The sequence below is a fragment of the Parabacteroides merdae ATCC 43184 genome (genome assembly GCF_025151215.1).
Classification (GTDB): domain Bacteria; phylum Bacteroidota; class Bacteroidia; order Bacteroidales; family Tannerellaceae; genus Parabacteroides; species Parabacteroides merdae.
The window spans coordinates 519,044-749,729 of record NZ_CP102286.1; the positions used below are offsets into that span (position 1 = coordinate 519,044).

Sequence of the window (230,686 nt, forward strand, 5' to 3'; positions counted from 1 at the left end):
TGGCCTCTACTATCTTCTTTACACTCAGGATGCTATCCACGGAACCTACGGATGTTCCGCCGAATTTCAATACTTTCATCGATATGTATTTATTTAGTTGACAATCGGTAATCGACAATTGGCAGTTTAAAAACAAAACTGCATGCCGGTTTGAGAATGTCAGTTATTTACTGATTATTGATTGATTTGAAAAAAAGAAACGCAAGTGCAATGTGAGAATTGCAACAACGCGGGACGTGGTCTCCGCATTTGTCTATTTGTATATGCTAAACCCCCCAAGGGGTCATTGTCAGTGCCCAGGTATGATATGTGAAACCTGTTAATGTCATTTGCGATTTTCCTTGTGTTTATATTTACGTCGGCAATATTACGCATTATTTTTCAAATGCAAGCATTTTTTTGCCTGAAAGTTGAAATTTGACAGAAAAAAGTTCGATATCACGCCAAAAAGAAGGACGTAGTTCTAACAGGACTTGGCGGGACGATGTTTTAGCCGGTTTTCCTGGCCATCGGAACGGAAGATTATAAAACCATCCTACTTGCATGAGGGTATAGATTCGGTAGAAAAAAAGCCTGGAAAAAGCTTTCCTGATGGTCTTGTTATTTTACAATCTGAATATTTTTTAGCCTTTCCGATTAAAAAATATATTATTTTAGTTTGATTAATTATAAATTTAATATATTTGCATCTATTAGTGTGTCGAATACAATGTCCTGTTAGAACTACGTCCTTTGATTGAGGATCATTATGCTTTCTATACCTTAAATTAAAAGGAAACGTTTTTATAGGCCAATGTGGTTATACTTGAATGTATCATTTAAATCTATTGATTATGAAAAGGTTCTTTTGGGTTCTTTTTGTGATGTCCTTATGGGGACATTTGCTGATGGCGCAGGAAAAGGCTGTGTCAGGTATCGTAGTTTCTACCGAAGACGGCTTGCCGATGATCGGGGTGGCTGTCGTAGACAAGCAGACGATGAATGGCGTAACCACCAACGAAAAAGGAGAGTTTTCGATGACCGTTTCTCCTCGTACGAAAACACTGCATCTCTCTTACTTGGGATATAAGACAAAGGAAGTCACCATTTCCGGCCGTAGCATGAAGATCGAAATGGAGCCGGACATGGTAGCTATCGACGAGGTGATGGTTGTTGCTTATGGTACAGGAAAGAAGTCGACCTTTACAGGATCGGCCAGCGTGGTCAAAAAAGAATCGCTGGAGAAGATCAAAGCATCCAATGTAACCCAGGCTTTGCAAGGGCAAAGCAGCGGTGTGCAGGTGTTGAACAATTCCGGTGAGCCGGGCGAAGATGCGACGATCATGATCCGTGGTATCGGTTCCATGAACGCATCCAGCTCTCCGCTTTATGTGGTCGACGGAACGGCTTATGACGGATACCTGAATGCTATCAACCCGAACGACATCGAGTCCATGACTATTCTGAAAGATGCCTCGGCCACCGCTTTGTACGGCTCTCGCGCAGCCAATGGGGTCGTGATGATCACAACGCGTAAGGGCGCAAGCGAGAAAGGGCAGATCAATTTCCGTTCAACTTGGGGATTCTCCAGTTTGGCTGTAGGGTTGCCGGATCAACTGTCACCAGACCAACTATCGCAATTGACTTGGCGTGCTTTGTATAATGGCTATCTGGATTCAGGTTATCGGGACGAAGATTCCCGTTCCTATGCGTCTTATTATGTGATGGGTGAGTTCGGTAATAACCCTTATAACATTGATATGCCGGTCGGGACAGATGGGAAGATGGATCCCGATGCCAAGTTGAATTATTGGGGAGATTGGAGAAACGCTTTGTTGAAATCCCGTCTGCGTCAGGAATATACGATAGACTTCAGTGGTAAGAATAAAAAAGCCGACTACTTTATATCAGCCGGTTACCTGAACGATAAAGGTGTATTTTCTATCCAGCGTTTCGAACGCTATTCAACACGGGCAAACTTGAATTATAATGTAAACAAATGGTTGAAGGTCGGAACCAACATCAGTTTGTCTCATAGCGTGCGCGAAGGGTCTGCCAGTGATCAGACTGTATGGCTTTTGCGTACGATGCCGACAGTGTATCCTATTTATGAATGGGACAGTGCGACGAATGCCTACAGATTGGACAAGAACGGCAATCGTATTTTTGACTACGGAAACTACCGTACATCCTGGAGTGGGACTAACCCGTTGGCTGATGATACCTATAACAAGTCTCCTTGGACACATGACGATGTTTCCAATCGTACCTATTTTGAAATAACATTCATCCCGGGATTGAAGTGGCGTACCAATTTCAGCGTGGATTTTTATCAGTATAATTATGATGGCTATGTAAACAGCGAATATGGCTTTGCTGCCGGTTATAAAGGTTCAGCCTATAAGGAAAGTGACCGGAATCTTTCTTATACGATCAACAACCTGGTGACTTATGAGAAATCTTTCGGGGATCATTCTTTGTCCGTTTTATTGGGACAGGAAGCCTATGCCTTGGAATATAAGTTGTTATCTGCCGAAAAGCAGGGATTTCCTTTTCCTGGTGTTACGGAGATCGGTTCGGCAGCCGTGATGAGCAGCATGAATTCTTACACCGACAAATACCGTCTGTTAAGCTGGTTGAGCCGTGTCGAATATGATTATAAAGACCGTTATTACATTTCCGGTAGCTTCCGTACGGACGGCTCTTCCCGTTTTCATCCCGATAATCGTTGGGGGCAATTCTGGTCTTTAGGTGGTTCATGGAGAATATCCAATGAAGAATTCATGAAACCTTATAGTTCCTGGTTGGATAATTTGAAACTGAAAGCCAGTTATGGTGCTGTCGGTAATGATAACTTGGGGACTTATTATGCTTATCAAGGTTTGTATGCGACAGGCATGAACAACTACCGGGATCCAGGTGTTATGGTCAGCCGTTTGTCAAACAAGGATTTGAAATGGGAGACGAATTTGCAGTTCAATGTCGGGTTGGATTTTGCCGTGTTCAATAAGCTGAGCGGTAGTGTCGAGTGGTTCAGCCGTAAGTCTAAAGACCTGTTGTTTACATTGCCGATGGCTCCGTCTACCGGCATGAGCGGTATTGACCGTAATATCGGTGACGTTAAGAACCAGGGTGTCGAATTCTCTTTGAATTATGCTGCCATATCCAATAAAGATTTTAAATGGACCATCGATTTGAACGGGACATCTTATAAGAACCGTATAACCAAGTTGCCGCAGGCCGAAGTCAATGCCGGTGTCTTCAAATGGCGTGAAGGTGAATCCCGCTATAATTTCTGGGGAATCGAGTATGCAGGTGTGAACCCTGAAACCGGAAACGACCAATATTGGAAAACGATTTACGAAACAAACGACAAAGGAGAAAAAGTCGTGAAGGAACGGGTAAAGACCGAAAATTATAATGAGGTGACAAGCGACAGCCAGCAGAAATATCTGGGCGATGCCATTCCAAAATTGTTTGGAGGCTTTACCAATAACTTCTCATATAAAGGCATCGACCTTTCTTTCATGATCTATTACAGTATCGGCGGCAAGCTGTATGACAGCGACTATGCGCAATCCATGTATTACCGGAGAGGCTATAGCATGCACCCGGATATGTTGGATTCTTGGACTCCTGAAAATCCGAATGCCGAGTTCCCTCGCTTGACCACCTACTATAATTATGCGAATTATATGAGTTCCTATACTTCCAAATTTATTTTCAACAACTCTTTTGCGAGGTTGAGGAATATGACGTTGGGATACACGTTGCCTAAAAATTTCACGAAGAAGTTCCAGGTCAATTCATTACGCTTGTTCGTCCAGGGGGATAACTTGGTTACGATTGGTAGTGCAGCCCGTCGTGGTACGGACCCGGAACAAAGCATATCCGGAACGACCGCCAACCGGTTCCCGGTGACGAAGTCCGTTTCATTCGGTCTGCAACTTAATTTGTAAGAAGTCTAATTAAATAAATGATGAAGAATATGAAATCAAAGAACTATATATTGTCGGTTTTGGCTATAGGTCTCATGACGGGAAGTATGGTTTCCTGTAGTGATTTTTTGGATACGAAACCATCGACATCTGTCGATGATACGGATGTCTTTCAAACAACTTCCGGCGCACAGTCTGCTTTGAATGGTTGTTACTATCAAATGCGTGCCTATGGTAGCGGGGGAGCTAACCGGGGTGACGACTACGGTATACCTTCTATCCAGATGATTTCGGACATGTGCGGTGAAGATGTGATGAATAATGGTAGTGGATGGTATTTATATAACTATAATTATTGGGGAGAAACTCAAGCTAATATATTCCGTACAGATCAGTTGTGGACCTTCCATTACCGGTTGGTCAATAACTTGAATTCCGTAATCACTTATGTCGATGATTCGGAAGGCGAAGATATGGATAAGCAATATATCAAAGGGCAGGCTTTGGCTTTGCGCGGATGGGCCTATTTCGATTTGGCCCGCTTGTATCAGCAGACTTATGCTATCGCAAAGGACATGCCGGGAGTTCCTATTTATACGGAACCGACTGTAGACGGTACACAAGGTAAACCGCGTGGAACGTTGGAAGAAACCTATCAGCAGATCTTGTCAGACCTGACGACTGCCGAATCGATGTTGGAGGGCTTTGTTCGTAGTTCCAGCTATCCGAACGTGTTTGACCAAACGGTTGTACAAGGTGTTTTGTCTCAAGTCTATCAAGTAATGAATAACTGGGCGAAATCGGAAGAATATGCTAAAAAGGTGCTGGCGGTTTATCCTTTGACGACTGCAGAAGAGTATGCAAATGGATTTAATGACCATCTTACCAAATCTTGGATTTGGGGAATTAAACAGACGGAAGAGCAGAATATGGGCGACTATTCTCCTTTTGCTATGTGGTACAACGGTGATCGTAAATGTTGGACTTTTGCAGGCTTTATCCTCTCTGATCAGTTTGTGGATTTGTTTGACGAAGATGATATTCGCTTCAAACAGTTCGAGAATTGGTCTACGGGTTCTGGCCAGACGAAAAAAGAATTCTGGATTTCTCATAAGTTCAGGGATAATGAGGACTGCCGCGGATCGATGGTTGTCATGCGTTCCGACGAAATGTTGCTGAATGCGGCGGAAGCTTGTGCGCACCAGGGAAAAGATACGGAAGCGAAAGCGCTATTGTGGCAGCTTCAGGACTTGCGTAATGCCAAGCGTACGGAAGCAAGTGGCGATGAACTGATCGAAGCTATTTTAAAAGAAAGAAGAAAAGAACTCTATGGAGAAGGTTTTTCTTTGTTTGATATGCTTCGGACGCAGAAGGGCCTGGAACGAACCGGTAACCATATGGACTGGGGGGGCTTGATCACGTTGCCCGCCAAATCATGGCGTTTCATCTTCCAGTTGCCGGGAGCCGAAATGAAGAACAACAAATCTTTAGTCGATGAAATCTGGCCGGCCGGTGACCAGAATCCGTTTGACGGGGTCTATGAACCGTGAGATTTTGGGCGGTATGTCGGAGCTACCTCCTTCTTGGTCAAAGCGATGACATACATAGTCGATGATTAAAGGAGGATTTGTATTCCCATGATCACCGGCCTACATTTGCAGGAACGCAGGCCGCCGTTTATAGGAACGCAGGCTGGTGATTGCAGGAACGTCGGGAGACATTCCTTACGGGATTTGACACAATTGGCACATTTGACATCGGTTTGCTAAACTATATATAGGTAATAATATATATTCAGGTATATATATACCTACATAGGTATATTAAATAATTAATTATTTATCTCGCGTATATATATTTCTACAACCCCATGTCAAATGTGCCAAATGTGTCATCGTTTCCCTTTCTCCATGTCTTCCCGGCTTTTGCTCTGTGTCACGAGATAAACACCTGTGAAGACCAAGACAGCCGACAGGACTTTCTGCCAGGAAAGGGTGTCCTGGCCGATCATGACGGCAATGAACGAGGCGACGATCGGCTGCACGTAGTTGTACATGCTGACTGTTGTCGGGCGGATTCTCTTCAACGACATCGGGATGAGCAGGTAGGGGAGGAACGTCGCCCCGAAGAGGACGTAGAAGATCGCGCCCAGTTCCGTGAAGTCCCAAACCTCCCGGTGGAAAGCGGGAGCGTCGAGCACATGCCGGAAGGTGAAGGGGACCAGCGTCAGTGTCGTGAAGAGGAACATCCATTTCATCATCGTGACCGATGAATAGCGCAGGGAGAGCGGTTTCGACAGAACCAGGTAGATGGCATACATCAACCCGCTGACGATCATCATCATGTCACCGTCGAGGCTGCTGATGCTGTCGATGGCATGCGTGGAGCTGAAGACAAGCAGCAGGCCGCCACTGACCCCCATGAACACACCGAACGACTTCTTCCGGGTGATCGGCTCCTTCAGTATGACGGCGGCCAGCAGCAGGACGAAGATCGGCACGGCGGTGGCGATGATGGAGGCGTCGACTGGAGAAGAACGGTTCAGCCCGACGATGAACAATCCCTGATTGATTCCCACTCCGCAAAGGGCGCATACAAAAAGCATCCCCAAGTCTTTCAACGGCACTTTCTCTTTTACCGTGAAGAGAGACACGATCCAGAACATCACACAGGCGAAAGCCATGCGCATGATCGTAAGACCTTCGGGGGGAACGTGTGCCGGCAGCAGATATTTGGATATCGGCATGTTGACGGCAAACAGGATATTGGTTATCAATATCAGGATGTGACCTTTCAGTTTCTCGCTGTTCATGACAAGTGTTCTTATTTATAACGCTCTTTTTCCTTGATAAACCCGTTGCGGAACGCGTAAAGGAGTTTTTCGAGATCATGGATCTGTTGTTGCAGGTCCGCCCCCTTGTCTGTGTCCTTGACCATCTGGCGGTGGGAGTTCAGTTCGACGACGATGGTGGTCGAACGGATGTCTTTGCCCTCCTTGATGGCCTGGTCGGTCGACAGGAACGGTTCGTGCTGTACAAGCTGGAAGCCGCGCGAATGGTAGACCAGGGTATAACCTGCAATGCCTGTCTCCGGGTGGTAGGCTTTGGAGAAGCCGCCGTCGATGACAAGCAGTTTCCCGTTTGCCTTGATCGGGTTCTCGCCTTTGATGGAGCGTACGGGGACATGTCCGTTGATGATGTGGCGGTGCCGGCCGGTGACGCCGAACTCGTCCAGCAGCATGTCGCAGACCGATTCTTCTTCCCGGAGGGAATAGTAGGCGCCTTTTTCCTCCTTCTGCACCGATTTGTCGTCGATGAAGCAGCGTTCGAAAGTCGCCATCCGGCTCTTGTCGAAGAGAGGGGAGTCCTTGCCTTCCCAAAGATACCAGATGTAATCCATCGCGAAGTCCTTCTCCGGGCTGTCGTCGGCATCGAAATAGGCGGTGCGCACCAGCTGGTCCACTTTATCCAGCAGGGCTTTGCCCTTATATTCCGTTCCTTCGATACGGATCGCCTTGAGCGTGCCGTCCGGGTTCATCGGGACGGAGGCGTGGAAGAGCAGGTTGGAGTTGCAGACCTGGTACATGCTGCCGTGCGTGAACAGACAGCGCATGTGCTTTTTCAGTTTCTCGCTACATTCGAACGAGTGCTTGATGCGCCGCATCAGTTCTTCTTCTTCGATCGAAAGGGCATAGGGGTCCTTGGCATTGAGAGTCGGCCAGTTCTTGTCTTTCAACTCGTATTCCTTTCCTTCGATACGGATCGTCCCGCGGTGGAGGTCGATATGGTGGAGCAACAGGCGGTCGTCCATCCCGAATTCCGGACGGCGACGGATGATCTCGCCTTCCAGCTTGAACTGTATGATCGTGATCGCCTTGTGCATGCGGGCGATCAGTTGGGTTGTCTTTTCATCGAAGGTCGCATCCGACGCGTTCGTACGCGGGATGAACAGTTCGCAGGGGTCGTCTCCATAGACTTCCATGGCGAATGTCGCCAAGGGCAGGAGGTTGATGCCATAGCCGTCTTCAAGGGTTGCCAGATTGCCGTAGCGCATGCACATGCGGATCACGTTGGCGATGCTCCCCGCGTTGCCGGCGGCGGCCCCCATCCAGAGGATGTCGTGGTTGCCCCACTGGATGTCGAAGTTATGGTAGTTGCAAAGCGTGTCCATGATGATGTGGGCGCCCGGCCCGCGGTCGTAGATGTCGCCGATGATGTGCAGCAGGTCGATCGTCAGGCGTTGGATCAGGTTGCACATGGCGATGATGAAGTCATTGGCCCGGCCGGTCGAGATGATCGTGTTGATGATCTGGTCCACATAGGCGGACTTGTTCGGCTCGTCGCTCGACTCGTGGAGCAGTTCCTGGATGATGTAGGAGAACTCCTTCGGCAGGGCCTTGCGCACTTTCGAGCGCGTGTATTTGGACGAAACGTTCCGGCAGACGCGTACCAGTTGGTTCAGTGTGATCAGATACCAGTCGTCCAGGTCTTTTTCGCGTTGCCGGATCAGTTCCAGTTTTTGTTCCGGATAGTAGATCAGCGTGCAAAGCTCCTTCTTCTCGAAGTCGCGCAGCGTGTTGCTGAATATCTCGTTCACTTTGCGCTTGATCGCACCGGAGGCATTTTTCAGCACATGGTTGAAAGCCTGGTGCTCGCCGTGGATGTCGGACAGGAAATGCTCCGTCCCTTTCGGCAGGTTCAGGATGGCCTCCAGGTTGATGATTTCCGTGCTGGCGTCTGCCACCGTCGGAAAGCTGCGTGCCAGCAGCGTCAGGTAGCGCAGGTCGTTTAATACGTGTTCTGCTGTTATATCTTTAGTCATACCCTATTTTTTTATTGTCAATCGATTGAAACGTCTCCAAAGTAACAGTCCGAGCGTGGTCAGGCTGATCGGGAAGCCGCACCAGATGCCGATGGCTCCCCAACCAAAAGTGAACCCGCACAGGTAACCGATGGGAAGTGCCAGTCCGAAGTGGCAGAAGAAAGCCATATAAGCCATGTATTTGACATCCGAGATGCCTCGCAGAGCGTTGGCGAAGAGGATTTGCAGCCCGTCGCCTGCCTGATACAGGATCACTGACCAGGCGAGCAGGGCGACCAGTTCGACCACCTCTTTTTCCGGAGTGATGATATATCCCATGATGTTACGGAAAATCCCGATCAGGAGAACAACGATGGCTGCCGTCCCCATGACCAGATGCAGGCCGGCAAAAGATGCGTGCCGTATGGCAGGCCAGTCGTTCCGGCCCCGGAAGTTGCTTACCCGTATGGTAACCGCCGCCGCTATGCCGTAATAGACCATGAAGCCGAGCGTGGTGATCACGCCTGCCACTTGGTGGGCGGCGAGTGCCGTGCTTCCCAGCCACCCCATCATGATGACACTCAGACTAAACGAGCCTGTCTCGACTCCCATCTGGAAGCCGACCGGCAGGCCGAGGCGGACCAGGTTGCCTATGTTCGCCCGGTTGACTGTCCCTTTCTTGAACCCTTCCCTGTAAAGTTTGTAACGGGAATGCTTGGCAAACAGGACGCAGAATATCCCGAATGTCAGGATACGGCTGGCGAGTGTCGAGATACCGGCTCCGGTAAGCCCAAGTTCAGGGCATCCGAAGTTGCCGTATATAAGCAAGTAGTTCCCGATGATGTTGAGCACGTTGGCTCCTAACATGACGCACATCGGGGTGACCGTGTCTGTCGTGCCGTCGCTGAACTGCTTGAACGAGTTGAACAGCATGGCGAAAATGACCGAGAAGAGTTGCAGGATATAGTAAGGCACGATATAGGGCATCAACTCTTCCGGCTGCTTCAGGATATGGATGTTCAGAAGCAGTGTCAACATGCAGAGGCTGAGTAACAATCCCACGATGAGGTTGATACAAAGGCTGTTTTTCAGTGTCTCGCCTGCCTTTGCATATTCTTTCTGCGCAAAATACCCTCCGATGATGGGAGTCAGTCCATAGGAAAATCCCATCCCTGCGATGAACACGAGGTTGAAGAAGTTGTTGACAAACGAGGCGGCAGCCAGCTCGGCCGTACTGTGATGCCCGACCATGATGTTGTCGGCAAAGCCTACAACAATAATGCCCAGCTGTCCCAACATGATCGGGACACCCAGGCGTATCGTTTCTTTGTAATGTTCCTTGTAAACCGAAAGTTGCATCATTCCAAAACCTCTACCGACTTAATTACTACATTTTCCGTCGGGCGGTCTTGCTTATTTGTCTTTACTTGTTGGATCGCGTCTACTACGTCCAGTCCTTCCACCACTTCGCCGTAGACGGTGTACTGGTTGTCAAGGAAGGGCACGCCGCCGATCGTCTTGTAGGTCTCGCGCAGTTCGGAAGGCATCTTCGTCTCGTCTTTACGCTTTTCGGCCTCCAGTTCGGTCTTGCCGATCAGGGTGTCGCGGAGCACGGCGAGCTCTTCTTTATTGCCGCTGCGGTAGAGTTCCATGATCTTGGACTTGTTCTCTGTCTGGAGGCGGTTGAAGATGGCCTGTTTCAGGCGTCCTTCCATCTGCTTTTCCATCTGGCCGAGTTCGGCTTCCGAATATTTCTTGCCTGTGACGATATAGAACTGTGAGGCTGACGATGCTTTTTCCGGGTTCACTTCGTCTCCGGTGCGGGCGGCGCACAAGGCTCCCTTTTTATGGAAATATTGGGGATAGTTGAACTCTGCCGGAATGGTATAGCCCAAGTCGCCGGCTCCTAACTGCTTGTTCATCGGGGCGTCTTTGGAAGTGACATCGCCACCTTGTACCATAAAGTCTTTGATGACGCGGTGGAACAGCAGGCCGTCGTATTGTCCGGCTTTTGCCAGCTTGATGAAATTGTCGCGGTGCTGAGGTGTATCGTTGTATAATTTGAATTTTATCTTTCCGAGTGTGGTGTCCATCACCACTAATGTTTCTTTTGTTTCCATTCTTTGTTGTTTATTTGTTGACTATCTTCATTGACTTGATTTTGATGTTCTTGACAGGACGGTCGTCTGCGTTCGTTTCGGTGAACTGGATCTTGTCGACTGCTTTCATGCCGCTTACGACTTCGCCGAAAATCGTGTATTTACCGTCCAGGTGGGGCGTGCCTCCTTCCAGCATATAGGCTTGGCGTTGTTCGGGGGTGAAGGTGATGCCTTGTTCCTTCTCCATCTTGTCTAGCTCCATTTCCGTAAAGAACTTGCCGGTTACGATATAGAACTGGGTGGCCGACGAGGCGCGTTCGGGGTTCTCTTCGTCGCCTGTACGGGCGGCGGCGAACATGCCGCGTTTATGGAAATACTTCGGGTAGACGATCTCTGCCGGAATGGTGTAGTCCAGATCTCCGTCACCTAAGTGCTGTTCCATCGGGGCGTCTTTGGAATTAATGTCGCCTGCCTGTACCATGAATTGTTTGATGACACGGTGGAACAACAGTCCGTCATAGCGGTGTTCCTTCACATTTTTGATAAAATTATCACGATGTTGGGGCGTGTCGTTAAAAAGTTTCACTTTGATCTTTCCCATATCGGTGTCGATCAGTACCAGCGTTTCAACCTCTTGCGCTTGCAAATGGACGGATATCAGAGCCGAGAGGGCCACTAAACATATAGCAAACAGCTTTTTCATCTTCATCTTATTTTTGTATTATGGCAACAAAAATAGTGATATTTACTCGTTAAAGCAATCATTTGACACAACCTTTTCCGTTGGCATCTGTTCAAGTTGGTAATTCATCTAAACAAAAAGCATATTTATGAAAACATTGTTGAAAAGCGCAGTTCTACTGCTCGGAATGGGATTGCTTTCTACCCATTCCCAGGCTCAGAAAGTTGTGGTTGAGGATAAAGAACCGAATTCCGTCATGTTCGTCACGATCGATAAGGCGGGCAATGAGATTATCCGGATCATGAATGCGTCACAGAATCCCCGTTTCCACGAACCGAAAGCGCCCCGTTTCCTGCTGACAGACCGGAAAGGCAAGTTTGCTCTCGGTATCGGAGGATATGTGAAACTGGCAGCCGAATATGATTTTGGCGGTATTTCCGATAATATCGACTTTTACCCGGCATTGATTCCCGGCAGAGGACAGTCGTATGTACGGAACCAGTTCCAGATGGACGCCACTACGAGCACGATCTTCCTGAAGCTGGTCGGGCATACGGATCTCTTGGGCGATTTCGTGGTGTATACGGCCGGTAACTTCCGCGGTGGAAGCGGCAAGATATTCGAGTTGAGGAATGCTTATGTGTCGGCACGAGGCTTTACGGCGGGTTACGATTATGGTTCGTTCATGGACTTGGGCAATGTGCCTGCCACGATCGACTTTGCCGGTCCTAACGGGATGTCGATCTATCATGCCACACAGATCCGTTACGAACATGCGCTCGCCAAAGGTTTGAAAGCCGGTATCGGTGTGGAAATGCCGGTTGTGGACGGGCTGACAAACGAGCATGTCAGTATTGCCAAGCAGCGGATGCCGAACTTCCCGGTCTACGTGCAGTATGGCTGGAACCCTAAAAGCCATTTCCGGGCTGCGGCTATTATCAGGAGCATGACCTACGATGATTTGACGGCCCGCAAAGCGGAATCGGAGATCGGATGGGGTGTTCTGGCTTCTGCCACTTTTAACCTGACGAATCGTTTGCAGGTCTATGGACAGGGTGTGTATGGCAAAGGTATCGGGCAGTTCCTGAACGACATGAGCATGTTGAATGTCGATGTGGTCCCGAATCCTGAAAAAGAAGGGAAGATGCAGGTGCTCCCGATGATGGGCTGGTTTGCCGGCATGCAGTATAATTTCTCTCCGAAAGTGTTTATTACCAGCACATATGGGCAGTCACGCTTGTATAGCCATGATGGTTATCCTGTTACTGCTTCCGACCAGTACCGCTACGGACAATACCTGAACGCCACGCTTTTCTGGAACATCACGTCCGACCTGCAGGCCGGAGCCGAATATCTGCGCGGCTGGCGTACGGATTTCAACGGTGACACACGTCATGCGAACCGGGTGAATCTGGCGGTACAGTATAGTTTCTAAGAAGATTAGAGCCTTTAAATGATGATTTATCTGTTACTTTTGGCTTGATCCAAAAGTAACCAAAAGATCAAGGCTTAAGCAGGCTCGCTACTCCGTTCCCTTCGTTCGCTGTCGCGTCTGAAACTCGCTTCGTTCAAACAGCAGACGCTCCGGACGCTCACTCCAGTCTCTGCGCTTAACGCTCACCTGCTTAGGCCGGATATAGAGCCTGACGGCTCTTTGAGGATGGCCGATACCGACACCTATATAACAGATGGTATCGGCCATCCCAAGAGAAAGCGGAGCTTTCTTGGAAAGGCCTATGCGGACGGTTGTCAAGCGGAGGGTAAAGGTGGAGCGGCCGGAGCCTGCGCTGTTTGAGCGAGGCGAGTTTCGCAGGCGACAGCGGAACCTTTGCCCGGAGTAGACCGGACGGTTAAGCCTTGACTTTTTGGTTACTTTTGGGTCAAGCCAAAAGTAACAGTTATTATCATAGTGAACAATAAAATCCCCACAGTGAAACAGAGAGCACTGTGGGGATTCTTATTTATTGGATCTGATCTTGTTCGCTTAGAACAATTTAGCAGGATATTCGCCTGCGTCGATCAATGCCTGGATCTTATCTACCACTTCCTGACGGTCTTCCGGATAGGTGACACCGAACCATTTGCTGGCGGTATCCAGTACTTCGACCGTAGCCGTCTTGTCATTGATCAATTTATCAACCATCAGCGGAATGAAGAATTCGCTCTTCAGGTTTTCCATGTTCTTCGGATCGCTCAGGAAAGTCTTGAAGAATTCCTGGCTGTAAGCGAAGTAATCAGGAGTGAAGCCCCAGAAGTTCATGCTTACCGGAGTCGTGTCGGGGGTAGCTGTCCATTCGCCGTTGTCGTCGATGTATTTCACTTCTCCGTCGATACGCTGGATTTTAGTACGTTCGACAACCGAAGTCAACAACTTGTTTGCATCTGTACTACAGATACCGCGTGATACCGTACCGCTTTCGCTCAATGTGTTGCCTACGCGGAAACCTACCATCGAATATACGTTCTTGGAACCTTCAGGCAGGGCAGCCAGGAATTTACCCATTGTCTGGAAAGAGTCGCGTCCGTAGAAGTCATCGCAGTTGATAACGGCAAACGGTTCTTTGATCACGTCAGCTCCCATCATGACGGCATGGTTCGTGCCCCACGGTTTTGTACGTTCTGCCGGGCAGGTGAATCCTTCGGGCAGGTTGTCCAATGCCTGGAATACCAGTTCGCAAGGGATGTGACTTTCATATTTGGAGAGGATTTTGTCGCGAAAATCCTGTTCGAAATCTTTGCGGATAACGAAAACGAGTTTGCCGAAACCGGCGCGAATGGCATCGTAGATGGAATAATCCATGATTGTTTCACCATTAGGACCCAGTCCGTCCAATTGTTTCAAGCCTCCATAACGGCTTCCCATTCCGGCAGCCAATAAGAATAATGTAGGTTTCATAATCTTCTAAGTTTATATAGTGTTTTTGTTTTCTTCGGGCAAAAGTAGGAAATAAATATGATTTATGATTTATGATTTATGATTTATTCGTTTGCTCCTGACTTGATACCATAGACAACACCATGTTCAATCATAAATCAAAAATCATAAATCATAGCATCATTTCACTTCCAGTACGACGATAGACTTGGCGGGCAGGTCGATTTTGAGCTGTCCCTTTTCGATTTTCGCACCGTCGAAGGTTGCCGGTTTTACGACATCCGGTTTCTCGAAGGTGTTATGGTCATTGATGGAGGCGGAGGTCAGGATACGTCCTTTCACGCTGCCGATCTTTTGTCCTTGCAGGTCGAGGGTGATGCTTTGGGCGTTGTCGACATCTACATTGGCCAAAGAGATGTGGATACGTCCGTTCTTGTCTTTGGAGGCGGAAGCGCTTACCATCGGTACTTCTCGGCCTCCGCGCACTTTGGCCTTGTCGCAGATCAAGTCCATCGGCAGGAAAGTGGCGTCCTGGTGCACGTTATACATCTGGAAAACATAATAAGTTGGCGTGAGCAACATCTTCGGGCCGTTCGTCAGGATCATGGATTGGAGCACGTTGACGATCTGGGCGATGTTGGTCATCCGGACGCGGTCGGTATATTTATGGAATACGTTCAAAGTGAGGGCTGCCACGAAAGCATCGCGCATGGTGTTCTGCTGGTACAGGTGGCCGTTGATCGTGCCCGGCTCTTCGTCCCACCAGGTTCCCCACTCGTCTACCATCAGGCCGATTTTCTTCTGCGGGTCGTATTTGTCCATGATCTGGATATGCTTCCTGACGACATCTTCTATTTCGAGACATTTGCCCATCGTCCAGTAATAGTCGTCCTTGTTGAAATTCGTAGCCGATCCTTTGCTTCCGTTCCATCCCGTGACCGTGTAATAGTGCAGGGAGATGCCATCCATGCGGCCGCCGACGTTCTTCATCAGCGTCTCCGTCCAGTTGTAGTCGTAGTCGCTGGCTCCGCTGGCAATCTTGAAAAGGCGGTTGCCGTCGTAGTTGCGGCAATAGGTGGAGTAACGGCGGTAGAGGTCGGCGTAGTATTCGGGGCGCATGCTTCCGCCACATCCCCAACTTTCGTTGCCGACACCGATGAATTTGACTTTCCATGCTTTGTCGCGTCCGTTTTGCCGGCGCAGGCGGGCCATCGGGCTGTCGCCTTCCGAAGTCATGTATTCGACCCACTTGGCCATCTCTTCGACGGTCCCGCTACCGACATTGGCGCTGATATAAGGTTCGCACCCTAACAGTTCGCAGAGGTTTAGGAACTCGTGCGTACCGAAACTGTTGTCTTCGATCGTGCCGCCCCAGTTGTTGTTCACCATTTTCGGACGGTTTTCTTTCGGGCCGATGCCGTCCATCCAGTGGTATTCGTCGGCGAAGCAGCCGCCCGGCCAGCGGAGGTTGGGGATTTTCAGTTCTTTCAAGGCATTCAGCACGTCGTTCCGATAGCCTTGTGTATTGGGTATTTCGGATTCGGGGCCGACCCAAAGCCCGCCATAGATACAGGTCCCGAGGTGTTCGGCGAACTGGCCGTAGATATGTTTGCTGATCTGTTGGTTTCCTTGCTCAGGATAGATACGGATGCTCGCGTCTTTCTGGGCGAAGAGGGGCAGTGTGGCGGCTGCCATTAGGCTTACTAATACTGTTTTCATGTTATTTTCGTTTACTATGTTTTGTTTGAATGAAAGCTATGTCATGATATAAAATTATAGGTTATAAGTATTTTCCTGAGGACAAAAGTATATAAAATACACTTATGAACGAAATTATAAAAAGAAAAAGATATTACTATTTGCCTCAATTTGTGTACCTTTGTCGGATAAAATGAATGATTAAACGTTGAACAAAATGAAAAAGTTAATGGTAATACCGCTTGTTGCCGCTGGAATGGCCGCAATGGTGGGGTGCAGCAAAACTCCTGTGAAGGAGGCTGCAAAGAATGACGCTATCAACCTGGCCAACCTGGACACGGCTGTGGCTCCGGGGACCGATTTCTATCAGTATGCTTGTGGTGGTTGGATGAAGAATAATCCGCTGAAACCGGAATATGCCCGTTTCGGTACATTCGACCAGCTCAGGGATAACAATCAGGAACAGATCCGTACTCTTATCGAAGGTCTCAGTGAGACACCCGGGCAGGAGGGGAGCGTCGGGCAGAAGATTGGTATGTTGTTCGCGATGGGGATGGACAGCGTGAAACTGAATGAAGACGGTTATGCCCCGATCAAAGACCAGCTTGCTGAAATCAACAAGTTAGGAACGAAGGACGAACTGACCAAGATGGTTGCTACCTTGCATAAGGAGGGGATGGCTCCTTTCTTCGCCTTGTATGTCGGAGCCGATGAAAAGAACAGTTCCATGAATATCGTACAGTTATACCAGGCTGGACTGGGTATGGGAGATCGCGATTATTACCTGCTGGAAGACGAAAGCAGCCAAAAAATGCGCGAAGCCTATAAGAACTATATTACCCGTTTGTTTACCCTGATCGGAAGTTCTCCCGAACAGGCCGATGCCGCCGTCAATGCGATCATGAAGATAGAAAGGGGCATTGCCGAAGTTTCTTTCAGCCGTGAAGACCTGCGCGATTCCCAAAAGAACTATAATAAGATGTCCATCGAAGATTTCAAGGCTAAGAACGATCTGTTAAACTGGGATGTTTATTTCGAAAGTATGGGGATGATGGATATCAAATATCTGGATGCGAAACAGCTCTCGTTCTATGAAGGTCTGTCTGCCTTGATGAAGAATACGACTTTGGATGAACAGAAATATTACCTGACATTCAACTTGCTTAGTTTTGCCGCTCCTTACCTGAGTGATCCGTTTGTCGCTGCCGATTTTGATTTCTATGGGAAGACGATGTCCGGCCGTCAAGAGCAGCAGCCACGCTGGAAACGTGCCCTGTCTACGGTAAACGGTGCCCTGTCGGAAGCTGTCGGCCAGATGTATGTGGCTAAATATTTCCCGGCTTCTTCCAAAGAAAAGATGTTGAAGATGGTCGGTGACTTGCAGAAAGCGTTGGGTGACCGTATTTCCAGCCTGGAATGGATGAGCGATGCCACTAAGGCGAAGGCGCAGGAGAAATTGGCTGCTTTTATCGTCAAGATCGGCTATCCCGACACTTGGCGCGACTACAGCGGTCTGGAGATCAAGAATGATTCTTATTGGGCGAACGTACGCCGTTCCAATATCTTTGAGGTCAATTATATGTTGGCGGATGTAGACAAACCGGTCGATAAGGCTCGTTGGGGAATGAGCCCGCAGACGGTGAATGCCTATTACAACCCGACAACGAACGAGATTTGTTTCCCTGCCGCCATCCTACAACCTCCTTTCTTCAATCCGGAAGCTGACGATGCCGTGAACTATGGTGCTATCGGTGTCGTGATCGGCCACGAAATGACTCACGGATTCGACGACCAGGGACGTAACTATGACAAGGAAGGCAATCTGAGTGACTGGTGGACAGCCGAAGACGCCGCTCTCTTTACGCAACGTGCCGACCGTCTGGCTCAGCAATATAGTGATATCATTGTTGTGGACAGCGTTCATGCCAACGGACGTTTCACTTTGGGCGAGAACATTGCCGATCAGGGGGGGCTGATGGTCGCTCATTTAGCATATCTCAATTCTCTGGAAGGAAAAGAGACACCGGCCCCGATCGACGGTTTTACCAATGAACAGCGTTTCTATCTGGGCTACGCCAATCTTTGGGCACAGAATATCCGTCCCGAAGAAATCCTGCGTCTGACCAAGATCGACCCGCACTCATTAGGCAAGTGGCGTGTCAATGCCGCCCTTCGCAACATTGATGCTTTCTACAGCGCATTCGATATCAAAGAAGGCGAACCGATGTATATGCTGCCGGCTGACCGGGTGGTGATCTGGTAGAGTCCTGACAGCTATATTGTCATTAGAAATATCCTGATGTAATTCATTTTGCATCAGGATATTTTTATTTAATACAAATCAGATCTGTTTAGCTGGCCTGACAAACGAATGAGAGAAGTAAAAGTAAAATTAATTTTATGTATCTTTGCATCTTTCTTTAACACTTTAACAATTTAGGATAATAAGATGAGAAGGCTCTTTGTGCTGGCGGCTTTGCTGGCGATTGTTTGTTACGGGAAAGCGCAAAATGTGCAGTTACATTATGATTTCGGAGGTGCTCTTTATGACAAGGACTTACATGGCCGTCCGGTGCTGACCTCGACGGTGGAAATGTTTAAAGCGGATAAATGGGGAAGTACCTATTTTTTTGTCGACATGGATTATACCAGCAAAGGAGTTGCAGCCGGCTATTGGGAGATTGCCCGCGAACTGCGTTTCTGGCAACCTCCTTTTTCCATACATGTCGAATATAACGGGGGAGCATCGAACAGTTTCTCCTATAATAACGCCTATCTTGGCGGTGCAACCTATACCTGGAATAATCCGGATTTTACGAAAGGTTTCACGCTTACCGCTATGTATAAATATATCCAGAAACATCGGGAACCCAACAACTTCCAGTTGACAGGCACTTGGTATGTTCATTTTGTCAAGAACGGTCTTTGCACGTTCAGCGGTTTCGCAGACTGGTGGAGGGAACGGACCGATTATGCGGACGGTAGTCACCGGAACTTTATTTTCTTGGCCGAACCGCAGTTCTGGGTGAATCTTAACAAGCTAAAACATGTTGATGATAAGTTCAAGCTGAGTGTCGGCAGTGAGGTAGAGTTGAGCCAGAATTTCGGTGCACGTAAAGGGTTTTATGCTATTCCGACACTGGCGATTAAGTGGTCATTCGATTAATCAGATTGGAAATGCTGAAGAAGTTACTTGGGTTCGACCCACAGACAATGGCATTGCGCACGGAGATCATTGCCGGGATTACGACGTTCTTGACAATGAGTTACATCCTGGCTGTCAATCCCTCTATCCTGGCAACGACAGGGATGGACAAAGGCGCTGTTTTTACTGCAACCGCTTTGGCTTCGGCCCTCGCTACCTTGCTGCTGGCTTTTATGGCAAAGCTGCCTTTTGCCCAGGCTCCCAGTATGGCACTGAACGCCTTTTTCGCTTTTACGTTGGTGCAGGGCATGGGTTATTCCTGGCAGACCGCTATGACAGCGATGTTTGTGGAGGGGGTGATCTTTATCCTGATTACGTTTCTGAACGTCCGGGAGGTGATCTTGAATAGCATACCGATGAACCTGCGCTTCGCTATTTCGGCGGGGATCGGCATGTTCATCGCTTTTGTGGGTTTGAAGAATGCCGGCATCATCGTTCCGAATCCGGCGACTTTCGTGATGTTCGGACCGTTCACTCCGGTTTCGATCCTGGCGATGGTGGGGGTTCTGTTGAGCGGTATCCTGGTCTTGAGGAAAGTGAAGGGAGCGTTGTTCTACAGCATTCTGATCTGTACGTTGATCGGTATTCCGTTAGGAGTGACGGAAATTCCGGATGGGTTCCTGCCTGTTTCCATTCCTCATTCGATGGTTCCGACGTTCTGCCAGTTTGATTTCAATGAGTTTTTTACGTTGGATATGGCAATCGTCATCTTTACCTTGCTGTTTATGAATATATTCGATACGGTCGGTACACTGGTCGGCCTGGCTTCGAAAACAGGCATTATGGAAGAAGACGGACAGATTCCCCACGTAAAGGAGGCAATGATGTCCGATGCGATCGGTACGACGGTAGGGTCCATGATGGGAAGTTCTACGATTACCACCTATGTGGAGAGTGCTTCCGGTATTGCGGAAGGCGGACGTTCAGGGTTCACTTCGCTGGTGACGGGTGTGTTGTTTTTGCTTGCTTTGTTCTTTGCTCCCCTGTTCCTGCTGATTCCGAGTGCGGCAACGACGGGGGCTTTGGTACTGGTCGGGGTGTTTATGATGGATTCTATCACAAAAGTCGATATGGATGACATATCCGAAGCGCTTCCGGCTTTTATCACCATGATCATGATGGTACTGACCTATTCCATTGCCGACGGAATGGTTTTAGGATTGTTGTGCTATGTACTGGTCAAGTTAGGATGCGGCAAACATAGGGAGGTAAGCCCTACCATGTATGTGCTGGCAGCCCTGTTCATCTTGAAATTTATTTTTGCATGAATACTCTGTCAGAGTGTGTCGCGAAGTAACCAGAACATGTAAATCACATAGAAGAGAATCAAGACGAATCCTTCCGTCCGGGATATTTTTTGCCCGCTTTTCACCAGCGGCAAGAGCAGGACGGATATGCCCAACATGACCAGTAGGTCGATGTAGTTTACATTTTTGGCCTCGATGGGATGTATAAGCGAGCAAGAGCCGGCTATGGTCAGTATATTGAATAAGTTTGAGCCGACGATATTCCCGATGGCAATATCCGTTTTACGCTTGTAAGCGGCAACAATGGATGTTGCCAGTTCCGGCATACTTGTTCCGGCTGCGACGATCGTAAGCCCGATAACTGCTTCGCTCACACCAAGCTCTTTGGCGATGGAAACGGCATTGTCCACCAATAATCGAGAGGCAAATACCAAGACGACCAGACCCCCGACGATGGCCAGCGTATCGACAGCCCAGTGCTTAGGCTGTTCTTCGAGTTCCTGGCTCGACCCTTCTGTTCCATGTTTGCGGGAGTAGAAGAGGCTGAATATTGTATAAATGATAATACCTGTTAGAAAGAAAAGCCCTTCCGTCCGCCCCAATGTCCCGTTCCAGAAAAGGATGGTGAACAGTACGGTTGCGGCCAGCATGACCGGGATATCGATTCGGAGTAATTGCTTTTTTACCTGAAGCGGGCAAATGGTTGCCGAAACTCCTAATATGACTCCAATATTGAATATGTTCGAACCTACGATGTTTCCGATCGCAATATCGCCTTGTCCGCTGAGCGTGGCGTTCAGGCTTACTACCAGTTCGGGGGCACTTGTCCCGAATGCAACGATGGTCAGACCGACCACCAAAGGTGAAATTTTGGCTTTGAGAGCTAAAGCGGAACTCCCCTGAACTAACCAACCGGCCCCTATGTAAAGCGCTACCAGCGAGAGAATCAATAACGTCAAACTTGTAATCATAGCCCTTTTTTCCTTATTCGTTTGTTAATCTATTAAAATGTCTTGCTTCCTGTTATCCCGGCAAAGAATATTTGCCGTAACCAAGTAAACAGCAAGTTGTTTTATAGGCAGAAAAACGTACCTCGGAAAACCTCGAGATCACCACGAAGTAAACAACAGGAAGCTAATAGACATTCAGTTAGGGTTGTTAGGAATTATTCTTTAATATTCGTATTCTTCATCCTTCGGACTATTGGCTTCCTGCCGCATATGAATGAACCGTAAAGCAATCATCGCTACACTCAGCACGGCAAGACTACCCATTGTTATCTCTTTTAATAACATATTGGAGAAGTCGCTTGTTCCGATTAATACCAAGATAATGAATGACAACATCATAGTTGCATCCACAAGATCTTTATTTATTTTCATGTCTGTATTTTTTTAGGCTGTGAAACGATCTTTTATTTTTCGGGGCTGGCTGTTTCTTCCGTTGTGGAAGGAGTGCTAAGGCCTTTCATGATGCCATACAAGCCTACACCGAGGGCTCCCATGACGACTACCAGTTTCAGATAATCGTTCGGAACGATGGAACTGCAAGCGAGTACACAACCGATAATAGTAATAACGACATAAATATAGATACTGAATTTATTCTTTTTAGTAGACATAATTATTTGATTTTTTAAGTGAATAATAAAATTGTTCGCATTTCGGAAAATGCAATAAAAGAAACGGTATGGAATTCATATCCCATACGAAATCAGAGATTATTCACTTACGATCAAATAATGATTTTCCGCAGGCCATACACATGGTATCCCATGCGGCAAAGGAGGGTTGAAAAGTTAATGGTCTGACATATTGTTACCTCTTCGGATACTTTCCGGAGAAGATTGATTTCTTTCAAGCGAAAATACTGGATTGCCTTTTCTTCGATCTTCAGTAATCGTATGTTTAAAGTATTGCTGACATTCTGGATGCTTCTGCGAGGTGTCAGGCAATTGCAACCTTTCAAGTCGCTGCTGAGTATTTCCAGGTTATGCTGCATGTCAGCTGTTCCTTTTTCTATCATAACAGCCTCTTTCTGCACTTGTAAATCAAGTGTAGTATCGTTGTTCTGTACGTCTTCGGGTACAAAAAGCAACATTCCGAATAGTAGGGTCAATATGAATAGAAAATTCTTCATGTTACAAAGATATATGAATTCTTGCGTAAAAAACAAATATGTGCCCTTTTTGTTTTTATTTTTGCATGCAAATTATGCTGAAAACAGATATGGAAGATAAAAAATCTCTTGCTGGGGCTTGGGTGGAGGCGGCACGTCCCAGGACCTTGCCGGCCTCTGTCAGTCCGGTTTTATTGGGGTGCGCATTGGCCTATTATGACGGGATGTTCGATATAACACCGGCAGTATTGTGCCTCCTCGTGGCTCTCTTCGCCCAGATAGCCAGTAACTTTGCGAACGATTATTTCGATTTTAAGAAGGGAGCCGACCGGGAGGATCGGTTAGGGCCGGAGCGAGCGGTGGCGCAAGGCTGGATCACTCCGAAAGCCATGCTGACAGGTACGTTCGCCATGTTGGGACTGGCTTGCTTGTCCGGTTTGTTGTTGATCTGTTTTGCGGACTGGCGGCTGATATGGGTGGGACTTGCGATCGCCATATGTGTGCTGGCCTATTCTGCCGGTCCTTTTCCTTTGGCTTATAACGGACTGGGAGATGTCTGCGTATTGTTGTTTTACGGGGTTATACCGGTTTGTTTCACCTACTATATACAGACGTTGAGTTTCTCCTTGTTGTCTTTCTTGCTATCTGTGGCCTTGGGGCTTTTGTCTGTGAATATCTTAGTTGTCAATAATTACCGGGACTACCTGCAGGATAAGGCTGCCCGCAAACGGACGACAATCGTTTTGTTCGGTCGCCGTTTCGGTCGGGTGTTTTATATTTTGAATGAATGTGTGGCGTTTCTCTTGGTTCTCCCGCTTGTTCTGGATGCTCCTTGGTGGATTCTGTTTTTATTCGGGATCCTGTTCGCCCTTTGCTTTTACACGACACGGGAATTGCTTACACTGGAAGGAAGGGCGTTAAACCGTACATTGGGACATACGGCACGCAATGTATTTCTTTTTGCGGCAGTCCTTTCCCTTTTATTCGTATATGTGGGATCGAGTCTGTAGCCGGACTGCCGTAGATTCTCTCTTGCAAGAGTAAGTACCGTCGGCCCGCACTTATAGTTCTGAGAGTCTGCGATACTTTAATCGCAAGCTCTCAGAACTATAAACGTAAGACGCCGATTGTAAGGACTTATTTCGAAACCTGAAAATGGGCCGCTTTCCTGTATAATTTCCGTAATGTGCCCTGGATCGATTTGGACAGGATAATCATCGTTACAGCAATGATGATAAGCAGGATGCCTACTGCCAGATTGGGGGTGAAAGGCTCGCTGAAAACCAATATCCCGACACATACGGCGGTGATAGGTTCTACGGCGCCCAATACGGCGGTAAGCGTTCCGCCGATATTGTGCACGGCAAGCACGAGGGTGATATTCGAGATGACTGTCGGAACGATCGCCAACAGTATCAGATTGACAAATGACATGCTGTCGGGAATCGGTTGGATACCCTGGTTGGTTCCCGCCTTGATGGCAAACAGAGCCGTGCTGACAATGAATACATAGAAGGTCAGTTTGCGTCCACCCATCTTTAGCCTGGAGGTTGATCCCCCGGCTAAGAATTTATTGACGGTCGTGATATAGAGCGCATATCCCAGGGCCGACAGCAGCACGATGAACACACCTAATGCGCTCAGTCTTATTTCTTCTTCACCTATCGAAAGACGTGCCACCCCGCAGATTGCCAAAACGATCGCCATCAAGGTAATCCAGGATGTCTTTTCCCGGAAAAACAACAGCATGATAAGCGTTACGAATACCGGATAGGTGAAATGCAGCGTTGTGGCGATCCCCGCCGACATAAAATTGTATCCCCAGAACAGGAACATGGCGGAGGCCGTATAGAAAAAACCTAACAATATTAATACCGGGATATCTCTCTTGTCTGCGTGGAAAGATTCTTTCTTTGCGGCCATAATACCTGCCAGGGCCAATGCCGCGAACAGGAAACGGTAGAACAGGATGGAATCGAATTGCATTCCTTTTGCCATCAGGGGCAAGGTAAACAGCGGGATTAACCCGAAGGTTGCGGATGTCAAGATACCAAAGGCAAATCCTTTTAAATTATTCATCGTACTGCGTATTCTTTTTGATAAAACTGATGCAAAGGTAGTCGAAACGGACATTTGCACCAAAATTTGCGCTCGGTGTCTTTTATATGGTATCGGAATATAAAGGGTAAAGGAGGACGATACTCCGGTATTGTTACGGAATGTTTGCAATTAGTAAAAGATGGAAGGTGCCCCAAAACAGTCCTGTTCTCACACCAAAGATGGGAATAAGGGCTTTTAGGACACCTTCTATCAATGTGGACTGATCTTTTTCTTACAAAAGCAACCCTGCGGCAACCTCTTCCGCAACCGCATCGTTCTTGATGGCTGCGACCAGGGCGAGGCCAAAATTCATGACTAATCCGGGGCCTTTGCCGGTTATCACATTGTCGGAGACTTCAACGGCTTCACCGGTGACGTTCGCACCGATCAGCTTCGGTTCAAAACCCGGATAGCAGGTCGCCTTGCGGCCCTTTAACAAGCCGAGTCCGCCCAATACCATAGGAGCGGCACAGATTGCAGCTACGATACGGCCTTCGCGGTATTGTCCGAGCAATGCTTCTTTGACGGTCTCCGAATCGTTCAGGTTCGATGCACCCGGCATGCCTCCGGGGAGAATGAGGGCATCGGCATCATTTAACAGGGCATTGTTCAATGTCGTGTCGGCTGTGACCGGAACATTGTGTGCACCGATGACAACCGGATCGGTTGTGATGGAAACAGTTGTAACTTCGATTCCACCGCGACGCAGAATATCGACAGTCCCCAGGGCTTCCATTTCTTCGAAACCGTTCGCTAAGAATACAATTGCTTTCTTCATGATTTATGATTTATGAATTATGATTTATAATTTATGATTTATCAACTGCTCATAAATCATAAATTATTTAAGTTTATACAGATAGGTAATCGTACCACTCTGGTTGTTCGCTCCGCTGATGCTGTTGAACTTGGCGCGTTTGGCCGCGTCCAGGGCGCTCTTGCGCATGGAACCGTTGTCGATGTTGGTACCTTTGCCTATTTCTGCAAATATAACATTTCCTTTCGGATCTACCGTAATGTTGATTACGATTCGTCCTTCTTCCTGGATCGTGTAAGCTGGGCGTGGTAGACCTCCCGCTCCGATCGAACGTCCGTTCAGGTTGAACGAACCATATCCGCCAACACCTTCATTAGCCCCGTGGTCGGAATTTCCGAACGGGCTACCCTGATTGCCGGTTCCGGATCCGGCATCTCCCTGGCTGTTCCCTTCTTGGCTGCCTATTCCGAAAGCACCTGCGACCTTGTTGCTGATGGCCTGTTCTTTCTTGCGGCGTTCTTCGGCAAGGCGTTTCTTCTCGGCTTCCTCCTTGCGGATGCGTTCTTTTTCAGCCTCCTCTTTCCGTTTTTTCTCTTCTTCTTTCTTGCGTTGCTCTTCTTTTTCTTTTTTCTTCTTTGCTTCTTCGATTGCGACGCTTTCTTCGATCTCCTGCGTCACCAGATCTTCCTTAGGAGTTTCTACCTTCGGTTCCGGAACGGGAGGGGGAGGAGGAGTCGTTTCTTGTGGAGGTTCCTGTCCGGTATATTTCGGTTCGAAAGTCCCGGCTGCCGCATTGACATTTCCGAAGTTCACCAATATACCGCCGTCTTCATCGGGAACGACGGTTTTGAGAACCGTGAATCCCAGAATCAGCAGGATGAACAGGTGGAATGCCACCGAACCCGCTATGCCATATATGTCATCTTTATTTAACTTCATGAATTATGAATTATAATTTATGATTTATGAATTCTGATTTATCATCGACGCATCAATCATAAATCAGAATTCATAAATCTCAACTATTTTTGTGATCGGGTGGCAAGCACCATCTTGAATTTATTCTGATTTGCGATGTTCAGAATACGTACGATTTCTTTATAAGGGACCGTCTCGTCTGCATACAAGGCTACAAACATTTCCGGTTCTTTTGCATAACTGTCTTGCAGGAATGGGGTGATCTCTTCGAAAGACACCTGTTTTTCCCGCTGGTTACCGAAAGCGACATAGTAATTCAGATTCGCATCGATCGTGACACGCGTCAGTGGCTTGGCAGCAGTCTGCTTTTGTGCCTGTGGGAGCGTCACCTTGATGGCGTTCGGAATCACGACGGTGGAGGTAACCATAAAGAAAATCAACAGCAGGAATATGACGTCCGTCATGGAAGCCATGCTGAAGCTTTCGTTTACTTTTGTTCTTCGTTTTAAAGCCATAACTTTTTGAGTTATGATTTATGATTTGTGATTTATGATTGTATCTGTGTCGGGATAAATCATAAATCACAAATCATAAATCTTTAGTTTGCAGGTTCATTCAATAAGTCCATAAATTCCATCGTGCGGGCTTCCATCTTGTTTACCACGTTGTCTACCTGCGAAACCAGATAGTTGTAGGCAAACAGGGTGATGATACCGACAACCAGGCCACCTACCGTTGTTACCAGCGCTTCGTAGATACCGCCCGACAATAAGGTTACGTCTACATTCGTTCCTGCATTAGCCATATCGAAAAAGGCGCGAACCATACCGGTTACCGTACCTAAGAAACCCAACATGGGAGCGCCGGCGGCTGTCGTGGCGATCAGCGGGAATCCTTTTTCGAGTTTGGCGATCTCCAGGTTACCCACGTTCTCGATGGCAACCAGTACGTCGTTCATCGGGCGTCCCAAGCGGGTGATACCTTTCTCGATCATACGGGCGGAAGGGGTGTTGGTGCTTCGGCACAGGTTCAGGGCCGAATCAACCTTCCCTTCATGGATGTAATCTTTGATGCGGTTCATAAATGTTTCATCCTCCTTACCGGCGCGGCGGATGACCATCAGGCGCTGGATAAATATATAACATGCCATCAGCGACAATAGCAATAAGACAACCATAATCCACCCCCCTTTAAAAGCCAGGTCGATTACATTGATTTCAGCTTCCGTGGGTGCTGTTACCGCCGTGAGGTCCGGCATTTGTTCTGCTGTTTGTGCCCCTACTGCTTGCAGGGAAAGTAAAATGCTCATATTTGATTTGTGATTTGTGATTTATGAATTATCTGTTAATTGTCTATTGTCAATAGACGAGACATTCTTTATATAAACGGATTGTTTCCTTCAGCCCGTAATAGAGAGCATCGCTGATCAAAGCATGACCGATGGAAACTTCATCCAGTCCCGGGATGTTTTGATGGAAATAAGCCAGGTTTTCCAAACTCAGGTCATGACCGGCATTTATGCCTAATCCTAAGTTTTTGGCAAGTCCGGCGGCAGAGATGAAAGGAGCGATTGCTTCTTCGCGGTTTACAGGGTAGAGGGTCGCATAAGGTTCCGTGTATAACTCGATGCGGTCGGTTCCTGTCTTGGCAGCCAGTTCGATATTCTCAAGATCCGTTCCGACGAATATGGAAGTACGGATACCGTGTGAGGTAAAAGTTTCGACTAACTCGCTCAACTGGTCGAAATGGGCTTTCACGTCCCAACCTGCATTTGATGTGATGGCATCGGGAGCATCCGGCACTAGTGTCACCTGCGTCGGTTTTACTTTCAGAACCAGGTCTATAAACTTCTCGCAAGGATAACCTTCTATGTTAAACTCTGTTTTTATTTCCGGTTTCAAGGCATACACATCGCTGTATCGGATATGACGTTCGTCCGGTCTGGGATGAACGGTAATCCCTTGTGCACCGAAAGTTTCACAGTCTAATGCTACTTTTAATACGTTTGGTACATTGCCACCGCGTGCGTTGCGAATGGTTGCGACCTTGTTAATGTTTACACTTAAATTTGTCATCGTATATCGTTATATCTTTTTTCTTTCATTACATTTGCACAAAAGTATCGGCAAATTTAGCAGTATTTAGGGAATATACAGAAGAATGTTGGTGAAAGATTTCATAACGAAGGAACTTCCGGTGTTAAAAAGTTTTGACACTGGGGAATACGCATTAGCCTTGATGGATGATTTTAAGTTAAAGCATCTGCCATTGTTAAGCGAAAACATATATCGGTGTCTGGTTTCGGAAAAAGACCTGTTGGCGATGCCTGATCCAACTGCTATTATCGGTGATCCGGTTCTGTTTTCACCGAGTGTTCAAGAAGATACCCATATCTATGAGGCGTTGGCACTGGTCACTCGCTATCAGTTGAGCCTCCTTCCGGTCGTAAGTACGGAGGGAGAATATCGCGGGGTCATTACGCGCGATAAACTGATCGATATCCTGTCCGAGCTTTGCAATGCCGATACGGCCGGAAGTGTTTTTGTGCTGGAAGTGATGCCGCAGGATTATTCGATGACGGATATCGCCCGTTTGATCGAGGCGAATAATGCGCATATCTTGAGCCTGCTTTCCTATACGGATAAGACGACCGGACGATTGCATCTGATTATCAAAATAGATCTGGAAGACGTCTCTCCTGTGATCCGTAGTTTTGAGCGTTTTAATTATACTGTCCTCTATTATTTCATGGAAAAAGGAATGGTGGACGACCTGTTGCAGCAGCGGATGGAAGAATTGGTCCGTTATATGAACATATAAACAATTGACAATTGATAATTGACAATTAGAAAAATACGAATCGGGGATGAAGAAGGTTGGAATATTTGGCAGTGAGTATCAGGCGGACAAGCAACTTGTGATTAAGCGTTTGTTTGAAAAACTGGCTTCTTTGGAGGCTGAGGTTTTCGTGGACCGTGACTTTTATCTCTTCCTTACGGATGCATTGAACTATGAACCGCCGGTATCGGGCATCTTGACAAGCGACGAGTTTGATTTGGATGTGGCGTTGAGTCTGGGAGGAGACGGGACATTCCTGCGTACTGCCGCCAGGGTGAATAAGCAGGATATCCCCATTTTGGGCATCAATACCGGCCGCCTCGGTTTTCTGGCGGATGTGGCGAGCAATGATATTGAAGATACACTGGACGAATTATTTAAAAACTACTATAAGACGGAAGAACGTACTTTATTGCGCCTTCATACGGAAGACCGGGTGTTTCACGGTTATAATTATGCCTTGAATGAGATTGCGATCCTGAAGCGGGACACCTCTTCCATGGTTACGATCCATACGGCGCTTAACGGGGAATATCTGACGTCTTATCAGGCTGATGGTTTAGTCATTTCTACACCGACAGGTTCGACGGCCTATTCGATGAGTGTGAACGGTCCGATTATCATTCCGCAAAGTAAGAATTTGGTGTTGAGTCCGGTCGCACCTCATTCGTTGAATGTCCGTCCGCTGGTAATTCCGGATTCCTTTACGATCACCCTGGGAGTGGAAAGCCGGAACAAATATTTTCTGATCGCCCTTGATGGGCGTTCCGAGATATTCCCGACCGGCATACAGCTGCGGGTGAGTAAAGCCGATTATACGACCAAGGTGATCAAACGATATAACCATACTTTTTATCAGACTCTCCGTGAAAAACTCATGTGGGGAGCCGATACGAGGATGAAATAGGCCTTCCTCTCCCTTGTGTTATCGTGTGTCCGATACTCCGTTTGTTGCTAGCGGAAGCGTGAACCAGAATGTGGAACCTTTTCCTAAAGTGGAGCAGACACCGATATTACCACCTAGTTTTTCTATGATGCTTTTACTGATGGATAGTCCGAGACCCGTTCCTTGCTTGTGGGCATTCAGTTTGACAAAACGGTCGAATATGTTTTTGCATGCTTCTTCGCTGATTCCGATGCCGGTATCTGTTACGGATACATATATCTTATTTTCTTTCAATCGGTAATCCAGTTTGATTTCGCCATTGGATGTGAATTTGATTGCATTGGTCAGGAAATTGGAGATTACCTGTGTGAGCCGTTTCGGATCGGAGTTAAGTTTGACGGAGGGTAAGTCCCGGTTGAAAGAGAAGCGTACATGATCCGGTATTTTTAAGGTATGGACGGCATAGATCTCCTCGCAAATTTCTTTGAAGTCGAACTTCTTCGGATGAATGTCGAATGTGCTGGCTTCTATTTTTGAGAAATCGAGAATATCGTTGATCAGCTGTAAGAGCAGGTCGCTGTTCTTGTTCAGCCGCATGCAGTTTCTCCCGTATATTTATTTCATTCGTGGTATCGATCAAATTGCTTTCTTTGTCGTATAGCTCGATACCTATCGGAAGCTTCTGGTAAATATTTTCCAGGTTCAGCTCTTTTTTCAAAGGGTTGTGTGTAGGAAAATGAGGCATATCCGTTTTTTTGCATATGATGTCTATTGTGTTGCATATAAAACATTAATCTATTGCATATAAGATCCTAACGCCAATTTCAAAACAGATCTGTTTTTTCTTTTGTTCCGTCTCTTGTGATCTTTTGTATATTTCGTTTATTGGTTTGTTTATTTATGATAAAAGTTATGATAATCATGTGATTTCGTAAAACATTGTAAAATTAGGGAATATAAATGGATTGTTATTCTTGATACTCGGATAAAGTTATGCGAATATGCTGTTTTTGTATACAAAGCCGGAACTGGAGGTTCTCGAAGAAGCTAAATGTGTATCTAAAATTATGTTTTGTAGCATGATTTTGTTAAACATGGTTAAGTAAATGAATTTTCCAAGTAAAAATGTATGCTACATAACATAAAGTTCATATATTTGCACTGTGTTTTTCATGGTATTAGATTTAAGGTTAACAATGAAGATTGGCTGTCCGTGAGGATAGCCTTTTTTTGTTTTGCTATTTTGGGTATATAATATTTTTTTAGCGTAGGTTCTTTGTTAAGAGATAGGAACTTTATATAGATGTTTTAAAATGGTCGAATGAAATATTCGGATAATCAAATGTTATTGGAATATGTAAAAGGGAGGGTTATTTTTTGTTTCTATATTTTTGAAGATAAGTGGGTTGTTTAAAATTGAATAATGTTGCATTCTTGAATGAATGTATTACTTTTGTGCCGTAAATTTAAAAAAGACAAAAGTATGAAGAAAGGTAGATTTTCATTGTTAGGCATTGTTGCTTTGTTTTTAGGTCTGATATTGGTTAGTTGTAGTGACGATGATGATCAGGGAGGAGTAATTGATACAGGTATACACAAAATTGTAGTGGAACAATCTGGTGATATAGACGCGTTTGAATTAGGACTTGTTTTTGGGGCGGTTAATACGACTAGTGGGCCTACGAAATTGTATGATGAGGACGGTAAGTATTTAGGAGAATCGCACTCAGTAACAAGAATGGAAGATGCTAAGGTATCCTGTCAGACAGGGGATGATGCTTTCTTTATGACTTGTGCAGGTTCTGTAACAAGTACTTCAGATGTATCAGGTAAAAAACTGAAGGTGCTGGTTACTGCTTATATAGATGGAAAAGAAGTAAACCAATTGGTGAAAGAATATGAAACTAAAGGTGAGATATTGATAGAAAATTTTAGTGTATCGACAACTGCAAAGTAAATAAGGAGTATTATTGATACTGTTTTAATAAGAAATCAAAAAAGGCTGTCTAAATTAGGATAGCCTTTTTTGTTTGTATTTGAATATTAAAGATTAATGCAAAAAATGATATTGCTGCTGTTGGATATTTATTTTTATTGATGGTTAAGACTTGCCGTGATTAGTAAGAAAAGATTGTTTATTGTTTTTTTTATGCTTATGTTTGCAACTTTAATAGTATTTATCAATTCAATAATTTTGCGAAATATGAGACAGCTTAAAATCATACTATTATTAGTAGCCTTTTCTTGTTCCGTATTTGCACAGGATAGGTTATCTCTGTTTATAAGCAGGGCAAATAAATATGCCTCAGTGGAGCTATCAGATTATCGAAAGCGTTTATGTGTAGAATATAATATGTCCAATAATTCATTGGATGATTATTACAGGCGGTGCGGAAGAAATTGGGGGAATGTCGGTTTGGCTCTTGAAATAGCCAGAACTTCCGGTAGGCATATGCGGGATGTTTGTGATTATTATAAACGTTATCATCGACATGGTTGGGATCGCGTATTGATAGAGATAGGTATAAGACCGGGATCAACATGTTACAAGCCTTTTTATGACAGGATTCATTATCATAGTAACTGTTGGCATGAACATTATTGCTCGTATTGTGATCATCACGATAAACACCATTATAAGCATCATAAAAAACATAAACACCACAAACATCATAAACATCATAAATGGCACGATGGCTATGACGATGATGATTGGGATGACGATGATGATTAACATTTATAGATATAAAAGTATATTGAAATGAGAAAGATTTTAATTTTTTTAGGACTATTGTTTGTTATGTTGAGTAACATTTATGCTCAAAAAGGCAGACAAGCGATTGGATTCGGATTGAGTTATGGGACAGAAATTGAAAGTATTGGTTTAGGGTTGAAATACCAATATAACATAACTAACCCCATACGTCTCGAACCGTCTTTGAATTATTTTATAGAAAATGACAATGTTAGTATGTTGGACGTGAATATGAATCTTCATTACTTATGTCCTGTGGGGAGGAGTGTCAAATTATATCCTTTATTTGGTTTTACATTTTCCAATTGGATGTTTGATTTGGGCGATGGATTTGATATAGATGTGGATGGAGATCATATTCATATTGACAAGGACGATGACCATCATAATGAATGTAGAGTAGGAGTGAATATTGGTGGTGGAGCCGATTTTGTGTTGACAAGTAATTGGATTATGAATTTCGAATTGCGATATCAGTTAGTTAGTGATTTTGATCAAGCTGTTTTTAATTTGGGATTTGCTTATCGATTTTAATTTACTCCTTAATTAAGGAACTATAAAAGGAAATTTGTCAGAATTCACAGGATGCGATTCCGGATCAAGCCCAAATCGCATCCAATATTCTTTCTTTCACCTGCGAGATGAAATCTATTTATGAATAAAAACCGTATCTTTGCGCAGAATTATATGTCGATATCCAAAAATAAGATATGAAGAGAGTTTTCTGCCCCAAGTGTGATAATCAGTTAGCGTTTGACGAAACGAAATATCCGGAAGGTAAAGTGTTGGCGTTCGTATGCCCGCAATGTGGTTCTCAGTTTAAGATCAAGTTAGGACGAAAAATAGTCCGTACCGAATCGGGACAGGAAAAAGAGGTGAAGGAACCTGACTTCTCCTGCGGCTATATTACGGTAATCGAAAATGTCTTTGGATTCAAACAGGAACTTCCACTTGTAATGGGTGATAACGTGATCGGCCGCCGCAATAAAGATACTGACGGAGTCGATGTCCCCATCATCACAAGCGATCCTAGCATGGGGCGTAAACATTGTGTGATCAATGTGAAAGAAGATAAGGAAGGAAAGCTCATTTATACATTGCGCGATTTCCCGAGTCTTACCGGAACATTTCTGTGCAGCGTACTTGTCGGAAAGAAAGAACAGGTGCGGGTTGGAGAAGGCGCCATTGTAACGATCGGTGCTACCACCTTTATTCTTCATGTACCGGGAGGGGAGGAAGAGTAGCCTTTTCTATTTGAACTTAGATACTGTCCGGAGTGAAACTGACCTCTACATCAAGGCGATAAGGGAGATAGGGAAATTGGCGTAGGTTTCGGGAGAGATGGATGCAAAAATCCTTTTCGACTCCGGGGGCAGTAAACTAAGCTAAAGAATCATTATTCATGCTTTTGTATTCGACTTCGAATATAAAACAACTCATATCGGGTTTGGCTCACGCCCTTTTACATAAAGAACTACAAATATACTAAACGAAAGTTTCATAAATTATGGTCAAATAGACCTTAAAAGGCTATCAGTTAGTCTGTAATCTTGGCGTTGTATTAAAATGTAAGTGTTAAATCGGATATTTCGAACAATCTTTCTGACAGATCTCTTTTTTATATGTACTTTTGTAATCGAAAGAGGCAATGAGGTTAATTAATGGAACAGAACAAGGTACAGGCCACTACGGGGATCACTTTCCGTATACTGGTCGCTTTGAGCATATGTCACTGCTTGAATGACACATTACAGTCCGTTATCTCGGCTGTTTATCCACTATTTAAGGAAGATTTAGGGTTGAGCTTTGCCCAGATCGGGTTGATAACGCTTGTCTACCAGTCGGCTGCATCCGTATGTCAGCCGTTGACTGGACTTTTTTTTGACAAATGGCCCTCGGCATGGTCGTTGCCGACAGGGATGAGTTTTACGCTTGTGGGGTTGTTGAGCTTGGCTTTTGCCAATACGCTGCCATTAGTCCTTTGTTCGGTGGCATTGGTAGGGATCGGCTCGTCGGTCTTCCATCCGGAGGCCTCCCGGTTGACTTCACTCGCATCGGGTGGAAAGCGAGGATTGGCGCAATCGTTGTTCCAGGTCGGAGGAAACTTGGGAGGATCGTTGGGACCGTTGCTTGCAGCCGTTTTTGTCGCCCCCTACGGGCGGAGGCATATCGCCTTGTTTACGATCCTGGCTTTTACTGCGATTATGGTGATGATCCCTGTTGGGCATTGGTATAAAAGTTTCCTGCTCCGGTTGAGGAAAGCGGAAGGAGAAACGCTTAAGACGAGTGTCTGCAGACCACTCCCGATGGGAAAGACCGTATTCTCGATAGCGATCCTGTTGATCCTAATCTTCTCCAAATATATTTATATGGCGAGTTTGAATAGCTATTACACCTTTTACCTGATTCATAAGTTCGGGGTCAGTGTGCAAGCTTCTCAACTTTATCTCTTTGTTTTCCTGATTGCGACGGCAATCGGAACGCTGTTAGGCGGACCGATCGGTGACCGGGTAGGACGGAAGTACGTGATCTGGGCTTCTATCTTAGGTGCAGCCCCGTTTACACTAATCATGCCTCACGTGGAAAACCTATATCTGACGACGATTCTCAGCTTCTGTGTCGGCTTGACCTTGTCGTCGGCTTTCCCGGCTATTCTAGTGTATGCACAGGAATTATTACCGTATAAATTAGGTCTGATCTCCGGTCTTTTTTTCGGTTTTGCCTTTGGGGTAGCGGGGATTGCATCGGCTGTGTTGGGGAATATGGCTGATCGGTATGGCATAGAGGCGGTTTATAACGTATGTGGCTATATGCCCCTTATCGGATTGGTCACGTGGTTCTTGCCTGACCTTAAGAAGAAACGGTAGTAGCTGGGGAACAATAAAGGCGATCGCCTTGTTATAAGTCATAAAATTCGCACAAACTAAATTTAGACACATTTATGATTTGTAACTTTACTCACTTCAGCATCGCCCTGCTGTGGTTTCTTCCTGTCTTTTCCTCTGCCCAGACAGAGCCGATGGATTTGTCGCTGGAGCAATCTCTTACGCTCTTGCGAAGCGAGAACAAAAGCCTCAGGATTGCCGGGAAGGAAGTGGAGCTGGCGAAGAATGAACACCAGAAGCTCAATGCTTTTTGGTATCCCACTATCAGTGCTGCGGGAGCTTATGTGCATATGTCGAACCCGATCGAGGTACGCCAATCCCTGAACCAGTTCACCGATCCGGCGAAAGAATATGTCCATTCTATCCTGCCCAACGACCAGTTTATCTCATCACTTCTCGATAAGATTGGACAAAACACATTGACGTTGCCGCTCATCTCGCAAAATATCACGTCGATCGATGCAAACTTGACCTGGCCCATTTTTACTGGCGGCAAGCGCATCTATGCTGGCAAGATCGGCAAGAAACTTGTCTCCGTTGCCGAAGTCAACCGCGAACAGGTAAGCGCGAACCAACAGACTTTGCTGATCGAAAGTTATTTTGGCTTACGTCTCGGCCAGCGGGTTGTCGAGGTCAAGACGGAAACTTACAACTCCCTGAAAATCCATTACGACCAGGCTTTGAAGTTAGAGCAACAAGGGATGATCAACCGGGCTGAGCGTCTTGTAGCCCAGGTAAGCATGGAAGAGGCGAAGCGCGAACTCGAATCCGCCCGGAAAGACCTCGAAGTCGCCAGTCAGGCACTCAAGAGCTTGATCAACATAGGAGAAGAACAGGTGATCCGCACGACGACTTCCCTTTTTATCAACGAGAGTATCCCCTCGGCCAACTATTTCAAGGAGATGATCCCTTTTAACAATTACTTGGTCAACCAACTGAAGCTACAGGAAAATATCGCCGGCGACCAGTTGAAGATCGGTCGTTCAGGTTATCTCCCCAATATCGCCCTGATCGGCAAGCAGACTCTCTATGCGGATGGAGTCGACAAATATCTCATGCCGCGCACGATGATCGGGGTTGGCTTTACCTGGAACATTTTCGACGGACTCGACCGGGAAAAACGTATCCGGCAGGCACGTCTGACCAGTCAGTCGCTAGCCATCGGGAAAGAGAAAGCCGTGACCGATTTGCAGGTAGGAGTCGATAAGTTCTACTCCCAGATGCAGAATGCGATGGACAATGTCAAGGCGTTAAATACTACGCTTGAGATGAGCAACGAACTGGTTCGTATCCGCGAGAAATCCTTCAAGGAAGGAATGGCGACCTCGTCGGATGTGGTAGACGCTGAGGTGGTTCTCTCGAAGGTGAAGACCGCCTTCTTGCTCGCCTACTACCAATACGATGTGGCGCTTGCTAATCTCCTGTCCATTTGTGGTATTCCCGAAGCTTTTCACCAATACCGGATGGACGGTAAAACAGAGATCTTATAAACATAAAACCGTATAATCATGGACAAATCGAAGAAATATCTGGCGATCTCCTTTATAGTAGTGCTGATTGCCGTAATCATCCTGTCTTTCGTGGGTATGTTCTTGTTGAAGGATAAACCTGTGATCTTGCAGGGACAAATCGAAGCAACCGAGATACGTATCTCCGGAAAACTGCCTGGCCGTATCGATACATTCCTAGTAGAGGAAGGACAGAATGTAAAGGCCGGAGACACCCTTGTTGTCATCAACAGCCCTGAAGCGCTTGCCAAATACCAGCAAGTGAACGCTCTCGAAAGTATCGCCCGTTTCCAAAACCAGAAGGTAGACGAGGGAACGCGCAAGCAGATCATTGCCACTGTCCAGCAGCTCTGGAACAAATCGAAGTCGGACCTCGAACTGGCAAAGACCACCTACAACCGTATTGAAGTCCTGTATAGGGACAGCGTTGTTTCTTCGCAACGGCGAGACGAAGTGAAAGCTTTATATGATGCTGCCGTAGCCGGTGAACGGGCGGCCTGGAACCAATACCAGATGGCGCTCGACGGCGCCCAAATACAGGATAGAGAGAGTGCCCGCTCTTTGGTGAACGCAGCTAAAGGCACGGTCGAAGAGGTTGCAGCCCTCTTGCAGGACGCCCGCTTGACAGCCCCGGAATCCGGCCAGATATCGACAATCTTCCCGAAAAGGGGAGAGCTGGTAGGAGCAGGGATGCCTATCATGAACTTGATCGTGCTTGACGACGTGCATATCGTACTGAATGTCCGTGAAGACCGCCTGCCGTTCTTTCCGATGGGAGGGACGTTTGTTGCCGATATCCCGGCTATTGACAAGAAGAACATCGAATTCAAGATCAATTATGTCAGCCCCTTAGGTAGTTTTGCTACTTGGAAATCGACTAAGCAGACGGGCAGCTACGATCTTCGTACGTTCGAGGTACATGCTTTGCCTGTAAGAAAGGTGGAAGGGCTGCGCCCCGGAATGTCGGTATTGGTTGAATTGACAATGGATAATTGATAATGAACAATTTTAAGAATAGTGTGATGAATTGTCAATTTGTTCGGGTTTTTCGAAGAGAACTTGTACGGATGGTCTCGAGACGTCTCTATTTCGGGGTGTGCGTCGTGCTGCCGCTGTTCTGTATCTTCTTCATGTCCACGATCTTCGGAAACGGACAGATGGAGAACATACCCGTCGGTGTCGTCGATGAAGACAATACCTCCATGTCGAGGGAAGTCGTGCGGACTGTCGAAGCCGTTCCCACTTTCAAGGTAACACACCGCTATGTCGACGAGACGGCAGCCCGGCGTGCTACCCAATCGAAAGAGATATACGGCTACCTCGTGATCCCCACCGGCTTCACGGCTGATGCCATAGCCGGACGGCAGGCGACGCTTGCCTACTACTACCACTATGCTCTTCTGAGCGTAGGCGGTGAGGTGCGCGGCGCTTTCGAAGCCGTCCTTCGTCAACTTTCGATGGCTCCGGTCGTAATGCAAGCCACCGCCTTGGGTATCGGGGAGGAGCGGGTTGCCACCTTTCTGCTCCCCGTCAAGGCGAGCAGTCATCCTCTGTTCAATCCCGATCTGGACTATTCGGTCTACTTGAGCAATCCTTTCTTCTTTATCCTTTTCCAGGTCATTATCCTGCTGACAACGGTCTATGTTATTGGTGGTGAGGTCAAGTTCGGGACAGGGGCGGAGTGGCTCTCAACAGCAGGCGGCAATATCATGACGGCGGTAGTGGGAAAGCTGTTGCCCTATACCGTTATCTTTAGCCTGATGAGCATATTGGCGAACTACGTCATGTTCGGCCTTATGCACATACCGTTCTCATGCGGTTTCTGGCCGCTCAACCTAACGGCGATCTTGTTTGTCGTCTCGACACAAGCGTTGGCGGTCTTCATCTTTTCCGTTTTTCCCGTGCTTAGTATCATTATCAGTATCGTGTCGATGGTCGGTTCGCTCGGTGCAACGCTGTCAGGGGTGACTTTTCCCGTGCCCTCAATGTACGCTCCGGTGCATTATGCCTCCTACTTGTTCCCTGTTCGCCACTTCACTGAGATATATCAGAACTTGCTTTATGGGGATTACGGCTTTGCTTGGACTTGGATGAATTACGTTGCGCTGCTCTGCTTCCTTCTTCCTGCGCTGCTGATGTTGCCTCGTCTGAAGAAAGCGATTGTGAACGAAGAGATGTGGAGGCATCTCGTCTCTTAAAAAAGAAATATGAATATGAAGGTAATATCTGTTATACACGATGAGTTCAAGACGATTGCCGGCAGCTATGCCATCCTGCTTGTACTGATGGGCGGCATCTTTGTTTACGGCTTGCTCTACAATTATATGTACGCTCCCGACTTGGTCCGTAAAGTTCCGGTTGCCGTTGTCGATCATTCTCATAGTGAACTGAGCCGCCACTATGTCCGCCTGCTTGACGCTACCCCGCAGGTCAATGTCGTGACTACGGCTACCGGTTATCCGGAAGCCCAGGATATGATGAAGTCGGGCAGGGTGGCTGGTATTCTCTATCTGCCGGATGACTTCGAAGATCGTGTTGCCCGTGGTGAAGAGTCTGTTTTCATCATGTACGAGACGACAAGTGCTTTCCTTTACTACCTTGCCATGCAGGAAGCTTCGGCCGCCTCCATGTTGGCGCTGAACGATGACTACCGGCCGGAGATGTTGGTATTCCTGCCTAAGGAGGCTACCACGAAGCTAGCCTCTGCCCAGGCAGTCGAGGTGGTCGGAACTGCCCTCTACAACCCGACTGAGGGTTATGGAACTTACCTGATTCCTTCGGTTCTGGTCGTGATCATCTTCCAGACGTTGATGATGGTGATCGCTATGATTAGTGGCGACGAACGGCATAGCGGCTTGATTGTCCGTTTTGCCGGCAATCCTGTGAACCTCTCTTTGGAACGGATGGCGCAGGTTGTGATCGGCAAGACATTTGTCTATGGTATGTTGTATGCGGTTTTCGCTTTGTTCCTATTAGGGTTGATCCCCTTGATGTTCGGCCTCCCAGATATCGGCAACCCGCTATATGTCATTATGCTGATGATTCCTTTCTTGTTGGCGACTAGTTTTTTCGGGCTTACGGCGTCCCTGTTCTTTACGGACTCCGATGCGCCGCTTCTGATGATCGCCTTCTTTTCTGTCGGCCTCATCTTTCTTTCCGGTGTCTCATACCCGATGGAACTGATGCCTTGGTATTGGAAATTGGTGCATTATCTCATCCCGGCAGCCCCGGCGACAATGGCCTATGTCAAGCTGAACTCGATGGGGGCTTCGATGAGCGAGATACAACCCGAATATATTATCTTGTGGGTACAGTGCATATTTTATTTTGTGACGGCATGTTTGGTTTATAGGTATAATATCCGGAAAGCGGTGGCAAAAGGTACTTCTCTGGTAATAACCGATGACTTTTCATCCCATAAGTCATAGCTTTTGCAGGTGTAACTGATAGCTTTTGTTGTCACCTTTTGCTTGTACCTTTTGTTTCATAAAGGTTTAAGAGATGAAGATAAGCTCATGTCCTCCTTCACTCTTACGAATTACCTTCACCATGTCTCGTCCTGATTTTGGTTGACTGTGTATTAAAAAAATCCTGTTATAGGTTGTCTATAAATGTAAAAAAACAGACAATCCTTTCTTAATCCTAAAATAAGTTACCTTATCCTGTTTCACTACAGGACAGGGGGCTTTTCACAGCCAAACTCATCGGCCGGGGAGCGCCCAAGCGGCAAGGGGCAGGGCCACCTGTCCCGACGAGCGTTTCCGGTCTCTGTTCTATTTTGTTGCAAATATATCAGTTTGATCCTGTTCATAAAAGAATAGCTTGTTTACGTTTATAAATAGTTTTCCATTTTCTTTTTAAAGGCCCCTTCTTCGCATGCGCCTCTTCAGGTGTCAACATTTCCACACTACTGTGAGGGCGCCGGGTGTTATAAATATCGATCACTTTCCTCACTATATCCCGAGCCTGGCCGAGCGTTGTTATCATTTCTTTATTCAACCATTCTTCTTTTAATATTCCATTGACACGTTCAGCTATTGCATTCTCTCTGGGATCTCCGTTTTCTGTCATACTTATACGACATTTAATGCCTTGTAAAATTGAGATATAATCTTTGCTACAATATTGTACTCCTCTATCCGAATGATGGATCAGATCGCTTCCCGGGGGAAGTGTTTCCAAGGCCATATTCAACGCTTTTATCGGACCGGACATCTCCAGGGAATCCTCCAGGGCCCAACCGACAATCTTACGGGAGTATGCATCTGTGAGCAAACTCAAATAATAGAATCTCCCTTCGACATTGCGGACATAAGTGATATCAGCTACATATAACTGATTGGCTGATAGCGGATCATAATCTTTTATCAGATTTGGATACTTATGAAAACGGTTCCATGACAGAGTTGTTACCGGCCGATAAACCCTGGAATGTCTGATCAACAAACCATTGTCGCGTAGCAAGTCAAAAAACTTATCGCGCCCTATATCCAAATCAGGATGTATCTTGGTTTTTAGGATATGATACAACTTACGACCACCTAAAACCGGTTGGTCCTGACGCAGGCTGTTTACCATTTTAAGGATTATTTCCTCACACAACAATTCCGATTGTAACTGTTTTTCTCTCTTATAATAGGCTTGCTTGCTATACCCAAACAACGAACAACAATCAGGGATACTTATTTCCGGCTGATTGTCATGAAGCCTTTTCACTGCTTGGTGCCAGAGTTTTTTCGGATATCGATGTTATAGTGTTCATTGGCTAGTTCTATTAGGATTTCCATCGCACGGCGATGAGCTTGCTCATGCTTCAGTTCCTTCTCTTTATCCTTTAACTCCAACTCTTTTTGTTTGAGGGCGCGTTCCAGTTCTTTGATCCGTTTGGAAAGATCCGATTCGTTTTCTGTCATTTTTATTGATCGCTTTTTGAGTTTCAGTGGTTTTATTGACACTGATGATTGTCTTTTTGCCTCAAATTTACGAATCCAATGCGATATTACCGTAGGGTCGCTTATGGAATATTTAAAGGCGATCTCTTTACGGCTTACTCCTAAGCGATATTCACCTATAGCTGCTAGGCGAATCTCCAAAGGATAAGGTTCACCCTTGCGACGAGTCAATGACTTCTCTTTTTTCATCTTTGTTGACTTTTATGAAGTCAACCTATTTCAGGACGAGACATTCCATAAGCCTTGTTAAACAAAGCATATGATTAGAAGGTGAATGGTAAACCATAAAGTTGTCGAAAACATTTATTCAAAAGTAGTCGTGAGTCGTTTTATTAGGTTTCCTGTCCCTTGGAAGATAGCCTAAAGGTGAAAAAATATAGCCTATGACCTATACGAGGACAGGCTATAGGGAGATGATAAAAAGGGTATAGGCTTTTCGGAAATAGCCTATACCCTTTTGAGAATGCTGCCGACAGTTTGTTTTATGAAAAACAAAATATAACACCCATAAAGCATAGTGTTATCTTTATGAGTTAGGGTAGTTAATGCATAGCGTTATGATCTGCCAAGTCTCTCTTGGTGTAAAGTTATTCTTCAATTTCCATCTCATCCAACAAATATCCCGCTCCGGCATATTTGTCCATGATGAAGAGAACGTAGCGGATGTCGACAATGATACTGCGTTGGTAATCGGGGAGATATTGGATGTCGCCGCCGACTCCTTCCCAATTGCGGTCGAAATTGATACCGATCAATTCACCGTCTGCATTCATCACAGGGCTACCGGAGTTCCCACCGGTCGAATGGGTGGTTGTGCTGAAGGCAACTGGCATTTTTCCGTCGGAAGTTTTGTAGCGTCCGAAATCTTTGGCAGCATACAGTTCTTTCAGGCGGGTTGGTACTACGAATTCCCAGTTGGTGGAATCTTCTTTTTCCATCACTCCGTCCAGTGTTGTCTGATGGCCATAGTAGTCGCAGTCGCGCGGGCTGTACCCTTTTACCTGTCCGTAGGTGAGGCGCAGGGTAAAGTTGGCGTCGGGAAAATTGGCACGATCGCCGTACATGGCCAGCAAACCTTTTACATAACTACGGTGAGCCATTGCATACCCATCTTCAAATTCTTTTAACGCATTCTTCAGATTGGCTTCTTCTGCACGGACAGACTTGGCAAAAAGAATCATCGGGTCGTTTTCCAGTGCTTTGACAGACGGACGAGAGAGGAATTTATTGAAATTATCCTCACTGCCGAAGATGGATTTCTCGAACAGATAGTCGACGAATCGGTCTGTGTCTCCTTTGAACTTCTTGTCGATTAATTCGAAATAGGTCGGTTGTGCTTTCGGATCGACTTGGCTGCGGTACTCTTTCAGCATCACTTTGGCGATTTTCTTATCTACGTCGGCCGAGTAATTGCTGTTGGCAAATCCATGATAAGCCCGTTCCAACAGCCGGAGTTGTTCCTGTTTGGCTTTTTTGTCTTTCCCTTTCAAGGCTTCTATGACCATATCCATTTGGGTTGGCACACTTGTAAATTCAATTCCTCGCAGGATCGCTTCATCCAACATCCAACTGCGGAAACGTAGGTCTTTACGGTCCGATACGATCTGTTCGATCGCCATCAGGGCATCGGGGTAGCTCGGTTCGCACATTTTGTTGGACCAGGCAATCAGTTTGTCCTGTTCCTCCTTTTTCATTTGTTCGAAATTACGTTTTTTTATGGCCCAGTTGCTACCGATCGCATTTTTGTAAGCATTCGTTGAGCCTGCATATTTGCTGGCATACTGAATCCGGACAGCTGGATCTTTCAACATCTCGTCCAACATGACTTTCTGGCGCAAGTCACGGATGTGGATACGGATCGTGTTGTCAATATCACGGCGTTCCGCCACTTCCCAGGAAGTATAATATTTATTGGTACGGCCGGGAAATCCCATCATCATGGCATAGTCATTTTCCTGGACGCCTTTCAATGAGATCTTGAACCAGCGTTTCGGACGAAGCGGGACATTCTTGTCAGAGTAAGGAGCCGGATTGCCGTTCGCATCGGCATAGACACGGAAGACGGAGAAGTCGCCCGTATGGCGCGGCCACATCCAATTGTCGGTATCTGCGCCGAACTTTCCGATCGATGAGGGAGGAGCTCCTACCAGGCGGATGTCGGAATAGATTTTCTTTGTGAACATGAAATACTGGTTGCCGCCATAGAACGCCTTTATCTCAACTTCTGTGCCTGGATTGTCCTGCAGGAACTTTTCTCCGACTTTTGCTTTTGCCAGTCCGTTCAGAAATTTCGGAGATAGGAAGTTCATGCTATTAGGATCGGTATCTTTTTCCAGTTCCTTTTTCACATAGTCAGTCACGTCTTCTATTTTATCGATGAAAGTGACGGTCATGCCGGGGTTCGGAAGTTCCTGATCGCGCGACATGGCCCAGAAGCCGTCTGTCAGGTAGTCATGTTCCAGCGTGCTGTGGCGCTGGATGCAACCGTAGCCGCAATGATGGTTGGTCAGGAGCAATCCTTCCGGCGAAACGATCTCGCCCGTACAACCGCCTCCGAAAATGACGACGGCATCTTTCAAGGAAGCTGAGTCGGGGCTATAGATATCATAATCCTGCAATTTAAGTCCCAAAGCTTGCATTTCTGGGAATCTTTGTCCTTTCAGTAGAGGCAGCAGCCACATACCTTCATCGGCTGCTACCGGTAGCGACAGGATGGCTGCCGCGAGGGAGATGATGAGTTTGTTCATTGATTTATGATTTGTGATTTATAAATTATGATTTCAGGTTTATGACTTTATCGTCTTCATAAATCTGAAATCATAAATCTTACCATTGTTTGTACGGATATTTTGTCAGCATCGAGTTGTAGTAACGACGATCTCCGCTGACCTCGTGTCCGACCCAGTCCGGCCGTTCAAAAGGTTCGTCTTCAGAAGCCAATTCGATTTCCGCTAAGATCAGTCCTTCGTTGTCGCCGTGGAAGACGTCGACTTCCCAGGTGTGCTTCCCGACAGGGACCAGATTGCGTACTTTGTCGATAATACCGGGTTCGCAGAGTTTCAACAGTTCTTCCGCATCCGCGGGTGGTATCTTCTGCTCGAACTCGTAGCGGCTCAACCCATTCTCGTCCGATGCACCTTTGATCGTGAGGAATCCTTCTTCCCCCCGGATGCGTATCCGTACCGTCCGTCCGGGTTGTGAGCAGATATATCCCTGCATGATACGTTCGGATTTGGAAACCTGTTTGCTGAAATCCCCTTTTACCAGAAATTTCCTTTCAATTTCAATCGCCATGATCATTTGATTGTTACCATCGTCGCCCCGAAGCCGTATTCACGGAAAGAGGCATCCTGGTAATAATATTGTTTGTATTTTGTTTTCAGTTCTTTCTCGATTGCTTTGCGCAGTACCCCGTCACCTTTACCGTGGATGAAGACGATTTTCTGTCCTTTGTTGGCGGCATATTTGGCGAGCACTTCATGGAATTTCTCCAACTGGTAATCCAGCATATCCGCATTACTCAGCCCGTTGGTGTTGTCCAGCAGTTCGGTGATATGCAGGTCCACTTCCAGAATTGAGCTGTCGGTTACTTTCTTCTTGACGATCGTTTGGGGGACACGGCGGTCTTCGTGCACCTTCTGCTGCATGGCTTGCTGGAGTTCGGCAGCAGAGATCAGTAATTCTTTTTCGGGGATGTCCTGGCGTACGATTGGGTATACCATTGCATCTTCATCGAAAAAATCATTTTCCATGAAGCAGTGTTGTTTGTAAAATTTGACCGTATCGAGATGGAGTTCTACCGAAATGGCATTCTTCAATGAATAAGGTTTGTCTTTTTTGAAAGCGATCAGTTGTACGCAAATACGTTCCAAGTCGTTCAACTCTTCTTTACCGAATTCTTCCAGGAAGATCTGTGTATTCGGCTCCACAATGCCGTTATAGCGGCTGATCCAGCTATTGTTCTGGCGATTCATATAGTTGAAAAACAGATAGTAATTGCTGTCATTGATAAAATAGGTTTCATAGCCGTTTCCCTGTATCACTTTGGCAGGCTCTATCGGGAGGTAAGCCAAATAGATGTTCAGCCGTTCGCCTTCTATGGTTTCCGTTACCTTTTCTACTTCGGGTTGAGGTTCCGGTTTCTTAGGTTGCGGGACAGCAGCCTGTGTCACGGAAGGCAGTGGTGAGCGTCGGGAGCTGTGTACCTGCATCTCGCTGTCTCCTACGACTACACATTCGCGGATCAATACCGGTACTTCGAATCCGTCTTCATCTTCCACCAAAACTTGATCTTTCCCTTTGAAACTACGAACGACACCTCCACCGGTGCTGTTCAGGAAACGCACTTTGTCTCCTACTTTTATGTTACTCATCATTCTATTTACTTTTGTTATTTGCTACAAAAGTAGTAAATCCTGAAGAGTAATACCTGTTCTTGTTGATATTTTCTGGTGAATGCACTTGCCGACTAAAAGTTTCATCTTATGAAACGGTTTGGAACTTCAAGAGCCGCTTATAAAGCAGAAAGGGTTTTTGACTATTCGTATTTATTTTTTGAGTTCTTTCGGGATATTGATCTCCATGCAATATGAAAACGGATAGTTTTTTCCCTGTTTTCTGTTCTCGGTTATTCCGTAAATGGTTTGGCATACTGGATCATGCCTTGTACGTCTTTAAGGCTTTTCGGACGCAATTCGATTGCCATGCAATATTCGTGGGGAACATCGAAAGGAAATTCGATGCCGAAGTCTATGGCTTGTTTATAGCCGAATCTCGGATAGTAGTCCTTATGTCCTAGTAAGACGACAGAACCGTATCCCAGTTCGGTGGCTCGTTTGTGTGCTTCACGGATCAAGGCTGATCCGATCCCCCGATTTTGATATTCAGGGAGAACTGAAACGGGAGCTAACCCTAAAGAGGTGACGGATTTGTTTTCTGAAACGATTTCGACTTTTGTCATCAGGATATGGCCGATAATTTCTTCGTCAACCTCGTCAACCAATGAAAGCTCTGGGATAAAAGCGTCTGTTTGACGTAGTTGATCTACTAAAAAAGGTTCGCTATGGTCGCTGTCTTCCATATCTCTGAAAGCGAGTTCTACTACTTTATGAACTGCTTCATAGTCTTTTATCTGTTCTTGTCTGATATTGAAATCCATCGGTTTATATCTTTAGGTTTATAATTTTCTGCTAAGATAAGAAGAATACGACAAAATGTCAATAAATTTGTACTTTTGCAATCCGGTTCGATTAAAAGAGCCTGTAATAGTAAAAGTCATGACAACAAAGACGCAACAGATACGCATCGAAGATTTTGATTATCCGCTGCCTGACGAGCGGATCGCCAAGTTTCCGTTACCCAAACGGGATGAATCGAAGCTCTTATTATATAAGGAAGGAAAAGTCAGCGAGAGTATATTCAAGCATATTACGGATTATTTGCCGGAGGGTTCTCTGATGGTATTCAATAATACACGGGTGATCCAGGCACGTCTTCTGTTTCAGAAAGAGACAGGGGCGAAGATCGAGATTTTCTGTCTGGAGCCGGTCGAGCCGCATGATTATGCTTTGGTTTTTCAACAGACTGAATGTTGCCGCTGGACTTGTTTGGTCGGCAATCTGAAGAAATGGAAAGAAGGACTTTTGAAGAAGGAGGTGCAGCTCGACGGTGAGACTGTTATACTGAAAGCGGAAAAATTGCAGACCTGCGGGGACAGCTACCTCATCGAGTTTACGTGGGATCATCCGACTTGTACGTTTGCTGACCTGTTAGATGCAGCGGGCGTATTGCCGATTCCTCCTTATTTGAATCGCGAAACTGAGAAAAGCGATTTGCAGACCTACCAGACGGTTTACTCCAAGATAAAAGGTTCGGTGGCCGCCCCGACAGCGGGTTTGCATTTTACACCGGAAGTTCTGGCTGCTATCGATGCTCTGGGAATCGGACGGGAAGAACTGACGCTCCATGTCGGAGCCGGGACGTTCAAACCCGTGAAAAGCGAGACGATCGAAGGGCATGAGATGCATACCGAATTTATTTCGGTGCGTCGGAGTTCGATCGAACGGATCAAGAATAACCTCGGTAAGATTATTGCGGTCGGCACGACTTCGGTCCGTACGCTTGAAAGCCTCTATTATATGGGTGTCACGTTGGCTTCGAATCCGGATGCCACAGCCGATGAACTGATCGTCAAACAATGGATGCCTTACGAAGAGACGAATAACAGGTTGACAGCTGATGAAGCTTTGCAAAATATTTTGGATTATCTGGACCGACACCAGGCGGACAAGTTGGTGACGGCTACCCGGATCATTATCGCTCCAGGCTATGAGTTCAAGATCGTACGTGGTATTGTGACCAATTTCCATCAGCCGAAAAGCACGTTGTTGTTGCTGATATCCGCTTTTGTGAAAGGAAATTGGAAAAATATTTATGATTATGCCTTAAGGCATGATTTCCGTTTTTTGAGTTACGGGGACAGCTCGCTGTTGTTGTAATGATCATACAATAAATAGTACATAATCCTGTTTATATAAAACATAGATTATAGCAAATGAGACAATTTACCCCATATTTGTTCCTGTTGTTGGCTGCGTCTTTTCTGTATTCCTGTAAATCAGCGAAGTTGAGCGATGCGGAAGAGAAGCAGCGTATCGGCGAATATTTTGAAGCGGCGGCCATTTACCGGAAAGTATATACGAAGACTCCTCCTGCCAAGCGAGACTTGCGTGGATATATCGCTTTCAGGATGGCAGAGTGTAACCGTCTGATCAACAATACACCGCGTGCGACCAGTGCTTATATGAACGCGCTCAGGTATAAGTATCCGGACAGTATCGTGAATCTTCGCTTGGGACAGATGTACCAGAAGAGCGGACGTTATGGGGAAGCAGTCAAATATTACAACGACTACCTGCTGGCGGAACCGGGCAGCGTATTGGCCTTTAACGGCGTGACCGGTTGCGAGGAGGCCGTGAAATGGAAACAGTCGCCGACCCGCTATACGGTGAAGCGGATGGACAAGTTTAACTCCCGCCGTTCCGAATTCAGTCCGATGTTGTACGGTGAAAAGTACGATCAACTGTATTTTGCTTCTACCCGTGCCCCGAAAGGAGCCGGGAAAGATAAGGAAGAAACGAATAGTGCCATCACCGGACAGCGTAACAACGATTTATTTCTGGTAAAGCAGGACGAGAATGGAGCTTGGTTGGCTCCGGTCGAACTCGAAGACGAGGTGAATACCGAGTTTGACGAGGGAACGCCTTCTTTTTCCAAAGACGGGAATACGATGTATTACACCTATTGCGCACAGGATCCGGAAGGGCCGCGTACTTCTGAAATCTATATATCTTCCCGCAGCAGTGCCAAATGGGGAAAAGGAACCAGGGCGAATATCGTAAAAGATTCGGTGACGGCTCTCGGCCACCCTTCGATATCGCCGGACGGCAAGTATCTGTATTTTGTGTCGGATGCCGTAGGTGGTTATGGAGGCAAAGACCTGTTTCGGGCGCGTGTCGTGGGCAGTGACTTCGGATCGATGGAAAATCTGGGGCCTGATATTAATACGCCTGGTGATGAGATGTTTCCTTATGTGCGGGATTCCGTAACGCTTTATTTTGCTTCCGATGGACATCCGGGAATGGGTGGGTTGGATATTTTCAAAGCAACCTTGGACAGCACGGGCAAGTGGAATGTCGAGAATATGAAGGCGCCGATCAACTCGTCCGGCGATGATTTCGGTATCACGTTTGCCGGAAATAAAGAAAGTGGCTTTTTTAGTTCCAATCGCAATGATGCGCGTGGATATGACCATTTGTATTCTTTCGAATTGCCGGTTATCACTATCTTTATCGAAGGTATCGTGTCGGATGTGGACGAGAACCCGATAGAAGATGCTACGGTCCGTATTGTCGGAAGGGATGGTTTGAACGAAAAAGTTTTGGCAAAGAAAGACGGTAAGTACAGGGTTGAACTGGAACGTGATATCCGCTATGTGATGATGGCAAGCGCACGTGGATACTTGAATCAGAATTTTGAGTTGAAAACAGGGCCGGAGGAGAAGAACGAAACATATATCGTGGACTTTTTCCTTTCCCCGATCAGTAAACCTGTCGTGATCGAAAATATTTTCTATGATTTCGACAAGGCGACTTTGCGTCCGGAATCAAAGAAGGCGTTGGACGAAATGATCAAGATTCTGAACGATAATCCGAACGTCACGATCGAGTTAGGAGCGCATACTGACCGGAAAGGTTCGGAGCAGTACAACGAACGGTTGGCGCAGCGGCGAGCACAGTCGGTTGTCGACTATCTGATTGCCGGAGGAATTGCCCAAGACCGACTTGAGGCTAAAGGGTATGGCGAAAGTGTTCCTAAAGCAATCAATAAGAGGATGGCCAAGAATTATGATTTCCTGAATGAAGGAGATGTCCTGACCGAAGAATTCATAGAAAGAATGACTCCTGAGCAGCAAGAGATTGCAGATCAGATAAACCGTCGGACGGAATTTAAAGTCTTGCGGACGAACTATAATTTATTTTGATTTATCGATAAGGTAAAAAAATATAAGGTACCTCGAATTTTAACCTGTAGCTCGTAAGAGGTTATCTACAGAACACCGACATTTTTTTCTGAATGAGCCAGTCGGTTTTCGGATAACCTCTTACTTTTTTCCATAAGACCGTTAATTATTTGTTTCTCTGGTTTTTTAATTGCTGATAAATCATATCTTTGCGGGAATAAAAACAAGATACTATGAGGATAAGAATACTTTACCTATTATTTTTTATATTGATCTTTTGCAACTGCAACGGCCAACAGGTGGAGAAAACGGAAGCAGGAAACACGAAAGAACATACTTTTCAAATGGTTTCTGTTCCCAGTGTCATTACAGAACCGGAAGAACGCGCCGCTTACTTGGTAAAACATTATTGGGATAAGTTCGATTTTACGGATACAACTCTGATTCATTTCCCGGAAATTACGGAGCAAGCGACTTCCAATTATATCGATATGATGAAATATGTCCCGGCGAAAGTGGCTGCTTCTTCTATCAAAGAGATGATGAGTAAAGCGTCGACCGATAGTTCGATGTTCGTCTATTTTTCCGGCCTGTATGAAAAATATCTTTATGATCCGAATTCTCCCATGAGGGATGAGTCTTTGTATATTTATGTATTGGATGCTGTATTGGAAGCTCCGTTTCTGGATGAAGTCAGTAAAATACGTCCGGCCCATTTGCTCGAATTAGCTCTTAAGAACAGGGTGGGAGAACCGGCTACAGATTTCACGTACACGCTGGTGGACGGTAAAAAAGGAACTTTGTATCGTACGAAAGCTGATTGTCTACTCTTGTTTTTCTATAATCCGGATTGCCATGCCTGTAAGGAAATTACGGATCAGCTCGCTGCTTCGCCGTTTGTGACGGAGTGGATCAAGAATAACAAGCTTAAAATCCTGGCTGTTTACCCGGATGAGGATTTGGAGGCCTGGAAAAAACATATTTCCTATATGCCTGCAGGCTGGATCAATTCTTATGACAGTACGGTGAGTTTGAAAAATGATGAGATTTATGATCTGAAAGCGATACCGACCCTTTATCTGTTGGACAAGGATAAAAAAGTTGTATTGAAGGATGTGACATTTAATCAGGTAGAGAATTATTTAAAACAATAACAAACGATATGAAAGTAAGGACTATTTTATTATCAATGGTTTTAGTTGCCGGAGTCAGCCTGAATGTTTCGGCTCAGTTTAAAATCGGAGGTAAATCCATCAATACTAAAAAATTAGTGAATGCAGCATCCGATGCAGCAAAAGCGGTGACTTTGTCGGATGAGGACGTGGCTGCCATGGCTCGCGAGTATATCCAGTGGATGGATACGCATAATGAGATTGCCGGACCGGAAACGGCGATGGGACAGCGTTTGGCAAATCTGACGAAAGATATCAAGGTCGAAGGTCTCGATCTGAATTTTAAGGTGTATAATGTGATCGACGTGAACGCGTTTGCTTGCGGCGACGGAAGCGTTCGTGTTTGTGGAGGCTTGATGAAGATTATGGATGATAATGAAGTGCTGGCCGTTATCGGTCATGAGATCGGTCATGTTTTACATACGGATTCGAAAGACGCCATGAAGCAGGCTTATCTGACTTCGGCCTCCAAGAATGCTGTCGGGGCTGCCAACAATACGGTTGCCAAGCTGACCGATTCGCAATTGGGGAGTTTGGCCGAAACGCTTGCCAGTGCACAGTATTCGCAAAAGCAGGAGAATGCGGCAGACGATTATGGCTTTGAGTTCAGTATCGCGAACGGTATCGATCCTTATAGTATGTATAATTCGCTTAATAAACTCTTGGAATTAAGTGTGGAAGCTCCCAAATCATCTAAGTTCCGCCAACTGTTTTCGAGTCATCCCGAAACACAAAAGCGTGTCAAAAGGATGAAAGAAAAAGCGGATGAATATACAAAGAATCAGCAATAAACTGTTAATCACCTTTAAACAGTCGATTTGCAGGCTAAAATAATGCTAAAAAATTAAATATTCTGCCGTAAAACTATGCTGAATAACATAAAATCTATATATTTGCACTGTGTTTTTCATGGTATTAGATTTAAGGTTAGCAATGAAGATTGGTTGTCGTGATGACAACCTTTTCTTTTTTTAGGCCCTTTGTATTTTTCTTTTCTTTCGAAAGTTTTTAAGATTCCGAAATAATATTACTTTTGTGTATTGACTAAAAAACTAAATAGTGTGGATACAAGAATAAAATTGCGGGTGCAAGGTTTAACGAACAGTCAGATACAGTCAGGTGCTTATGCCTTGATTCTTGCTGAAGAAGATGGGGTTCGCCGCATACCTATCATTGTTGGGACATCGGAAGCCCAGTCTATTGCGATCGCTTTGGAACGCATCACGCCTCCTCGTCCTTTGACGCATGATTTGTTTGCAACTTTTGCACAGGCATTCGGTGTTCGTTTGTGTGAGGTTTTTATCTATAAGTTTGAAGATGGTGTATTTTATTCCGAACTGCTTTTTGAGGATGGAATAAAACAGATTCGCTTGGATTCGCGTACTTCCGATGCTATCGCCATCGCTTTGCGTGTGAAATGCGATATCTATACGACACCTGAGATTGTCCGTGAATGTGGTGTCGTGCTTGAAAATTCCGCAGAGGAGAAAGACAAGGATGATGATTCCATATTGGCTCTGGAGCCGGAGGAAATACATGATGAAACAAAGCTGAAAAAATGGCTTTCCCTTTTGGATGTCGATGAATTGTCGGATCGTTTGGATGAAGCGATAGCCGATGAGAACTACGAGTATGCAAAGATGTACAAAGATGAAATCCGGCGTCGTGAAGAGGAGGGCAGGTCTAGATGATAGAACAACAACTTGGTTTTAGTCTTGAGTCTTTTTTACGTGGTATAGTAGGGATTTCTACGGTGTTGGGGGTTGCTTATCTGATGAGTTACGATCGGAAACGGGTCGATTGGAAATTGGTGGGTGGCGGATTGTTTATGCAGTTTGTCTTTGCTCTTGCCGTATTGTATGTCCCTGTAGTCGGAATTGTTCTGGAATGGGTGGGCAAGGCTTTTATTAAGTTGATGGATTTTACTCAGTCCGGGGTTGCTTTCCTTTTAGGGCCGTTGGTAACTAAAAGTGAAGGGTTTATCTTTTTGTTGAACTCACTTCCGGTGGTGATTTTTTTCTCGGCCTTGGTTTCCTTATTTTATTATTGGGGGATTATCCAGCGCGTAGTGGGAGGATTTTCTTGGCTGCTACGACGTTTCATGAATATTTCCGGAGCCGAAGGATTGGTTGCGTCTGGCAATGTGTTTTTGGGAATGACGGAATCCCCTGTTTTGATCAAGAATTATCTGCCGGCGATGAACCGGTCGGAAATATTTCTGGTTATGGTTTCCGGAATGGGGACGATAGCCGGAACAGTGATGGGAACTTATATCGGTATGTTGGCGGGAGGTGATCCTGTGTCGAGGGTTCTGTTTGCGAAACATTTGCTTTCGGCCTCGCTGATGGCTGCTCCGGGTTCTATTGTTCTGGCTAAAATCCTTTGTCCGCAAACGGAAAAGGTTGACGACCGCTTGGTGAAGATGGAGAAGGTCGGACAGCATTCCACTGTATTGGATGCGTTGGCTGCCGGTACGTCGACGGGTGTACGTCTGATGGTGAATATCGCAGCGATGTTGCTTGTATTCATAGCAATGGTCGCACTTGCCAATTATATTTTGGAGGGTGTGATCGGACGCTATACCGGATTGAATGACTGGATTGTATCCATTACAGACGGGAAGGCTCAAGGACTGACATTCCAGTTTATATTGGGAGTGATCTTATCTCCTTTTATGTGGCTGATCGGAGTTCCTTATCAGGATGTAATGTTGGTCGGTTCTTTGTTGGGACAGAAAACCATTTTAAACGAGTTTGTCGCTTATTTCCAGTTACAGGAATGGAAAGATGCCGGTTTGTTTCTGTATCAGAAATCTATTTTAATGTCTACCTATATCTTATGTGGTTTTGCTAATATCTCGTCTATTGGTATTTTGCTGGGAGGGATGGGCGTGTTGGCTCCCGAAAAGAGGGAACTGATCACTCGTTTCGGCTTTCCGGCTATGATTGCCGGTGCGTTGGTATCGGTACTTTCGGCTACGATAATAGGAATGATGTTAATTGTCAATTGACAATGGGGAAATCTTTTAATTTTTAACTTTTAATTTATTCAAGTGCAGATATTTTATACGCCGGAGATAGCTGTGAACCTAGAGCTTCCGGAAGAAGAAGCCGGGCATTGTATTCGTGTACTCAGGTTGACTGAAGGTGACGAGATTTTGTTGACGGATGGTAAAGGCTTTTTTTTTAAAGCGGCAATCAGCCGTGCCCATCCTAAGCATTGCGAAGTGAATATTCTGGAACAGTGGGAACAGCCTGCTTTATGGAACTTCAATCTTCATATAGCAGTGGCTCCGACCAAGAATATGGACCGTATGGAGTGGTTTGCGGAGAAAGCGACCGAGATCGGTATTAATGCCATTACTTGTTTGAACTGTCGTTTTTCCGAACGGAAGGAAATTAAGCCTGCCCGCTTGGAAAAGATTTTGATCAGTGCAATGAAGCAATCACAGAAAGCGACTTTGCCGGAACTAAACGGAATGACCGATTTCCGCACGTTCGTTAGTCTGCCTTTTGCCGGTCGTAAGTTTATTGCCCATTGCGAGGAAGGGGTAAAACCTCTTTTGAAACAAACGTATCATCCGGGAGAAAACGCACTTGTCCTGATCGGTCCGGAAGGCGATTTCAGTCCCGAAGAAATAGCGCTTGCCTTAAAATGTGGATTCGAACCTATTTCGTTAGGCGAAAGTCGTTTGCGTACGGAAACGGCGGCATTGGTCGCTTGCCATACGATACATGTGTTGAATCAGTAATAACAAGCAATGACCGAAAAAGAAAAATGCCGTCTCGGCCTGTTGTACGATGCTAATTATGATCCAGAAATATTGGCGGATCGTGAGCGTGCAAAAGAGTTACTTTATGATTATAACCGTTTACGTCCTTCCGAGCAGATCAGGCGGACGGAACTTCTGAAAAAACTTTTGGGGAAGACCGGGGAGAACTTGATCATAGAACCTCCTTTTGCCTGTGACTACGGATATAACATAGAAGTGGGAGAGAACTTTTATGCGAATGTCAATCTGGTTATATTGGACGGGGCAAAGGTCTGTATAGGAGATAATGCTTTTATCGCCCCCAATGTCGGCATTTATACGGCAGGACATCCATTGGGTGCATCCGATCGCAACAAGGGCTTGGAGTATGCTTACCCGATCACGATCGGTAATAATGTATGGATCGGTGCCGGAGCCATCATCCTTCCTGGTGTTACAATAGGTAATAACGTGGTGATCGGAGCCGGTAGCGTGGTGACAAAAAATATACCCGCCTATTCACTTGCTGTCGGAAACCCTTGCCGGGTGATCAAGCGAATAGACGAGTAATATTTTTGAATGTTTCCTTTTTATCTTATTCCCATTCGATCGTCGCATTGGGTTTCGGAGACATATCGTAGCAAACGCGGTTGACGTTTTTGACTTCTTTTAGAATGCGGTCCGTAATCTTCATTAGGATATGCCAATCGACGGGTTCGATAGTAGCCGTCATGGCATCTACCGTATTGACGGCACGGATGATAACAGGCCATTCAAAGGAACGTGCATTGTCGCGTACACCTACGGATTTGAAGTCAGGCACAACGGTGAAATACTGCCAAACTTTTTTGTCTAATCCGGCTTTTTGGAATTCTTCACGCAGGATGGCATCCGCTTCTCGAACCGCTTCCAGTCTGTCGCGTGTGATAGCACCTAAGCAACGCACTCCTAAACCTGGACCGGGGAACGGCTGGCGGAAGACCATTTCGTAAGGCAAGCCCAATTCGAGACCGCAAGCGCGAACTTCGTCCTTGAACAACTGGCGTAATGGTTCGACCAATTCGAATTTCAGGTCTTCGGGCAGACCACCTACGTTGTGGTGGGATTTCACCATCTTGGCTGTCTTTGTACCGCTTTCCACGATATCGGGATAGATAGTACCTTGCGCTAAGAAGTCGATGCCATCCAGTTTGCGTGCCTCTTCTTCAAAGACACGGATAAATTCGCCACCGATGATTTTGCGTTTTTCTTCCGGATCGGCAACGCCAGCCAGCTTATCTAAGAAACGATCGGTAACGTCTTTATAAATCAGGTTTGCATTCAACTGGTTCTTGAAAACTTCAACGACGTTTTCCGATTCACCTTTACGCATTAGACCGTGATTTACGTGTACGCAAACCAACTTGTCCCCGATAGCTTTCAGAAGCAATGCGGCAACAACGGAACTATCGACTCCGCCAGAAAGTGCCAACAATACCTTTCTGTCACCGACCTGACGTCTTACCAGTTCGATTTGGTCATTGACGAAGTTCGTCATGTTCCAGTTCGCTTCGGCTTTACAAGTGTCGAATACGAATGTTTTTACCGATTCTTTGATTGCCTCCATGTCACTGGAGAATTCATTTAATTTTACTTCGCAGAGAGCCTTGTCATGGCCGGCTGCCATAACAGGGATTCCAATCGAATAGATTCCCGGATTTACATCGATGGCGACACCGTCGATTACATTGTTAGGACCACCGTTGATGATGATACCTTTTACATTCGGAAGTGCTTTGAGTTCTTCAACCGTAATGTCGTGCGGATAGATTTCGCTATAGACACCCAACGCGCGGATTGCTCGTGCCAACACAGTGTTTTCATGACTGCCCAAATCCAGGATAACAATCATATCTTGTTTCATACGATTCTTTATTTTTTATTGGTTTTACATTATGTATACTTGAAATGCGGATATGGAATTTTACTCCCACTCGATTGTTGCGGGCGGTTTTGAGCTGATGTCGTAGACAACGCGGTTTACTCCTTTGACTTTGTTGATGATTTCGTTGGACACTTTCGCAAGGAATTCGTATGGGAGTTGCGCCCAGTCAGCCGTCATGGCATCCGTCGAGGTTACAGCACGCAAAGCAACCGTATTTTCGTAGGTCCGTTCGTCCCCCATAACACCTACGGACTGGATCGGGAGGAGAATCACTCCGGCCTGCCAGATTTTGTCGTACAAGCCCCATTCACGCATCAGCGACATATAGATATCGTCGGCCTCTTGCAAGATTCGTACTTTTTCCGGGGTGATATCACCTAAAATACGAATACCTAAACCGGGACCGGGGAACGGATGACGTTTGATCAGATGTGGTTGCATACCTAACTCCATACCGACACGACGTACTTCGTCTTTGAACAGAAGGCGTAGCGGTTCGACCAGTTTCAGGTTCATTTTGGCAGGCAGACCGCCTACATTATGATGGCTCTTGATAACAGTTCCGGTAATGGATAGCGATTCGATTACGTCCGGATAAATGGTACCTTGACCTAACCATTTTATATCTTTCAACTTGTGGGCCTCTTCGTCAAACACATCGATAAAACCTTTGCCGATGATCTTACGTTTCTTTTCAGGTTCGCTGACACCTGCCAGTTCCTTATAGAATTTCTCTTTGGCGTCGACTCCGATCACGTTCAGTCCCAAGTGTTCGTAATCTTTCAACACGTTTTCAAATTCATTCTTGCGCAACAAGCCGTGGTCGACGAAGATGCAAGTCAGGTTCTTGCCGATAGCCTTGTGTAGCAGAACAGCCGTAACCGAAGAATCCACACCGCCGGAAAGCGCTAAGATTACTTTGTCGTCTCCCAATTGTTCTTTCAGTTCGGCAACGGTCGATTCGATAAAGGAGGCCGGTGTCCAGTCTTTGGCGCATCCGCAAATATTCAGGAAGTTGTTTAATAATTTAGTACCGTCTGTCGAGTGGAATACTTCCGGGTGAAATTGTACGCCCCAGGTTTGTTCACCTTCCACATGATAGGCAGCTGCTTTTACATCGTCCGTGCTGGCGATTACTTTGAAGTTTTCAGGAAGGACCGTGATGGTGTCTCCGTGTGACATCCAGATTTGTGAACCTACATTGATGCCTTTCAGCAATTCGTCTGTATTGTCGATATACGACAGATTGGCACGTCCGTATTCGCGGGAGTCGGCCGGTTCAACGTTTCCACCGGATGTATAAGCCAGGAATTGGGCTCCGTAACAGATTCCCAATACAGGATATTTACCGCGTATTTCACTTAAGTCAGCTTTGAACGCATTGGCGTCATATACGGAATAGGGACTTCCGGAAAGGATTACGCCTTTTACACCTGTAGCATCGTGGGGGAATTTGTTGTAGGGGACAATCTCGCAATACATATTCAACTCACGGACTCTACGCCCGATTAATTGAGTTGTTTGCGAGCCGAAATCAAGAATAATAAGTTTCTCGTGCATGCAAATTATTATTTAATTGAGTGGCACAAAGGTAGGAATAATATTCGAAATTTAAATCATTTTTCATACCTTTGCGTGTTCATTTTTAATCGTAACCGTATGGATGCTGAAAAGAAAGAGACAAAAGAAATAAATAAGATGTCATTGCTGATCATGGCAGTGGTTGTGTTATTGTTGATTATCGCCGGTGCTGCCTACTATATTTTCCATCAGAATCAGCAGATGGAGGACTTGGAGCAGGCTTATGTTCTGGATAAGGAATCATTGGAAGACGAATTTAACGAATTGTCTCTCCAATATGAAGGATATAAATTTAATATAGGTAACGACTCCTTACTGAATCTATTGTCTACCGAGCAAGCTAAAGTACAACGCTTACAGGAAGAACTTCGTACTGTAAAGGCGACAAATACGAAAGAGATTGCCCGTCTAAAGAAGGAATTGCAGACATTGCGTAAGATCATGCGTAATTATGTAGTTCAGATCGACTCTCTGAATCGTGCTAACGAACAATTGAAAGTTGAAAAGAATGAAGCGGTAAAGAAATACAAGCAGGCTTCTTCTACGGCTACCACTTTGAAGAAGGAAAAAGAGAAACTGACGGAACGTGTCACATTGGCAAGCCGTTTGGATGCGACGGGTATCAATGTAACTCCTGTCAATGGTCGCGGAAAAAAGGCAAAGGTGATCAAGAAGATGGAACAATTTGTCGTTGACTTCCGGATCAGCAAGAACATTACGGCTCCAGTCGGAGAGAAGACGATCTATGTGCGCATCATGAAGCCGGACGACGATATCCTGTTGAAGAGCCGTGCCGATGTATTTACCTTCGAAGGAAAAGAAATCAATTACTCCATGAAGAAACTGGTCGAATATGACGGTGAGGAATTGCCGGTTACGATGTACTGGAATATCGAAGAATTTCTTTCTCCGGGTACATATCGGGTCGATATATTTGCGGATGGCAATTTGATCGGCCGTAAAAGTTTCACACTCGAAAAATAGCAATGGAAACAGATGTCCATTTTGCGCGACTACTTGCCGACCTTCCGGAAGCCCTCGTCTGTGATGAAGCTTTTCTCGGCGAACTGGCAAAAAACGCAAAGTTGATCTCCGTGAAGAAAGGAGATTATCTGTTGCGTACAGGTGAGTTGTGTCAGGATGCCTATTTCATCAACAAAGGTCTTTTCATCAATTTATATGTAAACGAGAACGGTAATGAATGTGTCACCGGTTTTGCGGCTGATAATATGTTTCCGTTCCTTTCCGCCATTGGCTATTTTACCAAGCAACCTTCTGAATTTGAGATTAAGGCGCTTGAAGCCGGCGAGTTGCTCTGCTTTTCCCGCGATCATATCGAGAGCCTTTCGTTCCGTTATCCTTTGTTTGCATCTTATTATCAGAATATCATGCTGACGATCATCTATAAACTGGATGTTCTGTTGGCCGTTCGCCTCTCTTCCACAGCGGAAGAGTTCATCCAGTTTCTCTACACGAACTATGCCTGGATGATCAACCGGGTTCCCGATAAGTATATCGCCCATTATATGGGAATTAGTAATGCCTGGTATTGCAAGTTGAAGCGGAAAGTCCTCTCATTCACTAGGACAGAATAGGTGGCGGAACAAGTTTCATGGGCATGGAACTGTATTTTTACTGGTGGGAAACTATATTTTCATCGGTGGGAAACAACGGTTTCTTCAGGATGAAACCATGTGAAACTATATGCTTGTGAACGTATAAGAAAGCAGTTATTGAATTAGTTCAATTGTATATTTAAAGCGAACCAGTACTTTTGCACCGTTTAGGAAAGAATCCGAATAAAACAAGATAAAGATGAAGAGATTTGTCGTATTAGTTGCATTACTGGTTTCGTCGGGCTATGCAAGTGCCGGGCGTACGTTGACGCTGGAGGAATGTCGTGAATTGGCTATTCAGAACAACAAAGAGTTGAAGATCTCGGGAGAAAAGATTAAAATGGCCGGCTATGAGAAAAACGCCGCTTTCACCAAATATTTTCCTCAACTATCGGCGACCGGAGCGTATATGTGGAACCAGAAAGATATCAACCTCTTAGATATGGGAGCGTTGAGCACTTCTATCGGAGGGGCTCTCGGACCGATCGCCCAGTTACCCGTGTTTGGAAAGTTGATGGAAGGGGTGGACGACTTGCAACACCTTGACATCCAGAATATCTGGGTGGGAAGCGTTTCACTTGTGCAACCTGTGTTTATGGGGGGCAAGATTATCAATTACAATCAGATTACCAAGTACGCCAAGCAATTGGCCGAGTCGATGAATGACCAGCAACTGCAGGATGTCATCTGTAAAACCGATGAAACCTATTGGCAGGTGATTTCTTTAGTAAATAAGAAGAAGTTAGCTGATGCCTATGTCGATTTGCTCCGTAAGACCGATCATGATATGACAGCGATGATCAATGAGGGAGTAGCGACCGAAGCCGACGGACTCTCCGTCAAAGTCAAACTGAACGAGGCAGAGATGGCACAGACGAAAGTCGATAACGGTCTGGCTCTTTCCCGCATGTTATTGGCACAGATATGCGGGTTGCCCTTAGAAGACCCGCTTGTTTTAGCAGATGAAGATATCGAAAGTTTTCTGACAGAGCCTTCCGTTACGGCGGCCGATGTGAACGAGGCCTTTATGAATCGTAACGAGCTGAAGAGCCTTGACTTGGCGACTAAGATTTATAAGAGGAAGGAACGGATTGTTTTGTCGGATATGTTGCCGAATGTGGCATTTATGGCAAACTACTTGGTCACGAACCCTAATTCCATGAACGGCTTCAAAAACGAATTTGCCGGGATGTTCAATGTCGGTGTAATGGTGAAAGTTCCGCTTTCCGGCTGGTGGGAGGGCAGTTATAAGCGCAATTCGGCTCGTGCCGAGACACGCATCAAGTCTTTGGAGTTACAGGATGCACGCGAGAAGGTGGAATTGCAGGTCAATCAATCCGTTTACAAGGTCAATGAAGCAAACAAGAAGCTGATCGTTTCCACCCGCAATATGGAGAATGCGGAAGAGAATCTTCGTCATGCCAATCTCGGATTTGAGGAAGGCGTAATCCCGGCTCTTAACCTGATGCAGGCGCAGACGGCTTGGGTGTCGGCGCGTTCCTGCCTGATAGATGCACAGATAGAGGTGAAATTGACGGAAGTCTACTTGACGAAAGCGATGGGAAAGCTGGGGGATGAGCTCTCTGGAAGAACCAGGAACGCGGATTAAGTGGATGAACACGGACTTGATACTTTTGAGGACACTATCTAAATCATACAATCATAAATCTCAAATTATAAACTCATGAACGAGAATAAAAAATACTCAATCAATAATATGTTATTGGCATTTATCACATTCTTAGGTGTGGTCGGATTAGTTGCATTAACCGGTTTCTTTTTACTGACGCCGCCGGATGATATCATCATGGGGCAAGCGGAGGCTACGCAAGTTCGTATTTCGGGAAAAGTTCCCGGACGAATCGAAGCATATCGTTTCAGTGAGGGCGACAAGGTGAAAGTGGGTGACACGCTTGTCTTCCTGGATACGCCCGAAGTTCTTGCCAAGCTTCAGCAAGCGGAGGCTGTACGTCGTGCCGCTGAAGCTCAGAACGCAAAGGCTATTAAAGGTGCCCGTGCACAAGAGATAGCTGGAGCATATGAAATGTGGCAGAAGGCGAAGGCTGGATTGGATATTGCCCAGAAATCATATACGCGCGTACAAAACTTGTTCGATAAAGGGGTAATGTCTGCCCAGAAACGCGATGAGGCAGAAGCCAGTTACAAGGCAATGGCCGCTACTGAGAAAGCTGCCAAATCCCAGTATGATATGGCTGTAGACGGAGCCCGTGTGGAAGATAAGGCCGCGGCTGCCGCTCTCGTAGGGCAGGCTGCCGGAGCGGTTGCCGAAGTGGAATCCTACTTGAAGGAAGCGGCACTTGTCTCACCGATCGACGGGGAGGTGTCCGAACGTTTTCCTGAAGTGGGCGAGTTGGTCGGTACGGGTGCTCCGATTATGAATATCACCGACCTTAACGATATGTGGGTGACCTTCAGTATCCGTGAAGATCATCTGAAAAACATCAAGATCGGTACCGAATTAGACGCTTTTATCCCGGCGTTGGATAACCGGCCGGTCAAACTGAAAGTTTATTATATGAAGGATATGGGAACTTATGCCGCCTGGAAAGCGACAAAAACGAACGGACAGTTTGACTCCAAGACATTCGAGGTGCGTGCCCGTCCAATGGAAAAGGTGGCCGACTTACGTCCTGGAATGTCGGTCATTAAGAAATTGACAATTGATAATTGATAATTAAAGAACAAGGTTAAATGAATAATGAAAAATTAAATAGTACCCCAAAATTGTCAATTGCAAAGCGTGAGATATTCAGGATTTGTAAAGACCCGGTCTACTTCTTTTGTATGTTGGTGGCTCCCACTATCTGTGTGGTCTTTTTTCTTTCGTTGATGAAGGAGGGTTTGCCTACCGATATGCCTGTTGCGGTAGTAGATCTGGACGGCTCTTCCAACTCCCGTAACTTAGCCCGCCAGTTGGATGCATTCGAGCAGACGAAGGTGATGCTGACAACCGTCTCGTTTGAGGAAGCTCGCCAGGCTATGCAGGAAGGGAAAGTTTATGGTATTTTTTATATTCCGAAGGACTTTGGTGTGGATGCGACAGCTGGTCGGCAGCCTAAGCTGTCGTTCTATACGAACGGTACTTATCTTATTGCTGCATCTCTGTTGTTTCGGGATATGAAAACCATGTCTGTCTTAGCAGGTGCTTCGGTCGGGCTTCAGACGGGGCTGGCGCATGGCTATACTGAAAACCAGATCATGGCGCAGCTCCAGCCGATCGTGATCGATACACACGCGATCGGGAATCCTTGGCTTAACTATTCGGTCTATCTGAATAACACACTTTTGCCTGGTGTTTTGCAATTGATGATTTTTTTGGTGACGGTATTGAGCATCGGTTCCGAGATTAAATACTCGACGGCCCGCGAATGGTTGCAGATGGGTGGAAATTCGCTTACGGTGAGCCTCATAGGGAAGATATTCCCTCATACGGTGATTTTTACGATTGTGGCATTCCTGTATGCGGTGGCCTTGTATGGGTTTAATTCGTTCCCGTTGAATAGTGGCTGGTTACCGATGCTGTCAGCTCTATTTCTGCTGGTGATTGCTTCGCAGGCGGTCGGGATTTTCATGATAGGGGTGTTGCCGACTTTTCGTTTAGGGTTGAGCTCTGCTTGCCTATTCGGGATGATCGCTTTTTCTATCGTCGGATTTTCTTTTCCGGTATTGAGGATGGACCCTACTTTGCAGGCACTCTCCAACCTGTTTCCTCTCCGGCACTATTTTCTGATCTATGTCGACCAGGCTTTGAACGGAAGGCCTTTCTTTTATAGCTGGGCTGAATATGCCTGGCTTATGGGTTTTCTCGTTTTGCCTTTCCTGATTGGAAAAAACTTGAAGAACGCATTGTTGTACTTTAAATATATTCCGTAAAACAGAAAGTAATGAAAAGAGAATATCGTTTACGAGATATGATCAAGGAAGGGATCTTGGACATCTTTTACATTTGGAAGGATGAATTGAAAAATGTCTTCAAAGACGAGGGCGTGCTGATCTTCTTTTTCCTGGTGCCTTTTGCCTATCCGTTGCTTTATTCCTTTATTTATAATAATGAAGTGGTACGCGAGGCGAAGATGGTGGTTGTGGACCAGTCCGATTCCTATCTAAGTCGCGAGTTTACCCGTCGTGTGAATGCTACGCCCGATGTCAGGGTAGTCGCCGTCTCGACGGATATGGAGGAGGCCAAGCGGATGCTGGACAGGAAGGAAGCCTATGGAATCCTTTATTTCCCGACCGAGTTCAGTAAGAATTTGCATACGGGCAAGCAGACGACGGTTCCCTTGTATTGCGATATGAGCAGCCTGCTGTTTTATAAAGCGTTTTTGCTGGCGGCAACGGAAGTATCACTCGACTTAGGGAAAGAAATACGGATGCATAATGCTCCGGGTGCATCGGCAAAGCAGGAGGAAATAACGGTCAATCCGATTCCTTATGAATCCGTGACCCTCTTCAATACGCAAAACGGCTTTGCCAGTTTTTTAGTTCCGGCTATCCTTATTTTAGTTATCCAGCAAACACTGGTTTTAGGGATCGGTATGTTAGGGGGGACAGCACGTGAAAAGAACCGCTTCCACAGCCTTGTTCCGATTAGCCGGCATTTCAACGGGACGTTGCGTATCGTGTTAGGCAAGTCTCTGACCTATATCTTGATTTATGTAGTTGTCTGCATCTGGGTATTAGCCGTCGTGCCGAAACTCTTCTCCCTGCCTCAAGTGGGTGATCCGGTTACGATCTTGCTGTTCATCCTGCCGTATCTGTTTGCTTCGATCTTCTTTGCCATGACATTGTCCGGTTTTATGACTACCCGAGAGGCGCCTATGCTAGTGTTTGTCTTTACATCTGTGATCTTGTTATTCATATCCGGAGTCTCCTGGCCGAAAGAAGCGATTCCTCCGTTCTGGCAGGCTATAGGATATCTGTTTCCTTCGACACCGGGGATTCAGGGATTCATCCGTATCAATACATGTGGGGCGGCATTGAATGAGGTGGTACATGAATATCATACGTTATGGATTCAGGCAGGTGTCTATTTCGTACTGGCCCTCGTGATATATCGCTTTCAAATTATTCGTAGCCGGAAAATGATTATAAAGCAGCATAGGTATATGAAGATGAAGCAGACTTTTTAATGGTATTCCTCTTATGGCTTCTCTTGTCGTCCTCTTAAGAGGTTGGTAAAAGAAGATAAGAAGGTTTTATGACTCCGTTTTGATGATTTTAACGTTATTATGTTAGAATCCACCGAATATAGTTTTACTTTTGTAGAAATTCTCAAAGCAAACTTAATTTTTTAGTACTATGCAGAACAGACGTGAGTTTTTAAAGCGGGCTTCGTTAATGCTCGCAGGGGGGATAGTGATGCCTCAGTTGTTAACATCTTGTGCCGGTAAAGCCTCAGCTTCCGAGTCCTCCAAGTATATCGGGCTTCAGCTATATTCTTTAAGAGACCTTGTAAAAGAAGAAGGAATCCAGAAGGTATTGGAAACGGCTTCGAAAATGGGCTATAAGAATCTTGAAACAGCTAGCTATGACAATGGCAAGATCTATGGTTTGGCTCCTGCTGAGTTCAAGAAGATGGTGAATGATTTGGGCATGAAATGTACGAGCGCTCACTTAGGACAAGCTTTCACAAAGGAAAAAGAAGCTGAAGTGATGAGTTGGTGGGATCAGGCTATCGATGCCCACAATGAATTAGGTGTCAAATACATGGTTCAGCCGTGGATGCCGGTTACCGACCAGACGACTTTGGACGATTTGAAGATGTATTGCGACTATTTCAATACCGTTGGCTACAAGACGGCAGCCGCCAGCATCGCATTCGGTTACCATAACCATGCTTTTGAATTCCGTAAAATCGGAGATCAATTGATTTACGACTTCTTGTTAGATAATGTAAGTCCGAATCATGTATTTTTTGAAATGGATGTGTATTGGGTACAGGAAGGCGGTGGTGATCCGGTTGCTTACCTGAAGAACCGTCCGAGCCAGTTCAAGGCTGTCCATATCAAAGACGAAAAGGAAATCGGCGCCAGTGGTAAGATGAACTTCAAACCTATTTTTGACCAGATGTACGCAAATAATATCAAAGATTGGTATGTTGAAGTCGAACAGTATACCCAAAACGATCCGGTTGCCAGCGTCCAGCAGAGCTATGATTATCTGAACAAGGCGGATTATGTGAAGTAAGACGTTTTTGTATAAGTTTTTTAGGCACAGGTTACATCAATTGTAATCCGTGCCTAATTTATTTAAGAGATCTTGATTGCATTCATAAGGTTGTCCCAATCCTTCGCCAAAGCCGTCATGTCCGGATAAAGTAGATCGGCGCCAGCATCGAGTAAAATTCGGTCGTCCAAAGGACCAGTATTGACTGCTATCGTGAAGATCCCTGCAGCTACTCCCGCTTGTATGCCCATCGGGGCATTCTCTACGACAAGAGCTTCATAGGGTTTGACTCCTGCCTTTTCCAATCCCATCAGATAAGGTTCGGGATGAGGTTTGCCTAACTTCACGTCAAAGGCCGTCACCATCTTTTCCCGTTTGAAATAGCCTGGGTAGGTATGTTCCAGCTTGTTGATTAAGCTGTGTTGTCCGGAACCGGTTACGACAAGTGTTTGCAAGCCGGAGGCTTTTACTTTTTTCAGTACTTCGGCCGCTCCTTGCATTGCCTTTCCATCGTTATATTGATTGAACAAGATAGCTTTTTCTTCATAGATGGATTTCTTTTCCTCATCGGTCGCATCTCGCAGGAAAGTTTTTTGATACAATTCGTTGATCGTGCTTTCACCCGTCCGGCCTTCATACAGGTAGAATAGTTCCGGGGTGGAGATCAACTGGTGGTGGGTAGCCGTTTCGTACCAGGCACGGGCATGAAAACGCATGGAATCGTAAAGGACACCATCCATATCGAAAAGTACGGCCTTGGGAGAAAATAAAACTTGTCGCTGTTTTTGCAGATATTGGGCGATTGCTTCTTGAATCATTTTTAATTGCTTGCTAATAGATATTTTTCAGGCACGATCCTTTTGAAGGAGAGTCGTGCCTGAAAAATTTTTATATTATGTGATTGTTGGCTACAACCGTGCGCGGATCGCTTCGCTTTCCTTTTCGTAACCCGGTTTGTTCAGCAGGGCAAACATGTTCTTTTTATAGGCTTCTACACCTGGCTGGTCGAACGGATTTACTCCCAACATGTAACCGCTGATGCCGCAGGCTCTTTCAAAGAAGTAGAATAGCTGGCCGATGTAGTAAGGGCTTACTTCCGGCATTGTGATCTTCAAGTTAGGAACACCGCCGTCCACGTGAGCCAATTGAGTACCTAATTCTGCCATCTTGTTCACTTCGTCCACACGTTTACCGGCGAGAAAGTTCAAACCGTCCAGATTTGCTTCGTCGGTTGGGACGACTACTTTGTGGTTCGGCTCTTCAACAGAAATAACAGTTTCGAAGATCGTGCGTTCACCATCCTGGATCCACTGGCCCATAGAATGCAGATCGGTTGTCAGATCGACGGAAGCAGGGAAAATACCCTTACCGTCCTTGCCTTCGCTTTCACCGTACAACTGTTTCCACCATTCGGCGATGTAGTGGAGTTTCGGATGGAAGTTGGCGAGGATTTCAACCTTCTTGCCGCTCTTATATAATTCGTTACGGGTAGCAGCATAGATTTCTGCCATATTTTCAGCAAAAGGAACGCTTACGTCTGTTGCTTTTTCCATCGAAATAGCTCCGGCAACCAAATCGCGGATGCTGATACCGGCAACGGCAATAGGTAACAAACCAACTGGAGTCAGTACGGAGAAACGACCGCCGACGTTGTCGGGAATAATGAATGTCTTATAGCCTTCCTGGTCAGCCAGCGTGCGGAGAGCGCCTCTTTTGGCGTCTGTGATGGCGACGATACGGTGTTTGGCTTCTTCTTTGCCGACTGCGTCTTCCAGTTGCTTTTTCAGCATGCGGAAAGCTAAGGCCGGTTCGGTAGTCGTACCGGATTTGGAGATATTGATCAGACCGAACTGTTTGCCTTTCAGGATTTCGCAAAGTTCATACAAGTAATCTTCACCGATATTGTGTCCGGCATATACTAAAACCGGATTTTTACGGTTCGTATGTAACCAGTCGAAGCTATTGTTTAATGCTTCTACCACTGCTTTTGTTCCTAAATAGCTACCGCCGATACCGATGGCGACAATAACTTCACATTTGGAACGAAGTACGTTAGCTGTATTTTCGATGTCTGTCAGTTCAGCATCTGTAATAGAAGAGGGGAGGTGCAACCAACCTAAAAAGTCGTTACCTGCACCATTACCATTTTGTAAAGTGGCATTACATTCGTGGGCCTTTGCAGCCTGAGCATACACCTGTTCTTTCGTCACAGTACCCAGCGCTTTGTCAATGTTAAGACTGATGTTCTTCATATTTACATTATTATTTAAATGTTTCAGTCAACTGCCGTATCGCGGTAGTCGGCGATTTCTTTTCGTATAGAATACTATATAAAGTATCCAAGATCGGCATGTTTACTTTATATTTTTCGTTTATCTCCCGAATACATTTTGTCCCGTAATATCCTTCGGCGATCATCTCCATTTCGAGCTGGGCTATTTTGACGGAATAACCTTTCCCGATCATGGTCCCGAACGTACGGTTCCGGCTGAAGCGAGAATATGCGGTTACCAGAAGATCACCGAGATATACCGAATCTGTCACATCCCGTTCCAGGCCATGTACGGCGTTGAGGAAGTTACGCATCTCTTCGATCGCGTTGCAGATGAAAACTGCCAGAAAATTATCTCCGTACTTCATACCGTGGCAGATACCTGCGACGATAGCATATACGTTTTTCAATACGGAAGCATATTCAATACCTGTAACATCCTTGCAACAGGAGTTGTTCAGATACTGGTTCTTAAATACGGAGGAGAAAGCTCTTGCATTCTCGATATTAGGGCAAGCCAGCGTGATATAGGACAACCGTTCGAGAGCGATCTCTTCGGCATGGCACGGACCGCCGATGACAGCGATATTGTCAATCGGGACATTGTAGTATTCGGCAAAATAATCGGCTACGAGCATGTTTTCGTCCGGAACGATTCCTTTGATGGCCGAAATGATGAATTTGTCTTGCATGGAGGTCGTCACCTTCATCAAATGTTGTTTCAAAAAAGGAGAAGGGGTGGCGAAAATCAAAGTGTCCGAATCTTTGATTACTTTGTTGATATCCGTGTAGAATTTGATTTTGTCAGTATCAAATTTGACGGCGGAAAGATAGCTGGGGTTATGTCCCAACAACAGAAACTCTTCTACTTGGTCTGGCCGACGCATATACCAGTTAATACTATCTTGTGTAGAAAGTACAATCTTGGCCAAGGCGGTAGCCCAGCTACCACCTCCCATTATTGCAATTTTTCCGGGCAACTTCATAGTATTACTCTTATTTGGCTGCGCCTGCAATCCATGCCTCTACTTCTTCGGCAGTGGGGTTTTGCAATTCCAGTTTGTATTTCTTATTCATTTCGCAGAGTTCCTGTCTCAGCTTGTTGGGATTAGCATCTACCAACGTGTCGGTTGTGAGATATCCGGCTTTATGTAAAGCAGGAACCCATGCTTCATCGATACCCAGTGCGACATATTTGTCTGCGGTGTCTTTCTTAACTGTCTTTTCCGGGCGCATCTGCGGGAAGAGCAACACTTCTTGAATAGTCGTTTGGCCAGTCATCAACATCACCAGACGGTCGATGCCGATACCGATACCAGACGTCGGAGGCATACCGAATTGCAGTGCACGCAAAAAGTCCTGGTCGATGAACATCGCTTCGTCATCTCCTTTTTCGCTCAGGCGCAATTGCTCTTTGAAGCGCTCTTCCTGATCGATCGGATCGTTCAGCTCACTATAGGCATTTGCCACTTCTTTACCGTTGATCATCAATTCGAAACGTTCGGTCAATCCAGGTTTGCTCCGGTGCATCTTGGTTAGCGGACTCATCTCGACCGGGTAGTCGATAATGAAAGTCGGCTGGATAAACGTGCCTTCGCAGAATTCACCGAAGATTTCATCGATCAGCTTGCCTTTACCCATTGTTTCATCGATTTCAAGGTTCAAATCCTTGCAAATCGTGCGTATCTCGTCTTCGCTCTTGCCATTCAGGTCGTAACCTGTCTTTTCCTTGATGGCATCCAGAATCGGCAGACGGCGGTAAGGAGCCTTAAAGTTGATGGTCTTGCCGTCGACTACACTTTCACATGTACCGTTGACGGCGATACAGATACGTTCCAATAGCTGTTCGGTGAAGCTCATCATCCAGTTGTAGTCCTTATATTGGACATAAAGTTCCATACAGGTAAATTCCGGATTGTGGGTGCGATCCATACCTTCGTTACGGAAGTTTTTACCGATTTCGTAGACACCTTCGAAACCTCCGACGATCAATCGTTTCAGATACAGTTCGGTAGCAATACGCAGATAGAGGTCGATATCCAGCGAGTTATGGTGCGTAATGAACGGACGTGCGCTTGCCCCTCCGGGGATGGATTGCAGGATCGGAGTTTCCACTTCCGTATATCCAGCTTCGTCCAGCGCGGTACGCATGGTCTTGATAACTGCCGCACGTTTCATGAAAATATCCTTTACGCCATCATTGACCACCAGGTCGACATAGCGTTGGCGATAACGCAATTCCGGATCGTTGAATCCATCGTATGCTACACCGTCTTTGTATTTGACGACCGGTAGCGGCTTGAGTGATTTGGATAATACCGTTATCTCTTGTGCATGGACGGAAATTTCGCCCATCTGTGTACGGAATACGAAACCTTTGATTCCGACAAAGTCGCCGATATCGAGCAATTTCTTGAAAACAATGTTATACAGATCTTTATTTTCTTCCGGGCAAATGTCGTCACGAGAGATATAAACCTGTATTCTGCCTTCTGAATCCTGCAATTCCATGAAGGAAGCCTTTCCCATGATGCGGCGGCTCATGATGCGACCGGCAATACTTACAGGGCGGGGCTCTGCATCGTCTTTAAAATTCTCTTTTATCTCTTTGGAAAATGCATTCGTTACATACTCAGCTGCGGGATAAGGTTCTATCCCCATCTGACGTAACTGCTCCATGCTGTTACGTCTTATGATTTCCTGTTCACTCAGTTCTAATAGATTCATTACGCTATTATTTTGTATAATACGGCGCAAAAATACAAAACTTTTCTTACTTATTGCCTAAAAACGTATGCGACTTTACGCTTTATGTTCTTAAAAGGTATTGTTTTGTAATGGAAAAGGCAGATTACGTATGGCTTCGGGCAGGAAGAAGCGGACATCTTTTCCGGTCTTGAAAGCTTCGCGTATAAAGGTTGAGGATATTTCGACCAAAGGGGCGTCTACTTTTTTTATGTGAGGATATTGTGCCGGAATTTCAACATCGAATCCTTTGCGCGGATAGATGAAGATCGGATAATTGGAAATGATGGCTTCGTATTCTACCCACCGGGTAATATATTTCCAATTGTCCGCACCCATGATGAAATAGAATTCACGGTCCGGATAACTTGCTTCCAATGTCCGGAGTGTGTTGATGGTATAAGTGGGTTGAGGAAGAGAAAACTCGAAGTCACTGGCGTGGAACTTAGGGTAACCAGCGATGGATTTTTTTACCAGTTCATAGCGAAGCCGGTCATCCATCAGTTCTTCCTTCTCTTTTAGCGGGTTATGGGGGGTGATCAGAAACCATAGCTCGTCCAACTCCGTAAATTCACACAACCAGTTGGCTAATGCCAGATGGCCGATATGAACCGGATTGAATGAACCGGAATAAATGCCGGTTTTACGTTTGCTGACCGTATTTTCTTTCAGTCCCGTTTCCACTTGATGATATTTATGACTTGTGCACCGAATACCAATCCGGTACCGGTCGCTATGATATACTCCTTATAATATAGGGCGGCTGTACAAGTGGCAAGAGCGACAAATGCTATACCAATGAATGTATATAGCCATTTCTTGGATAACTTCTTGCCGTTCATGCTTTTTTAAGGAACTCTTTTATCACTTTTAGTGCTTCTTTTTGTGCGACTTCCAGCTTGTCGTTCACCACGATTACGTCAAATTTGTCGGCAAAACCCAGTTCAAATTCGGCTTTGGCAATGCGGCTTTCGATTACTTCCGGAGCATCCGTACCGCGTCCTTCCAGACGACTCCGCAAATCTTCGATCGAAGGGGGCTGGATAAAGACCGAAAGAGCACGGTCGCCATAAAACTTCTTGATGTTGCAACCTCCTACGACATCGACATCGAATATGACGTTATCGCCACTCATCAGCCTTCGTTCCACCTCGCTTTTCAGCGTGCCGTAATATTTGTCGGTATAGACCTCTTCGTATTCCAGGAAATCTCCTGCTGCTATACGGGCACGGAATTCATCCGGTGTAAGGAAATAATATTCCACTCCGTCCTTTTCCGTACCACGTGGGGCCCGGCTGGTAGCCGAGATGGAAAAATGCAGGTTCAGATTCTGCTTCAGCAGGAAATTGATGATAGTGGATTTGCCCGAACCGGACGGCGCGGAGAATATGATCAGTTTGCCAGCCATATATCGTTTTTATAATACGTTTAATACTTGTTCTTTGATTTGTTCCAGTTCGTCTTTCATCTGGACGACAAGTTTTTGCATCTCGGCATGGTTGCTTTTCGAACCAAGGGTGTTGATTTCACGTCCCATTTCTTGGGCGATGAAACCGAGTTTCTTACCTTGTCCGTGTCCGCTCTCCATCGTGCTGATGTAATATTTCAGGTGGTTGTCCAGGCGGTTCTTTTCCTCGTTTACATCCAGTTTTTCGATATAATAGATCATCTCCTGTTCGAACCGGTTCTTGTCGTAGTCCTGTCCGGCAATCTTTTCGAGATTGTCCATGATACGGGCTTTGATTTTTTCGATCCGCTCCTTTTCATACTGTTCTACTTCTGAAAGCAGGCGGGAGATATTGGCAATTTTCTGTTCGAACAACTTTTGTAACATGGCGCCTTCCTGAATACGGAAATCGCAAAGGTGCCCTATGGCCTCTTTGATCGCTTTCTCAACCACATTCCATTCCTCTTCGTTTACTTCCTGGGCCTCTGTCTTGATCACGTCCGGCATACGGAGCAGGGTCTGGAACCAGTCGGCGGGAAGTCCGATGTTCAGGCGGTCGGCAATATCTTTGATTTGATTGTAATAGTTTTCTACCGCAGCCAAGTTGATCTGTGTGGGCGTGTCTTTACCGATATATTCGACAAATATATTAAATTCGACTTTTCCACGTTCAAGCGACTGGAGTAACAAACTGCGTATTTGCATTTCTTTTTCTTTGTAGATGGAAGGAATGCGGGTCGACAAATCCAGTTGCTTGCTGTTCAGAGCTTTTATTTCTACGGTTACTTTTTTAGAAGGAAGTTCGGCTGTAACCTTACCGAATCCAGTCATTGATTGTATCATTGTTCTAAAAATTTGTGCAAAGATAGCTAATCAATTGATAATTGACAATTGACGATTGACAATATAATTGAGAAAAAGCCGAAACCATCCGTGCTAGCCTTAATAAAATCGGTTTTGATCATGAGATTACAGTTATGTTTTATACTTTTGCATCCATTATCAACCGATTGGCTTTTGACACATATTTTAATTGTCAATTGTCAATTGTCAATTGTCAATTAAAATGTCTTGTATATTAAATATCGAAACATCGACTTCTGTATGCTCTGTAGCGTTGTCTATGGATGGTGAAGTCCTTTTTGCGAAGGCTTCGTTCGACGGCCCTTCGCATGCAGCCCTATTAGGCGTATTTGTTGAAGAAGCTCTTTCCGTATTGAAAAAGAAGGGGAAGAAAGCCTTGGATGCCGTAGCGGTCAGTAGCGGTCCTGGTTCTTATACCGGACTCCGTATCGGAGTGTCTGTCGCTAAAGGTCTTTGCTTTGGTTTCGGTATTCCTCTGATCGGCATTCATACGTTGGACATCATGGCTGCTACTGTCAACAGTAAGGGCGATTCGCAAATCGTCTCTATTACTGATGATTGCCTTTATTGTGCTATGTTGGATGCCCGGCGTATGGAGGTTTATGCCGCTATCTATGATGCTTCCTTAAAGCCTGTCCGCGAGACGAAGGCCGATATTGTGGAAGCCGGTACGTATGCTTCTTATCTGGAAAAAGGGAAAGTTTGTTTCTTTGGCAACGGTGCTTCCAAATGCAAATCGGTCATCACTTCTCCGAACGCCATCTTTATCGAAGACATCCATCCTCTTGCCGTAAACATGATTCCGCTCTCGGAACAAGCTTTTGCCGCCGGCAAGTTTGAAGACACCGCCTATTTCGAACCGTTCTACCTGAAAGAGTTTCAGGCGACGGTTGCAAAAAATAAGGTGCTTTTAGCTCGATGATGTAGTTGTGTGCTATGTCGGAATGGCACGTTTGTCGAAATTTTTATGTAAGTCCGGTCAATCGGAAAAGAACTTAGATATGCAAAATCGTCCTGTTTCTTGTGTTTGATAGCTGTAATGTCAAACATGGAAACGGGACGATGTGTTATTTAGGGTTGCCATCCATGTAAGTCTTCCTCCTGCAAGCAATATAAATAAGTTGCTGTAAACATCCACCTATTATATACATAGGATTTTTTTTAAATCTAACTATCATACTATCATATTTTCTTATAAATGTCTGTATATTAGTTTATAAAAATATGATAGTATCTATTTTCAACTATCATTTCATACTATCATACTATCATGTCGTATATCACATGATTCTGTCTTCGTGCTGGGGAAAAATAAGTGTAGATATAATTGAATAAAGTGCTGTAAATATTTGCATTATAGATGTTTTATTTGTATATTTGTAATAAGAAAAGAAGCCCGTCATCCGGGTGTCGGAAGGGGTGAGACCCGGGGGTTGATACCGTTCAGATGGGGGTGTAAAAAGTGTTAAAATGGGCGTCTTGAGAAGAATATCTGGTTGTTTAATATTAAAAATACTGTTATTTATGGCACATTACTATGTAGTCCGGCAAAAACTGGACAAGACGGGAGCGGAAGATAAAGTACGCTATTATGGTGTTCCGGTTACGTGCGGGCGGGTTTCAACGAAAAAGCTGGCTGATTTGGTTGCCGATCGTTGCTCGTTGAGCCGAGGTGATGTGTTCGCTTCGGTTTGCGAGATCGGAGGGATGATTCTTGAATTGTTGAAAGACGGCTATTCCGTGGAGTTGGACGGGTTGGGTGATTTTTATCTTTCGGCAGGGAGCGAAGGCTTCGAAGATCCGAAAAAATGTACTCCCCATCGGGTGAAGGCGCGTCGTGTCTGTTTCAGGATGGCTCCCTGTGTGAGAAAGAGCATGAAATTTGTCAAATTCGAAAGAAATCCTTGGTAATGCAAATCACATATTACAGGCATAAAAAAGGCGTGTTGCGGATGCACTCGCGTGATATGGAATATATTGTCGGGTTGCTGAAAAACGGCAAAGATGCGGAAGCTATATTGTCGGTTCGTCGAAAATTGAATATGGCGTTTTTGGCACGAACCACGGATTTGTCCGGAAAACTACCGGTCCTGGCTTTTGGCTCGACGTTCAAGAAGAATGGCGATGGAATACAGTTGAGGCGCTATAACGGGTATGTCTTGTTGGAAGTGAACGGCTTGGAAAGCCAGAGTGAGGCGGAGGCCGTCCGCCGTGAAGCTGCCGCCCTGCCGCAGACCTTGCTGGCGTTCGTCGGGCTGAGCGGGCGTTCGGTCAAGATCGTGGTTCCTTTTGTGCTGCCCGACGGCTCGCTGCCGAAAAAAGAGGAGCAGGCCCGTATGTTTCATGCTGCGGCTTATCAGCTGGCGGTGCGGCATTACCAGCCGCAGTTGGGCAGCATTATATCGTTGAAAGAACCGTTCCTGTCGCGGGGGTGCCGGATGAGTGTGGATCCGGACGCCTATTACAATCCGGATGCGGTGGCGATCCGGATCGAGCAACCTTTGCAGATGCCGGACGGGGGTGACTTGAAGATCGTGCCTTCTCCGGTTCGGGATCCGTTGGAGATGATGGCTCCGGGAGCGGATCGGAACGGGCAGATCGCCACGCTGTTCAGTGTCATCCTGATGGAGATGACGCGCCGGTTTTCAGAAAGCCCGGAAGATGATATCCAACTGCTGTTCATCGACTTGGCGCAAGCTTGCTGCCGGCTTGGAATACCGGAGGAAGAGGCGGTGGGCTGGACATTGCGCTATGAGGCTTTGAAAAAATATAAGATAGACGTCCGTATGGCTTTCCGTACGGCATATACGTTGGAGAATGTTTCAAACCGTGCGGAGCCGCTCTCTTCCGTCCCGCCATCCATGTCGTTGGTGTTGCGGTTGGACGAGTTTATGAACCGGCGTTATTTCTTCCGGACGAATGAGATGAGCGGTGGAGTGGAATATTTGGACCGTTCGATGATACAGTTCGTTTACAAGCCTTATACGACGAAAGTCCGGAATTCCATTTGCCTGGAAGCCCAGCAGGAAGGGTTGAATGTATGGGACAAGGATATCGACCGGTATGTCAATTCCGATCGTGTTCCGATATATCATCCTATCGACCATTTTCTTGGGAATCTTCCGGCTTGGGACGGAAAAGAACGCATCAGGGCATTAGCCGGGCGTGTCCCTTGTGACAATCCGGTATGGGGAGATTTGTTTTACCGCTGGTTCCTAAGCATGGTGGCACATTGGATGGAACTGGATTCGGAACACGGGAATAGTACGACACCTCTGTTGGTCGGTGGCCAAGGGTGTGGGAAGTCCACGTTTTGCTTGAATTTGTTGCCACCAGTGTTGCGTCCTTATTATACGGACAGTATCGATTTCGGCAATCGCCGTGGGGCGGAGTTGGCTTTGCACCGGTATGCGTTGATTAATATCGATGAATTTGATTCAGTGAAAAGTTCTCATCAAAGTTTTTTGAAGCATATCCTGCAAAAAGCGGTTGTGAACACTCGTTTGCCTTATCAGAGTGCGAGCCGTAACTTGCGTCGCTATGCCACGTTTATCGCGACCAGCAACAATTATGATTTGCTGACGGATCCGACCGGTAGCCGCCGTTTCATTTGCGTGGAGGTGAAGGGGCGGATCGATTATGCCCAGCCGATCGATTATGATCAGTTGTATGCGGAAGCGAAAGAATTGTTGAGGCGTGGAGAACGTTTTTGGTTTACTCCGGAGGAAGAGGCGCTGATCACTGAAAACAACAGGGATTTCCAGCAGCAGCCGGCTGAAGAGCAACTGTTCCTGCGTTATTTCAAGATCGCGGAGGATATTGAAGAGGCAAAGCCGCTTCTGGCGTCCGAGATACTGGATATGATCGCGGAGAAACAACCCGGTTTTAACATTACAAAAACGATGATCTTTAATTTCGGCAAGCTTTTGAAGCGGAATAGCGTGCCGAATAAGCGGACGATGAGGGGGACTTGTTATTATGTGGAAGAAGTAGATGGTTGATATATAATTGATTGACTAATTTTATGTATGATGGTATGATAGTAGCCATGACAGTTGTTTTGCGAACTGTCATGGCTGTTTTGTGTTGATATATAGTGGGTTATTGCCAATTATGATGGTATGATAGTTGGATCGTCTATTTCCAACTATGTTTGTAAGTGAAGAAAAAACATTCTTTCTAAAATATTTACTCAGTTAAATAAAGAACAAAAGTAAGGAACGGTTAAACCAAAAAAGGGGGTGTCTTGTTTAATTTTCAAATCAATATTGAAGAATAGACATGAGACGAAAGAATACGAATGTACTGCTGGTCTTTGGTGTGGTGATCGCGATTATCCTGTTAATGATTTGGTTGTTTTTGGGGACAACATTGGAACAGGAGGCAAATCCAGAGACAGATCCGATGACCGTCGAACAAAATATCTGATAAGGTCGGATATAAAAAGGGAGGCTGTGTCGTAAATAGTTTTTTATGATACAGCCATTAATATACTTCTGATGAATCGTTGTGCGCATATACAAACTTACCCAAGAATACGTTAAAGTCCGTAAACTTGGGTAAGTTTTTATATTTGGAGATGACTTGGAGTTCAGCTCCTTTTTATGTAGAATAAGTGAATTATCCTAAGAATCCCAACAGGATACCGGCTGCTACGGCAGAACCGATTACACCTGCTACGTTCGGACCCATGGCGTGCATCAACAGGTAGTTGGTCGGATCATATTCCAGACCTACGTTCTGAGAGATACGGGCAGAGTCGGGCACGGCAGACACACCGGAGTTACCGATAAGCGGATTGATCTTATTGCCTTCTTTCAAGAACAGGTTGAAGAACTTCACGAACAGGATACCTGCACATGTTGCGATCACGAATGACAACGCTCCCAAACCGAAGATCTTGATGGAGTTCAATGTCAGGAACTGAGTTGCTTGAGTAGAAGCACCTACCGTAATACCTAACAGGATCGTGATCGTATCAATCAGCGGACCACGGGCTGTTTCAGCCAAACGACGTGTTACACCACTTTCTTTCAACAAATTTCCGAAGAACAGCATACCCAACAGAGGCAGACCGGAAGGAACAAGGAAGCAAGTCAGCAACAGGCCTACGATCGGGAATACGATCTTTTCCGTGGAAGAAACGGCTCTCGGCGGTTTCATACGGATCAGACGTTCTTTCTGAGTCGTCAGCAGGCGCATGAACGGAGGCTGGATAATAGGAACCAGCGCCATATAAGAGTATGCTGATACTGCAATAGCACCCATCAAGTTCGGAGCTAACTTGGAAGAAAGGAAGATTGCTGTCGGGCCGTCGGCACCACCGATGATACCGATTGCACCGGCCTGGTTCGGTTCAAATCCCATTTGAAGAGCGATGATATATGCTCCGAAAATACCGAACTGAGCCGCTGCACCGATCAACATCAGTTTAGGATTGGAGATCAATGCGGAGAAATCGGTCATGGCCCCGATACCGAGGAAGATCAACGGCGGATACCATCCGGAGGTTACACCCTGGTAGAGGATGTTCAGCACAGAACCTTGTTCGTAAATACCCACCTGCAATCCTGCATCTTTGAACGGAATGTTACCGATCAGGATACCGAATCCGATAGGGATAAGGAGCATAGGCTCGAATTCATATTTAATAGCCAGGAAGATGAACAACAGACCGACAAGGATCATGATAAGGTGACCCGGTGTCGCGTTGTAGACTCCTGTATAAGTGAGGAACAACTCCAAGTTTTCTCCCAAGAACTGGAGAAAGCTTTCATGAGCCGTACCTGCTGCCTGTAATAATACTGATCCTAACATAATATTATCCTATTACGACGAGGTCAGCACCTTCCAGTACGGAATCCCCTTTGTTTACTTTTATTTCAATGATTTTGCCGTCACGGTCGGCGTTGATGTTGTTTTCCATCTTCATGGCTTCGAGGACAAGTAGATTCTGGCCTCTCTTGACAGTATCACCGACTTTACAGTTAACCTGCAGGATTACACCTGGCAGCGGAGATTTGACAGCGCCCTTGGTGGTTGAGGCTGCCGGACGGGAAATAACCGGTTCGCCACTTGCCGTTGTAGGAGCTTGAGCCGGGCGTTTCAGTGTAACCATCTGTTTTTTTGCCGGTTTCTCCATTTTTACCTGATAGGGAGTACCGTTTACTTCTACTTCAGCGATGTCATCCACTACCGAGCTGATATGTACTTTATATACGTTACCGTTAATAGTATATTTAAAACTTTTCATTCTTGTTTGTTTTTAGAGATAATTACTTTTTGGGAACTTCACGCAGACCGTAAATCTTGGAACTCCACGGAGAATAAGATCTTTGAACCTTGCGGATCGTCAGAACCGTATGTTCGATGTCGTGGTTGTCGTCGCTCATTTCGTATAGAGCCGCACCGATAGCCGCAAAGATTTCCCCGGATTCCTGACCTGCATTGTCTGCAATAACAGCCGCTCCGGCCGCTTTCTGTGCATTGCGTTTGCTGGCCGCGATCGAGAGCTTTCCGATTTGTTTAAAGATGATGAACAACAGGAATAATCCGGAGAACACAACTGCCATGGCAGTCAGGGTCATACCGATACCCCAAGAATCATTTTCTTTAAAGTTTTCGATTTTCTCGTTAGAATCCAATGTTACGTTATTGGTGCTGGGTGTAACTTTTGTCAGAGCTGTCCATTCACCTTGTCCGTCTAAAGTTCTACCATAGCTGACATCTGCTTTTTGTGAAGCAGGGATAACGATCTCATCGATCAGAGTTTTACCGTCTGCATCGTATAACGCAATGTAATTTTCTTTTGATGGGTCGAGCGTGAAATTGACATGGAATGTTCCCCGATCCGGTTCTCCGTCTGCCCAGAACAAAGTGTGCTGGCGAGGAGGAATTACTGTTAGAACGTCGCCCTTCGGAATCGGATACTTTTTCGGGTTGCTCTTGTCATTAGTCAAGTAGCAACCGGCGATATTGACCGAACCGGCCGAATTGTTGAACAATTCGATCCAGGCATGGCGTTTGCCGTAATCATCAACAAAGTTATCTTCGTTGATGACCAGCACTTCATTTATTCGCATGGAGGTTGCACGCTGTGCTTTTGCTCCGAATGAAACGAGCAACGCGAACAGCAGCAATACCCCTATTTTCTTATTAATCATATTCATTTCCTGTTTTAAGAATTATAGAGGCAGATTGTCATGTTTCTTGGCAGGATTGCTTAACTTCTTGGTCTGCAATTGTTGTAAAGCACGAATAATACGGAAACGAGTGTTACGAGGTTCGATAACATCGTCAATATAGCCATATTGAGCTGCATTGTATGGGTTTGCAAATGCTTTTTTGTATTCGGCTTCTTTTTCTGCAGCGCAAGCTTTCGGATCTTCCGAGGCAGCCACTTCTTTTGCAAAGATCACTTCTACAGCGCCGCTTGGGCCCATAACTGCGATTTCGGCTGTCGGCCATGCGTAGTTCATATCGCCACGCAGATGTTTGGAGCTCATCACACAATAGGCTCCACCGTAAGATTTACGCAATGTTACAGTTACTTTAGGCACTGTGGCTTCGCCGTAAGCGTAAAGCAATTTGGCTCCGTGCAGGATAACGCCGTTGTATTCCTGGCCTGTACCCGGTAAGAATCCCGGTACGTCAACCAATGTAACCAAAGGAATGTTGAAAGCATCACAGAAACGGACGAAACGACCTGCCTTGCGGGAGGCGTTGCTGTCCAGACAGCCTGCCATTACTTTCGGCTGGTTGGCTACGATACCGACAGTCTGGCCGTTAAAACGGGCGAAACCGACGATAATGTTCTTGGCATAGTCGGCATGTACTTCCAGAAATTCGCCGTTATCGATGATGGTTCCGATAACTTCATACATATCGTAAGCCTGGTTAGGATTGTCAGGGATGATGTCGTTCAGGTTGTCATCCAGACGGTCGATCGGGTCTTTACATTCGATCAGAGGAGTTTCTTCCAGGTTGTTCTGCGGCAGGAAGCTGATCAATTTGCGGATCAACTGTAAACCGTCTTCTTCCGTATCGACTGCGAAGTGGGCCACACCGGATTTGGTCGTATGTACGCTTGCGCCACCTAATTGTTCCTGTGTAACGTCTTCGCCTGTAACTGTTTTTACAACTTTCGGACCAGTCAGGAACATGTAACTTGTTCCGCGGGTCATGATATTGAAGTCTGTCAGGGCAGGAGAGTAAACCGCACCGCCGGCACATGGACCGAAGATACCGGAAATCTGAGGAATAACCCCGGAAGCCAAGATATTACGTTGGAAGATTTCTGCATAACCGGCCAAGGCGTTGACACCTTCCTGGATACGTGCGCCACCCGAGTCGTTCAGACCGATAACGGGAGCACCCATCTTCATGGCCTGATCCATTACTTTACAGATCTTCATGGCCAATGCTTCGGATAAAGCACCGCCGAACACGGTGAAATCCTGAGCATAAATATATACCAGACGTCCGTCGATCGTTCCGTAACCTGTTACGATACCGTCGCCCAAATACTTAGTTTTTTCAATACCGAAGTTTGTACAACGATGTTGTACGAACATATCGAATTCTTCAAAACTTCCCTCATCCAGCAACATGGCAATACGTTCGCGTGCGGTGTATTTACCTTTTTTGTGCTGAGATTCGATTCTTTTTTCTCCACCACCTAAACGAGCTGTTTCGCGAAGGGCGATAAGCTCCTTTACTTTTTCAAGTTGGTTACTCATTGTACTATAGATTTGTTGTTAGAAATGAACTTATTTAATTGGCAATTAACGATTGAGAATTGACAATTGAATAGCATCAAATAATTGTCAATTCTCAATTGTCAATTGTTTCTTATTTTCCCGGCATGCAAAGTTCGGTCAGAACGCTGCATGTCGATTTCGGGTGAAGGAATGCAATGTTCAAGCCTTCTGCACCTCCACGAGGAGCTTTGTCGATCAGCTTGATACCTTTTGATTCGGCTTCGTCCAATGCTGCCTGTACGTCGGGAACAGCAAATGCAATGTGGTGGATACCTTCACCTTTCTTTTCGATAAATTTAGCGATTGTACTGTCTTCACTTGTCGGCTCCAGCAACTCGATCTTAGTCTGGCCTACTTTAAAGAATGCAGTTTTTACTTTCTGGTCTGCTACTTCTTCGATGTTGTAGCATTTTAGTCCTAAAACTTCTTCATAATACGGCAGGCAAGCTTCGATGCTCTTTACTGCGATACCCAAATGTTCGATATGTGTAAGTTCCATGTCAATAATAATTTAGTAATTTAATATTGCTTTTTGTTCTATGTTGGCAAAGGTACACTCTTTTTATTAATAGAGAAATAATTCGTTAATATTTATCAGCATGATCCGGATATGTTTAAAAAGCATATTTTTGAAATCATGTGGTTAAAAATCAACGATAAGTCGAATATTCAATTGTCTTCCGGTCAGGTAATTAGGGATTGCGTACTGGTGGTTGTCTATATTGGTAATCCAATAATAGGAACTAGTGTTCTTTATGTCGAACAAGTTGAAAATATCCAATCCGAGCCAAATGTTCTTGAGATTGCGGAAGAATCCGCGATCCATGATTGCATCCGTTCCCCCGGCAAGCTGGTAGGAGAAACCGAGGTCCACGCGTTTGTAGGTCGGAGTACGGAAATAGCCGTCCTCGTAGCCTGTACGTGGGGCTGTGACGGGAAGGCCGCCGGACAGTACGCCTTTCAGATTCAGTTTGACACGTTTGTATCCGGGGAAATAATCCTGAAAAAAGAGCGAGACATTATAACCTTGGCTGTTAGGCATCGGTACATATTCGCTCCCTCGGATGCTTTGCTCCGCTTTCATTAGGGAGAAGCTGATCCAGGAGTCCGTACCCGGAACAAATTCGCCGAAGAATTTGACATCGAGCCCCATCGCATGGCCTTGCGCACAGTTCTCGCCGTAGTATCGGATTTTGACATTATCCACCGTATAGGGGTTCAGGTTATCCAATTTTTTATAATACATATCGGCACTGACTTTGAAATTTCTGCCGGATGCCCGGAATGTATAATCGCCTCCTGCAATGACATGGATGGAACGCTGTGATTTCAGGTTTTTGTTCAGTTGTATGATACTGTTGCCGTGTTCGTCCTGCACAGTTGTACGTAATTCCTTATAGAACGGAGACTGATAATACAGACCGGAAGCCAGCCGAAATGTCAGGTTCTGGTCGAAGTTCGGAATGAAACCTATTGAAGCACGCGGGCTGAATATAAATTCCCTGTTATAACTCCAATAGCTGCCGCGTACACCACCAACCAGCGTGAACAGTCCTTGTTTGGTACGAAACTTGAATACATCCTGCAAATAGCCGGAAATACGTGTGCTTTCCAGTTTGTTATCCGAGAACAGGTTTGCGATCACGTTGACATTCCCGCCCCCTTGCGGTAACGAGTATCCGGCGGAGTCGCGTTTTTCCCATTCGCTGATCTTGTCGTTGATTTTCTCCAACTGGACGGTAGCACCCCATTTCAACGTATTGTTTTTTATGCGAGCGACACCATAATGCCCGACATTCATGATATTGGAGTGCAGACGGTTGCGAGCGTGCTCGTTATAGCGTGCGATGGATAATTTCTGTATTTCTCCGCCTCCTTCTTCGGCTGCATCTCCCAGCCAGTAATCACCGGCAATATCATATCCTTCCTCTTCCTTACTGGTAAAGGCGGATGCTTGCAAGCCGAGTTCCGTATTGTCGTTCAGGTTATGCTTTAAAGTGAGTGCTCCGAATAACGTTTCGAACTTATCCCGTTCCTGGCCACTCATGAATACTTTAAATTTTTTGGCATTTGTTGCCGTTCCAAAAGAAGTCTCTCGGGTGTGGGGAATGAACTTATAATTGTTTATGGCTAAGTTTCCGAGAAAGTTGATCTCCCATTTGGGAGCAAGCTGGTATGTCATATAAGTCTGCAAATCAATGAAATTAGGATCATATTCGGCATCCGTATCGGTTGTTTTCAAAAGAGATCGTCCTGTTTTGTAACGGAAACCGGTCACCTGTGTGAACTTGCCGGAAGAACTGCCCACATAAGCATTGGCTCCCAGCAGGCTGGCGGAAGCCGAACCTTCGAATCCTTTCGGTTTTTTGTAGGTGATGTCCAGCACGGAACTCATCTTGTCCCCATAACGGGCTTCGAATCCTCCGGCGGAGAAATTGACGGCTTCCGTCATGTCCGGGTTGATAAAACTCAACCCTTCCTGTTGTCCGGAACGGATGAGCAGCGGACGGAACACTTCCAGTCCGTTCACATATACGATATTTTCGTCATAACTGCCGCCGCGTACGGAGTATTGCGAACTTAATTCGTTATTGGAAGTAACGCCTGCAAATGTAACGACCAGACTTTCAATGCTTCCTCCGGCAGGGTCGGGGAGTAGTTTGACGCGGTCGGCATTCAGGGTTTCAAGGGTGGTTGTCTGCTTTCGGATGGCGGTAGCTACGACTTCTCCCAGTTCGAGTGATGTATAGTTCATCTGCACGTTGAGACGCATATCTTTGGTTACCTGAGGTAGGATCCTTTCGGCCTTGTTGTAGCCCAGGCATGAATAGATAAGCGTCACCGAGTCACCGGTTGCGACCGAAAGCGAGTAGTGGCCTTTTTCATTACTCATCGTCCCGTTTAATGTGTTCTTGACCCGGATATTGACCAAGTCCAGCGGATTACCGTCCGCGTCGCGGATATAACCGCTGATTTTGGCACGTCCCTGCCCGAAAGCACTTATCGAAAATAATATAAATAGTAGTGTAGCTATTGCACGAATCTTCATATTCCATCTAATTATTAAATCTACAAACGCGGGAAACAACGATTTATTTTCAACGAAAGGCAATTTCTCACTATCTTTGTGCCTTGTATAAATAATTAAGGAAAGAAGATGCCTTTAAACCTACAGAAGAACTTGCCAGCTGTTGAGCTGTTGAAGAAAGAGCACATCTTTGTGATGGACTCGTTGCGTGCGTCTGAGCAGGACATTCGTCCGCTACGTGTAGTTGTGCTGAACTTGATGCCACTGAAGATCACGACGGAGACGGACCTTGTTCGCCTCCTGAGCAATACCCCCTTGCAAGTGGAGCTCGACTTTATGAAGATAAAAGGCCATACTCCCAAGAACACGCCGATCGAGCATATGAAGGAATTCTATAAAGACTTTGACGAGATGCAGGATGATTTTTACGACGGCATGATTATCACAGGTGCTCCGGTAGAGCAGATGCCTTTCGAGGAAGTGAACTATTGGGAGGAAGTGACCGAGATATTCGATTGGGCGCGTACGCATGTGACTTCTACCTTATATATATGCTGGGCGGCGCAAGCCGGGTTGTACCATTTTTATGGTGTCCCCAAATATGATCTGCCAGCCAAGATGTTCGGCGTGTTCCGCCATACGTTGCGCGAGCCCTATGTGCCGATCTTCCGAGGCTTCGACGACGAGTTCTATGTGCCGCACAGCCGGCATACGGAGATACGCCGCGAGGATGTGATGAAAGTTCCCGATTTGACGCTCTTGTCCGAAAGCGAAGAGTCTGGTGTCTATATGGCGATGGCGCGCGGAGGACGCGAGTTTTTTATCACTGGGCATTCCGAATACTCGCCTTACACGCTGAATGACGAGTATATGCGCGACGTGAACAAGGGATTGCCTATTGCCGTTCCCCGTAACTATTACCGTAATAACAATCCGGCCCTCGGTCCGGTGGTCCGCTGGCGTGGTCATGCCAATCTTCTGTTCACCAACTGGCTGAACTATTATGTCTATCAGGAAACCCCGTTCCGTATCGAGGATATCAGCAAGTTGGGTGATTTGTAATCAAGAAATAAGAAATAATAGCATGCAAACAAAATCCCGTCCTATAGAACTTCTCTCTCCGGCTAAAGACCTCAATTGCGGGATTGAAGCGATTAATCACGGTGCCGATGCCGTCTATATCGGTGCGCCCAAGTTCGGTGCGCGTTCTGCTGCCGGCAACTCTTTGGATGATATACGTGAGCTTTGCGAGTATGCGCATCTGTATGGCGCCCGCATCTATGTTACGCTTAACACGATATTGAAAGAAGATGAGTTGGAAGAAGCCGAACGGATGATCTGGGATCTCTGGCGTGTCGGGACGGATGCCCTGATCATTCAGGATATGGGGATTACCCGGCTGAACCTGCCTCCTATTCCGCTTCACGCCAGCACGCAGACGGACAACCGCACACCGGAAAAGGTCCGTTTCCTCGAAGCCGCAGGCTTTACACAGGTGGTTCTGGCACGTGAATTGTCGCTGAACGAGATTCGCCGGACATCGGAAGCGACTACCGTTCCGCTGGAAGTATTTGTGCACGGCGCCCTCTGCGTCAGCTATAGCGGGCAATGTTATCTGAGCGCCGCTTTGAGTGGACGTAGTGCCAATCGCGGAGAATGCGCCCAATATTGCCGCCTGCCCTATACGATGGTCGATGCGACAGGGACGGAGATCGTCAGCAACAAACATCTGCTTTCGCTCAAGGACATGAACCGTTCGGATCAGCTGGAAGCCCTGTTGGATGCAGGTGTTTCTTCCCTCAAGATCGAAGGGCGGTTGAAAGATGCCGGCTATGTCAAGAATATCACGGCTTATTATCGGAAGAAGTTAGATGCAGTCCTGTCCCGCCGTCCGGAATATCGTCGTGCTTCTGCTGGTCGAAGCACTTATACGTTCGAGCCGGTAGCTGAAAAGAGTTTTAACCGTGGGTTCACTACGTTCCTTTTGGAGGGGCGGACGGCGGATATTACCGCTTTCAATACACCTAAGTCGTTGGGCGAACCTGTCGGGATGGTCAAAGAGATCAAAGGCAATTCTTTTACTGTGGCCGGCTTGAAGCAATTGAACAATGGAGACGGGCTTGTTTTCTTTAATAGGAAAGGCGAGTTGGAGGGTTTCCGCGTCAACCGGGTGGAGGCAAACCGGGTGTTTCCGCTGGATATGCCGCAGCTTACCCCCAAGACTCCGCTTTACCGCAATTTCGACCAGGCATTTGATAAACTGCTCGCCAAGCCTTCAGCCGAACGCAAGCTGTCCGTGGAGATCGAGTTCTTGGACAATCCCTTCGGTTTTACGCTTTGTATGGAGGATGAGACGGGAGCACGGATCATGCTGACCGAGCCGTTTGCGAAAGAGCTGGCGCGTCGTGAACAGCAGGATAATATACGGACACAGCTATCCAAGTTGGGGAATACGCCTTTCGAGGCATCGAAGGTGGTGGTCGGTTTGTCTGAAAACTGGTTCGTTCCCTCTTCTCTGCTTGCCGATATGCGCCGTAGAGGAGTGGAGAAGTTGCTGGAAGCACGCCGTGCCCGCTATCCTCGTGAGACAGTGAAACGTGTGCAGCCGTCCGTGTCGATACCTTTCCCCGAACGCCAACTTACTTATTTGGGGAATGTTGCCAACGGGAAAGCCCGTTCGTTCTACCAGGATCACGGGGTGGAACAGATTGACCCGGCATTTGAACTGTCTCCCCGGAAAGATGTTCCGTTGATGTTTACCAAACACTGCCTGCGCTACAGCATGGGGTGGTGTCCTACTTATCAGAAAGACAAGTCTCCCTACAAGGAACCGTATTATCTGCTTTATAAAGATACGCGCCTCCGGTTGCAGTTCGACTGCAAGCATTGTCAGATGTTGGTATTTGAAAGTTGAAAATTATGAGAACGCTATTGTCAGAACGGATAAGAATGACTGTCCGGTGAAAGAAGCCATGATCCGTTTGACAAAAGTATTCCAGCAATAAAGGAGCCGATAGGTATGTGATAACAGTTTCATAAGGATGGAACGACAGTTTCATGGGGATGAAAAAGAAGTTTCATCCCTATGAAAATAAAGTTTCCCTTGCATGAAACTAAAGTTTTCTTTAAGGGGAACGGGAAGGTAGTGCAAGGTTATATTGCCTTTCCTAATAACTCCATATATTTTGCCACCCCTTTCGTGTCTTCTGGAGCCGGACTCCAGGGAGCGAAATTTTCCGGAGCGAGCGGAGCGAACGGCCCTTCCTTGATTTCATATATGACAGAGCCGGATTCTAGAACTAACAGCCCGTGCCATGTTCCCGCCTTTATTTCGGCGCCGTAAACACCTTCTTTCGGATCGAGTATCTGTGTTTGGGTGATTTCCCCTTTGTTGTCAAAGAGGAATACAGCAATGCGACCGCGCAGCAGGAGGAATATTTCATCTTTTTTAGGGTTCAGATGGCGGTGTGGGCGGAGGTAGGTTCCCGGTTCCAGGGCATTGAGCAAACGGTTGACGGGATCGTCCAAATGCTCATGAAAGTTGTAGTTCATGCGTAGCCGAGGCGACTGTTTGGCACGCCCGGTCGTTTCATTCAATAAAGCTTCGTTTATGATCTTCATGCGAATAATTGATTACTGGAGGACGAATGTACAAAATAAATATTGGCTGGTATGCCATTTCTCCGTACATTTGCAGAAACCTGTAAATAAAACAGAATGAAACCTGCTCTAACTTATTACGCTCTGCTGGTCTTACTTCTGGCATCCTGCTTTTCCTGCAAAACAGATTCGGAGAAGAAAAAGTTTGTTATCGGCGTCTCGCAGTGTACGCTTGAAGGTTCTTGGCGTAAATCGATGTTGCTGGATATGAAGGTGCAGGCCTCCGAATATCCGGGCGTCTCCCTGTTAGTCGAGGATGCAGCGGACAGTAGTTTGTTGCAGGTGGAGCAGATACGCAGCCTGATAAAACGTAAGGTCGATCTATTGATTATCTCCGCCAATGAATCGGAACCTGTCACTCCTATTGCGATTGAGGCCTACCGTGCCGGCATTCCGACTATCCTGGTAGACCGGAAGATCAGTTCGGACGAATATACGACTTATATCGGTGGTAACAATTACGAGATCGGTCGCCAGGCCGGCTTTTTCGTGAACCGACAGGTGAAAGAGAAATATCCTACCGTATTGGAAGTATGGGGCTTGTCCGGTTCTTCTCCGGCGCAGGATCGCCATCGCGGTTTTATGGAGGTTTTGAACTCCCGCATCAAGGTGAAGGAAATATTCGGGAAATGGAAGCCGGAAACGGTGGAGAAGGAGATAGCGGAAATGGATTCGCTGGAGGAGGTGGATGTTGTGTTTGCCCATAATGATGTGATGGCAATGGCTGCCCGCAGGGCAATCGAAAGGATGCATCCCGGATTGGCGGACAGGATTTGTTTTGTGGGGATCGATGCCGTTTCGGGACGGGGATCGGGGCTGGAAGCCGTCATGCACGGAGAGTTGGCCGCTTCGGTCTTGTATCCGACGGGTGGGAGCCTTGCTATCCGTGTAGCCATGCAGATATTGAACGGAGAAGATGTGTCCCGGCAATATTTGCTCTCTTCTGCCTTGATCGATAAGAACAATGCCGGAACGCTGTTTATCCAGTCCGAACAGGTGGTCGACTATCAGCACCAGATCGAGTTGCAACGGGAGAATTTGGAGAGTATGCTTTCCAAATACACGTTCCTCCAAAACTCCGTCGGCATTATCCTTTTGCTGATGGGGATGTTGCTTTTGTCCGCCTTGTACGTGGTCCATGTGAACCGGGCGGTGAAGCGGAAGAACCGCGAGCTGAAACGTACGAACTTGCAGGTGCAACAGCAAAAAGAAGAATTGGCTGAGGCAAACCGTTATATTGAGAAGTCGACGGCTCAGAAACTGCAATTCTTTACCAATATCACACACGAGATCAAGACGCCGTTGACGTTGATCCTCGGTCCGCTCGGCAAGCTGTCGAAAGAGGCTCCGGAAGGTTCTTCATTGGCAGACGATATCCGTATCATTCGGAAAAATGCGGAAAGGTTGAAGAGAGTCGTGGACCAGTTACTTGATTTTCGAAAGGTAGAGAGCAATAAGATGAATATGCGGGTCGGAGAGGTAGATTTAGTTGCTTTTGTGGCAGAAGTGAAATCTTATTTCGATACGATGGCTGCCACCAAACAGATACATTTCACGTTTGAGCATGACTGCCCTTCTGTTAATATATGGGTAGACAGAGATAAGATGGAGAAGATTCTGGCCAATCTTTTGTCCAATGCATTCAAGTTCACGCTGGACGGAGGTACGGTCACGATCCATCTGAAAGATAAAGGAGATCAGGTCGAGCTTTCTGTCGAAGATAATGGCAAAGGTATTCCGTCGGAAAATATTGCTTCCGTCTTTGACCGTTTCTTTACCGGTGACCAGAACTATGTGACGGGAACGGGGATCGGTCTGCACTTGACGCGTGAGTTCGTCCACATGCACAAAGGCACGATCCGGGTGGAGAGTGTTCCGCATAAGAGTACTGTCTTTACGGTCATCCTCTTGAAAGGTAAATCTCATTTTGACGAATCTTGTACATTCGATCTTTCCGTAACCGAGCTTTCCAGTGGTGTCGCCGACTTGAACACGGATGAATTGCAGGAGGTTTTGAACCGTACCTACAATTATACTGTTCTGGTCGTAGAAGATGATCTTGATATACAGAGTTACTTGCAGGCGGAATTAAAACAGAACTTCCGTGTGTTGGTTGCCGATAACGGCGTGAAGGCTTTGGAGGTGCTGATGAGCGAAGAGGTTTCGATGGTTATCAGCGATGTGATGATGCCGGAAATGAACGGTTTCGATCTTTGTCGTAAGATCAAGTCGGATATTGTCCTGAGTCATCTTCCGGTTATGCTGTTGACTGCTTTGTCCGACGACAAGCAACAGATGTACGGGGCTGCCAGTGGTGCGGACGCGTATATCCAGAAACCTTTTAACATAGAAGTCGTGAAACTGCGTATCATCAAGCTGCTGGAGGATCGTGTCCGGTTGCGTGAGGCTTATGCTCGCGATGCTTCTTCGCCTGCTGTTTCCGTGAAGGAGGAAAAAGCGGGAAGCATGGACGATCTTTTTATGAATCGTTTCTTGAAACTGATCGAAGAGTCCTATGCCGATCCGGATTTCAGTATTGAGAAAGGTAGTGAAAAATTGGGCTTGTCGCGTGTGCATCTTTACCGGAAGGTGAAGGAGCTTGCCGGAGTGACACCGACCGATTTCCTGCGTAACTATCGTTTGAAGAAAGCTGCTGCTCTACTCCGACGGAAAGCCGGGAATGTGAATGAGGTGGCTTATGCGACGGGCTTCGGTTCGCCTGCTTATTTCTCGAAATGTTTTAAAGCCGTTTACAATATTACTCCGACGGAGTATCTGGAAAAGGAATAATATTCTTCTCTTTAATAACGCTCGTTACATTTGTGTAACATTTGTGCATGTAACTCGAAAATAAGAGTATAATGTAACAAGTGTTATCAATCTTGTAGCATTAGTTATCGTCGCATCTGCTACCTGTCTCTATCTTTGCATCGTAGATAATAAATTATCCTTGTCAAATAAACTATAATGAAACAATGCAAAGCAACAATAAGAAACCGGTCGTAGTAGGCATAGGAGAACTCCTGTGGGACATGTTGCCAACAGGAAAGAAAGCAGGTGGTGCTCCTATCAATTTTGTCTACCATGCGTCGCGGTTGGGAGCGGAAGGATATGCTATCAGCGCCGTGGGAGACGATGGGCTGGGGCGCGAAATCCTCGAAGAACTGGATAATAATTCGATCCGGTATCTGATCGAGAAAGTCCCTTATCCGACCGGAACGGTACAGGTTACTCTGCAGGATGGTGTCCCTGACTATATTATTAATGAACGTGTAGCTTGGGATCATCTTTCTCCGACGTCAAATGCGATTGATTTGGCCGAACGGGCGGATGCCATTTGCTTCGGTACGTTAGGACAGCGTTCCGCACAGTCGAGAGAGACGATACAGGCGATTCTTTCTTTTGCCCCGGACGATGCTTATCGTTGTTTTGACATCAATTTGCGTCAGCATTATTATACGAAAGAGTTGATCGAAGAGTCGCTTTATCTAGCAAATATGTTGAAGGTGAATGACGGGGAGTTGGTCGTCCTGCGGGATATGTTTCATTTGGAAGGAACGGACAAGGAGGTGGCTCATTGGTTTATAGAACACTATAATCTCCGCTTGGTGGTTCTGACGGCCGGAGGAGCTTATAGTACGATATATACCGCTAATGAAGAATCGACTTTGCAAAACCCGGAAGTGCAGGTGGCGGATACGGTTGGAGCAGGTGATGCTTTCTCCGGAGCATTGGTCATTTCGTTGCTGAAAGGGGCTTCGCTAAGGGAAGCGCATGAATTTGCCGTCCGCACAGCTGCTTATGTCTGTACGAAAGAGGGGGCATGGCCGGCATACGAGGAATAGGAAACAAGGGAAATATATATATGATTTGATAGGTTTAGTTTTTAGGTTAGAAAGATTGTTTAGTAGTTAGTAAACCTTAACGTATAGTAGAGCAAAAAGAAAAAGATGGTTGATGTTTAGGTTTTTAGGTTTTTTTGTTTTGGTTGATTGAATGGCTCGGAACTTCCGGGCCATTTTTATTGTTGAATAGCTATAGAAACATAAATAGTGAATGATATGAACAAAGATTTTGCCAAGATTCCGGAGAATGCCGAATCGAAAGCTGTGGATAGGGAAAAGGAAGAATACCCCGTACAACAAGTAGCTGTTACTTATCCGATAGGTGAGAAAGAAGTGAAGGATGCTGTCAAAGAACTCAATCCCGATACGGATAGCCTTGGAAGCAGAGGATAAAGGGATTTTAAAATGGAGAATTGAAAATTACATCTGTAGCTAATTTTTAATTCTCCATTTTAAATTTTTAAATAGCTCCTTCTATTTTATATCTTAACTGATCCAGCATCAGGGCGACTTCGGCTTCTTCTATACCGGCGATCAACAGGTCTGCTACATCTTGGCTGAACTGTTCTTGGAACTTAAGGATGTTGCCGTTTTCCATTTGCACCGCCTGCTGGTAAAAGGAGAGAGCGCCCTTGATATTCTGCAGTGCCCATTCGGTATGTCCGGCATTCAGCAGATCTTGTGCGTGGGGTTGGTTATCCAGTATCTTTTTGTAGTAATTCCGTGCTTGGTCATATTTCCCTGTCAGGAAAGAACACCATGCAATAGGTCGCCATGCCTTATGGCTTTTGTTATCCAGGTAATCGACTTTGAAGAAGCATTTCAACGCTTCGTTATAATCCTTTAGTTCGAGATGGCAATGGCCAATGCTGATTTGAACTGATAAATTATCCGGATTTAAAGCTTCGTACCGGCGGTAATATTTCAAAGCCTCTTCCGGTTGTTTAAGTGAACGGTAGCAACCGGCGATTCGTCGGATTACCCATTTGCTTTCGGAATTCAACAAGTCTGCGTGTAGGTAGGCTTCCAGGGCGCCCTTCAAGTCTCCTTCCATTTGCTTGCAATAGCCGATTTTCTGGAAAAGAATGTCGCTATCTTGATCCGTTTTTGCCAATTGGTTGAATATGGTCAGTGCATCGCTAAAATAGTTTTTACGGAGATAATATTCAGCGATGTTTGTAAGGCTTTCTTTATCAGAAATATAAGGGCGAAGGATGGCAAGATTGTGGAAGTCGAGCGGCATCGTGAAGATATCCGTAAAATCCAAATGGCCCGGATATAGTTTGAAGAAACGATACAGGTCTTGTATGTACTGTCCGATGATCGTATCCTGTTTTCCACGTTTGCTGATCAATTCTTCTTTATTCTGCTGGATCATTTCTGTGGCCTGGCTGTCGAATTGGTTCATCATCATCTTTCGGGCTTCTTTCGGTAATTGCATCATGCTGAAATAAAGCGAATATTTATCCGAATTGCACATAAAAGCAGCGAATGTCATAGAGTCGAGCATCTGCTTTTCAGCTTCGTTGTCCGGAGTGAACTGATCATCGAAATAAGAATGCTCGATTGTGAATGGAAGTAGCCAGTTGCTTAATTCATGGAAAAACGGGAAATTTTTCAAATGAACGAAGGTCGAGTGCATGACGTCGGCCCCTTCCTGTTGAAGCTCCCCGAATTCTACCATTTTCTTTCCGAGGGTACTGTCAGAAAAGAAGCTTTCCCATTCTGGGTTCATTTCATTTCCTGTCAAATCTTCAGGGGTGAGTTCGTTGAGATTGATCTTTTTGCTGAGCTTTGGACTCAATTTTAACATTTCCGGGATGATCTCATCCTGTAGTTTGCGGGTGATCTTCTCTGTCTCGCGGGCTAAGATGAAGCGTAGGATGATTGTGCGGATCGTTTTGATGAACCCCGGAGTTTCGGCCAAAGCCGCTAGCCTGTCAGCTATCTGCGGATATAACTGCGTCCGTTTTCTATATGTGTATAAAGTGATCAGGATTGAAATTAATGCTCTGACTTTGACCTCTTCGTTCGGATGGCTGGCTGCGTCGAACAATAAAAGTATCTTTTCTCTGTCGAACGCCTCTTGCAATCCTAACATCAAGGCGGAAACAATCTGGCTACCGGTTGTAAAAGGTAGTGCATTGTCGTGTAGCATGCCGCGGATATCTTCAGCTTCCTCTCTTTTCAGAAAAGAAGATACCCATATCTTATTAAAGATGAGAATATTGAATGCGTCACTTTCTTTGTGCTTTCCGGCTTCATGTTCTAAGAGCAGTTGGTCATGCAGCTGTTTGTAAGTGAGAGAAGGCTGTATGTTCAGGCTTCTTCGGCGGCTGTAATAGGATAGGGGAGATTCCACAGCTACTGCTTTCTGCTTGACTGAATCGGCCAATTCATAAGTCGATGCCTGTAGATTGTTGTATATCTGTTCCTGCATCGGATCTTTTGCTCCTTCAATCCGGTAGCGCAGCATATATTTGTAGGTGTCCTGCAGTTCGTTCAGCTTGTCCTGAAAAGAATATTCGCGACTTCCTGCAATAAGAGCCTGTAAGGAATCGAAGGCATTCTTCAATTCTTTACTGTCTAATGAACCGACTATGCGGTTGTATGCTTTGTTTATTTCTTGTAGTGTCATATATTATTAATAACAAATGGTATGCCAAATGTATAACAATTTAGCCTAAATTTCCTATCTTTGCACACCTAAATAAGTTTAGCAGATGAAGAATATCCGCAATTTTTGTATTATTGCTCATATTGACCATGGTAAAAGTACTTTGGCCGACCGTTTGCTTGAGTATACCAAAACAGTAGAAGGTAAAGATTTGCAGGCGCAGGTTCTGGACGATATGGACTTGGAGCGTGAACGAGGCATTACGATCAAGAGTCATGCCATTCAGATGAAGTATAATTATAAAGGAGAAGAATATATCCTGAATCTGATCGATACTCCGGGACATGTCGACTTTTCATATGAAGTATCCCGTTCGATTGCAGCTTGTGAAGGTGCTTTGCTGATTGTTGACGCAGCTCAGGGTATTCAGGCACAGACTATTTCCAATTTGTATATGGCAATAGAAAATGATTTGGAGATTATTCCGATCATGAACAAGATAGACCTTCCGAGTGCAATGCCGGATGAGGTGGAAGACCAGATTGTCGAACTGTTGGGGTGTCCTCGGGAAGATATTCTCCGGGCCAGTGGTAAGACGGGAGAAGGGGTATATGACATTTTAAATACAATTGTCGAAAAAGTGCCGGCTCCGAAAGGTGATCCGGAAGCTCCGTTGCAGTGCTTGATTTTTGACTCTGTGTTTAATCCCTTCCGTGGCATTATTGCTTACTTCAAAGTCGTAAACGGGGTGATCCGTAAAGGAGATCATGTCAAATTTATTGCAACCGGTAAGGAGTATGATGCCGATGAGGTTGGAGTATTGAAGCTTACGATGTCTCCTCGTGATGAGATTCGTACCGGGGATGTCGGTTATATTATTTCTGGTATTAAAACTTCTCGCGAGGTCCGGGTTGGAGATACTATCACCCATGTGGCCCGTCCGGCGAAAGACGCGATAGCTGGGTTCGAAGAAGTGAAACCGATGGTCTTTGCCGGTGTTTATCCGATCGACAGCGAAGATTTTGAGAATTTGCGCGCTTCTTTGGAAAAACTCCAGTTAAACGACGCCTCTTTGACATTCCAGCCGGAAAGCTCAGCGGCATTGGGCTTTGGTTTCCGTTGTGGTTTCCTGGGGTTGTTGCATATGGAGATTGTGCAGGAACGTTTGGACCGTGAGTTCAATATGGATGTGATCACGACCGTTCCTAATGTGTCTTATAAAGTTTACGATAAGAAAGGCAACTGTACGGAGGTTCATAATCCGGGCGGCTTGCCCGATCCTACGTTGATCGACCATATTGATGAACCGTACATCCGTGCGTCTGTTATTACTAATACGACTTTTATCGGTCCGATCATGACACTTTGTCTGGGTAAACGTGGCATATTGATCAAGCAGGAATACATTTCCGGTGATCGTGTCGAGATTCATTATGATATGCCTTTAGGTGAGATCGTAATCGATTTTTATGACAAACTGAAAAGTATTTCTAAAGGGTATGCTTCTTTTGATTACCATATCCATGATTTTCGTCCGAGCAAGCTGGTTAAACTGGATATTCTTCTGAACGGGGAACCGGTGGACGCTCTTTCGACGCTGACTCATATGGACAACAGCGTTGCCTTCGGCCGGCGTATGTGTGAAAAACTGAAAGAGCTGATTCCTCGGCAACAGTTCGATATCGCTATCCAGGCGGCTATCGGAGCCAAGATCATTGCCCGCGAAACGATAAAGGCGGTTCGTAAAGATGTAACGGCTAAATGTTATGGCGGTGATATCTCCCGTAAACGTAAGTTGCTTGAAAAACAGAAAGAGGGAAAGAAACGAATGAAACAGATCGGTACAGTTGAGGTTCCACAAAAAGCGTTCTTGGCTGTATTGAAATTGGATTAAAGTTTTTCATGCTCGTGTATTCAAAACCGGAGGAGCATGGAATCGGGACGGCAAGCAATAAAAAAGGATGAATCTGTCAAGACTCATCCTTTTTTATTACCGTGGATTGGATTTTTAATATTGTCTTTCCAGAATCCATGCATCCTGGAAGTTTGGAGCGTATTTTGCTTTGATTGCATCGCGGCTGTCCGCAGCATCGGCTTTGTCATTGAAACTGGCGACGATCACACGAAGCATACCTTGTTCGTTTTCTCCCAAAACAGCGTTATATCCGTCGTTCTGCATACGTTCTTTCAAAGCGTAAGCATTTGTTTTGTTCTTGAAACTGCCGATAACGACACTGTAACGTTTCAGTCTGCTTGCATCTTCACCTTGTGCAGCATTAATTCTTTCTGCGCGTGTACTGACGTTGGAAGTTCTCGGTTTAGAAACCGGAGTTACCTCTTCAACTACTTCCTCTTCTTCGACCACCTCGACCGGAGCTGTCGATTCTTTTTCTTTTGCTTGTTCGTAAGCAGCCTTATACGCACTCTGTTTAGGTTTACAAGAACCTAATGCTAAAACCATACATATGGAGGCTCCAAATAACCAAATCTTATTCATACTGTTCAGTTCTTAAATTAATGGGACAAAGATATAAATTATATTTTGTACTTTCGTGCCCAAAACACAATATATTATAAACTACATGAATAAATCTATCGGAACAATGGTTATGGCAACATCCTTATTATTTGGAGCTTGTAGTGGGGATGGAAAAACGTGCGATCGTGCGACCCAACAGAAAGGAAACACGGAAAATGTGATCGGGCGTTCGGATATTAAAGTCAAAGACGGACGGATGACGCCGGAAGTGCTTTGGGCAATGGGACGTATCGGGGGGATGAATGTATCTCCGGACGGACAGAAAGTAGTGTATACTGTAGCCTACTACAGCGTACCGGAAAACAGAAGTAATCGCGAAGTGTTTGTTATGAATGCAGACGGGACGGACAATAAGCAGATTACAAAAACGTCTTATTCCGAAAATGAAGCTGTTTGGATTAAAGGTGGAAAAAAAATCGCTTTCCTTTGCAATGAAAGCGGCAGCAGCCAGCTTTGGGAAATGAATCCGGATGGAAGCGACCGCAGACAGCTCTCTGAATATGAAGGGGATATCGAAGGTTTCGCCTTCTCTCCCGATGAGAAGAAAGTCCTGTTTATTTCACAGGTAAAGACAGTCAAAAGTACGGCAGATAAATATCCCGACCTGGATAAGGCTACTGGTATTATTGTCACAGACCTGATGTATAAACATTGGGATGAATGGGTAACAACAGCCCCGCATCCTTTTGTTGCTGATTTTGATGGTAAGGCAATCAGTAACCCTGTCGATATTATGGAAGGCGAACCGTTTGAAAGCCCGATGAAACCATTCGGAGGAATTGAGCAGTTGGCATGGAATACTACATCGGACAAGATTGCTTACACGAGTCGTAAAAAGACCGGAAAGGAATATGCGTTGTCCACCAATTCGGATATTTATGTGTATGACCTGAATACGAAAAAGACGGCCAATATCAGTGAAGGTATTATGGGGTATGACACGAATCCCCAATACTCTCCCGATGGCAAGTTCATCGCATGGCAGAGCATGGAGCGTGACGGTTATGAGTCAGACCAGAACCGCTTGATGGTCATGAACTTGGAAACAGGTGAAAAGATATTCGCCAGCAAGGATTTTGATTCCAACGTAGACGGGTTCGTTTGGAGTGCAGATGCAAAGGCTCTTTACTTTACGGGGGTATGGCATGGTGAGTCCCAAGTATATAAGATCGATCTGACGGATAGCAATAAAATCACGCCGCTTACTTCCGGAATGTACGATTATGCCGGTGTGGCTTTGTTGGGTGAACATAAGCTGATCGTGCAGCGCCATTCTTTGAGCATGGGAGATGAAATCTATTCGATCGATTTGGCTGATAATAATAAAATAGCCCAGTTGACAACAGAGAACAAGCATATCTATGATCAGTTGACAATCGGTAAGGTGGAAGGTCGTTGGATGAAAACGACAGATGGTAAACAGATGCTTACCTGGGTGATTTATCCTCCTCATTTCGATCCGAATAAGAAATATCCTACCTTGTTATTCTGCGAAGGTGGTCCTCAAAGCCCGGTAAGCCAATTCTGGTCTTACCGTTGGAATATGCAGATTATGGCTGCTAACGACTATATCGTGGTTGCCCCGAACCGCCGTGGCCTTCCCGGTTTCGGTATGGAGTGGAACGAACAGGTCAGCGGCGACTATGGAGGCCAGTGCATGAAAGACTATTTTACGGCTATTGACGAGATGGCGAAAGAGTCGTTTGTCGATAAGGATCGTCTGGGTTGTGTGGGAGCGAGCTTCGGAGGCTTCTCCGTTTATTGGTTGGCTGGTCACCACAACAAACGTTTCAAAGCCTTTATTGCACATGACGGTATTTTCAATATGGAAATGCAGTATCTGGAAACAGAAGAAATGTGGTTTGCTAATTGGGATATGGGTGGTGCTTACTGGGAAAAACAGAATGCGACGGCACAACGTACATTTGCCAATTCCCCGCACTTGTTTGTCGATAAATGGGATACACCGATTCTCTGCATCCACGGTGAAAAGGATTATCGAATTTTGGCTAACCAGGGTATGGCGGCGTTTAATGCAGCTGTCCTTCGAGGTGTTCCGGCCGAGTTGTTGATCTATCCCGACGAAAACCATTGGGTGCTGAAACCTCAGAATGGCGTGCTTTGGCAGCGTACATTCTTCGAATGGCTGGATATGTGGTTGAAGAAATAAGGATTTATTCATAAAAGAGAAAACGCCGTTCCGAATAGTCTGGGACGGCGTTTCTTTATTTATACTAAGCAATTGTGATTCCCGGGTCCAGATATACATCCTGTATGGTGTGCAGCAGCTCTACACCGTCTTTCATCGGACGTTGGAACGCTTTTCGCCCGCTGATCAGTCCCATACCGCCTGCCCGCTTATTGACGACAGCCGTGTAGACCGCATCTTTCAAGTCGGAAGCTCCGTGAGATTCACCACCAGAGTTGATGAGGCCGACACGTCCCATGTAGTTGTTGGCAACCTGGTAGCGACAGAGGTCAATCGGGTGTTCTGTAGCTAGTTCGGTGTACATCTTTTGGTCGATTTTGCCAAATTTGACAGCTGTGAATCCTCCGTTGTTTTCCGGTAGCTTCTGCTTTATGATATCTGCTTTGATCGTAACACCCAAATGGTTGGCTTGGCCTGTCAGGTCGGCTGCGGCATGATAGTCAACACCGTCTTTTTTGAATTCACTGTTGCGCAAGTAACACCATAAGATGGTGGCCATTCCTAGCTCGTGCGCATATTCAAAAGCCTCTGACACTTCGACCAACTGTCTTCTACTTTCTTCCGAACCGAAGTAGATGGTAGCGCCTACGGCTGCAGCTCCCATGTCCCAGGCTTCTTTTACGGAGCCGAACATGATCTGGTTGTATGAATTGGGATAAGTCAGTAATTCGTTATGATTCAGTTTGACCACAAACGGTATCTTATGCGCATATTTACGTGCTATGGAACCTAAGATTCCGAACGTAGAGGCTACTCCGTTACATCCTCCTTCAATAGCCAACCTGACGATGTTTTCCGGATCGAAATAGATCGGGTTCGGAGCGAAGGAAGCTCCCGCCGTATGTTCGATATCTTGGTCCACAGGCAGTATTGAGACGTATCCCGTATTTGCCAACCGTCCGCTTCCTAACAGGCGTTGCAGGTTGTTTAATGTTTGGATATTTCTATCCGAGCCGATCCATATACTGTCGATGACAGACGGTGAAGGAATGTGTATAAGTGATTTATCGATCGTTTTACAAGTGTGTCCCAACAGGAATTCGCTTTGTTCGCCCAGTAGGCTGATAATCTTTGAAGTGTCCATATTTATGAAAGTTTTTTAATATAACATGGGCCGTAAAGGATAGGTTTCATAGTTTTTATCAATTAACAGATAGAATAAATTTATGAGTTTTTGTAGGGCTTGTTTTAGAATGTTTCCCTACATTTGCAAAGAACAAATAACGAGTGTTACAACTATTTTAGATTATACAACCAATAAAAATTTACAAAGATGAAAAAGAAATGGATTTGCACAGTATGCGGTTATGTACACGAAGGTGATGAAGCTCCTGAATTCTGTCCTCAATGCAAGCAGCCGAAGAGTAAATTTAAAGAAATGGTAGAAACTACCGGTGCATTGACTTTTGCCGATGAACATGTGATCGGTGTTGCTAAAGGTTGTGATGAAGAAATGATTAAAGATTTGAACGCGCATTTCATGGGTGAATGTACTGAAGTCGGTATGTATCTGGCTATGAGTCGCCAAGCTGACCGTGAAGGTTATCCTGAAGTAGCAGAAGCATTCAAACGCTATGCTTGGGAAGAAGCTGAACACGCTGCTAAGTTTGCCGAACTGCTGGGTGATGTTGTTTGGGACACAAAAACAAACTTGGAGAAACGTAAAGACGCTGAATGCGGTGCTTGCGAAGATAAGAAACGTATTGCCACTCGTGCAAAACAATTAAACTTGGATGCTATCCACGACACAGTTCACGAAATGTGTAAGGACGAAGCTCGCCACGGTAAAGGATTTGAAGGTTTATACAACCGTTATTTCAAATAATTCGCAAATTCGTTAACAAAGGAAGGGCATTCTTTTAGGAGAGTGCCCTTTTTATTGGAAAAAAATGCTTTTGAGGGGACAACGAATTTAAATTTTCCCTACATTTGTACTCGCAAACGACGACCTAAGGAAAGCTGCCAGAGTGGTCGAATGGGCCGCACTCGAAATGCGGTGTACGGGTAACTGTACCGGGGGTTCGAATCCCTCGCTTTCCGCAGAAAAGAGGATGTGTCCACCAAATATCATGACACACCCTCTTTTTCTATGTCGTCACTGATTTAGTGCCGATATGGAACTGACAACTTCACACATACAGTTTATCAAAGAACATGCAACAGACGATTTAACCCGCCTGTTGCTTTCCGCTGCCAAGTATCCCGGAATGGATATTCCCTTTTTAGTCGATCAGATTGCTGTCCGAAGGCAGATCCGGGAGAAGTTGCCGTCGTGGTTTGAGAACGGACAATTGGTTTTTCCAGCTAAGATTGCGGCGGAACAGTGTTCATCTGAACAGACAGCAGCTTATAAACAGGAACTGATTGGTGAAAGTTGGACCATTTGCGACCTGACGGGAGGACTGGGAATCGATAGCTATTTTCTTTCCCGAAAGGCGAAACAATTGACTTATATAGAACGTTTTCCTGTTTATTGTGAAGCCGCGAAACATAATTTTTCTGTCTTGGAGGCCAACAATATAACGATCATAAATGCTGATGCCGCCCAAGTTGTTGATACCCTTCCGGAGGTCGATGCTTTCTATATCGATCCTGCACGCCGAGGAGAATCCAACAAGCGGGTTTTTGCTTTGCAGGATTGTGAACCTAACCTGCCCGGACTGTTGCCGGCGCTTCTGAAACGTTCCCCGCATGTCATTGCAAAGCTTTCGCCGATGGCAGATATACAAATGACTTTGGAGTTGTTGCCGGGGACGACATCCGTGCATGTCCTTTCGGTTAGGAACGAATGCAAGGAACTGCTTTTTGTGGTGGAACGAGAGGCGGATGGCAGAGAACCGTTAGTCCGGTGCATCAATTTCGGACTGGATGGAATGCAATCTTTCTCTTTTACATTAGAAGAGGAACGTAGCGCCGTATTGGTTCCTGCCGGTCAGGTAGGTACATATTTGTATGAACCGAATGCCTCGGTTTTAAAAGCCGGCGCATTTAAGCAGATTGCCGTCCGGACGGGAGTGAAGAAGTTGCAGGTGAACAGCCATCTATATACATCGGACCATTTAGTTTCCGACTTTCCCGGTCGCAGATTCCGAGTGGATGAAGTGCTGTCTTTTACCGGAAAACTCTGTAAAGGACTATCAAAGACAATCCCCCAAGCAAATATAACCGTGCGTAATTTTCCTCTCTCCGTAGAAGAACTGCGTAAGCGGACGAAGATCACCGACGGAGGCCATGTCTATCTCTTTGCAACTACCTTGGTGGATGGAGAAAAGGTGCTGGTCAAGTGTTCCAAAGCCTGATCGATCAGGTGAATAACATCAGCACCAATTGTGCTGAAATCACGCGGATAAACATTGAAAGCGGATAGACGGTGGCATAAGAAACGGAGGGTTCGTCGCCATCGACAGTCGTGTTGGCATAGCTCAGTGCCATCGGGTTTGCCATGCTCCCGCAGAGCATACCCACGTTGTGCGCATAATCGAGTTTGAAAAATTGCGAAGCTATGAAACCGACGATCAGCACCGGCACGATCGTCAGCAGAAATCCAAGCCCGATCCAAAGCAATCCTTCTGCCCGAAAAACCGTTTCGAAGAAATGTACACCCGAATCGATCCCCAATCCCGCTAAATAAATAATGATCCCCAGTTGACGAAGCATCAGGTTGGCACTCATTGTCGTGTAGGTTGTCAGGTGGAAACGAGGGCCGAATGCGCCCATCAGGATTCCGACGATGATCGGGCCTCCGGCGATCCCTAATTTGACTGGCGTACTCATCCCTGGTAACGTGATCGGCAATGCTCCTAACAGCATCCCCAGCGATATACCAATGAAGACAGCCAAGAGGTTCGGATTGTTTAACCGCTTGATCTCATCCCCTAAAATCTTTCCGACTGTGTTTACCGAATTCGCTTCTCCCACGATAGTCAACCGGTCACCGATTTGCAGGCGCAGGTCGGGAGAGGCCAGCAGGTCTATACCGGCACGGTTCACACGCGTAATATTGATACCGTAGAGGTTACGAAGGCGGAGAGAGCCTAATTTCACACCGTTCACCCGGTTGCGTGTCACCGCGATGCGGCGCGAGATCAGTTGGCTGTCAATGGCATTCCAGTCGATATCCGCCTTGTTCCAATCTACATTCTCCTGCTCGCCGAAAAGGACTTTAATATTTTCGACATCCGATTTAACGGAGATGATCAAAAGGTGGTCATGCTCGTGAAGTAAGGTGTCCGAAGTCGGAATGCTTACTTTACCGTTTCTCCATACACGTGAAATAACGAAATGCTTGTCCGTCAGCTTCATTACGTCCTTGATGCTCTTTTCGTAGATAGCCGGATTGCTTACATGAAACTCGGCGACATAGGTAGTCGTGTCGCGTTGTTCCTTTAAGTCTTTCTGTTTCTTGTCGGCAAACAAGGCTCTCAGGATAATAATCGCCAAGATCACGCCCACTACGCCGAGCGGATAAGCAACGGCACACGCCAAAGCCATGTCCGTCACCCCTTTGGTATTGGTCGGATCTATCTGCAACAAAGCCTGTTGGGCGGCTCCCAAAGCAGGCGTGTTGGTAACGGCCCCACAAAGCAAACCGACCATATTGGAAAGGGAAACTCCTGTTACCCAGTGCAGACCGACTGTCATAATGAGTCCGAGCAGGATAACGCCTAACCCCATCATGTTCATAGCTACCCCTCCCTTCTTCAGCGAAGAGAAGAAACCGGGACCAACCTGTAACCCTAATGCATAGACGAAAAGGATCAAGCCGAAACTTTGAGCAAAATACAGCATATCCTTATTCACGACGATCCCTAAATGCCCGGCCAAGATACCGGCAAAGAATACAAATGTGATACCCAGTGAGATCCCGAATATCTTGATCCGTCCTAAATACAATCCAAGTGCAGAGACCAGTGAAATAATGATGACTGCCTGCACCATCGTAGGCTCTAAAAAGGCCTCTTGTAACCAATTCATAAAGTTCCCCTGTTTATTGACGGCACAAAGATAGGACAATAATTTGATTCGTCATCTATTTCTCTCGTTCCCGCGCTTGACACAGGCTCCCCTTATTGTCTTTGTTCGTTTGTTTCATTACCTTTATCCCCAAAATAAGATCAGATTCATATTTGTTAAATCTGGAAAAACATGTCATTGAAAATAATCCATACTGCCGACTGGCATCTTGGGCAAACCTTTTTCGGGTATGACCGTGATGAGGAACATGAGGCATTTCTTTCGTGGTTGATCGATATATTGACGCTACGGCAGACTGATGTCTTGCTGATAGCAGGCGATGTTTTCGATGTTGCCAATCCGTCGGCAGCCGCCCAACGCCGTTTTTTCCGTTTTTTGCGGGAAGCGAACCGGCGTAACCCACAATTGCAGATCGTGATTATCGCAGGTAATCATGATTCGGCAGCCCGTCTGGAGGCGCCGATACCCCTGTTGGAAGAACTGAATACGTCAATTGTAGGGGCTGTCCCGCGAACCGACCTGTGCAAGATCGATTTCGATTCGCTTCTGATTCCTTTATATAATAAGGAAGGAAAACGGGAAGCGATCTGTCTGGCTGTTCCCTATCTTCGTCAGGGAGATTATCCCGCTTCGAAAGAAGGGAAAGATACCTATGTGGAGGGCGTTACCCGAATGTATCGCCAGCTCTATGACTATGCCGACAGCCAAAGGCAACCGGGCGAGGCCCTGCTTGCGATGGGACACTTGCATGCGACTGGTGCTGAACTGTCGGAAGACGATCGGAGCGAACGGACTATCATGGGAGGACTTGAATCTATATCGGTAGAAGCCTTTAACGAGGACTTGGCCTATACGGCCCTCGGTCACATCCACAAGGCGCAACGGGTAGGGGGACGCGAGTCTGTACGCTATGCCGGCAGCCCGCTTCCGATGTCTTTCTCCGAACAGCATTATCACCATCAGGTTGTTGCCTTTACCCTCGAAAACGGATGCCTGTCGGATCTCGAAGCAGTGCCCATCCCACTCCGAACCGCCCTGCATCGGATTCCGGCGGAACCGGCGTCGCCTGCCGAAGTCCTTTTGTCGCTTTCCAACCTACCGTTGGCGGAAGAGGGAGCCGATCGCAGCCTATGGCCTTATCTGGAGGTGCAGGTACTGCTGACGGAGCCAGATCCGGGATTTCGGCATCGGGTGGAGGAGGCGCTGGCGGATAAGGCTGTACGCCTGACTTCCATCATCCCTTCTTATCCGAAAAAGGAGGGAGAGGAAGATTCTCGTCCTTTCTCTTATACGGATTTACAAAAGATCGCTCCGCTGGATATGCTTCGCCATACCTTTACGAACCGTTTCGGGGGAGATTTGCCGGAAGAGTTGGAAAAGATGTTTAACGATGTAATGCGGGAGGTTTCCCTATGAAGATATTAGCGATACGAGGTCGTAACCTGGCCTCGTTGGAAGGTGATTTTGAAATAGATTTTACGGTGGAGCCGTTACTTTCAGCCGGGATCTTTGCTATTTCCGGGCCTACGGGAGCAGGTAAGTCTACCCTTTTGGATACGATGTGCTTAGCTCTGTTCGCCCGTACGCCTCGTACCGACCAGGCGAAAGAAAATAATGTCAAGCTTCAGGATGTCAGTAATGAACAATTGTCGCAGAGCGATCCTCGTTTCTTGCTGCGGCGGGGAACATCCTCCGGTTTTGCAGAAGTGGATTTCATGGCCTTGAACGGACACCGCTACCGGACACGCTGGTCGGTGGCGCGGGCACGCGACAAGGAAAACGGACGGTTGCAGAATCCGCGTTTGGCTCTGTATAACCTCGACAAGGAGGAGGAAGAGCAAGGGACGCGTTCCGATTTGCAAGCCCGTATTATCGATTTGATTGGCTTGACTTTCGAACAGTTTACGCGTTCCGTATTGCTGGCGCAGAACGATTTTTCCACTTTCCTGAAAGCCGAGCAGGGAGAAAAAGCTTCCTTGTTGGAGAAGTTGACCGGAACCGAACTCTATTCCGCCATTTCTCGCCAGATATTTGAAAGGAATGCGCGGGCGAAAGAAGCCTTCGACTTGATCCAAACGCGAATACAGGGTATCGAGCTATTGACGGATGAGGAAGAAAACGACTTGCGCACTCGCCTTGCCGGAACGGAAAAGGAGCTGCAGCGAGTCGAGAAAGCGAAAGCGGAGCAACAGGCCCTTCAAGAGGCCGTCCGTTCTATCGAACAGCAGATAACCATCCGCCAAAGACAACAAAAAGAGGCGGCCGATAAGTTGGTGCACGCAACGGAATTGTTGACGGTCGCTCGCCATGAATACGAAAAGGGAGTGGAGGAACAGCAACAGTCTGAGGCTCGTTTCAAATCCCTTCAACAGGAGATCTTGCAGGCGCGTAAACTGGATATCCAGTTGGATACAGCCATCCGTGACCTGTCACATTCGGAGCAGCAGTTGAAAAATGTAATGCTTCGGAAAGAAGAGGCCGAAAAGAAATATCAAGCTGCCGTCCTCCGCCGGAGACAGGGAGCGGAGGAGATTGCCCGTCTGACCGCTTGGCGCGAGCGTTATAAAAAGAAGGAACGTATTGCGGAGCAACTTTCAGCTTTGTTGTTGCACTTGGATGCAGCATCGGCCACCCGTTCAGGGATGGAGGCGGCTGTCCGTTCGATCGAAACGCTCCGGCAGGAGATGGCGGCGTTGAATAAACAACTTTCCGACCTGCAACAGACCAGTGCAAACAAACAGCAGGCGTTGAAGCGGGCTGAAGCGGATTACCGGAATCTGGAAGAGGAACTGAAAGCTGTCGATGCACCGGCTTTGGACAAACAGATCGAGAAACTTCGCCAGGAACGGGAACAATTGCTTATCGAACAGGCACGCTTGGAGGCTTCCGGTAACATAAAGGATTTACGTGGCAGGTTGCAGGATGGACAACCTTGTCCGGTTTGCGGGAGCACACATCATCCTTTTGCAAATCAGGTTCCTGTCGCTCCTGTTTCTGCTCTAACCCTTCAATTGCAGGATTTATCGAATAAAAAAGAAACCTATGTCGCTCATACCCGCCATCTTACCCGTTTGCAACAGCAGTTGCTCCAACTCCATAAAGAACTTGCAGATAGCGAGGCCGCCTGTAAGGAAATGGCTGGTAAGCAACAACTCGCTGCCAGTCGGCAAGAGAGGGAAGAAGCTATTGTAAAAGAGCAATCCACCCTGTTGACCCAGTCCCTTTCGGCTGCCGACCTGCTGTTCGGCAATAGTGAGTGGCAGAAAGCCTGGTTGCAGAATCCGGAAACTTTCCGTAAAACATTGACAGACTTCGCCCGTCAGTGGCATGAGAATACCGAGAAACTCCATCAACTGGAACGGCAGGAAAGCGCCCAAAAAGCCGAATGCGAATCTCTCGCCTCCTTCCTTCCTTCTCTCGAAAAGCAAGCCGAAGAATCCGGACAGCTCCACGAAAAGAACCGTGCCGCTTTTTCCTCTTTGCAGGCAGAACGAAAGAAACTTTTGAATGGCCGATCTGCAGATAGCGTAGAACAGGAGTACATCCGACGAATGGAAGAACTGAAAGAGCGTTTGAAAAAACTGTCGGCCACCCAGACTGAGCAATCCGGCATCGCCGACCAGACACGCGGCATTGCCGACCAGATTGCAAAAGACCTGACCGAGGCCTCTGCCGACCTACTCCGGAGAAAGGCGGCTTTAGACAAATGGACAGCTGATTATTTGGATTCTTCGGGTGGAGAGCCACTCGAAGTTATCTTGTCCCGGTACACACAGGAAAAGACGGAACTTGCTTTCCGGCTTCGTACTCAGACGGAGAACAAGGCGAAAGTTTCCGGTCTGCAGGAAGAATTGAATGTCCGGCGTACGGAAAGCGAACGTTGGGCGAAGCTGAACGAACTGGCCGGTTCTGCCGACGGCGCCAAGTTCCGTCGTATAGCGCAAGGATATACGCTCGATATACTGTTGAACTATGCCAATGTGCAACTGCGTGAATTGACAAGGCGCTATCGGCTGGAACGGGTTCCCGAAACACTAGCCTTGCAGGTGATCGACCGGGATATGTGCGATGAGGTGCGTACCGTCCATAGCCTTTCAGGGGGCGAATCGTTCCTTGTTTCGTTGGCACTGGCGCTTGGCCTGTCTTCCCTCTCATCCAACCGGATGCGGGTTGAAAGCCTTTTCATTGACGAAGGTTTTGGTTCTTTGGATGCCGAGACGCTTCGTGTGGCGATGGATGCTTTGGAAAGTTTGCGGACACAGGGACGCAAGATCGGAGTCATCTCGCATGTGCAGGAAATGACTGAGCGCATCCCTGTCCGCATCTGTGTGAATCGCGCCGGCAATGGACGCAGCTTTCTTGAAGTTTTGTAAAGTTCCAAAATCCCTTGTCCCCGCGTCAAGCGCGAGAATAGGGCTTTCGCCTTTACATATCTTCGACAATAATCCTAAAGCCGACGTTCATCGGCCGCTGCCAAGGCAGGTAGGCTTTGCGGACGGCCGATGTGGAGTATTTAGGACGTTCACGCCAGGAGCCGCCTCGTACAACTTTCTTCTCGGCAGTCTTTTTGTTTGCCTTTTCTTTTAAAGGATAAGGAATGTAATCGGAGGCTGTCCATTCCGCCACATTCCCGTTCATGTCGTACAATCCCCAGGGATTGGGCTGGTAAGAGGCAACAGGGCAACTGATCAGTTGGTGGTCGTTTACGTTCAGGATTTTCGGTAGGAAATCCCAGAACTTGCGCATGGGATCGTTTGCCCGCATCGGTTTCGGATCTACGCCTGTTACCGCCAGATCGACAGTCGTACTGTCTGCCAAGTTTTCGAAAGCACCGAAGTCGCTCTCCGTCGATCCGAACCAGAAATCATCTGCGCTTCCCGAGCGTGCTGCCCATTCCCATTGTGTTTCGGTAGGCAGAGAAACTGTATTGCCTGATATTTCGCTGATCTTTTGGCAGAAAGCATTCGCTTCGTCCCAACTGACGCGCACGACAGGCTGTTTTGGCCGGTTGGCTGCATAGCCGGGGGTAGTATGATCTTTCCAAGTCTGTCCGATGTACCGGCTGTCGTGTTCCGGGAAAAGTGCGCGGAACTGCTCGTTCGTGATTTCGGTCGTGCTCATCCAGAAGCCTTCCTTCACGTTTGCCTTGAATGCTGGCGAAGCGGAGGGAGTCCGGTTGTTACCCATCACAAAGCTGCCGGCGGGAATCCATACCAGGTCGATATGCACATCCGGAGTGATGGAGATGCGGCGGGTCGTTTCGCCTTGGGCGGCTTGCCGGGCAGTCGCTGTCTGCGTGTCGAACGGGAATCCCTTTACCTTGACCGGGCGGACCGGTTTGGTCGGCTTCTTTATTTCGACTGTTTCGCCGGTCGTTGCTCCGGTAATGCCGTCTGCCTTTTTGTTTTCTTTCAGCCAGTCGGCGTAGTCGGCAATCTCTTTTTGCCAGTCAACCTGTACACCGCTGTATTTCTCGGCCAGCTCCATACGGCGTTCCACCTGACCTTTGGGAGATTGAGGCTTCAGGTCTATTTGGGTGAAAGCCCCATAATAAGGCGCGTTGAGATCGATCCAGGCATAGAGCGTCCGCATGTCCTCTTCCGGAACCTCTACGCCGTGGTGTCCGGCTTGCAGGATGCGGATCAGTTCGCTGTTGCTCGCGTGAAACTCGGCCGGCTTGAGGACATAGATGTCTGATTCCGGTCCCTGGCGGTACACGTATGGGTGCAGGTTCAGATAGCTCTGGTCGTACTGCTTGTTGATTTTCGTCAAGATACCTCTCTTATATGTGACCATCTGATCCTTGCGGAAGTCCGGTTCGGCATTTTTCCCGTTGTGGCAAGAGACGCAGTTACGATCCAGTACCGGTTGCACTTCCAGGCGGAACGTGAATGGGCGGACACCTCCTTCCGGTGTTTCCAGCCGGCGTGCCTGCTTGGCCGAAGCAATCGTGCGTTTGGGAATGGGTATGCTGTTCTGATCTTCATGGCAACCGACGCAGGAGACGATCTCGCCCGGCATCCCTGTCAGCCAGCTGCGCATCCATTGGATGGCTGCCCCGTCTTTATCCAACGGCTGGATGGAAATCGGCGTGTTGGCGGGAATGGTGAATAGCGCGGAACCGTCTTCCTCGACCGGGACTGTTCCGAGTATACGTTTGATATCCCATCCACTCTGTATTCCCTGTGCATCGTGATCGGAAGGAGCTAAGATATAGGCATACTCATAAGCAAAGATACGGAGAGCCTTGATCGTGCCCCGGGGAACGCCCTGCGTACCTTCTCCTTCGTAGATATCCTGGATAAAGACCGTAGCCTCTTTGCTGTCCGGCTTGATCTTCGAAGGAATGACAGGAGGCGTTTCGCGTTTTACCAGCGGGATGGGAGCGGTCAGACCTTCCCCTTCCTGCTCGGCAATGAGTGTCAGGTTATCGAAAACGTCGACCAGGTAAATTCCCCAAAGTGCATCCTTGGCCGGTTTGCAGGCAACTAAAAAATATTTTTCGCTGAGCGGGTACGGCTTCATGAACTGAGGCCAGACGCCTTCGACCAATTCGTCCTTGATGATCGGGACGATCGGGCGGTCTTTGAACGGCAGTTCCTGTATCATCCCCTTTTCCTCTTTCCGGCTTTTGGCAGGATCGAAGATGACGAGCCGCCCTGAACGTGCCGTCCCGTGATGGCCGGAGATGATGCCGATGAAGCGGCTGCTGTGCTTGGAGAGCGGTTTCATGTCGAACGTACTGTTCGGGAAATAGGAGCCGCTGCCGTAGAGCGCTTTGTTTTCCGTCCCGTCGGGGTTCATGTGCATCACGATACGGGAGAAATAGTGTGTCAGGTCCGTATATTCCCAACGGGTGTACATGATGCGTCCGTTCGGGATCACGATAGGCGACCAGTTCCCGTCCTGGTCGAAGGTGAGGCGGCGCAAGGCACGCGTCTCGGGGTCAAAGGAGACAAGGTTGGCTACCACATCGTCGCCATGCACACAAGGAACGCCGTTGTAACCGATGTTGGTCGTCGCCACCACTTTCCCGTCCGGCAGGTAATTGGCGTCGCAGAATTCCAGATCCGGCTCATCAACGGTGATCTTTTGGTGAAGGTTGCTTCCGTCGATGTTCATTTCGTATATCTGCCACTTCCGGTTCTTGTCGAGCGAGGAGAAGAGGAGGCGGTCGGCATCCCAGTGGAGCTGTATGTCCGAAATGGGAACATCGGCTTCGGGTTTGTATATCCGGCTGCTTTCGATTTGTCCGCGCAAGCCCGTGAGCAAGTCGATCTCGGCATCGTAGCCTTTACGCGAGTTGGAAAATAGCGAGTTGTAGTTGGCTGTCGAAGTTCCCATCGACGGGCCCATCGCCTTACGGGCCTTGTTTCCCAAACGGTAACGGGCCACTATGATCTTGTCCATGTCCAGCAGCGGGTTGGCCAGGATGATCTCACGCTTCAAGGCAAGTATTTCTTGAGCTTGGCCAATTACTTCGTCGGTCGCGTTGCTGGAAACCTTATCGGAGAAGGCCTGCCGCACGCCGGGCAGAAGTGTTTCCAGACGGGATAGTTTTTCGTAAAGCGCGGGAGCTTTTCCTCCCAATGCTGTTTTTGTGTCGTCCAGATAGGCACGTATGGCAGTAGGATTTACCCATCGGATTTGCACTTCCAGATCGCTTAGCTGAATTTGGCGTATTGAATCTTGTCCGTTCGTTGCGGAAATACCGGATACGGAAAGAGAGAGGAACGTGAAGAGTAAACAAACTTTATGCTTCATATCATTATTATTTTTTCAAAATCTCTATCACTCTATCACACTTCGTATATAAACTATTCATATACAACTGTTTGTTGTGTGATATATGTCACTTTTATCTATCACTCTACTATCACTCCATCTTTTTCCAATACGGCAGAAAAAGATACAAAGCATATCGCTTGTTTTCAACAAGATAGTGAGATTTGATGCTGAACACCCGGATGTTTGTTCTCTGTACATCCGGGTGTTTGCCCTCCCGACATCCGGATGTTAAAGGCGGGTTTACCCGGGTGTTCAAGAGCTTTTGCAGGTACTTTTATGAAAAAAAGAGCCTTGTTGTGACTTATTTGTCTGCTAATTTGTAAATTTCCGATGCAGCCATCAGGAATGCACCTGTACCATAGAGCTCGGTCATGTCGCGTGTCACCTTTTTCGGATCGGCACCTACCGGCTGAACCCACCCTAATTTCCCGTTCGTTTCAACTGCACGGGTCAGTGCTTCCCATCCTTTTTTTACGACTGGTAGGTATTTGTCTGCCGGCAGATACCCCTGGTTGATTCCGTATGCCAAGCCGTAAACGATAAATCCGGTCGCGCTTGTTTCGGGTGAAGGATAGCTGTCCGGGTCCAGCAGGCTGGCATGCCAATAACCGTCTTTCCCTTGCAACCCGGCGAGGCGCTCGGACATCTCTTTATAAAGTTCGAGATAGAAAGGACGGAATTCGGTATCTTCCGCCGGCAGCGTCTTCAGGATTTCCGCCAGCCCACCGATTACCCAACCGTTGCCACGTCCCCAGAAAATCTTCTTGCCGTTGGCTTCTTTCTGTCCGATGTATCGGCTGTCGCGATAGAAAAGGTCTTCGTCTTTATCATACAGGTGATTGTAGGTAGCACGGAATTCACTGTCGGCGAAGTGCATGTATTTACGGTTGCCGGTCAGCGTGTAGAGCCGCGTGTAGACTCCGGGCGCCATGAAAAGGGCGTCGCACCACGTCCAGCGTTCGATCGTGCTGCCTTTGCTGTAATCGAGATCCATGCTTCCGTTGGAAGGATTGTTCAACACCCAGTCGGCGCGGGCGATGGTCGGTTTCAGCATATTCTCGTTCTTTTCCTTATTATAGAAATCGATGTAGGTTTGTGCGATGCAAACGTCATCGGCATGATACATCCGGTTGGCAACCTGCCAGCTCTGTCGGTTGAAGATTTTCCGGAGCCAGTCATAATATGTATTGTCTCCACTTAGTTCCGCCCAGTCGAACATCCCCATATAAAGTGCTCCGGCGATCCATCCGCGCGGTTCGCTCTTGGCATATTTGTTTTCGGGATAATCTTTGATCTGCCAGTCCGCCACCCGCCGGGCAACTTCCATGATGCTTTGCCGGTCCCAGTCCGTTTCCGTCGCACTGACAGCGGCTGTATTTGTCGTTTCGGCCTGTGCCGGCAGATTGTTCACTAAACAGGTACAAGCGCAAAGTGAGAGGCCTGTACAGATGTACTTGATTGTAGTTTTCATGATATTCGTTCTGTTTCTTTTAATTCTGCATCAAAAATAGGAAAGATAAGGCTCAGGCTATAATAATATCATCTCAAAATGAGTAAAAAATGTACCAAATTTTATGATTATTAAAAAGAAAGGGGATGTCCCTTTGGCTGGAACTTCCCCTTTCATCCTATAAGTGTGTTTTTACTTTATAGCTATTCAATGCTTAGTATCCCGGATTCTGTGGAAATTCGGCTCCTGTGTTAGAGTCGATGATGGTCTGCGGGATCGGCCACAAGGTGTGATGTTCATCCATAGTGTTGCTGTGCGGGTTGTATTTCTTTACGCGTTCAACCAGCTTGCCTGTACGAACCAACGTAAATCGGCGTAACTCTTCACCAACCAATTCACGGATACGTTCGTCCAGTAGGAAGTCAATTGTGGCATCTTTAGCTGTAATTTCCGGTGCATTGGCTCGTTTGCGTATTACATTGATCGCGTCTGCGGCTCCTTGTGCATTGTTTTGCATCAAGCGTGCTTCAGCCAATAGCAGATATGTTTCGGCAAGACGGAACTTCATACGGTCTTTATTGTTACCGCCATAGCTCAAATCCTCTGCTTTTCCGTAGAAGAATTTCGTGACAGCCGGGTATATGGTGAATTTTGTCCATGTCTCTTCTGTGATTTCGGCTTTCTTTCCATATTTATCAGAAGAAGCATCGTTGTAATACCAGTTTCTCTTGATGTTATATTCCGAGTTACGAATATCGCTTGAAGCGAAGAAGTCGTTGCTGTCGATCCACCATTTGAATGGGACGATCTGTGCCAAACCACGTCCGCCTAAAGAGTCTGCCAACACAAAGCCGTCTTCGTTGTAGTATTTGGGAACCCAAGCACGTTTTGTCCAGTCTTCGTTTGCTCCGCCGCCTCCGGTCGTGTTGTATTCGAGTTGCATAACCCAGATGCTTTCCATATTACCGGAAGTACGGTTCTGGTTATATTCTTTGAACATATCGGAGAACGGATCTCCGGCTTTGTCTTTCTCCGCACCGAAGCGTGAAGTCATCAGATGGAAGTAACCGCAATCGATTACAGCTTTTGCTGCTGCTTCCGCTTCTGCATACTTGCCTGCCATGAGGTATACTTCCGAAAGCATATGCTGGGCAGCCCATTTTGTTAACTGTCCAACTTCGACCTTATCGGGATCTTCCGGAAGATTTGCGATTGCAAACTGCAAGTCTTCGATCATCTTGCCTAAAACTTCCGCTTTCGGTGTGCGGGTAAAGTCTATCCGGAAGTCTTTTTCAATTTTATCAACATATGGAACATCTCCGTACAAATATACCAGATACCGATAAGCATAAGCGCGGAAGAAGCGAGCGATAGCCTGATAGTAGGCTTTATCGGTCGGTTTGTCCCAATTTACATTACCTTCCGAATATTCGAGGATTTCATTGGCAGAGGCGATCAAACCGTATCCCCAGTTCCAATAGGAAGTGACAAATGTTGTGGATGGTGTATAAGACAAGTTTTCGAAAGGAACCAATGAACCGTCTCCATGCCCTGTGTAGACAATGTCTGTTGCTACCTGAAATGATTCGTACGGACAAGCTTGTCCCTGGCTTGTTGTTGCTCCTCCCCATGTGTTAAATTCGGAACGGGCCCAACCGTACAACCCGTTTACTCCGACTTCAAAACCATAGCTGCTTGTGTATGTATTGTCTGGAGATAGCGAGCTTTTTAGCTCTTCATCCAGAAAACCTGAACAACCGGTTGATGTCACCAATAAAAATGCAGCAGCGGCAGTTGCTAATATATTTTTCATATCCAAATTCAATTATATTATAATGTTAGAAAGTAAGATTTAATCCAAACATGTAAGAACGGGCTGTCGGGTAGGTAACGAGAACATTTCTGTTAGCATCGCTATCTTCTAAGTTCAGCCAGTTGTCGATGTTACTGAAAGTATAGAGGTTGTTGACACTTGCATTGATACTCAGCGAGCTGATTCCAATTGCACTTAATGTTGTCTTCGGGAACGTGTATCCGATCGTGATGTTCTTGATATTGACGTAATTCATTTTTTTGTAGAATGAATGTTTATCGTAAGGAACATAAGCAGGAGATGTCATTTCGTTTGTCGGATTTTCCGGTGTCCAGTAGTCCATACCGCTTATGTAGTTGTATGTCGGCATCCAGCGGTCGAAGTTGTAGTCATGTAATTCTTTTGTCTGTCCGAACACTCCGTTCAGCAAGAAAGAGAAGTAGATGTTTTTGTAATCGAAGCGGTTACCCATTGACAGCAGGAAGCTGGGCAGTTTGGAACCGATGATTTTCTTGTCATCGGCTGTGATAGAGCCGTTTCCGTCTTTGTCTTCCAGTTTAGCAGAACCGGGGACAGCGCCTTTTTGGTATTCTTTTCCTTCTTCATTCAGGAACTTGCCGCTTTCGGCATCCCAGCTGATCGTATGTCCGTTTTCAACATATGTTTCGTTTTCCTGCCATGTCCCAACGACATTGTAATCGTAGAATACACGCAGCGGTTCTCCGATGAACCATTTGTTTGTGATATCGTCTTTGCCATCACCGCGCAGTTCAATAATTTTGTCGCGGTTCAGCGAGAAATTGACGTTTGTGGTCCAACGGAAATCATTGTTTTGGAAGTTGACGGAGTTCAATGCGATTTCAACACCCTTGTTACGGGTTTTACCTACGTTGTCCATAATGGATTTGTAACCGTTCATGTAAGGAACTGTACGGCTCATCAACAAGTCGCTTGTGTTGACCACATACATGTCAATGTTACCGGAAAGACGTCCGTTGAAGAAACTGAAGTCGATACCTGCATTGATCGTGCGTGAGGTTTCCCATCTCAGGTTTGGGTTCCCAACACCGTTTGTAGGCAGGTAAGCTCCGTTTACAACCGTTCCGTTGTCGCCCCAAATGTAGTTGGTCAGTGTCAAACGGTCAAGCGTCTGATAAGGATTGATGGCCTGGTTACCGTTTGAACCCCATGAAAGACGGATTTTCAGCATGTCCAAATAATTTGTCTGGCTTTCCATAAACTCTTCGGAAGAGATATTCCATGCTGCGGCAACGGAAGGGAAGAATGCATATTTGTTGTTCTTTCCAAATGCGGAGTAACCATCGGAACGTCCTGTCAGTGTCAACAAATACTTGTTGGCGTATGAATAGTTCAAACGTAACATATAAGACAGCATTGCCGTTTCTGTCAGTTTGGATGTGATTTCTTTATTTTTCTCGGCACCAGCCATATTGTGGTATTCGGAATCGTCGTTTACAAAACTTTCGCCTGATTCTTTTGCTTCCTTTTTGGTTGTTTCCTGCATACTGAACAAGGCGGTGGCATCAATTTTATGCAAACCGAATGTCTTATTATATTTCAAGAGATTTTCCCATGTGTAATCATAATAGTGGATATTCTCTATAGAAGCGGAACCATTCACCTTTTTACCCGAAAGAGTATTTCTTCCGTAATAAGATCCTACAAAATTATTGCGGTAGTTGTAACCGAAGTTTGTACGGAATGACAGACCGTCAATCGGGAATTGAATTTCTGCAAAAGTTGAAATGAATACATTACGATTTGTTTTGTCGTTCGTCGCATCAATATTGGCCATTGGATTGTAGAACAAAGTTTGGTCCATTGGATAGTCGACGTAACGATCATTTTCATCTTTATAAATGCCATAAGGACTCATTTTCAACCCAGCCTCCAAATAAGGTTGCTCTCCGCCGAATTCTTTTTGGATCGCTTGCGTTCCCATTCCGACAGTTAACCATTTATTTAAAACCTGTGTAATGTTCAATGCGATGTTAGTACGTTTTAAACCTGTGTTTTCCATAACGCCATCTTCTCTTAAGTGAGAGATTGATGCCATATAGGTTGTAGCTTCCGTCCCTCCGGAAATGCTGATCTGATGACTGGTGGTTAAAGCATTACGGAACATGATGTCTTGCCAGTCCAACTCAGAACCGTTCTGATAGTTCGCACGTTCACTCGGATTCAAAAGTACAAGCGGATCGAGTTGATCTCCAGAATAACCGTATTTCATGCGGTTGTAGTCTTGTGTGTATTTTACATATTCGGCTCCTTTCATCATATCGATACGATGTTGTGCTTGTTGCATGCCGACTTGTCCTTTATATGAGACTGTTGGTGCTCCTTTTTTACCTTTTTTGGTCTGAATCAGGATTACGCCGTTTGCACCGCGTGAACCGTAAATGGCAGCTGAAGATGCATCTTTCAATACAGACATATTCTCGATGATATCCGGATCAATGTCACCTAAAGATCCGCTGTAAGGGATACCGTCCATGACGATCAGCGGAGAATTGTCCGCACTCAACGAATTTTCACCGCGGACACGCAAAGACTGGTCTTCACCAGGTTTGGCGTTGCTGGTTGTCACGTTCATACCAGGGATTTGTCCGGCCAATTTATCCATCAAATTGTTTGTCGTAACCATCTGGAGTTTTTCTTCGCCAACAGCCACGATACCGCCCGTCAAGTCTGATTTGCGTTGCGAACCGTAACCGATAACGACAACGTCGTCCAAACCGATCGCATTGTCTTTTAGAACAATGTTCAATGTTTTTGCTCCTGTAATCTTGATTTCTTGCGTTTCACAACCGATGTAAGAGATAGCGATTGTCGAGTTCTGGGGAACGTCAAGGGAGAAATTACCATCTATATCGGTAACAGTACCGATCGTCGTACCCTTTACAACAATGTTAGCCCCGATAATCGGAAATTTGTCAGCTTCCGCGATAACCGTACCGGAAACTTTGACGTCCTGCGCATATACCTGTACGGATATAAACGCCATAAAGAGTAATAATAAGGAAAGAAACCGGTTCTTCCCGTTTGCCTTTTCGTTGGGAGGCAAATTCCCTCGTAGTTGTCTGTTCATGCCTTTCATAATTTATTAGCACATTAAACAATTAATAATTAACTTGTCGATTCTATTTGTTTTTTATGTCAAAAGAATGAAAGATGCAAGCCAAGCACGTGTATTTTTATTCCAAAAGGGGATAAAAATATACCAACGTGCTAAAAAACATTTATTTTGATGAATTTTGATAGATGCATTCTTAGTCTTGAGATTTTGTTTCCTGATATTCTGTCGGTGACATTCCATAGACAGCCTTGAAGCTGCGGGCGAAATACGAACGGCTACTAAAACCGATGTGCTGGGCTATTTCGGAAATATTCATGTCCGATTCCTTTAAAAGTTTTGCACCTGCCTCCAGACGGATATTTTTAATCAACTCGATGGGAGAAAGTCCGGTTACGGTCTTTACTTTCCTGTAAAAGTTAGTCCGGCTCATTCCCAATGCCTCATAAATGACTGATACATCAAGTTCGGGATTCGATATATTGGCTTTTACAATCTCAATATACCGAGTGAGGAAATCATCGTGCTCTTTTGGCTCTTCCACTCCAAACTGTTTGAGGGAAAATGTTTCCCCATACATCGTCTTCATTTTCTCGCGTAGGGAAAGGAGGTTCCGGATACGGGCTTTGAGTAAAGATATCTGGAAAGGCTTGACGATATAGTCGTCTGCGCCGGCATCTAGGCCTTCCTCGATCTGTGATATCATTGACTTGGCGGTAAGCAAGATAACCGGTATATGGCAGTAGTTCTGGTTTTCCTTGATACGTTTACAAAGTTCGAGCCCGTTCATTTCTGGCATCATGATGTCGCTGATGACAATATGGGGATATGACTCCTCAATCATCGCCAATGCCTCTTTGCCATTGAAAGCCTTAACCACGATATAATCAAGGCTGAGCTGTTGTTCCAGATATTGAAGCACTTCCTGATTGTCATCGGCCAGCAAAACCGTCTGCTTATTTTTGTTCTGGGTCTCTTCGACCAGCAAATCGAACTTTTTACTGATTTCGGCGGACTTGGATAGGACGGGAGATTCGTTCTCCCCTTCTTCCTGTTTTTCGGTGTCGGGAAGAAGGAACATAAAGCGGGTGCCTTCCGTTTCCGAACTTTCGGTCCAGATGCAACCGTTATGCTGCAAAATGATGGAGCGTGTCAAGCTGAGCCCGATACCTGTACCGGAAATCTGCCGGTGTATATCTTCTTGTGAACGATAGAAAGGTTCGAAAATCTTTTCTGCTTCCTGTTCGCTGAAACCTTTTCCGGTGTCTATCACCTCGATAAACAGGTATCCAGCTTCTATCAGGATGGAGCTGTATTGAGCCGGGAAATGGGGGAGCAGTTCACATTCCGCCTGTGTGACCGTGTTGACACGGATGGTCACCTGTCCTTCCGAAGGTGTAAATTTGAAGGCATTGGAGAGCAGGTTGAAGAATACCTTTTCGATCTCCGCTTCGTCAAAACAAACCTTATATGTTTCCGGTAGCTCGTTGTCCAACACGAAACGGATCTCCCGGTTGTCAGCCACGCTCTCGAAAGAGTGATACATCTCGCGGATAAAGGAGGAAAAATTAAAACTGGTCTTTTGTAGGACTGTTTTGCCCGCTTCGTATTTTTGTATATCCATCAGATTATTGACTAAGAGCAACATCCGTCCGGTATTCTTTTTGATCAACTGAAGTGTCTCCTTTATTTCAGGCGAGAAAGATACGTACTGCATCAGGTCGTTTAGCGGGTTAATGATGAGCGTCAGGGGAGTACGCAGTTCATGTGAGAAATTGGTGAACATGCGCATCCGTTCCTCATGCAATTCGTTGACCTTATCCTGCTCCATCTGTTTGTAGCGAAGTTCCCGTTCCCGTTCGTGTTTATCGTGCTGATGACGAATGATTCTCACGATGATGAATGTGATTATACAAAAGTATAAGAGGTAAGCCCACCAAGTCTTGTAGAAAGGCGGATCGATTGTGATGCGTAGTGTTGCTTCTTCGGGATTCCATATGTTGTCGTTGTTTGAGGCTTTGATCCGGAATGTATAGGTGCCGGGAGCCAAGTTGCTGTAATAAGCCTCCCGTCGGTTTCCGACCATGTGCCATGCCGGATCGGCTCCTTCCAGCTTGTAGGCATACTGGTTCCGTTCGGAATGGATAAAGTTTAACGCCGTGTATCTGAACGTGATGTTATTCTGATCGGAAGTGAGCGTAATCTCCCCGTCCTCAATGTTTCCAGTCACGTCGTCTTTATTATTTACAATCAGGGAAGTGATATCTACTGGCGGAATGTTGGGATTCACCATGATCTTGTCCGGATTGAAGAAAAGGACCCCTTTGTCTCCGGGGAAATAGATGCTGCCGTCGGCAGAAATGCTGTTGCCTGAAAATCGTGTAAACTCCATTGCCGGAGTATCGGCTATTCTCATTTCACTGAAAGTATCGGTTGTGCGATTCAGTTTATATATGGATTTTCCTGTCGTTACCCAGATATTTTGGTGTTGGTCGATTGTAAGTGAGTTAATATAGCTGTCGGACAGCCCGTCCTTTTTCTGATAGTGTTTGGCCAATTTTAGGTTCCGGTTCAGGCGGTATAAGCCGTTTTTATTGGTCGCAATCCAGACGTAGCCTTCGTTGTCCTGCGTAATGGCCGTGATATTTCCCAACTTTTCGAATTTGGGATCCGGTTGCAGTTCGGTGGAAAGGTTGCGGACGGTTTCTTTCTTCATGTCGTACAGGTAAAGGCTGTCAGACAATGTACCGAACAAAAACAGATTTGGTTCAAGTTCATGGATAACAGTAACCCATTTGAAAGAGCGGGAAATGCCGTTGGCCATGAACCGGTTGGTTTGCTTTCCTTTGTCGACCATCACTAAGTTCTGGCTGCTGTTTGTCGGTATCCAGAGCCGTTTGCTTTTATCGATGTATAGGGAGAAAATGTCGTTGTGCTGGAAGTCGTATAGCTTTTTATACTGTTTATCCCGAATGGAAAACAAATAGACTGACCCGAAATGGGTAGAGCACAAGATCGAGTCTCCTTGTATCAGGATCGATTTGATGATATTAATCTCATAATTCCCTTCGTGAAGAGGTTTGATGGGATAAAGCTGTTGTCGCCCGTTTTCCGGGTTATAGTAAAACAATCCTGCACCTTCTGTTGCAAACCACATGTTCCCGTCTTTGTCTTGTTGACCTTTGCCGATGATGCCGGCATATTCGTTTGGCGTGATATAGGAAACCGGCCTGTAAAAGGGACTATGATAATTGACTCCTGCTGAATAGGTCCCGATCCAGAGTGTCTGATCTTTGTCGATCAGCATGCTGTGGATGGAGTAGTGGCTCAGGCCTCCTTTCCCGGCGATATTGATATTGGCAGGAGTGATGGTGAGTTCTTTTTTATTCAGTATGTTTAATCCCCGGAATGTTCCGACCAGAATGGAACTGTCGCCGTAGGAAACGAATGTGCGTATCGAGTTGTTATTGAGGTTGGTGTTATCCTTGTGCAACCATGTAAAGGTCTGTTTGTTTTTGTTGAAGAGGCAAATTCCGGTTTCGTCTAGTCCCAGCCATATATCCCCGTTGTTGTCTGGTAATATGGTTGCAATGATACCGTCGATGGGTACGTGTTTTTTTAGTTTCCAGTTTTCGGAATAAATGTACAAGCCGTTGCTCTCCGTTCCGATATAAATGTCCTTGTCCGGAGCCTGTGCTACGGAATAGGTCGGTGAAGGGATTGCTATGTCGGGGAAGACCGTTTCGACCGTCTGGTTCATACTGCATTTGAATACGGATCGGTTGCAGAAAGCATAGACATTCCCGTCCGAATGTTTTAATAGGCGGTTGATGATATTGGTGGTGCATTCCTTGTTGATGCTTTTGGGGTAAAAACGGGTTATCTTTTTGGTTTTATAATCGATACAGTTGATCCCGTTCGAAGTTGCGATCCAAATATTCTTCCGGTTGTCCTCGGCAAATCCCCGAATGTAGTTGTCTGTTAATGTTGCATTATTGTTGACTTCGTTTTGATAGACAACGAATTCGTAGCCATCGTAGCGGTTCGCGCCGTTGCGCGTCCCGAACCAGATGTAACCGTCCGAATCCTGGAAAATATCAAGAACGGAAACTTGCGACAGGCCATCTTCTACTCCCAGGTGGGAGAAGAAGAAATTTATGCTATATACAGGAGGTGTATATAGCATAACCATAATATATATAGTGAATGCGGTATAGAATCTTTTTATCATCCGTAGTTTCATGGTTTATGAGTAAAGACGCATGGCTGTATATCTTTTATACCGCAAAGATAGTGATTTGGAGACGATCTTGAACAGGATTGAGATGATTTTACACGGTTAAACAAGTTGATAAACCTATTTTTGTAACTCAATCAATTAAAACATCATGAATAAACGAGTATTGAGTTTAACCTTGTTGCTGGTCTGTTTCAGTTTGGTGATGCAGGCCGAAGGCCGGATTGTCGAGCCGTTTAATTCCGGTTGGGTATTTAAGAAAGCGCCGGCAGGTAAGGAACTGGCCGTTAATGCGCCGAAATGGGAGAGTGGATGGACCGAGGTCGAGATTCCTCACACGTGGAATGCAAAAGATATGCAGACGCAGTATGACCAATTCTACGAAGGACCTGCCTACTACAAAAAGCACTATTTCTTTCCTGCTGAACTGAAGGACAAACGCGTCTTCCTGCGTTTCGAAGGTGTGGGAGCTGTTGCGGAGGTGTATGTGAACGGTTCTCTTGTGACAACTCATAAAGGAGCCTACTCTGCTTTTTCATGCGAGATCGGTACGGCGCTGAAACCGGGGGCGGATAACGAGATCATAGTGAAAGCCGACAATGCGTCACGTCCGGACGTGATTCCTATCAATCATGTGCTTTTCGGCGTTTATGGCGGGATGTACCGTCCGGTTTGGTTGATCGTGACAGAGCCTTATAATATCTGCGTGACCGATTGTGCTTCTTCCGGTGTCTACATCACCCAGAAGAATGTCTCCAAAAAGCAAGCGGATGTAAAAGTGAAAGTGAAGTTGGATAATGGAACGTTGCAACCGGCTCCGCTCACCTTACAGAATACGATTTATGATCAAGAAGGGAAACTGGTAGCAACCCAGAGCCGCTCGTTTGACCTGACACCGCAGGGCGTACAGTCGTTCGAAGCCGATTTCAAGATCAAGAATCCTACATTGTGGCAAGGGCGGAAGAATCCTTATTTATATAAGATCGTGAGTCGCCTGATCCGGAATGGGAAAGTGATAGATGAAGTGGTACAGCCCTTAGGCTTGCGCAAATACGAGATTGTTGCAGGCGAAGGGTTCTATCTGAATGGCGAGAAGTATCCGATGTACGGTGTTACCCGCCATCAGGACTGGTGGGGGCTGGGTAGTGCGTTGAAGAATGAAAATCATGACTTCGACCTGGCTACTATTATGGATATCGGTGCGACAACCGTCCGTTTTGCTCATTATCAGCAATCAGATTACCTCTATTCGCGTTGTGACAGCTTAGGATTGATCATTTGGGCGGAGATTCCTTTCGTGAACCGTGTCTCCGGACAGGAAGCCGAGAACGCCCGTAACCAACTCCGCGAACTGATCCGCCAGAGCTTCAACCATCCGTCCATCTATGTTTGGGGGCTACATAACGAAGTCTATCATCCGCACGAATATACAAAAGAATTGACCCGATCCTTACATGATCTTGCGAAGACGGAAGACCCCGACCGTTACACTGTTTCGGTAAATGGCTACGGACACATGGAGCATCCGGTCAACTTGAATGCTGACATACAGGGAATGAATCGTTATTTTGGCTGGTACGAAAAGAAATTGCAGGATATCGAACCGTGGGTAGAAGGCTTGGAAAAGAACTATCCGGATCAGAAATTGATGCTGACGGAGTATGGAGCCGACGCCAACATTGTCCATCAGACCGAATATCTGGACAATTCACTGAATTGGACGAAACCTTTCTATCCGGAAACTTTTCAGACGAAGACACATGAATACCAGTGGAGCGTGATCGCCAAGCATCCGTATATTGTTGCTTCTTATTTGTGGAACACTTTCGATTTTGCTACTCCGCTGGCTAATCGCGGCGATCTTCCCGCCCGTAACATGAAGGGTATGGTCACTTTTGACCGCAAGACGAAGAAAGACTCTTATTTCTGGTACAAGGCGAACTGGAGTGAAGATCCTGTCTTGTACTTGACACAGCGCCGGAATGTGGATCGCGAAAAGAAAGTTACTTCTATCACCGTTTATTCTAATATCGGAGAACCTAAAGTTTTCTTGAACGGCCAAGAGTTGTCCGGTATCCATAAAGGTTATACAGACGTACATTATATTATAGACAATGTCACCTTGGCAGACGGAAAGAACATTGTGAAGACCGTTGCAAGCAAAGACGGCAAGACATACGAAGACACTATCGAATGGATGTATACCGGAGAGAAAAAACGGGAAGCGGACTCCTTTTCCATCAAAGGTGTACATGCAGGGTTTGAATAAAAACAACATACTAATTAAATATAGCTGACCTTGACTATAAAAGCCACTAAAGCTTATCTGGATCGTGTAGCTTTAGTGGCTTTTTGCAAAAAAACAAAATCGCCAGTAAAATATTTCCTTATACAAGGAGTTATATTAATTCATTTCGCTATTTTTGCAAGAAACCGTATCAGAGATAGCAGATGGGTAAAGGAACAAAAAGCATAGCCTTTTATTTGATGATGATCCTGGTCTTTGGCTCACTCATGTATTTCATAGTCAAAGAAGGAGAAAGCCAGCAGGTCGGAACAGCCGTTCAGACCATGCAAAATGCTCCCCAAACTATGGGGGAGGGATTTCTTGTGTTCTGGGATTCGGTTACTCACCATATCCAGTCGTCGATGGGAATCCTTCTTCTGCAAATTATTACCATATTAATTGTCTGCCGCTTGTTCGGTTGGATGTTTCAAAAGATCGGCCAACCCACCGTCATCGGTGAAATCGTAGCCGGTATCGTACTCGGTCCGTCTGTGCTCGGCCATCTTTTGCCGGGTGTATCTGCGTTTCTTTTTCCACTCGAGTCATTAGGTAATATCACCATATTAAGCCAATTCGGTCTTATCCTTTTCATGTTTGCCATCGGTATGGAACTGGATATCGGCGAAGTTCGTAAAAAATTGAAGGAAACTATCCTGATCAGCCATACCAGTACGATCGTGCCGTTTTTCTTCGGTATGCTGACTGCTTATTATGTCTATGGATCTTATGCTCATAAAGGAACACCATTCCTGTCGTTCGCTCTATTTATCGGGATCGCCATGAGTATCACGGCTTTTCCCGTTTTAGCCCGGATTATCCAGGAAAAAGGGTTGACCAAAACACATTTGGGAACTATCTCATTGGCAAGTGCTGCCAACGGAGACATTACTGCCTGGTGCCTGTTGGCCGTCGTGATTGCCATCGCTCAGGCGGGTAGTATGCTGAGTGCCGTTTACAATATATTGTTCTCCATTCTGTACATTCTTTTTATGTTTCTTGCTGTTCGTCCTTTCTTACGGATGATCGGGCATATATACCATAATAAAGAAGTGATTGACAAAGCACTGGTGGCCCTGATGTTCCTGTTACTGATCGTATCCTCCTATTTTACCGAGATATTAGGGTTGCATGCTCTTTTCGGCGCCTTTATTGCAGGCGTGGTCATGCCAGGGAACATCAAATTCCGCAAGATCATGACGGAAAAGGTGGAAGACGTATCATTGGCGCTCTTCCTGCCGCTTTTTTTCGTTTCGACCGGACTGCGTACGGAGATCGGTCTGCTGAACACACCGGAACTTTGGGTCATGTGTGGAATCTTCATCGTAGTGGCTATTATCGGTAAGTTCGGGGGTGCTTTGTTTTCCGCTCGTTTTGTCGGTGAAAGCTGGAAAGACAGTTTTTACATTGGGGCTTTAATGAATACACGCGGTCTGATGGAGCTGGTCGTGTTGACGATCGGTTATGAGATGAAGATATTGCCGCCTTCTATTTTCGTCATGTTGGTTTTGATGACCCTGGTCACGACCTTTATGACAATCCCGTTGGTTTCTTTCATTAAATTGTGTTTCAAGACACGTGAAAAGATTAAGGAACATCAGGTTTGTGTGGAACCGGCCGACGGGATATTTAAGGTTCTCCTTTCATTCGGACGTGCCGGAAACGGACAGATTATGCTTGATGTGGCTCACCAGATGTTTGCCCGTGGAAAGAACAAACTGGATTTGACGGCGCTACACCTGACCGTCGGGTCCGATGTCAATCCGTTACATACGGATAATTTTGAGGAAGTGAGTTTCGGACCGATCTTGTATGGAGCCAAAAAATTAGGTATGCACATCCATACACGCTATGAGGTTTCGAATAACGCCGGACAGGATATTTGCGACATCGTCAATAACGAAGGATTTGACTTCCTGCTGGTCGGTTCCGGCATCTCCATGAGCGACTCGCCGGACGATATCGCGGCTACCCGTTACCGTACTTCCTTCTATAACCGTTATTTCAAACGCTTCAAAGCTCCCGAATCCTGGTTTTATCCTGGTGCGTTGCTGAAAGATAAGACTAAGATGTTTATTGCCCGCAGTAATTGCGACGTCGGTGTATTTATTAACCGAAATTTCGTGAAGGCCACCAATACGTTGGTGGTTATCAGTTCCGAAGAAGATCTCTTTCTGCTCGACTACACAAGGACATTGCTGAAAGCGACTCACGGTTCTGTCGGTATTGTAGCCAAGATGTCCACCACAACACCCGGACATGATCAAATTCTCAAAGAGCTTTGGGATTTCGTCTCGTCCATCCCACAAACCCAGCTGTTACCGGATAAAGACCTGACGCCGGGATTGTTCAATAGCTATAACTTCATGCTGATCGGCTACAACACTTGGAATGACGTATCCGAACACCGTAAAGAGGCCCTTCAAAAGATGCCGTCAACATTGATTTTGAACAAGAACAAACGGAGTTCTTCGGATAATTGATTTAAGCCTATGCATTTGCAACGGACTTTTTATTTATATGTGAGTTTTTTCTTCTATCTTTGTGCGAAACCAATCTCAAAAAATCATGGAGTCGCTAAATCTAATAAAGAATGACCCTTGGCTGGCCCCCTATAAGGAGGCAATAGAAGGACGGTACCAATACGTGGTAAACAAAGAGAAGAACCTGACCGGTAACGGCAGACAGACGTTGTCGGAAATGGCTTCCGGGTATCTCTACTTCGGATTGCATAAGACAAAGAGTGGATGGGTTTTTCGTGAGTGGGCACCCAATGCTACTGCTATATATATGATTGGGACTTTCAACGAATGGAAGAAGGACGATCGGTATAAGTTGCAACGGTTGGGCAATGGCATTTGGGAGATTGCGCTTGCTGAAGGTTTGCTGCGTCATGAAGACCTGTTCAAACTCCTAGTCGAGTGGGAAGGAGGCTGCGGGGAACGTATTCCTGCATGGATACGGCGTGTCGTTCAGGATGAAAATACCAAAATTTTCAGCGCGCAAGTATGGAATCCGGAGAAACCTTATGTGTTCAAGCATAAACGGTTTAAGCCTAATGTCTCTCCATTGCTGATTTATGAATGTCATATCGGTATGGCTTCGAATGAAGAGAAAGTCGGCAGTTACGACGAATTCCGTCGTATGGTGCTGCCCCGTATTGCGAAGGAAGGATATAATGCCATTCAGATTATGGCTATCCAGGAACATCCTTATTATGGTTCGTTCGGTTATCATGTCAGCAGTTTTTTTGCCGCATCTTCCCGTTTTGGTACGCCGGAAGAACTGAAACAGTTGATAGACGAGGCTCATAGTATGGGGATTGCTGTGATTATGGATATCGTACATAGTCATGCTGTCAAGAACGAAGTAGAAGGCCTCGGACGTTTCGATGGATCTTACACGCAATATTTTCTGGGCGGTGCCCGTCGCGAGCATCCGGCATGGGATTCCCTTTGTTTCGACTATGGAAAGAATGAAGTGCTTCATTTTTTGTTGTCGAACTGCAAATTCTGGCTGGACGAGTATAAATTCGACGGTTTCCGTTTTGATGGCGTGACCTCGATGCTTTATTACAGTCACGGACTGGGCGAAGCATTTTGTAATTATGCTGATTATTTTAACGGTCATCAGGATGGTGATGCTATTGCGTATCTGACGTTGGCTAATAAGCTTATCCATGAAGTCAATAAGAATGCGATTACGATTGCCGAAGAAGTAAGCGGAATGCCCGGATTGGCTACCAAATATGAAGATGGCGGTTATGGCTTCGACTACCGTATGGCAATGAATATCCCCGATTACTGGATCAAGACGATCAAGGAAAAGAAAGACGAAGACTGGCATCCTTCTTCCATCTGGTGGGAGACGACGAACCGCCGTGCTGACGAAAAGACAATCAGCTATGCGGAAAGTCATGACCAGGCGTTGGTGGGTGACAAGACGATCATTTTCCGTCTTATCGATGCCGACATGTATTGGCATATGCAGAAAGATGATCACAATTTTATGGTGGAACGGGGTGTAGCTTTGCATAAAATGATCCGTCTGGTCACGGCCTCCACCATCAACGGCGGTTATCTGAACTTTATGGGGAATGAATTTGGCCATCCGGAATGGATCGATTTCCCGCGTGAAGGAAATGGCTGGTCGCATAAGTATGCACGCCGCCAATGGGATTTGGTCGATAATATGGATTTGAAATATCATTTCTTAGGCGATTTCGATCGTGAAATGTTGGAATTGATCCGTAGCGTGAAGAACTTCCAGTCCACTCCGATACAGAAAGTCTGGGATAACGATGAGGATCAGATTTTGGCTTATATGCGAAAAGACTTGGTGTTCGTATTCAATTTCAATCCGACAAAATCGTTTGCCGATTACGGTTTCCTTGTGCCTAAGGGTGAATATGAGGTGGTTCTGAATACCGATGCTAACCGATTCGGTGGCTTCGGGCTCGCGGATGATACCATTCATCATTTCACGCAATTCGATCCATTGTATAAAAAAGAGAAAAAAGAATGGCTCAAATTATACATTCCGGCACGCAGCGCTGTTGTATTGAAGAAAGTAAAGAAAGCGAAATAATTTGTGATTTATAATTTATGATTTGTGGTCAATGCGTAAATCATAAATCATAAATTATAAATCTGATAAATCAAAAATCAAATATGTTATATCCAATGACATTTAAGCCTATCCTCAAGAAGATTATCTGGGGAGGCTCTGACATTTGCCCGTTTAAGGGCATCACTCCGGTGCAGGAAGGTATTGGCGAAAGTTGGGAACTTTCACATGTAGAGGGCAATTATTCTGTTGTAGATAATGGTGCACTTGAAGGTAAAACGCTAGATGAACTGATCCGTACATATGGCAAGCAACTGTTAGGGGAAAAGGTGGTCGAACAATTTGGTTCCATATTCCCTTTGTTGATCAAGTTTATCGATGCACGTGATAATTTGTCTATTCAGGTTCATCCGGATGATGAATTGGCAAAGAAACGCCATAATTCTTTTGGCAAGACAGAAATGTGGTATGTGATCAATGCAGCCAAAGGTGCCGGCTTATATTCAGGCTTTTCAAAGCAGATCAATGCGGATGAATACGTGAAACGTGTCGAGGATAATACGATCATGGATGTGTTACAACGATACGAGGTGAATCCTGGCGATGTATTCTTCCTGCCCGCGGGCCGTGTACACGCTATCGGAGCCGGTTGCTTTATTGCTGAAATCCAGCAGACGAGCAATATCACCTATCGTATATATGATTATGACCGTAAGGGACCGGATGGCAAAGGGCGTGAATTGCATACCGAACTGGCAAAGGATGCGATCGACTATACCTTGTATCCGGACTACCGCACCCATTACAAAGCGCATACGAATGCGACTGTAGAGCTTGCAGCCTGCAAGTATTTTACAACGAATTTGCTGGATGTCGATACGATCATGGTTCGTGATTTCTCCGAACTGGATTCTTTCGTCGTTTATATTTGTATGGAGGGTAAAGCTTCTATCCGTGACAATAAAGGCAATGAAATTTATATTCACCAAGGACAAACGGTCCTGATTCCGGCAGATACGGATGTCGTGACGATTTCACCGGTTCCGGGTGCCAAATTTATGGAGACGTATATTGGATAAGACCCATAGGGTTACGCCCTTTAACCTTATGGGTTAGGAGGCGTAATGCATAGGGTTATGGAATAGATAGAATGCCGCAGGTTTTTCCGGATTATCCGGAGACCTGCGGCATTTGTTTTTATTCGATTGTCAACTCTAATCTCTCTAAGGCTTTTTCGTCTGATGAACCGCCGTAAAGTATCTGATATTTTCCGGGACGGACTTCCATCGTTTGTGTATTGTCGTTAAAAGAGTGGAATGCTTCGGGTGTCAGCTCGATGTTGACTTCCTGGCTGTCGCCAGCTTTTACGTGTACACGCAAGAAAGCCTTCAGCGCTTTGATCGGCCCTTCCGGATCGTTCGGATTTTTGATGTAGATTTGTGCGACTTCGTCACCATCCATTTTGCCGGTGTTGGCAATGTCGAACGTCAGTGTGACAGATTGGTCTTTGGTAATCTTGCCAGAAGACAGCTTCGCATTCCGATAGGCAAAGTTCGTGTAGCTCAAGCCGTATCCGAACGGATAAAGTGGTGTTTCGGTCATATAACGGTAGGTACGACCTTTCATGCTGTAATCTTCAAAGTCCGGCAACTGGTCGATCGATTTATAGAATGTGACTGGCAAGCGACCTGACGGATTGTAGTCGCCAAACAGGATGTCGGCAACCGCTGTCCCGGCTTCTTGTCCGCCATACCAGGCATTCAGAATGGCGTCGATGTTGGCGTCTTCCCAGTTTAAAGCCAGGGCACTACCCGTACAAAGCACGTAGACAACCGGTTTACCCGTTGCTTTCAGTGCTTTTACCATTTCTTGTTGTACTTTCGGTATCTCGATATTGGTGCGGTCTCCTTTCTTGAAACCTTCCACGTTGACCGGCATTTCTTCACCTTCCAAGCGAGGCGAAATACCTCCGACATAGACAATCACATCTGCATCTTTGACTTTAGCGGCAGTGGCGGCATAATCGACAGGTCGACGCGTACCGATCTGGAAGTTGAGGTCAGCGCTACCCGTGCGTTGCATATATTCGATCTTGACAGGATATTTCTTTCCTTTTTCCGCATTCAGCATATACGTCTTTTCTGCCCCGTATTCGTTTTCCCAAACTTCGGCTACTTTTTCATCTCCGATAAAGAGGCGGAAGGCGTCGTTTCCTGACAACTTGATCTCAACCTGTTCCGTCTCTGGTGCTTCAAACTCGCCGGTAAAACGTGCTGTGAAGTTTGTCAGGTTTACATTCGGTGCGAACTGCGTGTTTCCGCCTGTCGTATAATGTAATTGGCTTGCTAAACCTTTATAAACGGCTTCTCCCTTGAATTCCGTATTGTTGTAGAATTCGGAGGCGAATCCCTGTCCGGCAGGGGAGGTGATGTGGTTGCCCAAGTCTTGTATTACGAAGTCAGCCGCATGATTACATCCTAATTCGTAGATTACTTCTGTATCGGGCACTTTGTTGCGGATACCTTCCAATATTGTTACGGTATGCGTCGGGAAGCCGTTGTAGTTCGCCCAAAGCATGGTCGAGTCGGCGGCATTCGGACCGACAACTGCAATTTTCCGGATCGTTTTACTCAGTGGAAGTGTGTTATTCTTGTTCTTCAGCAGCACCATACTCTTATGCGCCATTTCGAGTGCTTGTGCCACATGTTCGGGGCTTTCCACCACGTTGTATGGGATTTGAGCATAAGGAACCCGCTCGTCCGGATCGAACATGCCTAATTCAAAACGACCTTTCAGCAGGCGGCGTAGGGAGACATCCAGATCATTTTCGGATATCTTTCCCTCCTTCAAAGCTTTGATCAAAGCTTTATAGCTGTTGCCGCATTCCAGGTCAGTCCCGTTCAGGACAGCATCTGCAGAAGCGCTTTCCGCATCGGGATGTGTTTCGTGGCGAGGCGTGCGTTCGTCCCGTTGCCAGAAGTCGTTGATCGCACCGCAGTCGGAAAGGATGATGTTTTCATATCCCCAACTATTCCGAAGGATGTCGATGAGCAGTTTGTCGCTACTACAGCAGGGTTTGCCTTGATAGCGATTGTAGGCGCACATGACTTCCTGTACATTTCCTTTTTTTACCAAAGCCTCGAAAGCTGGCAGGTAGGTTTGCCATAAATCACGGGGCGTCACTGTGACGTCAAATTCGTGACGGTTCCATTCCGGTCCGCTATGGACTGCATAATGCTTGGCGCAAGCATGTGTCTTAAAGTATTTCGGATCGTCTCCCTGCAAGCCTTTCACTACGGCAACCCCCATCCGTTCTGTCAAGTACGGATCTTCTCCATAGGTTTCCATGCCACGGCCCCAGCGGGGATCACGGAAGATATTGATATTCGGCGTCCAAAAGGTCAAGCCTTTGTAGCGGTCATATTCTTTATTTTTTTGATACTGATGGTATTTGGCGCGAGCTTCGTCGCTCACCATCGTAAATGTTTCGTACAGTGCGTCGTCGTCGAAAGTAGCCGCCATCGCGATAGCCTGTGGGAAAACAGTCGCTTTTCCGGCACGTGCGACACCGTGCAAGGCTTCGTTCCACCAATCGTATTCGGGTATACCGAGGCGTTCGATTGCCGGAGTCGTATTCATCATTTGCCCGATCTTCTCTTCGGCAGTCAGACGTTTCAAGAGGTCGTCTATGCGTTCGTCGATAGGGAGATCAGGATTGCGAAACGGATAATCTTCTTGTCTTTGGCTACAAGAAACAGACAGCAATAATGTTAGTGCTGCTACCGTCAGATGTTTCATTCTCATGTTATTAAATTTTAGATATTGTATGCTTTACGTTTTATCTTATTGTAAGATGTTTGTTATTAGCCATTTATTATGATAAATTATATTGCAAAGCTAATGGTTTACTTGCATTTCTTCAAGTAGAATTACTTAAAATAGGTTACTTCGTCCGTTATTTTAGCAAATGTCCTATTTTTGTAAGATCGAATAATAAAAAGAAAGAGAGATGAAGAAATTTTTAAGTGTGCTTTTGATGGTGGCAGGTCTTATGTCTTGTGGAGATGATGATAAGCCGTTTATTCCTGAGTTGAACAAGCTGACGAGTGTTACATGTACGAAAAACGGAAATGCTTTTTTTAACGCGAATATCACTTATGACCAGGACAAGCAAATCAATCGGATTATATTAAATACGGAAGGAAATCAGTTTACTGATAATTATATTATTGTAGACAAGACGATTTCCGTAAGTGGCGTGAAGATGATCGATGGTTCTCCGACTAATCCCTTTGTCCATACAGTTTACACGCTAAGCGGAAATATGATTGCGGCCAAGGAAGAAAAATCTGAAAACAAGTATATGAGTAATGCTGTGTATACGGCTGTAGAAAACAGGTACACCTATAGTTCTAATTGGCTGAAATCAGTTTCGCAGATTATCCAGTGGCCGAATGAGGACGGTTCGGGTTATCAGATAAGAGAACTAGGTGAGGTGGATCGCTATTCGTGGGAAAATGGAAATGCGGTGCATTATGCTTATCTGCCACAGAAAGAGATTACATATGAATATAATTCTCAATTACGTCCAGAGAACTTTCCGTTCCGAGTTGTCAATTCATTTCAACCGGTCGGCTTTGATGTGATTTCTCCGTTGAACCTGCTCTATGGGAAGATGAATCAGAATCTGCCAACCCGTGCCTATTGGTATAATGTCTCCGATGCAACGGATATTTGTGCCGAATATACATTCCGCTATACGTTGACCGGCGATTATATCACAGGCATGACGATTGAAGAAAAGATCAATCCCGTGAATGGTGCAACTGCGGAAAATAACACGTATGAATATGAGTTTATCTATAATTTCGTGGTAGAGCAGAAGTAGGACAATTTACTTCAATAAATCGGGGCGTAGCCGGGCTGTCCTTTCTTGAGCTTGCCCGAGACGCCATTCTTCAATTTTGCGTTGGTGCCCGGACAGAAGGACGTCGGGAACTTTCCAGCCGTTGTAATCGGCAGGCCGGGTATAGACTGGGGGAGCTAGCAAATTATCCTGGAACGAGTCGGAGAGGGCACTTTGCTCGTCGCCGATTGCTCCGGGAATAAGACGTACGACGGCATCTGTGATGATGGCGGCAGCCAACTCGCCTCCTGTCAGGACATAATCACCAACAGATATTTCCTTTGTTATCAGATGTTCGCGGATGCGGTAGTCGATTCCTTTGTAATGTCCGCAAAGGATGATCAGATTGTTCAGCATCGACATGCTGTTTGCCATCGGCTGGTTGAAGGTTTCCCCATCTGGCGATGTGTAAATAACTTCATCATAATCCCTTTCGCTTTTCAAAGCCGAGATGGCCCGGTCGATAGGTTCGATCTGCATAACCATGCCGGCTTCACCCCCGAAAGGATAATCATCCACACGCCGCCATTTGTTGGTCGTGTAATCCCGCAGATTGTGTAAATGTATTTCAGCCAAACCTTTGTCTTGTGCCCGTTTCACAATGGAACAGTTTACCATTCCTTCGATCATCTCGGGAAGTACGGTCAGTATATCAATGCGCATCATATTTTATTTCAGATTTATGGTGCAAATGTAGGAGATTTCCCAAAGTCTGCAAAATAAAGTTTTGTAAGCATGGATTTTTAGTTTTTTGCAAAACAACTATCATACTATCATAAATGAATTTATATGCTTGTAAAACAGTGTGTTATTCTATGATAGTTCTTGCTTTTAACTATCATTTATCTATCATAACTATCATGGGTAAAAGTGATAATGTGTTATATATCAATATTTTATTAAATGTCAGATGTGTTCTGAAGCTGATACAAAATAGATTAAAGAGGCTCGTTTTTTCATGAAGACAAGCTACTTTTTTGGTGAAAACAACTTGAAAAGTTTCTTCAGACCCGGGTGGAAGGGTATGGGAGATCCGGGTGTGGAGGAGGTGGAGACCCGGGTCTACGTGAAACCGAAACGGGGATGTGGAGCTGTTTATCTGCCTTGTTTGAGGAGATTTTATGCACTGTTTCTGATTATAATCCAGTGGAATACCTGCTTTTTAAACACAAACAGTTCCTTATACTTGTAGATGGCCATTATGAATCAAGAATGCATAAATAACTATTGTCAATGATATTTGATCACGGTTTTGGTGCGGTTGCCCTGAAGAAACTACTTGAAACTATCATATTTGAATAATTATTTGTACTTTTGTCCGTCAATTTGGCGTAGGCCGGACGGCCCCGTCTCTTTACTGAATAAATTTTAAAGCGATGAATATATCTTACAATTGGCTGAAAGATTATCTTGATTTTGATTTACAGCCTGATGAAGTAGCAGCAGCACTTACCTCTATTGGTTTGGAAACCGGAGGGGTAGAAGAAGTTCAAACCATCAAAGGTGGATTGGAAGGACTTGTCATCGGTGAAGTTCTTACTTGCGAAGAACATCCGAATTCCGATCACTTGCACATTACAACCGTGAATGTTGGCGGCGCGGAACCCTTGCAGATTGTTTGTGGTGCGCCGAATGTAGCTGCCGGACAGAAAGTGGTTGTTGCTGTAAACGGTACTAAATTGTATGATGGTGATGAGTGCTTTACGATCAAGCGCTCTAAAATCCGTGGCGTTGAATCGAACGGTATGATTTGTGCTGAAGATGAAATCGGTATTGGAACAGATCATGCAGGTATAATCGTACTGCCGGCCGATGCGGTAGTCGGTACTCCGGCCAAAGAATATTATAATGTGAAGAGCGATTATGTGCTGGAAGTCGATATCACGCCGAACCGTGTGGATGCCACTTCTCATTTCGGTGTAGCTCGCGACCTAGCCGCTTACCTGAAACAGAACGGTAAGCCTGCCAACTTGAAACGTCCGAGTGTGGATGCTTTCAAGATTGATGATGAAGTTCCGGCTATCGAAGTTGTCGTTGAAAATAAAGAAGCCTGTCTGCGCTATTCAGGTATTACGATTAAAAATGTAACTGTAAAGGAAAGTCCGGAATGGTTGCAGAACCGTTTGAAGGTGATCGGCCTGCGTCCCATTAATAACGTGGTGGATATTACGAACTATATCTTGCACGGCGTAGGACAGCCTTTGCACTCTTTCGATGCCGATAAGATCAAAGGTAATAAAGTCGTGGTACGCTCGGCGACGGAAGGTGCCAAGTTTGTGACGCTCGATGGTGTGGAACGTACGTTGACCGACCGTGATCTGATGATTTGCAATGTGGAAGAGCCGATGTGTATCGCCGGTGTATTTGGCGGACTCGATTCCGGTGTGACGGAACAGACTAAGAATGTATTCCTGGAATCGGCCACTTTCCATCCGACTTGGATCCGTAAGACAGCCCGTCGCTTCGGTCTGAATACGGATGCTTCTTTCCGCTATGAACGCGGCTTGGATCCGAATCAGACGGTCGAAGTGATGAAGCGTGCCGCTCTGTTGATTCAGGAAGTGGCAGGCGGAACGATTACGGGTGCTATCCAGGATATTTATCCGGTTCCGGTTGCCCCCTATCGTGTGGAACTGACTTACGATAAGGTCAATACATTGATCGGCAAGGTGATTCCGGTTGAAACGGTCAAGAGCATTCTGGAAAGCTTGGAAATGAAGATCGTTTCCGAAACTGCCGAAGGTTTGGTGATTGATGTGCCTGTATATCGTATTGATGTACAGCGCGATGTCGACGTGATCGAGGATATTCTCCGTATTTACGGATATAATAATGTGGAATTCAGTGACAATGTAAAGTCTAATCTGAGCTATCAGACTCCGACTGACCGCAGTTATAAATTGCAGAACCTGATTTCCGAACAACTTTGCGGTTGCGGTTTCAACGAGATCCTGAATAACTCGCTGACACGCTCGGCCTACTATGACAATCTTTCCACTTACCCGGTTTCTCACTGTGTGATGTTGATGAATCCGTTGAGTGCAGATCTGAATTGCATGCGCCAGACGTTGTTGTTCGGAGGCTTGGAAAGTGTTGAACATAATGCGAAACGCAAAAATGGCAATATCCGCTTCTTCGAATTCGGAAATTGCTATGATTACAATATCGACCATAAGAAGGAAGGTGAAACATTAGCCGAATTCTCGGAAGATTATCGTTTGGGCTTGTGGGTAAGCGGCAGCCGTGTGGATAACAACTGGGCGCATCCGAATGAAAAGTCTTCTGTTTATGAATTGAAGGCATATGTGGAAAACATCTTGGTTCGTCTCGGTGTGAATTTGCAGAAGGTCATTTTTGGTAATCTGGCTAACGATATCTATTCGGCAGGTTTGAGCATTACGACTTCGTCCGGGCGCCAGTTAGGTACGATGGGTATCGTCAGCCCGAAGATCTGTAAGGAATTGGATATTGAAACGGATGTCTATTATGCGGAACTTTCCTGGACATTGTTGATGAAGGAAATCAAGAAGAGCAAGGTTACCTTCTCTGAAATTTCCAAGTTCCCGGCAGTGAAACGAGATCTAGCCCTGTTGTTAGAGAAGAATGTTCAATTTGCCGAAATAGAAAAGATCGCAACGGAAAGTGAACGTAAACTGTTGAAAGACGTTGCTTTGTTTGATGTATACGAAGGAAAGAATCTGCCGGCTGGCAAGAAATCATATGCCGTCAGCTTCTATTTGCAGGATGAAGGAAAGACTTTGAATGATAAGCAGATCGATGCTATCATGAAAAAGATCCAGACAAATTTGGAACAGAAGTTAGGTGCACAATTGAGAGGATAAAAAACATAAATCATAAATCATAAGATCATAAATTATGGGAAGAGCGTTTGAGTTTCGTAAAGCGAGAAAGTTTAAGCGTTGGGGTAATATGGCCCGTGTATTTACTAAGTTGGGTAAAGAAATTACGATAGCTGCAAAACAAGGTGGACCGGAACCTGAAAACAATCCGCGTTTGCGTGTATTGATGCAGACTGCTAAAAAAGAGAACATGCCGAAAGATAATGTCGAACGTGCTATCAAGCGGGCTGTCTCTAAGGATTTTACCGATTATAAAGAAATGAACTACGAGGGATATGGTCCTTTCGGTATTGCTATTTTTGTGGAAACTGCGACAGACAATACGACTCGTACTGTAGCAAATGTACGTAGTTATTTCAACAAGAACGGTGGTTCTTTGGGTACATCCGGCAGTTTGGAGTTCCTGTTCGAGCATAAATGTGTTTTCCATATTGCAAAAAAGGATGGCATGTCGTTGGAAGATCTTGAGTTGGAGCTGATAGACTATGGAGTCGATGAAGTGGATGAAGATGAAGACGAAGTGGTTCTCTATGGTGAATTTGCCCAGAATTCGGCTATTCAGAAATATCTGGAAGAGAATGGATATGAAATCACCAGTAGCGAATTTGTCCGTATTCCGAACGATGTGAAAGAAGTGACTCCCGAGCAGCGTGAATCGATTGAAAAATTGATTGAAAAGTTGGAAGAGGACGAAGACGTTCAGAATGTGTTCCACAATATGAAGGAAGACGAAAACGGAGACGAAGAATAAGTTCGTATTTGTTATAGAATAAAAAAGAGAGTACAAGGACTATAACCTTGTACTCTCTTTTTTATTCTATATCAGTATTTATATCAAAAAATCTTCTTTTCTTTGCTGTACTTTATTTCAATACAAATACATTTTTTAGTGGTTATGAAAGGTTTTAGAACTCTACTTTGTGTTATTTCGTTAGCCTTATCAGGCGTAATTGTGAGTGATGTTATGGCCCAGAAAGAATTGGGTGTGTTTAATTCTTTGGCAGTAGGTGTGGGCGTCGGTACTACCGGTATCGACGTGAATGTGGCAACTCCCATCACATCTCACTTTGATTTACGTGGTGGTTTTTCCATTATGCCAAATTTCAGCATGAGTACGGATGTAGATGTTGATGTGGAAGCTATGGAAGGCGTGAGTGTTCCCTCTACGATTGGTATGGAGGGAAGTATCAAGCGTGTTTCCGGTGAATTACTTGTGAATTATTATCCGTTTAAAAAAAGTTCTTTCTTTTTGACTGCTGGTGCTTACTTTGGCGGGGGAACTTTATTAAAAATAAATGGGCATAGTGATGAATTGAAGGAATTGGTAGCCGAAGCCGGTAAGGCCGGTGTTGTTATCGGCGATTATACGATTCCGGTAGACAAAAACGGTAATGTGTCAGGTGGCTTGAAAGTTTCGAATTTCCGTCCGTATGTGGGTTTGGGGTTCGGCCGTGCCGTACCGAAGAAACGGCTTGGTGTAATGTTCGAGCTGGGAGTCCAGTTCCACGGCAAACCGGATGTTTATACGGACTATGGTAATGTCAACAATTTGTTGGATGAAGTCGATCCGGACGATACGTTTTCGAAAATCATGGATAAGCTCACTGTTTATCCGGTTATGAAGATACGTCTGTGTGGACGGATTTTCTAATCGTACGTAAATATATATATTAAATGAAAGCCTGGCTGTGGGGAGTCAGGCTTTCATTTTTACTATAAATAAGACTGGGTTGTCTTTGTTTGTCAGGTCAGGAAAAGAGTAGGCAAGTTCTTTGCCGCTTTTATAATAACAGTAGGTGTTGCTTTGAAGGTCTATGGATTGAAGTTCGAGAATCTTGCCTGTCTTGTAAAAGTTGTCATCCAATCCTCCTTGCACGTGATAGGCTTTTGTTCTTCGTTGGTCGTAACAAAATGTATAGCTACGTTCCGGTAGAGTAGGATCGTAGTGTGTTGAGATTAAAAAACGTGTCCCGATCTGTAAAGGGAGAATTTTTGCGTAGTCCTCAGTGATGGTCAACTGGTTGCTATTGATGAGATAGAGCGTGTCGTTTAAGATATGGGCTGGCTGTAAGGATGGCGCTTGTACATAAACGTGCCCGTTCTTGACGGCTATTTCGGTACCTGTCTTGTAATTGATATCCATTCTTCCCAAATCGGCAACATCCAGTTTGCGCTTCCCGACTTCATTAAAGTAGAGATCAAATTTATAGAGCCATTGTTCGATTGACGGAGCTTGCTTGTTTTCTGAATTAACCAAGTCTATTGTTGTCCACAGATGGTTGTTATAATAAGCCATATGCCCGAAAGTTTTCCATGAAGCATCTTGAGGGAGGATACTCTGAAAAAGGAGTTGCCCGTCGTAATCATAATAGTATACCTCATGTCCGGTGCCGATCACGACCAGCCGGTCGTGGACAGGATCGACCGCATAGTCAACCAGTTCGACTGGCTGTCTCGTTCCTGGCAGATGTGCCGTTATTTGTCCGAGAAATTGACCGGAACTGTTGAAATGATAAAGTTGACGATCGCTGACAAGGAAGATGTCTTCCCGGTCGCGCTTGATCATTTTAATCTTGTTCAAAGAACAATGTCCGTTTGTTTTCAAAGGGATGGCGATCACCTCCTCGGCGACATCGGACAGACTTCCTTCCGGTTGACATTGAGGCAAATCGGTAGTATGGATCACTTGATATCCGATCCATCCGTATAAGGCTATCAGACATATGAATAAAAGATTAAAGGTTTTTCTCATTTCATTTCTAATTAAAAAATTCCTTTGTATAAACGGACGATACTGTCGGTTTATTGCAAGGATCTCTTAATCCTGCAAGAAAATCCAGTTGTTTTCGGAGGAGATATCTTCTCTGTACCGGAATCCTTCCCAAGTAAAATCTTTTAATGCATCCGGATTGGTAATCCGGTTTTTAACGATGTAACGGGTCATTTGTCCACGTGCCATCTTGGCGTAGATTACGATTGTTTCGGCTTTCCCGTTTTTCCAGACTTTAAAATCCGGTGTTATTACACGGACAGATTGTTCTACCTTTTTCCAGTCGAATGATGGTTGTAGGTCCATGCTCCCCAGGTTGATCAGTAGGTTATCGTCGGCTTTCACTTCTTCAATAAGCGGTTCTGTTTGACGGGCACGCCAGTAAATATACATATTCCCTTCTCCTAATTCGGGCAGTTTCACATCATATTCCATCCGGTAAGGTTTGATCAGGTCCAGCGGGCGAAGGAGACCATAACAAATGGAAACGAGCCGCAAATGATCCTGGGCAAAGCGGAAGTCCGCCTCTGTAAAATCTTTGGGATTGATATTCTTGAATACGACACCCGTATAAGCCAATAAAGCTTGTAGCGGTTCTTCTTCCGCAGAATGGAAATTCTGAAAACGATGGTAACTTTCCATCATCAGCTTGGGACTGAGCTTTAACATCCTGCCTAATTCTTCGGCGGGATATTGAGCCATGTGCAATGCGATCTCGATTGCTTCCTGGTTGAATCGGGGCGTTGTACCTGCAGGCGCTTTTATTTTGGATGTTCCAGCCATTGTCTTGGCAGGAGATAAGATGATATGCATATTTGTGAATATATTGTTTTTATTATGTAAATATCTCGTCATTTATATCCGGTGCATAAATAAAAGTCGGATATCCCGCACCCATTTCCTGATATAACTGCCTGATATCACGATGCAGACTGCTGATAGCACTACTACTATTCCTCCGATCTGCATCGGTTGCAGATGCTCGCCTAAGAAAAGGACGCCCATGCATACGGCGGTAAGCGGCTCCATGCATCCCAAGATCGCAGTCGTTGTCGAACCTATATAACGAATGGCCAGTATCAGTGTAAGGTCGGATACCAACGTCGGGAGGAAAGCAACCATCAGCACGTCTATCGTTGTGGCCAGATTCGGCATCGGGTCGGGAAAATCTCCTTTTATCGCCAGATTTACCAGAAAGACAATCGCTCCGGAAAGCAGAATATAGAAAGTGGCTTTCAAGCTGTCGAGCCTGGCGATCCGGCTTCGGTTCATACCTACGATGTAGGCTGCATAGGCAATCACTGTAGCCAATACCAACATTAATCCTTTTATATTGATAGAACCTCCCGGCGTATTTCCTCCGCTCAACATATAGACACCGCTTACCGCCATCGCCATTGCCAGCAGTATCGGCATTGTCAGCTTGTCCTTGTAAAATACAAACATGATCAGGCTGACTACCACCGGATAAAGGAAATGGATCGTTGTCGCCACCCCGCTCGGAATATAAAGATAAGCCTCCGTCAGCCAAAGCGCCGTGATGGCATAAAGTGTACCTAAAATAAAAGCGATCCCGAATTCGCTTTTCTGTATATCGAACGGAATCTTTTTCACCCACATCAGTACGGCAACCAGTACGGATGCTAAGGAAAAACGGTAGAACAGCAACGAGTCCAAACCTACGCCGTTTTCAAGCGCCGGAATGGAAAAAAGAGGAATCAATCCGAATGTGGCGGATGCGATAAGTCCGTACAAAAATCCTTTTACCTTCATGTAAATTCACTGTCTGTTGAAATGAGGGGACAAAAGTAGCAAATCTTTCTGAACCTTTTCTAATGAAATGGGAATCATGCTTTGCTATTCTTTTCGATTAATTTTGTATGTTTACGGCGTATTAGAAAATGATGGACAGCTAATTATGTCCGGGAGCATGATGAATAACCCTTGTTTAGGGTGTGTGGAAATTAATACAAACTTTATATTATATGAAAATCGGAATCGGTATTTTACTATTATTCTTTGTTACCTCTTTGCAGGCACAGAACATTATAGGAAAGGTCATAGACAATAAAAAACAACCGGTAGATGGTGCAACCATCGTTTTGCAGGCAATAGATTCTACTTATATAAACGCTTCTATTTCAAATGTAGACGGAACTTTTGTGTTGGATAGCCAGCCTGAAGAATACCGCTTGATCGTGCAGCATCTCTTGTACAGGACTAAGGAAATCGAGGGAAAGGGCAGAGATGTCGGTGTCATTCAACTTGATCCGCAGGATTATGCTTTGGATGAGGTCGTGGTAAAAGCGGAGCGTCCTTTTGTGAAGGTGGAAGAAGGGCGTTTGGGATATGATCTGTCCGTTCTTGCCGGCGACGGGGTGGTGAACAATGCATACGAGGCTCTGACTAAACTCCCCGGTGTAAAAGAGACTAAAGGTGTATTAACTTTGGCAGGTACGGGAAATTTGACAGTCGTCTTGAATGGAAAACCGACAACAATGGACGCCGGACAACTTGAGACGCTTTTGCGCAATACTCCGTTGGATAGAGTGGAAAAGGCGGAAGTCATGTACAGTGCGCCTCCCGAATATCATGTAAGATAATTTGGATGATGAAGATCATTTTAATCTCGCTTATACCAGCAGTTTTACACCTGAGCAGCATAGCAATAGCCTGACTTCCGGTAATTATCAGGCAAGCAATGTTGACAAATATGTCGAAACCCGTATGCACAATGTCACTTTGCAATATCATTCCGGATCTGGATTTGATGTCGGCGGAGATTACACGCATTATACGTCAGATAATAACCAAACTTTGTTTGCGGATTATGCGGATGGTGCTCAAAGCGGTTTCTCTATAATCGGTGGTCAAAAGATAGACCGTTATTCTATTTATGTTGACCGGAAGCGTTCTTTGGCTAAAGAATGGGATTTGGGGTACGGTATGTCTTACCGATTTGCAAAAGACCGTGACTTTCAGACCTATGATAAGGTTACAGGTGATATCCCGACCGAAAATACGGATTCCCGGCTTCGTGAGCAGACTGCCAATGTCTATGTTTCCTTGAGCAAGAACTATGCGACTGGTACATCGGTTTCTATCTCTGCTACAGGTGAATATTATACCATCGGCAATTATCGTAAGTGGGCTGTCTATCCGCAAGCATCTTTGACGTATGTAAAATCTTCCGAACATTTATTCCAGTTTTCGTTATCGACGGATAAGACTTATCCGGGGTATTGGGATATGCAGTCTTCCGTCAGTCATCTGAACGGATATACCGAGCTTTGGGGGACGCCGGGATTGAAACCTTCGACAGCCTATAATTTGAACGGCAATTATATATGGAAGCAAAAGTATATTTTCGGTCTGTTCTTCATGCATACGTCTGACTTTTTCGTACAGACGGGCTATCAATCGACTGACCGTTTGGCATTGATTTATAAGAATACGAACTGGAACTATATGCAGATGTGGGGGACAAACGTCATCTTACCCTTTAAAGCCGGAAATTGGCTGGATTCACGACTCACTTTGGTCGGTATGCAAGTTCACTAGCGTTGCGATGACTTTTTTGATATCCCGTTTAACCGGAGGAAATGGATGTTCAACAGTTCGCTGGATAACACGTTTAAGGTAGGTAAGAATCTGGCTTTCGAATTGATAGGTAGTATACAAACCCCGATGATCCAGGGGACTTTTGACATTGAAACAGTCTATAACCTCACTGCCGGATTGAAATGGAGTTTTGCTAGCGATAGGATAAATCTGTCTGCTCGTTGCAGTGATCTTTTCAACTCGGGCATGCCCAATTTGAAAGTTCGTTTTAATGGGCAACACTTGGATATGAACAACGATTTTTATTCGCGCTCTTTTACCATACATTTCAGCTACCGCTTCGGTGGATATAAGAAGAAAGAAGCCGGGAAGATTGATACCTCAAGGTTCGGACATTAGTATGAGCCCTGTTTATCTTTTAGGGTTGTGTGTCGAATGTACTTGTTTCCGTCTTTATGGATAGCATACTGGACAAGTTACAATTTGTCCAGTATGCTATTTATTTTTTGTAAATTATTTCTACATGAGACAATTTGCCGGGAAGGCATTTCATTTCCTATCAGACCGTATATTCCATGCAACAGAGGTTTTACCCGGAGAGCGAGCCGTTCGCCCTCTTCTGTCAGGTAAATTTGTTTGTTACGCCGGTCCGTCGGGTTTCCTCGACGTTCTACCCAGCCTTTCTTTTCCAGATTATTGATAAGATTGGTCAAGCAAGCTTTGTCTTTAGCTGTCTGTTCTGCCAGATATTGCTGGCTGACTCCGGGTTTCTTCCATAAACGATGCATCACCTGGAGCATCTCGAATGTCATGTCGACATTATTGGTTCTCAATACTCTTTGTATGGTCTGGCGAAAGGTCATTCGCGTTTTCAGAATTTGGAGTATTAGTTCGTGTGCCGTTTCGTTATTTGCCATTGCTGTTTACTTTTACGGCACAAAAATAGTGAATATCCTTGAGATATCGGTTAAATGTTTGATTGTCGATTAAAGAATGCGCCGTTCCAATTCGTCCAACATATTCACGCGTTCCAAAGAAAATGTGTTGTCGTGCGTTTGTATATATTCCAAGATTGTCTTGGCTTTTTGCAACATCGCCTGCTCCTCGTCGGGATAGAGATAACTTTCTTCGATCAGGGTCTTGACGGCTATCTCAAGACGGAGGATTCCGCCGTTGTCATCACTGTCGAGTCGACGGACAAGCTCTTCGGGCTGGGCCGTCATAAGGGTAGGACGGTCCAGTTTGAGGGAACTGTATATGGTTTGGATCAACTCTGGAGTATGGCGAGCCGCATTTGTGTTGCGATTCATAATGATCTGAAGGACTACTTTAGCAAGTTCTTCGATCTGTATCATGATGAAGTCTCTCTTAAGCATAAGAAATATTAGCTTTGAAAATTGTCAATTGTCAATTGTCAATTGAATAATGCGGATATCCTTTTTAGGGCGGTCATATTCGTCGCGAGGTTGTCCGGCGATGATATCGAGCACATCGAATCCTTCAATGAGTTCGCCATATACGGTATAGTTGCCGTCCAGATGGTGACAACCGCCTTCTGTGGTGTAGGCTTTCCGTTGTTCTTTGGTGAACAGCAGATGTCCGGGTGTAGCACGTACCATTGAGTCTACTTGGGCGTTGATTTTACGCAGACGTTTTTGGTATTCGCGTTTATTGCTGGCTTTCTGCATACGTAGTTCGGCGCGGACGGGATAGAAGAATTTCTGCATAGCCTTCTCCTTGATATCCTGGTTGGCAATCATTTCCAGCGTGTCCAGTTCACCGCTGGTATAGACTTTTCCTTGTACGATATAGAATTGCGACATATCCGATTTCTTTTGCGGGTTGATGTCGTCGTTCTGGCGAGGAGCAGCCAACGCGCCCCGTTTGTTGAAATGGTGAGGCCGTATCTCCGGCATGATCTCCGAATTTCGGTCTCCGAAACCACAGCGGGCACCGGCGGGAGCATTGCGCGAATCAGGAGCACCGCCCTGTATCATAAATTCAGGGAGTACGCGTGTGAACAGCGTTCCGTTGTATTCGCCCCGTTTGGCACGTTCAATAAAGGTGCGGACGTGGTTAGGGACATCGTCATATAGTTTTGCTTTTAGGGTTCCGACGCTCGTGTTGATGGTGACTATTTTCGCAGGAACCTGTTCAGATGCAGATATTACGGTGTCCGCATCGCCCTGTCCGAAGACAGGAGAGAGGCAGGCCAACAAGCCTAATAAGATACAATAGCTCTTTTTCATCTTTTAAAATATTTGGTGGGTAAAGATAGTATTTATGTTGTTAAACACAAAGTAAATGGCTACCTTTGCAGCCTTTAAGGCAAATTTAAGATTATAACTACACGTATTATTATGAATTGGATTAATGATTTGTTATGGGGCGAGGGCATTGGCCACTCCATACTTCTGCTTTCCTTTGTGATCGCTGCAGGCATACAATTAGGCAAGATCAAAGTCTTCGGCGTATCTTTGGGAATTACTCTTGTGTTGTTTGTGGGGATCATTTTAGGACATTTCGGTTTTACGATCAACCACAACGTGATTCACTTTTTTAAAGAGTTCGGATTGATACTTTTTGTCTATTCTGTAGGTATGCAGGTCGGACCGGGTTTCTTTTCTTCTTTCAAACAAGGAGGGATTACGCTGAATATGCTGGCGTGCGGTATTGTGTTCTTAGGTGTCTTGACGGCTGTCATTCTGCATTATGCGACCGGTATTCCGATGCCGACAATGGTCGGAATCTTGTCGGGTGCGGTAACGAATACACCGGGATTGGGGGCTGCCCAGCAAGCATTTTCCGATATGCACGGAGTGTCTGACAATACGATTGCTTTGGGATATGCTGTCGCTTACCCTTTAGGGGTGATCGGTATTATCTTGTCTATTATCTTGATTAAGTATATTTTCCGTGTAAGTTTCGATAAGGAGAACGAGCAGTTGAACAGCGAAGATTCTTCTCATACCAATGAGGCCAAGCCGATCTCGTTGATCGTGAAGAATCCCGCTATCTTCAATAAGACGGTTGCCGAATTATCGAACCTGCTGGAACATCGTGATTTTGTTATTTCCCGTGTCTGGCGTGATAGCAACAAGCAGATCGAAATCGCTTCGGCCAATACCGTATTGCAGGAAAACGACAAGGTTTTTGTTATCACGACTGAGACGGATGCCGAGACGATCAAGACCTTTATCGGAGAAGAGATCGATATGGAACGTAAACAGTGGATCCGTATGGAAAGCCAATTTATCAACCGCCGTATCCTGATCACGAAACCGGAGTTGAACGGTAAGCGTCTGGGACAATTGAAATTGCGGAAATTGTATGGTATCAATATCACTCGTATCAATCGTGCTGGTGTCGATCTTGTTGCCAAACCTGGGTTGACTTTGCAGGTAGGCGACCGTGTGAACGTAGTCGGTACCGAAACAGCGGTCTCCAATGTGGAAAAGGTTTTGGGTAATTCGATGAAGCGTCTGAATGAACCGAACCTGATTACTATCTTCGTCGGTATTGCGTTGGGTATCGTGCTGGGTAGTATTCCAATTTCCTTCCCAGGTATTCCGCAGCCGGTCAAGTTAGGTCTGGCGGGCGGTCCGCTGGTTGTGGCTATTCTGATCAGCCGTTTCGGTTACCATTATAAATTGATTACTTACACGACACAGAGTGCAAACTTGATGTTACGTGAGATCGGTATTACACTTTTCCTTGCTTGCGTAGGTATTAGTGCTGGTGACGGTTTTGTCGATACGATTGTGAATAATGGCGGTTTTGCTTGGATAGGCTACGGTTTCATCATTACGTTTGTGCCGCTGATGATCATTGGTTGTATCGGCCGTTATTTCTGCAAGGTCAATTACTTTACGCTTATGGGGCTCATTGCCGGTAGTACGACTGATCCGCCTGCATTGGCCTATTCGAATGCGACAGCCGGAAACGACGCTCCGTCGGTTGGGTATGCGACTGTCTATCCGTTGACTATGTTTCTCCGGGTATTGACGGCACAGTTGTTGATTCTGTTCTTCGCGTAATCGTACTAATTAATATTATGAAAACGGGGGCTTGTATTTCTATATATGCAGGCCCCCGTTTCATGATGTGCCAGTCTTCTTTTATAGAAACGTGGCCTCTTCTTTCATACATATGAAATCCGGATTACTTTTTTGTATGTTCTGTTGCTGTCGGAATTTGCTCTGTGGTTACCGGTGTTTGCTGTGTGCTGTCTGGTACGGTGGGGCGCAGGGGGATCAGAGGATATTTCTTCCGTCGCCGGAAAATATCGGAGAAGCGGGTAAAGTCTTTCTTATACATGATACCTACGCCCTGTGTTGTCAGGGCTTGTTTTAGAATCATATACATGTCGTTGGCATGGTTGTAGGCTTTCAGGCGGATATCACCGCTGGGCGTCAGCAGATATTCGAGGTCGAATTCACCGATGAAGGCATTCTTCTGATTGTTGATCGTACTGTTTTTGTACCCGAAGTTTCCGTTGAATATGAGGCGGTTGTTTAGTAATTGGCTGGACAGCAGCATTTCTACTTCCGTATCTTCGATACCGTCCTGGCTGGTCCGGATATTTGTACCGAGTTGCACTTTGTCGGTGAAGCTATTCATGATACTGGATATTTGGGAAGAAAGGGCGGATGAGGCCACTGCGCTGAAATCGTTCGATTTATATTGCGCATTGTATTCCGGCGTATAGAATTTGTTCAGAACCAGCAGATAGATAATTTGCCGGGTCATCATGTCTTCTGTATCAACCAGACTTTTGACCTGCCGTTGGAGCTCTTCGTTGGAGCTCGGCAGTTCGAGGTCGAACGAAATGGTTGGGTTCCTCAGCACACCGTCTAATTTCAATACGCAATTGACCGGCGTATTGCGTCGGGAGCTTTCGTACGTCAGACTGGGATCCAGGTCTTGTATGTTGGCTGTTACGTTATAGATGGCATTTACATTCATCGTTGCCTCGAAGGGATCTCCCCGGAAGTTGATAATACTGCCATCCCGTATCTTGAAGTTTTTATGGATGAGTTGTTGTAGGCTGAAATTATAGTTTCCTTGTACGATCCCGATGTTTCCATACATGCGCAAGTCGGTTTTCGTCCCGTACTGTATCTGGAGGCTTCCGTTGCAGTTACCTGTTATTTTATCGCCTGCGACCGGATCCATAATCAGCTCTATATCGGCATCCGGTGTGATGTCGAGAAGGAAGTTCATGCGCAATTCCGCCCCTTCGTCTTCGTTTTTGAAGATAAGAGGTTTAATGGAATCGACCGGTTTGGTAAGTGCCATTTCCCGCAATTCTTTTTTATTCACGAAAGTGATGAAATCATATTCTGCCGCGGAAGAGTTGTTCATGAAGTCGAGTTTGACGGATGTCTTGGGATCACTTCGCATATTGATATCGAAGTTGATCAATTGCCCGTTCCCTTTTATGGAGGCTGTTCCGGTTCCGAAAACGGTTCCGAATATCAGCGGATTCTGCTTTTGAGGCGCATCGAATACCAACATATTGTTTGTCTGGACTCCTACATCGAAGCTGACATCTTTGAAATGTTTGTGATTGACGGTCAGATTAACCTTTGCCGAGTTGCCGAATTTGTCATGCACCGTTACGTTGCGTCCGATGATCGCCCCCGGTGTCAGATGGATGGAGTCGGAGAAAGTGTAGTAGGTGTTCAGATATTCGATACCCAGCCCACCATCGAGAACAAAGGCGTCCCCCTCTACATTCAACGCCTTGAACGGCCCGTGCAGATGGATATTCCCGAAGCCCCGTCCTTGCATGTTCTTAGCGATATTTTCGACGAAAGGATGCAGGAAAGCCAAGTTCAGGTCGTTTGCCCCGAAGAAGAGGGAAAGGCCTGCGTTTTTGCCGACCGGATAGACATAGCCGCTCACATCAGTCCAAGTCGTATCGTTCTTGTAGATGCTGCCTAACATCAGAATGCCTTTTTGCTGGTCGTCCCATTCGCTAAAAAGGTTGAGGCGTCCTAATTGTACTTGGTTGAACGAGAAGTTTTGTACTTCGAGATCGGTGTTTAGCATCCGACTGCCGTAGAGGTCGGTAATGTTGAAGGTTCCGGTAGCCTTTCCGGCAAATTGAAGTACTGGGATATTCAGAATGTCAAAGATATAGCTCAGTTCTACTTGTTTCAGATCCAGTAACAGTGTATCGGCCGGATCTTTTGAAACTGTTCCTTCCATGTGGAGATATTCGGTGCCGTTGGAGACGGAAAAGTCTTGTATCCCAATCTTGCCGTCTGCAATGGTGATAGTAGACGGGGCTATGTGCCAGGTGGAATCGTTCAGGATCAGCGGACTCTCGTTCAGCGAGATTTCCGTACGCAGTTTGGCCGGCCCTTTTTCCTGTTCTTCCTCGATGAAGAGTGTGGAGGCGGAGAGGTCTGCTTTAAACAAGCGTTCTTTGTTGTTGGCCCAGCTGATCTGCGTCTGTATCCGGTTGTCTTTGGCATCGGCTTTCAGGTCCATATAGTTGCGCAATCCTTTGGCATTGTAGTTGGTTGCCTTGAGCTTCAAGTTTACCCTGTCTTCCGGGTTGTCACAGGTCAGATAGCCGGATTCGAACATGGACTTGCCGATGTTGAATTTAGGCAGATAGGCCTCGAAGCGGAAGCGGTTGTACAGGTTATTGTAATGTCCTGTGATACGTCCTTGGGTCAACATCGTAAAAGGCAGTTTCAGGGTGTTGGATATGGCTTCCGTATTTTCGATAGTCAGCAAGAGGGAGAAATTGTTTTCCATCACCTTCTGTTTCTTTTGCGTGACGTTGATCAGAGCCGGGATATACCCCTTTAATGTTTGCATAAGGCTGGGAACGATTGTCGTGAAGGAATAAGCACCCGTCACTTCGCCGTTCAAGACGTCGGAGGTGATGGCCAGATGACGGTCCAGTGAATGCCCCGTAGCCTCTACCTTGAACTTTTTCAGGAAAAAGCTGTCTGGCTTGGTCTTGAAGGAGAGGCTGTCAAGCGTAATGCTCCCTTCTAGGTTGTCGATATTGTTTCCCGTGAAGTCGGCATTCAGTGTGCAGGAGATATCCGGAGCCTCGTATTTATTCGTCAGATGGAGGCTGTCCGGATGGAAATGTTCCAGACGTGAAGTGAAGTTGAACATAGAATTTTTGCCTTCATGCAGGAATAGCCCTTCGGCATACAGTTTGCCGTTCGGATCGTTGATGTCCAACACTCCGTTGAACCCGTTTTTCTGGAAATTACCTGACAGGAGTATGTTTTCATATTTGTAGCCTTTGTATTCGAACTCGTCTATATTCGCCTTTATGTTACCTGAAAACGACCCGTTGGCAGGACGGTGTGTGTCCAGCGTAACGGCTAACTTGGCTGTTCCATACGGATTACCGTCCGGAAAAAGTTCATTCAGGTGCAAGGGGGAAGTCGAAAGGTGTCCTTTCAGGTAGGCGGCGATATTCTTCTCCTTGTCGTTTCCGAATATCAGGTCGGTCTGGACGGAACCGATCGCCGACGAGAACTTGCCGAAAGCGACCAGGTTGTCGAAGAAACCGGATATCTCTCCGGTAAAGTTGATCGTGCCTAACTTGACGATCGCATCCGGCAGCTTGACTGGGCGTTCGTTGAAGTTGTTAGCAAGGCCCGAAATTCCTTCGGTCGTGATATACATCTTATTGACTTGTCCGAAGATATAGGCGTCTTCCGGGTGTGTTATTCCTTTCATCTCCATCTTGCCGACAAAAAGCATCTTGTCGCTGTATTTCAGTGTCAGCCGTTTCAAGCCGATATTGTTTATGTAGCCCGATGCCTCGGCCGAAAGTTCGATGGTTTCCGAGAAGTTGCGGAATGCCGGGACGAAAGCGGAGAGGTCTTTCAGGCAAATTTGCGAAGGTGCGATATTCAGTTCGACTGGCGAATGATCCAGTAAATCGGATGCACTAACTGCTTCTCCGGTATGGATATGGGCGCGGTCTATTTTAAGATCTGTTTCTGGCAGCTTGATTTCAAAGTTGTTAATGATCGCGCTGTCTTTGTTGGCTACGATGTTGAGCGAAAGCTTGTTCAGCGAAAAGCCCGAAGCCTCGTCGAAACTCATCTTCTTGATATTGGCATTGAGGCTGTCCTTGTTGAATGCCTTCATAGAGATTTTGGCACTTATATTGCGGATGTCAATATGCTTGGCATTGAACTTTCCGGGGGTAGTGGCTGCATTCTTCACATCGTAACGGAAATTTCCCCGGCGTATTAAGATCGAGTTGAAACGCAGGTCGATATTGGATTGCTTTTTTACGGTGTCTTTGCTGGCGAAAGCATCGATGACGAATTGCAGGTTCAACTTATCTGCCGGCGTTTCCTTATGCAAGTTGACGGAGAAACCGAACAGGCGGACTGTCGAGAACACGATCCTGCCGTTTAACAAAGGCAGGATTTCGAAACCTGCCGACACATGGTTGGCATCGAACAGTACGGTTCCGCTTTCATCTTCGAGATACAGATTTTCCAGTACCAAGCGGTTGAACCATTCGATGTCTACATTCCCGATCCGTACGGGCACACCTAAACGCTCGGATAATTCTCTCGTTGCCGTCGTTGCCACTTTTTGCTGCACATAGGGAATGCGCAATAAGATGGCCGGAGTTGCATAGAATATCCAGAACAGAGTGAGCAGGGTGACAATTATGTATTTAAGTCCTTTGATATCTTTACTATAATTTAAGCACAAAACTACAACAATATCCCGATAGATTTCGTTAATTTGCACAAAAATTAAAACGAAGATATGAGTGTGACAATCTTAGGAATCGAATCATCGTGTGATGATACTTCCTCATCTGTAATACGCGACGGCGTGATGTTGTCGAATGTAATTGCCAGTCAAGCTGTTCACGAAGCCTACGGCGGTGTTGTTCCCGAATTGGCTTCCCGCGCACATCAACAGAACATTATCCCGGTGGTTGCCGAAGCGATCAAGCGTGCCGGTATCGATAAATCCGAATTGAGTGCCGTTGCTTTCACCCGTGGGCCGGGTTTGATGGGGTCGTTGTTGGTCGGAACTTCTTTTGCCAAAGGTTTGGCGGCTTCGTTGGACATTCCGATGATCGAGATCAACCATTTGCAGGCGCATGTGTTGGCCCATTTCATCAAGGAGACGCCGGAAGACGATCATGCTCCTTCGTTCCCGTTCCTTTGCCTGTTGGTATCTGGTGGGAACTCGCAGATTATCAAGGTGAACGCATATAACGATATGGAGGTGATCGGACAGACGATCGACGATGCTGCCGGTGAAGCGTTCGACAAATGTGCGAAGGTGATGGGGCTGGGGTATCCTGGGGGACCTGTCGTGAATCGCCTTGCCAACGAAGGAAACCCGAAGGCTTTTACATTTAGCAAACCGCATATCCTCGGTTACGACTATAGTTTCAGTGGGCTGAAAACCTCTTTCCTTTATACCTTGCGTGACAAACTACAGGAGGAACCTGATTTTATCGAAAAGAACAAGCAGGATCTTTGTGCCTCTTTGCAAGCGACGGTGATCGATATCCTGATGAACAAATTGCGCCGGGCGGCAAAAGATCTGGGCATTAAGGAGGTTGCCGTAGCTGGTGGCGTATCGGCCAATTCCGGCTTGCGGGATGCATTTCTTGACCATGCGAAACGTTTTGGCTGGAAGGTGCATATCCCGAAATTCTCTTTCACGACGGACAATGCGGCAATGGTTGCCATAACGGGGTATTACAAATATCTCGACAAGCAATTTTGCCCGATGGATGCGGCTCCCTTTGCAAGGGTAGAGGTGAAACTAAGGTAACATGTTGGTCGTTTCATGGGCATGAAACAAAAGTTTCCCCTGCATGAAACAAAAGTTTCCCCTGCATGAAACAAAAGTTTCCTACAGGGGAAACTTTTTATAAGATATAGGAACAAGGTAAAGAAGATACGAATGGTTATAGAAAAAGAAATAGGCGAGTTGCTTCGTTCCCGCCATCTGACGATGGGAACGGCTGAAAGTTGTACCGGCGGATATATTGCACATCTGATTACACGTGTGGCTGGCAGTTCAGATTACTTTTGTGGAGGAGTCGTTTCCTACAGCAATGAAGTGAAGCACCATGTTTTAGGCGTTTCGGAAGATAGCTTGGCGCAGTACGGGGCAGTCAGTCGTCCGGTCGTCGAGCAGATGGCGTTAGGAGCGATCCGTGTGTTAGGTTGCGACTGTGCGGTTGCCACTTCCGGCATTGCCGGTCCCGGTGGAGGTACGCCGGAAAAGCCGGTCGGAACTGTCTGGATTGCTGCCGCCCTGAAAGACATGGTCGTATCAGAATGCTGTCATTTCGGGACAGAGCGTGAAGATAATATCCGGTTGGCGGCGAATACGGCGTTGAGGATGCTGCAGCAGTTGCTATAAAATAATATGTTTCTCGTTATTTATTGGCCCTTAGCTGTGAAACATCCTGTATAAAACATCCGGTTGTTTTCTCGTGCCGTTTGGTTGGACACTTTGAATTGCGGAAAGGCCTGTTCCAGCCTTAGCACCAATGTGTCGCCTAAAGATGTATATAAACTGTCGGCGGTCGAATTATAGGGAAGACTGCCGAAATAGCAAAGATGATTTTCATTCATGAAAAGATCGGCGCCTAACCAACCTTTTCGGATACCCCATTCGGTTGAATCGGGGAGGGAAACATAGAGGTCGAGACTGTCCGATTGTACCATCAGGTTCAAAGGGGCGTTTTTGTCGAATGACTTGCGCAGGCGGTCTTGGTCGGGTAGCAGGTAACTTTGCCGGTTTCGTTGGATTTGGGCGACTTCTTCGAGTAGTTTCTTGCTGTAACTTGCCACCCATATGCCCTCGTGTTGATAATAACCGAAAAAACGGTTTCCGGTATCCGGGTAATAGGTAAAAGTGATGCCGTCCCTTTTTTGTTTCTGCGGAGCGAACGAGCCGAAAGCCTTTTGCAATGTGTTTTTCTCTATCCGGCCGACGAGGTTGTTTCCCGCTTGTGCATAAAGGATAACTCCCTGTGGATGGAAAGATAGAAGTAACCACGGGATATTCCGGTTGTTTTGGATGATGGAAAGGTAGATATCCGGAATCTTCGAGGCGAAAGCATCCCGTTCCGAGTCTCGGGATAAGATATATTTGGTGAAAGCGGCAGGGCGATTTACACTTAGGATCGCATCCGATGCCGGGGCGACTAAGGTATATAGATCAGTCCGCACCGTATCTTTCTCTTTTTGCATTTTGCCTAAAAAGAACCAGACTGCCACCAGTGTAGCGAGAGCAGCTATAACGAATGTCACTATTTCTCGCTTGTCAGCTTTCATTGTACGTTATGTTTTCTTGGGACTCAGGAAATATTTACACCAAGGTTTGAGACCACATTCTTCGCATTTGGGCTTGCGGGCGATACAGGTGTAACGTCCGTGCAGGATCAACCAGTGGTGGGCGATCGGGATTTGTTCCTCCGGGATATGCTTCACCAACTCCTTTTCCGTTTCCAACGGGGTTTTGCTGTTGTTTGTCAGGCCGATGCGGTTGGCTACGCGGAACACATGTGTGTCGACAGCCATTGCTGGCTTGTTGTAGACGACCGAGGCTATGACGTTTGCCGTCTTGCGGCCTACGCCGGGCAACTTTTGCAACTCGTCTATATCGGATGGTACGACACCGTCGAAATCGGACATCAGCATCTTCGCCATGCCGACTAAATGTTTTGATTTATTGTTGGGATAAGATACGCTTCGGATATATTCAAAGATCACTTCCGAAGTAGAAGCGGCCATGACTTCGGGGGTCGGAAAATCCCGGAAGAGGGCAGGAGTGATCATATTCACCCGTTTATCCGTACATTGGGCGGACAGGATCACAGCGATAAGCAATTGATATGGGTTGTCGTAATGCAGTTCCGTTTCGGCGACCGGCACATGCTCGTTGAACCAATTCAAGACTCCTTTATATCGTTCCTCTTTGCGCATATATTATTTTATTAGTGACATGAAATTTTTACCAAGAAGCAATCCTAAGAATACGGCTAACAATCCTAACACATTGCTGGCGATCAGGTTTAAAAGTGCCAACTTATATTCGCCTGTTTTCATCAGCGACATCGTATCTAGTGCAAACGAAGAGAATGTGGTAAATCCGCCGAACAGCCCGGTGAAGAGAAATACTCTTGCGCCCGCAGATAGATTACAAGTTTCGGCTATACTCCAACAGAAGCCGATGAGGAAAGAGCCGATCACATTGACCGAAAGTATCCCGAAAGGGAAGGAGTGTAGCATCGAACGCTGTACCCACGTGGAAACTCCGTAGCGGAATACGGTGCCGATTGCCCCTCCTGTTATAAGTAGTAAAACCTTTATCATACCATTTACGTTTTTAGTGTGTTTTTCCCCGGGCTGGTTAAGGACCCGGGGAAGATGGTAAATGATTTAGGTTCTCAACTTAATTGGCTGACTCAAACTGTCTCAGAAAACGGACATCGTTTTCGGAGAACATGCGTAAGTCTTTTACTTGGTATTTCAGGTTTGTTATACGCTCAATCCCCATTCCTAAAGCATAACCGGAATATACTTTGCTGTCGATACCACAGTTTTCAAGCACATTCGGGTCTACCATACCGCAACCGAGAATTTCTACCCAACCGGTTCCTTTACAGAACGGGCAGCCTTTTCCACCACAGATATTACAAGAAATATCCATTTCGGCAGAAGGTTCAGTGAACGGGAAATAAGATGGACGCAAGCGAATTTTCGTGTCTGCGCTGAACATTTCTTTGGCGAAGAACAGTAATGCCTGTTTCAAGTCGGCGAAAGAAACGTTTTTGTCCACATACAAGGCTTCTACCTGATGGAAGAAACAGTGTGCGCGATAGGAGATCGCTTCATTACGATATACACGTCCCGGACAGATAATACGGATAGGAGGCTCTTGATTCTCCATGACACGTGTTTGTACGGAAGAAGTGTGTGTACGAAGCAATACGTCCGGATTATGTTGGATAAAGAAAGTATCCTGCATGTCGCGGGCAGGGTGGTCTTCTGCAAAGTTCAAAGAAGAGAATACATGCCAGTCGTCTTCGATTTCCGGTCCTTCAGCAATGCTGAATCCTAAGCGTCCGAAGATGTCGCAGATTTCTTTCTTTACGAGTGAAAGCGGATGGCGAGTACCTAATTCAATAGGATAGGATGTACGGGTGAGGTCGATGTCATCATTCGTCGTCTGTACATTCTCAAAGCTGGCTTTCAGCTCATTAATTCTATTTTGGGTTGCCTCTTTCAGCTTGTTGAGGTGCTGGCCGACTTCACGCTTCTGATCTGCCGCTACATTGCGAAAATCATTCATCAGCAAAGATATTTCACCTTTTTTGCTGAGATATTTAATGCGTAATGCCTCCACTTCTTCAGCGTTTGCCGCTTTCAGGTTCTCTACTTCCTTAAGCAGAGCGTTAATCTTATTGATCATTTCTAATCATTTTTATTTTCAACGTGCAAATTTACTCCTTTCTTTGAATACTGCAACCGATTACGGTGGGTTTTTTTGAAAAAAGGGAGTCAACTATTCTCTTTTTATCAGAAATTGTAAGCTACGCCGATACCTAAAATATCTTTGAACTGAACTTTGGCGCCGCGTTTTTCGCCTTCATCATTAATGGTTTTTACGTCGTTGTCGTATTTGAGCGTGGTGTTGAGTGTAGCATTGAGGTATTTGTTAATTTTCATGTTGATCAGAACATCCCAGTTCATGTCTACGTTACCGAACTGCTTATTATAAGGAATAAAAAAGTCCACGTTTATGATCTGGTTCACGTTCTCCATGATTTTTCACAAATGTAAAAAACAGGTAGCATTCGCTTTTGTTTACCCAGACTTCACAGATCAAAGTTATTATCCGTTCATCTTACCTTTTCTTTTGAGCGGCAACCGAGGGAAGAGCTTTCTAAAACGGATCAAATGACTCGTGATGTTGCTGCCCGCAATGATGATTGTCACGGCGAGAATAATTAATAATATCCCGCAACCGATCCTTGGTGTCAAGGTTTCGCCGAACACGGCAACCCCGAAAAATACAGCTGTGACCGGCTCTAGTGCTCCCAGTATGGCTGTCGGTGTCGAACCGATATACTGGACAGCACTAGTTGTACAAAGGAATGAAATGGCGGTAGGGAAGACGGCAAGCGCGATCAGGTTTCCCCAAAGATACCATTTGTCCACAATATAAAGGTCTTTCCCGAACCCGACACGGACAAAGAATAGAGATACGCCGAAAAGCAGTATGTAAAAAGTCAGCGGAAGCGTAGCCACGTTTTTCAGTGTCGATTGGTTCACTCCTATTATGTAGATGGCATAGGAGAGAGCTGAAGCCATAACCAGCAAAACACCGGTGAGACTGAGTGTTGTGCCATCACCGCTTTTATAGAGCAGACCGATACCTGATAGTGCCAGTAAAATGCAAAAGACTGTTTGTAAGGTTAGTTTCTCTTTGAATACAAGTGCCATAATCAATGCGACCATGATCGGATAGACGAAAAGAAGTGTAGAAGCAATCCCGACTTCCATATAATTGTAACTTTGGAACAAAGCTAATGAAGAAAAAGCAACCAATAGCCCCATGACAATCAGTGGAACTGCTGCTTTATGTTCTATTTTGAAACTTCTCCCTCTCCCTTTAATCATCATGCCTAGTATGGGAATTGCGAACAAGTACCTGAAAAAAAGAACCGAATCAGGATCCATTCCGTCTTTATACAGTGGAAGAGCAAATAGTGGGTTAGTTCCGTAAGTCGCAGCGGCGATCGCTCCCAAAAAATATCCTTTTACCTTTGTATTCATGTCATGTAGAATTTGAGGTGCAAATGTAATAATATATATTGATCTTTTTTGTTCTGTTAAAATCTGCAATTTGTAATTTCCTGCCCTTGTGTCTCTCCCTTTTGGAGGCTGGACAGGGAAGGAAGCGAAACTACAGCAGCTTACAATAATCCCTGCAAAAAGTTATTCACATTCGGATACCTATGAGAGGCAAAGGCATTTGCTTAGTCAAATAATAAAATAAATGTTTCCGGGCATTGAAATAAAAAGAGGATAAATATTGGGGGAGGATACCCGGGAACATTCTTTGTATTTAATTTATTTTGACTTTTTCCCCTGATGGGCTACGGCATCCATTAGTTTTTTGATTTTTTCCGGATCGTCGAGGAAATAATCCTTTACGAAATTCAGATTATCGTCAAACTCAAATATATACGGTACGGCAGTCGGCAGATTGAGATGTATGATTTCGTCGTCCGGAATGTTTTTTAAATATTTGATGATCCCGCGTAGGCTGTTCCCATGAGCGGCAATCAATATCTCATCGGAAGTTTCGAGTGAAGGGATTTTCCTTGTTCCAGATACTTTCCCCGTGGCGGAGCAATACTATTTTTTTCATATTCTTCTGTTTTTACATTTATATATATAACAACAGGACGAAGGCGATGGATTAGAGCTGCTTTTTCATTAATCTGTAAAAGTGGTTATATTATCTGTAATCCGTATACAGTCCGGTTATTATTATCCGTCTATTTTTGCAATTGTAAAAGCTTGTCTGGTATTTTATCGAAAAAGTAGTATATTTGCAGGCAATAATTTAAGAATCAAAAAATTGTGGGATATGCCTTTGAAGCGTTTCGGAGTCTCGTTGGAGGATAACCTGCTGGAGTCGTTGGATCAGTATGTGAGCGAGAACGGTTTCGCCAACCGTTCGCAGGCGATCCGTTTTCTAGTGGAGAAGAATGTCGCTGAAAAGAAATGGCAATGTAACCATATCGTGGCAGGTACGATCATTCTTATGTATGACCAGGTAAAAAAGGATATTACTTCCCGGATTGCCGATATTCAGCAAAATTATCAGGATGTTATCTTGTCTTCTTCCCAATATTATGTGAACCGGAATTTTTGTCTGCACATTGCAACCGTGATGGGCACAGCTTACCGTCTGACTGAGTTGTCGGACCGGTTGACTACGATAAAGGGGCTTAAGCATGGCAAGTTGGTTATGAGCCGGGCTGATTAGATATATTTTTTACCCGTATGGTGACACGAATTTTGAAAAGTGTAACACGATTAAATAACAATAGAAATTTAATACATAAAAGTGAGATATGAAAAAAGTAATTTTACTTGCTTCCGGGCTTTTGTGCAGTTCGCTGGTCTTTGCAAGCGATCCGGCTGCAATTGATAGTCTGATTAATTTACAGGGGGTTGTGATTTCAGCGAATAAGGTACAAGTGAACCGAAGCAGTGTGCCACTTACTATCTCGGTGATAGACCGGGAGCAGATCGAGGCGAGCAGCGAATCGGCATTGTTGCCGGTACTTTCCCAACATGTCCCCGGATTGTTTGTGACGCAAAAGGGAATTACCGGTTTTGGAGTTTCGGAAGGAGCGGCAGGTACGGTTAACATTCGTGGTGTCGGAAGTGGAAATAAGGTTTTAATGCTGTTCGACGGGCAACCGCAATGGGCTGGAGTGTTCGGACATTCTTTGCCTGATACTTATGTGGCTTCGGATGTAGAGCGCGTGGAAGTGATTCGTGGTCCCGGTTCTTTGCTGTATGGTTCTAACGCGATGGGAGGGGTTGTCAATATCATTACCCGTCATCATAAACAGAAAGGACGGCGTACACAGGCGCGTGTGATGTATGGCTCTTACAATACGCAAAAATATATGGTGAATAATGGTTTTAACGTAGGTAAATTCAGTAGTTTTATCTCGATAAATCACGATCGAACCGATGGGCATCGACCAAATTCGGATTTTAACATCACAAATGGTTTTGCTAATTTAGGATATGCTTTCAATGAGCATTATAAGATGACAGGTGATGTAAGCCTTGCCAAATCGAAGTTTCAAAATCCTGGTAAAACATTTGAGCCTGTTATAGACAATAAAATGAATATTTTGCGTGGAACAGCTTCTATGGCATTGGAAAATAATCAGGGTAAGATGAGCGGGGCCTTGCGCCTGTTCTATAATTGGGGAAACCATAAAATCAATGATGGTTACAATCCAGGAGAAGAGCCTTTGACTTATCTTTTTCGTTCTGACGACCACAACGTGGGAGTTCAATTGTATGAATCGTTCCGTTTGTTTAAGGGGAATAACTTTACTGTCGGTGTGGATTATAAAAACTGGGGTGGACATGCTTGGAATGACAATAATGACGGTTCAAAAAAAGAATTGGTGGATAAAACGGTGAATGAAACAGCCGGATATGCCATCATGCAACAAGAACTTTTTGGCATATTGAGCCTGAATGCCGGTGTCCGCTATGAACACAGTAGCACTTATGGAGGCGAATGGGTTCCGCAGGGAGGAGTTACGGTACGTCCGTTTGAAGGAAATACGATCCGTGCATCTGTCTCTAAAGGATTTCGTAGTCCGAATATCCGCGAAATGTATATGTGGGGAGCTGCCAATGCAGATTTGAAACCGGAGAGTATGGTAAATTATGAAGTTGCTGTCGGACAGTCTTTTTTAGGGGGCGACTTGTATACTGAGCTGACAGCTTTCTTTATCGATGGGAAAGATATGATTTATTCCGTAAGCGTGAATGGGGACGGTAGACCTCCTTATAAGAATTTGAATACAGGAACCTTTACGAATAAAGGTATAGAGTTTGAAGCTCGCTATCAGATTTGCAAAAATTTGAACCTGGATATGAACTATAGTTATCTGCACATGAGCAAACCTATTCCTGGAGCCCCTGGACATAAGTTCTATGCAGGGGCCACCTATATGCCGGGACGTTTCACTTTGAACGTGAATATGCAGTCTGTCTTTGATTTGTATACAGATGCAGAATACTCTAAGAAAGAGGATTTTACAACTTTGAATGCGAAAGTCGCTTATCGTTTCGGTACACGTGATAAAGGATTGAACCTCTTTGTGAAAGGAGAAAACCTGACGGCAACCCGTTACACTATTAATGATGGTTTTCCGATGCCGAAAGCGATCTTCATGGGTGGGATTGATGTCACTTTCTAAACATTTTGTATACCTTTGCGCCTTGTAACAATTAATAAAAATCATTATGTCAGTTGCAAAAAGGGATTTAGAGGATAATAGAAAGGTGACCACACATCGCCTGATAGAAATGAAACAGCGTGGGGAGAAAATTTCCATGTTGACAGCTTACGATTATTCGATGGCTCAACTGATCGATCAGGCTGGTATGGATGTCATATTGGTAGGCGATTCGGCTTCCAACGTAATGGCTGGTAATGTAACGACACTGCCGATCACGCTTGACCAAATGATCTATCATGGCAAATCGGTCATGAAAGCGGTGAAACGTGCCTTGGTGGTGGTGGACCTGCCTTTTGGCACGTATCAAGGAAACTCAAAAGAAGCGTTGGCTTCGGCTATCCGTGTGATGAAGGAAACGCATGCGGATTGTATCAAGCTTGAAGGAGGTTCTGAAATTCGGGAATCTATCGAACGTATTCTGTGTGCGGGTATTCCTGTCATGGGACATCTGGGATTGACGCCTCAGTCTATTAATAAGTTCGGGACATATACGGTTCGTGCCCGTGAAGAAGCGGAAGCAAAGAAGCTGATCGCAGATGCTCATCTGTTGGAAGAGATCGGTTGCTTTGCAATCGTATTGGAGAAGATTCCGGCTGCTTTGGCTGCACAGGTCGCTTCCGAACTGACGATTCCGATTATCGGTATCGGTGCCGGCGGAGGAGTAGACGGACAGGTGTTGGTCATGCATGATATGTTAGGTATCAACCAGGGATTTTCTCCCCGTTTCTTGCGCCGTTATGCGAATTTGGCAGAAGATATCACCCGTGCCGTGCAGACTTATATTGAGGATGTGAAGACGCAAGATTTCCCGAACGAGAAGGAACAATATTAATAATGTGTCAGTCCCATCTGTTGATCGGTGCTGCTTCATCGGGGAGCGGGAAAACAACTTTTACACTAGGTTTGCTTCGTGCCTTGAAGAACCGTTCGTTTAAGGTGCAGCCTTTCAAATGCGGGCCTGACTATATCGACACTCGTCATCATAGGATGGCTGCCGGTAATCCATCCGTGAACTTGGATCTCTTTATGATGTCAGAGGCACACGTGCGTGATTTGTATGCCGGCTATACGGAAAAAGCGGATGTGGCGGTAACCGAAGGCATGATGGGATTGTTTGACGGGTATGACGGTATGAAAGGGAGCTGTGCGGAAATCGCCTGTATGCTGAAAATACCGGTAGTCCTGATTGTAAATGCGAAAAGTACGGCATATTCGGTGGCTCCTTTATTGTACGGATTTAAACAATTCAACAAGCAAGTGCAGATAGTTGGGGCTGTCTTTAATTTTGTTGCTTCCGAAAACCATTATTCTTTTTTGAAACAGGCTTGTGAAGATGCCGGAGTCGAGGCATTGGGATATCTTCCCAAGTGTGCGGATGTGGAGATCCCCAGCCGTCATTTAGGGTTGTCTCTCGATGAAGATTTCTGCTTTGAAGAGTTCGCCGACCGTGTAGCGGAACTTGTCGAAAAGCATGTAAACATCAATCGGTTGCTGGAGTTGACAAAACCAGTTGCGACAGCTGTCGTTCCTATATCCGCAGGTCGTCATATCTATAAACGTGAGCCTTCTTTCCCTATTGCGGTAGCCTGCGATCCTGCATTCAATTTTGTATATGAAGCGAATATTCGCTATCTGCATCATTTAGGGGAAGTTACATATTTCAGTCCGTTGGCAGACACTTCTTTGCCGGATGCTGGTTTCGTGTACCTTCCCGGAGGTTATCCGGAGTTATATCTTGCTGCTTTATCGGCAAACAGGCAGATGCTTCAGTCCATTCGCCGGTATGTTGAGAGTGGAGGAAAATTGTTGGCTGAATGTGGAGGTATGATGTATCTATGTGACGAGATACGAGATAAAAATGGATACGTTTATCCTATGGCTGGCGTGTTGCACCAGTCTGCAACAATGGAGAATATGAAGTTACGCCTGGGATATCGCACCTTATTATACAACGAAACTCGTCTGAAAGGGCATGAGTTCCACTATTCCCGTCTGGTGGAACAACAGAATCCGCTTCCGTCCTGCGCTGTCGCTTATACTGCCAAAGGAGTGGAAACGGATACTCCGCTTTATCATTATAAAAATGTTTGGGCAGGATATACGCATTTGTATTGGGCGGATCCGGTCGGAAACGAATGGTTTACCAAATTTGTCATCGATGGCAATATTTGAAGTCTGTATACAAATAAATAAGAAAGATGAAAATATATACGCGTGGAGGAGATAAAGGTCGTACTGGGATTCATGGAGGCGAGCGGGTGGATAAAGATGATATCCGGATCGAAGCGAACGGGACACTGGACGAGGTGAATGCTGAAATAGGCATTATCCGTGCATTACTCCCGGCTGAACATGAATGGCAAAGCTTGCTGGGGAAAATACAAATGGAGATGATGGCGGTCATGTCACATGTGGCGACTCCATCGGCTATTCGTGATAAGAATCCGAACAAAATATCCGATGATCTTGTTCTTGTTTGTGAGGAACAGATCGATGCTTTGTCGGCAAAGATGGAGGATAACGGTTATTTTATCCTGCCTGGCGGCTCTTTGGTTTCCGCTCACTTGCAGTTGGCCCGTACGATCGTACGCCGTGCCGAACGCCGTCTGTGGACGTTGAACCGGAAAGATCCGGTTTCACCAGGGATCATGCAGTTCGTGAACCGCCTTTCCGATTTGTTTTTTACAATGGCACGCTATGAAATGTTTCGCCAGGGGAATGCGGAGGAACGTTGGCAGTCGTTTTTGTATAAGAGAAAAAAATAGAATAAGACTTGAAGATTCCATAAAGAAGCTGTTCACATTTTTGTGAATACTGAAAGAATACGTTATATTTGTACGCAAATACGAGAACGATATGTTTGTTACATTCGAAGAAGTATATTTGCGTGACCTTTACGAGAAAGGAAAGACTGATAACAAGAAGCCTCGTTATCAGCCTGATGTGATAAGGTGTTATCAAAAGTGTATAGATTTTCTTTTGGATGCCAAGAAGGTAGAAGAACTTCTTTTGATAAATTCCTTGAATTATGAGATGCTGAAAGGCGATAAGGCTGGTATTTCATTTGTACGGGTGAATAATAAGTATCGAGTTGAGTTTACCGTAAGGGATTCGATAGAAGAACCGATTGTTACCGTATGTAATATAATAGAATTATCAAACCATTATAAATGATTGTAGCTATGATTACACTTCAAGGTATTGATCCTAAAATGATCGCCAATAATTTGACTCCATCCAACCCCATACATCCAGGCGAGTTGATAAAGGATGAAATAGAATATCGAGGTATTTCGCAGCGGAAATTGGCATTGCAAATGGGGGTTTCTCCGACATTGCTGAATGAAATATTGAATGGAAAGCGTTCTGTTTCGACAGAATATGCTCTTTTGTTTGAAGCGGCGCTTGGTATTGATGCAGAAGTTTGGATTCGTCAGCAAGCTCGGTATGACATGCAAATGGCAAAATCCGATATCTCTTTTTTGGAGAGATTGGCCCATATTAGAAAAATAGCGGCAGTATTATAGTAGGTACAGATTAAAATTAAGAATAGATATGATATCCGTAAAAAAATATATCGAGTCCAATAAAGACCGTTTCATCGAAGAGCTTTTCTCTTTGATCCGTATTCCATCGATAAGTGCCAAACATGAACATAAGCCTGATATGGAGGCTTGTGCAAAACGCTGGACAGAACTCTTGCTTGCAGCCGGTGCCGATAAAGCGGTTGTGATGCAGACCGAAGGCAACCCGGTTGTGTATGGGGAAAAGATGGTTTCTCCTGAGGCGCAGACCGTTTTGGTCTATTCGCACTATGACGTAATGCCCGCCGAGCCGTTTGACCTGTGGAAGAGTCGCCCGTTCGAACCCGAAATCCGGGATGGCCGTATCTGGGCGCGTGGTGCGGATGATGATAAAGGGCAGGCCATGATGCAGGTAAAAGGTTTCGAGACAGCCCTGAATCTGGATTTGCTGAAATGTAATGTGAAGTTTATCTTCGAGGGAGAAGAAGAGATCGGTTCGCCGAGCCTCGAAGCCTTCTGCCGTACACATAAAGAATTGTTGGAAGCGGATGTGATCCTGGTTTCCGATACCAGCATGGTCAGTGCCGAAACGCCATCCCTGACAACCGGACTTCGTGGGCTTGCCTATTGGGAGATCGAGGTCACAGGTCCTAACCGCGATTTGCATTCCGGGCATTTCGGTGGTGCGGTTGCCAACCCGATCAATGTGTTGTGTAAGCTGATGGCCGATATAACAGATGCTGACGGGCGCATCACAATCCCCGGTTTCTACGATGATGTGGAAGATGTTTCGCCTGCCGAACGCGAGATGATCGCCCAGATTCCATTTGATGAAGCGAAATATAAAGCGGCCATCGGTGTGGATGAGTTGTTCGGTGAAAAAGGATATTCCACGTTGGAACGCAATAGTTGCCGTCCTTCCTTCGATATCTGCGGCATCTGGGGCGGTTATATGGAAGAGGGCAGCAAGACGGTCCTTCCTTCCAAAGCATACGCCAAAGTTTCCTGCCGTCTGGTTCCGCATCAGGATCATGAGAAGATTTCGAAACTGTTTGAAGAGTACATCGCTCGTGTGGCTCCGGCTTATGTCAAGGTAAGAGTGACGCCTAAACATGGTGGACAAGGTTATGTTTGTCCGATCGATCTTCCCGCTTATAAGGCGGCAGAGGAAGCCGTTGCCGTAGCTTTTGGCAAACGTCCGTTGGCCGTGCGCCGTGGCGGAAGTATCCCTATTATCTCGACTTTCGAGCAGGTGTTGGGCATCAAGACTGTCCTAATGGGATTCGGCCTCGAACAGAATGCGATTCATTCGCCCAACGAAAGCTGTACGCTTGACTTCTTTTATAAGGGAATCGAGTCGGTAGCCGAATTTTATAAACGATTCAATTGATATGACAAATAATGAAATAGTTGTTCGTGCGCTTGCCAATACAGGCATTACTGCTCTGAACGAGATGCAGCAGGCGGTATTGGATGCCGGGACGACAAAAGACATGGTGCTGCTCAGTCCGACAGGGTCGGGCAAGACGCTGGCTTTCCTTTTGCCTTTGCTGACGACGTTGACGGATGAGGACAAAAAGATACAGGCCGTGATCATCGCTCCTTCCCGTGAGTTGGCCTTGCAGATTGAAACGGTATTCCGTTCGTTGGGAGCCGGATATAAGGTGAATTGTTGCTACGGGGGGCATCCCATCCGCACGGAGAAGAAGAGTCTCGAACATCCGCCGACGGTCCTGATCGGCACGCCGGGGCGTATCGTCGACCATCTGGAACGGGGTAATATCAATCTGGACAGTGTGCGTACGCTGATCCTTGATGAGTTTGACAAATCGCTCGAACTGGGCTTCCTTGCTGAAATGAAGGAGATTTTGGCACATCTCCCAGGCGTGCGCCGCCGGGTGCTGACTTCGGCAACGGCAGCAGTCGATATTCCTGCTTTCACCGGGATTACAGCTCCGGTACGATTGTCGTTCTTGAAAGAAGTGAAGGAGTCGAAAGGGCTGGCTTTGCGTGTGGTCAAGTCTCCAGTTAAGGACAAGCTGGAAACCTTGTACAAGCTTTTAGGTGAACTGAAAGGTGGTTCTGCCCTTATCTTCTGCAATTATCGGGAGACGGTAGAACGGGTGAGCAACTATCTGACCGAAATGGGTGTAGATAACGAATACTTCCACGGAGGAATGGAGCAACCGGAACGTGAACGTGCCTTGTCGCATTTCCGTAACGGCAGTGCTACCGTATTTATTTCTACTGATTTGGCCTCTCGCGGTCTTGATATTCCAGAAGTGAAGAATGTGATCCATTATCATCTTCCTGTGAGTGAAGAGGCGTACGTGCATCGTAACGGACGTACGGCTCGTATGAACGCGGAAGGGGTTGCTTATCTGATCTTGAATGCGGAAGAGACAATTCCTGAATATATCACCCGCGAGCCGGATGAGTTTTTCTTGCCGGAAGTGGCAAAGAAGCCCGTCCGTTCCGAGTGGGTGACACTGACGATCAATCGGGGGAAACGGGACAAATTGAGCAAGAAGGATGTGGTCGGCTTCCTCTTTCAGAAAGGTGGACTAGAAAAGGACGATTTAGGCATAGTCGAGATAAAGGAAAGTTGCGCTTTCGCAGCTGTCAAGCGGACTAAACTATCCGGTTTGCTGGGGCGTATTCGGAATGAAAAGATAAAGAACATGAAAGCTAAGTTTATATGAGCATATTGATAAAAGGCGCTTTATTGGATGGTGCTGTAACTGATGTCTATATAGAGAAAAAGGAGATCAGGCAGGTAGGGACGGATCTTCAGGTACAGGCGGATCAGGTGATAGACGGAAGGCGTAAAGCCTTGATCCCTGGTTTCGTAAATGCGCATACACATGCCGCTATGACGCTTTTCCGTGGTTTTGGCGATGACATGCCGTTGATGCCCTGGCTGGAGCAGAAGATCTGGCCGAATGAAGCGAAATTGACGCGCGAGGATGTTTATTGGGGAACGAAGCTAGCTTGTCTCGAAATGATAAAAAGCGGGACGACAACGTTTTTCGATATGTATCATAAGTTCCGGGCTACGGCCGATGCTGTCGAAGAAATGGGGCTGCGTGCATTGCTTGCCGGCGTCTGTTTCGATCATTTCAAACCAGAATTGGCAGAAAAGAGCAAGCGTGAAAACGAGAAACTTGTTGTCGATGTGGAAAACTATAGCAAGCGCATACGGTATGCGGTCGGTCCCCATGCCATTTATACCGTGTCTGGCGAACTGTTACAGTGGATACATGGTTTTGCTGCCGAGCATTCCGTCCCGATTCATCTGCATTTGGCAGAGACGGAAGGCGAAGTCAGAAACTCAATCAAACAGTTCGGCTTTACTCCTGTACGTTATTTATATAAATTAGGCATATTATCCCCACGTCTGATCATTGCGCACGGTATCTATGTCGATGATGACGAGATTCGTATGCTGGCGGATCACGGAGTGAAAGTAGTGCATAATCCGGCATCCAATATGAAGCTGGCCTCCGGCATTCAATTCAAATTTTGTGAGATGCGAAAGGCCGGTGTTACTGTCGCTTTGGGTACTGACGGTTGTTCTTCTTCCAATAATCTGGATATGATCGAGGCGATGAAACTTGCTTCGCTTTTAGGCAAGGCCTGGCGGAAAGACCCGGAGGCGATTCCAGCCAGTGAAATATTCCAGGCGGCGACGGAAGCCGGTGCTTTGGCTATCGGACTGAAAGCCGGACGGATTGCCGAAGGCTATCTGGCGGATCTCTGTCTGGTCGATTTGGATATCCCGGCTTTTACCCCGAATCATAACTTTGTCTCCAATCTCGTGTATGCAGCAAACGGCAGTTGTATCGATACCGTTATCTGTGATGGTAAAATCCTGATGCAAGACAAAAAGGTTCCGGGCGAGGAGGAGATTATGGAGCATACAGCCGAACTTGCCTATAAGTTGGTAAGAGAACCGTAGGCGAGAAAACCGAAGTTCCCTCGACATGAAACCTATTCTTTTGTGACGTTGAACAATTAATTTGAATGTATATGAATACAAATGACAATACTATTTATCGGGAAGCGGTTGGTTACCTGTCGTCTCGTATTACTGGTAATCCGGAAACCGCTATTATCTTAGGCAGCGGCTTGGGGTCCCTTGCCGACCAGATCGAAGAAGCTGTGGTTATTCCCTATAGTGAGATTCCGCATTTTATGCATTCGACAGCCGCAGGACATAAAGGAAACTTCATCTGCGGCAGGTTAGGAGGGAAGCCGGTGCTTGCCATGCAGGGACGTTTCCATTATTATGAGGGCTATACCATGCAGCAAGTGACCTTCCCCGTCCGGGTGATGAAGCTCTTGGGTATTAAGAATCTGTTGGTTTCCAATGCCGCAGGCGGTATCAATACGAGTTTCAAAGTCGGTGACCTGATGATCATACGCGATCACATCAATATGATCCCTAATCCGCTGATCGGTCCGAATGACGAACAGTTCGGAACCCGTTTCCCGGATATGACGCGCGCGTATGACCGGGAGTTTATTGGGCTTGTCGAAGAAATTGCCGCGTCCCACGGTATCTCATTGAAGAAGGGCGTATATGTCGGACTGACAGGTCCTTCTTTCGAAACTCCGGCTGAGTATGCTTTCTACGGCAGAGTCGGAGGCGACGCGATCGGAATGAGTACGGTTCCGGAGGTAATCGTGGCTCGTCATGCCGGTTTGCGTGTATTCGGTATGTCCGTGATTACAAATGAAGGCTATCATTTTGCCGATGATTTCGTCAATGACGGGGCCGATGTGATTGTCGCCGCCAATCAAGCGGCAGCGGTCATGACCATTCTCTTCCGGGAATTAGTTGCCAAGATATAAGAAGGGAAGAAGATGAAAAAGTGTTGGATTATGGGGGTTGTGGGATTGGTGCTTTTTGCCGATTGCACCAATGTTGGTGCACAATACCAAGTTTGTTGAAATGCTTGATAAGAAGGACAGCATTGTCTGGCAAGAAAAATATCCGGTACAAGCCGGCATTGCTGACGGTCACATTTATATAGATAAGGAGCTGAATCCTGGAAGATTACCGTATCCATGCCTATACCAGATTCTCCTTTTTGGACGATACTATCCGTCCTTTTTATCCTAAGAAGATACGTATCGTAAAGACTATAGCAAATAAAGGATATGATTCCTCCGTACCTCGCGGATACGCGAGTTGCTAAACTGACCTTTTTTCCGGAAGGAGGTAATTTGATAGAGGGGATACCTGCAAAAGTGGCATTCAAGGCGTTGAACGAGAAAGGTATATATGGTATAAAAGTTTTTTCGCAAAACAACTGTCATACTATCATAGTTGAATTTATATGACTGTATAACAGTTTGTTATTCTATGATAGTTCCTGTTTTCAACTATCATTCATCTATCATAACCATCATGGGGAAAAACAATAAATTATTATATATCAGCCTTCTATCAAATTCATGATGTGTCCCGAAGTTGACACAAAACAGCATAAAAAGGCTCGTTTTTTCATGAAGACAAGCTACTTTTTTGGTGAAAACAACTTGAAAAGTTTCTTCAGACCCGGGTGGAAGGGTATGGGAGATCCGGGTGTGGAGGAGGTGGAGACCCGGGTCTACGTGAAACCGAAACGGGGATGTAGAGCTGTTTATCTGCCTTGTTTGAGGAGATTTTATGCACTGTTTCTGATTATAATCCAGTGGAGTTCCTGTTTTTTAACGCAAACAGTCCCTTACGATTTACGTTTCCCCTATATTTGCCATAATCATATATAAAAGACATTTTCAAGATGAAAAAGAGTTGGATTATCAGAGTTTTTTGGGGCGCTCTCTTTTGGCGGAAGGAGCTTGGAATTCCGAGATATGGTAGTGACGATTGAAGGCGATAAACTTGTGCCATACGCAGGCAATATAGGCATGGCACTTGTTAATCAGTTCGAGAAGGTGGCTATCAATTTTAATGACTGCTTTGTTGTGTTTGAGTAGTTTGTTTCCCTTTTCTTTCATGGTCAAGCATGGAAATCGGAAGTATTTATGTACTTTTGTAAACATGAAAACATTTGTAATAGCAGGATGCGGACGGCTTGCCGGAATCGTTTCGGAAGCTGTCGTCAAAGGGTTGTTGCCCGAATATGAGTTGGTGGGAGTCTATTCGCGTACGGTAGCCAAGGCGGAACGTATTGCCGGTCGGATGGCAGAGGCAGGGAAAAGCTGTGCCGTCTGTACTACGGCGGATGAGTTGCTGGCCTTGAAACCCGATATACTGGTGGAGACGGCTTCTCCGGCCGCTCTTCGGGAGTTCGCCGTTCCGGCGTTGAAGAACGGGACTTCTATCGTGACCCTTTCGATCGGTGCGCTGGCCGATGATGCGTTTTACCGGGAAGTATGCGAAACGGCCAAGGAGAACGGGACACGTATCTATATCGCTTCGGGAGCTACCGGAGGGTTCGATGTCTTGCGCACAGCAGCCTTGATGGGGAAGGCGACTGCCCGTTTCTACAATGAAAAGGGACCTGATGCCTTAAAAGGAACACCGGTCTATGAGGAGGCTTTGCAGAAAGAACAGAAAGTCGTGTTTACCGGCAATGCGGTGGAAGCCATCCGCCTGTTCCCTACGAAAGTGAATGTCACGGTAGCCGCCTCACGTGCCTCTGTCGGTCCGGAAGCCATGCAGGTGACCATACAGTCGACTCCCGGATTTAAGGGGGACACCCAGCGGGTGGAGATCAGGAACGACCAGGTACATGCCGTCGTGGATGTGTACAGTGAGACGGCCGAGATAGCAGGATGGTCGGTTGTGAACACCCTGCTTAATATCGTTTCACCCGTTGTATTCTGAAAGATTGGCCAGTACCTTTTCGCTCAGACGGTCGAACGCTTGGCGGGTGCGGCCTGTCGAGGCCTGTACGCATCGTACATGCGGATGCTCCAAAAGGTGAGCACCTCCCAAGGCGCCGACGGTATCGCAAAAACAAAGGTTATTGCCCGATAACCATTTGACGAACGGTTCCTCGTCCCAGGCGGGAGACAGTCCTGTGTTGAACAGTATCTTCTTATCACCCAACTTCCGGAATTCGGCCTCGTGCAGCAGGACGGTGTTTTTGTTCAGGCAACAGAAGACGGCTTCGCTTTGCTCAAGCAGTTGGTCTAAGGGAAGGAAACGGTACCCTTTCTCACGAGCCCATTCCTTTTCGCTACGGGCAAAATAAGCTATTTCCGCACCGAAGAACCGGAGTGCATCGGCAATCATGCCGCCTGACTTGCCCAAACCGATGATACCGGCTTTCAGCCCGGTAATCTCACGAACCTCGCCTTCCCAGGCCGGCTGGCCGAACCCGTGGAAGGAGCGTACCAGTTCGCTGATGACATATTCGACTACTCCTTCGTCTCCATAATCCCGGATACCTGTGACCTTGATACCGTGCTCGTTGGCATAAATGATATCGACGTTGGCGCTTTCCGGTGAGTAAAGCGAACAGCACATGCCGATGTATTTGATATTGGGACATCTTTCCATTACCTCGCGGCGGATACTCGAAGTATAACTCAGCAGCACCGCGTCGGCATCGCCGATGCGACGGACGATCTCCTCGTCATCCGCCGGAATATCGGGGTACATCACTACTTCATTTGCAAACGTGTGCAATGCTTCTTCTGCAGACGGGATCAAACTGACCGGCTCTATCGCTACTATTTTACTAAACATGGCAAATTATTCTTTTTGAAAATATGAAGAAACAAAGATACGTTTTTTTGTAAAGTTTCTATCTTTGTATTCAATTCAATCAATGTAATAAAATAAACTTATTTCTATCCATGAAGAATTCCAGAAGAGACTTCCTTAAAAAGGGAGCGTTGGCAGGGTTCAGTGCCCTGATGATCCCGGAGATCGCAAAAGCCGCTGTTAAAGAAAATACATCCGTACATGCTCCGAAGATTAATCTGAAAAAGGATTGTGTGATCCTGTTCCAGGGAGATTCCATCACGGACTGCGGTCGCGACAGGAATAGTAACCGTTGCAATACGATGGAACAATTCGGTAGTGGCTATGTGCTCTTTACCGCTACGCAGTTGTTGGAGGGGAAAGCGGCTTTGCAGCCGAAGATTTACAATCGCGGCATCAGCGGCAATAAAGTCTATCAACTTCGTGAACGCTGGGAGATCGACTGTCTTGCTTTCCAGCCGGATGTCCTGAGCATCCTGATCGGTGTGAATGATTATTGGCATACGTTGACGCATGGTTATAAAGGAACGGTCGAGACATACGAAAACGATCTGCGTGCTTTGTTGAAATATACGAAAGAGAAACTCCCGAATACGCAAATAGTCCTTTGCGAACCCTTCACTTTGCGTGACGGGGCGGCTATAGAAGATTCCAAATGGTATCCGATGTTCGATGAATTCCGCAAGTCTGCCCGTAAACTGTCGGAAGAATTCAATACCATATTCGTTCCCTTCCAATCGGGTTTCGATGCAGCGGTGAAGCTGGCTCCGGCACGTTATTGGTCGAATGACGGTGTGCATCCCGATTTACCCGGTCGCCAGCTGATGGCAAACATGTGGATGGAAGCGACTGGATTAAAGTAAGATATAATTTTGAGCGGGTGCAGGCTGTAAAAATAGTACAAAAAAGTGCAGTCAGGTTTTGGAAAATAAAAAAATACCTCTATCTTTGCACCCGTTATCGCGGAAGTAGCTCAGTTGGTAGAGCATAACCTTGCCAAGGTTAGGGTCGCGGGTTCGAGTCCCGTCTTCCGCTCCAATCGGTAACAGACGCGGTATGAGGCCGCTTTTTTAATGTACTGAAGAAAGGCCCAGGTGGCGGAATTGGTAGACGCGCACGTTTCAGGTGCGTGTGTCGAGAGGCATGCAGGTTCGAGTCCTGTTCTGGGCACCTTTTCTCGCGCAGGTGGTGGAATTGGTAGACACGCTACTTTGAGGGGGTAGTGCCGGTTACGGCGTGTGAGTTCAAGTCTCATCCTGCGTACATACAGATAGTCCATATAGTTAGCTTCAAAAGCTGGTTATATGGATTTTTTTTATTCAAGCAGCCGATTGGGCTTCACTATTCCGTGATCGGTGAAGGTGGTTCACAGATTATGATGAAAAAACCTCATCCACATTCACATGTAGATGAGGTTATACCAAATCAGTTCATATGAAAACAAACTGAAGTAGACTAATACCTTAAACTTAGGAATAGTTTGTTTGATTAATGTAAGTTCTACACTGTAGAACCATTTCTGCAAATTTAATTATCTTTTTGTTATTATACAAACAACGTCTGTTCGGGTTCGTATAAAAAATGATTAAAAAACCTTTGTTGTTTGTTTCCATATCCGGACCATGTAAAAGCCCAGATGCGTAAAAGCGAAAACAAAAGAGATGATCAGCAGGACTTTACTTTCTTCCCAACCAACGGTTTGCTGATGCCAGAGTCCCGTGATCACACAAAGGATGGCAAGGACGATCCCGATCATATTCAGAGCCAGCTGACCGTGGCGGTTCGCCTGATTGTATTCCAGTTTGCTATGCTTGATGCCGTAGCACGCATAAATATCCAGCCCGATCAGCATCCATAGCACCAGCCGTATCCAAGTGTCGGCCGGTAGGAAAAGCATCATGCACAGGCAAGTGATGATCCCGGCAACCGGAACGAACGGAACCAACGGAGTCTTGAAGGCGCGATGCACATCGGGCATTGTCTTTCTGACCACAAGCACACCGGCACAAACCAGGGTGAAGGCGAAAAGGGTTCCGATACTGGTCATTTCACCGGCCAGGCGTGCCGGAACGAAAGCTGCCAGCAGACCGACGAGCACCATGAACAGCAGATTGCTGCGGGCGGGTGTTCTGAACTTTTCATTGATATGTGAAAAGAACGGAGGTAATAGACCGTCGTGGCTCATGCTGAGGAAAACGCGGCTCTGCCCTAACAGCGTCACCATGATGACCGAGCAATATCCGAATAGGATGGCAAGGACGATTGCCTTGTTCATCCAAGGGTAATCCGGATGAAGCACGCCCGAAGCATCTACTTCTCCCATATGTTCGATCGCAATTGCCACGGGAGCGATTCCCTGTTGGCCGCCAAATTCGGAATAATGGGCTACGCCCGTCATGACGTGGGCGAACAGCATGTATAATATGGTACAAACGAGCAATGAGACGAGGATTCCGATCGGCATATCTCTTTTGGGGTTCTTGGCTTCCTGGGCAGCCGTACTGACAGCATCGAAACCTAAGAAAGCGAAGAATACGATGGCCGCTCCGCGTAGGACACCCGATAACCCGTATTCGCCCAGTGTACCGGTGTTTGCCGGAATATAAGGTACGTAATTGTCCGTATTGATATATTTCCATCCTAAAAAGACGAATATCAGGACGACCGACACTTTCAGGAAGACGATGATTCCGTTAAAGATAGAACTTCCTTCCGTCCCGCGGATCAGGAAGAGGCTCATCAGGACAACGATCAGGAATGCCGGGATATTGACAATCCCTCCATCCCAGGGACAGGCGGTGAATGCTGTCGGAAGGTTGATCCCGAGCCCTTCCAAAAAGACGACGAGATAACGGCTCCAGCTGATGCTGACCGTCGTTGCGGCAACTGTATATTCCAGAACCAGATCCCAACCGATAATCCAAGCGATCAGTTCGCCCATCGTCGCGTATGAGTATGTATAGGCACTTCCGGCAACCGGGATCATCGAAGCAAACTCTGCATAACAAAGTCCGGCAAAGCAACATCCGATTGCTGCAATGGCAAATGAAAGTGTAATGGCCGGTCCTGTATATCCGGCGGCGACTGTTCCGGTTATGGAGAAAAGGCCGGCTCCGATAATGACTCCTACGCCGAGTGCGACCAGGCTCCAGGGGCCTAATACCCGTTTTAATGATTTACTTCCTGTTTGATTGGCTTCGGCCTGCAGGGCCTCCAAAGGCTTTTTAATGAATAATCCCATCGTTTATTTGTGCATAGTTATAAATTTGGGCACAAAGGTAGGGATTGCCAGGATGATATACAAATGCTAATTGTGAATGGGCAACCGCCTCCATACGAAGCTGGGAATCAACTTCCAGAAAAATACTAAAACGGCATATTTCCAGTCGATTACGGTGCGTCGTTTCTTCCGTTCGATCGCCTTTACTATTTTTCGGGCAACATATTGCGGGGACATCAGCATCGGGTATTTATCGTTTTTCAACAGATCGGTCTTTACAAATCCGGGGCGGATATCCGTGAATACGATCGGGAGTTTTTCCATCTGTGCCAGTTGGTCAAGTGCTTCGATATAAGTATTCTGGTAGCGCTTGGTTGCGGAATAGGAGGGAGCGGCTCCCAATCCCTTTGTCCCGGCGATGGAACTGATCACGGCTAATTGGCCGCTACCATGTTTTTTGAAGTAATCGTATGCGGAAATGACCATTTGGGTGAAACCGACTGTATTTGTTTGGACGGTAGACAATTCAATATCGGAATTTAGGTTCCGGTTCTGGCTGCCGATTCCGGAACTAAGCAAGAATACATCCATTCCGCCGACTCTATCGATTAATTCCGCTAACTTTTCCGGGGCGTCCGGGCAAGTTACGTCTATTTGTGCCGTTTCGATCTGGTCAGGTGCTTCTGACCGGATTTTTGCGAGCAATTCCGTCCGCCGTCCGGCAATCCCGATCCTCCATCCCTGCTTGCGGTACAGTTGAGTGATCTCGTATCCGATGCCTGAAGTTGCTCCAATGATGATGATTTTTCTTGCTGATGCCATGCTAAATGGTGATTTATATATGCAAATATACGATTTCTTTCGTACGAAAATCCTATCTTCGTGGCGTTGTTAACAAACCAATGTAGGAAATGAAGAAGTGTTTTTGTCTCTTGTTGACCTTATTGTGTATTAGCTATTCGGCCGTGGCGGCCCCTGGTTTCCGTATAAAAGGGAAAATAGTCGATGCCAATAACAACCAACCGATTGATTTTGCTGATGTCCTCCTTTTTCGTGAAGGAGATGTTAATCCAGTGTTTCATGCTTTACCCGATCGTGACGGTACGTTTCGCATAGCCGATGTGAAAGATGGAAAGTATAACCTTTTGGTGCGCCTGGTCGGTTACGATCTGTATAACCGTCCCGGTATTGTTTTGGATGCGGTTTCGAAAGCGGTAGATTTGGGAACGATTGCGATGAAACCTTTGGAGGTGGGATTAGCGGAAGTCGAAGTCGTAGCACAGAAAAAGCAAGTGATTTATAAATTGGACAAGAAAGTAATCGAAGCCTCTTCAAACTTGCTTGCCGGAGGCGGATCGGCTGTCGATATCCTGGAGAATACCCCCTCCATACGTGTGGATGCCGAAGGTGAAGTCAGTTTTCGTGGAAGTACCGGTTTCACGGTCTATGTAGATGGCAAACCGAGCGTGTTCAGCGGTACGCAGGCTTTGGAGCAGATCCCTGCAGGGCATATCGAGAATATAGAAATCATCACCACCCCTTCGGCCCGTCACGATACGGGAGGAGATGTAGGGATTATCAATATCGTAACAAAGAAACACGCCCAGCATGGTTTTAGCGGTATGGTGAACCTGACGGGAAGTACGGTCCTTTCGCGCGGGGTGGATTTTCTGGTGTCTCAGCAGAACAAGGCATCGCGTTGGTATTTGGGCGGTGTGTGGAGTGACCGCCTGCGCAAGAGCGATTTCGATCAGGAGAAAACGACTATTATCTCAGACACGGCAACGACCTCCCATTCCAACGGACCGCGTAAAAGCAACAATTTCAACTATTCGATGAAGGCAGGGTGGATGTACACATTGCCCCATACGACGTTGAATGCCGACTTTGAAGGCGGTTATGGCGGGCGTACGCGCAACGGTGATCTGGATTATAAGGAAAAACGCCTGGCAGGCGGGGCTACTTTCGGTGAAGGCGATTATTATAGTCGTGACGATTACGATCTGCATGAAACCTATTTCCAGGGAACAATCGGTTTCGATCATAAATTCGACGATAAGGGGCATCAGTTGATGGGCAGTTTCTATCTGAAATACGGAGGTAATGCGATGGAATATTTCCAGAGTGACCTTTTTAATAAGAATAACGAGCGTGAAAAGGGACATCGTGCTTGGGAAGATGAGCATCGCTGGACGGTACGGGGTAACCTGGACTATATTTATCCTTACAGCAAGACGGGACGGATCGAAGGCGGTTACCAATATTTCTCTTATTTGGAAGACGGCGACTACACGATGCATTTCTGGGACCCGGTAAAGAAAGAGTTTTATAACCGGGACGATATCTATAACACATTCTATTTCCAGCATGGCATCAATTCGGTTTATGCAATCGTTGCCGACAGCTATAAATCATTCGATTTTCAGGCGGGTGTGCGGGGAGAGCATACGCATCGTGTCCTGCGAAGCTCGATTCCGGGCAAGGATCGTACATATAATAAGTTCGAGTTTTTCCCTTCTCTTCATTTGGGCTATACGTTTCCGAAGGAACATAAGCTATTGGTTTCTTATTCGCGCCGTATCACTCGTCCGGAACTCTTTTTCATGGAGCCGTATATCACCTATCGGGATTTTTATTCGGCCGAGATCGGTAATCCGGATATCCGTTCGGAATATATCAATTCTTTCGAGTTGAATTATAAGAAGAATATCGGTGAACATACGGTTTCAGCTACAGTGTTTCACCGGAACCGCAAGGATAAGATCGAGCGTTTGCGTGTCCCCTATGAGGCTGGTGTGACACTGGATTCGATGGCGAATGTCGGACACGACTATTCGACCGGTATCGAATTGAGCGGACAGGTACAGCTTACCCGCTGGTGGAATATGAACCTGAACGGCAGCCTGTATCATTATAAGGTAAAGAACCGGTATAAAACCGGCAGTGAAAAAGAGACAAGTACGAACTACGATGTCATGTGGAACAACTCTTTCGATGTCTTTAAATATACCCGTATCCAGGTGGACGGCAATTTTGTCGGTCCGTCCGTTACAACCCAAGGGCGTACGGATGCTTTCTGGTATGTGAATCTCGCCGTTCGCCAGCAGTTGATGAACCGTCGGTTGTCGGCTACGCTTTCTTTCCGGGATGTTTTCAATTCTGCCCGGTATGTAAGTAAGATCATCACATCCGACCTGCAGTCCATCACACGAATCCGTCCCAGCTATCCGCTTATTACGCTTACGCTCAGTTATACGTTCAATAACTTCAAGGCCAAGAGCTCTCAGAAAAAGGAAGATCATGATTTGTTTGAAGGAACGAACCACTAAATAAATTAAGAATTGAAAATGAAAAATGAAGAAGAAAGCACTTCCGAATTTTCAAGTTTCAATTCTCAATTTATTTGTTACATTTGTATCTTATTTAAAAGAATATGGAAGAGCGGAAACTGATATTATTGTTGAAGCAGGGTAGCAAAGACGCATTTACTGCTCTGTATAAACAATACTGGAAACAGGTCTATAATTTCAGTCGCCTCTATTTGACCAGTGCCGATGCTGCCGAAGAAGTAGTACAGGAAGTCTTTATCAAAATATGGGAAACGCGTGAATTTCTTCGTGAAGATGACCATTTTAAAGGTTTGCTGTTTATTATCACCCGGAATCTGATCTTTAACCGGCATCGCAAAAATGTGAATGAAGATTTCTACAAAGTCACGGTTCTTGCCGCATTGGAAGAACCGTATGATGTGGAAGAAGAAATTGATGCTCATAATCTCCAAGAATATATAGATCGCCTGATCGATGAATTGCCACCGCGCCGCCGTGAGATTTTTAACTTGAGCCGTAAGGAACAAAAGAGCTACAAAGAAATAGCTATCCTATTGAATATTTCAGAGAAAACGGTCGAAAATCAAATCAGCGAAGCCCTCAAGTACTTGAAGAAGAATATCACACTGCTTCTTCTCTTTATCTGATTGAATGTATTCTGTCTCCTATCTCTTATTATCATTTATCTAATATCTAAAAAAGTGATGGGTTCAAATCGAAACTATTACCGCATCTAATTCGATTTTCTACCCCTTCTAATTCAAATTACCCGCAAGGGTAATATTTTTTAATAAACTGGTTGTCGTTGCATTTTGCTAAAAATCAGTTTATTAGTTGAGATGTTAGTTTTTAGAGGGGATATTGTCATATTTTTTTGGAAATTTGTACTGTCAGGTGCTAAAATAATCTGTTTTTTCCCGGACTGGGTAGGGGAAAGAAGTAACTTGTGTGTATTTATATATGTAAAGCAATTGAAATGGAATACAAAGACAAAAAATATATACTAAAGAAACTAATGCAAGATGCGCTGACCGAAGAAGAGCGCATAGCCTTGCAATCTTCTCGCCGGGTGACAAAAGAAATGGAGCGGCAATGGAATAATGCTCCGGATGCAGTGGAAAGCGATCGTCCGGACGAGCCGTCTATCTGGCGGAATATTTGTAAGGAAGTCTGGCAACATGATGAAGGACGGAATGTTGTATTTTATAAGATATATAGTATGGTCGCCTCCATCTTATTGGTATTGGGTGTGGCAGGGACTGTTTATTTTGCGTTGCAGGACAAGGCGAATGTCCCAATGTATGTTGTAAGTTCCGGTATCCAAAATATGGAATCTGTCTCTTTACCAGATGGAACGAAAGTGCAGATGGGACCGGGCAGCCGCTTAACCTATCCTGCCAGTTTTTCCGGTAAGACGCGTGAGATAAGATTGGACGGGCAAGCCTTTTTCGATGTGGCGAAGAATCGCGAAAAACCTTTTATTGTTCATACGGAGGATATGAGTGTGGAGGCGTTGGGGACTGCGTTCGAATTGTTCAGTTACAACATGGAAAATAAGATGGAAGCGATTCTCCTGAATGGCAAGATCAAAGTAAGTGTGGAGAATAAGGAAACAAACCAAATGAAAGAATACTTCGTCTCTCCCGACGAAAAGATCTTGGTGGACCGGCAAACCGGCAAGATTTCCAAACAGATTGTGGATGCCGACAAATACACCGCTTGGCGCAAACAAAAGATGCTGAGCTTCGAAAACGAAAAACTTTCCATGATCATCCCGCGTCTCGAACAGTGGTACGGCAGAAAGGTGATGTGCCAAAAGGATCTGGCTGATAAATACCGGTTCACTTTCAAAGTGAGGGATGAGTCGCTAGAAAAGATACTGATGTTGATTCAACTGTCTTCTCCATTAAAATATAAAGAAATAGAGGATGGTAATTATAGTTTGACCCGTTAGTCATGAACTTGCAATAATTTTTTTTCTAATTTATTGCAATAAGAATAGGGGGAAAAGATTTTTTATGTGTATTTATTATAAAAAGATTAATTTTGAAATAATAGTATAATATTAAAATCTGAAAAATGCCTATGAGAAAGGATATTTGTTAACCTAAAAAATTGGAGGATGTCGGCAAACACCCTCCAGTTCGAGATTTCGACTACATGTCCATACTTAAATATTCAAACCGTGGAATGGGCATGCTAATATTCATCAAAAACATTACAAAGTTATGAAAAAAAGTAATGAACGGGCACTTTGTGTCCCATTATTAAAAAAAACTAAGCGTATCATGAAACTCACGACCTTATTTTCTTTAGGTGTCGCTTGCTGTATATCTGCTTCAACTTATGCGCAGGGTTATAAATTATCCATGAATAAGCAGAATAGCAGTATCATTGAGATTTTGAAAGACATTGAAAACAATAGTGAATTTACATTCTTTTTCAATGACAACAAAGTGAATGTAAATAAAAAGGCGAGCATCAATGTAAAAGATGCGACTTTGGATGAAGCGCTGGCTCAAGTACTGAAAAATACCGGTTACGATTATCAAATTATAGATCGACAAGTATTGATAAAGACAGCTTCGTCCTCTGTTTCTTCCGTGCCCAGTGTACAACAGAATCAAAAAGCGATTACCGGTATTATTAAAGATGTAAACGGTGAACCAATTATTGGTGCAAACGTTGTTGAAAAAGGTACGACAAACGGTACCGTTACCGATATCGAAGGGAGGTTCTCCCTTAATGTTGCACCAGGTGCAACATTAGTAGTTTCTTATATAGGATATACTACAAGCGAAATAGTTGTTGGCAATAAAACAGATTTGGCGATCAGTTTGAAAGAAGATTCTGAAATGCTGGATGAAGTGGTTGTTGTCGGTTATGGAACCATGAAGAAAAAAGATTTGACAGGTGCTGTTGCTGCTGTTAAAGGTGATGATTTGGCTGCCCGCAAAACGACTCAATTATCTACAGCCTTACAAGGTGCTGCTTCTGGTGTCACAGTAACACGTGATAATAGTGCTCCTGGAGCAACTGCTAGTATACAAATTCGAGGTGTGACGACTATTGGTGAGACAAGCCCTTTAGTGATTGTAGATGGAATTCCAGGGGATATTAATCAAGTGAATCCAGAAGATGTAGAGAGTATGTCCGTTTTGAAAGATGCGGCATCTGCTTCAATTTACGGTTCACGTGCTGCAGCTGGTGTGATTGTAATCACGACAAAACGTGCAAAACAGGATGATTTATCCCTAAACTATAATTTCGAATATGGTTGGGAAATGCCGACTAAATTACCAGAATATGTTGGTGCTCAGCGATACTTGGAAATGATAAATGAAACGCGTTTTAATGATAATAATTCAGGTGGTTGGTATCAGGCTTATTCTGAAGACCAAGTGAATAATTGGGTGAAAAATAATGCAACAAATCCAGATGCTTATCCTATAGTGGATTGGCAGGATGCAATTTTGAAAAGTTCTGCTCCACGTCAGACTCATTCGATTAATATTGCTGGAGGTAGCAAAGTTGTGAAAACGAAAGCCTCTTTCCGATATGACAAGACAGATGGTCTTTATGAAAATAGAGGATATGAGCGTTATATGATTCGTATCAATAATGATTTTAAAATAAATAAATGGCTTGAAGCTCATTTAGATGTAAATTATAAACGTTCAAAATCGGAAGAACCACATACGAATCCGATGGAATTGAATTTTCGTGCAACAGCTCCAATTTATGCAGTTCGTTGGAGTAATGGATTGTGGGGAGATGTCAAAGATGGAGAAAATCCATTGGCAATGATAACAGATGGTGGGTTAAAAACTTCATGGCATAATCGTTTAGGAGGTAAGGCTGCTATTGATATAACTCCGATTGAAGGATTAAAAATATCAGGAGTTATAGCACCGACATATAATTTTAATAAGGTGAAAAGTTTTGTAAAACAAGTACCTTATACCTATGCCAATGATCCAACTACAGTGAAAGGTTATATGGCTGGTTATAGAACGACAAAATTGACTGAAAATAGAAATGATGATTATGATGTAACTACACAATTTTTTGCAAATTACAATAAATCGTTCGGTTGCCATGATCTTTCAGCAATGATTGGTTATGAAGATTATTATGCTTTTTGGGAAAATTTGAGTGCATCTCGTGATCAGTATGAATTGACAAATTTCCCTTATTTGGATTTGGGACCTGAAAATTTGAGAGATAATGGTGGTAATGCAGAAGAGTACGCTTATCGTTCTTTTTTTGGACGAATCACTTATAGTTATGCCAATCGTTATTTATTGCAGGTAAATTTCCGTCGTGATGGCTCTTCTCGTTTTGCTCCGGATAGTAGATGGGCAAATTTCCCTTCTTTTTCTGCTGGTTGGGTTATGAGTGAAGAGAAGTTTATGCAAGATTTAAATTGGAATTGGTTGTCATATTTGAAATTAAGAGGTTCTTGGGGTACATTAGGTAATGAACGTATTACACGAATTGATGATAATAATAAACAAAATTATTATCCATATCAGTCAGCTTTAAACTTTGGTTCTGGTCTATTTTACAATGGAAACTCAGTGAGTTCTTTATTGACTGCTGCTCAGCAATATTATGCAGTTCGTAATATTTCTTGGGAAACAACAGAGACTTGGGACATTGGTTTGGATGCAAATTTCTTGGATAGCCGTTTGCATTTTAATTTCGATTTCTATAAAAAGAAAACGAAAGACATTTTGTTGGCTTTGGAAATTCCTAAATTTATAGGATATGATAATCCGTTTGTGAATACTGGGAATATGGAAACTACAGGTTATGATATTGAATTGGGATGGCGAGACCAAGTGGGGGATTTTAGTTATTCTGTTTCTGCTAACCTTTCTGACTTCGTGTCAAAGATGGGTGATTTAGGTGGTACGGAATTTTTAGGTGAAAAAGTGAAAATGAAAGGTAGTGAGTTTAATGAGTGGTATGGCTATTTGAGCGATGGACTCTTTTTGACTCAAGAAGATGTTGATAATTCGCCTAAATTGAATAATAATGTAAAAGTTGGTGATATCAAGTATAAAGATATTTCTGGTCCGGATGGTGTACCTGATGGTAAAATTTCTTCGGAATATGACCGTGTCTGTTTAGGAGGGTCATTACCCCGTTATACATTTGGTGTCAATTTTGCTGCATCATATAAAGGCTTTGATTTGGCTATGATGTTCCAAGGTGTGGGAAGTCAAAATGTTCGTATTAATAGTAATATGATAGAAGGTTTGAGAAATAACTGGTGTGGCTTCCCTTCTATTTTGGAAGGTAATTATTGGAGTGTGAACAATACTGATGCTGAAAATGCGAAAGCAATATATCCTCGTTTGACTCGTAATAATATTGATTCTAATATGGCGATGTCTGATTTTTGGATGTTTAATGGGAGATATTTAAGAATGAAAAACTTAACATTAGGATACACACTTCCTTCTGTATTGACAAAGAAAATAAGTATGGAATCTGTTAGGTTCTATGTGTCTGGTAACGATTTATTCTGTTTAAGCAAGTATCCGCATGGATGGGATCCGGAAGTCAGTACTAATGGTTATCCTATTACTACATCGGTGTTGTTAGGGGTATCGGTTAACTTTTAAAAAGGAAAGATTATGAAACGAAATAATATTATAGTTTATTTATTCAGTGGAGTAACGTTGTTTTCTGCATGCCATGATTTGGATTTAAACCCATTGTCTAATGGTTCAACTGAAAATTGGTATTCAAATGAAACTGAAATAGAAATGGCTGTTAATGAATTGTATAGAGATACATTTTGGCCGTTGGATGAAGAAGGTAATACCGATTGGTCTGACGATAAGATTTATCGTGAAAATTTGACACCTTTTCAAAATGCAACATTGAATGGGCAAACAGATAAGGTAAAAGATTTGTGGTCCAAGCAGTATAAGGTTGTATCACGTGCTAACAGTATTATATTAAAGGCGGATCGAGCTATTGAAGCTGGTGCAATGGAGTCGAAAATTAATGCTTATGTTGCTGAGGCTCGTTTTCATAGAGCATGTGCGTATGCAAAAATGTCTTCTAAATATGGTGATGTTCCATTAGTGGTAGATGATGTTGATATTGATAAAGGTATGTCAATGGGACGTACGGATTTAGCAACTGTGAAACAGTTTGTTTATGACGAATTTGATGCAGCTGCAAATGCCTTGCCAACAACATATTCAGGTATTAAAAGAGCCACAAAGGGAGCAGCATTGGCTATGAAAGCCCGTTATGCTCTTTATATGGGTGATTATGATGTGGTTGTTGCAGCGACTAAGGCTGTTATGGATTTGAATGTTTATTCTTTGCATAAAGATTATGGAGATTTGTTTTTGACTACAACCAAGAATGCAGAAGAATCTATTTTTTTAATTCCACGATCAATAGAATATAATCTTGTGATGGATGTACATGGTTGGCTGCCGAGAAATCATGGAGGATATGCGGTTCCGAATCCGACTTGGGATTTGTTTGCTTCGTATGTTTGCACAGATGGACTTCCGATTGACGAATCTCCTTTGTTTGATCCACATGACCCCTTTAAGAATCGTGATCCACGTTTGAGCATGACAATTGTCCCGTTTGGAGAGAATTTTATGGGTATTGAATTTAATCCACATCCAGAAGCATTGGAGGTTATGAATTATAAGACAGGACAGATGATTAAGAATAATGATACTCGTGCTGTTGCTCAGTATGCTTCTTATAATGGATTGGTTTGGAAGAAAGGTATGGATGAAACATGTTTGGAAAATGCAAACAAGATTGATCCAGATAAAATCATTATGCGTTATGCTGATGTTCTGTTAATGTATGCAGAAGCAAAAATTGAATTAAATCAGATAGATCAGTCTGTTTTGGATGCTATGAATGAGGTGCGTGCAAGAGCTTATGGCGTCGATAAATCAGCTGTGGATCAGTATCCGGCTTTTACATCTATGGATCAGCAAACATTAAGAAGTCAATTACGCATGGAAAGACGTATGGAGTTTGCTAATGAAGGGCTGCGTTATATGGATTTGATGCGTTGGAAGTTGATGGACAAAGTAATGAGTAAGAAGGTTTATATGATGTTGTATCCGGCCTCATTATTAATAGAAAAGGTTGTTAGTCAAGGTGATTGGTTTTGGCCTTTTGCCCCGGATATTGATGAAAATGGTTTGGCTGATTTTTCTAAATTAGAAGCTGCAGGTAAAATTGCTTCTATTGCAGAGAAAAAGTGGGATGATCGTCAATATTTATGGCCTATACCAACAACTGAAATTCAGATAAATACCAATATGAAACAGAATCCGAATTATTAAATATAACAGATAAGTTGTAGAAGGCATTTTATATATTAAAAAATAAAATGCCTTTCTTTTTCTAAAAAAAGCAATTATTATGACTAACAGAAGAAACTTTGTTAAACAAGCCGCAGCGGTGATGGCGATGGCTGCTATGCCGGGGGTAATACAGTCGGCTTCGGAAGAACGAGAGAAAGGTCTGACATTGAAACGTTCCCAAATAAAGGTGGACGATCAATGGGATGTAATCATTGTTGGAGGTGGTCCGGCTGGATGTACGGCGGCTATTGCTGCGGCTCGTGAAGGAGCAAAGACTTTACTAATAGAAGCGATGGGACAGTTGGGAGGAATGGGGACAGCCGGAATGGTTCCTGCTTGGTGTCCGTTTTCCGATGGTGAAAAGATTATATATAAAGGACTTGCTGAGAAAATTTTTAGAGAATCGATGAAGGGTGTGTCTCATGAACCTGAAAATAAATTGGATTGGGTGAGTATCAATCCTGAATATCTGATGTCCATTTATGATCGGATGGTAACGGAATCTGGAGCTAAAGTATTGTTCTTTTCTCGGTTAGCGGCGGTCGAGATGTCGTCGGATGATACTATTGATGCGATCATTGTTTCGAACAAGGCAGGTTTGGTGGCTTTTAAAGGTAAAGTATATATAGATGCGACAGGAGACGGAGATTTAGCTGCTTGGTCCGGAGCATCTTTCAAGCGTGGGTATGATGAGGAGGGTTCAGTACAGATGTCCAGTTTATGCTTTTCTTTTGCAAACATCGATTCTTATGATTATATAAATGGTCCGACACTTTATGTTTGGAAAGATGAAAGCACACCGCTTTATAAAGCGGTCCGGTCGGGAAAATATCCTTTGGTAGATACTCATTTTTGTAATAATCTAGTCGGTCCGGATGTCATTCAATGTAATGCGGGACATATGACGGTTGACACGACAGATCCTTGGGCTATTTCTGAAGCAATGATTTTGGGACGGCAGAAAGCTGTTCAGTATCTGGAAGCCATGAAAGATGTCCGGCCGTCTACCTTTTCCAATGCTTTTGTCGTGAAAACGGCTTCACTGCTTGGAGTTAGGGACAGTCGTCGGATAGAGGGCGATTATATTTTTACGGTAGAAGATTGGAGACAGCGGAAATCTTTTGAAGATGAGATCGGGCGTAACTGCTATTACATAGATGTCCATAGCGGAAAACATAAACCTGAGCATTATAAAAAAGGTGAATCTCACGGTATTCCGTACCGTTGTCTGACTCCTAAAGGAATTAAGAATTTGTTGACTGCCGGTCGTTGTATATCGACAGATGAACAAGCTTTTGGCAGTACCCGTGTGATGCCTTGTTGTTTAGTGACAGGAGAAGCAGCTGGAATGGCTGCCGCGCATGCAATCAAGCAAACAAGAAACGATGTCCATAAGATTGATACTTCTTATTTGAGGAAAAGATTGAAAGAGGAAGGACAACTGATTTTGTAATATAGGAATGCTTTTTCATAATTTATAAATATTGATTTTTATGAAACAATGGTGGTTTATTATATTGTTGATCATTTCTTTTCCTCTGAAAGCGGATAACATATTTGTTGAAGCGGAAAGTTTTGATTGTAGAGGAGGATGGGTTTTGGATAATCAGTCTATGGGACAAATGGGGTCTCCTTATTTGTTGGCACATGGATTAGGGGTTCCGGTTGAAAATGCTTCGACTGTGATCCGCGTTGAAAATGGAGGAAAATACCGTGTGTGGGTTAGAACCAGAGATTGGGTGAAGCAATGGGATCAAACGGCTTCTCCCGGACGTTTTGAGCTATTGCTGAATGGAAAAGCGTTGGAGGTGACGTTTGGCACGGAGAGAGCGGAATGGCATTGGCAGGATGGTGGAACGATTTGTTTGAAAACTGGTGAAAACCGGGTTGAACTACGTGATCTGACAGGTTTTGATGGTCGTTGCGATGCTATTTTTTTTACCTCGGCATTGGAGATGCTTCCTCCTGATGGGAAAGAAGAATTGACTGTTTTTCGTCGGAATATGTTGGGATTACCTGAAAATCCGGAAGATGCGGGAGAGTTTGATTTGGTTGTTGTCGGTGGAGGCATTGCGGGATGTTGTACAGCCCTCAGCGCAGCCCGTCTTGGATGTAAAGTCGCTTTGATCCAGAATCGTCCGGTTCTGGGAGGAAATAATAGTTCGGAGGTTCGTGTCGGACTTTCCGGATTGATCGCTCAGCAACCATATCCGAATTTGGGAAATCTTGTGGATGAACTTGGTCCTGTCGGGCATTGGAATAATTGGGAAGCAAAACGGGATTCTTCGTCAGTCAGGAGTCGGCAGATTATGAAAATATTACATCAGTATCCGGAAAAGACAATTCATAATGCAGGACCTGCATCTAATTATGAGGATGAGAAGAAATTTGCTTTGTTACAGAATCAGGAAAATTTGAATTTATTTCTAAATACACAGGTAGTTGATGTTAAAAAAAATGGAAATAAGATAGTTTCTGTCATCGGAAAAAATATAATATCGGGAAAAGAATATATATTTAAAGCTCAATTATTTTCTGATTGTACTGGAGATGGAGAAGTCGGTTTTCTTGCTGGAGCAGATTATCGTATGGGAAGAGAAAGTAAAGAGGAAACAGGTGAACCTAGAGCTCCTTTAACATCAGATCTATTGGTTATGGGAACTTCCGTGCAATGGTATGCTGAAGATACCCGTAATGTTTCTGATTTTCCGGATTGTCCCTGGGCTATCCGTTTTGATGAGAAAACTTGTATTCCTATAACCCGTGGAGACTGGGACTGGGAAGCCGGATTGAACAATGATCAGATAACAGAAATAGAATATATCCGGGATCATGCTCTTCGTGCAGTTTACGGTAATTGGGATTTCTTGAAGAACAAGAGTGAAAAGAAAGATCAATTTGCCAAGAAAAAGTTGGCATGGGTTGCTTATATAGGGGGGAAACGTGAATCTCGTCGTCTGATGGGCGATCTTGTTTTACGGGAACAAGACATATTGAATGATATTCAATATGAAGATGCGACATTCACTACGACTTGGGGAGTCGATCTTCATTATCCCAAACCGATACAGGGGATGAAAGAGGAACCATTTCTGTCTTATTGCGATGTACAGGAGATAAAACCGTATGCAGTTCCATATCGCTGTCTGTATTCCCGGAATATCGGGAACTTGTTCATGGCAGGTAGGGATATAAGTGTGACTCATGTTGCATTGGGTACTGTGAGGGTTATGAGAACTGGTGGTATGATGGGAGAAGTGGTGGGAATGGCAGCCTCTTTGTGTAAGAAATATCATACGGATCCCAGAGGCGTGTATGAGAAATATTTATCGGATTTGAGAATTTTGATGAAGCAGGGTGTTGGCAAATCAGGTTTTCCGGAAGCTGAAAGTATTGACTAATGTAAATATATTTATCATGAAAACGTTTATAACATTATTACTATTATTGAGTTTTGGATCGGTTCGAGCAGCAGACCTTTTTATTGAAGCCGAAAGTTTCAGTAACAAGGGTGGTTGGAAGGTTGACCAGCAGTTTATGGATTTGATGGGGTCTCCTTACCTTTTGGCGCATGGGATGGGTGTACCCGTCGATGATGCCTCTACGGAAGTAACGTTTCCTGAAAAAGGAGAATATTATGTATATGTTCGGACCTATAACTGGACTTCCCCGTGGAAAAAAGGGGAAGGTCCCGGTAAATTCAGTTTGTCTGTCGGAGGAAAGAAGATGACTTCTCCATTGGGAGCGGAGGGTTCTGCCTGGATGTGGCAGATAGCAGGAAAGGTGTCTGTCAAGAATCTGAAAACTGTAATCAAATTGCATGATTTGACGGGATTCGACGGTCGTTGCGATGCGATCTACTTTACCATGGAAGCTGGCAAGATGCCTCCGTCGGATGTAAAGGAACTGGAAGCATTCCGTCGTCAAGCATTGGGATTACCGGATGAAGCACCGGTTGCCGGCGAATATGATCTTGTAGTCGTGGGAGCCGGTATAGCCGGGATGAGTGCCGCTGTGTCGGCCGCCCGTCTGGGTTGCAGGGTAGCTTTGATTAATGACCGTCCTGTGGTAGGTGGTAATAACAGTTCGGAGATACGTGTCCATTTAGGAGGCCGTATCGAAGAAGGAACTTATAAGGAACTTGGCGGTCTGCAGAAAGAATTTGGTCCGGAAAAGGGAGGAAATGCACAACCAGCAGAATATTATGAAGACCAGAAGAAAATGGATTGGCTAGCAGGTGAAAAGAATGTGTCTCTTTTCCTGAACTATCGCGCGATAGGAGTGACAAAGGAAGGCGATAAGATCACATCGGTTGTTGTCAAACATATCGAAAGTGGTAAAGAATTAAAATTCAAGGCACCTCTGTTTTCCGATTGTACGGGAGACGGGACAATCGGTTATCTGGCGGGAGCCGATTACCGTATGGGGCGTGAAGGTCGTGACGAGTATGGTGAGAGTATCGCTCCGGAGAAAGCAGACAAGTTGACAATGGGTTCTTCCGTCCAGTGGTATTCTGTGGATAACAAGAAATCGAGCCCTTTCCCGGAGTTCAGCTATGGAGTGGAGTTTAACGACAAGAATTGTGAAAAGGTGATGATGGGAGAATGGACGTGGGAGACAGGTATGAACTTCGACCAGATCAAGGACTTCGAACGTATCCGTGATTATGGAATGCTGGTTGTCTATTCAAACTGGAGTTATCTGAAAAACCGTATGAAGGAAAATGACCAGTATAAGAACCGAAAATTAGGTTGGGTTGCTTATGTTGCCGGCAAGCGTGAATCACGTCGTCTGATGGGGGATTATATTTTGAAGGAAGACGATATCACGAAAAACGTGTCTCATGAAGATGCTTCTTTCGCCACGACATGGAGTATCGATTTACATTGGCAGGATCCGAAAAACAGTGAACATTTTCCAGGCAATGAGTTCAAAGCGGTGACAAAGCATATTCTGATCCATCCGTACGCCGTTCCGTATCGTTGTCTGTATTCTCGTAATGTGGAGAACCTGTTTATGGCCGGTCGTAATATTAGTGTGACTCATGTGGCATTGGGAACGGTCCGTGTGATGCGTACGACAGGAATGATGGGAGAGGTAGTAGGTATGGCTGCATCATTGTGTAAGAAATATGATGTGACACCTCGTGGTGTTTACCGTTCGCATCTGGAAGATTTGAAGACATTGATGAAAGAAGGTGTGAATAAGAAAGGGCTACCGAATAATCAGCGTTATAATGAAGGCGGTATATTGAAAGATAAACCGGTTGTTCAATAATCAGAAAAGTATGGGTGTGTGTCAAAATGTACTTGTCTCTGCGTCAAGCGTGGGGACAAGCATATTTTGACACACACCTTTTTAATATATGTCCATAAAACTATTGCAAGTTTAAAAAGCCATGAAACATAAAGCTCTTTATTTATATCTGATATTATTTTTTTTATTGTGCTGTTCCGTTACTACCACCGGACAAGAGAAAAAACAGGAACGGTTTACCTTGATGGGATTAGGTGATTCTATTACGGAAGGAGCGGATTTCTTCACTTGCTATTTGTATCCGCTTTGGGAAAAATTATTTACAGCCGGGTATCAGTTTGATTTTATCGGTCCTCGTGAGAGTAAATGTCGGATCGGGACGCTTAATCATTGTGGTTTCAGCGGTAAGAATGTGGAGTTTCTGGAGTCGAAGATCGACAGCCTCTACCGGCTTTATCCGGCAGATATTGTATTGCTCCATGCCGGTCATAACCATTTTGCGGAAGAGAAACCTATTCCCGGAATGATAGCTTCTTACAAGTCTATTATCAACAAAATACAGGCGATCAATCCGAATGTCCGTATTTTGATTGCCCAGGTAATACCAAGCGGGAAACTACCTAAATATTCGTATATCCCGGAATTGAACGAGAAGATTGCGGAAATGGTTGCCGGATTAAACTCCGGACAGGTCTTTTTGGTCAATCAGGCTCAGGGATTTAACTGGCAAGACTATACGGTACACGATAAAGTACATCCGAATAAGGCTGGTGCGGAGAAGATGGCGACTGTCTGGTTCGAGGCCTTAAAGAAAGTACTGGCTTCATCGGAGACGGTGTTCTCCCCTGAAATCGTTCGGTATAAGACATTAGAGGATGGAGATTCCCTGGCGCTTCACATCTTCAAGCCCCGGAATATGCAGGCTGGGGAAAAAAGGCCGGCTATTGTATACTTCTTCGGAGGAGGTTGGAAGTTAGGTACTCCGATTCAGTTTTATCGTGAATGTGCTTATTATGCTTCAAAAGGAATGGTTGCTGTATCGGTTGATTATCGTATCGGATATCTGCACCATTCTACTCCGTTCGAGAGTTTTGAGGATGCCAAAGATGCGATATGTTGGTTGCGTAGCCATGCTTCGGACTATCAGCTTGATCCGGACAAGATTGCCGTAGCCGGTGGTTCTGCCGGTGGACATCTGGCTGCCGCACTCGGAACGATCGGGAGTGATGAGACTGTTCCGGCGGGTTACAGGCCGAACCTCTCCGTGTTATATTATCCGGTTATAGACATGGTTTCGCGAGGTTATGGTTTTCCGGAAATAAAAAGGGATTTTGAAAAAATTTCACCGATCCATCATGTGTCGGAAGCAACTCCCTCCACTCTTATATTGCTTGGCACGAAAGATCCTATCGTATCGGTCGAAACGATCGAGGCCTATCAAGATAAACTTTTGCAGAAGGGAGTGGATTGTGAACTCCATCTCTTTGAAGGTGCCGGGCATCCGATCTTTCTATACAGAAAGCCGCTTACGGAAGAGTATTATAAGGTTCGAAAGTTGACGGATGATTTTTTGAAAAGACAGGGATTCCTGTAGTATTTGATGGATTACAATAGTATGGATTATCCTGCCCAGCGTGACTTTGTAAAAGAGTTGGCTGTCGCTTGCCGGAAAGCCGGATTGGGCCTGTTTATTTATTATTCGGTGGGTATAGATTGGCATCATCCCTACTTTTTGCCAAATACGATGTATGATCCGGCTCGTCCCCACTATAAAGAGGTTCCTGAGTCTTACAGATTCCGTAATGTGGAAGATTTTAAGCATTATCTGAATTATGCAAAAACGCAAATAATGGAATTGTGTACTCAATATGGGCCGATTGCCGGTATATGGTTTGATACGGTTGGAGGAGTGTATCAGTATTCTGAACTTTTTAATATTCAGGAAATATATGATATGATTCATCAGATTCAGCCTCATGCATTAGTCGTGTTTAAAACAGGTGCGAACGGTAATGAGGATTTTATAACCGGAGAAAGAGAAATGGGATCATTGGCTCCTGTCTTTAAAAGTGTCGGATTACCTAAAAAGGTACAGGACGCTGCCGATTTTTCTTGGGAGAGCAATAAAGAAAAGCCGGCTGAGTTGAACATCCCGATCCAGGCTTTAGGGTGGGCATATCATACTTCTTCGCGACAACGGCAGAAATCGGCTGAAGAGGTTATGGAGCTATTGAGATATTGCGCAGATATGAATGCTAATTTATTGTTGAACATTGGCCCTCGTCCGGATGGAACCATTCTGGAAGAGAATATTCAGACCTTGGAAAAGGTTGGTAGGCAATTGGAGAAGGATGGTTTTCCAAAATTGAATACGAAATCGTATATGGACTTCCGTATGAAAGCGAGACAGACGGTTCAGACAGAAAAAGAAAATCAGACTGCTAATTAATTTATACCAAATAAATTACCGTAAAAGGAAGTGTGTCAAAATGTACTTGTCCCCGCGCTTGACGCACTTCCTTTTTTGATGATTTCTCAAATTGATATATTAGACGACTAATTATCTGTCCGCTCGAGAAGAAGGCGAATATGGATAATTAACAATTCATATTGACACCGAGAGATAATCCCAATCATGCTGCATTTTGGATGGCCATCGTCTTATGATGAAGAGCCCGAAAAATTGCCAGAGTGAAAGCGGCATGTGGAACCTGTTGGTGGATAAAACTGATTGCTGGCTGGAAGCATCCGGTTCTGCAATGTTTGCCTATGCTATGATAATGGAGGTGAAAAAAGGTTGGCTGGATGCTGCCGAGTATGGTCTGGTGGCATGGAAGGTATGGAAACTTTTTCGTAAAGAGGTCTGTTTTTGGGGAGTAAGAGACAGGCCTCTTTTTTATGGTCATTCTTAAAATATAGTCGGAATTTTTTTTGTGCTTGGAATTAAATGAGTACTTTCGGGCTCATATATATAATTTTTAGAGGGTAATTGTTGAATTAATAATCTTATTTTTAATATTATAACTATGATGAATGATGTACCTGTCCTTGATAAAGAAATGTCGACAACAGGAAAAAACTTATCTGATAGTATTGTGGAAAAATATGCTTTTGTATTTCAATCCTGTGATGTTGATATGAAGTTGCTGGTGGAGAATAAAGTCTCGCATTATCCTACTTCAGATGTATTATTGAAAAAAGCTCGTTTCCTGTATCGGAATCAGGAGATTGGATGGATCGAGGCATTGGCTGCTTTTCAGGAAAAACATGGAGATTGCCTGGCCTTGGATGGAAAGGATGCCGCTAAAGCTTTAGAGAAGGCCTTCGACCTTTGCCGGTGGATGGGAGAGGAATCGGACTATTTGCAAACAGTATACCAGAGGAGGGCGGATGAAAAAAGAACCGAATTGTTTGACAGGATGGATCGTCTTTCTTTGAAACTGAAAGTTTGCCGTTGCTTGTCGGAAGGAAAGACGAATGAATATCTGAAGGCTGTTTTGCGTAAGTTGGAACAGAGTGGAAACATTTGGCATGTACATGACGAGATCCTAAAAATATATTATCTGCTGTCATACGATTTGACTGGTTTTTCCCAGAATCTTCCGGTACTGATCGATATCGTTTGCAGGCTGATTACCAATGGTCTGATGACAGAAGAGGAATGCAGTGATTTTTCCGGCGTATTGAAACGGAAAGCAAAGGAGATGGATGATAAGGTATCTGAATATTGGTTCTCCGATGATTGGGACACGCTTCATCCTCTGATAACCGAGTCGGTCCGTTTGCATACTTTTGTCTTCTTGATCTGCGGACAATGTCGGCAAAAGGAGGATGACCTTTCACTGATTGCTGCCCGTATATGCCGTTATCTTTCCCGTATACCATCACCGTATAGTGAACTGCTGAAAAATAAGTCATATACTTTGCTCACTGGCGAGAATACATTGGGTGACCGTATCCAGTGGGAGCATCTCCAACATTTTGATGAGATAAAGATCTTGGAACGTCTCATCATGATACAGGCAGATGATAAAGCATGTCTTTTCCAGGAAGATAGTAAAAAGTGGAGGCAATGTCGAAATGAAAAAAATATGATCACCCTTGATAACGATGGATTTACGTTGAGCCCATTGGTTGAATTGGGATGTAACTCGTGGAAAGGGCGTAAAGACCGGGCTACTGTGTTGAAAAACCGTTTGTTTGTTGCTTCTTTTAGCCGGTTATCTTTGAATTTTGATGCTTGTAAGAGTATCCGTGATTTCCGTTCATATTGGAATCTGGTAGCGGAAGATTATCCTTTGTCGCAACCAATGTCTTCTCCGGCTTTTGTGGATACCGGATCAGATGAGAAAGAGATTGAGATACCAGAGATCGAGATGGAAGAGGAAGAGGTGGAGACAGACCATTTTCTGCGTCCGGATCAACGGGTCAAGGTCCGGATCCTGCATATCGACAAGGAAGACATGTCTCTGAAGATGGAAATTATAGATGCCCCATACCGGGGAATGAAGGCCTGTTTGCCATTCGCTTACATAAATTCATGCTATTATATCATCCCTGGTTTTATGGATATGTTTGCTGTCAACGAGATATTCCGTGCGAAAGTAAAGAGCGTGGAAGGAAGTGAAGTCAAGCTTTCCCTGATACGGGATTTCAATGAATATATGTATCCGGATTGCGTCAGGAAGAAAAATGTAATCGGGAAAGTGATCGATATTGCAGAAGGCAAAGTCTGGTGGTTGCTTTCTACCGGCATGACGGCAACAACGACTAATCCCCATAAGAAGTATAAGGCCGGTAACTTCTATAAGGTGGAATATGGAGGTTTATCGGCGGACAAATTGAAAAATACGATCAAAGTGCTGTCCCATATCCCATTTCCAGACGAAAAAGGTTTTTATAATAATGTATTGGAAAATTTGCGCAGTTTCTTTTTCTTCATGACGAAAGAAGTGCTGAAAGTCAATAAAGACAAGGAAGAGTTGCAACGTTTGAAAGAAAAAAACAATCCTTTCTTCGTCGCTTTCCAAAGCCTAAATCTTGAAGTTCCGGAGAGTGCTCTTGATGAATCGGCTCAGACTGATGAGATGCCTGAAAGTGAAAGTAAAACAGTAACTCCCGATTTATATGACGAGTCGGATAGGATAACGGTGAGCCAGTTGAAGGAACTCATTTATTGTGTAGATTCGTTGATAGGCGACAGCGAAGATATATGTGGATGCTTCAATGCTTATAATGTCCTGATATTTTTGTGCCGTTTTGTGGGGAACAAAGAATTGGCTGATTATTACGGGCTTTGTTCCGACTATATCTATTGGGTTAATTCCCTGGACTCCGAATTATTGAAAAACAGAGAGGGAGTTGAATGCCGGCAAACTTTTAAGGGATTGTCGGATCGTATGGAAGCGTTAGATATGGACCGGTACAGCTTGCGTTTGCGTAATAACAAACAGGTTATACGAGTATTACAGACTTGGTTCGACTCCCGTCCCCTGACTTCCGTCCAGTCCGATTTGCAATCGTTTATGCAAAATAAAAACCGTACGGTAGCTGAGCTGGCACGCTATTTTAATATCATGTCCTATCTGAAAGAAAAGGATGATGACCTGCAGGAACTGATTTGCGAGAATATTAATGTTTTGCTTGGTTGTAAAGTCTGGGAGAAAAAAACTAGAGTGTACATACCCGTATTTTTCGGCCATGAAGGAGTAGAAAAAGAATTTAAGACATCTGCATTTATCCATGCCGACAAAAACGCGACAGAGGAGCAGAGCCTTGTCCTGGCTCGTGTGATTGCATCGTTCATGAATACGGAAGGGGGAACACTTTATATCGGAGTCAATGATAAGGGATATCTGACCGGATTGGACCAGGAGTTAAGGTTTGCTCATAATGACAGCGATGTTTACCTTCGTTCTGTCAATCAAAATGTGATCAGGCTATTAGGTAAAAAAGAAGATCGGGATCGTTATCAGGCGTATATACGTTGCCGTTTGTATGAATATGAAGACGGACGTCTGGTTTTGGCGTTTCGAGTAGCGCCAATCAATGAAGTGGTAGAGGTGAAAGGTGAAGTATATACGCGTTCTGCCAGTTCCAATCTGATCAAACCGGTTGGCAACGTGGCGGATTTTGTCAAGTTGCGCCATCGGCAAAAGCTGGATTCTGTTCCTAAGATGCCGGAGTTTCCTGCGTATTTTAGTGCAGAACGGAATGAATATATTTTTGATAAACGTTCTGTAGTCCCTGAAATGACAGCGGTTCAAGAGGTGGAAGCGGTTGCTCCGGTTTTGTCCGTAAACGAAGAAAATGTCCAGGAAAAGGCTTTGCGCATTAAAAATGCAAACACTCAAATTAATTTAGGAATCCGGACATCAGCTCTGCGTTGCAATCCTTTGCAAAAGAAGCATGACCTGGGATACACGCCCAACCATGTCTTTGTCTCCTTGTTTAAAAATGGCAAAATAGCCTATTCCGTAAGTCCCAAGATCGGAAAGTGGGGAGGAGAAGGGGGAAGTGTTATTTTCTCTTATAACCCGGAAGACAAGGAAGATTTGCTGGTTACGGTTTTTAAGAATGGCGAAGTAGGCCTGTCCAATCTGAAAAAGGGAATGTCACAACCGAATATGCTTTTTGCTTTTGCCGGTTCGATTGATGATATACTATTTATTTCTCCGGCTCGTAGTACTGATTATCTGTTATTGATTTCGGATAAGGAAGGTGAAAAGCGTTACCGCATTGTCCCACTCGATATGCTTGAAAAATCAATGTCTATACAACCCAAGAGCAATCTTGTCCTTGTACCGGAAAAAGGCATTTTTGTTTTTGCCGAGATCTTGATACCGGAACTGGTGAATAGCCTTGATGATGAGAAATCATTGCAGGATACTTTCGATCAATATTGTGCCGGGCGTCTGTGGGAGCATAATTCCTATATCAAGAATGTAGATAAGATCAGCAATTTGTGCAATGTCCCTTTTTAACTTGTTTCTTTTCTGAACTGAAGCCCCAGAAATATCCCTCCCGGCAGCAATATGATCCCAGCTGAAACGAGTAGGGCAACCTGGAGCGAATACATGTCATTCAGCCAACCGATAAAGGGGGCGATAGCGGCGAACATCAGGCGGATTATGAAGTTGCGGATGGAAAGCACTGTCGCTCTCATGTCGGAAAAAGTCATTTGGTTGATGTATCCTTTGAGGATGGGGGTGGCAAAACCGCGGAAGATATAAAAGACGAACAAGATGGCAAGGCCGGCGTACGTAAGGTTGAAAGCCAGGGAGACATATCCGCCGACTATAAAAACGAGGATCAGGATTCCCATCTTACGCGGACCGAAGTAGTTGTCCACCCGGTCGGACCAGAGAGCGGCGAAGCCGACCGTCAGATTCAGTACCGTCCAAATAACGCCATACCAGGAAACGGGAGTTTTCAGATACATTAAAACCGGTTGTACGAACCAAGCCATCGTGAGAGTCGCTGCCCCGATTATACCTGAATACATGATATTGTAGCAAAGTTGCTTGTTCGTTACCAGCGAATATCTGATGATCCGGACAATCTCGTTTACCGGATTCTGTATTTTATTGGAACGGTTGACCTCCTTAAGCGCGAATGCTGCCGGAATACCTGTAAATGCAATCACAGCCTGCGCATAAAAAGGAAGACGAAGGGAATAAGTCGCCAATAAACCACCAAAGATACCTGCCAGCGCTTCAGCGAAGTTGCCGATCATCGTGATCCGTCCTTCATATCGTAAGTATAAATTTTCTTTCTTGTATTGGGCGGTAGTATCGTATAACAGAGCGGAATCTGCACCATTTACCAATGTCTGTCCTGTCCCCAACAAGATTTCAGCGAAAAGAAAAGCCGTGAATGTCGAGGTGAACGAATAGCATAGATATCCGAAGAAGAAAAGGATACATCCTAATATCAGACATTTGCGGCGTCCCCAAACATCAGCCAGATAGCCTGAAGGGATCTCCAAGGCAACGGCTGCTATCGAATAGATACTCTTCAGGATAAACACATCCTGCAATCCTAATCCGTGTTTTTCGTAAAAAAGCACGATGATAGGCATAACCAATGTGAACCATTTGGATAGTTTGATCAGATAAAGAGCGAGTATATTCCGTTTCATGTTTGCAAAAGTACAAAATATATGAAATATCCTTGTGGGACGTCAATTGCATTTCCGTGAACTAGTTTCGATGTTTTACCCATCAGGAGTGTCTAATTATTGTACACCATTGTCAAATAATTGGACACTTAAAAAAATGATTGTGCTTTTATCTGTTTGTATTTTAGCTCGTTGACTCTTTTGGCACGCTTTTTGAATTTTAATGGACGGAATATAATAAATACGCGATATGAAAAACTTGAACATAGCATTACGTTCGCTTTTTAAGAAAGGAAGAAGTAATGGGATAAAGATTTTATCTCTGGGAGTCGGACTGGCGATGGGACTTGTCCTGATATCGAAAGTGTGTTTTGAACGTTCGTTTGATAAGTTTTATCCGGACAGCGACCGTATTTATCGGTTGCACGAAAACATCATCCGGGATGGTGAATATAAGTCCTACGGGCAGGTGAGCGGAGGCGTGGCTACAGCTATGCAAGTCGAGATACCGGAGGTTGAAAAAGCAACTCGTTTGACCTATATCGGGGGTGACAAGGAGTTGTTCAAGACACAGGATGGAAACCGTTATTCCGCCCGTTATGTCGTGATGGGCGATACGAATGTTTTCGATCTGTTGCCGCGTCCTATCCTGATCGGTGATCCGAAAGAGACTTTGTCCCGTCCGGGATATGTGATGATCTCGAATCGCATTGCCAAACTGTTGGGAGGTGCAGAACAGGCAGTGAACAAGGAATTTGAATTTGAATCCAGTCCAGGACAAACCTATACGATAGGAGGTGTGTTTGAAGATGTACCTGAAAATTCCCACTTGCGTTTTGAGATTGTTGCATCTTTGGAAGGTATGAGCAAGTGGAGTCGTGAAAATTGGCTGGGGAATGACCGTTATCTGGGGTATGTAAAACTTTATCCCGGCACTGATCCGGAAAGCCTGACGACTGCCATTCGTGAGATGCAAGGACGGCATTGCGATCTGGAAGAGGTGAAAAAAGCGGGAATTGATTTGACTTATAGCCTGGTTCCGTTGATGGACATGCACAGTAACAGTGATGAGGTGAAGAGCATGAATTCCCTGTTGGGCTTTCTGGCTTTTGTGCTCATCTTTACGGCTGCGATGAATTATGTGCTTATCGTGATTTCCACGTTGATCAACCGGACCAAAGAGGTGGCTGTTCATAAATGTTATGGGGCTTCAGATAAGAACCTGTTCGGTATGATCATGTCGGAGACGTGTTTGCATATGCTGATTTCTTTGTTGCTTGCCGCTTTTCTGATCGTTCTGTTCCGTACGAAAACGGAAGAATTGTTAGGGGCAACGTTGGGAGCATTGTTCTCGACACAGACTATTGTGATACTGATAGGAGTTTGCATCGTGATTTTTTTCATTACCGGTTTGATCCCGACCTATATGTTCCTGCGTATTCCGGTGGCTGCCGCATTCCGTAATTTTAAAGAATCCCGCAGGTACTGGAAACTTTGCCTGCTGTTCATACAGTTTTTGGCAACAGCCTATCTGGTGGCATTATTGTCGGTTATCAATAAGCAGTATGACTATATGGTAAATGTCGATCCCGGATATGCCTATGAGAAGTTGGCTTATTGCTCGACACAGGGTGTGGAAGAATCCGTCCGTAATACGGCAATCGAGGAATTGCGCAAGATACCCGAAGTTGACAAAGTTTCTGCCTGCTATGACCTGCCGATTTCAGGGATGTCGGGAAATAATGTTTCACTTCCTGGAGATGACCGCGAACTGTTTAATATTGCCGATATGTACTGGGTGAAAGATGATTTCTTTTCCTTGATGGAGATTCCGGTTATTGAAGGAGAGGTGTTCCGTTCTGACGGTTCGGCTTCGAACAAAGTGATGGTCAGCCGTTCTTTTGTCGAAAAGATGGAACAGGTGGCTGGTTGGACCGGGAGTGCGATTGGCAAGAACATTATAATTACGGAACATAGCCAGAATGGAGAACCGTTTACCATCTGCGGTGTGTATGAAGATGTTTGTATTGGCAGTACCGGTAATCCGGATACACGTCCGACCGCCCTGTTCTATGATAGATATGCACCGATGATCCTGATCAAATTCCATGAGATGTCACCGGAGAATATAAAAAAGGCACAAAAGGTGCTGGAAGATGTAATGCCCGACCGAAATGTTACAGTGACGGCTTATTATATGGATATGATAGACCTGTATAAGGATTCCCGCACGTTCCGCGACTCGGTTATGATCGGGGGAATCGTGACCTTGATTATTGCATTGATCGGTCTGCTGGGATATACCAGTGACGAAACGAACCGTCGTGGACGCGAAATTGCGATCCGTAAGGTGAACGGGGCGACGGCATGGAGTATCTTGAAGATGATTTCGAAAGACATTTCCTATATTGCGATTCCCGCTATCGTGATCGGTATGACTGTCGCTTATTATTCCGGTACGGGATGGTTGGAGAAATTTACGGAAAAGGCGCCCATCGGATTTTTTATCTTCCTGGCCGGAGCGATGATGGTCTATGTTTTGATCATTGCTTGTGTCCTGTACCGTGCATGGGCCGTTTCGAATTCTAATCCGGTTGATAGTTTGAAATCAGAGTAACGATAGTAGGAAAAGCAGATAAACACGATAGATATGAGAAACTTGAATATTGCCATACGCTCATTGTTCAAAAAAGGACGTCATAATGTAATGAAGATCATCTCGCTGAGTGTGGGGTTGTCTGTTGCGTTGGTCATGATTGCGAAGATCTATTTTGAACAATCTTACGATACCTTCTATCCGGATGCGGACCGGATTTACCGGATCTATGAGAATTATAGCATGAACGGGAAAGAGGAAGACTATTATCAGGTAAGCGGTGCTGTAGCTCCCGCTATGCGGAGTGAGATTCCGGGCGTGGAAGACGCTACCCGGCTTACCTATATCGGTGGAGATAATACCCTGTTCACGACACCTGACAAACAACGTTATTCCGCCCGTTATATCATGATGGCCGACAGTAATGTGTTCGATATCTTCCCTGTGCCGATCCTGTCCGGTAATCCGAAAGTGGTGTTGGCCAAACCGTGGTATGCTATGATATCCCGTTCGTTGGCGGAAAAGATGGGAGGTATCGAAAAAGTGGAAGGCTTGACGATCATCCCCGATGAGAATCCCGGTTTGGAGGTGACGATCGGAGGTGTATTCGAGGATCTGCCCCAGAATGCCAGCTTGCGTTACGATATGTTGGTTGCCATGTCCGGCATGGATCCGGAGAGTTTGAACAACTGGTTGGGTAACGACCGTTATGCCGGTTATGTGCGTCTGTCACCGGGAGTCACGCCTGATAGCCTGACTCCGGCTATTCATGATATGACGCTCCGGCACCACGATCAGGAAGCTTTGAGAAAGTCGGGCTACGAACTGACTTATACGCTTAGGCCCTTGCTCGACTTGCATAGCAAAGCGGGAGAGGTAAAAAACATGGTTATGATGTTGGGGATTCTGGCCTTTGCCCTTTTGTTCACGGCTATCATGAACTATATTCTCATTACCATTTCTTCGATCGTCAACCGGACGAAAGAAGTAGCCGTGCATAAGTCGTACGGGGCTTCGGAAACGAATATCCATAGCATGGTTTTGTCGGAAACGCTGGTACACATGGTCTGTTCGATCATGGTGAGTATTTTCCTGATTTTTCTTTGTCGGGATATCATTTATGATTTATTGGATGTTTCGGTCGAAACGTTGTTATTATCCAAAGGGGCTTTGGTACTACTGGGGGTTTGCGTGATTGTGTTTCTGGTGACCGGCTTGGTTCCGGGCTGTTTGTTCGCCCGTATTCCGGTGGCTGCCGCGTTCCGTAATTTCCGTGAAAGTCGCCGTGTCTGGAAACTCTGTCTGCTTTTCCTCCAGTTTATTGCGGCGGGTTTGCTGGTGACCCTGTTATTGATTGTCGGCAGACAACATGCGTATATGGTGAACAGTGATCCGGGTTATTCGTATGACCGGCTGGCCTATTGCAGTATTTCGGCGATCGATTCCACGACTCGTTATAAGGTGCTGGATGAAGTGATGCGCCTGCCGGAAGTAGAAGCGGTGTCGACTTCCTATTCGTTGCCTTTTGGGTCGATGTCGGGCAATAATATCGCTTTACCGGAGTCGGAAAAGGAACTTTTTAATATTGCAGACCAGTATTGGGTGAGCAACGGATTCCTTGACTTAATGGAAATACCGGTGATAGAAGGCCGCTCGTTCACCGAGAATATCCCGGTTTCGGACGAAGTGATGGTGAACCGTGCTTTTGTGGAGAAGATGAAAGAATTCGTGGACTGGCCGGACGGTGCAGTCGGTAAATCCATTTATATATCGGAACATGATCGGTATGGCTCGAAGTATTATACGATTTGCGGGGTATATGAGAATTATATCATGGGTTCGCTCATCGATATGGATGCACGTCCTTCCGTCTTGTTCTACCGTCAACGTCCTTCTGCCCATTTGTTGGTGAAATTCCACCGGATGACTCCTGATGCAGTCGGAAAAGTAAATGAGAGATTGAAAGAGCTGATGCCGGACCAAGAGCCGAAACTGACGGTTTATTCCGTTCAGATGGTCGACCTGTACAGCAGTTCCCGGAAGTTCCGCGACGAAGTGATGATCGGGGGATTAATAACGCTGATAATCTCCCTGATCGGATTGATCGGCTATACGAACGACGAAGTGAACCGACGCCGCAAGGAATTGGCCATCCGCAAAGTGAACGGGGCTACGATGAAGGATATTCTACGGATATTCTTGAAAGACGTCCTTCGTATCGCCCTCCCTGCGATTTTATTAGGATGCGGCATATCTTATTTTGTCGCGGAACACTGGCAACGGCAGTTTGTGGAAAAGATACCTCTTAGTGCGTGGATCTTCTTGGCAGGGGCATTGTTTGTCTGCCTGGTGGTCTTGATATGTATCGTGTACCGCATCTGGGATGTCGCGAACGAAGATCCGGTCGATAGCTTGAAATCGGAATAATCCGGGATCTCGTTTTCCCGGCGAGTGTCTAATATCTTTACACCACTGTCCAAAAATTAGACACTCGCGGAAAATATTGAAATTATTATAGGGTTGTAAATAAATGGTTTATGTACTTTGGCACGCTGTTTGCCTATAGATAGGCAAGAAGAAGCAATAATAAAAAAACAGATACAGTCATGATTAAAATTGAAGGATTAAGTAAGTTTTTCCGTACGGAAGAGGTGGAAACGATCGCGTTGAACGGCGTGTCGATGGAAGTGAAGGATGGTGAGTTTGTGGCAATCATGGGCCCTTCCGGCTGTGGCAAGTCCACCTTGCTGAATATCCTGGGCCTGTTGGACAACCCGACATCGGGCGACTATTACCTGGCGGACAGGGAAGTCGGACACTTGAAAGAAAAAGAACGTACGCAGGTGCGTAAAGGAAATATCGGTTTCGTGTTCCAGAGTTTCAATCTGATCGACGAACTGAATGTCTTTGAAAACGTGGAGTTGCCGCTTACCTATCTCAAAGTAAAGGCAAGCGAGCGCAAGCAGATGGTCAATGACATCTTGAAGCGCATGAACATCAGCCACCGAGCCAACCACTTTCCACAGCAGCTTTCCGGAGGTCAGCAGCAGCGTGTCGCCATCGCCCGTGCCGTTGTTTCGAATCCGAAAATCATCCTTGCCGATGAGCCGACCGGTAACCTGGACTCCAAAAACGGAGCCGAAGTGATGCAGCTCTTGACCGAACTGAACAAAGAAGGAACCACCATTGTTATGGTGACACACTCCAAACACGATGCGAGCTTCGCCCACCGGGTGATCAACCTGTTCGACGGAAGTATCGTGTCGTCCGTAAACGAATTCATTTAATTTTTGTAAAATAGAACATAGACACATTCTAATTGTTTTGTGATCATATCCGGCTTGGGAAAGTCGGATATGTTCTTTGTGAGATATGAGTTTGGGGTTATGAATTATAAATGGAATACACTATGAATAATCTGTTGAATATAAAATCTTTTCTGAAATTCCTGAGCCGGAACAAGGGGTACACGGCGATCGACGTCTTCGGGCTGTCTGTTTCGCTGATGTTCGTGATCCTGATTGCGGTGTATGTGGAACGGGAATTGAATATCGACAAACAGCAGGCGAATTACGACCGAATCGTCGCCGTCGGCAATGAAGATTTCCTGGAATCGGCCGTCCCGGTTTCCTATTGGCTGGAAGAGCGGTATCCGGAGATCGAGAAAGTCTGTCCGGTCATCACGGATCAAGGGAAGAGTAAACAAATTTTTTATGGAGACAAGAAGTTGACTGCCGATCTCGTATATGCGGATTCGACGTTTTTCGGCCTCTTTTCGTTCAAGATACTCGATGGCGACCGCGACCGGCTTTTGGAAGATCCTTATAGCGCGGTCGTTTCGGAAAGCTTTGCCCGTAAGATATTCGGTAATGACGATCCGATCGGGAAGAGCTTGCGCATCAGCGACTCGACGAGTGTCATGGTTACCGGTGTCATGGAAGACATCAACCGTTCGGTGATTCCGAATGCGGACCTGTTGGTGCGTATCGAGCGGGTGACGGAGTTCAACCAATCACTGTCGAAGACGAATCCGGGTAACGCCGGCTCGTGCGTCTCGTTCCTGTTGCTGAAGCCGGGGATGGACTTGAAGGGGCGGACGGATGAGATACAGAGCTTTTTCAAAGAGCGGTATTGGATTTACCGGTATGATTTCGTGAAGGAAGCACGCGTTGTTCCACTTTCGGATATCTATTTCGGAAATACGGCGTCGCATAGCTTGAACCAAGGCGACAAGCGCTTTTCGTTGGTCTTGATGTCCGTCGGCATTCTGATCCTGATTTTCGCGATCATCAACTATATAAACCTGACGGTGGCACAGGCCGGCCAGCGGGCGAAGGAGATGGCGACACGCCGCCTCTTGGGGTCTTCGCGTGTGGAACTGTTCCTGCGGTTGATGTTGGAGGCTACTTTCCTGACAGTCGTTTCGTTTGCCATCGGGCTGATGTTTGCCAAGGCGGCACTGCCGTATGCCAATGACTTGTTGCAGGTGCGCTTGACGTTCGATGTGCTGGCGACACCGCTTTGGATAGGGGCGATCCTCCTGTTTATCGTGTTGACGGGAGCTTTGTCGGGGGTGCTTCCGGCATTGATGATCTCATCGGCCAAACCGATCGACGTGGTACGCGGGACGTTCCGCCGGCAGACGAAGATGGTGTTCAGCAAGGTCTTCATCACGTTCCAGAATGTGATCACGATCGCCATGATCGCCGCCTCGCTGACGATGTATCTCCAGATCGACCATCTGATCCACGCGCCGTTGGGCTACAACACGACGAACATAATCGAATCGTATAACATTTTCCGTTCCAAAAGCGAGATGGAACGGGCGGAAGATATGTTGCGCCAGCTTCCGATGGTCAAGGCTGTCGGCCATAGCAACGGAACACCTTCGAGCGGGACGAACAATATGAGTGGAACTTACGAGGACAAATCGCTCAGCTTCCAGCAGATACAGGTCGACAGCGCCGCTTTCCGCATTTTCGGTTTCGAGATCAAGTCGGACAACCGGGTGGCCAACGCCGATGGGGGGTGGTATTTGAACGAGCTGGCTTTTAAACAGATGGAATTGTCGGAAGATGCCCCTTCTTTCAGGTGGGGCGAAGATGTGACACCCGTCTTAGGGGTGATCCGTGATTTCCAGTTGAGGGACATTACGCAGGAAAATTCGCCGGTAATGTTCCGTTTCCGGAATATGGAATCAGGCTGGTGGCCGTGGAGCTACGTGGTCGAGGTGCAGGGTGATCCCGTCGAGGCATACGAGTCCGTGCGCAAAGTCTTCGAGGAGGTGTCGGGTGTTCCTTTCGAGGGACAGTTTATCGACCAGGGCATCCGTACGCATTTCGAATCGCAGATTCGTCTGGCCAAGATCGTGGTGATCTTCGCCTGCATTGCGATCCTGATCTCGCTGTTGGGTTTGCTTGCGATGTCGACCTATTTCATCCTGCAACGTTCGCAGGAGGTAGCGATCCGCAAGGTGTTCGGTTCGGACAACCGGGGAATCTTGGTGCGCCTCGTCGGTACGTTCCTGACATATGTCGGGATTGCGTTCGTGATCGCGACGCCGTTGAGCTGGTATTTCATGAAGCAATGGCTGGCGGACTATAGCTACCGGATCGCGCTTAGCCCGCTGATTTTCATCGTTGCTGGTCTTTTCTGCCTCCTGATCTCCTTCCTGGCGGTATTCTTCCAAAGTTGGAAGGCGGCGAATGCAAATCCGGTAGAAAGCGTGAAAAACAATTGACAATTGTTTACAGTTCCCCCGGTCTTTCCTCCCCCGGCTTGCCGCCGCCTTCCGGCTTTTGGGTGGCTCTTTTGGCGTTGATGGTTTTGCGGGTGGCGAGGATGGCTTTCTGGCGGTCGATGAGACGGTTGATGTTATTGATGATCTCCAGATAGTCCGTCTCGCCGTTCACTTCGGCCAGCGCGTTGAGGCGTTTGACGACAGCGCGGTAGGCGGCATCGGTTTCCTGGCGGGCCGCTTTGGTCGCGCCGGTGACGATGGTAGCCTGCTGGCTGTTGCGGTTGGTGAAGAAGGAGATGAATTTCTCATTCGCTTCCTTCAATCGCATCACCCATCTTTCGAGGCCGGCCATCTGGAGACGGTTCGTGACGTCTTCCAGCGAAACACCGTCCAACGGCGAGTTGGTCGGATCGGACAGTTCGCCGGGGCGTTCTTCTTCTTCCGAGTGGTTGTCAAATTCTTCCAAATCCTGGATCAGGTTTATCACAGCACTGTTTTCAGCCAGGTAAGGCAGTGAGCAGGGATCGCCGTTGCGGCGCAGGATGATATCGATTTGGCGGGCGATCTCGGCGATCACCGGATCGAAATCATTCATCGCGACATTGTTCTGGCGTTTTAATCCTCTGTAGGCATCGTCACGGACCTTGTCGAGGCGGGTGACATCATAGGAGAGGACGTTTTCGCCGCCGCTGACTTTCATGGAACCGTCAAATACGTTGTATTTAACTTTGTAGTTGTTTACGAACTCTGTGATTTTGGAGTCTTTGCATTTCTCAAACTCCACGATCGCGAAACTGTGGAAGCCAAAATTTTCGTCTTGGGTAAGACGGGATAAATCAAAACCTTTAATTTCAGACATGGTACATCGTTTAAATATTATTCTTCTGTTTTCATGCTGTCGGGAGTCCCGTCAACGTGTTTTTCTTTGTTTTCATGCTGTCGGGAGTCCCGTCAACGTGTTTTTCTTTGTTTTTATGCTGTCGGGAGCCCCGCCAACGTGTTTTTCTTTGTTTTTGTGCTGTCGGGGGTCCCGCCAACGTGTTTTTCTTTGTTTTCATGCTGTCGGGAGTCCCGTCAACGTGTTTTTCTTTGTTTTCATGCTGTCGGGAGTCCCGTCAACGTGTTTTTCTTTGTTTTCATGCTGTCGGGAGCCCCGTCAACGTGTTTTTCTTTGTTTTCATGCTGTCGGGAACCCCGTCAACGTGTTTTTCTTTGTTTTCATGCTGTCGGGAACCCCGCCGGGATGTTTTTTTCCGTATCTTTATTATCGGGCATCACATCGCTGACAAATATACCTTAAATCGGGCAGGAAACAATTATTTTATCCTTTAATTTTCAACAGATATTGAAAAATGTTGGAATTGCCGGGAGGAAGGCGACGCGAAACTGTCAAAATATTGGACACTCCTGTCTAAAATTTGGACAGAGGGTGTTGGTTGTTGCTTGATTATTGTTCTGTTATCCAATTGATTATGCGTTGTGGTGTAATTTTTGTGTCTTATTGGGCAGAATAGAACAAATACAGATAGCGTGAAGGAGTAGTGACTTTTCTTTCAAGAGAAAAGTCACAGAATCAAATCTTTTTCTTGAGTGTGAAGAAGAATGTCATCCCCTTGCCCAGTCCGCTCTTGGCTGAGATCTGTCCTTTGTGGAAGTTTACGCCGTTCTTGACGATGGAGAGTCCCAGACCGGTCCCGCCCACCTTGCGGCTGCGGCCCTTGTCGACGCGGTAGAAGCGTTCGAAAATGCGGTTCACGTGTTCTTCCGAGACGCCGACGCCATTGTCCGAGAAACTGAAGTAGTAGAATTTCGGATCCTCCTTGTAGCAACTCACCGTGATATGGATGCCTTCGCCCGCATACGCGATCGCGTTGTCGTAGAGGTTGCGGAAGATCGAGTAGAGCAGCGAATAATTGCCATAGATCGTAGGGTTGCCCGGAAGAGCGACCTCTGTCGTGATCTTCTTTTCTTCCATCTCCTTCGAACATTCCTTCTCGATCTCGCCGACCAGTTTTTGGATGTTCACTTCCGACAGCTCGAACATTTCGGAAGCTTCGTCCAGCCGGTTCAATACCGAAATGTCGCGCAGCAGCCCCGTCAGCCTCGTGCTTTGCGAGTAGCAGCGTTCGAGGAAGAACTGGCGTTTGTCGTCCGGCAGCTGCGGATTGCTGATGATCGTTTCGAGATAACCCTGGATACTGCTGACAGGAGTTTTCAGCTCGTGCGCCACGTTCTGCGTCAGCTGCCGTTTCATCCGACTCTCTTCTTCCTGGCGGGAGATGTCGTTGATAGATATCTCATAGCTGTTGTCGAGGAACAGAATGCATTCGATCAGGAAAATCTTTCCGTTCTTGTCCACCGTGACCGATTCGCGCAACACTTTCCGCTTGCGGTTCGTGTTCGGGATGTTTTTGGAGAGGAACAGATGGATCGGTTCCAGTTCCGGAATGTCGACCGCGTCTTCCGACTGTCGTATCTGCATGTCGGAAATCAGGTTCGCGAACTGTACGAACAGGATATTGGACAATATCTCCCTGCCTTCCGGTGTGAACATGGCGAAACCTTCTTTTGCGTACTGGAAATGCTTGATCAGCTTCTCGCGTTCCATCGAAAGCTCGTCCTTGGCCTTCTGCTGGCGGTGGTAAAGCCCGACGATATTCTTCGATATGTCTCCAAGCTCGTCGTTGGGAAAGACATATTCGTTCTCCGGTATGCGGTCTTTCTCCACGTTCAGGGCGAAGTCGCGCAGCTTCGAGATCGTCCGCCCGATGCTGAACGTGAAGCGGGAGAGGACGAAGAAAAATATCAGCGTCATCAACGCCATAAAATAGATGAAATCCTTGTCGATCGTCAGTACGCGCTGTGTGTAAGGGTCCCAGGGGAGGGCGGAGCGGTAGATATACCCGCCGATATTCGTCGCCGTGTAGAAATAGCGTTTACCGGTCGAGTTGGACGAACGGATGGCGAACCCTTCATTGTAGAGGCGTGCCTTGCGTACCTCGCTGCGGTCGTTATGGTTGTTGAATTCCTCGGCACCGCTATTGTCGAACAACACTTTCCCTGCCGGATCGATAATGGTCACGCGAAGATCCTTTTGGGGGATGTCGTCGATAAACTGGTGAACCACCTGGTTGATATCCTCAGTCTGTTGCGTGCGGCGGAACAACTGGTAGTTGTAATTCCCCAACACGTTGTTCAACTTCTCTTGGGCAAACTCCCGTTCCCGCTGATACTGGAACAACAGGAAGCAAGCCGTGAACCCCAGGAACATGGCGAATATCGACCAGAAAAGTCGCTGGCTGAAAGGTATTCTGCTGTTTGTCGTTGATTCTATCTTGACCATGGGGTAAATTAAGAATTAAGAAGTAAGAAGTAAAAATTAAAAATTAAGAAGTAAGAAATCATCTTGGAATGTAAGAATAAGTGCCCGTTCGTTTATTTTTTAATTTTTAATTCTCAATTTTTAATTTTCAAAGCAGTATCCGAAGCCGAGCCGCGTCACGATGTTTTTGCCGTATGGCCCGATCTTTTTGCGCAGGCGGGTGATGTTTACATCGATGGTGCGGTCGAGCACATATACTTCGTCTTTCCATATCCGGGAAAGGATCTCCTCGCGCGAGAACACGTTTCCTTTGTTTTCAAGAAGGAGTTTCAGTATCTCGAATTCCTTTTTGGTGAGCGGGACTTCCTGTCCGTCTACGGAGGCTTTTATGCGCTTCGTGTCGAGTGAGAGAGTTTCATATTTGAGGCATTCGTTTTCCGGCACTTTCTCCTTGTCTGATGTGCGGCGCAGCACGGCTTTCACACGTGCCACCACCTGACGGATGGAGAAAGGCTTGGATATGTAGTCGTCGGCTCCCAAGTTGAAGCCTGTCAGCATATCGTTTTCAGTGTCCTTGGCTGTCAGGAAGATGATGGGGATATCGGCCGTCTTTTCTTCTTTCTTGAGGATGCTGGCCATCTTGAATCCGGATATTTCACCCATCATGACATCTAAAAGCAGCAGTTGGTAGGAGGCTATATCCATCTTCAACGCTTCCTCGGCACTGAAAGCCGTGTCTACTTCATACCCTTCTATCTCAAGATTGAACTTGAGGATTTCGCATAAATCCTCTTCATCGTCCACTACAAGAATCTTCGGCATATCCATAATCTTTGTCTCTTTTTTATTACAAATATAATTTATTTCTGCAAAGGACGTATTTCTGTATTTCGATGAAATGAAATACGTATTACAATAGCGTTACAAATGCGTCAGATCGCCACATCCTGCCACTGTCCGCCGATCAGTTCGCGGGTGGATTTGAACCCGGCCTTTTTCAGCAGTTCGAATGCTTCCGCACGTCCGTCGTTCACCAGGTCGGGATAGTGGCAGTCTGAGTTTACCATCACCGGAATATCCAGCTCACGTAAGCGGTGCAGATAGTCGGTATGCGGGTAGACCTCCTGTTTCTTCACGAGGTTTTTCGTGTTGACTTCGACCATCAGTCCCTTTTCGGCGATCAGGTGCAGACAGTCGTTGAATGGTTTTTGATACCAGTCCGCTTGCAGGTCGAAGCCTTCGCATTTGTGCCCGTTCATGTATATCTTGTCCATGTGCCCGACAATGTCGATTCCGCCTGCCTCGATCATTCGCCGTGTGGAACTGAAATAGTGGGCGACCAGCTTGCGGATATCTCCGTCGTAGTAGGCGTCGACAGACTTCTGGTACTCCCGGAAAGGACCGTCGATACACACCATATTCTCTTCCGCAAGCGGCTGTGCGATCGGAAGAAAGTGGATGGAACCGATACGGTAATCGAGCGGCAGATTGCGGAAGTAGGGGATGGACGCGTTGTAGCTCTCGTCTAAGAAATCGATTTCCAGTCCTACGTATATTTCCAACCGGTCACTGTATTTCTTTTTCAGTCGTTCTATTTCTGTCAGATATTCGGGCATATCGTCTTTAGACATGTTCCAGAATGTTTCGAACGGCAGTGGTGAATGGGATGAAAAACCGTAGGCGCGGAACCCGTGCGCAACAGCGAATTTAATGAAGTCTTCCGGCGTGCTCCGACCGTCACAGAATGTACAATGGCTATGGTAGTTACTGAGTTGCATAAATTTTTACTTGTAAAAGGGCAAAGATAATTTTTTTATCCCGAAAGACAACCTGTTTGATAAAAAAAGGCTTGATTGCTGCCTAAGGGTTAGCGGCAGAATCAAGCCTTGAAAAACACGTGAATAATGAAAAATCGTATGTTTTATTTTATTACGTTCAGTTCTTTTCCAACTTTGATAAATGCAGCGATTGCTTTATCCAGATGTTCCGTTTCGTGGCCTGCGGACAACTGTACGCGGATGCGGGCCTGGCCTTTCGGCACTACCGGGTAGTAGAAGCCGGTAACATAAATGCCTTCTTCCTGCATCTTGGCTGCGAAATCCTGGGATAATTTAGCATCATACAGCATAACGGCGCAGATTGCGGACTGAGTCGGCTTGATGTCGAAACCGGCTGCTAACATCTTTTCACGGAAGTAGCTGACGTTGTTCATCAGTTTCGTATGCAAAGCATCGCTTTCTTTCAGCATCTTGAACATTTCCAGGCTGGCGCCTACGATAGCGGGAGCGACAGAGTTAGAGAACAGATAAGGACGGGAGCGCTGACGCAGCATGTCGATGATTTCTTTCTTTCCGGTTGTGAATCCGCCCATGGCGCCACCGAATGCTTTACCTAACGTACCTGTGAAGATATCGACTCTTCCGTATACATTATATTGTTCAGCCACACCGTGTCCTGTCGGGCCTACTACACCGGCAGAGTGGGATTCGTCAACCATTACCAATGCGTCGTATTTTTCTGCCAGTTCACAGATTTTGTCCATCGGGGCCACGTTTCCGTCCATAGAGAACACACCGTCTGTTGCGATGATGCGATGACGTTGTGCCTGGGCTTCTTGCAGGCAACGTTCCAGGTCGGCCATGTCTGCATTGGCATAACGGTAGCGTTTTGCCTTGCAAAGACGTACGCCGTCAATAATGGAGGCATGGTTTAAAGCATCGGAGATGATCGCATCTTCTTCAGTGAACAACGGTTCGAACAGACCGCCGTTGGCATCGAAACATGCAGCGTACAGGATCGTATCTTCGGTTTTGAAATAGTCGGAGATAGCGGCTTCCAGTTGTTTGTGCAGATCCTGTGTCCCACAGATGAAACGTACGGATGACATGCCGTATCCGTGTGTGTCCATAGCTTCTTTGGCAGCCTTGATCAGACGTTGGTTGTCAGACAGGCCCAGATAGTTGTTTGCGCAGAAGTTCAAAACGTCGCTTCCTGCGTTTACTTTGATGTCGGCTCTTTGAGGAGTGGTGATGATACGCTCGTTCTTATACAATCCGGCAGCTTTGATGTTTGCCAATTCCTGAGTAAGGAAATCTTTCAGTTTACCGTACATAACTTTGTTTTTTGTTAGTATTTTTAATTAAGTTGACAATTATATCTCTATTATCGCAGACAAGTGGCAAAATATTATTCTTGAAACCATTTTTTTCTTTGTCTCTGATTTGTCTGCCGATGCGGCAAAGGTCATATTTTTTTTGAATATATAGGCTAAAAAATACAAGAAATTCATACCGGAATGTTTTTATTCTCTATACCTTTGCCATCGAAAAAACTTAAAAGAACATCAAACGCAATGAAGAATGTATTAGTAATTGGTTCTACCGGTCAGATTGGATCAGAGTTAACCATGAAGTTGAGAGGTATCTACGGTGGAAACATTGTAGCAGGTTACATCCCCGGACAGGAGCCTAAAGGCGAACTGCTGGAATCAGGACCTTCTGCAATTGTCGACATTACAAACGAACAGCAGATTGCTGAGACTGTGTCCAAATATAAGGTAGATACGATTTATAACTTGGCTGCACTGCTGTCAGCCGTTGCAGAAGCAAAACCGCAGCTTGCCTGGAAAATCGGTATGGGCGGTTTGTTTAACGTATTGGAAGTTGCACGTGAAATGCATTGTGCTGTATTCACTCCGAGTTCAATCGGTGTGTTTGGCAATAACACGCCGAAAGACAAGACTCCGCAGGATACGATCCGTAACCCGCGTACTATGTACGGTGTTACGAAAGTTTCAGGCGAGTTGTTGAGTGACTACTACAACATCCGTTTCGGCGTCGACACCCGTTCCGTACGTTTTCCGGGACTTATCTCCTATGTGACACCTCCGGGTGGTGGTACGACCGACTACGCAGTTGATATCTATTATTCGGCTGCCAAAGGTGAGAAGTTTGTATGTCCGATCAAGCAGGGTACATTCATGGATATGATGTATATGCCGGACGGTCTGCGTGCAGCTATTGAAATTATGGAAGCCGATTCGACGAAGTTCGTTCATCGTAATTCTTTCAACATTGCATCCATGAGCTTTGATCCTGAAATTATCTACAACAACATCAAAAAGTATGTTCCTGACTTCCAGATGGAATATGATGTGGATCCGTTACGTCAGGCTATCGCAGAATCATGGCCTAACTCTTTGGATGACACGTGTGCCCGTGAGGAATGGGGCTGGAAACCGGAATATGATCTGGATTCCATGACTCAGGATATGTTGGCTAAATTGAAAGAACGTTTCAATAAGTAAGAATTAATTTTCCGATCATTAGCAGATCGGTAGGAAAGAGGCGACTGCCCGGTGCGGGCAGTCGCCTCTTTGTTTGGATCGTTTTTATTCAGTATTGTAGGCTGTTTCAATCATAATGTGTCTGTTGCTTGTGCAGGGAATGACTAAGTCAAAAGTGTATGAAAAATTATGTTGTAAAACATGAAATGGTTAAATCAGGTTAAGAGAAAGCTTTTTTTTGTGGAAATATTATGCTGCATAACATAAACTCTCTATATTTGCACTGTGTTTTTCATGGTATTAGATTTAAGGTTAACAATGAAGATTGGCTGTCCGTGAGGATAGCCTTTTTTTATTTATACCCGGTTGATGTTGTTTCCTCCGAGAAGCGATCATTTTATCCGAATTGCCCGTTCTTTTGGTATTCTTGATTATATTTGTATATCTGAAAAGATTCATTGTAATAAAAATATCTTTATATGGAAATGTACAAAGCAAATGATAACCGGTATGCCGATATGGCTTATAGGCGTTGTGGGCGGAGCGGATTGCTATTGCCGGTCATCTCTCTGGGATTATGGCATAATTTCGGCAGTGTAGATGTGTTCAGTAACTTTATTCAGATTGCGTATGCCGCTTTCGACAATGGGATTACACATTTTGATCTTGCCAATAATTACGGTCCTGTGTATGGATCGGCAGAGGAAAATTTCGGCCGTATCCTGAAGAAAGGTCTGGGGCAATATCGGGATGAACTTGTTATTTCCACAAAAGCCGGATATGACATGTGGCCTGGTCCGTATGGCAACTGGGGAAGTCGCAAGTATCTGATGGCAAGCCTTGACCAGAGTTTGAAGCGGATGGGATTAGAATATGTGGATATTTTCTATTCGCATCGTCCGGACCCACAGACGCCGATCGAAGAAACGATGGGAGCATTGGCTGACATCGTCCGCCAAGGAAAAGCCCTGTATGTCGGGATATCGAATTACACTGCCGGACAGACGGAAAAAGCACTTGCCGTATTGAAAGAACATCGTGTGCCTTGCTTGATCCATCAAGCGCGTTATTCGATGCTGGATCGCAGGATCGAACCGGACTTGTTGCCTCTGTTGAAGCAGGAAGGAGTAGGGATGATCGCCTTCTCGCCATTGGCACAGGGCATGTTGACGGATAAGTATCTGAACGGTATTCCCGATAATTCGCGTGCGGCCAAATCTACAGGCCATCTTCAACGTGAACAGGTGACGGAAGAAAAAATAAATAAAGTAAGACAACTGAATGACCTTGCCAAACAACGCGGACAGACGTTAGCGGAAATGGCGATTGCCTGGCTGTTGAAAGACGACCGGGTGACGAGCGTCCTGGTGGGAGCCAGTTCGGTTGCACAGTTGATAGATAACCTGAAGGCGTTACAAAATACAGCCTTTTCAGCGGAAGAAATACAAATGATAGAAAATATATTACAGTAATATACACTGATAAATCATCATTTATTAATCCAAACAATTAATGAAACCATTCTTATATCAGGTTGCATCCCTTTTTTATTCTGAATACGGGGCGGAAGTGAGCCGTCTGGCCTTTGTTTTCCCGAATCGCCGTACCGGGCTGTTCTTCCAGAAATACTTGTCGGAAGTATCTGAGAAGCCTCTTTTCTCGCCGACGATCCTGACGATCAACGATCTGTTTGTACAGTTGAGCGGAAAGCAGGCTGCCGATCGGATCAGCATGCTGTTTAAACTATATGATATTTATTTGAGACATAGCGGTTCTTCCGAAACGTTCGACGAGTTCTTGTATTGGGGGGAAATGCTGCTGAATGATTTTGACGATATCGATAAATATATGGCAGATGCCCGTATGCTCTTCACCAATGTGACGGACCTGCGTGAGATAGAGAATGATTTTAGTTTTCTGAGCCCTGAACAAATTGCGGCTATCCGGACTTTTTGGTCTTCTTTTTACCCGAAAGGAGATACGCCCAACCAGGAACAATTTCTGGCGGTCTGGCAGATTTTATATGCCCTATATACCGATTTGCGGGAAGCGCTTGCCACCGAAGGCAAAGGATATGAAGGTATGATTTTCCGGGAAGTTGTCGAACAGATGGAGAAAGACGAATGTTGCGACCTGCCCTATACAAAGGTTGTATTTGTCGGACTGAATGCCCTCTCGGTGGCTGAAGAACGTTTCCTTTCCGGATTGCAAAAACGGGGAATAGCTGATTTTTACTGGGATTACGCCTCTCCGAAAGTGACGGACCCAGATAATAAAGCCTCTTACTTCGTGGAGCGCAATTTGCGGCAATTCCCGTCGCAATTAATTGAAAATGGACAATTGACTATTGACAATGAAGATGACGACAAAAAGAAGATCGAGGTGATCGGCATCCCTTCCGGAATCGGACAGGCAAAGCAAGTGTGCAGCATTCTGAACGAGCTTTGCAAGGAAGACGAAATGAGTGCGGAAGAAGCGTTGCGGACGGCTGTGATTCTGCCGGATGAACATTTGTTGATTCCGGTTCTGAATGCCATTCCCGAACAGATCAAACGGATCAATGTGACGATGGGATATCCGTTGGCCGGTACACCGGTTGCATCTTTGATGGAATATATTCTGGCTTTGCAAAAGAATATTCGTTATGTGGACCGGAGGCCGGTGTTCTATTTCCGGGATGTCTTGCCAATCCTGAACCATCGGTATATCTCGACTACTTCTCCAGAGGTGGTTTCTAATCTGGTAAAAAATATTTCAGAAAACAACAAGATTTACATATCGTATGACGATCTGAATAAGACGCCATTGTTGTCCATCCTCTTTACTCCGGTGACTGCGGTGGAAACTTTCTCCGATTATTTGATTAACGTGTTGCAGGAACTGAATAAAGCTGTTGAAGGTGGAAAGTTGAAAGTTGAAAGTGTAAATAGTGACACGGAGCCACTTTCAACTTTCAACTCTCAACTTTCAACTATTAACGACATCGAACAGGAGTTTATCTTCCATTATTTCGCTACGGTCAACCGGATGAAGGAAGTCATGCGGGAGGCGAATGTAGAAATGAAAATCGACACCTATTTCCGTTTGCTGAAACGTGTGACGGACACAATTACGATTCCTTTCCATGGTGAACCTCTTTCCGGTTTGCAGATCATGGGTGTTTTGGAGACTCGTGCGCTTGACTTTGACCGGTTGATTATCCTTTCGATGAATGAAGGGATTTTCCCGTTGAGGAAAGCGGCTAATTCATTTATTCCTTATAATCTTCGTCGTGGATTCGGTTTGCCGACATACGAACATCAGGACAGTGTTTGGGCGTATCATTTCTATCGTTTGATTTATCGTGCCAGCCATGTCAGTCTGCTTTATGATACAAGAAGCAACGGATTGCAGACAGGCGAGGTTAGCCGTTTCGTGCATCAGTTGCATTATCATTATGAGGAGCCGATACAGAATAAGTTGGTTGTTTACAATGTCTCTTCTTCCAAGACTCCTGCCTTGCAGGTAGCTAAGACGGAGGAAGTCATGAACCGTCTGGCTGATTTCCGGAGTGGCGGGACGCGAGCGATATCGGCGAGTGCAGTCAATACCTATCTGGATTGTCCGCTTAAATTCTATTTCTCCGTTGTCGAGGGAATACGTGAAGAAGAGGAGGTAAGCGAGACGATTGAAAGTAATGTTTTTGGAAGTATCCTGCATAAGGTGATGGAAGAATTGTATCAGCCATTCTGCGGAAAGATGGTGACGGCTGATCTGCTGAAAGCGATCCGAAAAGATACGCCTATGTTGACGGGAGCAGTTGCCCGTGCCTTTGCCGAAATTTTCTTTAAAACGGACATTGTTCGTCCACTCACCGGACAAAATTTCCTGATCGGCGAGATGATTCGCAAATATGTGGAGAAAGTGTTGGAACGTGACGCAAAGCAGACTCCTTTCCGTTATATCGAATCGGAAAAGAAGATAAAATGCCTTTTCCCATTGACGGATAAAAGCAATATCCAGTTGAAAGGATTTATCGACCGTATAGACGAAGTACGCGATGTCGTCCGCATTATTGACTATAAGAGTGGGGGCGGGACGACGCAGTTTACCTCTGTAGAAGCTCTTTTCGACAAAGCAGATACGGATCGTTCCAAAGCGGTTATGCAGGTCTTTATGTATGCATGGATGTATAACAGGTCAGTTCAGCTTTCAACTGCTATTCAGCCGGGTATCTATTATATGAGGACCCTCTTTTCTTCCTCTTTCGATCCTGGAATTTACCATCGTACAGACCGGTTCAAAACAGAACAGGTTTTGGACTTCGCCAACTATCGCACGGATTTTGAAGACAGCCTGCGAAATTGCTTGGATGAAATCTTCGACACAGAAACCCCATTCGTGCAAACCCCGAACGGCAAAGCCTGCATGTATTGTCCGTTTAAGGATATTTGCGGGAAATAGTATTTTTACAGATTTCCCATATATTCATCCACAATTTCATTCAGGAAGCGGTTGAATGGAAGAAGCTTTCGAAAACAATCGATGGTTTCTTCCATCCAGTCCGGCTGGCTGAAAAAACTGTCGGGCTTAATACCTATAACGCTGAAGTCTTTGTGCCTTAATATATGACCGTAAGGAGAATCGGAGGGGAAACCTGCCGGGATACGTTTTAGCATGTCCCCTTCGAGTGACGGGTACAGAGCTTTGAAAGAAGGCTCTTCGATGATGGAAACAAATTCATCTATGTTATTGTATATTTCACGTCGAAGGACTTTCAATATTTCCGGTTTGGGATACCAGATACCACCGGACAGTACGCAGTATTCCGGTTCAAGATGAAAGTAGTAAGCTCCCCGGATACTATGACGTCCTCCTTGAGCAATACAGGCTGACATATAAGTCTTGTAAGGCGACTTGTCGAGGCTGAAACGGATGTCGCGATTAATACGGAACAGACATTTCCGTGCATCCAATCCCCGTATATCAGGATCAAATACACTGATTCGTTCGATTAACTCTTGTACTTCGTTGATAAAAGCGCAGCGAAGTTTGTCATATCGTTCTCTATTTTCATGGAACCAGACGGTATTATTGTTTCGTCGTAAATCGTCTAAGAATCGGATAATTTCTGCATTCATATTAGGATATTCTTTTTTTATTGTATTTTGTATCTCCATTGTTTCGGAGTCATCTGTTTCATCTTTTTGAAATAACGATTGAAGTAGGGAATGTCGGTGAAGCCGCATTGCCAGGCTATTTCGTTAATGTCCTTATCCGGAAAGTTGCGGAGTAAAGTGCCAACGGCCTCTATCCGGTATTCGTTGATGAAGTTTGTAAACGTTTTGCCTGTTTCACGTTTGAAAAACGAGCAGAACGCCGTTGTGCTCATGCTGATTACGTTTGCGGCGTCCGAAAGAGTTATTTTCTCCTTGTAATACTCGATGACGTATTTGAAGATCAGTTGCATGCGTTGCATGTTTTTGGTAATGCCGTTGAATGCCGTTTCCTGCAAACCGATAGGGATTAAATCGGTTGTGGTTCCGATTTGTTGCAGGATGCGGATCAACATCAGCATCCTTTCGCTTGCATTCAGGAGGTTCATTTCTTCTAAGCAGGATTTGATTTTTCCGGCTGTTTCGCCTGTCAGCAGGATGCCTTGCTGGATTGCCGATAACCGGTGAGCGGCATATTCCCATTCGGTAAAAAAAGACAGGCCGGTTTGTAGCAAGTCGGGATTGAATTGCACAACTATGCATCTCCGTTTTCCATCAGGCTCGCAACTTTCGGGGTTATACATCCAACAATGTGGTTGGTTGGTCGGGACCAGTACGACTTCTCCCTCCTCGAACGGCTCCAGAAAGTCGCCTATCATCCGGTAGCCTGAACCTTTCACAACATAACATATTTCTATTTCGGGATGAAAATGAAGAGGCATTTCGTCTTTCGGGTACAAGCTGGAATAATCGTAGCGTAATGAGGCACAACTATCTTTTTTGATTTGTTCGAATTTTAGTTTCTCATGCATGTCGGATGAACTTTCTGATAAAACACAGTAAAATTAGACAATAATTGCATAATCTGCGACAATTACACTTAATAATTTTGTTGTTTCTTTGCGGCCGGAAAAACAGAAAGATTGAATTAGGTTATGAAGAAAGGTTTGTATGCATTGTCTTTTGGCACATTTGGGTTGGGGATTGCAGAGTTTATTATGATGAGTATCTTGCCGGATGTGGCGGCAGGATTTGATATTTCCTTATCCGAAGCCGGTCATCTTATTTCGGCTTATGCGTTGGGTGTATGTGTGGGAGCGCCGTTGGTAGTGGTGGTGGCCAGGAGTTGGCCGCTACGTACGATCTTGCTTGCTTTGGTTGGGCTTTTTGTTGCCGGGAATCTGCTTATGGCTCTGTCGGCCGATTATTGGATGGGGTTGTGTGCCCGGTTTGTATCGGGGTTGCCGCATGGGGCTTATTTCGGAGTCGGTTCGATTGTTGCCAGCCGTTTGGCGGAGAAAGGGAAAAGCACTTCTGCTGTAGCTATTATGATTATGGGGATGACGATTGCCAATTTGTTCGGTGTCCCGGCCGGGAATTTCCTGGGGCACTTTCTGTCCTGGCGTTTGGTTTTTGTGATTGCAGCGTTGTGGGGTGGCGTAACGATTTGGTTTATCCGGAGGTGGGTTCCTGTTTTGCCCGCCCTGCCGGCGACGAATCTGAAAGGGCAGTTTCGTTTTTTGAGAAGGCCGGAACCGTGGATGCTGATTGCTGCTACCATGTTAGGAAACGGGGGAGCTTTTTGCTGGTATAGCTATGTCAATCCGTTAATGACGGAGGTGTCCGGTTTCAGTGTCGGGACAATGCCTGTATTGATGTTGCTGGCGGGTGCGAGCATGTGTGTCGGTAACTATTTGGGAGGGCATTTGTCTGATCGTTTTACACCTGGTATCGTAGCGATGTCCATGCAGTTTCTGATGTTTGCATCACTTCTGCTGATTTATTTTTTTGCTTCGTACGGCTTTTTGTCCGCTTTGCTGATGTGCGTTTGTACTGGTTGCCTGTTTGCAGTTTCTTCGTAAGTATTCGATAAACTCCCTCGTATATTGGGTAACGTATGTTCATAATGTCGTTTATTCATTTTATCGTTCTATGATTTATTGTTACATCAATTCAACCCAAAGATGTGCGGGTTCTATAGTAATTGATATTATCCCTACTAATGGAGCGGATAAAAGGAAGTTTTTCCCCTTTGCCCCTTATTTTCCTGTGACAAATGTGATAAAGCGATATTTTTATCCCTACTTTCCCGCCATAATTGGTATAAAAGGGTATTCTTTCCCTTATTTTCCCTATTTATCGGGGATAATGAAGATAAAAACGGCACTTTATTCCCTATTTTCCCGTCTTGATTGGCATAAAACGGTAGTTTTCCCGTGTTTAGGCGAGATTTACGAAGGTATCAGGAGTCTTTCTTGGGAGATTCCGGTGACGTAACGGATAATATCTTGCCCTTGGATAACAGATTGTCAGGTAACAATTCGGCCAGATCCATCGAGTAGTCATCGTCATAATCATGTATATGTTCAAGGAAGTAGATCAGCCACGTGCGGAAGTCAGCCCCGGCAGCCTTGCAGCAGCCGAAGAACGAGTAGAGCACCGCCGCATCTTCAGCGGCATCATTATTGCCACAGAACAGGTAATTACGTCTGCCGCACGCGACAGGCCGCACTTTATTTTCTATCTCGTTATTATCCGGTCTGTAACGACCGTCCAGATGGTACCTGGAGAGTTTGTCGAACCTTCCGTATGTATATTTTATGGCTTTTCCGATCGGACTGTCTTTCATTACTTTGGGATATTCATTGACCAGCCATTTCTCGAAGCGCACAAGTATGGGATATGCAAGACGTGCCCTAAGTTCAGCCCTCTGTTCGTAAGTCAGGCGTTCATCGTCAGCCTTACGCTCCACGTCATAAAGCAACTGTATCTGTGCGAGCGCATAGTCGGCACGCTGCATGTCATTCTTTCTTGCCTCCCAAAAATGTCTGCGTGCATGGGCCCAACAGCCAAGAAGGATAATACCTTTCTTGGCGTCCAGCATCTCGTACCTTTCGTATCCGTCCGTCTGTATGGCTCCCCGGAACTTGCCGAAGAGTTTCAGCACCACCTTTCCACTTCGGGAACCCTTGTCATAGTAAAAGAACTGACGTCCGGTCATGACACTGCGCACAAGCCAGATATAACCTTTGACCGTCTTGTGTCTCTCGTCATTCATCACGGGGATTGTCGTTTCATCCGACTGTATGTAGTCAGTCTGCATCACCAGCTCCCATAATCGGAAGTAAAGGGGCCTTAGCAAATCCGCCACATCCTTGAACCAGTCGTTGACCGTTGACGCGGGGAGATGTACCCCCACACGTTTGAACTGTTCCAGTTGCCTGTGGAACGGTATGTGATCCACATATTTCCCTATCATCATGTCTGCCAGCAATGAGGCAGAGGCATAGCTCTTTGCTATTGGCATGACGGGAAGCGGGCCGGTCTTGAACTCGTTTGTACCCTTCCGTTTGGCTGTATGGCGCACTATCCTGCGGATATAGAACTTCTCGGGCTCGTGCATAAGGATCTCGGTCACTTCCTCTCCGGGAAGGAGCGTCCACTCTTCCGGATTATACCCTTCGGGATATATATGGACCACCTCACGCTCAAGATTCTCCGGAAGGGATTTTCTCGCAGGATGCTGCTTCCCCGCTTTTTTACGGGCGATGATCGCTTCTCTGGTAGCCTTCAACTCCTTTTCTGCTTCTTCTGCGGCTTCAGCCTCCTGGGGAAGCATGTCAAAGCCTTCAAAATCCAGCCAGCGGTCCTGGGCGTCAGGCTTTATGAACTTTTCCGCCTTCTTACCGTACAACTGCCGTTCAAGATAGGATACACGTTGCTCCAGACTGTTGATTTTTGCTTCCTTTTGGGCGATTATGGCATCCTTGTCAGACAATAAAGCCTCATACACCTCTTTGTCCGCAGCTTTAAGGGGCTGCGTGGACACCATCTCCTTCAACCGGCTGTTTTCTCTATACAGACAGTCGCATTTGTGCATGAGATCCTTTATCAGTAATTCCTTATCGGTTGGCATAATCGTTTAAATATGATGCTAAGATACTAAAAAACAGCCGGAATACGGCATTGTATATGTTATAATTTGTTACAACTACAACCCATGGAAACCACTCCTTTTATAACGCCTGACCTTGCTGCCGTCCATTCCTTGAACCATCATCACAAGGTCATTCCAGAAGGTTTCAATCGCTTTAATCCGACCTTCCTCCGTATTTATGACCGGCAGATGGAAGTGCCCATGTTCCAGCCTCATATGGTATATCACCAGACCACCATATTCCATATGGAGGATTTTCATACAGGTACAATTCGCATTGATAAAAATGAAAGCGTCACCGTCCCGTACATTCTTTCCCATCTGGTTGGTCACGATGCCGCTAAGCGTATAAAAACTCTTACGCATGTCTGTCGGATACGGGTAAAGATAATATCTGTTGGATTCATTCAAAGAAAACATAGGCTAACGGTTTGAATTCAAAAATATCAGGGTTTGCAATACCTCCGGTGACAAAGGGCTGTTCAAGCGGACTGTGACGCCATTGGGATAGGAGATCTCACATAGCGGCTGGGGAATTGGCGACGGGCTGACCGGAGGGGCAGACAGCAGGGATTTCTCCTTATGGGGAAGACTGACCTGGCCCTTACTGTTTACCTTTACCGGGATAAAGCCGCCTTTGCGCAACAGCTTGGAACGCCACTCGTAGAAACGTTTGGGACGAATACATTCATTCGAACAAAAATCCATAACTGACAGTCCGCTCGACTTGAAACGGGAATAAATAGATTCAAAATCTTCCATGGTCCATTGATGTGACATAACAATTGAGCTTTTTTACTTTGATTACAAAAGTAATATCACATTTTTAGAATGAAAGGGGGAGTTTATCGAATGCTTACGTTTCTTCTCCACAGCAATTGTTGTTGCTTCAATATTCTCCTGGCGGAGAGATGATGGGCGGGGCGATGGTCCAGCTTGCTTTTAATTTGGGGAATGCCGTGGGGGCTTATTTTGGAGGATTGTCGATCGAACATGGGGCAGGGCTGGAAAGTACGGCATTGATCGGTTCGTTTTTTGCCCTGTTAGGAACTGCGGTGTTTCTGGTATTCAACTATATGGTGTTTAAACCTCAGAGGAAATTACTTTTAAAGGGGGGAATATAATTTCCGAGGATCAAGACGGCATTTTTGGACATAGAAACAGCCGTCCGAAATCGGGACGGTGTTTTTGGAGATAAAAAACAGCCGTCCGAAATCGGGACGGTGTTTTTGGAGATAAAAAACAGCCGTCCGAAATCGGGACGGTGTTTTTGGAGATAAAAAACAGCCGTCCGAAATCGGGACGGTGTTTTTGGAGATAAAAAACAGCCGTCCGAAATCGGGACGGTGTTTTTGGAGATAAAAAACAGCCGTCCGAAATCGGGACGGTGTTTTTGGAGATAAAAAACAGCCGTCCGAAATCGGGACGGTGTTTTTGGAGATAAAAAACAGCCGTCCGAAATCGGGACGGCTGTTTGGATTTATAATGTCTCTTGTTTCAGTTGTTCGACGAAACGATCGATTCGCTGTAGTTCTTTCGGAATATCGATTCCCTGCGGACAGTGTGGATTACATTGGTTGCAACTAGTACAATGATCCGCTTGGCGGAGTTTCGGTACACTGCGGTCGTACCCGATCAGATAAGCCCGGCGAGCTTCGCGATAGTTTTCATCCTGTCCGCTCTGAGGGACATTCCCCTCGTTCACACATTTATTATAATGAAGCAAAATTCCCGGAATATCGATACCGTAAGGACAAGGCATACAGTATTTGCAGTCGTTACACGGGATGGTCGGATACTGCATCATCAAGTCGGCGGTGTCGAACAAGAAACGGTTTTCCTCTTCCGTCAACGGTTGCAACGGACAGTAGGAGCGGAGGTTGTCTTGCAGGTGCTCCATGTAAGTCATGCCGCTCAGCACGGTGAGCACGCCGGGAAACGAGCCTGCAAACCGAAAAGCCCAGGAGGCGACGCTCCGTCCCGGTTCGCGTTGCTTCAGGCGGGCGACGATATGGTCGTGCACGTTCGAAAGCCGTCCTCCGAGGAGTGGCTCCATGATGATGGCGGGAATCCCCCGTTTCTGTAATTCCCCGTACAGATATTCCGCGTCGGTGTTTCGCGGGTTGATCTCTTTGGCATGTTTCCAGTCCAGGTAATTCAACTGGATCTGGACGAAATCCCATTGATATTCGTCGTGTTTCGAAAGCAAATAATCGAACACCTCTATATCTCCGTGATAGGAGAAACCTAAGTTTCGGATACGTCCTGCCTTGCGTTCTTCGAGCAGGAAGTCGAGTATGCCGTTCTTGACATACCGGTTTTCATAGGCTTCCATACCACCCATGCCGATCCCGTGGAGCAGCATATAATCGAGATAATCGACTTGCAGCTCCTTGAGCGAATTGTTATACATCGCGATAGAGGCTTCGCGGCTCCATGTGTCGGGAGAGAAGTTCGAAAGCTTGGTGGCGATATAATATTTGTCGCGCGGATAGCGGCTGAGGGCGATCCCCATAGCATGTTCCGAACGTCCTTTGCAATAGGCGGGCGAGGTGTCGAAGTAGTTCACACCGTGCTCGATGGCATAGTCAGTCAGCCGGTTGACCATCTCCTGGTCGATTTCGTCATCGCTGTCTCTTGCGCTGTTTTTGGCAATGGTCGGCAGGCGCATGTATCCATAACCGAGGATGGAAACTTTGTCTTTTGTGGACGGCGTCGTGCGGTATGTCA

The 230,686-nt window shown here is 45.7% G+C and carries 172 protein-coding genes, 4 tRNA genes and 6 pseudogenes (2 of these 182 cut by a window edge); 100 read left to right on the forward strand and 82 right to left on the reverse strand.

Going from position 1 to position 230,686, the window contains the following annotated elements; translation table 11 throughout:
- Positions 1 to 79, reverse strand: the 5' portion of a protein-coding gene (thrA, locus tag NQ542_RS02040) for a bifunctional aspartate kinase/homoserine dehydrogenase I (protein ID WP_005640048.1). 2,360 nt of this gene lie to the left of the window's left edge; 79 of the gene's 2,439 nt are visible here — the first part of the coding sequence; the start codon lies at positions 77 to 79; the stop codon falls past the left edge of the window.
- A gap of 754 nt (positions 80 to 833) precedes the next feature.
- Between thrA and NQ542_RS02045 the strand changes: the two genes are divergently transcribed.
- Positions 834 to 3,938, forward strand: coding sequence for a SusC/RagA family TonB-linked outer membrane protein (locus NQ542_RS02045; protein WP_039850142.1), 3,105 nt, complete (start codon positions 834 to 836; stop codon positions 3,936 to 3,938).
- 29 nt (positions 3,939 to 3,967) lie between these two features.
- Positions 3,968 to 5,467 (forward strand): RagB/SusD family nutrient uptake outer membrane protein, encoded by a 1,500-nt coding sequence (locus NQ542_RS02050; RefSeq protein WP_005650356.1) that lies wholly within the window; start codon positions 3,968 to 3,970, stop codon positions 5,465 to 5,467.
- A gap of 341 nt (positions 5,468 to 5,808) precedes the next feature.
- On the opposite strand, the gene NQ542_RS02055 is transcribed toward NQ542_RS02050, so the two are convergent.
- Genes NQ542_RS02055 through NQ542_RS02075 form a run of 5 tightly spaced genes read right to left on the reverse strand, consistent with a single transcriptional unit; the run spans position 5,809 to position 11,519 of the window.
- The gene (locus tag NQ542_RS02055; RefSeq protein ID WP_005640056.1) at positions 5,809 to 6,729 is read right to left on the reverse strand and encodes a DMT family transporter; all 921 of its coding nucleotides are present in this window, start codon (positions 6,727 to 6,729) and stop codon (positions 5,809 to 5,811) included.
- A gap of 11 nt (positions 6,730 to 6,740) precedes the next feature.
- Positions 6,741 to 8,738: a fructose-bisphosphatase class III gene (locus NQ542_RS02060; RefSeq protein WP_005640058.1), complete on the reverse strand. Its 1,998-nt coding sequence runs from the start codon at positions 8,736 to 8,738 to the stop codon at positions 6,741 to 6,743.
- Positions 8,739 to 8,741: 3 nt separating this feature from the next.
- On the reverse strand, positions 8,742 to 10,079 hold the full coding sequence (locus NQ542_RS02065) for an MATE family efflux transporter (RefSeq protein ID WP_005640060.1): 1,338 nt from the start codon (positions 10,077 to 10,079) through the stop codon (positions 8,742 to 8,744).
- Entirely contained in the window at positions 10,076 to 10,837 is a 762-nt protein-coding gene (locus NQ542_RS02070) for a peptidylprolyl isomerase (protein WP_005640062.1), read from the reverse strand. The genes NQ542_RS02065 and NQ542_RS02070 overlap by 4 nt, the downstream gene beginning before the upstream one ends.
- 10 nt (positions 10,838 to 10,847) lie before the next feature.
- Positions 10,848 to 11,519, reverse strand: coding sequence for a peptidylprolyl isomerase (locus NQ542_RS02075; protein ID WP_036724202.1), 672 nt, complete (start codon positions 11,517 to 11,519; stop codon positions 10,848 to 10,850).
- 127 nt (positions 11,520 to 11,646) lie between these two features.
- Between NQ542_RS02075 and NQ542_RS02080 the strand changes: the two genes are divergently transcribed.
- A complete protein-coding gene (locus NQ542_RS02080) occupies positions 11,647 to 12,933 on the forward strand; it encodes a DcaP family trimeric outer membrane transporter (protein ID WP_005640066.1) in 1,287 nt (428 codons plus the stop codon).
- Between the two features lie 549 nt (positions 12,934 to 13,482).
- Here NQ542_RS02080 and NQ542_RS02085 read toward each other — a convergent pair.
- Together NQ542_RS02085 and NQ542_RS02090 are read right to left on the reverse strand one after the other, a co-directional pair.
- The gene (locus NQ542_RS02085; protein WP_005640070.1) at positions 13,483 to 14,394 is read right to left on the reverse strand and encodes a nucleotidyltransferase family protein; all 912 of its coding nucleotides are present in this window, start codon (positions 14,392 to 14,394) and stop codon (positions 13,483 to 13,485) included.
- Between the two features lie 159 nt (positions 14,395 to 14,553).
- The gene (locus NQ542_RS02090; protein ID WP_005640072.1) at positions 14,554 to 16,092 is read right to left on the reverse strand and encodes an alpha-N-arabinofuranosidase; all 1,539 of its coding nucleotides are present in this window, start codon (positions 16,090 to 16,092) and stop codon (positions 14,554 to 14,556) included.
- A gap of 196 nt (positions 16,093 to 16,288) precedes the next feature.
- Between NQ542_RS02090 and NQ542_RS02095 the strand changes: the two genes are divergently transcribed.
- The 3 genes from NQ542_RS02095 to NQ542_RS02105 all read left to right on the forward strand — a co-directional run bounded on the left by NQ542_RS02095 (position 16,289) and on the right by NQ542_RS02105 (position 20,544).
- Complete coding sequence (locus NQ542_RS02095; protein WP_005640074.1) at positions 16,289 to 18,334, forward strand: M13 family metallopeptidase; 2,046 nt, start codon at positions 16,289 to 16,291, stop codon at positions 18,332 to 18,334.
- A gap of 186 nt (positions 18,335 to 18,520) precedes the next feature.
- Entirely contained in the window at positions 18,521 to 19,237 is a 717-nt protein-coding gene (locus tag NQ542_RS02100) for a nucleoside-specific channel-forming Tsx family protein (protein ID WP_005640076.1), read from the forward strand.
- Between the two features lie 11 nt (positions 19,238 to 19,248).
- The gene (locus NQ542_RS02105; RefSeq protein ID WP_005640079.1) at positions 19,249 to 20,544 is read left to right on the forward strand and encodes an NCS2 family permease; all 1,296 of its coding nucleotides are present in this window, start codon (positions 19,249 to 19,251) and stop codon (positions 20,542 to 20,544) included.
- An 8-nt stretch (positions 20,545 to 20,552) separates the two neighbouring features.
- On the opposite strand, the gene NQ542_RS02110 is transcribed toward NQ542_RS02105, so the two are convergent.
- The 4 genes from NQ542_RS02110 to NQ542_RS02125 form a co-directional block, all read right to left on the reverse strand.
- Positions 20,553 to 21,494, reverse strand: coding sequence for a calcium/sodium antiporter (locus tag NQ542_RS02110; protein ID WP_005640081.1), 942 nt, complete (start codon positions 21,492 to 21,494; stop codon positions 20,553 to 20,555).
- A gap of 201 nt (positions 21,495 to 21,695) precedes the next feature.
- Positions 21,696 to 21,905, reverse strand: coding sequence for a hypothetical protein (locus tag NQ542_RS02115; RefSeq protein WP_005640085.1), 210 nt, complete (start codon positions 21,903 to 21,905; stop codon positions 21,696 to 21,698).
- Between the two features lie 32 nt (positions 21,906 to 21,937).
- Positions 21,938 to 22,144, reverse strand: coding sequence for a hypothetical protein (locus tag NQ542_RS02120; protein WP_005640088.1), 207 nt, complete (start codon positions 22,142 to 22,144; stop codon positions 21,938 to 21,940).
- Between the two features lie 113 nt (positions 22,145 to 22,257).
- On the reverse strand, positions 22,258 to 22,662 hold the full coding sequence (locus tag NQ542_RS02125) for a hypothetical protein (protein ID WP_005640091.1): 405 nt from the start codon (positions 22,660 to 22,662) through the stop codon (positions 22,258 to 22,260).
- 65 nt (positions 22,663 to 22,727) lie between these two features.
- Between NQ542_RS02125 and NQ542_RS02130 the strand changes: the two genes are divergently transcribed.
- Entirely contained in the window at positions 22,728 to 23,651 is a 924-nt protein-coding gene (locus NQ542_RS02130; protein ID WP_005640093.1) for a 1,4-dihydroxy-2-naphthoate polyprenyltransferase, read from the forward strand.
- Between the two features lie 127 nt (positions 23,652 to 23,778).
- Here NQ542_RS02130 and NQ542_RS02135 read toward each other — a convergent pair whose 3' ends face one another.
- The 6 genes from NQ542_RS02135 to NQ542_RS02160 form a co-directional block, all read right to left on the reverse strand.
- Entirely contained in the window at positions 23,779 to 24,720 is a 942-nt protein-coding gene (locus NQ542_RS02135) for a DMT family transporter (RefSeq protein ID WP_005640097.1), read from the reverse strand.
- Positions 24,721 to 24,973: 253 nt separating this feature from the next.
- Entirely contained in the window at positions 24,974 to 25,519 is a 546-nt protein-coding gene (locus NQ542_RS02140) for a DJ-1 family glyoxalase III (protein WP_005640102.1), read from the reverse strand.
- 63 nt (positions 25,520 to 25,582) lie between these two features.
- Positions 25,583 to 26,437, reverse strand: coding sequence for an energy transducer TonB family protein (locus tag NQ542_RS02145; RefSeq protein WP_005640104.1), 855 nt, complete (start codon positions 26,435 to 26,437; stop codon positions 25,583 to 25,585).
- A gap of 83 nt (positions 26,438 to 26,520) precedes the next feature.
- Positions 26,521 to 26,931, reverse strand: a complete 411-nt coding sequence (locus NQ542_RS02150) for an ExbD/TolR family protein (protein ID WP_005640106.1) — start codon at positions 26,929 to 26,931, stop codon at positions 26,521 to 26,523.
- A gap of 83 nt (positions 26,932 to 27,014) precedes the next feature.
- On the reverse strand, positions 27,015 to 27,725 hold the full coding sequence (locus tag NQ542_RS02155) for a MotA/TolQ/ExbB proton channel family protein (protein ID WP_005640108.1): 711 nt from the start codon (positions 27,723 to 27,725) through the stop codon (positions 27,015 to 27,017).
- Between the two features lie 49 nt (positions 27,726 to 27,774).
- Entirely contained in the window at positions 27,775 to 28,491 is a 717-nt protein-coding gene (locus NQ542_RS02160; protein ID WP_005640110.1) for a pyridoxine 5'-phosphate synthase, read from the reverse strand.
- Between the two features lie 85 nt (positions 28,492 to 28,576).
- On the opposite strand from NQ542_RS02160, the gene NQ542_RS02165 reads away from it, so the two are divergent.
- Both NQ542_RS02165 and NQ542_RS02170 read left to right on the forward strand, forming a co-directional pair.
- Positions 28,577 to 29,236 (forward strand): CBS domain-containing protein, encoded by a 660-nt coding sequence (locus NQ542_RS02165; RefSeq protein ID WP_005640112.1) that lies wholly within the window; start codon positions 28,577 to 28,579, stop codon positions 29,234 to 29,236.
- 46 nt (positions 29,237 to 29,282) lie between these two features.
- Positions 29,283 to 30,161 carry an NAD kinase gene (locus NQ542_RS02170; RefSeq protein ID WP_005640113.1) on the forward strand — a complete coding sequence of 293 codons (879 nt, stop codon included), beginning with the start codon at positions 29,283 to 29,285 and terminating at the stop codon, positions 30,159 to 30,161.
- 18 nt (positions 30,162 to 30,179) lie between these two features.
- Here the strand turns inward: NQ542_RS02170 and NQ542_RS02175 are convergent.
- Positions 30,180 to 30,731, reverse strand: a pseudogene (locus NQ542_RS02175) (sensor histidine kinase); the annotation flags it as partial.
- Positions 30,732 to 31,623: 892 nt separating this feature from the next.
- Here NQ542_RS02175 and NQ542_RS02180 point away from each other — a divergent pair.
- The 9 genes from NQ542_RS02180 (at position 31,624) to NQ542_RS02220 (ending at position 40,716) form a co-directional block, all read left to right on the forward strand.
- Positions 31,624 to 32,097, forward strand: a complete 474-nt coding sequence (locus NQ542_RS02180) for a DUF4425 family protein (RefSeq protein WP_005650338.1) — start codon at positions 31,624 to 31,626, stop codon at positions 32,095 to 32,097.
- Between the two features lie 246 nt (positions 32,098 to 32,343).
- Positions 32,344 to 32,874, forward strand: coding sequence for a hypothetical protein (locus NQ542_RS02185; protein WP_005650336.1), 531 nt, complete (start codon positions 32,344 to 32,346; stop codon positions 32,872 to 32,874).
- 27 nt (positions 32,875 to 32,901) lie between these two features.
- On the forward strand, positions 32,902 to 33,429 hold the full coding sequence (locus NQ542_RS02190) for an outer membrane beta-barrel protein (RefSeq protein ID WP_005640120.1): 528 nt from the start codon (positions 32,902 to 32,904) through the stop codon (positions 33,427 to 33,429).
- Positions 33,430 to 33,605: 176 nt separating this feature from the next.
- Entirely contained in the window at positions 33,606 to 34,139 is a 534-nt protein-coding gene (locus NQ542_RS02195; protein ID WP_005640122.1) for an FHA domain-containing protein, read from the forward strand.
- A 417-nt stretch (positions 34,140 to 34,556) separates the two neighbouring features.
- A complete protein-coding gene (locus NQ542_RS02200; RefSeq protein WP_005640123.1) occupies positions 34,557 to 35,762 on the forward strand; it encodes an MFS transporter in 1,206 nt (401 codons plus the stop codon).
- Between the two features lie 74 nt (positions 35,763 to 35,836).
- On the forward strand, positions 35,837 to 37,270 hold the full coding sequence (locus tag NQ542_RS02205; protein ID WP_005640125.1) for a TolC family protein: 1,434 nt from the start codon (positions 35,837 to 35,839) through the stop codon (positions 37,268 to 37,270).
- A gap of 18 nt (positions 37,271 to 37,288) precedes the next feature.
- On the forward strand, positions 37,289 to 38,284 hold the full coding sequence (locus tag NQ542_RS02210) for an HlyD family secretion protein (RefSeq protein WP_005640127.1): 996 nt from the start codon (positions 37,289 to 37,291) through the stop codon (positions 38,282 to 38,284).
- A 2-nt stretch (positions 38,285 to 38,286) separates the two neighbouring features.
- Positions 38,287 to 39,486 carry an ABC transporter permease gene (locus tag NQ542_RS02215; protein WP_005640128.1) on the forward strand — a complete coding sequence of 400 codons (1,200 nt, stop codon included), beginning with the start codon at positions 38,287 to 38,289 and terminating at the stop codon, positions 39,484 to 39,486.
- 9 nt (positions 39,487 to 39,495) lie between these two features.
- A complete protein-coding gene (locus tag NQ542_RS02220; protein WP_005640130.1) occupies positions 39,496 to 40,716 on the forward strand; it encodes an ABC transporter permease in 1,221 nt (406 codons plus the stop codon).
- Between the two features lie 379 nt (positions 40,717 to 41,095).
- Here NQ542_RS02220 and NQ542_RS02225 read toward each other — a convergent pair whose 3' ends face one another.
- The 6 genes from NQ542_RS02225 to NQ542_RS02250 form a co-directional block, all read right to left on the reverse strand.
- Entirely contained in the window at positions 41,096 to 42,004 is a 909-nt protein-coding gene (locus NQ542_RS02225; RefSeq protein WP_005640131.1) for an IS3 family transposase, read from the reverse strand.
- Positions 42,001 to 42,429, reverse strand: coding sequence for a hypothetical protein (locus NQ542_RS02230; RefSeq protein ID WP_005640132.1), 429 nt, complete (start codon positions 42,427 to 42,429; stop codon positions 42,001 to 42,003). Before NQ542_RS02230 ends, NQ542_RS02225 begins: the two co-directional genes overlap by 4 nt.
- A gap of 398 nt (positions 42,430 to 42,827) precedes the next feature.
- Positions 42,828 to 44,987, reverse strand: a complete 2,160-nt coding sequence (locus tag NQ542_RS02235) for a S46 family peptidase (RefSeq protein WP_005640134.1) — start codon at positions 44,985 to 44,987, stop codon at positions 42,828 to 42,830.
- A gap of 79 nt (positions 44,988 to 45,066) precedes the next feature.
- Positions 45,067 to 45,534 (reverse strand): CYTH domain-containing protein, encoded by a 468-nt coding sequence (locus NQ542_RS02240; RefSeq protein WP_036657638.1) that lies wholly within the window; start codon positions 45,532 to 45,534, stop codon positions 45,067 to 45,069.
- A gap of 2 nt (positions 45,535 to 45,536) precedes the next feature.
- Positions 45,537 to 46,613, reverse strand: coding sequence for a DUF2027 domain-containing protein (locus tag NQ542_RS02245; RefSeq protein WP_005650334.1), 1,077 nt, complete (start codon positions 46,611 to 46,613; stop codon positions 45,537 to 45,539).
- Positions 46,614 to 46,867: 254 nt separating this feature from the next.
- Positions 46,868 to 47,398 carry a GNAT family N-acetyltransferase gene (locus tag NQ542_RS02250; RefSeq protein WP_005640141.1) on the reverse strand — a complete coding sequence of 177 codons (531 nt, stop codon included), beginning with the start codon at positions 47,396 to 47,398 and terminating at the stop codon, positions 46,868 to 46,870.
- A 118-nt stretch (positions 47,399 to 47,516) separates the two neighbouring features.
- Between NQ542_RS02250 and NQ542_RS02255 the strand changes: the two genes are divergently transcribed.
- The 8 genes from NQ542_RS02255 (at position 47,517) to NQ542_RS02290 (ending at position 56,254) form a co-directional block, all read left to right on the forward strand.
- A complete protein-coding gene (locus tag NQ542_RS02255; RefSeq protein ID WP_005650333.1) occupies positions 47,517 to 48,737 on the forward strand; it encodes an S-adenosylmethionine:tRNA ribosyltransferase-isomerase in 1,221 nt (406 codons plus the stop codon).
- A gap of 56 nt (positions 48,738 to 48,793) precedes the next feature.
- Positions 48,794 to 50,782, forward strand: coding sequence for a PorE family type IX secretion system protein (porE, locus tag NQ542_RS02260; protein WP_005640145.1), 1,989 nt, complete (start codon positions 48,794 to 48,796; stop codon positions 50,780 to 50,782).
- Between the two features lie 212 nt (positions 50,783 to 50,994).
- Positions 50,995 to 51,915, forward strand: coding sequence for a DUF5106 domain-containing protein (locus tag NQ542_RS02265; protein ID WP_005640147.1), 921 nt, complete (start codon positions 50,995 to 50,997; stop codon positions 51,913 to 51,915).
- Positions 51,916 to 51,923: 8 nt separating this feature from the next.
- Positions 51,924 to 52,724: a M48 family metallopeptidase gene (locus NQ542_RS02270; protein ID WP_005650332.1), complete on the forward strand. Its 801-nt coding sequence runs from the start codon at positions 51,924 to 51,926 to the stop codon at positions 52,722 to 52,724.
- A gap of 270 nt (positions 52,725 to 52,994) precedes the next feature.
- The gene (locus NQ542_RS02275) at positions 52,995 to 53,624 is read left to right on the forward strand and encodes a bifunctional nuclease family protein (RefSeq protein WP_005640152.1); all 630 of its coding nucleotides are present in this window, start codon (positions 52,995 to 52,997) and stop codon (positions 53,622 to 53,624) included.
- Positions 53,621 to 54,943 (forward strand): NupC/NupG family nucleoside CNT transporter, encoded by a 1,323-nt coding sequence (locus NQ542_RS02280; RefSeq protein WP_005640154.1) that lies wholly within the window; start codon positions 53,621 to 53,623, stop codon positions 54,941 to 54,943. Before NQ542_RS02275 ends, NQ542_RS02280 begins: the two co-directional genes overlap by 4 nt.
- 42 nt (positions 54,944 to 54,985) lie before the next feature.
- Positions 54,986 to 55,684 carry a 16S rRNA (uracil(1498)-N(3))-methyltransferase gene (locus NQ542_RS02285; RefSeq protein ID WP_005640156.1) on the forward strand — a complete coding sequence of 233 codons (699 nt, stop codon included), beginning with the start codon at positions 54,986 to 54,988 and terminating at the stop codon, positions 55,682 to 55,684.
- Between the two features lie 9 nt (positions 55,685 to 55,693).
- On the forward strand, positions 55,694 to 56,254 hold the full coding sequence (locus NQ542_RS02290; RefSeq protein ID WP_005640158.1) for a sugar O-acetyltransferase: 561 nt from the start codon (positions 55,694 to 55,696) through the stop codon (positions 56,252 to 56,254).
- 25 nt (positions 56,255 to 56,279) lie between these two features.
- Here NQ542_RS02290 and guaA (NQ542_RS02295) read toward each other — a convergent pair whose 3' ends face one another.
- The gene (gene guaA, locus NQ542_RS02295; protein WP_005640161.1) at positions 56,280 to 57,587 is read right to left on the reverse strand and encodes a glutamine-hydrolyzing GMP synthase; all 1,308 of its coding nucleotides are present in this window, start codon (positions 57,585 to 57,587) and stop codon (positions 56,280 to 56,282) included.
- A 60-nt stretch (positions 57,588 to 57,647) separates the two neighbouring features.
- The gene (guaA, locus tag NQ542_RS02300) at positions 57,648 to 59,168 is read right to left on the reverse strand and encodes a glutamine-hydrolyzing GMP synthase (RefSeq protein WP_005640163.1); all 1,521 of its coding nucleotides are present in this window, start codon (positions 59,166 to 59,168) and stop codon (positions 57,648 to 57,650) included.
- Positions 59,169 to 59,267: 99 nt separating this feature from the next.
- On the opposite strand from guaA (NQ542_RS02300), the gene NQ542_RS02305 reads away from it, so the two are divergent.
- The 7 genes from NQ542_RS02305 to NQ542_RS02335 all read left to right on the forward strand — a co-directional run bounded on the left by NQ542_RS02305 (position 59,268) and on the right by NQ542_RS02335 (position 67,012).
- A complete protein-coding gene (locus NQ542_RS02305; protein ID WP_005640165.1) occupies positions 59,268 to 60,173 on the forward strand; it encodes a hypothetical protein in 906 nt (301 codons plus the stop codon).
- 2 nt (positions 60,174 to 60,175) lie between these two features.
- Positions 60,176 to 60,784: a Crp/Fnr family transcriptional regulator gene (locus NQ542_RS02310; RefSeq protein ID WP_005640167.1), complete on the forward strand. Its 609-nt coding sequence runs from the start codon at positions 60,176 to 60,178 to the stop codon at positions 60,782 to 60,784.
- Between the two features lie 220 nt (positions 60,785 to 61,004).
- Positions 61,005 to 62,414, forward strand: coding sequence for a TolC family protein (locus NQ542_RS02315; RefSeq protein WP_005640169.1), 1,410 nt, complete (start codon positions 61,005 to 61,007; stop codon positions 62,412 to 62,414).
- Between the two features lie 75 nt (positions 62,415 to 62,489).
- Entirely contained in the window at positions 62,490 to 63,497 is a 1,008-nt protein-coding gene (locus NQ542_RS02320) for an HlyD family secretion protein (protein WP_005640171.1), read from the forward strand.
- 20 nt (positions 63,498 to 63,517) lie between these two features.
- Positions 63,518 to 64,699: an ABC transporter permease gene (locus NQ542_RS02325; RefSeq protein WP_005650331.1), complete on the forward strand. Its 1,182-nt coding sequence runs from the start codon at positions 63,518 to 63,520 to the stop codon at positions 64,697 to 64,699.
- An 11-nt stretch (positions 64,700 to 64,710) separates the two neighbouring features.
- Positions 64,711 to 65,955: an ABC transporter permease gene (locus tag NQ542_RS02330; RefSeq protein WP_005640176.1), complete on the forward strand. Its 1,245-nt coding sequence runs from the start codon at positions 64,711 to 64,713 to the stop codon at positions 65,953 to 65,955.
- Between the two features lie 169 nt (positions 65,956 to 66,124).
- On the forward strand, positions 66,125 to 67,012 hold the full coding sequence (locus tag NQ542_RS02335; RefSeq protein ID WP_005640179.1) for a sugar phosphate isomerase/epimerase family protein: 888 nt from the start codon (positions 66,125 to 66,127) through the stop codon (positions 67,010 to 67,012).
- A 62-nt stretch (positions 67,013 to 67,074) separates the two neighbouring features.
- Here NQ542_RS02335 and NQ542_RS02340 read toward each other — a convergent pair whose 3' ends face one another.
- From NQ542_RS02340 to NQ542_RS02375, 8 genes are all read right to left on the reverse strand, one after another.
- Positions 67,075 to 67,809 (reverse strand): HAD-IA family hydrolase, encoded by a 735-nt coding sequence (locus NQ542_RS02340; RefSeq protein WP_005640180.1) that lies wholly within the window; start codon positions 67,807 to 67,809, stop codon positions 67,075 to 67,077.
- A 90-nt stretch (positions 67,810 to 67,899) separates the two neighbouring features.
- Positions 67,900 to 69,243 carry a glucose-6-phosphate isomerase gene (locus NQ542_RS02345; protein ID WP_005640182.1) on the reverse strand — a complete coding sequence of 448 codons (1,344 nt, stop codon included), beginning with the start codon at positions 69,241 to 69,243 and terminating at the stop codon, positions 67,900 to 67,902.
- A gap of 10 nt (positions 69,244 to 69,253) precedes the next feature.
- Entirely contained in the window at positions 69,254 to 70,249 is a 996-nt protein-coding gene (locus NQ542_RS02350) for an NAD(P)H-dependent glycerol-3-phosphate dehydrogenase (RefSeq protein ID WP_005640184.1), read from the reverse strand.
- 10 nt (positions 70,250 to 70,259) lie between these two features.
- The gene (gene lysS / locus NQ542_RS02355) at positions 70,260 to 71,990 is read right to left on the reverse strand and encodes a lysine--tRNA ligase (RefSeq protein ID WP_005640186.1); all 1,731 of its coding nucleotides are present in this window, start codon (positions 71,988 to 71,990) and stop codon (positions 70,260 to 70,262) included.
- 90 nt (positions 71,991 to 72,080) lie between these two features.
- Complete coding sequence (nadD, locus tag NQ542_RS02360; RefSeq protein ID WP_005640188.1) at positions 72,081 to 72,692, reverse strand: nicotinate (nicotinamide) nucleotide adenylyltransferase; 612 nt, start codon at positions 72,690 to 72,692, stop codon at positions 72,081 to 72,083.
- Positions 72,677 to 72,850, reverse strand: a complete 174-nt coding sequence (locus tag NQ542_RS02365; protein WP_005640190.1) for a hypothetical protein — start codon at positions 72,848 to 72,850, stop codon at positions 72,677 to 72,679. Before NQ542_RS02365 ends, nadD begins: the two co-directional genes overlap by 16 nt.
- On the reverse strand, positions 72,847 to 73,416 hold the full coding sequence (gmk, locus tag NQ542_RS02370; protein WP_005640193.1) for a guanylate kinase: 570 nt from the start codon (positions 73,414 to 73,416) through the stop codon (positions 72,847 to 72,849). The genes NQ542_RS02365 and gmk overlap by 4 nt, the downstream gene beginning before the upstream one ends.
- A gap of 9 nt (positions 73,417 to 73,425) precedes the next feature.
- Positions 73,426 to 74,298 (reverse strand): YicC/YloC family endoribonuclease, encoded by an 873-nt coding sequence (locus NQ542_RS02375; RefSeq protein ID WP_005640194.1) that lies wholly within the window; start codon positions 74,296 to 74,298, stop codon positions 73,426 to 73,428.
- 223 nt (positions 74,299 to 74,521) lie between these two features.
- Between NQ542_RS02375 and tsaB the strand changes: the two genes are divergently transcribed.
- The 4 genes from tsaB (at position 74,522) to NQ542_RS02395 (ending at position 78,747) form a co-directional block, all read left to right on the forward strand.
- Positions 74,522 to 75,241 carry a tRNA (adenosine(37)-N6)-threonylcarbamoyltransferase complex dimerization subunit type 1 TsaB gene (tsaB, locus tag NQ542_RS02380; protein ID WP_005650330.1) on the forward strand — a complete coding sequence of 240 codons (720 nt, stop codon included), beginning with the start codon at positions 74,522 to 74,524 and terminating at the stop codon, positions 75,239 to 75,241.
- Positions 75,242 to 75,843: 602 nt separating this feature from the next.
- Positions 75,844 to 76,230, forward strand: coding sequence for an HU family DNA-binding protein (locus tag NQ542_RS02385; protein WP_005640203.1), 387 nt, complete (start codon positions 75,844 to 75,846; stop codon positions 76,228 to 76,230).
- Positions 76,230 to 78,320, forward strand: coding sequence for a BT4734/BF3469 family protein (locus tag NQ542_RS02390; protein WP_005640205.1), 2,091 nt, complete (start codon positions 76,230 to 76,232; stop codon positions 78,318 to 78,320). Before NQ542_RS02385 ends, NQ542_RS02390 begins: the two co-directional genes overlap by 1 nt.
- A gap of 280 nt (positions 78,321 to 78,600) precedes the next feature.
- The gene (locus NQ542_RS02395) at positions 78,601 to 78,747 is read left to right on the forward strand and encodes a hypothetical protein (protein WP_005640207.1); all 147 of its coding nucleotides are present in this window, start codon (positions 78,601 to 78,603) and stop codon (positions 78,745 to 78,747) included.
- A 192-nt stretch (positions 78,748 to 78,939) separates the two neighbouring features.
- Here the strand turns inward: NQ542_RS02395 and NQ542_RS02400 are convergent, their stop codons facing one another.
- The 6 genes from NQ542_RS02400 to NQ542_RS02425 form a co-directional block, all read right to left on the reverse strand.
- Entirely contained in the window at positions 78,940 to 80,136 is a 1,197-nt protein-coding gene (locus NQ542_RS02400; RefSeq protein ID WP_005640209.1) for a sodium ion-translocating decarboxylase subunit beta, read from the reverse strand.
- Between the two features lie 4 nt (positions 80,137 to 80,140).
- Positions 80,141 to 80,572 (reverse strand): biotin/lipoyl-containing protein, encoded by a 432-nt coding sequence (locus NQ542_RS02405; RefSeq protein ID WP_005640211.1) that lies wholly within the window; start codon positions 80,570 to 80,572, stop codon positions 80,141 to 80,143.
- A 22-nt stretch (positions 80,573 to 80,594) separates the two neighbouring features.
- The gene (locus NQ542_RS02410; protein WP_005642237.1) at positions 80,595 to 81,482 is read right to left on the reverse strand and encodes an OadG family transporter subunit; all 888 of its coding nucleotides are present in this window, start codon (positions 81,480 to 81,482) and stop codon (positions 80,595 to 80,597) included.
- 21 nt (positions 81,483 to 81,503) lie between these two features.
- On the reverse strand, positions 81,504 to 83,057 hold the full coding sequence (locus NQ542_RS02415; protein ID WP_005640215.1) for an acyl-CoA carboxylase subunit beta: 1,554 nt from the start codon (positions 83,055 to 83,057) through the stop codon (positions 81,504 to 81,506).
- A 112-nt stretch (positions 83,058 to 83,169) separates the two neighbouring features.
- The gene (gene mce / locus NQ542_RS02420) at positions 83,170 to 83,577 is read right to left on the reverse strand and encodes a methylmalonyl-CoA epimerase (RefSeq protein WP_005640217.1); all 408 of its coding nucleotides are present in this window, start codon (positions 83,575 to 83,577) and stop codon (positions 83,170 to 83,172) included.
- 144 nt (positions 83,578 to 83,721) lie between these two features.
- Entirely contained in the window at positions 83,722 to 86,127 is a 2,406-nt protein-coding gene (locus NQ542_RS02425) for a TonB-dependent receptor (protein WP_005640219.1), read from the reverse strand.
- Between the two features lie 108 nt (positions 86,128 to 86,235).
- Between NQ542_RS02425 and metA the strand changes: the two genes are divergently transcribed.
- Positions 86,236 to 87,168 carry a homoserine O-acetyltransferase MetA gene (gene metA / locus NQ542_RS02430; protein WP_005640220.1) on the forward strand — a complete coding sequence of 311 codons (933 nt, stop codon included), beginning with the start codon at positions 86,236 to 86,238 and terminating at the stop codon, positions 87,166 to 87,168.
- A gap of 22 nt (positions 87,169 to 87,190) precedes the next feature.
- Positions 87,191 to 89,020, forward strand: coding sequence for a peptidase U32 family protein (locus NQ542_RS02435; protein ID WP_005640223.1), 1,830 nt, complete (start codon positions 87,191 to 87,193; stop codon positions 89,018 to 89,020).
- A gap of 239 nt (positions 89,021 to 89,259) precedes the next feature.
- Here the strand turns inward: NQ542_RS02435 and NQ542_RS02440 are convergent, their stop codons facing one another.
- A complete protein-coding gene (locus NQ542_RS02440) occupies positions 89,260 to 89,727 on the reverse strand; it encodes a WbuC family cupin fold metalloprotein (RefSeq protein ID WP_005640226.1) in 468 nt (155 codons plus the stop codon).
- A gap of 96 nt (positions 89,728 to 89,823) precedes the next feature.
- Between NQ542_RS02440 and NQ542_RS02445 the strand changes: the two genes are divergently transcribed.
- The 3 genes from NQ542_RS02445 (at position 89,824) to NQ542_RS02455 (ending at position 94,004) form a co-directional block, all read left to right on the forward strand.
- Positions 89,824 to 92,556 carry a substrate-binding domain-containing protein gene (locus tag NQ542_RS02445; protein ID WP_005640228.1) on the forward strand — a complete coding sequence of 911 codons (2,733 nt, stop codon included), beginning with the start codon at positions 89,824 to 89,826 and terminating at the stop codon, positions 92,554 to 92,556.
- Positions 92,557 to 92,741: 185 nt separating this feature from the next.
- Entirely contained in the window at positions 92,742 to 93,611 is an 870-nt protein-coding gene (locus tag NQ542_RS02450) for a carbohydrate kinase family protein (RefSeq protein ID WP_005640229.1), read from the forward strand.
- A 216-nt stretch (positions 93,612 to 93,827) separates the two neighbouring features.
- On the forward strand, positions 93,828 to 94,004 hold the full coding sequence (locus NQ542_RS02455; protein WP_005640230.1) for a hypothetical protein: 177 nt from the start codon (positions 93,828 to 93,830) through the stop codon (positions 94,002 to 94,004).
- 67 nt (positions 94,005 to 94,071) lie between these two features.
- On the opposite strand, the gene NQ542_RS02460 is transcribed toward NQ542_RS02455, so the two are convergent.
- Entirely contained in the window at positions 94,072 to 96,249 is a 2,178-nt protein-coding gene (locus NQ542_RS02460) for a tetratricopeptide repeat protein (RefSeq protein ID WP_005640231.1), read from the reverse strand.
- 85 nt (positions 96,250 to 96,334) lie between these two features.
- On the opposite strand from NQ542_RS02460, the gene lepA reads away from it, so the two are divergent.
- A complete protein-coding gene (gene lepA, locus NQ542_RS02465; RefSeq protein WP_005640232.1) occupies positions 96,335 to 98,122 on the forward strand; it encodes a translation elongation factor 4 in 1,788 nt (595 codons plus the stop codon).
- Positions 98,123 to 98,236: 114 nt separating this feature from the next.
- Here lepA and NQ542_RS02470 read toward each other — a convergent pair whose 3' ends face one another.
- Complete coding sequence (locus tag NQ542_RS02470) at positions 98,237 to 98,725, reverse strand: SPOR domain-containing protein (RefSeq protein ID WP_005640233.1); 489 nt, start codon at positions 98,723 to 98,725, stop codon at positions 98,237 to 98,239.
- 85 nt (positions 98,726 to 98,810) lie between these two features.
- On the opposite strand from NQ542_RS02470, the gene NQ542_RS02475 reads away from it, so the two are divergent.
- A complete protein-coding gene (locus NQ542_RS02475; protein ID WP_005640234.1) occupies positions 98,811 to 100,937 on the forward strand; it encodes a S9 family peptidase in 2,127 nt (708 codons plus the stop codon).
- 64 nt (positions 100,938 to 101,001) lie between these two features.
- Here NQ542_RS02475 and NQ542_RS02480 read toward each other — a convergent pair whose 3' ends face one another.
- Positions 101,002 to 102,060 (reverse strand): class I fructose-bisphosphate aldolase, encoded by a 1,059-nt coding sequence (locus NQ542_RS02480; protein ID WP_005640235.1) that lies wholly within the window; start codon positions 102,058 to 102,060, stop codon positions 101,002 to 101,004.
- A gap of 189 nt (positions 102,061 to 102,249) precedes the next feature.
- Here NQ542_RS02480 and NQ542_RS02485 point away from each other — a divergent pair, with 189 nt between their 5' ends.
- From NQ542_RS02485 to NQ542_RS02495, 3 genes are all read left to right on the forward strand, one after another.
- Positions 102,250 to 102,801, forward strand: coding sequence for an NADH peroxidase (locus NQ542_RS02485; RefSeq protein ID WP_005640236.1), 552 nt, complete (start codon positions 102,250 to 102,252; stop codon positions 102,799 to 102,801).
- Between the two features lie 128 nt (positions 102,802 to 102,929).
- Positions 102,930 to 103,016, forward strand: a tRNA-Ser gene (locus NQ542_RS02490).
- Positions 103,017 to 103,090: 74 nt separating this feature from the next.
- Positions 103,091 to 104,275 carry a class I SAM-dependent methyltransferase gene (locus NQ542_RS02495; RefSeq protein WP_005640237.1) on the forward strand — a complete coding sequence of 395 codons (1,185 nt, stop codon included), beginning with the start codon at positions 103,091 to 103,093 and terminating at the stop codon, positions 104,273 to 104,275.
- Between the two features lie 4 nt (positions 104,276 to 104,279).
- Here NQ542_RS02495 and NQ542_RS02500 read toward each other — a convergent pair whose 3' ends face one another.
- Positions 104,280 to 105,950 (reverse strand): putative transporter, encoded by a 1,671-nt coding sequence (locus NQ542_RS02500; protein ID WP_005640238.1) that lies wholly within the window; start codon positions 105,948 to 105,950, stop codon positions 104,280 to 104,282.
- Between the two features lie 171 nt (positions 105,951 to 106,121).
- Between NQ542_RS02500 and NQ542_RS02505 the strand changes: the two genes are divergently transcribed.
- Positions 106,122 to 107,366: an exonuclease SbcCD subunit D gene (locus tag NQ542_RS02505; protein WP_005640239.1), complete on the forward strand. Its 1,245-nt coding sequence runs from the start codon at positions 106,122 to 106,124 to the stop codon at positions 107,364 to 107,366.
- Positions 107,363 to 110,323, forward strand: a complete 2,961-nt coding sequence (locus tag NQ542_RS02510; RefSeq protein WP_005640240.1) for an AAA family ATPase — start codon at positions 107,363 to 107,365, stop codon at positions 110,321 to 110,323. The genes NQ542_RS02505 and NQ542_RS02510 overlap by 4 nt, the downstream gene beginning before the upstream one ends.
- 52 nt (positions 110,324 to 110,375) lie before the next feature.
- Here the strand turns inward: NQ542_RS02510 and NQ542_RS02515 are convergent, their stop codons facing one another.
- From NQ542_RS02515 to NQ542_RS02535, 5 genes are all read right to left on the reverse strand, one after another.
- Entirely contained in the window at positions 110,376 to 113,714 is a 3,339-nt protein-coding gene (locus NQ542_RS02515) for an SUMF1/EgtB/PvdO family nonheme iron enzyme (protein ID WP_005640242.1), read from the reverse strand.
- Positions 113,715 to 114,039: 325 nt separating this feature from the next.
- The gene (locus tag NQ542_RS02520) at positions 114,040 to 115,209 is read right to left on the reverse strand and encodes a glycoside hydrolase family 88/105 protein (protein WP_039850130.1); all 1,170 of its coding nucleotides are present in this window, start codon (positions 115,207 to 115,209) and stop codon (positions 114,040 to 114,042) included.
- Between the two features lie 193 nt (positions 115,210 to 115,402).
- Positions 115,403 to 117,001 carry a RagB/SusD family nutrient uptake outer membrane protein gene (locus tag NQ542_RS02525; RefSeq protein WP_005640251.1) on the reverse strand — a complete coding sequence of 533 codons (1,599 nt, stop codon included), beginning with the start codon at positions 116,999 to 117,001 and terminating at the stop codon, positions 115,403 to 115,405.
- A 25-nt stretch (positions 117,002 to 117,026) separates the two neighbouring features.
- Positions 117,027 to 120,110, reverse strand: coding sequence for a SusC/RagA family TonB-linked outer membrane protein (locus NQ542_RS02530; RefSeq protein WP_005642256.1), 3,084 nt, complete (start codon positions 120,108 to 120,110; stop codon positions 117,027 to 117,029).
- A gap of 181 nt (positions 120,111 to 120,291) precedes the next feature.
- A complete protein-coding gene (locus NQ542_RS02535) occupies positions 120,292 to 124,281 on the reverse strand; it encodes a hybrid sensor histidine kinase/response regulator transcription factor (protein WP_227945660.1) in 3,990 nt (1,329 codons plus the stop codon).
- A 202-nt stretch (positions 124,282 to 124,483) separates the two neighbouring features.
- Here NQ542_RS02535 and NQ542_RS02540 point away from each other — a divergent pair, with 202 nt between their 5' ends.
- The 4 genes from NQ542_RS02540 to NQ542_RS02555 all read left to right on the forward strand — a co-directional run bounded on the left by NQ542_RS02540 (position 124,484) and on the right by NQ542_RS02555 (position 132,261).
- Positions 124,484 to 126,601, forward strand: coding sequence for a glycoside hydrolase family 2 protein (locus NQ542_RS02540; protein ID WP_005650315.1), 2,118 nt, complete (start codon positions 124,484 to 124,486; stop codon positions 126,599 to 126,601).
- A 182-nt stretch (positions 126,602 to 126,783) separates the two neighbouring features.
- Positions 126,784 to 129,099 (forward strand): cation:proton antiporter, encoded by a 2,316-nt coding sequence (locus NQ542_RS02545; RefSeq protein ID WP_005640260.1) that lies wholly within the window; start codon positions 126,784 to 126,786, stop codon positions 129,097 to 129,099.
- Positions 129,100 to 129,184: 85 nt separating this feature from the next.
- Positions 129,185 to 131,203 carry an alpha amylase C-terminal domain-containing protein gene (locus tag NQ542_RS02550; protein WP_005640265.1) on the forward strand — a complete coding sequence of 673 codons (2,019 nt, stop codon included), beginning with the start codon at positions 129,185 to 129,187 and terminating at the stop codon, positions 131,201 to 131,203.
- An 83-nt stretch (positions 131,204 to 131,286) separates the two neighbouring features.
- The gene (locus tag NQ542_RS02555) at positions 131,287 to 132,261 is read left to right on the forward strand and encodes a type I phosphomannose isomerase catalytic subunit (protein ID WP_005640267.1); all 975 of its coding nucleotides are present in this window, start codon (positions 131,287 to 131,289) and stop codon (positions 132,259 to 132,261) included.
- Positions 132,262 to 132,379: 118 nt separating this feature from the next.
- Here NQ542_RS02555 and xyl3A read toward each other — a convergent pair whose 3' ends face one another.
- Positions 132,380 to 134,986 carry a xylan 1,4-beta-xylosidase gene (gene xyl3A, locus NQ542_RS02560; protein ID WP_005640269.1) on the reverse strand — a complete coding sequence of 869 codons (2,607 nt, stop codon included), beginning with the start codon at positions 134,984 to 134,986 and terminating at the stop codon, positions 132,380 to 132,382.
- Positions 134,987 to 135,191: 205 nt separating this feature from the next.
- On the opposite strand from xyl3A, the gene NQ542_RS02565 reads away from it, so the two are divergent.
- On the forward strand, positions 135,192 to 136,070 hold the full coding sequence (locus tag NQ542_RS02565) for a DUF5032 domain-containing protein (RefSeq protein ID WP_005640270.1): 879 nt from the start codon (positions 135,192 to 135,194) through the stop codon (positions 136,068 to 136,070).
- A gap of 6 nt (positions 136,071 to 136,076) precedes the next feature.
- On the opposite strand, the gene trmD is transcribed toward NQ542_RS02565, so the two are convergent.
- Positions 136,077 to 136,751, reverse strand: a complete 675-nt coding sequence (trmD, locus tag NQ542_RS02570) for a tRNA (guanosine(37)-N1)-methyltransferase TrmD (RefSeq protein ID WP_005642273.1) — start codon at positions 136,749 to 136,751, stop codon at positions 136,077 to 136,079.
- A gap of 295 nt (positions 136,752 to 137,046) precedes the next feature.
- Here trmD and NQ542_RS17805 point away from each other — a divergent pair, with 295 nt between their 5' ends.
- The 4 genes from NQ542_RS17805 to NQ542_RS02585 all read left to right on the forward strand — a co-directional run bounded on the left by NQ542_RS17805 (position 137,047) and on the right by NQ542_RS02585 (position 141,599).
- Positions 137,047 to 137,280 (forward strand): hypothetical protein, encoded by a 234-nt coding sequence (locus NQ542_RS17805; RefSeq protein ID WP_005640276.1) that lies wholly within the window; start codon positions 137,047 to 137,049, stop codon positions 137,278 to 137,280.
- A 184-nt stretch (positions 137,281 to 137,464) separates the two neighbouring features.
- Complete coding sequence (gene pheT / locus NQ542_RS02575; RefSeq protein ID WP_005640278.1) at positions 137,465 to 139,930, forward strand: phenylalanine--tRNA ligase subunit beta; 2,466 nt, start codon at positions 137,465 to 137,467, stop codon at positions 139,928 to 139,930.
- 34 nt (positions 139,931 to 139,964) lie between these two features.
- Positions 139,965 to 140,699: a YebC/PmpR family DNA-binding transcriptional regulator gene (locus NQ542_RS02580; RefSeq protein WP_005640280.1), complete on the forward strand. Its 735-nt coding sequence runs from the start codon at positions 139,965 to 139,967 to the stop codon at positions 140,697 to 140,699.
- 144 nt (positions 140,700 to 140,843) lie between these two features.
- Positions 140,844 to 141,599 (forward strand): hypothetical protein, encoded by a 756-nt coding sequence (locus NQ542_RS02585; protein WP_005640284.1) that lies wholly within the window; start codon positions 140,844 to 140,846, stop codon positions 141,597 to 141,599.
- A 45-nt stretch (positions 141,600 to 141,644) separates the two neighbouring features.
- Here NQ542_RS02585 and NQ542_RS02590 read toward each other — a convergent pair whose 3' ends face one another.
- From NQ542_RS02590 to NQ542_RS02600, 3 genes are all read right to left on the reverse strand, one after another.
- Positions 141,645 to 142,700 carry a 6-bladed beta-propeller gene (locus NQ542_RS02590; protein ID WP_005640286.1) on the reverse strand — a complete coding sequence of 352 codons (1,056 nt, stop codon included), beginning with the start codon at positions 142,698 to 142,700 and terminating at the stop codon, positions 141,645 to 141,647.
- Between the two features lie 66 nt (positions 142,701 to 142,766).
- A complete protein-coding gene (gene yaaA / locus NQ542_RS02595) occupies positions 142,767 to 143,531 on the reverse strand; it encodes a peroxide stress protein YaaA (RefSeq protein ID WP_022322202.1) in 765 nt (254 codons plus the stop codon).
- A 42-nt stretch (positions 143,532 to 143,573) separates the two neighbouring features.
- Complete coding sequence (locus tag NQ542_RS02600) at positions 143,574 to 144,491, reverse strand: EamA family transporter (RefSeq protein WP_005640292.1); 918 nt, start codon at positions 144,489 to 144,491, stop codon at positions 143,574 to 143,576.
- A 212-nt stretch (positions 144,492 to 144,703) separates the two neighbouring features.
- Here NQ542_RS02600 and NQ542_RS02605 point away from each other — a divergent pair.
- Positions 144,704 to 146,678 (forward strand): annotated as a pseudogene (locus tag NQ542_RS02605) (outer membrane beta-barrel family protein).
- A gap of 77 nt (positions 146,679 to 146,755) precedes the next feature.
- Here the strand turns inward: NQ542_RS02605 and NQ542_RS02610 are convergent.
- The 3 genes from NQ542_RS02610 to NQ542_RS02620 form a co-directional block, all read right to left on the reverse strand.
- Positions 146,756 to 147,196, reverse strand: a complete 441-nt coding sequence (locus tag NQ542_RS02610) for a MarR family winged helix-turn-helix transcriptional regulator (RefSeq protein WP_005640299.1) — start codon at positions 147,194 to 147,196, stop codon at positions 146,756 to 146,758.
- A gap of 69 nt (positions 147,197 to 147,265) precedes the next feature.
- Positions 147,266 to 147,655, reverse strand: coding sequence for a hypothetical protein (locus NQ542_RS02615; protein ID WP_005640301.1), 390 nt, complete (start codon positions 147,653 to 147,655; stop codon positions 147,266 to 147,268).
- A gap of 24 nt (positions 147,656 to 147,679) precedes the next feature.
- The gene (locus NQ542_RS02620; protein WP_005640303.1) at positions 147,680 to 148,528 is read right to left on the reverse strand and encodes a peptidylprolyl isomerase; all 849 of its coding nucleotides are present in this window, start codon (positions 148,526 to 148,528) and stop codon (positions 147,680 to 147,682) included.
- Positions 148,529 to 148,639: 111 nt separating this feature from the next.
- Here NQ542_RS02620 and NQ542_RS02625 point away from each other — a divergent pair, with 111 nt between their 5' ends.
- Entirely contained in the window at positions 148,640 to 150,316 is a 1,677-nt protein-coding gene (locus NQ542_RS02625; protein ID WP_005640306.1) for a putative transporter, read from the forward strand.
- A gap of 124 nt (positions 150,317 to 150,440) precedes the next feature.
- Here NQ542_RS02625 and NQ542_RS02630 read toward each other — a convergent pair whose 3' ends face one another.
- A complete protein-coding gene (locus NQ542_RS02630) occupies positions 150,441 to 154,973 on the reverse strand; it encodes a translocation/assembly module TamB domain-containing protein (protein ID WP_371745231.1) in 4,533 nt (1,510 codons plus the stop codon).
- Positions 154,974 to 155,054: 81 nt separating this feature from the next.
- Here NQ542_RS02630 and tsaD point away from each other — a divergent pair, with 81 nt between their 5' ends.
- Positions 155,055 to 156,083 (forward strand): tRNA (adenosine(37)-N6)-threonylcarbamoyltransferase complex transferase subunit TsaD, encoded by a 1,029-nt coding sequence (gene tsaD, locus NQ542_RS02635; RefSeq protein ID WP_005650290.1) that lies wholly within the window; start codon positions 155,055 to 155,057, stop codon positions 156,081 to 156,083.
- A 132-nt stretch (positions 156,084 to 156,215) separates the two neighbouring features.
- Entirely contained in the window at positions 156,216 to 156,680 is a 465-nt protein-coding gene (locus NQ542_RS02640) for a CinA family protein (RefSeq protein WP_005640311.1), read from the forward strand.
- A 20-nt stretch (positions 156,681 to 156,700) separates the two neighbouring features.
- Here NQ542_RS02640 and NQ542_RS02645 read toward each other — a convergent pair whose 3' ends face one another.
- From NQ542_RS02645 to NQ542_RS02675, 7 genes and pseudogenes are all read right to left on the reverse strand, one after another.
- Positions 156,701 to 157,600 carry a hypothetical protein gene (locus NQ542_RS02645; protein ID WP_005640313.1) on the reverse strand — a complete coding sequence of 300 codons (900 nt, stop codon included), beginning with the start codon at positions 157,598 to 157,600 and terminating at the stop codon, positions 156,701 to 156,703.
- Positions 157,601 to 157,606: 6 nt separating this feature from the next.
- Positions 157,607 to 158,251 (reverse strand): endonuclease III, encoded by a 645-nt coding sequence (gene nth / locus NQ542_RS02650; RefSeq protein WP_005640314.1) that lies wholly within the window; start codon positions 158,249 to 158,251, stop codon positions 157,607 to 157,609.
- A gap of 3 nt (positions 158,252 to 158,254) precedes the next feature.
- Positions 158,255 to 158,641 carry a fluoride efflux transporter CrcB gene (gene crcB / locus NQ542_RS02655; protein ID WP_005640316.1) on the reverse strand — a complete coding sequence of 129 codons (387 nt, stop codon included), beginning with the start codon at positions 158,639 to 158,641 and terminating at the stop codon, positions 158,255 to 158,257.
- A 79-nt stretch (positions 158,642 to 158,720) separates the two neighbouring features.
- Complete coding sequence (gene pheS, locus NQ542_RS02660; RefSeq protein ID WP_005640318.1) at positions 158,721 to 159,740, reverse strand: phenylalanine--tRNA ligase subunit alpha; 1,020 nt, start codon at positions 159,738 to 159,740, stop codon at positions 158,721 to 158,723.
- A gap of 107 nt (positions 159,741 to 159,847) precedes the next feature.
- Positions 159,848 to 160,096: pseudogene (locus NQ542_RS02665) on the reverse strand (DUF3078 domain-containing protein); the annotation flags it as partial.
- A 66-nt stretch (positions 160,097 to 160,162) separates the two neighbouring features.
- Positions 160,163 to 161,107: a DMT family transporter gene (locus NQ542_RS02670; protein WP_005640322.1), complete on the reverse strand. Its 945-nt coding sequence runs from the start codon at positions 161,105 to 161,107 to the stop codon at positions 160,163 to 160,165.
- 297 nt (positions 161,108 to 161,404) lie between these two features.
- Positions 161,405 to 161,650 (reverse strand): annotated as a pseudogene (locus tag NQ542_RS02675) (2,3-bisphosphoglycerate-dependent phosphoglycerate mutase); the annotation flags it as partial.
- A gap of 277 nt (positions 161,651 to 161,927) precedes the next feature.
- On the opposite strand from NQ542_RS02675, the gene nikR reads away from it, so the two are divergent.
- The 13 genes from nikR (at position 161,928) to NQ542_RS02735 (ending at position 174,705) form a co-directional block, all read left to right on the forward strand.
- A complete protein-coding gene (gene nikR / locus NQ542_RS02680; RefSeq protein ID WP_005650287.1) occupies positions 161,928 to 162,329 on the forward strand; it encodes a nickel-responsive transcriptional regulator NikR in 402 nt (133 codons plus the stop codon).
- An 88-nt stretch (positions 162,330 to 162,417) separates the two neighbouring features.
- The gene (locus tag NQ542_RS02685) at positions 162,418 to 164,301 is read left to right on the forward strand and encodes a TonB-dependent receptor plug domain-containing protein (protein WP_005640327.1); all 1,884 of its coding nucleotides are present in this window, start codon (positions 162,418 to 162,420) and stop codon (positions 164,299 to 164,301) included.
- Positions 164,302 to 164,347: 46 nt separating this feature from the next.
- Positions 164,348 to 165,175, forward strand: coding sequence for a 3-methyl-2-oxobutanoate hydroxymethyltransferase (panB, locus tag NQ542_RS02690; protein WP_005640328.1), 828 nt, complete (start codon positions 164,348 to 164,350; stop codon positions 165,173 to 165,175).
- A 2-nt stretch (positions 165,176 to 165,177) separates the two neighbouring features.
- Positions 165,178 to 166,515, forward strand: coding sequence for a cobyrinate a,c-diamide synthase (locus tag NQ542_RS02695; protein WP_005640329.1), 1,338 nt, complete (start codon positions 165,178 to 165,180; stop codon positions 166,513 to 166,515).
- A 26-nt stretch (positions 166,516 to 166,541) separates the two neighbouring features.
- The gene (locus tag NQ542_RS02700) at positions 166,542 to 167,108 is read left to right on the forward strand and encodes a cob(I)yrinic acid a,c-diamide adenosyltransferase (RefSeq protein WP_005640330.1); all 567 of its coding nucleotides are present in this window, start codon (positions 166,542 to 166,544) and stop codon (positions 167,106 to 167,108) included.
- Positions 167,109 to 167,199: 91 nt separating this feature from the next.
- Positions 167,200 to 167,517 (forward strand): type II toxin-antitoxin system RelE/ParE family toxin, encoded by a 318-nt coding sequence (locus tag NQ542_RS02705; RefSeq protein ID WP_005640331.1) that lies wholly within the window; start codon positions 167,200 to 167,202, stop codon positions 167,515 to 167,517.
- Between the two features lie 8 nt (positions 167,518 to 167,525).
- Positions 167,526 to 167,870 carry a HigA family addiction module antitoxin gene (locus tag NQ542_RS02710; RefSeq protein ID WP_005642311.1) on the forward strand — a complete coding sequence of 115 codons (345 nt, stop codon included), beginning with the start codon at positions 167,526 to 167,528 and terminating at the stop codon, positions 167,868 to 167,870.
- A gap of 28 nt (positions 167,871 to 167,898) precedes the next feature.
- A complete protein-coding gene (locus NQ542_RS02715; RefSeq protein WP_005640333.1) occupies positions 167,899 to 169,257 on the forward strand; it encodes a dipeptidase in 1,359 nt (452 codons plus the stop codon).
- 1 nt (position 169,258) lies between these two features.
- Positions 169,259 to 170,569 carry a DEAD/DEAH box helicase gene (locus tag NQ542_RS02720; protein ID WP_005640334.1) on the forward strand — a complete coding sequence of 437 codons (1,311 nt, stop codon included), beginning with the start codon at positions 169,259 to 169,261 and terminating at the stop codon, positions 170,567 to 170,569.
- Complete coding sequence (locus tag NQ542_RS02725; protein ID WP_005640335.1) at positions 170,566 to 171,825, forward strand: amidohydrolase family protein; 1,260 nt, start codon at positions 170,566 to 170,568, stop codon at positions 171,823 to 171,825. Before NQ542_RS02720 ends, NQ542_RS02725 begins: the two co-directional genes overlap by 4 nt.
- Positions 171,826 to 171,896: 71 nt before the next feature.
- On the forward strand, positions 171,897 to 172,721 hold the full coding sequence (locus NQ542_RS02730) for a purine nucleoside phosphorylase I, inosine and guanosine-specific (protein ID WP_005650283.1): 825 nt from the start codon (positions 171,897 to 171,899) through the stop codon (positions 172,719 to 172,721).
- A gap of 657 nt (positions 172,722 to 173,378) precedes the next feature.
- Positions 173,379 to 173,642 carry a hypothetical protein gene (locus tag NQ542_RS17810; protein WP_050760744.1) on the forward strand — a complete coding sequence of 88 codons (264 nt, stop codon included), beginning with the start codon at positions 173,379 to 173,381 and terminating at the stop codon, positions 173,640 to 173,642.
- A 274-nt stretch (positions 173,643 to 173,916) separates the two neighbouring features.
- A complete protein-coding gene (locus tag NQ542_RS02735; protein ID WP_036724181.1) occupies positions 173,917 to 174,705 on the forward strand; it encodes an aspartate dehydrogenase domain-containing protein in 789 nt (262 codons plus the stop codon).
- On the opposite strand, the gene NQ542_RS02740 is transcribed toward NQ542_RS02735, so the two are convergent.
- The gene (locus NQ542_RS02740; RefSeq protein WP_005635815.1) at positions 174,688 to 175,572 is read right to left on the reverse strand and encodes an NAD(P)-dependent oxidoreductase; all 885 of its coding nucleotides are present in this window, start codon (positions 175,570 to 175,572) and stop codon (positions 174,688 to 174,690) included. The genes NQ542_RS02735 and NQ542_RS02740 overlap by 18 nt on opposite strands.
- Positions 175,573 to 175,682: 110 nt before the next feature.
- Here NQ542_RS02740 and NQ542_RS02745 point away from each other — a divergent pair, with 110 nt between their 5' ends.
- The 4 genes from NQ542_RS02745 to NQ542_RS02760 all read left to right on the forward strand — a co-directional run bounded on the left by NQ542_RS02745 (position 175,683) and on the right by NQ542_RS02760 (position 176,853).
- Positions 175,683 to 176,453 carry an SGNH/GDSL hydrolase family protein gene (locus NQ542_RS02745; protein ID WP_005635819.1) on the forward strand — a complete coding sequence of 257 codons (771 nt, stop codon included), beginning with the start codon at positions 175,683 to 175,685 and terminating at the stop codon, positions 176,451 to 176,453.
- A 99-nt stretch (positions 176,454 to 176,552) separates the two neighbouring features.
- A tRNA-Gly gene (locus NQ542_RS02750) sits at positions 176,553 to 176,628 on the forward strand.
- Between the two features lie 50 nt (positions 176,629 to 176,678).
- Positions 176,679 to 176,760, forward strand: a tRNA-Leu gene (locus NQ542_RS02755).
- Between the two features lie 9 nt (positions 176,761 to 176,769).
- Positions 176,770 to 176,853, forward strand: a tRNA-Leu gene (locus NQ542_RS02760).
- A gap of 322 nt (positions 176,854 to 177,175) precedes the next feature.
- Here the strand turns inward: NQ542_RS02760 and NQ542_RS02765 are convergent.
- Positions 177,176 to 178,831, reverse strand: coding sequence for an amino acid permease (locus tag NQ542_RS02765; protein ID WP_005635821.1), 1,656 nt, complete (start codon positions 178,829 to 178,831; stop codon positions 177,176 to 177,178).
- A gap of 66 nt (positions 178,832 to 178,897) precedes the next feature.
- A complete protein-coding gene (locus NQ542_RS02770; RefSeq protein ID WP_005635823.1) occupies positions 178,898 to 179,632 on the reverse strand; it encodes an SDR family NAD(P)-dependent oxidoreductase in 735 nt (244 codons plus the stop codon).
- An 89-nt stretch (positions 179,633 to 179,721) separates the two neighbouring features.
- Between NQ542_RS02770 and NQ542_RS02775 the strand changes: the two genes are divergently transcribed.
- From NQ542_RS02775 to NQ542_RS02830, 12 genes are all read left to right on the forward strand, one after another.
- Positions 179,722 to 182,139 (forward strand): outer membrane beta-barrel family protein, encoded by a 2,418-nt coding sequence (locus NQ542_RS02775; protein WP_005635825.1) that lies wholly within the window; start codon positions 179,722 to 179,724, stop codon positions 182,137 to 182,139.
- A gap of 104 nt (positions 182,140 to 182,243) precedes the next feature.
- The gene (locus tag NQ542_RS02780; RefSeq protein WP_005635829.1) at positions 182,244 to 182,786 is read left to right on the forward strand and encodes an RNA polymerase sigma-70 factor; all 543 of its coding nucleotides are present in this window, start codon (positions 182,244 to 182,246) and stop codon (positions 182,784 to 182,786) included.
- Between the two features lie 329 nt (positions 182,787 to 183,115).
- Positions 183,116 to 184,093 (forward strand): FecR family protein, encoded by a 978-nt coding sequence (locus NQ542_RS02785; protein WP_005635832.1) that lies wholly within the window; start codon positions 183,116 to 183,118, stop codon positions 184,091 to 184,093.
- Positions 184,094 to 184,367: 274 nt separating this feature from the next.
- Positions 184,368 to 187,772, forward strand: coding sequence for a TonB-dependent receptor (locus NQ542_RS02790; protein WP_005635834.1), 3,405 nt, complete (start codon positions 184,368 to 184,370; stop codon positions 187,770 to 187,772).
- Between the two features lie 12 nt (positions 187,773 to 187,784).
- Positions 187,785 to 189,485: a RagB/SusD family nutrient uptake outer membrane protein gene (locus NQ542_RS02795; RefSeq protein ID WP_005635836.1), complete on the forward strand. Its 1,701-nt coding sequence runs from the start codon at positions 187,785 to 187,787 to the stop codon at positions 189,483 to 189,485.
- 127 nt (positions 189,486 to 189,612) lie between these two features.
- The gene (locus NQ542_RS02800; RefSeq protein WP_370686447.1) at positions 189,613 to 190,959 is read left to right on the forward strand and encodes an FAD-dependent oxidoreductase; all 1,347 of its coding nucleotides are present in this window, start codon (positions 189,613 to 189,615) and stop codon (positions 190,957 to 190,959) included.
- 40 nt (positions 190,960 to 190,999) lie between these two features.
- The gene (locus NQ542_RS02805) at positions 191,000 to 192,907 is read left to right on the forward strand and encodes an FAD-dependent oxidoreductase (RefSeq protein WP_005635840.1); all 1,908 of its coding nucleotides are present in this window, start codon (positions 191,000 to 191,002) and stop codon (positions 192,905 to 192,907) included.
- Positions 192,908 to 192,923: 16 nt separating this feature from the next.
- The gene (locus tag NQ542_RS02810) at positions 192,924 to 194,783 is read left to right on the forward strand and encodes an FAD-dependent oxidoreductase (RefSeq protein ID WP_005635842.1); all 1,860 of its coding nucleotides are present in this window, start codon (positions 192,924 to 192,926) and stop codon (positions 194,781 to 194,783) included.
- A 121-nt stretch (positions 194,784 to 194,904) separates the two neighbouring features.
- The gene (locus NQ542_RS02815) at positions 194,905 to 196,356 is read left to right on the forward strand and encodes an alpha/beta hydrolase fold domain-containing protein (RefSeq protein ID WP_005635843.1); all 1,452 of its coding nucleotides are present in this window, start codon (positions 194,905 to 194,907) and stop codon (positions 196,354 to 196,356) included.
- A gap of 6 nt (positions 196,357 to 196,362) precedes the next feature.
- Positions 196,363 to 197,211: an alpha-L-fucosidase gene (locus NQ542_RS02820; RefSeq protein WP_005635846.1), complete on the forward strand. Its 849-nt coding sequence runs from the start codon at positions 196,363 to 196,365 to the stop codon at positions 197,209 to 197,211.
- Positions 197,212 to 197,425: 214 nt separating this feature from the next.
- Positions 197,426 to 197,674, forward strand: coding sequence for a glycoside hydrolase family 88 protein (locus tag NQ542_RS02825; protein WP_005635848.1), 249 nt, complete (start codon positions 197,426 to 197,428; stop codon positions 197,672 to 197,674).
- Between the two features lie 114 nt (positions 197,675 to 197,788).
- Entirely contained in the window at positions 197,789 to 201,745 is a 3,957-nt protein-coding gene (locus NQ542_RS02830) for an AlbA family DNA-binding domain-containing protein (protein ID WP_005635850.1), read from the forward strand.
- Here the strand turns inward: NQ542_RS02830 and NQ542_RS02835 are convergent.
- The gene (locus tag NQ542_RS02835; RefSeq protein ID WP_005635852.1) at positions 201,742 to 202,902 is read right to left on the reverse strand and encodes an MFS transporter; all 1,161 of its coding nucleotides are present in this window, start codon (positions 202,900 to 202,902) and stop codon (positions 201,742 to 201,744) included. The two genes, NQ542_RS02830 and NQ542_RS02835, sit on opposite strands and share 4 nt — an antisense overlap.
- 229 nt (positions 202,903 to 203,131) lie before the next feature.
- Between NQ542_RS02835 and NQ542_RS02840 the strand changes: the two genes are divergently transcribed.
- From NQ542_RS02840 to NQ542_RS02855, 4 genes are all read left to right on the forward strand, one after another.
- Positions 203,132 to 205,498: an ABC transporter permease gene (locus NQ542_RS02840; protein WP_005635854.1), complete on the forward strand. Its 2,367-nt coding sequence runs from the start codon at positions 203,132 to 203,134 to the stop codon at positions 205,496 to 205,498.
- Between the two features lie 33 nt (positions 205,499 to 205,531).
- On the forward strand, positions 205,532 to 207,904 hold the full coding sequence (locus NQ542_RS02845) for an FtsX-like permease family protein (protein ID WP_005642505.1): 2,373 nt from the start codon (positions 205,532 to 205,534) through the stop codon (positions 207,902 to 207,904).
- 179 nt (positions 207,905 to 208,083) lie between these two features.
- Entirely contained in the window at positions 208,084 to 208,764 is a 681-nt protein-coding gene (locus tag NQ542_RS02850) for an ABC transporter ATP-binding protein (RefSeq protein WP_005638867.1), read from the forward strand.
- A gap of 122 nt (positions 208,765 to 208,886) precedes the next feature.
- Complete coding sequence (locus NQ542_RS02855) at positions 208,887 to 211,217, forward strand: ABC transporter permease (RefSeq protein ID WP_005650272.1); 2,331 nt, start codon at positions 208,887 to 208,889, stop codon at positions 211,215 to 211,217.
- A gap of 7 nt (positions 211,218 to 211,224) precedes the next feature.
- On the opposite strand, the gene NQ542_RS02860 is transcribed toward NQ542_RS02855, so the two are convergent.
- The 5 genes from NQ542_RS02860 to kbl all read right to left on the reverse strand — a co-directional run bounded on the left by NQ542_RS02860 (position 211,225) and on the right by kbl (position 217,651).
- On the reverse strand, positions 211,225 to 212,076 hold the full coding sequence (locus NQ542_RS02860) for a DUF6261 family protein (RefSeq protein WP_005638869.1): 852 nt from the start codon (positions 212,074 to 212,076) through the stop codon (positions 211,225 to 211,227).
- A gap of 714 nt (positions 212,077 to 212,790) precedes the next feature.
- A complete protein-coding gene (locus NQ542_RS02865) occupies positions 212,791 to 214,560 on the reverse strand; it encodes a sensor histidine kinase (RefSeq protein ID WP_005638874.1) in 1,770 nt (589 codons plus the stop codon).
- A 120-nt stretch (positions 214,561 to 214,680) separates the two neighbouring features.
- Positions 214,681 to 215,367 carry a response regulator transcription factor gene (locus NQ542_RS02870; RefSeq protein ID WP_005638875.1) on the reverse strand — a complete coding sequence of 229 codons (687 nt, stop codon included), beginning with the start codon at positions 215,365 to 215,367 and terminating at the stop codon, positions 214,681 to 214,683.
- A gap of 104 nt (positions 215,368 to 215,471) precedes the next feature.
- On the reverse strand, positions 215,472 to 216,317 hold the full coding sequence (locus NQ542_RS02875; RefSeq protein ID WP_005650269.1) for a histidinol-phosphatase: 846 nt from the start codon (positions 216,315 to 216,317) through the stop codon (positions 215,472 to 215,474).
- 143 nt (positions 216,318 to 216,460) lie between these two features.
- On the reverse strand, positions 216,461 to 217,651 hold the full coding sequence (gene kbl, locus NQ542_RS02880) for a glycine C-acetyltransferase (protein ID WP_005638878.1): 1,191 nt from the start codon (positions 217,649 to 217,651) through the stop codon (positions 216,461 to 216,463).
- Between the two features lie 240 nt (positions 217,652 to 217,891).
- On the opposite strand from kbl, the gene NQ542_RS02885 reads away from it, so the two are divergent.
- The 3 genes from NQ542_RS02885 to NQ542_RS02895 all read left to right on the forward strand — a co-directional run bounded on the left by NQ542_RS02885 (position 217,892) and on the right by NQ542_RS02895 (position 223,267).
- Positions 217,892 to 218,845, forward strand: coding sequence for an NAD-dependent epimerase/dehydratase family protein (locus NQ542_RS02885; RefSeq protein ID WP_005642513.1), 954 nt, complete (start codon positions 217,892 to 217,894; stop codon positions 218,843 to 218,845).
- Between the two features lie 458 nt (positions 218,846 to 219,303).
- A complete protein-coding gene (gene mgrA, locus NQ542_RS02890; RefSeq protein ID WP_005638883.1) occupies positions 219,304 to 220,296 on the forward strand; it encodes an L-glyceraldehyde 3-phosphate reductase in 993 nt (330 codons plus the stop codon).
- A 40-nt stretch (positions 220,297 to 220,336) separates the two neighbouring features.
- Complete coding sequence (locus tag NQ542_RS02895; RefSeq protein WP_005638885.1) at positions 220,337 to 223,267, forward strand: PD-(D/E)XK nuclease family protein; 2,931 nt, start codon at positions 220,337 to 220,339, stop codon at positions 223,265 to 223,267.
- A gap of 5 nt (positions 223,268 to 223,272) precedes the next feature.
- On the opposite strand, the gene NQ542_RS02900 is transcribed toward NQ542_RS02895, so the two are convergent.
- Positions 223,273 to 223,944 carry a DUF2461 domain-containing protein gene (locus tag NQ542_RS02900; RefSeq protein WP_005650266.1) on the reverse strand — a complete coding sequence of 224 codons (672 nt, stop codon included), beginning with the start codon at positions 223,942 to 223,944 and terminating at the stop codon, positions 223,273 to 223,275.
- 17 nt (positions 223,945 to 223,961) lie between these two features.
- Positions 223,962 to 224,831 (reverse strand): AraC family transcriptional regulator, encoded by an 870-nt coding sequence (locus NQ542_RS02905; RefSeq protein WP_005638889.1) that lies wholly within the window; start codon positions 224,829 to 224,831, stop codon positions 223,962 to 223,964.
- A 123-nt stretch (positions 224,832 to 224,954) separates the two neighbouring features.
- Here NQ542_RS02905 and NQ542_RS02910 point away from each other — a divergent pair.
- Positions 224,955 to 225,878: pseudogene (locus NQ542_RS02910) on the forward strand (MFS transporter); the annotation flags it as partial.
- Between the two features lie 383 nt (positions 225,879 to 226,261).
- On the opposite strand, the gene NQ542_RS02915 reads toward NQ542_RS02910, so the two are convergent.
- From NQ542_RS02915 to tnpA, 3 genes are all read right to left on the reverse strand, one after another.
- Complete coding sequence (locus tag NQ542_RS02915) at positions 226,262 to 227,935, reverse strand: IS66-like element ISBf10 family transposase (RefSeq protein ID WP_004312011.1); 1,674 nt, start codon at positions 227,933 to 227,935, stop codon at positions 226,262 to 226,264.
- A gap of 75 nt (positions 227,936 to 228,010) precedes the next feature.
- Positions 228,011 to 228,376: an IS66 family insertion sequence element accessory protein TnpB gene (tnpB, locus tag NQ542_RS02920; protein WP_004312010.1), complete on the reverse strand. Its 366-nt coding sequence runs from the start codon at positions 228,374 to 228,376 to the stop codon at positions 228,011 to 228,013.
- A gap of 3 nt (positions 228,377 to 228,379) precedes the next feature.
- Complete coding sequence (tnpA, locus tag NQ542_RS02925) at positions 228,380 to 228,736, reverse strand: IS66 family insertion sequence element accessory protein TnpA (protein WP_004319780.1); 357 nt, start codon at positions 228,734 to 228,736, stop codon at positions 228,380 to 228,382.
- A gap of 80 nt (positions 228,737 to 228,816) precedes the next feature.
- On the opposite strand from tnpA, the pseudogene NQ542_RS02930 reads away from it, so the two are divergent.
- Positions 228,817 to 229,080, forward strand: a pseudogene (locus tag NQ542_RS02930) (MFS transporter); the annotation flags it as partial.
- A 356-nt stretch (positions 229,081 to 229,436) separates the two neighbouring features.
- On the opposite strand, the gene NQ542_RS02935 reads toward NQ542_RS02930, so the two are convergent.
- Positions 229,437 to 230,686, reverse strand: the 3' portion of a protein-coding gene (locus tag NQ542_RS02935; protein ID WP_005650260.1) for an aldo/keto reductase. It continues 157 nt past the right edge of the window; 1,250 of the gene's 1,407 nt are visible here — the last part of the coding sequence; the start codon falls outside the window, past its right edge; its stop codon occupies positions 229,437 to 229,439.

Excerpts from the sequence above, each read along its gene's own strand:
- NQ542_RS02520 (WP_039850130.1), bottom strand. The coding sequence starts at position 115,209 with ATGAAAACTACAATCAAGTACATCTGTACAGGCCTCTCACTTTGCGCT.
- NQ542_RS02795 (WP_005635836.1), top strand. The coding sequence starts at position 187,785 with ATGAAACGAAATAATATTATAGTTTATTTATTCAGTGGAGTAACGTTG.
- mgrA (WP_005638883.1), top strand. The coding sequence starts at position 219,304 with ATGGAAATGTACAAAGCAAATGATAACCGGTATGCCGATATGGCTTAT.
- nikR (WP_005650287.1), top strand. The coding sequence starts at position 161,928 with ATGCCTTTGAAGCGTTTCGGAGTCTCGTTGGAGGATAACCTGCTGGAG.
- NQ542_RS02390 (WP_005640205.1), top strand. The coding sequence starts at position 76,230 with ATGCAAATCACATATTACAGGCATAAAAAAGGCGTGTTGCGGATGCAC.
- NQ542_RS02200 (WP_005640123.1), top strand. The coding sequence starts at position 34,557 with ATGGAACAGAACAAGGTACAGGCCACTACGGGGATCACTTTCCGTATA.
- NQ542_RS02090 (WP_005640072.1), bottom strand. The coding sequence starts at position 16,092 with ATGAAAACAGTATTAGTAAGCCTAATGGCAGCCGCCACACTGCCCCTC.
- NQ542_RS02510 (WP_005640240.1), top strand. The coding sequence starts at position 107,363 with ATGAAGATATTAGCGATACGAGGTCGTAACCTGGCCTCGTTGGAAGGT.
- NQ542_RS17805 (WP_005640276.1), top strand. The coding sequence starts at position 137,047 with ATGAAGACAAGCTACTTTTTTGGTGAAAACAACTTGAAAAGTTTCTTC.
- NQ542_RS02335 (WP_005640179.1), top strand. The coding sequence starts at position 66,125 with ATGCAGAACAGACGTGAGTTTTTAAAGCGGGCTTCGTTAATGCTCGCA.
- NQ542_RS02785 (WP_005635832.1), top strand. The coding sequence starts at position 183,116 with ATGGAATACAAAGACAAAAAATATATACTAAAGAAACTAATGCAAGAT.
- tnpB (WP_004312010.1), bottom strand. The coding sequence starts at position 228,376 with ATGTTTTCTTTGAATGAATCCAACAGATATTATCTTTACCCGTATCCG.
- NQ542_RS02475 (WP_005640234.1), top strand. The coding sequence starts at position 98,811 with ATGAATAAATCTATCGGAACAATGGTTATGGCAACATCCTTATTATTT.
- NQ542_RS02805 (WP_005635840.1), top strand. The coding sequence starts at position 191,000 with ATGAAACAATGGTGGTTTATTATATTGTTGATCATTTCTTTTCCTCTG.
- NQ542_RS02740 (WP_005635815.1), bottom strand. The coding sequence starts at position 175,572 with ATGTTTAGTAAAATAGTAGCGATAGAGCCGGTCAGTTTGATCCCGTCT.
- NQ542_RS02820 (WP_005635846.1), top strand. The coding sequence starts at position 196,363 with ATGGATTACAATAGTATGGATTATCCTGCCCAGCGTGACTTTGTAAAA.
- NQ542_RS02445 (WP_005640228.1), top strand. The coding sequence starts at position 89,824 with ATGAAACCTGCTCTAACTTATTACGCTCTGCTGGTCTTACTTCTGGCA.
- tsaD (WP_005650290.1), top strand. The coding sequence starts at position 155,055 with ATGAGTGTGACAATCTTAGGAATCGAATCATCGTGTGATGATACTTCC.
- NQ542_RS02860 (WP_005638869.1), bottom strand. The coding sequence starts at position 212,076 with ATGTCTGAAATTAAAGGTTTTGATTTATCCCGTCTTACCCAAGACGAA.
- NQ542_RS02810 (WP_005635842.1), top strand. The coding sequence starts at position 192,924 with ATGAAAACGTTTATAACATTATTACTATTATTGAGTTTTGGATCGGTT.
- NQ542_RS02265 (WP_005640147.1), top strand. The coding sequence starts at position 50,995 with ATGAGGATAAGAATACTTTACCTATTATTTTTTATATTGATCTTTTGC.
- NQ542_RS02080 (WP_005640066.1), top strand. The coding sequence starts at position 11,647 with ATGAAAACATTGTTGAAAAGCGCAGTTCTACTGCTCGGAATGGGATTG.
- NQ542_RS02160 (WP_005640110.1), bottom strand. The coding sequence starts at position 28,491 with ATGACAAATTTAAGTGTAAACATTAACAAGGTCGCAACCATTCGCAAC.
- NQ542_RS02480 (WP_005640235.1), bottom strand. The coding sequence starts at position 102,060 with ATGGACACTTCAAAGATTATCAGCCTACTGGGCGAACAAAGCGAATTC.
- NQ542_RS02140 (WP_005640102.1), bottom strand. The coding sequence starts at position 25,519 with ATGAAGAAAGCAATTGTATTCTTAGCGAACGGTTTCGAAGAAATGGAA.
- pheS (WP_005640318.1), bottom strand. The coding sequence starts at position 159,740 with ATGATCAATAAGATTAACGCTCTGCTTAAGGAAGTAGAGAACCTGAAA.
- NQ542_RS02585 (WP_005640284.1), top strand. The coding sequence starts at position 140,844 with ATGAAAGGTTTTAGAACTCTACTTTGTGTTATTTCGTTAGCCTTATCA.
- NQ542_RS02215 (WP_005640128.1), top strand. The coding sequence starts at position 38,287 with ATGAACAATTTTAAGAATAGTGTGATGAATTGTCAATTTGTTCGGGTT.
- tnpA (WP_004319780.1), bottom strand. The coding sequence starts at position 228,736 with ATGTCACATCAATGGACCATGGAAGATTTTGAATCTATTTATTCCCGT.
- NQ542_RS02280 (WP_005640154.1), top strand. The coding sequence starts at position 53,621 with ATGATAGAACAACAACTTGGTTTTAGTCTTGAGTCTTTTTTACGTGGT.
- guaA (WP_005640161.1), bottom strand. The coding sequence starts at position 57,587 with ATGAAACAAGATATGATTGTTATCCTGGATTTGGGCAGTCATGAAAAC.
- NQ542_RS02385 (WP_005640203.1), top strand. The coding sequence starts at position 75,844 with ATGGCACATTACTATGTAGTCCGGCAAAAACTGGACAAGACGGGAGCG.
- NQ542_RS02065 (WP_005640060.1), bottom strand. The coding sequence starts at position 10,079 with ATGATGCAACTTTCGGTTTACAAGGAACATTACAAAGAAACGATACGC.
- NQ542_RS02715 (WP_005640333.1), top strand. The coding sequence starts at position 167,899 with ATGATATCCGTAAAAAAATATATCGAGTCCAATAAAGACCGTTTCATC.
- NQ542_RS02505 (WP_005640239.1), top strand. The coding sequence starts at position 106,122 with ATGTCATTGAAAATAATCCATACTGCCGACTGGCATCTTGGGCAAACC.
- NQ542_RS02545 (WP_005640260.1), top strand. The coding sequence starts at position 126,784 with ATGGGTAAAGGAACAAAAAGCATAGCCTTTTATTTGATGATGATCCTG.
- NQ542_RS02705 (WP_005640331.1), top strand. The coding sequence starts at position 167,200 with ATGTTTGTTACATTCGAAGAAGTATATTTGCGTGACCTTTACGAGAAA.
- NQ542_RS02365 (WP_005640190.1), bottom strand. The coding sequence starts at position 72,850 with ATGAACGGCAAGAAGTTATCCAAGAAATGGCTATATACATTCATTGGT.
- NQ542_RS02120 (WP_005640088.1), bottom strand. The coding sequence starts at position 22,144 with ATGTCTACTAAAAAGAATAAATTCAGTATCTATATTTATGTCGTTATT.
- NQ542_RS02245 (WP_005650334.1), bottom strand. The coding sequence starts at position 46,613 with ATGAGTAACATAAAAGTAGGAGACAAAGTGCGTTTCCTGAACAGCACC.
- NQ542_RS02290 (WP_005640158.1), top strand. The coding sequence starts at position 55,694 with ATGACCGAAAAAGAAAAATGCCGTCTCGGCCTGTTGTACGATGCTAAT.
- NQ542_RS02790 (WP_005635834.1), top strand. The coding sequence starts at position 184,368 with ATGAAAAAAAGTAATGAACGGGCACTTTGTGTCCCATTATTAAAAAAA.
- NQ542_RS02765 (WP_005635821.1), bottom strand. The coding sequence starts at position 178,831 with ATGGGATTATTCATTAAAAAGCCTTTGGAGGCCCTGCAGGCCGAAGCC.
- metA (WP_005640220.1), top strand. The coding sequence starts at position 86,236 with ATGCCTTTAAACCTACAGAAGAACTTGCCAGCTGTTGAGCTGTTGAAG.
- NQ542_RS02170 (WP_005640113.1), top strand. The coding sequence starts at position 29,283 with ATGAAGAAGGTTGGAATATTTGGCAGTGAGTATCAGGCGGACAAGCAA.
- NQ542_RS02850 (WP_005638867.1), top strand. The coding sequence starts at position 208,084 with ATGATTAAAATTGAAGGATTAAGTAAGTTTTTCCGTACGGAAGAGGTG.
- NQ542_RS02230 (WP_005640132.1), bottom strand. The coding sequence starts at position 42,429 with ATGAAAAAAGAGAAGTCATTGACTCGTCGCAAGGGTGAACCTTATCCT.
- NQ542_RS02105 (WP_005640079.1), top strand. The coding sequence starts at position 19,249 with ATGCTGAAGAAGTTACTTGGGTTCGACCCACAGACAATGGCATTGCGC.
- NQ542_RS02615 (WP_005640301.1), bottom strand. The coding sequence starts at position 147,655 with ATGCTTAAGAGAGACTTCATCATGATACAGATCGAAGAACTTGCTAAA.
- NQ542_RS02210 (WP_005640127.1), top strand. The coding sequence starts at position 37,289 with ATGGACAAATCGAAGAAATATCTGGCGATCTCCTTTATAGTAGTGCTG.
- NQ542_RS02870 (WP_005638875.1), bottom strand. The coding sequence starts at position 215,367 with ATGGATATGCCGAAGATTCTTGTAGTGGACGATGAAGAGGATTTATGC.
- NQ542_RS02730 (WP_005650283.1), top strand. The coding sequence starts at position 171,897 with ATGAATACAAATGACAATACTATTTATCGGGAAGCGGTTGGTTACCTG.
- NQ542_RS02340 (WP_005640180.1), bottom strand. The coding sequence starts at position 67,809 with ATGATTCAAGAAGCAATCGCCCAATATCTGCAAAAACAGCGACAAGTT.
- NQ542_RS02095 (WP_005640074.1), top strand. The coding sequence starts at position 16,289 with ATGAAAAAGTTAATGGTAATACCGCTTGTTGCCGCTGGAATGGCCGCA.
- NQ542_RS02060 (WP_005640058.1), bottom strand. The coding sequence starts at position 8,738 with ATGACTAAAGATATAACAGCAGAACACGTATTAAACGACCTGCGCTAC.
- NQ542_RS02315 (WP_005640169.1), top strand. The coding sequence starts at position 61,005 with ATGAAGAGATTTGTCGTATTAGTTGCATTACTGGTTTCGTCGGGCTAT.
- NQ542_RS02070 (WP_005640062.1), bottom strand. The coding sequence starts at position 10,837 with ATGGAAACAAAAGAAACATTAGTGGTGATGGACACCACACTCGGAAAG.
- lepA (WP_005640232.1), top strand. The coding sequence starts at position 96,335 with ATGAAGAATATCCGCAATTTTTGTATTATTGCTCATATTGACCATGGT.
- NQ542_RS02270 (WP_005650332.1), top strand. The coding sequence starts at position 51,924 with ATGAAAGTAAGGACTATTTTATTATCAATGGTTTTAGTTGCCGGAGTC.
- lysS (WP_005640186.1), bottom strand. The coding sequence starts at position 71,990 with ATGAATCTATTAGAACTGAGTGAACAGGAAATCATAAGACGTAACAGC.
- NQ542_RS02235 (WP_005640134.1), bottom strand. The coding sequence starts at position 44,987 with ATGAACAAACTCATCATCTCCCTCGCGGCAGCCATCCTGTCGCTACCG.
- NQ542_RS02075 (WP_036724202.1), bottom strand. The coding sequence starts at position 11,519 with ATGAAAAAGCTGTTTGCTATATGTTTAGTGGCCCTCTCGGCTCTGATA.
- NQ542_RS02185 (WP_005650336.1), top strand. The coding sequence starts at position 32,344 with ATGAGACAGCTTAAAATCATACTATTATTAGTAGCCTTTTCTTGTTCC.
- NQ542_RS02455 (WP_005640230.1), top strand. The coding sequence starts at position 93,828 with ATGAACAAAGATTTTGCCAAGATTCCGGAGAATGCCGAATCGAAAGCT.
- NQ542_RS02255 (WP_005650333.1), top strand. The coding sequence starts at position 47,517 with ATGACAACAAAGACGCAACAGATACGCATCGAAGATTTTGATTATCCG.
- NQ542_RS02800 (WP_370686447.1), top strand. The coding sequence starts at position 189,613 with ATGGCTGCTATGCCGGGGGTAATACAGTCGGCTTCGGAAGAACGAGAG.
- NQ542_RS02350 (WP_005640184.1), bottom strand. The coding sequence starts at position 70,249 with ATGAAGTTGCCCGGAAAAATTGCAATAATGGGAGGTGGTAGCTGGGCT.
- NQ542_RS02450 (WP_005640229.1), top strand. The coding sequence starts at position 92,742 with ATGCAAAGCAACAATAAGAAACCGGTCGTAGTAGGCATAGGAGAACTC.
- NQ542_RS02540 (WP_005650315.1), top strand. The coding sequence starts at position 124,484 with ATGAATAAACGAGTATTGAGTTTAACCTTGTTGCTGGTCTGTTTCAGT.
- NQ542_RS02830 (WP_005635850.1), top strand. The coding sequence starts at position 197,789 with ATGATGAATGATGTACCTGTCCTTGATAAAGAAATGTCGACAACAGGA.
- NQ542_RS02885 (WP_005642513.1), top strand. The coding sequence starts at position 217,892 with ATGAAGAATGTATTAGTAATTGGTTCTACCGGTCAGATTGGATCAGAG.
- NQ542_RS02310 (WP_005640167.1), top strand. The coding sequence starts at position 60,176 with ATGGAAACAGATGTCCATTTTGCGCGACTACTTGCCGACCTTCCGGAA.
- NQ542_RS02900 (WP_005650266.1), bottom strand. The coding sequence starts at position 223,944 with ATGAATGCAGAAATTATCCGATTCTTAGACGATTTACGACGAAACAAT.
- NQ542_RS02415 (WP_005640215.1), bottom strand. The coding sequence starts at position 83,057 with ATGAGTAACCAACTTGAAAAAGTAAAGGAGCTTATCGCCCTTCGCGAA.
- NQ542_RS02905 (WP_005638889.1), bottom strand. The coding sequence starts at position 224,831 with ATGCATGAGAAACTAAAATTCGAACAAATCAAAAAAGATAGTTGTGCC.
- NQ542_RS02130 (WP_005640093.1), top strand. The coding sequence starts at position 22,728 with ATGCAAATTATGCTGAAAACAGATATGGAAGATAAAAAATCTCTTGCT.
- NQ542_RS02535 (WP_227945660.1), bottom strand. The coding sequence starts at position 124,281 with ATGCTATATACACCTCCTGTATATAGCATAAATTTCTTCTTCTCCCAC.
- NQ542_RS02145 (WP_005640104.1), bottom strand. The coding sequence starts at position 26,437 with ATGAAGTTAAATAAAGATGACATATATGGCATAGCGGGTTCGGTGGCA.
- NQ542_RS02825 (WP_005635848.1), top strand. The coding sequence starts at position 197,426 with ATGATGAAGAGCCCGAAAAATTGCCAGAGTGAAAGCGGCATGTGGAAC.
- NQ542_RS02835 (WP_005635852.1), bottom strand. The coding sequence starts at position 202,902 with ATGAAACGGAATATACTCGCTCTTTATCTGATCAAACTATCCAAATGG.
- NQ542_RS02500 (WP_005640238.1), bottom strand. The coding sequence starts at position 105,950 with ATGAATTGGTTACAAGAGGCCTTTTTAGAGCCTACGATGGTGCAGGCA.
- NQ542_RS02045 (WP_039850142.1), top strand. The coding sequence starts at position 834 with ATGAAAAGGTTCTTTTGGGTTCTTTTTGTGATGTCCTTATGGGGACAT.
- NQ542_RS02720 (WP_005640334.1), top strand. The coding sequence starts at position 169,259 with ATGACAAATAATGAAATAGTTGTTCGTGCGCTTGCCAATACAGGCATT.
- nth (WP_005640314.1), bottom strand. The coding sequence starts at position 158,251 with ATGCGCAAAGAGGAACGATATAAAGGAGTCTTGAATTGGTTCAACGAG.
- NQ542_RS02735 (WP_036724181.1), top strand. The coding sequence starts at position 173,917 with ATGAAAACATTTGTAATAGCAGGATGCGGACGGCTTGCCGGAATCGTT.
- gmk (WP_005640193.1), bottom strand. The coding sequence starts at position 73,416 with ATGGCTGGCAAACTGATCATATTCTCCGCGCCGTCCGGTTCGGGCAAA.
- NQ542_RS02555 (WP_005640267.1), top strand. The coding sequence starts at position 131,287 with ATGTTATATCCAATGACATTTAAGCCTATCCTCAAGAAGATTATCTGG.
- NQ542_RS02725 (WP_005640335.1), top strand. The coding sequence starts at position 170,566 with ATGAGCATATTGATAAAAGGCGCTTTATTGGATGGTGCTGTAACTGAT.
- NQ542_RS02150 (WP_005640106.1), bottom strand. The coding sequence starts at position 26,931 with ATGGCTTTAAAACGAAGAACAAAAGTAAACGAAAGCTTCAGCATGGCT.
- NQ542_RS02085 (WP_005640070.1), bottom strand. The coding sequence starts at position 14,394 with ATGAAACCTACATTATTCTTATTGGCTGCCGGAATGGGAAGCCGTTAT.
- NQ542_RS02305 (WP_005640165.1), top strand. The coding sequence starts at position 59,268 with ATGGATGCTGAAAAGAAAGAGACAAAAGAAATAAATAAGATGTCATTG.
- crcB (WP_005640316.1), bottom strand. The coding sequence starts at position 158,641 with ATGATAAAGGTTTTACTACTTATAACAGGAGGGGCAATCGGCACCGTA.
- tsaB (WP_005650330.1), top strand. The coding sequence starts at position 74,522 with ATGTCTTGTATATTAAATATCGAAACATCGACTTCTGTATGCTCTGTA.
- NQ542_RS02330 (WP_005640176.1), top strand. The coding sequence starts at position 64,711 with ATGAAAAGAGAATATCGTTTACGAGATATGATCAAGGAAGGGATCTTG.
- NQ542_RS02550 (WP_005640265.1), top strand. The coding sequence starts at position 129,185 with ATGGAGTCGCTAAATCTAATAAAGAATGACCCTTGGCTGGCCCCCTAT.
- NQ542_RS02110 (WP_005640081.1), bottom strand. The coding sequence starts at position 21,494 with ATGATTACAAGTTTGACGTTATTGATTCTCTCGCTGGTAGCGCTTTAC.
- NQ542_RS02565 (WP_005640270.1), top strand. The coding sequence starts at position 135,192 with ATGAAGAAATTTTTAAGTGTGCTTTTGATGGTGGCAGGTCTTATGTCT.
- NQ542_RS02180 (WP_005650338.1), top strand. The coding sequence starts at position 31,624 with ATGAAGAAAGGTAGATTTTCATTGTTAGGCATTGTTGCTTTGTTTTTA.
- NQ542_RS02645 (WP_005640313.1), bottom strand. The coding sequence starts at position 157,600 with ATGAAAGCTGACAAGCGAGAAATAGTGACATTCGTTATAGCTGCTCTC.
- NQ542_RS02250 (WP_005640141.1), bottom strand. The coding sequence starts at position 47,398 with ATGGATTTCAATATCAGACAAGAACAGATAAAAGACTATGAAGCAGTT.
- kbl (WP_005638878.1), bottom strand. The coding sequence starts at position 217,651 with ATGTACGGTAAACTGAAAGATTTCCTTACTCAGGAATTGGCAAACATC.
- porE (WP_005640145.1), top strand. The coding sequence starts at position 48,794 with ATGAGACAATTTACCCCATATTTGTTCCTGTTGTTGGCTGCGTCTTTT.
- NQ542_RS02125 (WP_005640091.1), bottom strand. The coding sequence starts at position 22,662 with ATGAAGAATTTTCTATTCATATTGACCCTACTATTCGGAATGTTGCTT.
- NQ542_RS02470 (WP_005640233.1), bottom strand. The coding sequence starts at position 98,725 with ATGAATAAGATTTGGTTATTTGGAGCCTCCATATGTATGGTTTTAGCA.
- NQ542_RS02670 (WP_005640322.1), bottom strand. The coding sequence starts at position 161,107 with ATGAATACAAAGGTAAAAGGATATTTTTTGGGAGCGATCGCCGCTGCG.
- NQ542_RS02770 (WP_005635823.1), bottom strand. The coding sequence starts at position 179,632 with ATGGCATCAGCAAGAAAAATCATCATCATTGGAGCAACTTCAGGCATC.
- NQ542_RS02165 (WP_005640112.1), top strand. The coding sequence starts at position 28,577 with ATGTTGGTGAAAGATTTCATAACGAAGGAACTTCCGGTGTTAAAAAGT.
- NQ542_RS02745 (WP_005635819.1), top strand. The coding sequence starts at position 175,683 with ATGAAGAATTCCAGAAGAGACTTCCTTAAAAAGGGAGCGTTGGCAGGG.
- panB (WP_005640328.1), top strand. The coding sequence starts at position 164,348 with ATGTCAGTTGCAAAAAGGGATTTAGAGGATAATAGAAAGGTGACCACA.
- NQ542_RS02100 (WP_005640076.1), top strand. The coding sequence starts at position 18,521 with ATGAGAAGGCTCTTTGTGCTGGCGGCTTTGCTGGCGATTGTTTGTTAC.
- NQ542_RS02530 (WP_005642256.1), bottom strand. The coding sequence starts at position 120,110 with ATGAACAGACAACTACGAGGGAATTTGCCTCCCAACGAAAAGGCAAAC.
- NQ542_RS02875 (WP_005650269.1), bottom strand. The coding sequence starts at position 216,317 with ATGCAACTCAGTAACTACCATAGCCATTGTACATTCTGTGACGGTCGG.
- NQ542_RS02190 (WP_005640120.1), top strand. The coding sequence starts at position 32,902 with ATGAGAAAGATTTTAATTTTTTTAGGACTATTGTTTGTTATGTTGAGT.
- NQ542_RS02320 (WP_005640171.1), top strand. The coding sequence starts at position 62,490 with ATGAACGAGAATAAAAAATACTCAATCAATAATATGTTATTGGCATTT.
- NQ542_RS02220 (WP_005640130.1), top strand. The coding sequence starts at position 39,496 with ATGAATATGAAGGTAATATCTGTTATACACGATGAGTTCAAGACGATT.
- NQ542_RS02325 (WP_005650331.1), top strand. The coding sequence starts at position 63,518 with ATGAATAATGAAAAATTAAATAGTACCCCAAAATTGTCAATTGCAAAG.
- NQ542_RS02525 (WP_005640251.1), bottom strand. The coding sequence starts at position 117,001 with ATGAAAAATATATTAGCAACTGCCGCTGCTGCATTTTTATTGGTGACA.
- NQ542_RS02620 (WP_005640303.1), bottom strand. The coding sequence starts at position 148,528 with ATGAAAAAGAGCTATTGTATCTTATTAGGCTTGTTGGCCTGCCTCTCT.
- NQ542_RS17810 (WP_050760744.1), top strand. The coding sequence starts at position 173,379 with ATGAAGACAAGCTACTTTTTTGGTGAAAACAACTTGAAAAGTTTCTTC.
- NQ542_RS02345 (WP_005640182.1), bottom strand. The coding sequence starts at position 69,243 with ATGAAGAACATCAGTCTTAACATTGACAAAGCGCTGGGTACTGTGACG.
- NQ542_RS02685 (WP_005640327.1), top strand. The coding sequence starts at position 162,418 with ATGAAAAAAGTAATTTTACTTGCTTCCGGGCTTTTGTGCAGTTCGCTG.
- NQ542_RS02590 (WP_005640286.1), bottom strand. The coding sequence starts at position 142,700 with ATGAGAAAAACCTTTAATCTTTTATTCATATGTCTGATAGCCTTATAC.
- NQ542_RS02240 (WP_036657638.1), bottom strand. The coding sequence starts at position 45,534 with ATGGCGATTGAAATTGAAAGGAAATTTCTGGTAAAAGGGGATTTCAGC.
- NQ542_RS02050 (WP_005650356.1), top strand. The coding sequence starts at position 3,968 with ATGAAATCAAAGAACTATATATTGTCGGTTTTGGCTATAGGTCTCATG.
- NQ542_RS02695 (WP_005640329.1), top strand. The coding sequence starts at position 165,178 with ATGTGTCAGTCCCATCTGTTGATCGGTGCTGCTTCATCGGGGAGCGGG.
- NQ542_RS02710 (WP_005642311.1), top strand. The coding sequence starts at position 167,526 with ATGATTACACTTCAAGGTATTGATCCTAAAATGATCGCCAATAATTTG.
- NQ542_RS02115 (WP_005640085.1), bottom strand. The coding sequence starts at position 21,905 with ATGAAAATAAATAAAGATCTTGTGGATGCAACTATGATGTTGTCATTC.
- NQ542_RS02915 (WP_004312011.1), bottom strand. The coding sequence starts at position 227,935 with ATGCCAACCGATAAGGAATTACTGATAAAGGATCTCATGCACAAATGC.
- NQ542_RS02700 (WP_005640330.1), top strand. The coding sequence starts at position 166,542 with ATGAAAATATATACGCGTGGAGGAGATAAAGGTCGTACTGGGATTCAT.
- NQ542_RS02495 (WP_005640237.1), top strand. The coding sequence starts at position 103,091 with ATGGAACTGACAACTTCACACATACAGTTTATCAAAGAACATGCAACA.
- NQ542_RS02435 (WP_005640223.1), top strand. The coding sequence starts at position 87,191 with ATGCAAACAAAATCCCGTCCTATAGAACTTCTCTCTCCGGCTAAAGAC.
- NQ542_RS02055 (WP_005640056.1), bottom strand. The coding sequence starts at position 6,729 with ATGAACAGCGAGAAACTGAAAGGTCACATCCTGATATTGATAACCAAT.
- NQ542_RS02440 (WP_005640226.1), bottom strand. The coding sequence starts at position 89,727 with ATGAAGATCATAAACGAAGCTTTATTGAATGAAACGACCGGGCGTGCC.
- NQ542_RS02865 (WP_005638874.1), bottom strand. The coding sequence starts at position 214,560 with ATGGTCAAGATAGAATCAACGACAAACAGCAGAATACCTTTCAGCCAG.
- NQ542_RS02195 (WP_005640122.1), top strand. The coding sequence starts at position 33,606 with ATGAAGAGAGTTTTCTGCCCCAAGTGTGATAATCAGTTAGCGTTTGAC.
- NQ542_RS02580 (WP_005640280.1), top strand. The coding sequence starts at position 139,965 with ATGGGAAGAGCGTTTGAGTTTCGTAAAGCGAGAAAGTTTAAGCGTTGG.
- NQ542_RS02400 (WP_005640209.1), bottom strand. The coding sequence starts at position 80,136 with ATGTTAGGATCAGTATTATTACAGGCAGCAGGTACGGCTCATGAAAGC.
- NQ542_RS02600 (WP_005640292.1), bottom strand. The coding sequence starts at position 144,491 with ATGAAGGTAAAAGGATTTTTGTACGGACTTATCGCATCCGCCACATTC.
- NQ542_RS02425 (WP_005640219.1), bottom strand. The coding sequence starts at position 86,127 with ATGAAGATTCGTGCAATAGCTACACTACTATTTATATTATTTTCGATA.
- NQ542_RS02895 (WP_005638885.1), top strand. The coding sequence starts at position 220,337 with ATGAAACCATTCTTATATCAGGTTGCATCCCTTTTTTATTCTGAATAC.
- yaaA (WP_022322202.1), bottom strand. The coding sequence starts at position 143,531 with ATGCATATCATCTTATCTCCTGCCAAGACAATGGCTGGAACATCCAAA.
- NQ542_RS02640 (WP_005640311.1), top strand. The coding sequence starts at position 156,216 with ATGGTTATAGAAAAAGAAATAGGCGAGTTGCTTCGTTCCCGCCATCTG.
- guaA (WP_005640163.1), bottom strand. The coding sequence starts at position 59,168 with ATGCACGAGAAACTTATTATTCTTGATTTCGGCTCGCAAACAACTCAA.
- trmD (WP_005642273.1), bottom strand. The coding sequence starts at position 136,751 with ATGCGCATTGATATACTGACCGTACTTCCCGAGATGATCGAAGGAATG.
- NQ542_RS02515 (WP_005640242.1), bottom strand. The coding sequence starts at position 113,714 with ATGAAGCATAAAGTTTGTTTACTCTTCACGTTCCTCTCTCTTTCCGTA.
- NQ542_RS02610 (WP_005640299.1), bottom strand. The coding sequence starts at position 147,196 with ATGGCAAATAACGAAACGGCACACGAACTAATACTCCAAATTCTGAAA.
- mce (WP_005640217.1), bottom strand. The coding sequence starts at position 83,577 with ATGGAACTTACACATATCGAACATTTGGGTATCGCAGTAAAGAGCATC.
- NQ542_RS02840 (WP_005635854.1), top strand. The coding sequence starts at position 203,132 with ATGAAAAACTTGAACATAGCATTACGTTCGCTTTTTAAGAAAGGAAGA.
- xyl3A (WP_005640269.1), bottom strand. The coding sequence starts at position 134,986 with ATGAGAATGAAACATCTGACGGTAGCAGCACTAACATTATTGCTGTCT.
- NQ542_RS02855 (WP_005650272.1), top strand. The coding sequence starts at position 208,887 with ATGAATAATCTGTTGAATATAAAATCTTTTCTGAAATTCCTGAGCCGG.
- NQ542_RS02625 (WP_005640306.1), top strand. The coding sequence starts at position 148,640 with ATGAATTGGATTAATGATTTGTTATGGGGCGAGGGCATTGGCCACTCC.
- NQ542_RS02205 (WP_005640125.1), top strand. The coding sequence starts at position 35,837 with ATGATTTGTAACTTTACTCACTTCAGCATCGCCCTGCTGTGGTTTCTT.
- NQ542_RS02460 (WP_005640231.1), bottom strand. The coding sequence starts at position 96,249 with ATGACACTACAAGAAATAAACAAAGCATACAACCGCATAGTCGGTTCA.
- NQ542_RS02410 (WP_005642237.1), bottom strand. The coding sequence starts at position 81,482 with ATGATTAATAAGAAAATAGGGGTATTGCTGCTGTTCGCGTTGCTCGTT.
- NQ542_RS02395 (WP_005640207.1), top strand. The coding sequence starts at position 78,601 with ATGAGACGAAAGAATACGAATGTACTGCTGGTCTTTGGTGTGGTGATC.
- NQ542_RS02815 (WP_005635843.1), top strand. The coding sequence starts at position 194,905 with ATGAAACATAAAGCTCTTTATTTATATCTGATATTATTTTTTTTATTG.
- pheT (WP_005640278.1), top strand. The coding sequence starts at position 137,465 with ATGAATATATCTTACAATTGGCTGAAAGATTATCTTGATTTTGATTTA.
- NQ542_RS02775 (WP_005635825.1), top strand. The coding sequence starts at position 179,722 with ATGAAGAAGTGTTTTTGTCTCTTGTTGACCTTATTGTGTATTAGCTAT.
- NQ542_RS02375 (WP_005640194.1), bottom strand. The coding sequence starts at position 74,298 with ATGATACAATCAATGACTGGATTCGGTAAGGTTACAGCCGAACTTCCT.
- NQ542_RS02155 (WP_005640108.1), bottom strand. The coding sequence starts at position 27,725 with ATGAGCATTTTACTTTCCCTGCAAGCAGTAGGGGCACAAACAGCAGAA.
- NQ542_RS02845 (WP_005642505.1), top strand. The coding sequence starts at position 205,532 with ATGAGAAACTTGAATATTGCCATACGCTCATTGTTCAAAAAAGGACGT.
- NQ542_RS02405 (WP_005640211.1), bottom strand. The coding sequence starts at position 80,572 with ATGAAAAGTTTTAAATATACTATTAACGGTAACGTATATAAAGTACAT.
- NQ542_RS02485 (WP_005640236.1), top strand. The coding sequence starts at position 102,250 with ATGAAAAAGAAATGGATTTGCACAGTATGCGGTTATGTACACGAAGGT.
- NQ542_RS02780 (WP_005635829.1), top strand. The coding sequence starts at position 182,244 with ATGGAAGAGCGGAAACTGATATTATTGTTGAAGCAGGGTAGCAAAGAC.
- NQ542_RS02135 (WP_005640097.1), bottom strand. The coding sequence starts at position 24,720 with ATGAATAATTTAAAAGGATTTGCCTTTGGTATCTTGACATCCGCAACC.